Genomic DNA, 230686 nt, shown 5'->3' on the forward strand with positions numbered 1-230686 from the left:
CCTTGCGGAGGGGGTCTGGGGGACGCGCTTCGTCCCTCAGCGGGGGTTTGGGGGCTAGCCCCCAAAAGGGATTTGGATTGAGAAATATTTCCCAAAAAAACTAAAAGATAAAAACAGTCACAGACTACACAATTCCTCCCCCACCGTACTTGTTATAACGAGTTGAGACGTTCCTCATTCTCATAACATGTTGGTCATTGCGAGGCGGGCATTCAAGTAATTAGGTTCATTTAAACATGTGCCCTTTGCTGAAGCTTGTCTGCCTCGTTTTTCCATAGTTGTCCAGTGAAGATAAATTGCAGCGAAAACCAATCAGGAGGCAGCTTTGTGCGGCATTGCAGGCATCATCTACCATAATCCAGCTTCTTACCAAAATCTTGGGCGGGATTTGCTGTCCCTGATTCAACCCTTAGAGAGCCGAGGCCCAGATTCCTGTGGGGTTGCCCTATACAGTGACACGGACCCTCAGGAACCAGGAATTTACAAGGAAGTAGGTCCGGTTAATAATCTAGCGAAAAAGTATGGACTTTACAGTGTCAGGGGCAGTCATGGCATCGGACATACGCGCATGGCAACGGAATCTGTCGTAGATACCAATCATTGCCACCCCTTTACCCCTGGCTCTGGACTATCGATAGTCCATAACGGTCAGATCTCTAACTACTACAAGCTGCGGTTTAAGTTAGAGCAGGCAGGCGTAGTATTTGAAACTCACAATGACTCAGAAGCGATCGCCCACTACATTCACCACCAGCTTTCCCTGGGCGAACCGTTAGAAACAGCTTTAGAAAAGCTCCTGTGTGACATTGATGGAACCTACACTTTTTTAGTTGCAACACCCAACAAAGTTGCACTAGTGCGCGATAAGTACGCTGCCAAACCTGCCGTGGTTTACGAAACGGCTGAGATGGTGGCGATCGCCTCCGAATATCGCGCCCTGCTCACATTGCCCCACTTTGACCCAACCGTGCCCCTCCGTGAACCAGATGCAGGTGAAATTAACATCTGGTCAACTGTTGCAGTGACTCGTGAGCTTTTAGAGGCTAGGAGCTAGGAAGGGCTGGGGGATTAGGGATTAGGTTGTTTTATCTTCATTCTTTTGCTGAGATGCCTGAGACGATTCTTTCTAAGACAGTTTTGGATTGTGCAAAGTTAACCACCCGTGAAATTAACCAGCAGCTAAAAGCGCTGGCGTCTGAAGGAATTGAGCAGGTGGAAGTGGTGAATCCGGCAGGACGACATAATCTAGCGATCGCCCTGGAACATCCGATCACTATTAGTTTTCAAGGTTCAGTCGGCTACTACTGCGGCGGCTTGTGTGATAGAGCAACGATTGAAATCAACGGTTCCTGTGGCTGGTCAGTCGGTGAAAATTTGATGTCTGGGCAAATTACCGTCCAGGGAAATGCCTCCGCCAACGCTGGAGCCTCGGCGCACGGTGGCAAAATTTGCATCCTGGGAAATGCTGGACCTCGCGCCGCCATCTCACTCAAAGGAGCCACCCTGATCGTCAGCGGCAATGTCGGACATAGCAGCGCCTTCATGATGCAGCAGGGACGATTTATCATTTGCGGTGATGCAGGCGAAAATCTGGGTGACTCTATTTATGACGGTCAAATTTTTGTCGGCGGCACAATCAAATCCCTGGGTGCGGATGCTCGACTTGAACCCATGACCGCTCAGGACTGGGAAATGCTCACCCAAGAACTTCACCCTCTGGGTCTGGATGCCAAAGCTTATGAGTTCAAAAAGATAGTTTGCGCTCAGGAGCTATATCACTTCAAAGCCAAAGATTTCAGTAAGTGGAAAGACGCATATTAAAGCGATCGCATTTCGTAGGCTGGGTGGAGCGCAGCGAACCCAACAAATTTAAATCTTCGCGATGGTCAGCCCCTACCGGCTTAAGCAAATCGATGAACCTTACACTTGCCAAACATTGCTGTTGGGTTTCGCCTTGCTTCACCCAACCTACGTGACCTCTCGTTAATCCTTTTGAATTTTTAACTTAGAACTTCTAATGGAACCTGTTCTCAACACCAGCAGTACTTTTAACCCTGAAGTCATTCAAGCCATTCAGGAACGAGCAGAACTGGGACGCTACATGATTCGCGGATTTGGTGCATTCCGCAACGTGCCCCGATTGGACGATCTGGTTTTTCTCACTGCCTCTCTGACTCGCCTGCCACTAGAAGGATATCGGGAGAAGTGCAGCACTAAAACGGTGTTGGGAACTCGTCACGCCAAGCGCCCGATGGAGTTAGAAATTCCGATTACGATCGCCGGAATGAGCTTTGGAGCACTGTCCCGCAACGCCAAAGTTGCATTAGGTCGAGCTGCAACCTGGCTGGGAACTTCTACCACCACAGGTGACGGCGGCATGTTGCCCGACGAGCGAGAAGCCTCATCTAAGCTGGTCTATCAGTGTTTACCGTCGCGCTATGGCTTCAACCCTAAGGATTTGAAGAAAGCAGATGCGATCGAAATTGTGGTAGGGCAGGGCGCAAAACCAGGCGGCGGTGGCTTGCTGCTGGGGCAAAAGGTGAATCAGGTCGTAGCTGGAATGCGAACCTTGCCAGAGGGAGTGGATCAGCGATCGCCCTCTCGCCACCCCGACTGGATCGGGCCCGACGACCTGCGAATCAAAATCGAAGAACTGCGCGAAGCCACCGACTGGGAGATTCCCATTTACGTCAAAATTGGCGCAACCCGCGTCAAAGATGATGTCAAACTAGCAATCAAATCTGGCGCAGACGTAATCGTACTAGACGGCATGGAAGGCGGCACCGCAGCCACCCAAAGCATTTTTCAGGAACACTCTGGAATTCCTACGCTTCCTGCTCTGGTGCAGGCAGTCGAGGCGCTGAAGGAAAGCGGTATGTATGGAGAAGTTCAGCTTGTGATTTCGGGCGGCATTCGTTCTGGTCCCGATGTCGCCAAAGCCTTGGCTTTAGGAGCAGATGCCGTCAGCATTGGCACAGCCAGCCTGATCGCAATGGGCTGCAACAAACCTGTTTATGTGGAAAGCTATCACAAACTCGGCACAGAACCTTATCACTGTCACCACTGTCACACAGGATTGTGTCCGGTCGGCATTACTACCCAGGATGAAGACCTGATGGCGCGTCTACCCGTTGAAGAAGCCGCAACTCACGTTGCAAATTACCTTCAGGCGATGGTGATGGAGGCTCAAAGTCTGGCGCGTTCCTGCGGCAAGTCTGACGTTCACAATTTGGAGCGAGAAGATTTAGTTGCACTCACTTTAGAGGCTTCGGCAATGTCCAAATTGCCTTTAGCAGGAACGGATTTTGTTATGGGGCAATGAGGCTATTTGTATTGCAATTTATGTACGATCCGGAGCTAGCAAAATTGGCGATGTAGTCAGTTCCAGATAAGCAGGAAAGCTCAAAGAGAAGGTTCATAAATTAATTGTTCTCTTGCTTTCCAAGTTAATGCCCTAAACGGCATAACTGTCCGTCAAATTCTACGGGAATGGAAGGAGAACTGACTAATGAAATCGCAAACTTCCGCTACAGAGAATTTCACAACTGAAGTTTTTGTTGAATCTGGTTTGCCTATTTTAGGCTTTTTGCTGCTCTTGATTTTGCTGTAAGGATAGCGTTCAGCTTGAAGTTGTTTGAGTAACACGATTACGTTTAGCAAATAGGTAATTCTTTACCTCTTCAAGCTGCCGCATCTTTCCATTAGTTTCTTCAAGTTTAAGGTCAATTACTTTCAATTTTTCAGATGTCAGCATCGCAACGTTTCTCTAAGTATCAATCGGGTATTTGATCTCGTTTAGAGCAAAGCCTGAAAACTTGCTTTGAGTAATGATGACTACTCGTTCTACGTTTAAAGTTACTGATCTAACGCTTCAAGGCTTCTGGCACCATGCTGTGATTGATAGCGGTAGTGCGGACAGGACTGGAAGTTGGAGCTTGGCGCAGTTTGGCAATGTTGCTGAGTGCTTTTTGGGCATTGGCTTTGCTGCCCCGTTCGGTAAATAGCTTGGCGGCAATTTCTAGGTCAGCGATCGCCCCTCCTCGATTGCCCAATCGCTGATAGGCAATGCCCCGATAATAGTGAACAATCGCATTGTTGGGTGACAGAGCGATCGCCTCTGAATAGTCTGCAACAGCAGCTTGAGGATTGCCCAACTTCTGGCAAGCCATGCCGCGATAGAAGTAGACAATCGGGTTGGGTTGAATCTGGATCGCCAAACTATAATCAGCGATCGCTCCGTAAGGATCGCCCATTTCCACCCGAATAAAGCCACGGTTGCAGTAGGCAGCAAGGTAACGAGGATCTAGCACAATTGCTTCGCTCAGGTCAGCCAGTGCGCCCGACTTGTTGCCCTGGTCATAGCGCACCAACGCCCGACCATTGTAGGCTGCTGCATCGCGTGGGGTAAGGGCAATCAAACTGTCGAAGTCGGCGATCGCCCCAGCCTTGTCACCCAGCCTATAGCGCGTTACCGCTCGATTCCAGTGAGCTGCGACATCTTCAGGGTCAAGTGTTGGACTATCGAAACTTTCAGTCAGCTTCTGGATCACCTCAGGGTCAGTTGTTCGCAGTTTTAGCTCCAGATTTGACAACACCGTTGTCGTCGTCAGCGCCTCATCTACTCCCAACAAGGCAAACGATTGATCTGAGACCAAAAAATTCTCCCGCGCTCCCAAAACTTTAAAGCGAAAGTAATCTGGGTAGTTGCGCTTAAGCTGCAAAAGCTTGTGCAGCGTTTCCTGAACCGCCCCTCGTTGAATTGGGTCGATCGCCCACTGCTGATTAATGCTACTGAGAAACTGGACTTCGTTGCGGTCAGCCACGTGGCACCAGCCTACATCAAGCTGACACTTCTGACTGAGCAAGGTTTCTAACTTTTGCATCAGCCCGTCATCCAGGCTTGACTGCGCTGACCATTGCCAGACCAAAATCAATCGTTCTTGAGTCTGAGTCAACGCCTCTTCTAGAATGGCACGGCTCTTAGAAACACTCTTGCTATTCACGCCGGTCTGGTCAGACTTTAGATCAAAAATCAATTCATATTGAAGTCCCGTTGGCAAAGCTTGAAGGTGACGATTGACCCCTTCCAACTCTTGACGCAATGTAGCTTCCACTCGCGCCTGAAAACTTTTTGAGTTGTTTTTGAGCGCTGCCAACCCGACCGTCAAATCCTCCAAATGATGACGCATCATCTCTGCATCTTCAGCGGGAGGCAACTGGCTCACCTGTTCCTGAAGCTGTTTGTGCTGTTCTGCCAGGGTTTGCGTAAACTGTTGCAGCGAGGCAAACTGTTCTTGGATGCTGCTCAAGTAGGCAGTCATCGCGCCTTCAGCTTGCATGTAGAGTTCTGAAGAGGCTAGATCAGAATTCTGTAAGCCGTTTAGGTAGGCAGTCATCGCCACCTGAGCCTCTGAAAACAAATCAGAAAAGGTTAAAGAGGGCATCAGCCCGTTCATTGACGGTCCGAGGCGCGCCAGACTTTCCTCCAGGTCGCTCGCCGGATCTGGGGGAATGTAACCCAACTCCAGAGTTGCTGCGGGGTCATCAACCGAATTGTTGTAGACCGTTTGGTCAAATCGGGGCAAGCTGTCAAACAGGGGATTGTAGCTCAGCTCCAGGGTCGCGGCCGGATCTTCTGCCTGGGCAGGTGGGGTAAAGGGCGGCGGATATCTTAGCTCAAGCGTTGCGGTTGGGTCGGCAATCTGGATGGGTTTCTCAACTTGCCGTCTCAGGTTAAGCGCAGTGGCTTCCACCGCAGAGAGAGATTGCTTGAGCGCTTCTTGCTGCTGCTGCATCTCTTTCATTTCAGCCATGAGTACTGACCAATCCCGCTTGGGCACCAGGGTAGAAACCATTTTGATCAGTTCTGCGACTTCCTGCTTTAGAGAGGTGGAGTCAACAGGTGGCGGTAGTTTTTGAAACTGCCGATTGAGGTGAGACACCTGATCCCGCAGGGAAACAATGCTGGGTTTGGTCAAATTGGTCAGGTTTTGCAAATTCACCCGAATTTGCACCAGTTCTGTTTTAAATTGGGCGATCGCCCCTTCTACTTCCTCCATCCGATTGGCAGGAGAAGCCTTTTGCAGGTAGTTGGTGACACCCGCTAAGGTATCTGAAAGCTGAGCGTATTGCTCATGAATCTGGTAAATTTCTTGCCGCAGCGGTTGAATGCCCTGCTGCTCAATGGGGTCAAGCCGATCCTGAATCTCTTGTCGAATCTCTGCGACTTCGCTAGCCAGCTTGTCTAAAATTTCGCGGTTGTTGCGAGTAACAGTTTTCTTCAGGCTGCCGATCGCTTCTGGGGTGGGCAGCGACATCATTTGCTGGTTGAGCAACTCAATGTGCTTTGACACACGGCGATCGAGTTTGGAGAGGGCGATCGCCATATTCTGTTCGCTCTGGTCTTCAAACCGTCGGCGGTTAATCAGGTTTAGCAGCACCACCACAGACAGCGGCGTGGACGCAAACAAAACCTGCTTGGACATGAGGGAGACAACCGATCCAACCCCCAAGCCGACCAGCGATAACGACTCAACTAGTTCTAACCAGTGACGTTTTTTCAAGGATGCCCTGACCTGAAGAATAAGAGTGAATGCGACTCAACCGTCAGAATGCAGATATCCGTTCTGGTGATCGAGACAATTTACTCGAATCTTCTATCAGTTTGCGAAGCAATCAGGAAATTCTTTACGGCAAAAGATATTAAGCCGGAATTTACGTAGATATATGTAGCAGCCCCCAATCCGTTGCAAGACAAGTGAGTTATGAGAAGCATGCTCTGGCAGGCACACCTCCATAACCCATCAGAATTGATAATGTGACATCAGAATTTTGAAGCCTTATTTATCCGGGAATGCTCACGAAACAATACCAATTCTAGGAATTAGGACTGTAGAACTCAGTTCCTACTAATTTTTAGAAACTGAGGCAAAATTGAGGGAAACCGCTGGCGATCGCTGCCCATGACAAGTCTCAAAGCATCAGAACGCGGACTTGCGATAGTCAATCAAGCAAGACTGAGGAAGGGGTGGACTAAAACTCGCACCTCCCTTTGGTGGCAGTCTGCTCACACCTCCCAAGCAACACTGCGGCGATTTTGGCAAGGGGCAGCGGTGCAGAGCGAAACCTTTATCGCAATCTGTGAAGCTGTTGGAATTAGTGACTGGGGGAGCATTACTGATTCTGCTGAATCCACTGATTTTGAGCGATCGCCACAGAGTGCGCTGCAAGATTGGGGAGAAGCACCCGACATTGCTGGCTTTTATGGACGCGCTCAGGAATTGGGGGAATTAGAGCAGTGGATCGAACGCGATCGCTGCAAACTAATCGCCATTTTGGGTATGGGCGGCATTGGCAAAACGGCTCTTACCGTAACGCTAACAGATCGGATTCAACACCAATTTGAGTTTGTGATTTGGCGATCGCTGCGATCTTCACCGTCAGTTCCGTCTCTGCTGAATCAACTCACTCACTCTCTTTCCCAAGGGAAACAAACCGCTAATCCAGAGAATCTGCAACACAGCATTTCTCAATTAATGCTGCTCTTACGTCAAAACCGTTGTCTAGTGATTTTGGATGAAATGGAGGGCATCTTTCGCAGCAGTAGTGGGCAATTTCGTCCGTATGTTGGACAGTATCGAGAAGGTTATGAAGGATACGGAGAACTGCTGCGCCGAATCGAGAGCGATCGCCACCAGAGCTGTATTATCCTCACCAGTCGAGAAAAGCCAGAAGAAATCGCTGCCTTTGAAGGGAAAACTTTGCCAGTTCGATCGTTTCAACTAAAGGGCTTGCAAACTGAGGACGCTAAAGAACTATTTAAAGCCACAGGGTTTTCTGGCGCTGAAGAAGGTTTGACGGAGCTAATTTTGCTCTATGGGGGCAGTCCTCTAGCGCTAAAAGTGATTACAACTCTCATTCAAGAAGTTTTTAGAGGAAGCATCATTCAGTTTTTGAGTCAAAATACGTTAGTGGTGGGCGATCGCCTCCGCCTGTTGCTAAAACAACAGTGCGATCGCCTTTCCAATTTAGAAAAAGAGCTTGTGTACTGGCTTGCAATTGAGCGGCATCCCATTTCGTTATCGAGACTGCAAGCCAACATGGTTTCCCCACCAACCCAATCGGTGCTTTTAGAAGCATTAGCTTCACTAGAACGCAGATGCATGTTGGAACATGCAACTCAAACTGATGAGCAGGAATCCGCAACTGATGAATCCTTATTTACCTTGTCACTTTTGGTGATGAAATGTGTCACTGATGAGTTTGTTGAACAAGCAATCGATGAACTCTATACGGCGATCGAAACGCAGGACATTAAACATTTGAAACTCCTGAAACACTATTCTCTAATTCCACCCCAGTCCAGTGAAGGTGAGGATAATGCATCAACCCACATGCTTAAACGGTTCAAAAATAGTCTCCAGTCTACGTTTAAGCGTGAGGAGTTGAAACATCAGCTGCAAATGATATTTCAACTTTTGGAGGGTCAGATTCCGGCAACAGCAGGTTACACGAATGCTAATCTAGCCCAACTTTTAAGCGTTTTAGAGACTAACTTCAATACTTGGAACAAGCAAATTTCAATAAAGCAGAATTAACTTCTGCTAACTTCTACTGAGCAGATTTTGAAGTGGCGATCGCCCGCTGCTTCTCCAAAAAATCTTCGATTTCTGCCACAAGCCATACTTTTTCTGCTTCCGGTAGCAGTGAGCCAAACAGACGCTGTTGCTGATTTCGAGTGGTAATAGTGCAAGTTGTTATGGAGGTTCTTCTGACTGGCAAACCTAAGCCTTTTAACATCGCCTGCTTAACCTGAATCGGCTTTCCTTGTACATTGCGATAGCGCCACTTCCACAACCACTGCTGAAGCTTGAAATTCTGAGATGTAATCTCCAATCGTGTCCGAGAAGATGCACTAATCAGAAATAGGAATAGCAACGAGACATCCATTACTCCCCAAAGAATCAGACAAATTGTGCCAACCGGAATCTGACCTAGGAGAAAATTTAGCAGTTCTTCTAAGTAGAAAGTGTCGTAGGGATAAAGAACTAGAACGACAACTGTCCAACTGATGAGCCAGAAACCCAAATGTCCAATCAATAAAAGCAGCGCAAACAGTTGACTATGATTACTTCCTAGTCCAACAGGTGGAATCTCTGCTACTAGCCTTTCTCCACTGACTGTTAAGTTGATGGAGCTATCAGCAGGGCGAATGGGCTTTGGGCTAGCACGGGCAAAGGCTTTCCCTCCACGCAAAGTAGCCAATGCTTCTGCTGCTGAGGGAAAGCGATCTTCTGCCACAGGTTCCACCATTCGCTCTAGCCAATCTGCAAATCGTTTGGAAACTTTGACATGAGGGCGAAAGTGAATTCGCAGTTTGCGATGGGGCAAATCGGCGGGTGTTTTGCCAGTTAATAAGGCAATTAGCGTTGCTCCAAGCCCATACAGGTCAGTGCCTAAAACGGCTTGTCCACGAAATTGTTCTGGAGCCATGTAGCCGTAAGTTCCAACTACAGTACTACTGCCAAGCACGGTGTTGTGATAGGTGTCTTGCACAGCCCCGAAGTCTACTAAAAATAACCGTCCATCATTCCGCCGAATAATATTTTGAGGTTTGATATCTCGGTGTAGCACTGGAGGCGTTAACTGTTGCAGATAAACCAGAACTTTTAGAATCTGAACGGCAATATTTTGAACCTGTGTTTCATCAGGATGCCAGCCTCTTTCAAGCAATGTTTCTAAGGATTGTCCTTCTGCAAGTTGTTGAGCGATGTAGAAGAGGCGATCGCGCGGCAAATCTACCTGAAAATAATCCACATACTGAGGAATCGCAGGATGGTCAAGCTGTTTCAAAATTCGAGCTTCTCGCTCAAACAGCTCTAGCGCCTTGAAGTCATTGGTTTGACGCAGGGACATGGCTTTGAGGGCTACCTGCTTACCCGTCTTCAAATCCTTTGCGGCATAGGTGATGCCAATGCTACCTTGCCCTAATTTGCCTGAGATTTGGTAGCGTCCAGCAATGAGATTCCCTGACTGATGTAGTGTTGTCATAGGAGTTTTATAAGTGGTTGAAGTTATAAGGCAGATAAACCTTCTTTAAGGCAAGACGTAAGCCAGTAGGTTTCACTTATCGCCACTGTCTGTAGCACTGTGGCGCTTTAGCAGTTCAACTAGTTTTGCTGCTTCTGCTTGTGGAGGTAAAACAGTATCAGACTGACATGTATTTGCAAGTTCGAGCGGCGTAAAGTTTAGGTTATCTCTAATATTCGCTCTCGCTCCGTGAGTGAGCAGCAAACTAGCCAGTTCTACTTTAGAAGCCCACACTTGAACCTGACGCTCAGCTATTCTTTCTCGAAGATAAATCGTTTCTTGAACCTGAAGCTCAGCTATTCTTTCTCGAAGATAAATCGTTTCTCCTGAAATATAATGAGAACAACTATTGAACTCAATTTTTATCTCATCTTCTGCATCAATCAATTCTCCAAATCCCGGTGTTCCACTGATATTTTTCCCCGCTATTACAAAATGCAGTGGGGTTCTACCATTATTATCTTGGGCATTGACTTGAGCGCCATGTTTAATGAGTACGTTGATTACTTCACTTGTAGCGGATGGAGGAAAGTGTTCTAGAGATACATGAAGTGGTGTTCTGCCATGATGATCTTTAGCATTGACATCTGCACCATTTGCAATCAAAGCTTCTGTTGTCCATTCTGCTAGTCGACCACTTTGCCTTGCCCAAACACTCGCTGCCCAATGCAGCGACGTTCTACCGTATCGATCTTGAGCATTGATGTCTGCTCCATTAGCAACCCAGGTTTGAGCAATCATTGCTTCAAATTCATTTTCTATGTCCACTGAGCTACTGTGATACAAGCCTGACTTGATCAGAATGTGCAGAGGGGTATACCCATAGTTATCTCTGGCGTTGATATCCGCACCATTAGCAAGCAATGCTTCAACTAGCGGCTGTCTGAAATTGCCGTAAGAATACCACTCTGCTATGTGATGCAGAGGTGTTCTGCCTTTGTCGTCGGGGAGATTTACGTCTGCTCCTCGTGCTATCAGTAATTCAAATATTTCTGCGGATTCAACATACCGAAGTAAATCAGTAGCTTGCCGAACTCTAGCTTCCTTGTCTTGTAGCAGTCCATCCCAAAACAGAATGCTGCTAAGCATATCTATATCTCCACTCCGAACTACTGTACTTGGAAGGATTTGTTGCCTAGTTGTTAAGCTGAGCCAAGGAGCTTTTAAGTACCTAGGAGCATTTAGTGCGACAACGATCGCCACTCCTAACCCAACTATGATTTTCATGGGAATGGGCGATCGCGCTTTACCTCTAATTCTCTTGCCTTGCAGTGCAGCTAATGCTTCCTTCGCAGAGGAAAAGCGGTCTTCCTCATCTGGCTCTACCATTTGCTGAAGCCAGTCGGCAAACTCCTCGGAAACCTGGATGCGATCGCGAAAGTTGTACCGCAGCCTTTCCTGAGGCAATTCCGAGGGGCAACGGTGCGTTAGCAAAAATAGTAAAGTCGTGCCCAAACCATACAGATCCGTCGCAGGAACAGCCTCCCCGCGAAACTGTTCTGGAGCCATGTAACCATAGGTTCCCACTACGGTACTACCCCGTGCCACCGTAGTACGGTAAGTATCCTGAACGGCACCAAAATCTACCAGGAAAATCCTGCCATCCTCTCCCAAAACTAAATTCTGCGGCTTGATGTCGCGATGAATGACTGATGGTTTTTGAGCTTGCAGGTAGATGAGAATCTCTAGAACCTTAGTCGCAATCTGCCGAACACCACTCTCATTGGTGCGCCACCCTCCTGTTACCAGTTCTGCCAACGACTTGCCCTCTGCCAACTGCTGCACAATGTAAAAGGCTCGGTCTTCAGCCGTGTCTATGTAGAAATAATCCAGGTAGCTGGGAATCGCAGGATGATGAAGCTGCTTTAGCGTTCGGGCTTCCCGCTCAAACAGTTCCAGGACCTTAAATTCGCCCATGTGCCGCAGCGACAGCTCCTTTAGAGCTACGGGTTGATTGGTAGTCAGGTCTTTGGCAGCGTAAGTTGTGGCAATTCCACCTCTTCCTAAGGTATCTGTCACCCCATACCGATTGGCAATGATATGTCCGATTTTATGCGGGATCTCCATAGGAGGTTTGTGGGTAGGTTGGGTTTAGCAGGAGGCGATCGCAACCTGGCTAGCAGTCCTGCTGATTCTTAGATGTTTTAATTTTGCCTGCCCTGCCCCTAATTGTGCGCTCAGTTTTGATCTCACCCTTGATCTCACCGCTGCGCCCAAGTTTCCTGATTTGTTTAAGCATTAGCCACCGACATTCGCAAAATCATCAGGCATGATCAGGGTAGTTGAGACAGTGTGGCGCTCGCTTGGGTAAGCCAAAATTGAGGGAAACTCAAACAGCCACTGCTCAAACTGCACACTGAAAGAGGAGTTAATTATGGAACAAGGTGAACTGTTGACATTGATTATGCTGCTGACCCCCGGCTTACTGCTGTCGATTTTGGTGATGGCGGTGTTCTCTGTTGGTGGGTGACACACAATTTGCACACCTAGACGGACAAGTGTGCCTAACCACAAACTGTTTTTTTAGCTCACCGATTGCTTCGTTCTGATCCCTAAATGCTAATAGACCGACCAGTTTGAAAGGCTGAAGCATTCTATTCAGACTTCTGCTAAGAAAAGCTGCCTTCAAACTGGATTGGGCTAAACAATACAGTCGTGGAGTTGAAGTTGCAACTCTGAGGTAAGCATTATGGGGCAGTATGAACAGCGAGGTAAAACACCACAGGCGGTTCCTCACCTTTGGCTCTGGTGGGCGGTGGCAACTGGAATTGCCGGGGCGCTCGTTGGAGCATTGGAAGCGTCAGGATTTCAATTCCTGGCGACTGTGTTCTTTACAGGTTTGTTTATTGGCACAGCTCAATGGTTGATCTTGCGCCACTACATTCCCAAATCCTTCTGGTGGATAGCGGTTAGTACGTTAGGGTGGTTTTTCGGACTGATGCTGATGGTGAGTTTGGATGTAGTCCTTGATCTGATCATTCAATTCTTAACCAGGCTGGGCGCATGGCAAGTTTTTTGGATGAATTTAGTTGGTGAGCCTGTTGTGCTGGCAATTTTGGGAGCAGCCCAGTTACCAATTTTGTGGCGAGCTGTTCGCAAAGCGTACTGGTGGCTTCCTGTTAGCGCTTTGGGTGGTGCGTTACAAGGCGCGAGCGGTTCGGCTGTCGCATATGTCATACAGCCAGGAGTATTGTCAGGAACATTCGTAACTGCACTGTCCTATGGATCGGGTTGGTTGACCTATGGCATCGTTACTGGAATTTGCCTGCAATGGCTACTACGCCACCAGTTTCGGTAGAAGCAAGTAACACAGCACTATAAACACACAGTAGGGGCAAAACATTTGTGATGAGGATGAATGGCTATCACCACCCATCTTCGACACAAACGCTTTGCCCCTACTCCGAAATTACAGAAATTGCAGCTAGGCTGCTGAGGGTCTAACGGCGACCGCGAACTGGGACTTTGTTGAGATAGTCGATGTCAAACGCAGAGGTGCGCTGAGCGTAGTTGATTTTGGGTGCGATCGCTGCCGCCACAGCACGGAACTTGCGAGGATCGCCTTCGGGAAGACTGCGCTCCTGGAATTTGAGCGTGTAGAACTTCTCCAGGGTGATCCGCCAGTCGGTTTTAGCAGTTCCTGCAACTTCGCGATAGTCTTCACCGTAGCGAGGCACAAAGGTGAAGGGACGCTTCTCCATCCGCTTGCGCTGATAAGGAACAATCGAATCACCAAAGGCTTGGATGTACTCCTCACTATCGAGAAGCGCATCAACAAACCCATGGAAACCCAAAGTTCCAATCTTGATTGACCAGGCAATCTTTTCTTCCTGATTGTAAGGAGCACGACCCAACAACCGCTTGACGCAAATTTCCACCAAGCGGTAGTTATCATTAACACCAACTACCAGGGTGTAGAACCGCTCTGACTTCACCAACTCACGAATGAAATCACGAACGGTAATGGAGCCGTTTGCCAAGCGAGTTTCTAGCGTGATCTGGCGGTTAAATCTGAGCAAAAGCTGTTCATTAAACACTTGCCGATACGCTTCTCGAACCAGAGCCTGCAACTCTGATGGAGAATTCACGTCCTCAATTCGGTAAACGTAGGGGGTATCTTCGTTCTGATCGGATATGCCAAAGCTGCGAACCCTTTGGTTCTGACTCGATGGTTTATAGTCGAGCAACGGCAATGCCATGCTAATGTCTCCCTTCTGTATTGTGCGGTGTAAAAGTTGTCTGAAATATCAACTGCGGAGCAGCACTTACGATAGACAGTCTGGGCTAGGGATTGATTCAGACCAACACTTCTTTGGGCTTATTATCCCGTGTTTTGTTGACTGGTTATGTGATGAACTGCATTTTTTGTAAGCAAATTTCAACCCAATGGTGCAATTCTCAACATTTCGCTCAGTTTTGCTCAGCTTCAATCAGTCTCAATCCAGGAAATCCCTAACCTGCCGAACCTGAGAATGCACTCAGTGCCAGCAAGAATGCACATCCTAGCGTCAGAACGATCAACACACCAGAAACCCGACCCCAGTTGGTGGACTTGAGGAATGTCTGAAGGTTGAACGGACGGTCAAAGTCAAGACTGAATTGATTTGCAGGCGTGTAGGGTCTAGCTGGAGGTAGCTGGTCGCGATAGTCAGCGCCATAGCGCGGGGTAAAGCTAAAGGGACGCTCTCCCATCCGCTTGCGCTGATAGGGCACAATGTTGTCGCCAAAGGCTTTAGTATACTCTTCACCATCCAGCAACAGGTCTACAAATTGATTCCACCCTTGGGTAGCAATTTGAATAGACAGCGTAATTTCCTCTTCTTTGCTGTAGGGGGCACGACCCAATAGCCGCTTTAACGCCAGTTCTACCAAACGGTAATTGTTGTTTGGCTCAACCACCAGCCTGTAGAAACGCTCTGATTTTGCTAATCCGCGAATGAAGTCTCGCACCGTGATCGAACGATTTTTAAGCCGCGTTTCTAAAACAGTTTGTCGATTAAACGACAGCGTTTCCTGTTCATTAAAGACTTGGCGATAAGCAGCCCAAATCAACGCTTCAACATCAGTGGGAGATTGAGTTTCTCCAAGCTGATAAACATGGGGAGTTTCTTCGTTCCGATCGACAACACCAAAGTTAGAAACTCGTTGGTTTTGTGTCGTTGGTTTATATTCAAGTAGCGGTAAAGACATTTTCAACCTCCTGTAATAGGATTCTGATATCTGCCAAACCTAATCTAGGATGTGTTTTAAAGCGGATTGAAAGGGGTGATTTTTCGGTTTTTTGTACCCGAAAAATTCAACCATTAAAGCCTAGAGGATCTGGCTCATGCTGATACACGAAGTACTCACGGCACTCTAGCGGCAGGGGAAACCTGCGGCAGAGTTAATCGAAGCGGGCACGGGAGAAGTATCCTTGCGAGTCGTATCGGGGATGGTAATGTTGTCAGTTTTTACCTGGACAAAGTTAACGGGTTTGATTTGGAGCGATCGCGCCAAATCCAGGAAGTTCCTAACATCTCCCCACTTGTAGCGTTCCTCCTCTTGCTTATCTCGCCAGTAGTCGCTGTAGCGAGGAGTCACCAGGTTAAACGGACGATCTTTGTAGCGCCGACGCTGATAGGGAATAATGCTCTCACCGAAGGAAGTCGTATATTCTTCGCTGTCAACGAGGGCATCCACAAAACCTTCAAACCCGGTCGTCGCAATCTTGATTGACCAGGCAATTTTTTCATCGTTGTTGTAGGGTGCCCGACCCAGTAAGCGCTTCAGGGTGAGTTCTACAACGCGGTAGTTTGAGTTGGTTTCAACTACCAGGCGGCGATATACGTCAGATTTTGCCAGACCTCGAATAAAGTCTCGCACAGAGATCGAGCGATTTTTAAGCTGAGTTTCTAGCGTTTTCTGGCGGTAGCTTTGCAGCGTTTCGTGTTCGCTAAACACTTGACGATAACCTGCCCAGATTAGATCTTGAAACTCACCATCGGAGGTTGCATTGTCTAACCGGTAGATGCGTGGGGTATCTTCGTTGGGTACCTCAAAGCCAGCTACACGCTGATTTTGAGAAGAAGGTTTGTACTCAAGCAAGGGAATTGGCATGGAAAGATCCTCTAGAAAACTGTGCAGGAAACGAGTTTTAGGAGTTAATTGTTCATGGGCATGCACGAACAATTAACTCCTAACTAGACCCTTGGATTTGTGGGGATGTAGCGGTAAGGTAGAGCAACACTGGTTCGCCTCACGCTAACTTGTGAAGGAGCAGCTTCACGAGTTGAATCAGGAACCTTGACCGATGATGCTCTGGCAACGTGCCGCTGGCTGTCGAGTTGAGGTGGCAAAAGGCTTTGAGCCATGTTTAAGAAGCCAGCCGGAATAGCCTGCCGAATGATTTTCTTATCTAATGCACCAGCACCATAACTCCGCGCCTGGAAGTAAGAACGACTTGCCAGTTCCATATCCAACAGGCGACCACGCCAGTAATCCTCATAGCGAGGAGTCACCAGGTTGAAGGGACGTCCTTCCATACGACGACGCTGATAGGGAACCGTATATTCTCCAAAGTTTTGCAGGTACTCGTCGCTCTCGACCACGGCATCAATAAATCCGTGTAGCCCGCGAGTAGCAATCACAATCGACCAGGCAATTTGCTCATCTTTGCCGTAGCTTGCCCGACCTAAAAACCGCTTAAAGGTGATATCGACTAGGCGATAGTTGCTGTTGGTATCGGCAACTAATTCCCGATAGACATCGGTTTTACCCAAAGCACGAACAAACTCTCGCACTGAAATCACTCGATTTCTGAATTGCGATTCCAACGCGGGTTGACGATATTGTTCGAGGATCAAATGTTCGCTAAAAATTTGTCGATATGATGCCCAGATGATGGCATCCACGCCTGTATCCGGGGTGGTGCCCGTTAACTGATAAACAGGTGAATCATCTTCATCGGGGATGTCGTAGCCATTAACGCGCTGGTTTTGAGTTTTGGGGGTAATTTCGAGGAGGGGAAGAGGCATAAGGTTAGGTACCTTTAACTAAAATGCATACATAAAAAGCGAGACTGCCGTAGAGCAACACGGACAGCCATCAAGGTGCAGTCAGATGTTCTAACTGTTGTTGAGCCATCCAAGCTCGCGCTTGAACCGCTAAATCTGGATCGTCTGCCATTGCAGTTAATCGCTCTAGAATCCGCTCTAGAATCGCTGAACTGAGCTGAGACTGGGACGACTGAGATGGGTTGCTACTGGCGATCGCCAACGCCTGTAAACCCACAATCGCGGCATAACGAATTGCCCAGTCCGGGTCGTGAGAGATCGTCAGCAACGCCTGCAATGTTCTGTCTTGAGCGATCGCCCGATCGCCCTCTGGCAGCTTCTCCCACCGCAGGTTTCCCAGTCCCTTAGCTGCTGCCCGACGAACGCTGGGGGCAAAGTCGGTTTCCGCCGTACTGAGCAACACCTCCAGAGCGCGGGGATCAGCGATCGCCGCCAACGCCCGAAAAGAATAGGCTCGTGCCCCATAGTTGTACTCATCCAACTGCTCAATCAGCGGCAGAACCGCAACATCGCCCAGCCGAATTAGCCCCTCAACGGCAACGCTGGCGGCTTCGGGGTTGTTGTATCCCAACACGGCAATTAGGGTTGGAATGCCTGCTTCTAGACCTGAAGTTGCCAATGTGTTCACAGCCGCCACCAACCGACTGGGAGAATCGGCTTGCTCGACGGCTCGAATTAGTTCAGAAGCATCAACAGCCTTGGTCACAAACATCAGATCACCCGTAACTTCACAGAAAGAGTCAAAGCAGGAAATTAAGACAGCCAGTCAAAACGCCAGTTTACTCATCTATAGCAACGCATCCATCAGCGTCATCACCTGGGTAGCCGCAGGAGACAAGGCAACCGGGTTTGTTTGCTTAAGATTGCTCTCTAGCAGGCTTTTCAAAGCAATCATTTTGAAGCTATTCTCAACGCTGGCATGGGCGATCGCCTCAGCACCCGGCAAATAACCACTTGCACCTAAGTCGAGCAATAGCTTACGACGCAGCTTTAGATCTGCTTCGGATAGCGATCGCACCAACCTTTCTCCGTAAGCGGGGTGTTGCGTCAGCACGTACAATGACCGTGCCGCAGCATATTGCACCCGTGGAACGGGGTGTTGCAAAAACGGCTCAATCAAAGCAGTTGCCTCAGTCGCTCGTAGAGCTTCTAGAGCTTCCATGGCAGCTTCAACTGGCTTGGCTAAATGAGGTCGTCCCGGCATTAATTGAGCCGATTCTACTCCCCCAGATAGCACACTCATCATCGCCGGAATGCAGGCTGGGTCACCCAGCATTCCTAACGATTGAGCCGCTGCCGCTTGAACATAGTAATCAGAACACTCTAAAGCCTGAAGAAGTTCTGGAACTGCGCGGCGATCGCCCAACTTGCCCAAGGCACGAGCCGCATTGCGCCGCAGAGGATAGCCTCCTAGCTCAGTGCGATCGTCCTCATCCTGAAGAGCCGTGATCAGCGCCTCCACTACGCCCGGACTTCCCGACCCAAACTTACCCAACCACCAGGCAGCATAATATCGTAGGCTCACATCTTCGTGAGTCAGGTTGGCAAGTGCCGTTTCTACCGTTAATGGTTCACCGTTGGGCGGTTCTAATTCAGATTCAAAATGTGATTGAGTTAACTCTGACATTGATCTAAACGAAGGGGCAGAGACAGAGGCGGGATCACTCCCTAATCCGAGGGGGTTTAACCCTCCGATGACTTTTCGGTGTGAGCAACTTTTGCATCAGCATGGGCAGCAGTAGCTTGCTGCTTTGCTCCATTACTGGTTTCGGCACCATTCAACGGCTTAATGCTGACAATCGTGCCGCCCAACCGATTAATTCGCTGCATCTCTTCGTTCATGCGGGTGTAAGGGACTGCAACAACCGCGTTACCACTGCGACGAATCGGATAGCTCAACTTGTCAGATTGATAAGTTTGACGCAAACCCTTAACTTCAAACAAAAACATGCGGGCTGCGCTATCTGTAAAACTGTTACTTCCCTGGATTGCTTGACCAAACATAACCAGTAAAACTCCTGATGTTAAGTGTTCGAGAGACGACAAATCGGTCTCCCATCCAGAACTAGAAAGCTTTATGTAATGCCTTTCACCACACATACCAATAACACTCAGCTTCGCAGATTATTCGTTACCGTATCTCTACTAAGAACTGAGTGCTATTGGGAAGTATGCAGACGAATTGCAGCAAACTAGGCAGGCGTAACGCTGACGATCTTGCCGCCCATACGATGAATCTGCTGCATTCTCGGTAGCATTTGCTCAAAGGGCACTAAAAAAGCTGTCGTGCTATAACGCACACTGGGATATCCAGGCTGAAGAATGTTGGTTACTTCAAGCCGATAAATGCGACCACTTTCATCCCAGGAACCACCCAGACACGCGGTTGGAGTTGCGTCCTTAGAAATGGCGCTAAAACTAGCATTACTAGACATCGTGTGAAATACCTCCAAATGACTACGGAGAACACGCTGTTGAGCGAAGTCCGTCTGAATTGCTTGGGATGAGATAAGCAGAACCCACCTTCACATCACCGTTAGGATGGGTAGCACGGTTTAAGCAGGTGAAACGCTAACGATTCTGCCGCCCATGCGGTGAATTTGCTGCATTCTGGGCAGCATTTGCTCGACCGGCACCAGGTAAGCAACATTGCTGCGACGCACTCTGGGATAACCGGGTTGAACAATTCCGGCAACTTCTAGCCGATAAACTCTGCCGCTCTCTCCAAAGGAACCACCCAATGCCTTAGAAGGAGTGTCAGCCGAGCCAGCGCCATGGTACCCACCGCTGTGATCGCTGGCGGTAGGCTTGACGATGGTAGAGGCACGATTTTGAGCGAGTTCGCGGAAGACATGAGGGCTTCTGCCGCTTACTTGAGAGCGATCGCTATTTGCATATCCCCGGTAGAGGCGGAACATGCGGGTAAAACCAGTGGTTCTCACGCCTGCATCAACTGAAAAACCAGTGTAGTAGGGAACAACATTGTTACCAAAGCTGTTCTCATATTCAACACTGTCAATATAGGAATCGATTTCAGCGTCATAGCCTTTGGTGTTGTAAAGATTGAGATGGAAATTCACCTCATCTTCGGTGTAAGGCGCACGACCCAACAAATGCTTGTAATTCAGCTCAATGAAGCGAGTATTGGAATTGCGGAAAAGAAACTTGTTTTTGTATAAATCTGATTTGGCGATCGCCCGGACAAATTCCCGAACGGTGATATTGCCTTGACGAAGCTGAGACTCTGCGTTGGTCAGGCGTTCTGACGCCATAATATAGTCATTGCCGAGGACCTGACGATACGCTGCATTGATCACCGAGCGCACATCATCCTCTGTCCGATCGGGGCGCAGTTCTACCCTGGAAGCATCAAATGCAGAAAGACCAAGTCTTCCTGCGGCTGACAAATTAGACGCAACTAAACCGCTCATGCCTATTCTCCCGAAGCAACAATTTGAACAACGTGTTTGAAGATTTTTATCATCAAAATGAGAAAAACAATGCCCGGAAAAATTAACAACTGCCAGCCAACTTGCCAACACTCGCTTATTCTTCCGGGCAATAGACCTGGAGACTAGCTCAGGGCGTTAATCACGTAGTCGATATAACCATTTGCTTCGACAGCGGGCTGACCGGTAACACCGTGGTTTGCCTTGATCCACTTCAGCGCTTCAACGTACCAGCTGTTGGATAGGTCAAAGGTACGGTGCATCTCATCCAATCCAGCCAACAGGAACTCATCGATAGGTCCGGTACCACCAGCAACGAGTGCGTAGCTGATGATGCGAACGTAGTAACCGATGTCACGAGCGCACTTGGACTTACCGCGAGAGTCAGCGGCGAAGTTAGCACCTTGCTGTTGGGTGGTGTAGGGGAATTTCTGGTAAACCGCGTTAGCAGCACCATCAACTAGCTTCTGAGCATTGGTGGTCAACGCACGAGCAGCTTCCATAGAAGCAGCGGCGCGCTCATAGCGACCGTATACTTGGTTCAGCTCAGTGTTGCTCAGGAAACGTCCCTGAGTATCAGCAGCAGCGATCGCTTCGGTAATGGGGGTCTTCATAGTTGAGATATCTCCCTAAGATATGTTCCTTCAAAGTTTTCGATGAAATGGCTATTTAGATTCAGCTATAGCGTTAGCTTGTTGCCCGTTGTACCAGACTCAAGCTCAAGCCGTAGCCGTTTCCTTAAAGGAGAGCACTGGTGGAATTAACCAACAGCAGAAGCAGCGCGATCGAAGTAGCTTGCCAACTCAGATACGAGAGCGCTGCAATCACCCTTGGTGATACCGTTGGGGTCGTTCACGATAGCGATAGCAGCTTCCTTCATCTTGCTGACACCAGCAGCAACGGAACCACCGGGTACACCCAGTGCTTGATAAGTTTCACGCAAACCGTTGAGGCAGCGATCATCTAGAACACTAGCGTCTCCAGCCAGAGCAGCGTAGGTGACATAGCGCAAGATGATTTCCATGTCGCGCAAGCAAGCTGCCATGCGACGGTTGGTGTAGGCATTTCCGCCGGGCTGGATGAGCTGAGGCTGCTCCTCAAACAGAGCGCGTGCAGCATTTGCAACGATGGTGGAAGCGTTACCGGTGATGCGGTTAACGGTATCCAAACGCTTGTTGCCCTCTTTCACCATGTTTGACAGAGCGTCAAACTGAGAGCTGCTCAGGAATTCACCTTTGGCATCAGCTTGAGAAACGACCTTAGCGAATGCATCTAACATGGACTCAATCTCCTACTTTTTTGGTTGAGTTCGGTTTTGATTAAAACTGGGATTAAGTTCAGCCAGTTCAAGCTGCAAAGCGCAGCCCGTGGAAGGTAAAGCAGGTATACTGCTCAAATCACTGAATTCGCAGTGACCTCAGACTCAATTCCCCATTGATGAGAATGTTAACGTAAACGTTTTGAATCTGAGAAAATTTCACAACTTTTATGAGAAACGGAAAAACTGATGAACTAGTGATTTGATTAACTTTTTCCTGTCATTTGTACCCTTCCGGTAATCTTTATACAATGCGGTAAAGCCATTATTTGTTACAAGTTGTGAAATTGTATAACCCTGTGCAGAAGAACGGCGTGAACCCATAAAAGACAGGCATTTCACCTTCATTTAAAGGAAATTTTCGACATATTTGTTTACAGTTGATAGGGGTAATTATACTTATCAAGTGTTTTTCAAAAATTTTTATTTTTATTTAAGATTTGCAGAAAGCTTTTATTTAAGCCAGTTAAGGTCTACCCAAAGGTAGAAGCAAGATAAGGCAATTGTTAAGAAAGACAAAGCGACATTGTGACACTTTTCATTTGATGAAGTTAGATTTGTGAATCAAACCGCCGTTTTAGCACCCTCAAGAGCACGGTAAATGTTTCAGGTGGAGGGGCGATCGCCTCGATCCATTCTCCTGATACCGGATGCTGCAATCTCAGCTTCCAGGCATGAAGTGCCTGTCCCTCCAGGTTCACCCCGACCGATCGCCCAGACCCATAAACCGGGTCGCCCACAATCGGATGCCCCATTTGCGCCGTATGTACCCGGATCTGGTGTGTCCGCCCCGTTTCAAGCTGAAACTGCATCAATGTGTAATTTCCCAGCCGATCTTTAACAATCCAGTGAGTGACGGCTCGCCGTCCTCCCTTCTCTTCAGGCACGATAGCCATCTTTTTGCGGTCGACCGGATGCCGCCCAATCGGTAAGTCAACCGTGCCGCTCTCAGCCGCAGGTGCGCCAAAGACAATCGCCAGATACTCTCGTCGAGCCGTCTTCGCCTTAAATTGCGCCTGAAGATGTTGGTGTGCCTGATCGGTCTTGGCAATGGCGATCGCCCCACTTGTGTCTTTATCCAACCGATGCACAATGCCTGGTCGCTGCACGCCGCCAATTCCCGGTAGCTCCCCACAATGCGCCAGCAAAGCATTGACTAGCGTCCCCGCTTCATGACCAGGTGCAGGATGCACCACCAGTCCAGAGGGTTTATTCAAAATCAGCAAATGCTCATCTTCGTAGAGAATATCCAGTGGAATGTCCTCTGCCTGCAAGTCCGGCGGCTGAGCCTTAGGAATGGTGAGTGAGATGCGATCGCCCCTTTTCACCACTGCCTTCTTAGACGTACAAACCTGCCCATTCACCCAGACCTGTCCCTGCTCAATCAGCTTTTGCAGGCGCGATCGCGATAAATCGGGCAACTGCTCAGCCAGGTAGCGATCGAGCCGTTCTGTGGTTGCTTCAACCTCTAAGTCAAATTCGGGGAGTTTTGGGGACAAAGTTTGTGCCTATACTCAACCCTTTCATTATCGCTGGGAGTTGTAACTGAGGGATTATAGGGAGCGATCGCCCTCTATGCAATCAATTCCAATTACTCACCATAGAAGATCCTGAAGATTTACAGATCCTTTCATATGGGAGGTATCAGACCTCTCACTGTGATTTAGGTTTAATCTCAAATTCCATCTGAGAACGGTAAAAACACACGTCAAACTCCATGAAAAAGTTCACCTGCCCTAGAATCAAAGGTGCGTTCGGGATCTTAGTCCAAGCAAAAGCTAGCTGAAGCGGTGCAATATCTCCAACTTGAACCATTGCAAAGAAGGGTATCGCTGATTGACTGCCTAAATTACCTGCAAGTTGGATGATCGCTTTACTATCATTCCAAGTAGCACCTAGTCGTAACCCTAGCTCGTAGGGCATCACATTGACCGTTGCACCACTGTCAACCAAACCGAGTGCTTCAACTGTAAACCCTTCTCGACGAAGAATTATCGGCACCCGTGGCAAACTGTCAAACTCATTTTGCAAAAGGTCGGAGGTGGAGTAGCGAAAACGCATGACAGTCAAGTTTGGGGGGCTGACTCTGCCGCTTGCATCAACACTGAACCAGCACTGAAGCTGTCATAAGGTGTTGGCAAATCGTAGGTCTTAAAGGGTTCTAGAGGTGCAATGTCCTCTGCTGCTTCTAAATCTTCTGCCAAAATCCGAATTAGCTTTAGTTTCTCAAGGGTAGATAGTTGGCGGATAGACGGAAGAACCTCAGATAAAGTCATATGTGCTTCTCCAAGCAAGTTGACTATAAGCATATCTGTGAACAATTCTACCGTTACTACTGAAGCAGGCATCTTGCCCATCCAAGGGAGTAGGTGTCCCACTCCACAGGTTATTCCACTGTGATCAACTCTTTTGCTTCATCGGTAGAATTAGCGATCGCCCTCATCCATCACGCTCAGACATTTCATCAAAAGCATCAGCAATCGCCCTCCATGCCCGTTTAGGTTGAAGCCGATCATCCAGTGGTAGAGGACGCACAGCGGCACCACCAGAACGGGGCTGGAAGTGAGTAAGCCAAGTGTAGCGATCGCTCAGTCCCCAAGTGAGAACAGCAATCACAGACGGTTCTGCGAGGGCGGCAGTAAGGTAAGCTTCATACACTTCTGCGACTTGGCGATCGCGAGTATCAATGTCACGAGGTAAGCGGCGATCGGATACATCCAGTTCTGTAATTAAAACCTTTAGACCCATGCTGGCAGCATCCTGAATAAAACTCCTAAGTTTATCTGGATTAAAGTGAGTCAAGTCACCATGTAGATGTGCCTGTATGCCTAGTGCATGGATAGGAATGCCACGAGATTGTAACCTTGAAAGGAGTTCCAAAACGGCTGTACGTTTGCGTTCTTCTTCAGAGATGTCATAATCCAGCCCAAAGTCATTGTAAACCAACATTGCGTCTGGGTCAGCTTGAGCCGCAGTTTCGAAGGCAATCTCGATGTAACTTTCTCCAAGTAGGCTTAACCAGGGCGTTCCTCGTAATCCGTTTTGCCGTCCGTGAGCAGGCAAAATTGCCTCATTCACTACGTCCCAGGAGTGCATTTTGCCTGCATACTGACTCACTACGGTTTGAATGTGAGTTTGCAAAAACTGTTCTGCATTGTCGGCTGTAACGGTGCTTTCAAACCAGTCGGGTAAACCGTTGTGCCAAACTAATGTATGTCCGCGAAACTGCATATTGTGACGCTGAGTGAAGTCAAGCAGGCGATCGCTCCGACTAAAATCAAACTGGTCAGGGGCAGGGCGCAGAGCTTTCCATTTCAAATCAATTTCTGCAACCAAGATATTACATTCTCGTGCAACGCAAGCTGCAAAGCTTGCATCTGAGGATATTCTATGTGCGGTAACGGCTGCTCCGTAGAGTAACCCTTTTGAGGCAGCGCGATCGCTTAGAGAAGCTCGCCTATTGTCATCATTGGATAGGTGATTCTTGCTAGCTACCAATCCTTGATCCGAACCATACGTCTGTTGGGAAGTGGAGCTAAAGCCTTGTTGAGCAGCAAGCCAAGAGCCACCAAAGCCTAATGCTCCTGCTGCTCCATAGAGAAAAGTTCGTCGTTTTGCCATATCACCCGTAGGCAGCTTCAGAGTTTCGTAGGATAACGTGAGTTCGGGATAAGAAATCGTCAGAACCCCTGATTTTTCGTACCTCATTTCGTTGCAGTGAATCAAGCTATTGTCAGCAAGGTCCACAGATGCAATTTTTCTCAATAAACAACCTTATTGAGAAGAGCCTACAGCAATACCCTTTGCCTAAAGCCTTTTATACCAAACCTTGCAGCGTTTAGCTTAACCCGAACTCACGTTAGGATACGTTAGGCAACGCGATCCTCACCTGTATGCTACGAAATTTTTGATGATGTGGTGAGTTGAAAGATAGGTGCGTAAATTTCGCGTCACGATTCCACTGTTTGAATTTCAACTTTGGAGAGCACAGCGTGTAAATTAACGACTGAGCCGATAACGGCGATCGCCGGAGCCTCAAAGCCCGTTTCCTCAATTTGCTGCACGATAGTTTCTAGTGTGCCAATTAATTCTTCTTGCTCAGGACGGGTACCCCAGCGCACTAGAGCGATCGGCGTAGTGAGTGATAAACCCGCTGTGTGGAGTTGCTCGACAATGTAGGAAAGGTTGTGAATACCCATGTAGATCACAATCGTTTCAGAGCCGTGGGCGATCGCTCCCCAATTGACTGCCGGACGATACTTCCCGGCGGACTCATGACCTGTCACAAACGTTACTGAAGAACTGTGTAACCGATGCGTTAGGGGAATTCCAGCGTAAGCAGGAGCGGCAATTCCAGAAGTCACTCCCGGTACTACTTCGACAGACACACCTGCCTTGATCAGATCTTCCATCTCTTCGCCACCCCGCCCAAACACAAACGGATCGCCACCTTTCAGCCGCACTACAATTGCATGAGTTTGTGCCTTTTCGATTAAAAGCTGAGTAATTTCCTCTTGAATGAGCGAATGTCGCCCGCGCCTTTTGCCTGCGCTGATTTGCTCTGCTTGCGACCCGATCATCGCCAAAATTTGCGGACTCACCAGCGCATCATAAACAACGACATCGGCACACTCCAGCAAGGTTTTTCCTTTCAGGGTAAATAGTCCGGGATCGCCTGGTCCGGCTCCAACTAGGTAGACTTTGCCTGGAGTTTGATGCATGGAAGTGGGAGGGTTGGGTGAGTGAAGGTTAGAGCGTGTACACAGTAAAAAAAGGGAAAGGAGCTATAACTTTTAGGCAAGCAGCTTTAGGCAAGCAGCAGTTCTATAGCGATGTCAGCTAATTCGGCGTTGGCTCCGATCGGGTCTTCTAAATACAGGTGAATGTGAGGAAACCGCTGGGCGAGGTGGGGCAAGTGTTGAGCGATCGCATCCGTGATGCCTCCGGCAAACAAAAAGTAGGGCAAGATGGCGATCACCTGGTTGCCAGTTTCTACGAGTGCTGCGACCTGAGAATCTAGGCTGGGAGAGACTGACCAGTAAGCGGGGGCTGCTCCCATGTGTTGAGCGATCGCCTCTACAGGCTGGTTTCCTCCGGGTCGGCGACTGCCATGAGAAATTATCACTTTGGCAACTTCTGGTGGCGTGTCAGCGGAGAGGGTGAGCAAAGTTCTGAGCCGAGGATGGCTGCCCAGATGGGTACACAAGCTAAGGCGAATACTCTCCCCTAGAGCAGCCTGGGCGATCGCCAGTTCAGCCGGAACGTCTTCCATCACATGCACACCGGGCAGCAAAAACAGGGGCAGAATTTTTACCTGACCGTAACCTGCGGCCCGGGCGCGATCGCCAAACCGCTGGATTTGCTGGTGCAGCGGCAAAGGAGCTAGCTCTAGAACGGCAGTACCTACAAGCGGCGATGATTCCATGACCCGCTGCGCTGGGCGGCGGGGAGCCTGTAGTCTAGCTTTACCAAAGGGCAACCGGAGGGGAGTTGTTTGTAGCTCCTCTGGGACAGGAATTTCGGCAGCCAGACGATCGCGAATCAAGCGTGCCAATTCTTCTATAGCAACTTGAGGGCGAGGATCACGGCTTCCGTGAGAAACCAATAAGTAGGCAGTAGAGAAATTCAACCGTTTAACTGTTCCAAACTAACTGTTCAACTCGACATAGAACCGTAACAGGGCTTTGTTACGAAAAATGTCTGATTGATCATACTGTATCGCCAGCAACAGCAACTTCTGTATCAGCCGTTTCTAAACTTCTGCCAAACTGCCGCAATCCCAAAATAAACTTGAGCGCGAAGGCGACACCTTCACGCTCAAATTCTTACCAAAGATAGGGGTGTTATGACATTAACTCAACCCTAACTTCAACCCTATTTCTAGTACAGTCCGCAGTCACGTTTCTGCTTTCAGCTTCTATCACGACTCAATCGCTGCATCTAGTTGCTACCGTTAGCTAGCGCAAACGCTGGAGTGAGGCTATCGTGAGCCAGGAAATGATCGAGATGGAAAGCTCGATCTTCTGTCTCCATCAAGATTTTTTCGTAGAGGTAGCGGGTAGCGCGATCGCCCAAGCTCTCAGCTTGCCCAGCCTGACGACGAATCACCTGAATAACGGACTGCTCAGCCGCTAAATCATGCTCAACCATTTGCCGGCAAGAAAATACCCCATCCGATTCGGGAGTAAAGCAGCATAGCTCCGCCAATTTGGTGAAGCTAGCAGCCGGAACGCCACCTAGCCCATTCAGCCGCTCGCCAATTTCGTGAACGTGACCTTCTACTTCACCATAGCTATCTTGAAAGAACTCATGGAGCGAATAGAACTCAGCCCCTTCAACGACAAAATGGTGCTTTTGATATTGCAGATATAGTGCCTGAAAACTTGCCAGAACAATGTTGAGCCCTTCGCAAACAGCCGTCGTTACATGGAGCTCTAATGCGATGGGATTTCCACGCATTTGCTCAAAGGACTGTAAGACTCCTTCAACTGTAGACATACCTCTTTCCCCCTATCAGCTAGTTGATGCTGTTTTATCTCTCTACCCCTCAATGTATCGAGGTTCATTTAGGGAGTCAACATTGCCTCTTTCTGCTGTTAGAAATCATTCTCAACACATTGGGTTATTTTCTACAAACAAATGTGGCTTTGAAGTTTGGAGCCCTTGGTTCAAAAGCATTTTAGCTATTCCACAATGCAACAAATTCACAGAAAAAATTGTTTTCCCTGCACACATTTCGTAAGACTCTTAAGTGATTGTTGAAGTTTATTTTTGCAGTGGCTCCTCAGAGGGAATAGCAGAGTTTGAAAAGTAATAAACGTCCTTTGTAGGACGTAGCACTCTTAAAAATACGCAGTATGACGGAGATTGGCTCAGCAATTTGGAAATGCCGTGGGAAACATTTTGAGAGAAGATAGAAGTATGGAATTAGAAACTTCTTTTTAACCCCGGTCAGGCGATCGGGGTTATTTTTTGGATCACAAGGTTTTTCCCATCAAAAGGTTGAGCAATACCCAAGTCCGAAAATAGCCAGACTTTCTGCTGACAGGAGTTTTATGCTGTGGTCGTGCCAAAAGAGGCGATCGCCATGAAACAACCTGCTAAGACTCCTACGATGACGACCAAAGCGTGGCTTTTGCTGATTCTCTTATCTGTGCTGTGGGGAGGCTCTTTCTTTTTTATAGAACTCACGCTTCAGGATTTGCGACCTCTCACGGTGGTGTTAGGACGAGTGGTGTTGGCAGCGATCGCCCTCACCACGTTCGCCTATTTCCAGGGACATCAAATGCCTACTTCAGCCAAACTTTGGCGTGAATTTTTAGTCATGGGCGCTTTGAATAATCTGATTCCTTTTAGCTTGATTAGCTGGGGGCAACTGCATATTGATAGTAGCCTTGCCGCAATTCTCAATGCCACCACACCGGTATTTGGCGTAGTGTTAGCGCATTTTCTCACGGCTGACGAACAGCTGAGCGTCAATCGACTGTTGGGGGTCATTTGTGGTTTCTTCGGCGTAGCAGTTTTAGTGGGCACAGAAGTTCTTAGCGGATTGCAGCTCAAAGGGCTTGGGCAATTTGCCGTGTTGCTGGCTGCCTTTTCCTACGCTTGTGCGGGCATTTATGGACGACGGTTTCGGCAACTTCCGGCTACCGTCGCCGCTGCTGGAATGGTGAGTGGAACCGCAATCATGATGGCTCCACTCACACTGTTTTTGGAGCGTCCCTGGACAGCAAACCCTGATTGGGCAAGCATGAGTGCACTGTTGGCATTAGGTCTGTTCAGTACCGCGATCGCCTATCTGCTTTACTTTCACATTCTGGCGATCGCAGGTGCAACAAACCTGTTGTTAGTGACTTTTTTGATTCCCCTGAGTGCGCTATTGCTGGGTGTATTTGCGCTGGGTGAAAGTCTGGAGTGGAATGCTTTCGCAGGTATGGCGCTAATCTTTGTAGGGCTTGTAGCAATTGATGGACGGCTGTTCACCAGGTTTAAGTTTTGAATTATTCCTAGCGCCAGTCCCAGATTTTAATAGTTTTATCCTTACTGCCACTCACCAGAGTTCTTCCATCAGGGCTAAAAGTGAGTGCCAGCACCCAATCTGCGTGTGCGTTAAGCGATCGCAACAGCCTTCCAGTTTGCAAATTCCAGGTTTTGAGACTGTGGTCGGTGCTGCCTGTGGCGATCGTATTTCCGTCAGGGCTAATGGCGACTGCCAACACCCGGTCTTCGTGACCTTCCAGGACGTGAAGCACCTGTCCAGTTTGTAGATCCCAAACTCTAGCGGTCTTATCCCAACTGCCGCTCACCAGATATTCACCATCAGGGCTAATGGCGATCGCTCGGACTGCATCGCTGTGTCCAGAAAGGGTACGAAGTAATTTCCCATCCTGGAGGTTCCACAGCTTGATAGTGCCGTCATAGCTACAGCTTGCCAGAGTTTTACCATCGGGGCTAATGGCGACCGACCAGATCGAGTCATAGTGGTCAGTTAGGGTTTGCCGCAGCTCTCCCGTTTGCGGATTCCACAACTTGATGGTGCCATCGTAGCTGCCGCTGGCAAGGGTTTGTCCATCAGGGCTGATGGCGATCGACCAGATTGGGCCAGAATGTCCAGAAAGGGTACGGACTAACTTTTGAGTTTGCAGATCCCAAATCCGAATCGTTTTGTCGCCGCTGCCACTGGCAAGGGTTTTGCCATCCGGGCTGTAGGCGATCGCCCGTACCGCATCCGAGTGAGCATTCACCGTTTGCAGCAATTCTCCAGTTAACGGATTCCAAAATTTAACGGTGCGGTCAAAGCTGGCACTGGCGAGAGTTTGCCCATCGGGGCTAATGGCAACTGCCCAAACGGTATCCATGTGTCCAGACAATGATTGCGCTGCCGCAGATTGTGGCTCCTGGACGATGACACTCGCCGGAGTTAGCGACGAGTTAGAAACTTCTTCAAGCGCATCAAATTTGCTGGTGCCCAGGAACGGCGACCACCCAGCATAACTTCCTGCTGCAAGGAGCAGCACCGCTGTGATGCCCGATCCGGCTAGCAACAGGGCAAACCGAGTCATTAAACTAACTTTTGCAGCAGCATTAGGGACGGGCGTAGGTAGAGGAGGGCTAACCGCCATCGTTGGCTCTGCCTCTGCTGGCTTGCGTGGTTTGATGGGTTTTCTAGCTGCCGTGGGAATGCGATCGCCATTTTGGAAGGCCGCACGAAGCGCTTGGTTTAGCTCCATAACCGAGGCAAAGCGATCTGCCGGAGCTTTTTCCAAACATTTCATTACCACCGCTTCAACTGCGGGCGAAATGTCGTCGCAGCCAGACTGTTGTCGCAGCGGCAATGGCGATTTAGTCAAATGAGCCACTGCCCACTCTACCCCAGTTAACCGATGCTGCGTCTTACTTTCGGGGTCAAAGCTGTAGGGGTCAGAGCCAGAAAGCATTTCGTAGAGAATGATGCCCAGGCTATAAATATCTGCCCGCTCATCTAGATTTTCCTCCATGCCGTGCTGCTCTGGAGCCGCATAGCGAAACGTGCCCAAAAACATCTCTGTAACGTGAGTTTGCTCAGAGCGATCGCTGCGAATCTTGGCGATCCCAAAATCCAGGATTTTGACCCATTCTCCCAGTGTGGTAGTCACCAAAAAGATGTTGTCTGGTTTCAGGTCACGATGCACAACTTTGACCCGCTCAACCCCTACCTCCTGACGAAGCTGAACGCCTTGATGAGCCAGAAACAATCCAGAACAAACCTGATGAATGATGCTCACGGTTCTGGGAACGGACAGGCGCTTTTCTTGACGCAAAAGCTGCCCCAACGTCTGCCCGTGTAAATACTCCATCACATAAAACGGATTGCCTTCAGCCGTTACCCCATAATCCATCACCTGAACAATGTGATCGCTTTGCAACGCTGCAATCACTGCCACCTCTCGCTCAAACCGCTTTCTCAACTCTCCAACCACAAGGCGCTCATTTAAGACTTTCAGCGCAACGTGCTGACCCAACAGCGAATCGGTCGCCAAAAACACATCACCCATACCCCCATTGCTAATTAGGTCGGTAAGAAGATAACGCTGGCGATCGCCAACTGGGCGACCAAGTCGAGTGTCAAGCGGTTGAGAAGGGGGCATTCCGGGAACTCTATCTAAGCTTTAGGAATCTAAACTATTAGAAATAAATAACGAAAGCAACAGCTCAATTAAGAGGAAATGTAGGTTGAAGAAGCTTAACAGTTCAACCCATTTTGGAGAGCCGGAGTGTAGGATTTTCAGAGCCACATTCAAGAATTGAAGCTCAACACGGCTTTTAGTCTAGACACAAAAAGTTGACTCCAAAACGAGCTAGATTGGCTTTCCATTTTGTTAGCTTATTCAGACAAAAAAAGCAGAATCCGTGTCTTTTAGAGACTGATTATGATCTTCTATGCACTTCAGAAAAATCTATCAGTCTGCCTGATTGTAGCAACCTAGCAGCTTCATGCTTTCTTTATGAGCGCACCCTAATGTATCCGCAAATTTACTGAAGAACACTGAAATCCGCTGCTAGTCTGGCTCTTTTGATTCTTTCTCCAGGTAGAATAACCCAACAGTCAGTTCTATCCTTAGTTCAGCGGGATAAAAGGTATAAGACACCAGCTTTTCACCGTTTTAACCGACTTTAATCCTCCAACCCAATTATGGGTAAATTCTCAATCTTCTGGTTTAAAGCTTACGTAAAGTTACCGCATAATTTGGGATGAACCCATTAGATTAGGATACACAGGGTATTAGAAATAACAGGGATCGAAAAGCTCTACCTTACAAGACTCAATTTCTTTACATTGCCCTGCAAGATTGAATAAATCTGACTGAATACAGTTCGTTCTAAGGCTCCAACTGGAACGCAGAGTTGTTAGTGCCTTCTAAAACCCACTGGTTCTGAAGCTTTAGAGGCATCTCCAAGTAAAGCCCCAAAATACTGCCCATAAGTCTGCTATGTTTCACAACCCTTGGCAAACAATCGGTGCTATCTCTTCTACTGAGGTTGATGCCTAGTTGACTGACAAATCTCCCAGAACTGTGGGTATCTCGTAGGTTGGGTGAAGCGAATGCATAACCCAACAGAACTCAGGTGGGTGTTGAGTTTCACGTTGTTTCATCCAACCTACATCAGAAGATTTGTCAGTCAACCAGGTTTGATGCAGAAACAAAGCCGTTGTTTCTGCTGTTAGGGACATTCATGAGTCTGTAGTAGTTATCACTTTGTACCCGCTAGCAAGAGAACCTTTCTCCTAAAAATTCCTGCTGACATAACGCTTGAAGCAGAATTTTAGGATAAAAATGTTTGCTTAAACTTATCCGTTTCTATCTCCAAGTCATCTTTTCAGTTCAGTTGTGGGGCTGAATTGAAAATTGTTTTTAGAAAAATGGACTCATTCACCTTTGGAAACAAAAGATTATGCAATTAAGAGCGATCGCCACTGGAGCAATACTGCTCACCTTTCTCTCCTCCTGTTCATCTCAGGTAGCAGTACAAACCCCAAACCAAGCTTCAAATCAGAGCGCAGATGGTGTTCCAGCCGCATCACAAGGAGTCTCCATTCCTGCACCAGATGAGGAAGATGTCCAACAACTGTTGAGTACTAAGGAATGTCAAGGTTGTAACTTGAGCAGTGCAGACTTGAGCAGCGCAGATTTACAGAATGCAAATCTTCAAGGCGCAGATTTGCGAGGTGCTAACCTGAGTCAAGCGAATCTAAGTGGCGCAAACTTGGTTCAGGCAGATCTTAGGGCTGCAAACTTGGTTCAGGCAAATCTCACCCAGGCGAGACTGACAGCCGCACAAATGAGTTGGTCAGGCAACAGTGAAGAGGCTGAAGGCTACGGCAGAACCAATCTTAAGCAGGCTGACCTGAGCGGCGCTGATCTGATCACTTCTTACATTCGAGGCGCTGATCTGACTGAGGCAAACCTCACTGGTGCATTTCTCCATGCCGCAGATTTGAGTCAGGCAATTCTCACCCAAGCCAACTTTGATCGAGCCGATCTGTTTGGGGTGAAAATGCAAGAAGCCGACTTAACTGAAGCTAATCTCAGCGGGGTTGTGCTGCAAGGAGCAGATTTTAGTCGAGCTATCCTAACTGGGGCTGACTTAAGTAGCGCAAACTTATTTTGGGCAAAGCTTGGTGAAGCAAACTTGAGTAACGCCAATTTAGAAGGCACTAACTTTGCCGTAGCCATTCTAACTGGAGCTAACTTGAGTGGCGCAAATATGCAAAGCACCTATTTACACGCCGCAGAGTTAAGTGGCGCGGATTTGAGCAATGCCACGCTGATAAAGGCAGACTTGAGTGCTGCAATTCTGATCGGGGCAAACTTGAACAGTGCTTTGCTCCAGGAAGCTAATGTAAAACGAGCCACGCTGACCGGAGCTGACTTCACCAGCGCTAACCTACAAGGAGCAAACTTTCAGGGCGTTGATTTAGTTGGCGCAAACTTAAGTCAAGCGAATCTTGAACAGACCGATCTAACAGAGGCATACATCACTGAGGCTAACCTCAGCCAAGCAAAATTGCGAGAAACCGTGTTGGTTGGAGTTAGATTGAGCAATACCAATCTGGAAGGAGCCAATCTGGAAGAGGCGATCGCCGATGGACTTCCCGCTGTAGCCGAAGAGCAACCGCACCAACACTCTCAACAATAAGAGACTCTGCCTCCACTTTCTTAGCAGACTTTTTCTGACCTTTGATCTCACTTTCTCTGACCGACAGAGGGAGTGAGTTTTTTTATGCTAAGTGAATGTTGATCACGAGTTACTAGTTAATAACCATTAGTCATTAATCATTGATCAACTGGGAATTGCTGGGTTTACGAATAGCCCACCTTCAATCACTTTCGCTTGTGTAGAGCTACAGGAAATAGGTTATATCATGATTCATCACATTTCACTTGCAGTTGACAATCCGCGCCATGTTGCTCAAGTTTTAGCAGAACTATGGCAAGGGGAATTTGCTCCTTTTCCACCTTGTGACGGTGCCTATATGGTGCTCCCGTTGGACATCAACGGAACGCTAATTGAACTTTTGCCACGAGGAACTGAACTGATTCCTAGAACGGAAGAGAGGGAAGCTCAGTTTGCACAAAACTTCAATTCCTCTGCCTACACGGCAACTCACGCTGCAATTTCTGTTCCAGTGAGTGAGGAGGAGATTCGAGCGATCGCCCAACGTGAAGACTGGCACATGATTCGTTGCAATCGTGACGACTATTTTGAGGTGATTGAGTTTTGGGTCGAAAACCACTTGCTGATCGAACTGTTGCCACCTGCGATCGCCTCTCGATATCTCTCATTTATGCATCCTCAAGCATTGCGGCCATTTCTCACCAATATGGCGATCGCTTCTCCTGAGGACATTACCCAAGCGGGTTGAGCCAAAGTCAGAAACACTTCAACCCCAAGGCTGACCGGGGCGATCGCCCAACTATGTCCACAACAAAATCTCAACGTAACTTACTACACATTGCCCCACTGCAATATTAGACAAAACAAAGAGGCTTATTATGTTGACTACTGCAATCAAGACCTGCTGGATTTTCGTTAAAGACAGCCGATTCGACAGAATTCGGCAACTGTTCACTACCAAGTCACCCGGTTCAACCGACCTTAAAGTTGTCTGGAAGAATAACCGTCAGGGCGAGCGTTGCCTGCAAATTTACGATGTGACGACAGAAAAACGTCATTATTTTGATTCTGAACAAGAAGCTCGGATTTGGCTGGAAAAGCGTTACAGCAGCTAATACATCAATGTAACTCAGCGAACGAACTCTCTTTTACCACCCCCGAGAAGATACTCCAATGATGAAATACGAACAACCCTGGATACAGGGGTTGAAGATGACGCTGGCAATTGTAATAGTTTTTGGTGTTCTCTTTCGCCTAGTTAATCTAGACCAAAAGCCCTACTGGCACGATGAAACTTACACCTCTTTGCGAATTTCGGGGTTCAAAATTGAGGAGGTGATGCAGCTTTTTAACGGACAGATTATTGATGTGGAGGCATTACGCCCCTACCAGCAGGTTTCTCCTGAACATGGGGCGATCGCCACCATCCAACGTATCGCCGAAGAAGATTCACAGCATACTCCCCTGTACTTTGTCATTGTGAGAGCCTGGGCAAAACTATTCGGCAGTTCCATTGTGTCGCTGCGAAGTTTGTCTGTCCTGTTCAGCATTCTGGCATTGCCGTTCATGTATTGGCTTTGTGTGGAGTTATTTGCCCTCCCGCTAGTTGGCTGGATGGCAACCGCACTGATGGCAACCGCGCCGATTTATATTCGCTATGCACAGGAGGCAAGACCTTACAGTATGTGGATTTTGCTCATCCTGATTACTTCTACTTTCCTGTTGAAGGCAATACGGCAGAAGACAGCAGTAAGTTGGGGAATTTATGCGATCGCCATGATCGCGGCTCTTTACTGTCACGTATTTTCTGTACTGGTATTGGTGAGTCACGGAATGTATGTGTTGGTGGTACAGCGCTTTCGGCTGACTGGAGCGGCGATCGCCTACTTAATGAGTGCATCAATTGCCGTTCTCAGTTTTCTTCCCTGGCTACGAGTGATGTGGATGAGCCGAGAACGGCTGGTTCTCACCACAAATTGGGCAAAAGTGCCGCTGCCTTTTACGGAACTTGTCAAAAGCTGGAGCCTGAATCTCTGTCACGCTTTCGTGTCCATTCCATCATCTTCTCTGAATAGCGTGTTAATTGGTCTGAGTGCAGCCATTTTGCTGTTGATTGCGGGTGCAGTCTACTACCTTCAACGTCGCACCAGGCAAGTTTGGATACTGCTTTTTGCGCTAATGGGCGTTACGACTGCCGCATTTCTCTTGCCTGACTTAGTCACGGCGGGTCGGCGTTCTGCGGTCGATCGCTACTTCTTTATCTGCTACTTAGGAATTCATCTCACCGTTGCTTATCTGCTGGCATCTCAGCTTGTCCGCAACACCACAAATCTAGTTCGATTGAGACTGTGGCAAGTGATCACAGTGATATTGCTCTCCGGCAGCATTCTTTCCAATGTAGTCACGATGCAGGCGGACACCTGGTGGGGATGGTCAGAGTTTGATGTGGAAGTTGCCGAACAAATTAATCAATCTCAGCAGCCACTCGTGATCTCTGACATGCCGTTTGGAGGAATTATGCCGGTTGGACATCGGCTTCACTCCAACACAAAACTGTTGCTGTTAACTGAAGCTACAGTTGATGAGTTGCAGTGGACTGAACATGAGTTTAGCGATGTGTTTGTCTACAACCCAAGCGATCGCCTTCAGTCTACGCTCACCCGGCAGGGCAAGGCACTCACGCCAATCTACCAGTTTAGGGACAATACACTGGCGATCGCCCTTTATCACGTTCAGCCCAGCGATACAAAAATCGGCACTGCTCATCAAACAATTGCGTTCTAATTTGTATCTAGGCTTAAGCAACATTTGACAGCGTGGATTTGTTCTTGAGTTAGTAGTTTGATGCTTGAGCAAGATTTCTATCAGCCCGTTGATCGGCCTTAAGATCAACATCCTGGATAAAGATAACCTTTAGGTTACACATTCTATCCGTTAGCGGCAGCAGCAACCGCCCATTCGTCAGGCTCAAATCATACTGTTTGGTTTCACCACCGTTATTCACTTCAAGGAATGCAGATAAACCTTCATACCTGCCGTTTGCGGTGATTTGATAGGCAGATACTCGCAACTCACGAGTAAAGCGAGTGGGCAGCAAAAAAGAGGCGAAGTGAAGCAATGGAGCATCAAAAACCGTGCCAGCAGAAGTCTGTAGATGAATTGCACCCCTGGCGTAACTTAAACAAACCTGAGCAGCGAGAGGTTGACCGTTCGAGGTAAGAGAAAAAGTACTTTGTCGATCTGTTCGTGTATCTTGCCGCAATTCTAATACGGTTCTGGAAGTAAGAATGCCCTGACGAATCAGCATCAGCGGTATTGCTAACAACAATATGCTGACGAGGGCACCCACCCAGAAACTCGTAGGATACCGCCAAATTACAGCTCCATGCACAAATAAGCTGGCTAACAGAGGAATCGTTAGAACTCCTAAATAGGTATCTTCAGAGCGAACTGAGCTATTTTGAGCCGCTCTGGCGATCGCCATTACAATCAACCCATTTATCACACTTAATGACAGTACAGTTCCAACGCCTGCCCCAATACCGAGTTTGGCGATCGCCACCGGCACGGCTAACACTCCCTCTCCAACGGTTTCAAGCAAAGTAAGGGTTAGCACAATCCAGAGAAGAGGCAAAGTTTCTAACCGAGCAATTAAAGCAAACCATTGTGCGCGAAGTAAGTTGTTCATGGGTTGACACGGCTGGATAAGTGGGGCGATTTAAAGGGCGAATTTGGAGACTTGCATTCTCCAAAGAGAAAAGGGAGCCGGATTAAAGTCCTTCTCTGGTGGGAGAAGGATGTAGAGTGAGGGCCGTTCAGAAGACACACTAGATTATTGTCATTTGTGATTAATCACGAGTTATCAAACTCACAACTTATGATGGACTCATGACAATCACCTCTTAATGACAATCATCTCTAGTCAAGTTGATTTGCCATAGCTGCTCTAGAACTGCGATCTGCTTTCGCAGGGCAGAAGCTCGATGTCTTTTGCGAAAAATAACTCCGACTGCGATCAAAAGCGGCAGGACGATGATCAAGGTTCCGATTAGGCTGTCGTAAAAACTAACTTGTCCAACGTTAGGTTGAGCAGTGCTAGATACTTCTTGATAGCGTGAGGGGCGTTGCATGTACTTTGCTCCTTAATTCAGGGGAGGCTTTAAGAGCAATCGATTTTAGAGAAAATAGGGGACGTTGGGGCAAATGAGATATGTCCCCTATCTTTTAGTTCAGATCTAATACCAGTTCTTTTTAAGGCTGTATATTTTGGAGCGTGCCCCGCGTACGCGGGGCACGCTCCAAAATATACGGCTTCATGTAGAAACGGTATAACTAGGCAGTTGCAGGTTGCCAGCCAGTCTCGCCATTTCTTGTAGCACTGCGACGAGTTACACCAGGAGTATAGGAAATACCGCGATATTTCAACTCCTGTGTAATTTGTGGCATTGCTGCGTATTGACGAAGCTGATAGTCGCTGCCACGATAATGACCCGTTGTGACCTGATCAAGGTTGACCTGAGTAGCAGACGAGTCATAGCTTGAGCCACGGTAAGTGAGTAACATGGTCGTTCTCCTGAAGATACTTAGTTAGGGGGCGTTGCTAAGCAAAGGAGCTAGCGGGGGCTAAACCATTTGCTCAATAAGCGAGGCTTAGTAGGAGCGGAGTGCAACCCGGCTGTTCCTGCAACTGAATCTAGTTTGGCTTTGATGCCCCCTATCAACAATCGGGGTTTAGGCTTTTAAGCAGGAACTTAAGCGTTTTTGAGTGAAAGATAGGCGATCGCCCTATTCTCAAGAGATTGACCCATCAACACAACCACTGTCAGCAGATGAACGCGACTTAAGTCAGGAGCCGATAAGCTTATCTCAGAAAGAAATTCACTCAATTGAGTGATTTCACGTAGACTCAATTTGCACTAGCGCTGCTCCGCTTAGTTCTGCTTAATCCTAATAGAACGCGCGCAAACCCACGCCAGCCTTGGTATTCGCTTAGTTTTCACCTTCGCGTAGACAACGATAGGCGATTTTGAAGAAAAACTGTTTAGCAGCAGAGATACAAGGTATATAGTGTAAATACTGTTGCAAGTGTGTCTGACTGAATGTGTAGCTATGGTACAAACTGGGCAACCAAAACGCAGACGCAGACGCGGTGTAATCCTCACTCCAGAGGGATTAGATCGATTTCAACAGGCCAAATCGGACGCAGAATTTGAGGAAAATGCCGGACATCGCTACACATTAGAGGCGCTGAGTGAGCGTACGGGTTTGGCTGTAGATACGCTGATGAAAATGCTAGCTTGTGAGGCAGGTGTAGACAAGCAAACTTTAAAGGTCGGTTTTAGGGCGTTTAAGCTGACTCTAAAAGAGGGTGATTATTATCATCCAGATGCCCAGGAGGAGGAGCCTGAAGGCTCAGAGGCGGAGGAGATAGGACTACAGTTACCCGATTTGCCGGGAGGTCAAGTTCCTTTAGATTCTACGTTTTATGTTGAACGAGCAGCGATCGAAGCGAACTGCTATAAAACGGTTCTGCAACCAGGTGGGCTAATTCGGATCAAAGCGCCTCGCCGCATGGGTAAGACCTCACTAATGAGCAGGATTTTGCGTCAGTCCGCTCAGCGCGGCTGTCAAACGGTATCGTTGAGTTTTCAGCTGGCGGATAAGGATATTTTTCGCGATCTTGATCCGTTCCTACAATGGTTTTGTGCAAATGTGGGGTTAGGGTTACAGATTCCCAAACGCTTGGACGAGTATTGGGATGATCTGTTTGGCAGTAAGATTAGCTGCAAGATTTATTTCGAACAATATTTATTACCCCAAATCGCACAGCCGTTGGTTCTGGCATTAGATGATGTCGATCGCCTGTTTGAGTATCCTGATCTGGCAGATGAGTTTTTTGGACTATTGCGAACCTGGCACGAAGAAGCCAAAAATCGCGATATTTGGAAGCAGTTGCGACTGGTGGTTGCTCACTCGACAGAAGTCTACATTCCGCTAAATGTAAATTCATCTCCATTTAATGTAGGTTTACCCATTGAACTGAAAGCCTTCACAAGCAAGCAAGTTCAAGATTTGGCGGAGCGGCATGGGCTGAACTGGGCAGAAGAACAGACTGACCATTTGATGAGTTTGGTGGGAGGTTATCCTTACTTAATTCAGGTGGCGCTCTATCATATCTGGCATCAGGATGTCACTTTAGAGCAGGTGTTGCAGCCTTCCACGATCGCCACTGGAATTTACAGCGACCACCTGCAACGGCAGCTTTGGTATCTGCAACAGCACCCAGAGTTAGCCACTGCTTTTGCTCAAGTGGTTGCGGCGACAAAGCCCGTTGAATTGAGCTTGGTTCAAGCATTTCGGCTACAAAGTTTAGGTTTAGTGCATCTCCAGGGAAATCAGGCTGTTCCAAGCTGTGCGCTCTATGCTCAATATTTCCGCGATCGCCTCGCAGAGAGAATTCCTACATGACGAGATTACGTCCTTCATCATTGCGGGCGATTCTGATCGTTCCCTTTGTGCTACAGCTTGCCGGAGCGATTGGACTCGTTGGATATTTCTCCTTCCGCAATGGACAAGAAACCGTACAAGACCTGTCCTCTCAATTGCGCTATGAAATCACTGCCCGAATTGAACAACAGCTTCAATCTTATGTCGATATTCCTCACTCACTTAATCGGGTGAATGCCAGCGCTCTGGTAGAAGGGGATATCAACATTCTCGAAGCTGAAGGATTTAACCAACTGTGGGAACAAGCCAAAATTTATCCCAATACCAACTTAATTTATTGCGCTAGTGAACAGGATGGGTCATTACTGGGGGTCGGTCGCAACGAGAACGATCGCTCTCTGCGACTGATCACCTATAACCAGAAGACGGGTCATCTGGGACATTATTACAACTTAAATAGCGTGGGCGATCGCACTAACCTACAGGGGGTCGGAAGCAACCAATTTGATGCCCGCGTTCGTCCCTGGTATGGAGCCGCCAAAGCCCATGGGGATGCCTCCTGGAGCGAAATCTACTTAGACTTTGATACCCAACTGCCCACTATCACTGCCAGCTCTCCGGTTTACGATCGCAATAACCAACTGATTGGGGTCTGTGCGACTGACTTTATCCTACCGGCTGAAATGAGTGCTTTCCTGAAAACCTTGAAGGTGGGGCGATCGGGGGAAACTTTTATCATGGAGCGTTCAGGCACTCTCGTTGCCACCTCTACTGAAGAAAAACTGATTGAGGAACAGGGAGACGACGTAAAATATCGCCTTGCTTTAGAAAGTACCGATCCGTTGATTCGCGGCACTGCTACTTACTTACAAGAACATTTCCAAAACTTCAGCGCCATTCAGCAGGCAGAACAGCTTAACTACAAACTCGACGGACAGCAACAGTTGGTGCAGGTCTTGCCCTTTCAAGATGGGCGCGGCATCGATTGGCTAATTGTGGTAGTCGTCCCTGAAGCTGACTTCACGGGTGAAATTCGCGAAAACACTCGCGCCACGTTTATTCTCTATGTCCTTTCCCTCATCACCGCGATTGGTGTTGGCATTGTCACAGCCCGTTGGGTAGCCAAACCTATCTTGCGCCTCAACGCTGCGGCCAAAGATATTGCCAAAGGTGAGTGGAACAAACCCGTTGAAACCAATCGTACAGATGAGTTAGGGGAGTTAGCCCAATCCTTTAACCAGATGGCAAGCCAACTTCAGGACTCCTTTATTGCCCTGGAAACGCGCAACGCAGACCTACAGAAAACCAAAGATGAGTTAGCCAATGCAAACGAACAGTTAGAGGCGGTGCTGGATGCGGTTCCCGGAGCGATTTCCTGGATTGCTTCAGACGGCATTTATTTAGGCATCAATTCTTACCTGGCTCAAAGCCTCCACCTCACGCCCGAAGCAATTGTGGGCAACCCGATTGGAACCGTTGGCAATAGCCCCAAATACATTACCTTTGTCCAAAACTTCCTCAACAATTCCACCAACTCTGCCTCCGAAGAAATTCCGGTTCAGGTGAATGGTGAGGAGCGTTATTACCTGTTTGCGGCTCAAAAATACCAGCAGGGAGCGGCGATCGTTGTCGTCGGCATTGACATCACCGAGCGCCAGCGGGCCCAGGAAGAATTGCGTCAGGCGCAACTCACCAACCAGGCAATTGTTAGCGCTATTCCTGACTTACTCATGCGAATTCGCAGTGATGGCACCTACTTGGGAGCTATCCCCGGCAGAACGACCCGAATGCTGAAGGAAGACAGTTTTCACGTTGGTGTAAACATCTACGACCTGATGCCCCACCACAGTGCTCAAGAGCGAATGCACTACGTCCAACAAGCACTCAACACCAGTGAACTACAAGTTTATGAATATGACCTGGAACTGGAGGGAAACCATCACTACGAAGAGGCGCGACTGATTCCGCTCAACCCAGACGAAGTGTTAGTCATTGTCCGAGACATGACGCAGCGCAAGCAATCCGAACAGGCGCTTCAGCAAAGTGAGGCAAACAATCGAGCTTTGATTGCAGCCATGCCAGATTTGCTGATTCGAGTCAGTCGCGATGGCACCTATCGAGATATTCAAGGCAGAAATCGGCTGGCTATCCATAGCAGCGACCATTTTCAGATAGGAACCACAGTTTATGAATCCTTGCCGCCTGTAGAAGCTCAGCGACGGATGCACTACATCCAAAGAACGCTGCAAACTGGGGCAATGCAGGTCTACGAACAGCAGCTTTCGATTGACGGGCATTTGCAATATGAGGAAGTGCGAATGGTCGTCACGGGTAAGGATGAGGTGCTGATGATCATTCGCAACATTACGGAGCAAAAACGTGCAGAGGCAGCACTCCAAATTGCAGAAGAAAACTATCGAGGCATTTTTGAGAATGCCCTAGAAGGGATTTACCAATCTACGCCACACGGTATCTTTATTCGCGTGAACCCAGCAATGGCAAGGATGTATGGTTACGCTTCTCCACATGAAATGATCGCTAGCGTGACTAACATTGAACAGCAAATGTATGTCGATCCGGTGGGGCGAGAGGCGTTTCGCCAATATATGTCAGACACCGGCGAAGTAAAGAATATGGTATATCAAAGCTATCGCAAAGATGGCAGCATCATTTGGGTTGAGGAAAATGCCCGGGCAGTGCGAAATGAAGATGGTCATCTGCTCTATTACGAAGGCATTATCGAAGATATCACTGACCAAAAGCGACAAAAGGAAATTTTGGAAGAAAAGGTCGTTGAGCGCACGCAAGAGTTATCCGAAACGCTGCAAATCCTCAAGGCAACGCAGGCAGAATTGATGATCGAAAATGCGCTGCTTAGAAGTGCAGAAGACGCAGTTACCTATGATTATCAGGTAGGCGGGAGCCTGCCGTTGGATGCCCCGACTTACGTGGTTCGACAAGCCGATCGCTACCTCTATGCCGGACTCAAACGCGGTGAGTTTTGCTATGTATTCAATGCTCGCCAAATGGGTAAATCGAGCTTACGGGTACAGATTATGCGACGACTTCAAGCTGAGGGCTTTGTCTGTGCAGCGATCGACATTTCTGAAATTGGCAATCGACGGCTTTCAGATGAGCAGTGGTATGCAGGATTTATCTATTCTCTTGCCAGCAACTTTAATTTGCTGGATCGGGTTGATATTCGAACTTGGTGGCGCGATCGCAGCTTTCTATCACCCGTACAGCGTTTAGGAGACTTCCTTCACGATGTCTTACTGACTCACCTTCCCGAAAAAATTGTTATTTTCATCGATGAAATTGACAGCGTAATCAATCTCGACTTTGAGATTGACGACTTCTTTGTACTGCTTCGTGCCTGCTACAACAAACGCGCTGATCATGCTGATTATGCGCGTCTCACCTTTGCCTTATTTGGCGTTGCCACCCCTTCACAGCTGACCCACGACAAAATTCGTACTCCATTTAATATTGGGCAAGCCATTCCGCTCAAAGACTTTCAGCTTCACGAAGCACAGCCCTTACTGCAAGGTTTAGCAGAAAAAGTAAAAAACCCACAAGCCGTACTACGAGAAGTGATTGGCTGGACCAATGGACAGCCTTTCCTAACTCAAAAAATCTGTCGTCTGATTCGCAATGCTCAGTCTGAAATTCCAACGAATCAGGAAACTGCTTGGATTGAGGAATTGGTGCGAACTCACATCATTGAAAACTGGGAATTTAATGACGAACCAGAACATTTAAGGACGATTCGCGATCGCTTGCTCAAAGACCCTCTCCGCGCCATTGAACTGCTAACGCTCTATCGTAAAGTTTGGCAGCAAGAAGAAGTCACCACGGCTGACAACCCGGACCAGACAGAGCTTTTGCTATCAGGACTCGTTGTCAAACACACCAACAGGCTCGAAGTTCATAATCGCATCTACACCATCATTTTCAACTGCGACTGGATTGATCAAACACTCACTGCATTGCAAAAGTAACTCAAACTCTTAAATCTAGTGATTAAAATACTACGCCCTCAAAACTTTAGCTACTTAATACTTTTAATTCGGATCTATGCATTTAGTGTTCGCAAATTTCGTACAGGAACTATTTTATTCAAAGTTTACTGATTCCAAGAAACTATAAAGATTGGAAGAACTTAAAGTCGGAACATTGAATTATACTTCTAGCACTCATAGTATCTACGCATAGAGTAACGAGAATCTTAAAGCGTTTATAGCGTTACGTGCATACGCTAAGACGTTGGTTCTATGTAGAAATCCCGTATACTAAGGCTTCTATCCAGAAGAATCTAAATCTGGGCGCACAGCATCCTACCAACCAGTGGAATTGTATTAATTGCTACGATATTCTGTTTACCTAAAAATAAGGCAACAGAGGTTTTTGACTCAGCGAATGTAGAAGTTTCAATAACAGAGTTTTCTTACTGTTCTTTCACCCTAATGTGAAAATGTATAACGCAGCTAGTGAAATCAAGTCTCCCCCTAATTCGCTTCCTTTACTAACTTCGCTCCCACAGACTGTTTCGTCCTCAGATTCAACGCCTGATACGGTTCAGATTTCTGTAGTCGTCCCTTTGCATAATGAAGAACCCAATATCAACTATTTCTTTGAAAGACTAGAATCTGTCCTGGAGGGTCTTGGACTAGCTTATGAAATCGTGTGTGTGGATGATGGCAGCAAAGACAATACGCTCAGACAGCTCGTCGCTCATCACCACCGAAATCCGAGTATAAAAGTCGTGAGTCTCTCTCGAAATTTTGGCAAAGAAATTGCTTTGACAGCGGCGATCGACCATGCGATCGGTGCAGCAGTCATTCCCATTGATGCAGACCTTCAAGACCCGCCAGAGCTAATCGCCGATATGATTGCCCAATGGCAACAAGGATATGACGTTGTTTATGCCACACGTAAATCGCGGCAGGGAGAAAGCTGGCTCAAACGCTTTACCGCTAACGTCTTTTATCGAGTGATAGGACACATGAGTACAGTCGAAATTCCTCGGAATACAGGAGATTTTCGTTTACTCGACCGACGGGTTGTGGAAGTGCTCAAGCAAATGACAGAAAGAACCCGGTTTATGAAAGGTCTTTTTGCCTGGGTTGGATTTCGGCAAACTTTTATTCTCTACGATCGAGCCGAACGTTATAAAGGTAGAACTAAATGGAATTACTGGCGGCTTTGGAATCTTGCAGTAGATGGTATTACCTCTTTTAGTGTGCTACCTCTAAAGGTTTGGAGCTATGTGGGTTTCTCACTAGCGATCACAACATTCCTTTATGCGATGTTTCTGATTATTCGCACTTTAATATCAGGCATTGATGTTCCCGGATACGCATCACTCATGGTCGCAATTCTGTTTATCGGCGGAGTACAACTTTTAACTTTAGGCATCATTGGCGAATATCTTGGACGGGTATATGAGGAAGTAAAAGGACGACCGCTCTATTTGGTTCGCAACTCCTACGGCATTGATGTGCCTCCCACGAAGTAGTTCGATCTCCATCAAAACAGGAATCAAGCGGCAAACACCCTAGTGAAGTTAAATGTGATGTCATGTCAAACGTTAAAGGCAGTCTTGTTTTACTTACGTTAATTTGTCTGGTAGCAACCGCTTTAGCAATGCATTTGCTGGGTGGGGTTGACCCAGAACAGATTCAGACATGGCTACAGCAAGCAGGGATCTGGGCACCTGTTATTTATGTGTTGGTGTATGTCGTCGCAACTTTATTGATCTTGCCTTCAACAGCGCTCAATCTGACAGGTGGAGCTATTTTTGGGCCTTGGGTTGGGACGTTCTGGACGAGCGTTGGAGCAATCGTCGCCGCAATTGTCGCCTTTGGCTTTACCCGCACCATTGGTCGTGAGTTTATAGAGAATCGGATGTCCGGCAAATGGCAAGCCATTGACAGTGAGATTCAGCATAGCGGGTTATTTTACATGTTCTCGATCCGGCTGCTGCCTATCATTCCTTATGGTTTAGTTAACTTTGCCGCAGGGTTAACCTCTGTCAAGTTCAAGGACTACTTGTTGGGTACAACGCTAGGAACCGTTCCCGGAGTTTTGCCCTTTGTTATGTTGGGAAGTTCCGGCTTAAAGGCTTTGAGAGGGGGCGACATTCTACCCCTCGTGACTTCGTTAACTTTAATTGGGATGTTAGTGGCTGGCGCGACATGGTACCGCCGTTCTCGTCAGGATACTCGTCAATCACTACACAGAACAGAGAATTCTTCAGAACACGTAGATGTAAACGAGCCTAAATAGTCTTTTGGACTCAGTTTCAATCCATTAGATCGGACAAGTAGATAGGACAAGTCATTAAAACCTTAGAACGGATGGTGAAACTATCCCTCATAGTCATGCACACTTTTATCTTACTTCCAATCTTGAGCTTGGTTTTACTAGTTCTGCTTTTTAATAGAAAGGTGCTTGATTGGCGTAGGTCAATTCTGTTAGGAGCGATCGCATGGGGATATACTTTAACCGCAATTACTGAAAGTCTGAGTTGGTTCAGCCTTTTATCCTTCAGCGGTTTAGCATTATCTTGGAGTGCGATTAATATCGCTTTAATAGGGCTATATGTTTTAGAGTTAAAACAGCATCAGGTGAGTAGTGGCTTAGCTTCAACTTCTGATTTAATTCGGAATTTTAAGATGCCTGCAATCTGTTGGGTTTGGCTGACGGGAACTATTTTCATCATCACAACAATAGGTCTAATCGCAATAGTAGCCCCTCCAAACACCTGGGACTCTATGACTTATCACATGAGTCGTGTTGCCCACTGGGAACAAAACCACAACGTTGCTCATTACCCCACTTATAACCTGCCGCAACTCTTTCACCCACCTTTTGCTGAGTTTGCCATTCTACATCTACAAATATTGAGCAGGAGCGATCGCTTTGCCAATTTGGTGCAGTGGTTTTGCATGGTTGGTAGTGCGATCGGAGTATCGCTAATTGCCAAACAGTTGAGAGCAAATCTTCAAGGGCAGGTTATCGCCTCAGTATTTGCAGTCACGATTCCAATGGGAATTTTACAGGCTTCAAGTACCCAAAATGATTATGTCGTTTGCTTTTGGATTGTTTGTCTGGCTTACTTCGTGATTCAATCTGTCCAACAAAAACTTAATTTTTCAAATAGCATTGCGATTGGAGCAAGTCTTGGTTTGGCAATTTTGACAAAAGGCTCAGCCTATCTCTTAGCTTTTCCATTTATCGCTTTTCTTTTCTTAATCAAAGCACGACAAACAGGATGGAAAATTTGGAAACCCTTGCTAGTAATCAGCACTCTTTTTCTTACTCTAAACTTCAACCATTATCTGCGAAATCTAGATTTGTTTGGTTCTTTTTTAGGAACACCTGCTGATTTTGCTAAGGAATATAAGATTGAAGTGATCAGCTTACCTGCTTTTATTTCTAACTTAGTTAGAAATGCTTCTCTTCATGCTGATATCGTTAGATCTCTCAACCTTGAAAAGTTGATTGTCCCTCTGAATGGGTTAGTAGAAAAAGTGATTCGTATCTTGCACTCAATTCTAGGAATAGATATTAATGACCCACGTACTACCCATCCTCCTGGCTGGTATCAAGTTCCCGGAATCTCATTTGATGAAAACACGGCTAGCAACCCGCTTCATTTAGTTTTCATTCTTGTATCCATTGCCCTGTTTTTAACGTATAGCCGTTTGCGATCGCAAAAATCATTAACACTGTATTTATTAGCAACTACAGGCGGGTTCGCTTTGATTTGCTTGTTACTAAAATTGCAGCCTTATCAGAGTCGCCATCATCTTTCCATATTTGTGCTTTTTTCTGCCTTTGTAGGAGTTGTCTTATCTCAAGCACTAAATCGCTACTTGGTTTCAGTTTTAATCGTCATTATGCTAATAGCTTCTACCCCTTGGGCACTAGAGAATAAGTATCGTCCTATTGCCGCAGAACAAAACATCTTCAACATGGATAGGATTGAACAATACTTTATCAATAGAGAACAGCTACAAGTTCCCTATGAGGAAGCAGTAAATTTTGTCAAAGCTCAACAATGCCAGAACGTTGGGCTTTGGCTAGGAACCAATGATTCTGTGGGAAATCGCTACTGGGAATATCCTTTTTGGGTTCTCTTTAACAGCACAAATACTCGATCGACTCGCCTAGAGCATGTCAAGGTTCAAAATATTTCTGCTGAAAAATCTAATCTGCTTCCCTACAGTCAGTTTGTTCCTTGTGCAGTTGTTTTCGTCCAGCCGAAGGATGAAGCGGTCGAGATTAAGCAAACTGATATTCAAGGGTATACTTACACCCCTACTTGGTCAAATGACACCATGGTTGTATTAGAACAAGAAAAAAGCTAATTCAGCTTGCCCAAGAGCTTTTACTTGAACTAGCTACTCATTCTCAGTATAAAACTACTCTGCTCAATGACCGTCAGCAAAAAGTACTCGTTTACGCCAAAGCCAGAATCTTAGACTATTGGATTTTGGACGTGAATGCTCGGTAAGTGTATATCTTTCGGGAACCCACTCAAGCAGGTTATCAGCAAAAAATAACGCTCTCTGCAAACACAATGCTGGCTCCACTGGCATTTCCCGATCAAGAAGTTCTGCTCAATCAACTTTTTCTGCAGAATGCTTTTTAAGCTGACTTAGAGATTCGTCGAAGCCCAAAAATTCTCAAGCTCCTGCAAACTAGGGAGTGAAGTTTGTGCCCCAGCTTTGATGACAGAAAGGGCAGCGACTGCGGCTCCCCAAGTTACAGCCTTTTGGATGGAGAAATCTTGCGCGAGAGCGGCAGCTAAGCCACCGTTAAAGGCATCTCCGGCAGCAACTGTATCCACCACTTCTACTGGAAAAGCCGGAATTGAGAAAGTTTCCGCTGCGGTTTGGCAGAGTGCGCCCTGTTTGCCGAGTTTGATGATGGCTGTCTGCACTCCCCGCTGTCGCAAAACTGAGGCTGCTTTGGTGGCGGTTTCCGTATCCTCTACTGCAAAACCAACCAGTTGACTGGCTTCTACCTGGTTAGGCGTGATCACGTCCACCAAAGGATAAAGTTCTGTGGGCAAATTGTCCTGTGCAGGAGCCGGATCTAAAATCACCGTCACACCTGCGGCTTTCGCGGCTTTGGCAGCAGCAGTTACCGCATCTAGGGGAATTTCTAACTGAAGTAGCAAGACTTTTGCGGCTGACAAAATGGGCTGCAACCGTTCTACATCAGCTTGATCGACCCGTCCATTTGCTCCTGGAATAATGATGATGTGGTTTTCTCCTGCATCATCGACTGCAATGACCGCAACGCCAGAAGTGGTGGATTGGTCACGCAGCAGGCGATCGCACTCCACACCCGCCGTTTCCAAGCTGGCGATCAGGTCTTGCCCAAAGCGATCGCCTCCCACTCGTCCCACTATCTGGGTAGACACCCCCAGTCGGGCAACCGCAACCGCCTGATTTGCGCCTTTGCCACCGGGAATAGTATCAAACTGGTAGCCCTTTAGCGTTTCTCCTGGAACGGGTAGCCGAGGCACACGGGTCACCAGGTCCATATTGACGCTGCCAAATACAACAACTGACATGCGACCTCCTGCATGAGTTAATGCTTTATGAGTCACTGCTTCATGAGTCACTATTTAAAGCGTAAATGGCAGCGCAACAAAGCTACGCTGCCATTCACAAACCGTTGAAGTGAGTCTGGCTGTTGAAGTGAGTCTGGCTACAGCATCTTTTCTAAGAATTGACAGGCGCGATCGCTCTTAGGGTTGGTGAAAAACTCGCTCGGTGGGGAGTCTTCCACCAGTCGCCCTTCATCCAGGAATAAGATCCGGTTAGCAACTTCACGAGCAAAGCCCATTTCATGGGTGACAATCGCCATTGTAATGCCCGTGTTAGCCAGAGATTTGATAACTTCAAGCACCTCTTTTACCATCTCTGGGTCAAGCGCGGAGGTTGGTTCATCAAACAGCATCACTTCTGGCTCCATTGCCAAGGCACGGGCGATCGCTACCCGCTGCTTTTGACCGCCAGACAGCTTCGACGGATAGACGTTCGCCTTTTCCGACAGTCCTACCTTTGACAGCAGATCCATCGCAACCTTATGAGCATTTTCCTTTGACATCTTTTTCACAGTCATGGGCGCATAGGTAATATTTTGCAACACCGTCTTGTGAGGAAATAGATGAAAGTGCTGAAATACCATGCCTACGTTTTGCCGCACTCTGAGGATGTCGGTTTTTGGCAGCGTAATATCCTTGCCATCTACATAAACCCTGCCGCGAGTCGGTACCTCCAGCAAATTCATGCAGCGCAGCAGGGTTGATTTGCCTGATCCAGAAGGACCAATAATGGCAACAACCTCGCCTTTTTTAACTTCAGTTGAAATGTCTTTTAAGACATTCAATTCACCAAAAGATTTGCAAAGAAATTCAACTCTAATCACTGCGCCTCATCCTTACTTCTAGTTTCTGTGCTACCCAGGTCAAACCCATCACCATGACGTAGTAAATCAGTCCAACAAAAAGCAAAGGTTCAAAGTAAATAAATTTTTCGGCTGCCACGATCACGCCGCGTCGCATTAAGTCTAGTGCGCCAATGGTAGAAACTAGAGCAGAGTCTTTTAGCAGGGCAATGCTCTCATTGACCAGGGCAGGCAAAATGTTCTTAAAGGCCTGTGGCAAAATGATATCCCACATCATTTGACGATAGGGAACTCCCAAAGACAGAGAAGCCTCTCTCTGCCCTTTATCAACTGCCATAATGCCGCCCCTAATTGTTTCTGAACTGTAGGCAGCAGAGTTCAGCGCAAAGGTAATTACCCCTGCTTCAAGTGGTTTAATTGCGTACCCTGTGATTTGTGGGGTTGCAAAATAAATCAGCGATAGCTGCAAGATTAATGGAGTACCTCTAAAAATAGACGTGTAGGCTACTGCAAACCAATTAAGCGGTTTGATGCTTGAAATTTTGAACAGGGATAAAAGTGTGCCTAGAGTAAACCCAAACAGGGCTGACAATAGGGTAAACATAAGCGTTACCCTGATTCCTTGCAAAATGTAAGGAATAGAGGGCAAGATCTGTGTGAAATCTAAGAAATCTAAATTCATGCCCGAATGCTTGCCTTTGAAAATATTACAATGCAACTCTTTGCAAAGGAATGAAAGTATCTGTAAACAAGGGTTTATGGAGTTTAAGAAAAGAATTCAGCTATTGTTTGACCAATCTACGGGGGCGAACGATCGTTCGCCCTCTATTAAAATTTCCCAACTGAATTCTTAATCGCTACAAGCCCCTTGTTTTAAGCTAAATGGCGATCGCCATCAATACAGCAAGAGCCATTGCTTGAATAGGTCGTCTTTACCCTATTCTCTACACTGTGTCGAGATTCCTAAATTGATCTACTCAGTAGAATACAGGGCAGGAGAAGGTTGAGTTGGTATCGGAAGATTCCTTCGGATCTGTAGAGAGCCAAATTTCTGCGATAGCCCCTTCTCCTGATATAAAAAACAGTAGATCAGCTAGGAGGAGAAGCTTCTGGCTCTGCAGGAGCGGCTTCTGGGGATTCGGTTGCTTCTGGAGACTCAGTTCCCTCTGCGGGTGCCTCGGTGCCTGCTTCTGGCTGCTCTGGAATCGGTTGACCAAACCACTTCTCAACCAGCTTTTCTAGCTCTCCGTTTTCCTTCATCTCAGCAATTACTCGATCGAACTCACTGACTAACTCTGAACCTTTAGGAAACGCAATAGCTGAACCCGCTTCTTCGGCATTTGGAATAGTGTTGAATTCTAAATCAGGGTTGTTTTCGACATAGCCTTTGGCAACTGTATCTTCAACAATTGCCGCGTCAATTCGTCCCGCTTTGAGTTCTTGAATGATTTCATTAATCCGGTTCAAAGGAACTACATTTGCCCCTTCAATTTCTTTTGCAGCTTCTTCTTGAATGGTGCCAAGCTGAACGCCAACCTGTAAACCAGACAGACTTGTCGGCTCAGTTAGATTGCTGCCTTCGGGAGCCACAATCGTATTTTTAGCTTCGTAATAGATTTGAGAGAAATCGACGTTTTGCTTGCGTTCTTCAGTAGGGGTCATGCCTGCCATAACGAAGTCAGCCCGATCAGCCTGCAATGCTGGAATCAGTCCGTTGAAATCAATATTAGTGACTTCCAGTTCATAGCCCAATTCACTCGTGATGTAGTTGGCAATATCTACATCAAAGCCCTGAATATCTTGCTGTCCGCTGGACGTATCAATGAATTCGTAAGGAGGATAGTCTGCTGAGGTTGCCATAACTAGCGTTTCACCGCCGCTACCGCCTGACTCACCTGAAGCAGCGGGATCACTGGGTGCTTCACCCTGAGAGTTACAGCCCGTGACAATTGCAATTGTCAGAACTGCAGTTAGTAGAACAGTAAACAAAAACTTGAGTCTTTTCATCATGATTATTTGCTCGGTTGCTATTGCTGAATTTGGCATCGTTCGATAGAAATACTTTTAGGTGAAACATTGAATTTCATCCGAAATATTTCTAAGATCTATCAATGCTTGAATTCGAAATTTAGTGCTGAGTACTGATGTATCGTGCAGTAGCATTAACACAAATTTAGTATCTCACGATACAGAATTAAGCCGAGTAAATACTTCTAAAATCAAAAAATTTCTTTAAGTTTCAAGTTATTAAAAGTAGCTTGTGATGTTTTTAACGTGATTTTGAAAGCTATAGGGGCAAATTTACGGAGCGGTGAAAGTGGATTTATAGTTTTGCTAAACGCTCAGTTAGCAGTTGATAAAATCTTTCAGAATCGGCAGTTTGAGCGACTTTAGTGTTTGGCGATCGCCCGCTACTATTCCACAAATCTACTACCGTTCGCCCAAGCGTGAGTTCACTCGCCGTCTCAATTTCTACATAACAGTCGCGATAATTAAACAGATCAGGCTGCAACAGATACGCAATTACACAAGGATCGTGAAGTGGACCGCCCGTCATCTCAAATCGCTCAGCATCACGGCTACTGTAGTGTCCTAATAGGTTTGCAGCGGCAGTGCCAACCGGAGTAGCGATCGCTCGAATCTTTTCTAACCGTTCTGGTGTGGTGAGTACTTGGTGAGTCACATCCAGGCTAAACATGGTTAGCTTGATGCCGCTGCTAAACATTACATGCGCTGCGTGGGGATCGACATAAAGGTTAAACTCAGCCGAAGCAGTGACATTGCCCTGAGAAATTGCGCCGCCCATCAGCACGACCTCTGGAATCTTGGCAGCGATGCGGGGTTCTTTGATCAGGGCGATCGCCAAATTAGTCAACGGTCCAAGGGTAGCAACGGTAATTTCACCCGATGAACTCATTAACGTGTCAATTAAAAAGTCAACTCCATGTTGAGATTGAAGTGGCATCTGCGGTTCCGGCAGATCTACGCCTTCCAGACCTGTTTTGCCATGAACTTCTTCCGCGGTGGTGAGCGATCGCATCATCGGACGAGAGCAACCTGCATACACTGGGATCTGCGTTCGTCCAGCTAATTCACAAATTTTGCGAGCATTTTTTGCGGTCAGGGAAAGCGGCACATTTCCGGCAACCGTTGTAATTCCCAATAGGTTCAGTTCAGGAGAGGCGAAAGCAAGCAGCAGGGCGATCGCATCATCTACTCCCGGATCGCAATCAATGATGATGGGTTTTGCAGCCATAGAGATTTCTTCAAAGATTGATGGATGGGCGGCCAAACACCAGCAGAATAGCAGACGATCAATCTTTCGATCGTTCTACGCTAGCGTAGGATTACGATGTGATTCATGATGGTACGCTGCTACCTCCAAAATGTTGCCCCTAAAACGACTTCCCAAACGTTTGTTTCTTCTAGGTTTTGCGGTTGCTTTGCTGCCGCTGGCTTCCTGCGCTAACAGCCCACTGGGGGAAACGCTCCAGCGCTCCCTGGCGGCTGATCCCCAGCTAGAGGAAAATCCGGTTTTGTTTGGCGGTACGCCTACCCCAGAGGCGACTCCGGACGGAGTCGCTGAACTGCCCGCCAACTTTCCTGCCGAAATTCCGCGCTATCCGGGAGCGGAGCTAGTCGAGGTAATTCAGCCGAATGGCGACAATCCTAACGCGGAAGTGCAAACGCGCTGGCAGACTTCTGACCCGATTGAGCAAGTGCGCCGGTTTTACCAGGAAGCCTTTGCCTCAGACAATTGGAATTTGGATCAGTCAGTAGAGGAAGCGATCGCCGCAGCACGAGACGGACTACGGGTAACGGTTGCACCAGTCTCTAATGCGGCAACTTTAACCGCTGCGACCCCCACTGAATTTACGCTGCAATACGCTTTCACCAGTGATGCGGCTGTATCGTCGGAGCTAACCAACTCACCAAGGAATTCAGCTTCAGATAATTCAACTTCAGATAATTCAGCTTCAGACGATGCTGACGAAACGGCGGCTGTGCCACAACCCGGGGATCCTGACTTTATTGGACCCGTACCGCCAGCCGATTTTGGCACCGATGCAAACAGCGATGCTGCTGCCCGTCCTACTTCTCAGCGCTTTAGCGACCTTGACCAGGCTCCCGAAGAATTGCGCCAATACGTTACAGATCTAGCGGAATTAGGCGTTTTTGGCGATCAGGCAAGCAATGAATTTAAGCCCAATCAAGAAATCACTCGACGGGAATATGCGCGCTGGCTAGTAGCAGCGAATAATTTGATTTATGGCGATCGCCCTGCCAGTCGCATCCGTTTAGGCAACGGCAGTTCCCAGCCTGCCTTTCAGGACGTGCCGCGCAACGATCCCGACTTTGCCGCAATTCAAGGATTGGCAGAAGCAGGCTTGATTCCCAGCCCCCTTTCCGGCGATTCGACCACGGTCACCTTTCGCCCAGATGCACCTCTGACTCGCGAAAACTTGATTCTCTGGAAAATGCCAATCGATACTCGCCAAACTTTACCGAATGCGTCACTAGAGGCAGTGCAGCAAACCTGGGGTTTCCAGGACACCGCTCGAATTGACCCCAAGGCGCTACGGGCAGTTTTGGCAGACTTCCAAAATGGCGAACTGTCTAATATTCGTCGTGCCTTTGGCTATACCACCCTGTTTCAGCCGAAGAAAACCGTGACTCGTGCCGAAGCCACTGCCGTCCTCTGGTATTTCGGTATTCAAGGTGAAGGGCTATCCGCAAAAGATGCACTTCAAACTGAGCAGCGAACCGAGCAGCAGACCGAACGACCACCCCAGCAACAGCCCGCCAGCCAGCAGTCTAACCAGCAGCCCAACCAGCCATCTGGCTCACAGTCCAGGTAATTTACCCGCTGATTCTTATGCACAGGCTACAAAAACATTGTCTAGCAGCGGGAGTGGCGCTTCTGCCATTTCTGTTTCCGATCGCAGCAAAGGCAGCAACCTTCAGCCAGGCCTATGTGTTTGGTGATAGCCTCTCAGACACAGGCAATGTATATAGACGAACACTCCGACTCTATCCCCGTCCGCCCTACTTCAAAGGGCGATTTTCTAACGGGCTAGTTTGGAATGAGTACGTCACTCAAGGACTGAGACTCGAAGCCGATCGCGATAACAACTATGCTTACGGTGGCACCACGACCGGAGAGGATGACGCAGTCTCCCTCCCGCTACTGGAATTTCCTGGATTACAGAAGCAGGTGAGAAGTTTTGTTGAAGACAACCCTGTTGCCGATCCCAATGCGCTGTATCTCGTCTGGTCAGGCGCAAATGACTATCTTGGCGGCAACGTCACAAACCCCGCAATTCCCCCAGCTAACTTGTCCTCAGCAATCACAACTCTTGCCCAAGCAGGAGCGCGAACAATCATGGTAGGCAACCTGCCTGACTTGGGACGATTGCCTTCCACCCGCCAAACAGCGGAGTCTGGCAGGTTAAACCGCTTGAGCAGTCGGCATAATGTTAATTTGGCGAGACAGCTACGGCGGTTAGATCGCACCCTCAATCCGCAAGTGAATTTGCTGACGCTTGATGTAGATACTTTGTTTGACCAGGCACAAGCTAATCCCACCGCGTATGGGTTCAGGAATGTCACTCGCTCTTGTCTCTCAGTGCCATCTTGCCGCTCAACTCCGAGTTTGCAGAATCGCTATCTATTTTGGGATGACATCCACCCCACAACTGCTGGACATCGACAGATTGCCCAACTCGCGCTGAATCTGCTGGCTGAACCAGCCCGTGAAGTGCAGCCTCAAGTTGGGCTTGCCGTTGCAGAAGCTCGCTCTGAAGCACAAACACCTCAACTTGCTAGTCAAGCCGCGCCAGCCAGTGTTCCTGAACCGACTTCGGTTGTAGGGCTGCTCACAGTTACCATTTTGGGGATTACACTACGGCTACGACGCAAAGTAGGGCGATCGCCCCATTCCATTCCTCCTTCAAATCATGCCTCTATCTGACCCCGATCGCCTGTTTGACCTGATCGAAACGCTCGTTCTCCATCATTCTCCCAGCGGCGCAGAGGCAGAAATTGACGGTTTTTTGCTCGACCAGTTCAAAGCACTGGGAGTCGAAGCCTGGTTAGACGAGGCTGGAAATGCGATCGCCAAAATCCCTGGTCGCGATTCGACCAAAGCTCTCGCAATCACCGCCCACAAAGATGAAATCGGCGGCATCGTCAAATTCATTGGCAAACACGGTCGGGTAGAAGTGCGGAAATTGGGCGGCTCCTTTCCCTGGGTTTATGGGGAAGGCGTTGTCGATTTGTTGGGCGATCGCCAGACGCTCAGCGGCATTCTTAGCTTCGGCTCGCGTCACGTTTCCCACGAATCGCCCCAAAAAGCGCTGCAAGAAGACAAAGTGTTGCGCTGGGAAGATGCTTGGGTCGAAACCAAATGCACAGCTGCAGAACTAGAGGCAGCGGGCATTCGTCCTGGCACTCGCGTCGTCATCGGCAAACACCGCAAGCGCCCCTTCAGGCTAAAACACTACATCGCTAGCTACACGCTCGACAACAAAGCCTCGATCGCCATTCTGCTAGGGCTAGCCGAAGTTCTAAAAGAACCCGCGATCGACATCTATTTAGTTGCCTCCTCCAAAGAAGAAGTAGGAGCCGTAGGAGCGCTCTATTTTTCCCGCAATCAGCGGTTAGATGCCTTGATTGCGCTGGAAATTTGTCCGCTTTCCACTGAGTATCCGATTCAAGACGGAGACATTCCCGTTTTGCTCTCTCAAGATGCCTACGGACTTTATGATGAAACCCTGAATGCTCAGATTCGAGAGGCATCTGTACAAATTGGCGTTCCGCTTCAGTTTGCCACCATCAGCGGCTTTGGCAGCGACGGCTCGATCGCCATGAAAAATGGTCACGTTGCCCGTGCCGCCTGTCTCGGCTTTCCCACCCAAAACACCCACGGGTACGAAATTGCAGACCTGGGAGCGATCGCCAACTGCATCGACATTCTCAAAGCCTATTGCAGTGATGTAACGACCTGTGAACCATAAACGGACGATCCCCGCGATTCCCTACAATGAGAGTAAAGGTTCCGTTGAGTAGTTCCGGCGAAATATGCCCACAACTGTTGCTGATGTCATGAGCCACGACCCTATCGTGGTCAAGCCCGAAACACCACTGAAAGAAGCTATCCACCTGATTGCTGAAAAACGAGTCAGTGGACTGCCAGTCATCGATGAGCAAGGCAAGTTGGTTGGGGTAATCTCAGAAACTGACCTGATGTGGCAGGAAACAGGAGCCACCCCTCCGCCTTACATCATGGTTTTAGACAGCGTTATTTATCTAGAAAACCCGGCCCGCTACGAGCAAGAACTGCACAAAGCACTGGGGCAAACCGTTGGCGAAGTCATGACCAAGGAAGCGATCACGACCAAGCCTGACCAACCTTTGCGTGAAGCAGCCCAGTTGATGCACGACCGTGATGTGCGTCGGTTGCCCGTGGTTGACCCCACTGGTAAGGTCGTTGGAATTTTGACTCGTGGCGACATCGTGCGCTTTATGGCAGCAAATCAGGATTAGTGGAGAATTTAATGAGCATTACCCCTGAGTCGGTTAAACAACTCTTGGATTCCGAAGATTTTGGAGAGCGGTTGAGCGCAGTCAATCAGATGCGCCAGCTTGACCCGGCGATCGCCTTTGATCTCATCCAGGTCGCTGCCCAAGACAAGAGCGCGCGTGTGCGCTATGCCGCTATCAGCCAAATCTCTAGCTTGGGTAAGCAAGATTTAGAAACCGCTTTGCCCCTTTTGCGCGATCGCCTGCTCAATGACAGCGAGCCAGATGTCCAGGCGGCGGCGGCTGACTCTTTGGGAGCGCTAAAGCTCACTGATGCGTTTGAAGACTTGCAGCAGCTTTATCACAGCACTTCTGAATGGTTAGTCAAATTCAGTATCATTGCAGCTTTGGGAGAGTTAGGAGACAGCCGCTCCTTTGACCTGTTAGAATCCGCGCTAAACGCAGATAACGAACTCGTTAAGACAGCGGCGATCGGTTCCCTGGGTGAATTGGGAGATAGCCGTGCGCTGCCTCTGCTGCTTCCCTTCGTCTCTCATCCCGATTGGCAAATTCGCTACAGGCTCGTGCAAGCCCTGAGTCACTTTGATCATCCAGACGCAAAAGCAGCCTTGCAAAGTCTTTCCCAGGACGAAATGCAGCCTGTCGCTCAAGAAGCAAAAACACACCTCTAGACCTATTAGGTAAGGCAGCATAGTGCAAATCGCTTAGGTTAGGGCAAAAGAGAGAGGCGGGGCTAAAGCCCCGCCTCTCTCTTTTGCCCTAACCTTTATAACTACAGCTGTACCCCTGAAGTAACTAGCGCTTTTCACCACTCTTTTCACATCGGCCACGCTTTATTTCACCAAGGGTTTGTATTCAAAACAACAAACTTGAAGAGACGGTGAACTGTACTGCTCTGCCGATGACAAACTTTCGGTAAATGTGAGTACATGAAAACGTGGGTCGCGTAAGTTTACCTAAAAACCAGATTTAGCTTCTATAAGCTCGGTCTCCCTACTGAAATAGGTTCTGCATTTACCTCACTACATCTACCAACGGCGAAATTGTCTTTTGACTTTCAAAGCCAGTGCCGGCCCCTAAATGCAGAAACAAGACTGGAGTCTGGTTCATTCATCACTCACCACACGTGGCCTTACCAGGGAAATGTGACCTACCTGTCAGCTATTTGACGAACTATCGAATTTCTACTGAATTTACTGAATTTAAGGAAGACAGCAATGAAGCTTCGTGGATATCTTTTTGCAGCCGCTACAGCCGCTACAGCCGTAGCAGGACTAACAGTTCCCGCTCAAGCTGCCACTTTTGGCAACACCGGTATCACCTTTGACAAAGATACCACTGTAAACTTTTCATTCCAGGAATCTCACGGTAGATTTCGGTCAGACCTGGGTATCCAGCAAGTAGGCGCACCCGGCAGTTTCACCACCCTGTTTAGCGAAGCAAACCCTGGCTATGACAGCAGTGCGAATGATTGGGCTGGAAGCTGCGGTAACACTGTACAAAACTGCGACACCTCCTTCAAGTTTGAGGCAGGTAAGACTTATAGCTTCGTTTTGACCAGAAACTCCGGCACGAATGGCGTATCTGCTAACCGGGTTTTCTCCACCAACTCACTCAACAGCAACAACTCCAAGCAGGCTATTTTCACCGGTGACCTGTTCAGTGGCGGTGCCACCATCGCCTTTGAGGACATTGGTGGAACTGCCAATAGCGCAACTTGTGCAGCTCAAGGCAGCAATCCTAAGGCCGATTGCGACTTCAACGACTTCATCGTTACAGCCCAAGCTGAAAGTGAAACTAGCGAGTCTGTTCCCGAACCCGCAACTCTTGCTGGTCTAGGCGCAGTAGCGGCTGGCTTTGTTGCGTCTCGTCGTCGTCGCAAAACGGCTTAAGTTGCTGAATTCATTGCTCCTTGAATAACTCAATGAATGGTAGCGTGGCTAGCTGCGCTACCATTCATTGCCTCAAAAGAGATTCAGGTGAAGGGAGATTTAGGTGAAAGGACGGTTCAGGTAGCAGAGCGATCGCCCACCTAATCTCCCCAACCTCCCTATCCCTTTTCGTGCCGGCAGATCACTAGCAACAAAGCCAGCTCTGAACCACAGTTCATCAAGGTTTTGTATTGAAAGCAACAAACTTGAAGAATAGGTAAACAAAGGCACCACGCCGATGACAATCTCTCGGAGCGTGTGAGTAGATAAGAACATGGACCAGTACATTCACTTAGCCTCCAAAGTTTACGAGAAGTACTAAATAGCAGCCCATCTGATGACTCTGTATCTATCTCATCGCATCTACCTTAAATAATAGGGATTTAACTTCCGAGTTATAAAAGCGATTGTTGATACGATCAAAACACGGAGAAGCTTCGGTCTATTTTGAGACAGTCTGAGTAATGCCTATCCGCCCCATGAAGGATTACTCAACACTCACAAGTCAAAATCATCCAATCTCTCCCCATCAAGGAAAATAGCAATGAAGCTTCGTGGATATCTTTTTGCCGCAGCTACCGCCGTTACTGCCGCATGTTTAACCGTTCCTGCTCAAGCAGCAAGCTTATTCAACAACAGTAATCCGATCTCATTCAGCAAAGACACCAGAGTTGAATTCAAGTTTCATGCTTCTCATGGTGCTTACCAATCTACCCTTGCTGTGTATAACAGCAACAGACAACGGCTGCAAAATCTGTTCGTAGAAGATTTACCACGTGACCCAATTTCGGGCGGTAAAACTAATCAATACAACAACGTAGACTCTCGCGGAACTTGTGGAGTCACAGTTAATCCTGCGCCTTGCGTCACCACATACACTTTTCTGGCTAACACCTCTTACTATCTGGGTTTAAGTTCCTTAGGAATTAACACAACCGTTTTTTCAGATGATCCTGTCGGAGGTGCTACCCCTGGTGGCTTTAGATTCGTTGCGGATGTTGATTCTGTTCTTTATCCAACCAAGTATGCACCACCTACCGGTGCTAACTTTAAGTCTTTACCGCTCCAGAATGGCGAGACGGCAATCCTGATTAATGATTCCTCGCCTGTTGACCGAGATGCAAATGATTTTGTTGTTACGGCTAAGTCTGTACCAGAACCAGCAACTCTGGCTGGATTGGGTGTAGTCGCGGCTGGACTAGCAGCTTCCCGCCGCCGTAAGGCAGGGCAAACAGCTTAGTTCAACACTTGACCCAATAGCTTGAATTATTTGGGCTAGTTAAAAAATTGTGTGAGCTTCCTGATTGGAAATAGCAGAGTGTGACGAATCGCACTCCGGGGCTAGAGAGTCAAGAGATGGCTGGAAGTTCATAGTGTCTTTGACGGGAGTTGGAACCGTAGGGGTGTTCCAACTCCCATTTCTTGTAAGCATTTCTCAGAATATGGGCGCCAAGATAGATATGTTAGTATTTAAATATATGGGCTTAAGCTCTAGCAAATACTGCGAGAGTTAGCTTTAAAGGATAAGTCTTGCTGCTTATTCTAATTGCGATAGCTTCGGTTAGCTTGACATTCGATCGGGTTAACTTGTAGCTATTTGCAGAGTTATTTCAATAATTGTCCCTGAAAGCCTCCAGAACTGAGTATGCTGCTGCATAAGGTCAGGAAATGTTTGTTTTATACCCCTGAAACTGTGAGGTTTTTCTTGTGATTGCCATCTCACTGCGCCCGACCGGACGCAAGTGGGGCACAGTTAGCTTCGCCTCCACTCTTCATCTCTGTCCCGTTTTAGATCTGCTCATGACGGATGTTCCGGCTCGATGGCAAGCGGAAGTCAGACTTGGATTACAAGAAGCTCTGGTCAATGCTGCCAAGCACGGTAACAAGCTAGATCCAAATAAAACGGTTTTGGTTGAGTTTTACATTCTAGAAAACGAATACTGGTGGGTCATTTCTGATCAAGGCTCTGGGTTTTCTCCTACTTGTTCCCATACGCTTGACCGCCCTGAGGGCAAAGATATTCACCAGGTAGGTGAGTGTGGGAGAGGACTTTTTATCCTTCATCAAGTTTTTGATCAGGTTCACTGGAATCAGCAGGGCACGGAATTAAGGCTTTGTAAGCAGATTAAGAGCCGTTCCAAGCTCTCTTTAGGGCACTAGTTTTTGGATTGCTGCCAGGTTGTCAGAGCAAGCTGATGAACCTCACGCCAGGGAACGGTGTGCTTTTTTGCTAAAGCTGCACAGTCCTCGTACTCTGGCTGCACATTGGCGATCGCCCCTCCTTCCCCCCAAGCCACTTTCACCCTGATTTCTCCTAGAGTTGTCTGCACTGTCTGCATCTCTCGATGCAAAATGCTGCGCTGCTGAACAGCGTGACGAATTCCTAACGTTGTGGTTTCCCGAAAGATCACGGCTTCACACTGCTGCACCCGCTCCGGATGACAAATAACCGTGAGTAGAATGCCAGGACGCGACTTTTTCATTCCAATCGCTTGCGTAAATACGTCTACTGCACCTACTGCAAACAGAGCATCAAAGATGTAGCCGATCGCCTGTGGATTCAGGTCGTCGATTTGGGTTTCTAGCACTGCAATGGATTGTTGGGATGGGAGGGTGGAAGTGGGGGAGTGTGAGAGTGGAGCCTCCGGCGATGGGTTGGTATGGAAGGTCAGCTTGGTTTCTTCTGTAGTTCCTGGTCCCTCACCCAACCAGAGCCGCAAGATGTTGGGAATGGGCAAATCGCGAGAGCCTGCACCGAGTCCAACCCGTTGCAGCATCATGGTGGGAGGAGCACCAAACTGAACAGCAAGGGTAGTGGCGATCGCAGCCCCAGTTGGTGTTACCAGTTCTCGCTCAATGCCATTGCTGTAAATTGGCACCTTGCGCATTTCCCATAGCTTGAGGACGGCAGGTGCAGGTACAGGTAACCGTCCATGTGCCGCTCGAATTGTGCCACCGCCGGTTGGCAAGGGTGAACAGTAGAGTTGGTCAATTCCCAGCCAATCTAACCCGAGGCAGGTGCCTACAATATCGGCGATCGCATCCGTTGCTCCCACCTCATGAAAATGAACCTGGTCCGCCGGAATACCGTGTACTGCGCCTTCTGCCTCTGCCAACTGACGAAATACGGCTAGACTCCAGGCTTCTGCTCTTGCAGGTAACCCTGCGGCTCGGATCATCGCCTCAATTTCTGGCAAATGACGAGTGCCATGAGCAGGGTTGGTTGAGTCGTGAGGGCGATCGCCATGACCATGAGCATCATGACTGTGACTGCCTCGACTATGGGTATCGTGACTATGACTGCCTGGATCGGAACTGCGTGGCGATATCATGGGAAAGCGAGTGCGATCAAACGTAGGAACGGGATCAACCCCTACTTCCAGGTTTGATTGGGTAGGAAGATTAGCCGCCGCGACTAATTCGACATGCACTTTGGTTGCTCGCTGACCATTGCGCTGAGCCTGTTCTGTCCAGAGGCGATATTCCTCAGATATTCCCAGTAGCTTGAGTTTGTCAATTAAATAGTCTAGTGGAACGCCTGCATCCACTAGAGCACCCAAACACATATCTCCAGCCAGACCCGTTGGGCACTCCAAATACGCTAGTTTCTTCATAGTTTAATAAGTCCGATAGACACAATTAAGAACCAGGGAAGCGTCCCTTTGGGGCTCTCCCCGGTTCTTATAAAGATAATTTCCAAGCAGTGTGGCGGTTTGCAGTTAAAAGTCCTAAGAGAAAATTATGGCAACGGTTTTTACAATCCATCCGGACACGCCTCAAATGCGTTGGATAGAGAAAATTATGGACGCTTTGCGAGACGGGGCAGTGTTGCTATACCCAACGGATACAGTCTACGCGATCGGGTGTGATCTCAATGTTAAATCGGCAGTGGAGCGGGTACGGCAGATTAAGCAACTGTCCAGCGACAAACCCTTAACCTTCCTTTGTTCTTCGCTATCTGACATTGCTAGCTATGCTTATGTGACGGATTCAGCCTACCGCACTCTCAAACGGCTGATTCCTGGACCCTACACCTTCTTGTTGCCTGCGACCAAGCTGGTTCCCCGACTGGTGATGAGCCCAAAGCGTAAGACGACAGGCATTCGTGTTCCTGATAATGCTATTTGTCAGGCGTTGCTTCAGGCTTTGGGCAACCCGATTATTTCAACTTCTGCACCGACCGCCTGTCACAAGGCTGACACCCAAATTTCCAAGGCAGAGCTGTTTGACCAGCTTGATGGGTTGGTTGACGTGATGATTGAGGACGGTGAGCCGGTTGGCTATCAGGTTTCCACGATGCTGGATTTGACCGGAAAGGAACCCATCATTACCCGAAAAGGATTGGGATGGGAAGCGGCAGCGGCATGGGCTGTAGAGGCAAGTTAAGAACCAGTTAGCCGATTGTCCTATGCAGACGCAGGATTGGAAGACTTTGTTGCCGGATAAAAATTTTCGGCAGAATTTAGTATGGAGCTGATTCTCAAAGGGTTTGATAGGAGAGCTAGCCACCTAGAAGGAGCGATCGCCCCTTCTATCGACTCCGGCCTAGACAGCTACCCCGAAGGCTAATTCAAAGAGTGACACACGACTGTCACAGTAAACTGGCATAGCCGCATAAAGTCAAAGTGTAGTCGGTTGGGAGGGTGAAACCTAAACGCTCCCTTGCCCCCAATTCTCTACACTTGTTAACGTGCATCACCCAAGGTCAAGCCATGAATGTCGAACCTGTGAATTCTGCTGGCTCCTTTAGCCAGAATGAAGGCGATGCCCTGGACACAGGGCTGCAACCTGATGATCAGTCCATTGCTTCCGTTGAATCTGCAAACGACGAGTTTAACGCCTCCAATTCTCAAGTCCAACCCGGATCGCAAACCATCAGGCTTGTGCAACTCATACTTTCTGAACTTCAAGCAGAAATTCACACTTTATCGGCAAGCGCTGAGGCGGTCGCGACCCGCATTGCAACCGAAGTTGAGCGGATTTGTGCAAAAAGCGATCGCATTCAAACCTCGGGTCAAATTCAGTCCTGGCAAAACACCCTGGCCCGCCATCGGCTACAAAAGTGCATCGAATATTATCGGCTAGGCTCCCGGCGTGGCAGGGTCGATCTACACAGCCATTTGAGTGCGATTGTCTATCGTCATGTGGCAACCAGTCGAGCGCAGCTAGGGTTTCAGGGACGCTACAGCCTGATCGAAGACTTCTTGCAGGGCTTCTATATTGAGGTGCTAAAAGCCTTCCGGCGAGAGAACCAGCTCCCTGAGAACTATAGCCCCCGCACACGGCTAGAACTGGCGGAATACATGGCATTCACTGAACAGTACGCCAAACGTCGGATCACGCTACCAGGACATCGCAATCAGCAGTTGGTGGTACTGCGGGCCCAAGGCTTTTCTCGCCGCCAACCTCCAGAAACAGCCCTCGATATTGAAATGGCGGTTGAATCTGCTAAAGGCGAAGAGGCAGAAGCTTACAGCCGCGCCCCCGTAGTGCAGCAGGTGCGAGAGCAAATGGTTGCAGATGCAACTGATCCAGCAGAATCGGTGTTGCGCGATCGCGTAGTTACCGAGTTGGTGCAATATCTAGAATCTCAGGGACAGTCTGACTGCATCGACTATCTCACCCTGAAGCTGCAAGACCTGTCTGCTCCTGAAATTGACTCAATTTTGGGACTGTCTGCCCGCCAGCGCGACTACTTACAGCAGCGATTTAAGTATCATGTTGAAAAGTTTGCTCGCTCTCATCGCTGGCAGTTGGTACATCAGTGGCTCGGTGCAGACCTGGATCAAAATCTGGGAATGCCCCAAAAAGAATGGCGAGCTTTTGTTGAGCGGCTATCGCCCGAACAGCGCCAATTAATGCAGCTCAAAGGAATGCAGATTGGAGAGCAGCGTCCCGTTAATCCCAACACTTTGTCCCCTCGCTCTGACGAAGAGATCGCCAAAACGCTCAAATGCACTCCTAAGCAGGTCCACAAGCGCTGGGTACAGATCCTAGAATTAGCTTGGCAAACCCGCAACCACAGCAACGTAGATTAATCTACCAACGCTCTTAAAGTGCTCTTAAAGTGATGTTCCCATTACAGAACCGCAGTGCAACTTGTACCTGCAACTTAAACCAAAATCCATCAGGGTAAATATTTCTTGTACAGGGGCAAAGCATTGTATAGGAGAGCTTAGAAAAGTTTCAAAGTAATAAAAAAGCTTCATCTCAAGGCTTCGTTCCTAAAAAAACTTAAACCTGTGTTTACGTCTATTAATGAGTGGGTATTCTCTGCTTGAGAGGGCATAAAAGAGAAGAGTTTCTATGCTCTTGTCTCTACCTTAATCCTGAACTTCAGTCATGAAAGAAAATGTAGTGGCATCCTTTCTTATAGGAATAGGGATGGGGGAATTAAGCTATGTTAGAGCACCAACTTGCCGAACCGATGCCCTCGATACAGTCAGAACAGTTGCTTCATCTGCTGATTGTTGAAGATTCACCAGCAGACCTGAATCTGGCAATCATCACGCTTGAGGAAGCAGGTCTTCAAATTACTTACGACAATGTAGACACGATCGCTGATTGCCAACAGTGTTTAGAGCAGCACACCTATGATGCGCTGCTGTCTGACTATCGGTTACCTGGTTTTGACGCGTATGTGGTTCTGGAGCTACTTCAGCAGTCGAAACAGGACATTCCCCTGATTTTGATGACCGGGACGCTGGGCGAAGAGGCCGCAGTAGAGTGCATCAAAGCAGGAATGACAGACTATGTATTGAAAGATCGGTTGTTTCGGCTGCCGACGGTGCTGGAGCGATCGCTCCAGGAAGTTGCCCTGCGTCGTCAAAAGCAGGAGGCGATCGCCCAGATTCAACAGCAAGCTCAGCGAGAGCAGTTGCTTAACCAGATTAGCCAATCTCTTAATTCCAGCCTCGATCCAGACTATATTCTGCAGCAGATTGTAACTCGCACGGGAGAATGCTTCGGCGTTGATCGGGTGACCATTTTCTCGCTTGACTCTGAATATGTAAAGGTCTTGAATGAGTGGCGAGCTAATGACCAGGTTCCTTCTGTTAAAAACTTCAAGCTTCTTTTATCGGTGCTACCTGAGAATTTAGTGCCAAACTCGGAAACATCATGGTATCGAGTGCTGCACGCACCCAGATTTTTAGAGAGTCCTCGCGCTCCAGACTATCAAGCCCAAGTGCAGGCGACGCAAACGCTCTCTGTGCTCAGAGTGCCGATCTTTATTCGCGATCAGCTCTTTGGCGGCTTGGTTCTGCAAATGACGACCGCCTACAGAACGTTCACAGAGGCCGAAATTCATCTGCTTCAGCGAATTGCCGAGCAGACGGCGATCGCTCTTTATAATGCCCAGAGCTATGAACATCTAGAGCGACTGGTTCAAGAACGTACCCAACAGCTAGAGCAAGAAAAATTGCTCTCCGACGCTGCCAATCGCGCTAAGACTGAATTCTTGGCACACATGAGTCATGAACTACGGACACCGTTGACCGGAATACTGGGTTTCTCTAGCCTGCTCTCAAAACAAGTGTTTGGATCGCTCAATGAGAAACAATTGCAGTACGTCAACGGCATCTCTTCCTGTGGACAGCACCTACTCGAACTGATCAACGATTTGTTGGATCTGTCCAAGATTGAGGCGGGCAAAGAAGAACTAGTGTTTGAGCTGGTCGTCATTCAGGAAGTCTGTGAAGCCTGCATCAGCATGATTCGAGAACTGGCAAGCGATCGCAAACTACAGCTGAGCCTAGACATCAATCCAAACTTAACGATTTGCACCGCCGATAAGCGACGACTCAAGCAAATTCTATTTAATCTACTCTCTAACGCGGTTAAGTTTACGACTGCTGGCTCGGTTCGTCTGGAGGTTGGGCAGCGAGAAGGCTTTATCGAATTTGCTGTAATCGATACAGGCATCGGTATTTCAGTTGCCAATCAAACGAAACTATTCCAGTCTTTCCAGCAGTTAGATGGCGGGTTGGATCGCCGCTACGAAGGAACGGGTTTAGGACTAGCTTTAGCCCGCAAACTCGCTCAGCTTCACAAGGGCGACATCCTTGTTGTTTCAGAACTGGGCAAGGGAAGCTGTTTTACCCTGCGGTTGCCTCTCGATCTCGAACCACAAGAATGCTTATAAAGTCAGGATTTCTACTCCGTTGGGGATGACAGCGACCGTATGCTCAAATTGGGCGGAAAGCTTGCCGTCTTTGGTAACCACTGTCCAGCGATCGCCCAAAATTCTGAAATCATACGTCCCCTCGTTGAGCATTGGTTCCACCGTAAACACCATTCCGGGTTTGAGCCGTAACCCGCGCCCGCGTTGACCAAAATGGGGAACAGAAGGCTCTGTGTGAAACTGCCTGCCTACGCCGTGACCGACAAAATCTCGAACCACTGCAAAGCCATTTGCCTCCGCGTGTGCTTGAATAGCTGCTCCGATGTCACTGATGCGTGCTCCTGGTTTGATTTCAGCAATTCCTCGCAGCATACACTCATGAGTCACCTGAACCAGCTTTTGGGCAGAGGGGGAAGGATTTCCTACAAAAAATGTTCTGGAGGTGTCACCGTGATAGCCCTCCAGGAGAGGTGTAACGTCAATATTGACGATGTCTCCTGCTTTGAGAATTTGTTGGCGACTGGGAATACCATGACAAATCACTTCGTTGACACTGGTGCAGATTGAGCCAGGAAAGGGAGGATGCTCAGGGGGAGTGTAGCCAAGCTGAGCGCTGGTTGCTCCGTGTGCTTGAGTCCACCGTTCTGCTTCGTCATTTAAGGCTTGAGTGCTGATTCCTGGTTGCACCATCGGTTCAAGGTGATTCAGCAACTCAGCCGCGAGGCGACCTACCCGACGCATTTTGTCTAGCTCTTTGTCAGAAAGCAGGACGAGTCCTTTGGAGGGCTGCGATCGCATCAGCGGCAAACTTTTTTCGGCGGGCGATCGCTGCTTCAACTGTTTTTCCCAAACCTGAAGCCTATCTTCTTTCATCGCTTTCAACCTGACGAACTGCTGTTACAGCATAACACAGCAAGGAATAGCAAGGAGTAAGCTATGCTGTGAGAGCGTAGGCTGAGGCGTTAAGATAAGATACAGTAAGCATCCTATCTCTCAACGCAGGCAACATCAAAGTATGGGCGGCAAGACAGATCTAGATAGAGTGACGGCTTACGTTCCTCCCGAATGGAAGCAAGAATTAGAGGAATGGGCAGAGGCAGAAGAGCGTTCTATCTCATGGTTAGTTTCCAAGCTGATTGGCAGCGCCCTTCAAGAACGCCGTGAGCAATCGCAACCGGAAGCTGTCGATGCTGAAACAAAATAACCAGGCTGTAGATTCACGCCAGGTACTTTGCCCAAACTTCTAGCGCTTGAGGAGAGCCATACCAAAGTCTTCCAGGACGCGGCGAGTGAAACACGCCTTCTAACACGAGGTTTTCTGCACCTTCTAGATGGGCTGCCACGACAGGCGTGATGCCATCTCCCCAGCAGCCACCTGTGCCGCAGGTCATCTCATAACTACTGTAGGCAAACCAGTTTTGCCACTTGCGATCGCCATACAGAGCCTTTCCCGCCACGCAAACATAGCGAACAGATGGGTAGAATGCGCCCGGATAGTTGTTTTTAACAAAGTCCAGGTTTCTCAGCGTCCAACGTTCGCGGCTAACCTGGGGCGTTCCTAATGTAACTAGGGTCGCTACGGTCGGGTGGGCTTGCCATAGACAAACCCGGTTTTTATCTGCTGGATGCACGCTATACGGCTTTTCGCCCAGATAAATCCGCGAGATCCAGCCGCCTGCTGAATGTCCGACCAAATTGATGCGATCGCTGCCATACTGCTGCATTACCCGCTTTACCGTCTGGTCAAGCTGCTGCAAAATCGGAGTCACTGACCTGCCGCCCAGGGTCGGCACCCAGTCTCGCCGCTTTAAAGGAACAGTGGTAGTGGGAAAACCCAAATCTCCCAGAGCTCGCTCCATCTCCAAGTAAGCATTTGCGCCAGCTAAATATCCTGGCAAGATCACAGTCGGTAAAGACATGGAAATTAGGGGCTGTTAGGGGCTATTAGAAAGTGCAGAAACGTTTAGATTATGTCCCTGTGGGAAACTTAACGTTAAGCCAATTCAACATGAGCTGATTAACCTTGTCTGGACATTCATCGTGGGGACAGTGCCCTGCATTGGGAATTGAAGCAAATTGTACGCTACGCCCTGCATCAACTGCCTGCTTTGCTAGATCTTGATAAATTCTCGCGCCCTTAATCGGGGTCCAGGGATCTGCTTCTCCCCACAGCACTAACAGCGGAGCGTTCACTAGAGGCAACAGTTCCTCGGGTGAAGGACCAGGGGGAGCAGTCAGGATAGAGGCAAACACTTTTTGCGCGCCCGGATCACACGAAGGCTGGTAGATCAGGTCAATTAACTCGTCTGTTACAGCTTGGCGATCGCGATACACCTGAAGCAGGGTTTGCCGCAATCGGGTCTTTTGACGAATTCGGTTAAACAAAAGTGGTCCAATTGCATCCGAGCTAACCAACTTCGTGAATGTACCCATCACAACTCTGAGCGGCAGGTTTAACTCTTGAGGACGGTGATTTAGCCCTCCAGCGCAGTTCAGCAAAACGCCACCTGCTGCGATTTCGGGATGATGAGCCATCACCATCAGACACAGCAATCCGCCAATCGAATTACCTGCAAACACGGCAGGTTGCTGTACCTGCTCAGTCCAAAAATCTTTGAGCAGTTCTTTCCATAGCTCCAGGTTGTAGTCTAGAGGCGGTTTCTCAGAGCCACCAAAGCCCAGCAAATCCAGTGCAAATACACGGTAACCTGCTGCGGCCAGAACGGGAATATTTTTGCGCCAGTGTCCGATCGCCGCCCCAAACCCGTGAATTAAGATCAAAGGTCTACCACTACCTACAGCGGTATAACGAATCCGGTATTCTTTCCAGGTCCAATCCAGCAGCGGAAAGGGGCTGACAGGGCCAAGTTGCTGAGTCGTCACGGTAGTTTTTTAAAGATTCTTAAACTACCTTCATAATACTGCTTCCTGGCATTGCTGTTTTGTCAAGGGGAGACGTAACCTCAACACCTGGATTGTCTAAGCAGATTGTCTGAGCAGGCGATCGCTCTACTTAATAAATGCTCGAATCCGGGTCAGCAGTTCGTCAAAGTCGATAGGTTTGCGGATGAAGTCATCCGCTCCAATCTCTAAGCCCTCAGTGGCGTTGGCTTCATCGTGAGCAGACACCAGCATAATCGGAATAGAGAGTGCCTTGTTGTGGCGGATGTGGCGTGTCACCTCATAGCCATTCATGTCTGGCATCATGATATCCAGCAGAAGCAGGTCGGGGGGTGAAGCTTCGACCTTGGCGATCGCTGCACTGCCGTTATCAGCAGTTTCAACGCCATATCCTTCTGCCTCTAAAAACATTTGCAGTAAGAGCAAATTGTCTTCAACATCATCCACTACTAAAATTTGATAGCCTGAGGAACGCATCACATCAAACAACCTTTTTGTTGATCACACCGAAGAACAGCTTTAGCTGCGACTGCCTTAACTCATCGCTTTCAATAAATTTGACGAACAATGAATCTGGCAGTCACAGCGTCCTCCCAAATGGAGGCACACTTAGATGCACTGAAATACCCTTATTTCAGGTATAAATTTTCTGGGACCCCGCATAGTATTACTTGGGAGTGATTTCTAGTTCTTCTTTAGAAAGCCTTTAGATTTGGTCTCGTAGAAATTCCTTTTATGAAGTTACGAAGGAAACTTTTACAAAAAGACCACTGTAGTTTAGTAACTCCTATTAGGGTTTGGTTTTTCTTACAATGAGTGCGATCGCAGAACGCCTTGCTCAAATTCGGCAAACGCTTCCCCCTTCTACCCGTTTGATTGCCGTGACCAAGCAGGTTTCCGTTGAGGCAATGCGAGATGCTTATGCTGCTGGAGTGCGAGACTTTGGTGAGAGTCGTATTCAAGAAGCCACCCAGAAGCAAGACCAACTTCAAGATTTGACTGATATCAGATGGCACTTGATTGGGCACCTCCAAACCAACAAAGCGGCAAAGGCACTGGAGCTATTTCAATGGATTCATTCGCTTGATAGCCTCAAGCTTGCCCAGAGGTTAGACCAACTTGCCGCAAACTTACCCCAAAAACCGAATCTTTGCCTTCAGGTAAAAATCTTGCCAGACCCAAACAAGTATGGCTGGACTATTTCTGAATTATTGGATGATTTGCCGCAGCTGGACCAATATTCTCACTTGAATATTGTCGGATTGATGGCAATTCCCCCCTATGGGTTAGACCCCCATCAAACCCTTTCTGTGTTCACTCAAACACACGACTTAGCTGAGAAGATTCGCCAGCAAAGTTGGCACAATATCCAAATGCAAGAGCTATCGATCGGGATGTCAGGAGACTATCCCTTAGCAGTACAAGCAGGAGCGACGATGATTCGTCTGGGACGAATCTTGTTTGGGGAACGAGCATGAGGTGATCGCCCTTTCTCAACCCCTAGTATTGAACTCAGCATTGGCTGTCGAAACCAAAGGCTACTATAAACCTGAGAACGCGGTTCAATATTTTAGACTGGCTTTAGCCTGTAGGAATTGAATCGCTGAATCCAATGCTAGAAGGTTCTTAACAGGCACCATTGCTGGCTCACAGGCATTACCGAATCACCTCAATTGTGTAGTGCAATACCTAAACACGTGGTTCTATAAATCAGCACTACTTATCAGTGGTTAGGCAGCAAAACAAAATACGTTTTTGCAGCTTAATCTTTAAGCCAGGAGGTATTGTAAGATTGCAACCGTTCAGTCACCAATCAGCATTTCTAAATTTGCTCAATTTCAAATGAATTGGTTAAAATTCTCTAGCAAATGAATGAAGGGTTTGAGGCTGAATTTCGAATTTCCCGAAAGTCAATGCAATTAAGGTATTGGATTCAAGAAATTGATGTATACTGATGACTCAAATCTACAGCACTAAAACAGGGTGATTGTGATTCCATTCTAGGGGTGAAGATCGTTAATTTCTTGTTTGATCCTGCCCCAAGACCTGAGACCTGAGGCGATTCTTCAAAAATCTGGACTTTTCCTATATTTGCCACTTGGCCAAAGGCTCTTCTCTTTGAATAAACCCTAGTAGTCGTTATGGAGCGCGAACAGTGAACAATATTTTCACAAAGCTACGAGATTTTGTTGGGCTAAATGACCCAGTCGATTATGAATATGAGTATGACGAAATGGATGGTGAAGAGTACCAGAATCTCTACCAAGAAGAGAACGCTCACCCTGTTCAAGAAGAAGAACCTCGCCGCCGTCGTCTAAGAGAGCGGGCTATGCTTTCTACTGAACCCGGAGCCACACCAACCATGAGCAATGTAATCGGAATGCCTGGTGCTGTAAATGGCATGTCTGAGGTAGTTGTGATGGAGCCGCGCACCTTTGAAGAAATGCCCCAAGCGATTCGGGCACTGCGTGAGCGCAAGTCTGTTGTGCTGAACCTGACCATCATGGACCCAGATCAGGCGCAGCGTGCTGTAGATTTTGTGGCAGGCGGCACCTACGCAATTGACGGTCATCAAGAAAGAATTGGTGAAAGCATCTTTTTGTTCACACCTAACTGCGTTCAAGTCAGCACTCAACTGGGCGTTCCAAACGACATCCCAATTCACCAGCCTCAACCTAGAACTGCTCGCCCAACCACTCCTGCACCTGCATGGACTGGCAGCGATCAGGCTCGCATGGCTTAAAACGCAAGGGTTGTTGAAAGTCAGAATCCATCCGTTGGAGGCAAGCGGTGGTTGAGCTAACTGCGGGTTGGTGAACTAAAGGTGAACTGGTTTAAGGATTGTTCCTGCGATCGCACTTCAAAGGTTTCACCAGCCCGAATGTTTGGTTGTTTGAAACTGCTTTATTTTTTCTTCGGTAATTTGTTAAACATCAGGAGAATGTCGTCCAGGTGTCTGTAAAGCTTGGCATTATTGGCGGCGGCGTAATGGGAGAAGCTCTGCTCTCTCGCCTGGTTCAGCAGCAAGTTTATTCACCTGACCAAATTCTAGTCAGCGATTCTCAGCGATCGCGTCAAGATTTTTTGTCAAAAGAATATGGGGTTGGCGTTACGGCAGATAACCAGGCTGTTGTGTCAGACGCACAAACGTTGCTACTCGCAATTAAGCCTCAACTCTTCAAAACGGTTACTGCCACTCTAAAGCCTACTCTCAGGGAGCAGGTCGTAATCTCGATTCTGGCAGGTACACCACTCAGTCAATTAGAAGCGGTGTTTCCAGGTCAGCCCGTGATTCGAGCCATGCCCAACACGCCAGCACGAGTGGGAGCAGGTATGACGGCGATCGCTCCCGGACAACACACTCAACCTTCTCATCTAGAGCTAGCGCAGCAAATTTTTCGGGCGGTAGGTGAAGTCGTTGAGGTGTCAGAAGTTCAGATGGACGCAGTCACCGGATTGTCGGGGTCTGGACCAGGCTACGTGGCAGTGATGATTGAGGCATTGACCGATGGCGGCGTGGCGGCAGGGTTGCCGAGGGCGATCGCTGCTCAACTAGCACTACAAACTGTGCGCGGCACCGCCGAACTGCTGCAATCTACAGGAATGCACCCCGCCGAACTGAAAGATGGAGTTACCAGCCCTGGTGGTACAACAATTACCGGAATTGCTCACCTGGAAAAAGCAGGCTTTCGCTCAGCCCTGATCGAAGCAGTGGTTGCAGCTTATCGGCGATCGCAGGCGTTAGGAGGCTGACACTCCAATGGACATTCCCATCTGATTGTTCAGATTGTGATTGCCATTCTTTGTGCCGGAATTGCTACCATCCTGATTCCGCGCCGCATTCCGGTCAAGCTAATCGGCATGATTGTGATCAGGCTAACTGGAGTTTGGCTAGGCGAATGGGGAACTGGGCTGTTGCGACAGCGCTATGCCATCAACTACAGCTTCCTAAACTGGAGCATTGAAGGGGTTCCCATCGTTCCCGCTATCATCGGCTCAGCCGTCATTCTCTATCTGGTAACCAGCTTTCTCAAATGGGGAAGATATTACAAATGAGAATTGGGGATCAGAGAACGGACTTTTCCCCAACCCCCAAAAGTTTTCCACAGAACGATCTAGTTTTCCACAGCTTTTCGTAGGTTTTCCACAAAAAACTTTGGAAAACTGTGACGATGTACACATCCCAAGGTAGACAGCACTATTCCCACTCGATTGTGCCGGGCGGCTTGGACGTGATGTCGTACACAACACGGTTAACGCCCCTAACTTCATTCACAATCCGCGTAGAAATGGTTTCCAGCAGATCGTAAGGAACTCGTGACCAGTCAGCGGTCATGCCATCTTCGCTAGAGACAAATCGCAACACGATTGGATAAGCGTAGGTGCGCTGATCGCCCATCACACCAACACTGCGGATAGGGAGTAAAACTGCAAACGCCTGCCAATAATCGTGATATACACCCTGTCGGTTGATTTCTTGCCGCACGATATAGTCTGCGTCTCGCAAGATATCTAACTTTTCTGCTGTGACTTCACCCAAGATCCGAATTGCCAAGCCTGGACCAGGAAATGGATGTCGTCTTACGATTTCTTCGGGCAAACCAATCGATCGCCCTAGCTTGCGAACTTCGTCTTTAAACAGCTTTCGCAATGGCTCTACTAGCTTAAAGCGTAAATCCTTAGGTAACCCGCCAACGTTGTGATGACTTTTGATTTTGACCGCAACTCGCTCTCCAGTTTGGGGATCAATGTTGGTGTCGGCCGACTCGATCACATCTGGGTAAAGCGTTCCTTGAGCCAAATAGTCAAATGGTCCGAGACGCTTGGATTCTTCTTCAAATACTTGGATAAACTCATGTCCGATCCGCTTTCGTTTTTCTTCGGGATCGTCGATTCCTTCAATTTTCTGGAGGAATCGTTCACGAGCATTGACGTACTCGACCGGAATGTGAAACTGCTCCTGGAACAGCTTGACTAGCCGCTCTGGCTCATACTTTCGCATGAAGCCCTGGTCGATAAATACGCAGCTTAGCTGATCGCCAATTGCTCTGTGCAGTAAGAAAGCTAGGGTAGAAGAATCTACACCACCTGATAGGGCCAACAGCACCCTTTTGTCACCGACTCTAGCGCGAATTTCCCGAATTGACTCTTCGACAAATGCGTCAGTTGTCCAAGTTGGTTCACACTCGCAAACGTGATAGACAAAGTTGCGGATCAGCGCTAACCCACCTAACGAGTGCACAACTTCAGGATGAAACTGAACGCCATACAGCTTGTGATCGTGGTGGGCGATCGCCGCGCAGGAGGTGTTCTCGGTATGGGCCAATAGCTCGAACCCTTCAGGCAATCGAGTCACCGAGTCACCGTGACTCATCCACATTGTGGTGCCATCTTCTACATTGGTCAGCAAATCCGTTGGGTCATCAATGTGGAGCGAGGCTTTACCATATTCTCCTCTTTCAGCCCGCTCTACATCGCCGCCAAGTTGCTGCACCATCAGCTGCATTCCATAGCACACGCCCAAAATAGGAATGCCCAAACCCCAGATACCCGGGTCACAATGAGGCGCACCTGCGTCATACACCGAGTTGGGACCACCGGAGAGAATGATGCCTTTGGGGTTAAGCTGCTGAAGCTGCTCAGGCGTAGTGCGGTAGGACAGCACCTCTGAGTAGACTTGAGTCTCACGGATGCGTCGGGCAATCAGTTCAGAATACTGAGAGCCAAAATCCAGAATCACAATCATCTGGCGATCGAGCCGTTCTACGGATGGCGTATACGGCGGTTGTTCAGTTTGTAGAGTCACCGATGAGTCCTGATGAAAGTCAGTAGTGGACAAAGATAACGGAACTATAAGAAACGACTTTGTGAAACGAAGGGAACTTATAAAGCTTGTGTAGGAAATTCGATATTCTGATTAGCTTAACAAACCTGAGTGAGGAATGTGGAGCCAATTTTGCTTTGAACGATAATTTGGCGATCGCGATCAAACAAAATAGAGCCAACTTGAACCCGGCGATCGCTATGAGCATGAATGTAGGTGTGCGATCGCTGGTCAATTTGCTGGGCGATCGCCCCATAAATTTGCTCAACCCAGCAACTCCCGGTGGTTGAGTCGAGGTGGCGGAGGTGTTGAAGTGCTGCCTCTGCTGTCGGGCTTTTAAAAACAAGCTGTACGTCTGTGGTCGGCAATCCCTGATTGGCAGCATGAGCCGCAAAGATTTCCTGTCGTCCGTCGGCGACATGATGGTGGGTGTGAAAAATGCCTCCTGCAAGCTTAATCAGCTTGCCGTGATAGCCAAATAGCAGAATCTTTTGAATTCCTTGCAGTCCGGCTTCGACCAGCATCGGACCAAGCCAGTTTGCAGTTTTGAGCAGGCGATCGCCCTGCACACCCATTTGCTTTGCCAAATCCAGCCCATTCTCGCCCACACAAAACACCAGACAGTCATATTCTGCTCGTTGTCGCAACGTTTCTCGGTAAACAGCAAGCTGATCTGGCGCACTGAGTGGTTGGGAAATTCCCGAAGTTCCCAGCAAGGAAAGGCCTTCGACTACGCCAAAAGCTGCGTTAGAGGTGCGTTCAGCCAGTGCCCGACCTTCTGGCAAAATGATTGTCACTCGAATCTTTTCTCCTGGCTCCAGTTCCCGGCTCAAGTTCTCGTGCAGCAGCCGACGAGCATAGGCATAAATTGCGGGCTTGTCGTTCTGATCATGCCGTCCAATCCCCTCACCTCCTTGAAGGGTGATCGCCTCCGTCTGTTCTGGCAATCCAAACTCCACGAGTGCCCAAATGGGAGTATCGCGAGTCAAATCCAGATTGTCTCCCGGATCGCTGTAAGCAATCGCTAATGCAGCATCGGCACGAAGGCTAGCACTTTGCTCGATTGGAATCTCAACCGTTTCTGAGGGCTCCACTAGATCGACCAATACCGATGAAATGGGGGAAGTAACTTGATGAATGCGCCGCAGTGCAGCGATCGCAGCAGCACAAGCAAACACAGGCAGCGTATATCCTGGGCGTGCTTTAGAGTAAGCGAGAGGGTCACGGGTCATTATGAAAACGGTATCAGACCGCTATAGTTATACAAACATCTCAGCCTAGCCTCATATACAGCCTCGATGCTTTCTGTACGATGGAAGAAGGGCAGTTATCACAAGTGTGTCGGAGTGAGAAGTTGAACCAGGTCGATTATCTTCGCATTAGTCTGATTGACCGCTGCAACTTTCAGTGTCAGTACTGTATGCCTGAAGGCTCAGAACTGGAATATGTTCGACGACAGGACATTTTAAGTCAGGATGAGTTACTGACGCTGCTACGTGAAGTATTCATCCCCAATGGGTTTACTCGCTTTCGCTTGACCGGAGGGGAGCCGCTGCTGCGTCCGGGTGTGGTGGAATTGGTGCGGGCGATCGCTGCTCTGCCTCAAACCCAAGATCTCTCCATGACCACTAACGCATTTTTGCTGACAGACCTAGCCCAAGACCTACACGACGCTGGGCTACGCCGCATCAACATTAGCCTCGACTCGCTAGAGCCAGAAACCTTTGATCGAATTGTAGGCAATCGAGGGCGATCGCGCTGGCAGCAAGTCTGGCAGGGCATTCAGGTTGCCCATCAGGTTGGGTTTGACCCGCTGAAGCTGAATGTAGTGGTTATTCCAGGAGTGAATGACCATGAAGTGCCGAATCTTGCGGCCCTTAGCATCGAGCGAGAATGGCACGTCCGATTCATTGAATTCATGCCAATTGGCAATGCTGGCTTATTTCAGGACAAAGGCTGGGTTGCCTCAGAAACACTGCGACAGCAAATCCGCGATCGCTGGGGGTTAGTTGAAGCTACGGTTTGCGGCAATGGTCCCGCCGATGTCTTTAAAATTCCTGGCGCAAAAGGTACTTTAGGTTTCATTAGCCAGATGTCCGAGTGTTTTTGCGATCGCTGCAACCGCATGAGACTATCAGCAGACGGGTGGCTTCGTCCCTGCCTGCTCAATGAAATCGGTCAGCTTGATTTGAAAACGGCTCTGCGGTCAGGCATCCCGCTCTCTGAAATTCGGTTACAGGTGCAGCAACTGCTGTCCGCCAAACCTGAAATCAACTACAAAGAGCGAGAATCCGGCACGGGCGGAGCTTATGCTCGCACGATGTCTCAGATAGGAGGCTAAGCACACAGATAATTCAGCAGGTCGCAATATCGAATTGCACCCCCAAAAGTTGAAACTAAAAAATGGGGCATGAGATTGAAAACCATCATGCCCCATTTTTATATTCTAAGTAGCCAGCACATTCTAAAGAAGCAGCATTAAGCCTGTCTAGAATAGTACTCAACCACAAGCAGTTCATTGATTTGTAGAGCGACCCACTCCCGCTCAACCACATTGTTGACCTTGCCAACAAATTTGTTCTTGTCAAACTCTAAATGGCTGGGGAGGTGAGCCAAGCCAGGAAACTGGAGATTTTGCTCTACCAATTTACGAGAGCGATCGCGATCTCTTACCCCGACCAAGTCTCCAGGTCTGCACTGATAGCTAGCAATGTCTACAACCCGTCCATTCACTGTGACGTGCCCGTGGTTGACCAGCTGTCGCGCACCAGGAATGGTAGGAGCCATACCCATCCGAAAAACAGTATTGTCCAAACGCATTTCAAGCAGTTGCAAGAGCGTCTGCCCAGTAGAACCAGATGCTCGTCTTGCCTTACGCACATAGCGAAGAAGCTGACGCTCAGTCAAACCGTAGTTAAACCGCAGCTTTTGCTTCTCCTCCAGACGAACTGCATACTCCGAGCGCTTTTTCCGCGCCTGTCCGTGTTGCCCCGGTGGATATGCCCGTCTAGGACTTTTGCGTGACAGACCTGGTAATTCTCCCAGGCGGCGTACAACTCTGAGGCGCGGACCTCGATATCGCGACATTTAGCTCTCCCTCTGTAACCTTAAAGCTTCCCAAAACCCTTATTATAGCCTCAACAATCTCAGGTTGAAACCGCACAAGACATTATTCGCTATAAAAGCCGAGCAAATCTGCAAATCTACTTCTAGCACAGACAGCTTGCTCAAGCTTCTCCTGACTTTTATATAAGCAGGCAGGATGCCTACGTTACAGCCATTTCAACGGAGAGTCAATATCTTAAGGCTATTTCCTTAAGTTAACCTATTTGTCGGGAAGCCCATCTTAATTTTTTTGGGAAGCCCACATTATGCGGTCGCATAATGTCATAATGTACAGAGTAACAAGGCGCACAGAAAAACTGCTGAAATTTGTAACAGCAAGATTTTTCGTGATATGTTACTATATTAGAGATTAGGCCTAACAGCATTTCGTAAAGCCGCATACAGAGGTGCTGTATCTCAATTAGGCAATTTCTTTGAAGATATTTGAAAAATTCAATCATCATGCCTGAAAGTGTTATGGAGCAACAAGTTGCTCACCCAATGGTGAAGCTTCAGCGTCAAGTGCGATCGCTTGTAGACTCAAAGCTGCTAAAGCCAACAGACAGCATTTGGAAGATTGCCCTTCTGTATGGCGACAACTGGTCATACTGGAAAAAAGAACTGGAAGATTTCGAATTTTCCATGCAAGACCCGGTTATTGACCTCATAGAGGTTGAAACTTGGGAGGAAGACAACTAAAGCAATCGTGTTTAGTAGGAATAATTTTTGAGAGGAGTTAAGCAAAGCTGCATGGCCACTCAAGGATGTTCCTAACCTCAATCACATAATTTGAACCTTGGGGGTAACGAGTTTGTTTTCCCCCAAGGTTTTTATTTTGCCTAAATCTTAGGAATCTTAAGACTTCAATTGTTCAAGGTTAGGACGTACCTTAGCTCGAATTGTCACAACCGTAATATTGTCGTGCCCATTGTACTGATTTGCCAGTTCAATTAACTGTTGAACGCCCAGCTCCAGGTTGGTTTGAGTATTCAACAAGGGGTCAAGATGGGTTCGCCAATGAGTTTCGAGCAAATCGTTGTCTGTCATGCCATCAGAGCAGAGGATTAGCAACAAATCCTCGTTGAGTTCAATGAACTCTACATCTGGGCTGATAAAGTTCTCATCTCTGGGCCCTAGTGCCTGAGTAAGTTGATAGGCATCAGGGCGAGCATAGGCGATCGCAGGATCTACGCCGCGCTGGATCTCTCGCTGACCGACTTCGTGATCGACCGTGACCTGCTCTAGCCCCCGTCTACGGCTAAAGCGGTAAAGGCGGCTATCTCCTACATGGGCGATCGCTGCTTCCGTATCTTGAATTAGCACCAAGACCAGTGTTGTTCCCATGCGGCCGCTGCCAGAGCGAGCATTTTGCTGGTTCAGGTCGTAGATTGCTTTGTTTGCCTGGTGAATGCCCGCTCGGATAGCTTCCTCGTTGGGTAGCTGATTGTCGCGCCAGTTTTCAGCAAAATATTGCCTGAGCGTATCAACAGCCAGGGCGCTTGCCACCTCACCCCCTGCGTGTCCGCCCATACCATCGCAAAGAATGTACAGCCCTCTAGCGTGCAGAGTGCGTCCGGTTGGGCTTTCTAATTTCTCTGTTTCAGTCTGAACGCTGAAATAATCTTCGTTGTGGTCGCGTTGGCGACCAATATCAGTACGCCCTGCATCTTCCAGGCTCATCAGCTTCATAGGCAACACAACGGTTGGCACATCGTCACTGTCACCTGGAATCTCCTCGTCGGGCACACCCAACTCTAGCCGAGTGGGGCTATCAGAATCGCTCAGATCTGCGGCTGAAGAGGGTATGGCTGGGTTCATGCTTAAGTCCGTCACGCCAACCGCATTAGGGTTCAAGTTAGACGCAGCCGCTTGGGAGGTTTCCACCGCCGTGCTGGGTGTTGCATCAGAATTAGCTGGATCGATAGGAAGTTCGGGCATAGCCTTTGGCGTTAAGTCAGGTGTATGGTCGTCAGGCTGAAGTTCGTTGGCGATCGCTTCTAGACGCGATCGCAGTTCATTCAGAGCCGAGATGTTCCCCACCTCCAAATCCTGGCACAACTGCGCTAGAGATCCAAGCTGAGTTCGTTGAGACTGCTGAAACAACAGTAGCCACACCCGCCCTAAGTCCTTTAGCTCCAGTGGGCCTTCGGGTTTCTCTAAATACAGGCGTTGCAAACACAAAAGCTGGTCTTCATCCACCCGTAAGTTGTTCAGCTCCAAAAGACTCTGACAGCAATGTTGAATCTGTAACACGGCCCAAAGTTCCGTCATTTCATGGAGCCAATGTAAAACCTGAATGGGCAGCACATTTGGATCACTCCACAAATCCATTAGCAGCGGTAAATGTGTTCGATCCTCCAGCAGAACTACAGTTTGCCCGTCACGTTCCCAGGCATCATGAATCAGCGGCAAGGAGGGATAAAGCTGTTCCTGTAGCGTTAAATAGATTTGAGCGATCGGTGAAATAGCCGTCTTTACAGCACTTTCAGATTGTCCAATTAAGTCAATTGCTTGAATAGAATCAGACTCAGCAGCAGTGGCAGTCGAATCTTCTGCTTCGATCGATTCTTCATCTAGAGGGTAGCCTAACAACACTTCCAGGGGGGAAAGCTGAAACGGTTGGCAGTCCAGTACCCTGACCTCTACATCCGTTGCCATTGACGATGCTGGTAGAGGCGCAAGGAGTCGATAGCGCTGCTGAATGTCAAGATAAGCTCCGACTGGCAGAGACTTCAAGGAGTTAGCAACTTCTGCTTGCGTGGACTGCTGCACTGCTGCACTAGCAGAACCTTGAGCCAGTAAAGACCTAGAAACAATTGCCTGCCAGGTCGTACCAACGACTGCACCACAGTGTGAGCAATTTTCGACATTGAGCAGATTTGCAGATTCGCAAACTGGGCAGACCCGCTCGGTCAAAGAAAGCCCGCAGTTTTGGCAAAACTTCCCGCTGTCAGGGTTGTCAAACTGGCAGTTAGGACAAACAAGCATCTTGAGACTTCCTTGGGGACTCTTTACTCTAGCGATCGCACCAGAGGGGACACATACCAGCCCATTACCCTTTAATGCACGGCTCCTAAGCAAGTACACAACACCCAGTGAGTGCTGCGAAACGCCTTAAAAGCTGCCTTGTGTACAGGTTACACGATATAAGCAAAACCCGTATTCGGTAAATTTTTTTTAGGGTACCCAGGTTTAGGAAAACTGGAACAAGAAACTAACCTTATCGCCTTTACCAAACGAAATCCGGTCGCCCGGACGCAATCGATGGCGATCGCCCGGTTGCAGCGGCAGGTTGTTCACATAAGTTCCATTTGAACTGCCCAAATCTTCCAAATAGAACATATCTCCCTCAACCCGGATGTCAGCATGTACGCGCGACACAATATCGGAGTCGGTCATGCCTGACAGATCAATATCGGGTGGAATCTGACCATTGGGCTTACCGATGTGAATGACGTTGACGTGAAGTGGCAACTCAATCACGCTGTTGCCTTGAACGTGAAACAAACGAGCAGCCGTTTGCTGGAGCCGAGTGCTAGTATCTGGAACTCTACTACCCGCAGCCGCTGGAGATGGCGGTTGAGTGACATCAGGGGCGGAAGCACTGCCAGCAGCCTGACCAGAATCGGCACTGCCGGAAATAATGGGAGGCAAGTCAGAAGAATTTTGAGATACGGCAGGTTCCATCTGTGCAGCGGGTGATAGCGGATCAGGAGCCTCAGACCCCGGTGCTTCCGTCGAGGACATTGCGGACACTGAAGTCCCAGCTAACGCAGGAGGAACATCTGGTGGCAAAGAGACAGGGTCAGGTGGAACAGGATGCTGAGGCATAGAAGTTTCGTCTCCTGTATTCTCAATTTCTCCTGTATTTCCAATTATGGTAGGAGCAAGCGGTTGAGATGGCGGTGCCGGAGGCTGCACTGGAAGCTGTCCCTGAGATTCGCTCTGGTGCAAGTCGTGTCCACATTGCCCACAAAAGTGAGCCGCTGTTGACACTCTAGCGCTGCAGTTAGGGCAGGAAATCAGCGCTGGTAAAGGCGTATAGCAAGCCTCGCATTCTGTTGCCGTTTCTGGATTGGCGTGGGCGCAATTTGGACAAGTAATCATAAAAAACGTCAAGTTTCTGAGAGTTTTGCCTACGTTGACCTTAAATAAAGTTGAGAATATCCCAAACAGTGCGGTTGATCCGCTAGAACCGTGGTAGGTAGTAATGAAATGATGACAATGATAGAGGGAGATCTATCAGAGATGAAACCAGATACAAAGCAAATCAAGGTAAAGCAGGAAAACTTAGCAATTGAGGACAATGCAATTCCTGAATCTCTGAAAAAGACGCTAGATAGCATTGCAGCTAAAGCGGCTGATCGGAAGGATGAAGTTGTTAATGTGTTGAGCAATGAGCAGCCAGCTAAAAGCCGCATGGTGGACGATTCCTATATTCAGTGTACTTGGTGGGAAGGTTGCTACTATTGCCAGGATGAAGACAAGAACTGGCACCGAGTTAAGTGTTTCGCGTAGTTGCTTCTGAGGTAGCAGGAGCAGAGTGCGATCGCTGCTGTTTTAAGTGGCGATATCCCCAAACAGTGGCTCCTGCAAAGATCAAAAGATAGGGGCTATAAACCGCTAGCCAAATGCTGAGCTGAATGAAATCAACTGTCAGCTTGCCCATTGAGTGAGAGGCGCTTTCCCAGGTTTCCCGAAGCTGGATGCCGAGCGCCCGCTGAGCTGGAGCATCGGCGATCGCCCCTTCTAAGCTCAAGTTGATGGTTGAATATGCTACCCGATTTTGCAGGCTGCTAAGCTGAGCGTCGATCTGCTCAACCGAGTTGCGAATTGTGCTGAGTTCTTGAGCGACCTTCAGCACTTCACCGAGGTCGCCCGATCGCTCCATAATTTGCAGCAGCATTTCCTCTGACTTTCGCAGGTTTCTTAGCCGCGCCTGAAAATCTACAAGCTGGGTTGAGACATCTTCAGCCGTAATGGACTGCCGCTGTACAGTTCCCAATTCGCCGAGTGCCTCTAAAGTTAGCTCTAGCCGCTCTTGAGGCACTCGCATTTGAAGTGAAGCGGTGTGGCGGTAGTAGTCATTGGGCGGAGTCTGGTTTTGTAAACCTAATATATCGCCTTGCTGCTGTTGAGCGATCGCCGTTGCCCGTTGAAGGCTCTCATCCACTGCATCCACCACAACTGTAATGTCTGCCGTTTTGATCATTTGAGGAAGCAGTCGCGGCACTTCAGCAACCACAGGTGCTGCCACTACGTCGGCTGTTTCAGCAAAATTTTGCCCTGCCATTGGAGTTCCCGTTGAAGCTGGGGCACTCGCCGTTGAATCACCCGCAGGCAAGGGAGAGCTAGCACAACCAACTAGCATTGCACCTCCACACAGAGCTACACCAAGCAAACCTCGCCTGAGCAAGTATTTAGAGTCGTTCACTGTAGCTAATTTCCTTAAGCTTCAAGGTTGAATGCTGCGAGTATGACTATTTCCAATGCCAAAATTTGGATAGTTGCAATTTAAGAAACACGCCTATCCCTCCACCCCTCCAGTGCAGCTTAAAACAGGAGCAACCTTCGACCCCACAGGCACCTACCGCTATTCCCTATGGCGAGAATGGGATGCAAACGCACCAAAAGTTGGATTCATCATGCTGAACCCCAGTTCCGCAGATGCCGAAAAGAACGATCCAACGATTCGCCGCTGCATCAGTTTTGCTCAGTTCTGGGGATATGGCTGTTTGGAAGTGGTCAATCTGTTTGCCTATCGTGCAACGCACTTGAAGGATTTGCTGCAAGCAACTGACCCAATTGGGGACAAAAATGACCGTTATCTGAATGCAGCCATGCAAACTGCTGAAATGCTGGTTGTGGCATGGGGTAACTGGGGCAGGTTGAACCAACGAGATCAAGCTGTTTTGCAGTTAGTCTCTGAGCATCGCCATGTTTGCTGTCTGAGTGTCAATCGATCAGGACAGCCACGCCATCCGCTCTATGTAAGAAGTGATACTTATCCTATGCCTTTTCAATCTTGACGATTTCTTCAAGCCGCTTTAACGCAACTTTCTCTAATCTAGGCAGGAGCTTGGGCAATCTAGATGCAGACATTCAGCTTGTATCTAAGTATTTTCCCAATGAGTCAGAAAAAATTAATGCTTGCGTTTGGTTCGATTTTGGCAATGACTACAATTTTGTTGACTACGAGAGCAGCACTAGCTGACTTTCGGGTTAGCAATGGCACAGGTGGCAACTACGCCTATCAACTTTGGAGAACGGATGACGGTACTCAGTACTACCTAAAAATCTGGAGTCGGCGCAGCTATCCTAATGGCAGTCATTTTCAATCAGGCAGTTTTGAATCAAGCCGGGATGCGCTGAATTATTTTGATTGTGAGTATGGTGGGCGATCGCTTCCTAGCTGTCCCAACTAACATCGCTTCCAACTAAAAAACGGGAGAGGGCTTAAGCCCTCTCCCGTTTTTTCTAGCTTGCCGGAAAGCAAACGTTAGGGGCACAGAGTCCAGCGAAAGAGAGGGTACTCACAGTCAGAGTATCGAGCGCAACGCGGCGGATAGCGTGGTTGTTGGTGTCGGCAATGTATAAGAAGTTTCCAGCGAAGCTTAAGCCTGAGGGTTCTGAGAATTGGGTGGCGATCGCCTCTCCATCCCTCAGCCCAGCCTCGCCATTCCCCAAAACGGTTCGACAAAATCCGGCTTGTAAATCGACCTGCTTAATTTTGTGGTTGTAGGTGTCAGCGATCCAAAGCTGTCCGTTGGTTCCAGGCTCCACCCCTAAGCAGTGTTGCAGTCTGGCTTCTGTGCCCTTCCCATCGACATCACCAAAGCCAAACAGTTCTCCACTACCGCAAACAGTTCGCACTTTGGGCATTTCAGCTAAACCGATCGCCCGAATTGAACTGGATTCACTATCTGCCACATAAAGTTCCTGCCCATCAGTTGCAATGCCGCTGGGTTGTGCAAAAACGGCATCGTTGACTAGCCCATCTACGCAAGATTCGGCTCCTGTGCCTGCGTAGGTACTGACGATGCCGCTTTCCAGATTCATTTGCCAAATCTGGTGTGAACCTGCCATTGCAATAAACAAATGATTACCCAGTTTGACCAAATCCCAGGGAGAATTTAGGGCAGTTTTTAGCCCAATGCCGCTGTGAGGACGGATGTTGCGGCTTTGTTCTCCAGTTCCTGCCAGGGTACGAACGATTTGGTGCTGGAAGTCAACCTGGCGAATTGCGTGATTCTCTGTGTCTGCAACGTAGAGAAGCTGAGTTTCTGCATCCCACGCCATGCCTTGGGGTGAAGCAAACTGAGCATCGGCAAAGCTGCCGTCTTGCAGTCCCACTGTTCCAGTGCCAATGGTGTGTTTGATGGCTCCATCAAGGCTGGTGACAACAAGGCGGTGATATCCAGAATCAGCGATGAAGAGGGTATCGCTAGCTGCGTCTGCTAAAACTTTTCCGGGAAAGGCAAGGGGGGTGGTGAGGGGCGATCGCTCCTTCTCCAGCACTAAGCTCAATTTCTCAAAATTAACAGTTCCTTTTTGCCGATGCTCCTGAATCATCTGCTCAATTAGGTCGTCGAGTGCTTGCCGATGTCCCTCACCTGAAACGGAGCCAACTACATATCCGGTCGGGTCGATTACCATCAGCGTTGGCCAGGCTCGAACTGCATACTGTTGCCAAACATTAAAGTCTTGGTCTAACAGCACAGGATGCTCAATGTCATGGCGCAGAATTGCCTGACGCACGTTCTCTACTTCCTTTTCGTGGTCAAATTTGGCAGAGTGAACGCCAATGACGGTGAGGCAGTCTTTGTATGTTTGCTCCAAATATTTCAAATCTGGCAGAACGTGCAGGCAGTTGATGCAGCAGTATGTCCAGAAATCTAATAGAACAACTCTGCCCCGCAATGCTTTGAGCGAAAGGGGGCGATCGCTATTCAACCAGGGATAGTCTTGGGGTAATTCTGGCGCTCTAACGCGATCGCGCTGCATGGGAATTCCTTTGGGGTGAGAAGGATTGGCACTGGGGAAATGTAATTTATCGCGTCTCTACAGAGCGATCGCCCTAATGCTTAAAGCCAGTAGGATGGCGGCGATCGCTCCAATCAGGGTATTCAGAATGTTGACTACTTCATTCGTCAACCAGTCAAACTTAGATTGTAAGGTTGCACCGATCACGCTTTCTAAGTTGGTGGCGATGAAGGCAGCAATCACGCACAGCAGCACACCCAGCGGATTGATTAGATTGACTGCCCAACCAATTAGGGCGATCGCCACCGAAGCGACTACACCTGCCAGTGTTCCTTCCAGACTAACCGCTCCCTCAGTTCCAGGTGGCACGGGTTTGAGCGTGGTAATCAAAAAGGTGTGCTTACCGTAAGCTTTGCCAACCTCGCTGGCAGAAGTGTCCGAAAGTTTGGTACTGAGACTGGCAACATATCCCAACAGCAGCAGGGGAATGAATGTTTGTAACTCCGCCGATTCACTAAAGCCGAGCACATAGGCAGCCAGGGCACAAATCGTACCCGTCAAGGCAGATCCCCAAACGTTTTCTGGTCCGCGTGCCCCCGACCGCTTCTCGGCAATGCCCGCCGCTTCTTTTTTTGCCATGCCGATTCGTGTCACGGCAGAGCCAACCAGGAAGTAGAACATCATCACTACGTAACCTCCCCAGCCTAACGTTCCCCAGAGAATGACTCCCAAAATCCAGGCGTGAATGTATCCCGCTGGGGTCAGGAGCTTTTTGGGGGCAAAATAGGCGATCGCCAGCAAAACTGTATTTAGTCCAATTCCAATTAGCCAGGGAGTAAGGGGAGTGAGGTAGGAGGGCATGGCGTTGGGGATGATTTAGGAGCCTTCTACGGAATTTTTACAAGAAGCTACCATAAGTTGAAGTACTCAATAGCCATGTTATCGGGAGATGAGCGATCTGACTCTAAGTAATAAGGCTCTAGGTAATAAGGGTGTTATGCAGCAGACTTTATTTCATCTGGCTTTTCCAGTGAGCAATTTGGAACAGACCAGGGAGTTTTATGTTGACGGCTTAGGCTGTGAGCCAGGACGGGAAGGGGGGCGATCGCTCATCCTCAATCTCCACGGACACCAAATTGTGGCACAGGTAACGCAGGAACCGCTGATGCCGCAAAAGGGAATTTACCCCAGACATTTTGGCTTAGTGTTTACTGCTGAAGCGGACTGGGAAACGTTGTTAGAAAGAGCGCAACACAAAGGGCTGAAGTTTCATCAACAGCCCAAGCGCAGATTTATTGATTCACCCCTAGAACACTGCACTTTCTTTTTAGAAGATCCGTTCTACAACCTGCTGGAGTTTAAGTTTTACTGTCATCCCAGCGCTATTTTTGGAGAGGCAACATTTGCTCAAGTCGGAGATCCGGGCTAGGCAACACTTGCAGCGGTTCTGACAAAGCATCTGCAACAGCTTTCAGACATCTAGCATCTGTCACCATCTGAGGATGACTGGGAACAGAGAGGATCACTTCACGACCAACAGGCAGTCTGGAACTCACGGCAGGCAAGATCATTAGATCCATCGGTGTCCAGATCGAGGTGAAGTTGATTTGTGCCAGCGCTGCCACGTCTTGATTTAGGTCATACAAGAAGGCGCTATTTCGCTGCATCTGGTTGCCGCCCAGGTTGGGGCGAAAGTAAGCTGTCCAGGTGCCATTGTGAGGAGACGAAATTGTGACAAATCGCTGCACGCGGTCAATTCCACCCAAACGCTGCACGTAATAGCGGCTGACAATCCCACCCATGCTAAATCCAATCAGGTCAATTGGCTGGTCGGGCGCAAAGTTTTGCTCAATGTAATTTGCAACCTGATGAGCTAGTCTGTCTAACCCGACGCTGCCATTATTGGGGATCAAGTCCAGGCTGTGAACTGCCCAACCTCCTTGGTGAAGATAGGAGGTCATGCGGTTGAACAAGATAGCAGTGTCGTCAATGCCGTGGATTAGCAAAACCGGATTGCGAGAGGGGGAGTTGCTCATGGGAAAGTGGAGTGATGTATCTCTAGCTTAGACAGCGGTGATCGCTTCTATGTCTTTGGGAGGACACCTGCTGCAATGGCATAGGGGAAGGACGAAATAAGGCGGAGGTAATCACGTACTCCCTTGCCCTACTCTCTGTCATCTGTTGAACGGGAGGGTTGCCCAGCCATGAAAACTAGGCGATCGCCTTCCTGGTCAAGGGGATCAGGAAAGCCCAGGTAAAACAAATAGGTCAAAGAAAGAATGGGAGATTCTGGCGGCAAGGGATTAACGGTCAAGCCACCCCAAGTATTCAAAACAACGGTAGGGGCAATCCGCCATTCAAAAGAACGGTTGAAACTGAAGGCGGGTTTGCTCAACTCACTCGCAACGTTAGTCTTTTCTGTTTTGAGAGGAACAAACTGAATTTCTTTAACAGGATTAGTGGATTGATTAGTAGAAGTGCTGGAACTGGTAGTCTCCCTGACGGGACTACTTCCTTCTACTGGTTTAATTCTTTCTACTAAATCGGCTTTCTCGGTTTTCTCAATCAAATTGTTTGTCTTGATTGGCTGATCTGCCCTAGTTAGCCCTACTTTTACACCCTGAGCAGAAATGGGCGTTTCCGTTGCTGGTTGGACAGACGGACTTGGTTTTGACTTTGGCTCCAACTCATTTGCATGTTGGGCACTGTAAGCGAACTGCAACTGTGCCCGGTTAGATACTCGTAAATTAAAGCCAATGCCTGCACTGATGGCAGTTTGAGAAGTTGGACTGACGGTGGGCGATCGCCCTCTCAGTTTTTGCTTACGAATTGAGTCAGGATTATGAGATGGCTTCCAATCGAAGCGGTAGGGCTCGACGTTGAGGATGACGCGATCGTCTACTACCAAACGATATCTCGGTGCTGTTTCAGCTTCATTAGCAAAGCTTGTATCCAAATTATTATCGATACTATTGGTATTGGCACTAGCTGAAGCAGTACTAGCTGGGTTAAGTGTTTGCGGTGCATCGGACTCAGGCAAATGGGGATCAGAATCTAAGGTGACATCCCTTAGTGAATCGGGTTGTGCCGCTTCAAGTTGTGTTTGAGAAAGTTCTGTCTCCTGATTCGATTCTGGAACTGCGGGATCAGTAGATAAGTTATCTCTCCCGGTACCTTCTGTTAGGTCATCTTCAGACAACAGTAGGTCAATCCACTCGTCGGATGTCCAGTGATCAAGGTCGTCTTGAGCCAGCCGCTCAATCAGGTCTGCTTCTGCTTCAGGTGCTCCATAGAGACGAGGAGAATTCTCGGTCCATTCATTTTCAGACTGATTCAAAGATTCATTGAACAACTCACGATCTAATTCATGGTCTGACTGATTACTTGATTCACTTGGCGACTCAACAGGCGAATTCTCAGAGTGTTCATTAGGGAATTCTGCATTGGGAGCGATCGCCTCAAATGAAGGATTTTCAGTTGGCTCATCCAATTCTTCAGTTGACTCAGTTTCTTCAACTGTCTCAATTAACTCAATCAGTTCAGAGGAAGCTGCGGGGGAAATAGGACTTGCTTCAGCTACAGCAGCAACCGATTTGTCCAATTTCTCATCCAGCTCTAGTGGCTCCTCTGATGGAGAGGCAACTATTTCATCGGCTCGAGCAGCAACTGGAATAGACTCAATCTCTGTTTCTAAGGGCTCAGGGGAAGTAGGGGCGATCGCTTCCGGTGCAGGCGCAGAAAAATCTGGAGCAAATGGCTCTGGAGGGCTGACGGAAGGCACAGGAGCAACTGGGGCGATTTCCTCCACTGCCTCCACTATTTGCTCTGGCTGAGCAACCTGCACTTCCACCACAATCGATCCGGGTGTCTGTAAATCGGTTTCGATAGCAGGAGATGAATCGGGGATCGATTCGGTGGGCTGGTTGGCGATCGCTGGGGGAACTAACAGCGCGACCGAAGCTCCAGACAGCAGCAAGATATTTTTTGGATTCACAACTCTCTCCCTGAAGCACTGCAATCCTGGCTTAAGCTTCCAACCCGGTGCGGGCGATCGCAAACTGAAACAATTTCTAGCACAGGATTGACCGCGTGTTACAGCAATCGTGATTTACGTGGAGAAATATCACCGTCTGCGTATAGTCTTAAAAGGAAGGCAACCCCCCTCGTTGAAGTTGGCTATCATGCCTCTGTAGAATCAGCGCCAGGTTTTAGGAAACGCTTGCTATGGCAAATGAGGAACAACTCACTCTACTCAAACAAGATGTCGGTCGCTGGAATCAGTGGCGACAAGAAAATCCACAAGTGACTCTTGACTTTAGCAGTTGCGACCTAAGCAAAAGCAAACTTGCTGGGGCTGACCTCAGTGGAGCCAATCTGCAAAACTCAGACTTCAGCGGTGCCGACCTCAGCAAGGCCGACCTGCACAGTACTGACTTTAGCGGTGCCGACCTCAGTGGAGTTGACTTAAATCAGGCAAACTTAAGCAATGCCAACTTGAGTAGCGCCAACTTACTTGCCGCTTATTTGAGCGGTGCAATCCTCTGTTATGCCAACCTCAGCGAAGTCCGGCTCAACCGAGCAGATTTAAGCAGTGCTGATCTGAGTGAAGCAAACTTGCAAAACGCTGTTTTGCTTGGAGTTGACCTAAGCAGCGCCAACTTAAGCAGCGCTAACCTAAGCCAAGCCGAGTTAAGTCGCTCTGAGTTGAGTCGGGCTGATTTAAAACAGGCAAACCTAACCAGCGCCAACTTAAACAATGCCAGATTGCTCAACGCCAACCTCAGTGGAACCAACCTCAGTGAAGCTAACTTAACTAGCGCTCGGTTAAATCGGGCTGACTTAAGCGACGCCAACTTGTCTAGCGCTAACCTAAATCAGGCTAATCTATTGGGAGCAAAACTTCCGCGTGCCAAGCTGAGTGGAGCTAATCTTAGTAATGCCAACTTAAGCGGGGCTGACCTACAACAGGCAACTTTGGAGGGAGCTAACTTGAGTGACGCAAATTTACAGGATGCTCATTTAGAAGAAACTGTCCTGGAAGGGGCTGATTTAAGCCGAACTATTATGCCAGATGGCACTGTCAGAGACTAATTTTAGTCATGGTTTCTTGAACTTTGCCGCCTGTCGATCAGGAATCAACGGCTGTTGAAATGTAATTTTTGGATGAAGGTACTCATATTTCCACCTAAAAATTACGTTCTGCTCAATCTCACGCAGTAAGACTAAGAAGGGCGACTACAGATTTGCCTGCGATCGCCCCTCGTTCCAAATAGCAACGCACAATTTCGTCGAAAGCAGCAGAATAGCACCTTCTGAGTTTGAGAAATTTTGCAGCGGATTTGGGCACGATTATACTAGGTCATTAAGTCGCACGTTCTAGTGCAGACCCAAAGACTCATCCCCTCTTATCTCTTCTCTTCTCACATCCATTAGCTATGAATCGTAAACCTAATAGGAATCACTTCCCGTTGTGGAGCTATCTCAACCAGCCGCTGTTCAGCGCTCAGAAACCACTAATCCTCCGTCCTCGAAGATTTTGGTATTCTCACAACATTCGACACTTGGAACGCTGTTTGCAAAACGCCTACCGGCCGGAAGAGCATTTTCGTAGCTAAAGGTTACTTGAACGCCCACTCATCCATCAACATCTCTTGTTCGTATCTAGAATAGGGCGTTTTGATTTGAACCCGCTTCTACCAAAAGCATTACTTAGCTCATGAATAGAAATAATTCATGAACATAAATAAATAGGGAGGGGGCGCAATACGTCCCCTTTTTGCTTTTAAAGGGGGTGCTGCGCCAAGCCTTTCTGCAGCAACTCCGTTACCTGGGGCAAAGTTCCAGATTTCTGCTTTTGATTCCGGAATTGCTACCAATCCGTAGGAAAAGTGATACGACAACCTGGGAGTCCTGGAAATTGGCTAATTAAGAAGATTTCGCAGGATTGAGGGGGGAGTCTGGAGTTGTGCTTCCGTCTCAGCCTATGTTGCCTGACTTTACACGCTGTTTGATTGAGCAACGGAGATAAGAGAATCGTGGCACTAACACCTACCTACTGCCTTGAAGGGGCTGAAAATACAAGAATTGCACTTTCACAAGAAAAGTTAAGGACCATCTTCAACCAAGTCGAAGCCGAGCTTTATCACAGTGAAACCTACCGTCGGGCTTTGTCGAGCTTACAAAAAACTGTAGGAGAGGCGATCGAAGGTCCTCAAGCACTGATCAAATCAGCTTGCAGAGAGGCAATTCGTTTAGCTCTCCGTCAGCTTGTCAAACAATATCAGGTACCTGCAACTGCCAATCAGTCGGAGGTACAACATGCTGCTAGCCTGTTAAGCCAGCAGGAGGGCATTTCCTCTGCCCAAGAGCCTATCCAAGACAGTATTCCTCAAGCCATCTCAAACTTGCGTGAAAAGTCTGAGGTAGCTTCGTCGAGTGGTTTGGCAATTTCGCCAAAGGCAGAACTGCGTTCAAAATCAAAGCGATCGCGTGCTGGCATCTTGGCGAAGGTTGATCCCAGTAAGCCTGATGCGACCGCTCAGCCTTCTAGCCCACCGCGCGAGATTTTAGTGCGACAAATTGGTCAAGAACTGCGCCATGCCCGTCAAGCTAAATCTCTTTCTCTTAACCAACTTCATAGCCTTACCTGGATTCCAATTCATCAACTCAAGGCATTGGAAGACGGTCAGGTTGAGCAATTGCCCGAAGACGTTTATGTGCGCGGTTTTATTCGACGTGTGGGAGATGCTTTAGAGCTAGATGGGGCAACCATGGCGGAGGCTTTGCCAGCTCCTGACACCGCTAAGACGGTGCTTCCCTCCTGGCAAATTTCAGACGAAACGTCTTCCTGCTTGCGTCCTGTCCACCTATATTTTGGATATGCAGCATTGATGGCAGGAGCCGTAGGAGGACTAGCATGGATGGCTCAGCAGCCTTTCCCGGATGGGGCATTTAACCCTGAGCCGGACTCCTCACAGGAACTCGCTCAAACGACTAGTCGAAATCAGCGGCTGGACGTGATTCCAGGAATGAGAGCAAGTGGGGCAGGGGCGATCGCCGGAACAGATCTAGCTCCACCAGAAACGATGCCATTCTAGGTTCATTCTCAACACAGTAGCTATTCGCTGATGGGGGGTGAAGCCCCCTAACACCTGGCGCTTCTTCCGGTCTTAGGATGACTCTGGGTTATGATGGCTGTGAGGTTGCTGGACAACTTGTCAAGGCGACATTGGGAGATTTTGGCTTCCTACTTCGCTTACCTAGACGCTGGTATTGCTGAAGCGGTATGCTGCTAGGGCGATCGTTTTAACGCCTAAACAAGGAGCATCCTGGTAAGCACAGGTTAGGTTGTGTTCTTAGCTGAACGCTTCATTAAGTTGCTTAGCGCTGGAAGATGCTCTAAATAGGGCATTTGCTTAACCAGACAAGCTGTTGCCAGCACCCCTCGCCTCCCCAATCAAGCGTTTATTGACCTCAGAGTTTGAGTATGATGGCTTCATGGAAGACCGGTACAGCCCCCGTGAATCCCGCAACGATTCACTGATTCGATCTGCTCCTTTTTTCGACGGTTTGCCAGAAGCCCTTGTAGATAAGGCAACTGCTCACGTTGTTATTCGGAGCCACCCGCCGAATCAGGTAATTTTGCTGGAAAACGACTGGGGCAGCTCAGTCTACTTCATCCTGGAAGGGTGGGTAAAGATTCGGACTTACAACTTGGATGGAAAGGAAGTCACACTCAATATTCTGGGTAAGGGCGAAGTCTTTGGTGAAATGGCTCCTCTAGATGAGGTGCCACGCTCAACGGATGTAATTACATTAGCTCCAACGGCGATCGGCAACATGCCTGCCCAGGATTTTGTGCAGCTAATCAACTCAGAGCCCCAAGCGGGTATTCGGTTAGCTCAGCTAATGGCGCGACGACTGCGTCAGGTCAATCGACGGTTGAGACTGCGAGAGTCAGATAGCGTTTCACGGGTAGCAGACATTCTCCTATTTTTGGCGGATGGTCAGGGAAAGCGGGGAGAGCAGGGAATTGAGATTCCAAACTTGCCCCACCGCGAACTCAGCAGCCTTAGCGGACTGGCACGGGAGACGGTAACTCGCGTGCTGAGTAAGCTGGAGCGTAAAGGGCTGATCCTGCGCGAACGGGATATTCTCTGTATTCCTGATGTTTATGCTTTGGAGCGTCTGTTGGTTTAGTAGGGACTGGCAGTTGAAGGCTAAGGCAAGAAGGTACTGCCTCATCCTTCTACTTCACTTGCCGAGGTAATTCCACTCGAAAGGTTGAACCTTGCCCCGGATTGCTCTCAACACTGATGTCGCCGCCCATAATCCGAATTAGCCAATCTGCGATCGCCAGTCCCAGTCCCGCACCAGAATAGCGTCGGGATTGGCTCTGGTCTGCCTGACGAAATCTTTCAAAGATGTGGGAAAGGTCGCCTTTGCTAATGCCAATCCCGGTGTCCTGGATTGTGATCAGAGCGCGATCGCCAGAAATCGGCTCTAGCGACACTAGAATTCCACCGGACTCAGTAAATTTGATCGCATTGGAGATTAGGATGACCAAAATTTGATGGAGCCGAGTGCGGTCGTTTGAGACCATTAGCGTTTGCATGTCGGATTGCACCTGTAAGGACAACCCTTTTTGCTCGGCTTGCGATCGCATCTCTTCAACCGTAGCTCTAATTAAAAGCCCTAAATCTAGATTTTCTGGATTTAAGGCTAAATACCCTGCTTCTAAATTAGAGAGATCAAGAATGTTGTTGATCAGTGAGAGCAGGTTTCTGCCATTACTTAAAATCCGCTGCAGCATGTCTTCTTGAGAAGAATCGCTGAGATAACGACGCTGACGCAGCAACAGTTGCGAGAATCCGATAATCGCATTCATCGGAGTTCGCAGCTCGTGTGAGATAGTTGCCAAGAATTGCGACTTGAGGCGGGCACTTTGTTGAAGCTGCTGCTGCTGCTGCTGAATCTGCTGCTGTTGTTGCGCCAGTTTAGAGGTTTGCTGGAGCAGTAGCTCATTTTGAGCCGTTAAATGATTTTCTCGCTCCTTCAAAGTATTTAGAAGTTGAGCTTGTTGAGAGGCGAGCGCTCCCTGCGTCAGCAGGTTGGCAGACTGTCCAATAACGCTTGCTATTGTTGATACACCCTGCCAAGCCGCGTAGCTTGGCACTACCTCACCGCCTTCACCTTCATCTCTCAGTTGAATTCCATCTGGCTGCATTGCTAAAGGCAAGTGAGTATGAATTGCGCCCCAAGCTTCAATTTGACCTGTGCTGCTCAAAGGAACAAGCTGAACCAGAAATTTTTGACATGTACCATTCGGCTGAAATAAACGGTAAATTAGGGTGAACTGGTTTGCAGCAATCTCAGCCTGCTGCCAGAGGCTTAAAAACCGATCGCGGTCCTGTGGATGAAGAGCTTGGAGGAAATCCTGCTTCAGCGATGCTGCCATTGTCAAGCCAGTGTAGCTGCACCAGTGCTGATTCACCCAAACAACCGATTTATTCGCATCTGCTAGCCAGATGAGGTGGGGGATAGCTTGAAGCAACTGCTGCTGCCTGGTTTCATAAGCCTGCAAACGCAATCTCAGTTGCTCCACCTCAACTGAAGGCGGTTCTTCTACTGGAGAGGGGGTAGACTCAGACATCTGCTGATTGAAAGCAGGATTCATAACGTTCTTGTTTTAAAAGCAACAGGTCGCTAAACCGTACATCCAGTTCGGTAGTCGTATGTTACCTCTCGGTTTAGGTTGGACGTGGAGGCACAAATTAGTGGACTTCTAGACAAACGGCTCGATTGCTACACTTCGTATCGTTGAACCCATGAAGCTGGCTCACTTGTCGGTATAGTCGATATAGTTGGCTAGCCGTTAGCTAGTCTAGATACATTCTTCAACTGCTCCCCTTCCTTTGCCATCGTCACAAAGTTGCAGAAAGTTGCACAAATGAGATCATGAGTGAAATTTACGTTGCCCTGATTGAAGATCATGACCTGACGCGAGTTGGAATGCGAACTGCCTTACAACAGCAACAAGGTGTAAAAGTGGTTGGCGAAGCAGCCAACGCCACAGAAGGATTACAGTTACTACAGTCTTCCAAGCCCGATGTCGCGATTGTGGACATTGGCTTGCCAGATATGGATGGGGTTGAGCTGACTCGCCGCTTCCGCGATTTTCAGGCGAGCTCAGAAGAGACTAAGACAAAAGTTTTAATTCTGACTCTAAATGACAATGAAGAGACTGTTTTGGCGGCTTTTGCGGCAGGGGCAGATTCTTACTGCATGAAGGATGTCAGCCTTGACAAGCTGATGGAAGCGCTGCAAGTGACCCATGAAGGCAATAGCTGGATTGATCCGGCGATCGCCCGAATTGTGCTATCTCAAGCCCGTCAACCCCAGCCCGCTGCCGTCGAGGTAGAGCCGACCGTTGCGATCAATGCCGCTGCCCCAGAATACAACCAGATTCTAGAGACCTATCCTCTGACCGAGCGTGAGCTAGAGGTGCTAGAGCTAATTGTGGCGGGCTGTAGCAATGCGGCGATCGCTGACCGTCTTTACATCACTGTAGGCACCGTCAAAACGCACGTCCGCAACATTCTCAACAAGCTCTGCGCTGATGACCGCACTCAGGCTGCTGTTCGGGCACTTCGCTCTGGGCTAGTTGGCTAAAGCTCATCTCTTATCGTTTGAGTCGGGGCAGTTTTGGTCAAGCACACAAAAAGCGCTTGACCTATTTGTGTGGTAATCAACATATAGCAGAGGCATCTACTGTTTAATATCCGGTAGAACATTAGAAGAATTGCTGATGTCGTCTCTGAATCTACGTCTTTGCCATCCAATTCAGTCAAACTATCTACACAGCAGACTTCAATTAGAAGTGCTGCCATTTTTGGTTGAGAATTTCTTGCGATCGCGTCACACGATTGGGGGAGTGAAGTAACCGCATGACTCAAGCAGGCGAGAGCAAGCTGAGATTAATGGTTGTAGATGACGAATCTGACAACCTTGACTTGCTCTATCGAACCTTTAGGCGTGAGTTTGACGTGTTCAAGGCGGAGAGCGCACTGATCGCCCTGAGACTTCTAGACCAGGAAGGGGAGATGGCAGTGATCATCTCCGACCAGCGAATGCCAAAAATGAGCGGCACTGAGTTTCTGAGCCGCACGGTTGAGCGTTTCCCCGATACGACTCGGATTGTATTAACAGGCTACACGGATGTCGAAGACCTGGTAGGCGCAATTAATACAGGCAAGGTTTTCAAATACATCACCAAGCCCTGGAATCCGGACGAACTGAAGCGGGTGGTGCAACAGGCGGCTGATACGTACCGGGTCGTCAAGCAGCGCACAACTGAGCTACAGCGTGCCCTACGACGAGAATCCCTATTTAACGCTGTCACCACTGCGATTCGAGAGTCTTTGGACTATCGCAGTATGCTGCAAACCGTCGTCAACACGATTGGTCGAACTTTTACTGCCGATGCCTGTATTCTTCGCCCTGTTGAAAGTGTGGGTGATCCCATCCATCACCGTCTGCTAGACGAAGTTTTCTCCTACAGAACTGAAGCATCCGCCGCAGAATTAAGCCAGAACGACGCGAATCAACCAGGAGCAATTGCCCCAGTCGCATTAAAAGAAGCGATCGCCACCCGCCAGATCCAGATCATCCCAGCCGAACACCAAACAGCACCCTACAACCAACTCATTGTTCCGCTCAGCTACCAGCAAGATTTTCTAGCCATTCTTGTGCTTTATAGGGGGAGCGATCGCCTCTGGAGCGTCGAAGAAATCGAGCTGATTCAAGGCGTTTCTCAACAGGCATCTTTGGCCATCTCCCAGGCAAAGCTTTATCAGCAGATTCAGGAGCAGACCGAGCAGATGCGGACAGAGCTAGCCGTAGCCCGACAAATTCAAAGCAACCTGCTACGTCAAACTCTACCCGAAGTAGAAGGAGTTAAAGTTCAGGCGTGCTGCTATCCTGCTCGCGAAGTTGGAGGAGATTTTTTTGAAGTTTATCAGCATCCCCAGGGCGACCTCTGGCTAGCAGTCGGAGACGTTTCTGGCAAAGGTGTGCCTGCGGCTTTATTCATGGCCAGTGCGATCTCAGTGCTACGGCGTGAGCTATCTCAAGAAAACCCGCCCGCACCCAACATCGTCATGCGCCATCTCAACAGCAGCCTTTCAGAAGATTTGGTGGGAAGTAACTGTTTCATCACGATGGTCTTGGCCCGATACACACCCTCGACCCAGCAATTGGTATACGCAAACGCAGGACATATTTATCCTCTAATCTGGTCACCGCAGCAAGTCCTGGCTCTAGCAAATAAGCCAGACGTGACTGTAGAGCCAACTTATTTAGAAGTGCGTGGAGTTCCTCTGGGTATCCTGCCAGTATGGCAAGCTGCTGCTGAAGAACTTACCTTAAAATCGGGGCAAATCTTGTTACTCGCCAGTGATGGCATCACAGAAGCGACCGTTTCAGACGAAACAATTGGAACTAGCCAGCAATCAACTCGCTCAATGCTGAAACAATCAGGGCTTTGGAGACTGCTCATCCAACAACAGGGTGAGCTTAGCCTAACCCACCTACTTACCAAAATTCGCGCTCATCATAAAGTTCAGGAAGATGACCAAACCATTCTTTCTCTGGAGGTTCTGTAGTTAATGAGAACTGAACTGCATGTACCGAGCGATCTCAAGTTTTTGACAATCGTTGAAAACTGGCTTTTAGGTTCCCTGGAATCTGAGTTAGGCAATGAAGTTGATTGGCCACGTCAGTCTAATCGGCTTCGCCTGGTTTTGGTAGAAGCTTATTCCAACGTAGTACGTCATGCTCACCGCGATCAGCCCAACTTGCCTGTGCTGATTCGCCTAGAGCTTCGAAATCGGGATATCTGCCTGGAAATTTGGGATCATGGGAAGGGGTTTGACCTATCTACATATCTGCCGCCCACTCCAGAAGACCAGCAAGACGGAGGGTATGGCTGGTTAATTCTCAACCGTCTGATGGATAAAGTAGAATATCGGCTTCAAGTTAATGGGCGAAACTGTCTCAGACTAGAAGCAACCTTGTCCAATCAAGAACAACATTAAACTTGATTAAACTCGCAGAAAGATTGAGGGACGATAGCTAGACGCACTTCGTTAAGCCGCTTTGCATCTATCCACCCTATCTGTTGCCCGATGCCTACTTCTTTAACTAACCGAGCTGTGATTTGAAACTGTAAGGTTGAGGCGGAACGATACATCCCACAGCAAAAAATCCACATGGCTTCAGTCGTTCAAAAAAGCTGAGTATGAGGCTAAATATGAGGCGTTTTGGGTAGATTGGGGAGAAGGGTTAAAAAGGTAAGCCAAATCAAAAGTGCAAAGATGCCGACCATAGTTCACCTGTAGTGTGTGAAGAACTAAGCGTTGCTACATAAACTTCACTGATTTTCACTCCTGTAACACCTTTACCCCATCTATCCAATTGCTCATCTTTTGCAATGGAATAAGGTGCGTATCCTCCTCACAAAAAATCCTCACCAATAGACACCCTGCGCTACCATTCACGCTTCAAAAAATGATTCATACAGGGAGTCTAGTGCAGACAAAGGCAGGACTGTTCAGGACACCTTTTTGTAATACCGTTTCTATAAAAACGAGCTACAGATGGAAGGGCACCCCGCGAAGCGGGGTGCCCTTCCATCTGTAGCTCCAATTTTTGGAAGTGATAAGGTAGCATGAGAGATTTTTTAAGCTGTCGTTTAGGAGACATCCGTAGGGAAAACTGAACCAAGAGGTTTAGGAATGCAGCTATGAAGAAGATGTGGGTCAGACTTGAGATTTGGAGTCTATCTCATTTACCAGCTTTGCCGATCGTGAGACTACATAATCAGCTCAAGCACCTCGAACGCTGTTTTCAGGTTTCCTGTGTGCAGGAATGGGAGTAATGGGAAGGTAGCATTCACATCGGCAGTTCGATGATAAATTCTGTGCCTAGACCGGAGGCAGAAAGGCAGGTGATGGTACCGCCGTGTTTTTCAACAATAATTTGGCGACTGATAGGGAGTCCTAACCCTGTTCCCTTATCTAGGGGCTTAGTGGTAAAGAGGTAGTCAAAGATTTGCGATCGCACCTCTTCTGTCATGCCAGGGCCGTTATCTTCAATGCCAATGATCACCTTATCCTCATAGTCAGCCACTTTGGTGTAAATCGTGATTGTGGCGGGTGATGATTTAGAGAATTTCAGATTTTTTGCACTGGGTTCATCAAACGCATCGATCGCATTGGCGATGATATTCATAAACACCTGGTTGAGCTGAGTGGGGTAGCACTTGACCAAAGGCAACGAGCCATAGCGCCTGTTAACCCGAATGGCGCAACGCTGTCCATTTTCCTTGAGCCGATGTCTCAAGATCATCAGCGTACTGTCGAGTCCTTCATGAATGTTGACAGCGACTTGGATGGAATCTCCTCGTGAAAAAGTTCTCAAAGACTTGCTGATGCTGCAAATCCGGTTGGTGCCTTCGGTCATGGAACCTAGCAGTTTGGGCAAATCTTCGCTGACATAGTCCAGGTCGATCGCCCGAATTTGGGCATCGATTTCCAAGGGTGGCGTGGGGTAGTGCTTTTGGTAAAGTTGCAGCAGCTTCAGCAGTTCTTGGGTATAGCGGCGAGCATACTTGAGGTTGCCTGCAATAAAGTTGACGGGATTGTTGATTTCGTGGGCAACTCCGGAAACGAGCTGTCCTAAAGTAGACATCTTCTCACTCTGAACCAGCTGAAGCTGGACTTGTTTGAGTTGTTCAACCCGCACTTCCAGTTCAGAGTTTGTCCCCTCTAGCGCTACAAATGAAGCTTGCAGTTGACGAGATAGCTGGTTAAAGGATTTTGCCAGGATTCTAATTTCGTCGGCTCCGTTGATTTCTACTTCTGCATCTAGCGGTTGATTGACAAAATCGGGTTGGGCAACGTGTTTAGTTAATCCTTTGGAGGCTTCACTGAGTTGCAGGATGGGCTGAGCGATCCACTGAGCGGTGAGAGTGCCAAGGGCGATCGCCACTAGCAGCGCCACAAAACACAGCATGACTGTGGTGCGAGTGTTGGCATGAATTTGGGACATGAATTCAGACTCAGGCACCACCACAAAAATTAGCCAGTCCAGTCCTTTGCCATCCTGAAAGGCAGTCACTCGTAAAAAGTGACGGTTTCCTGTTGAGCCTTGACCGGAGGTATCCTCCAGGACAAAATTCATCTGGGTTTGAGACTGAATTTGCTCCACTGAGCCAAAGGATTCATTCACATGCTCAGCGGTTGCTCGAATAAACTCGTTCTGGCTTTCCGTTGCCTGGATGCGCTCTGACTGCCCCTCAGCATTTTCTGCAAGAGGTTCAGCGGTGGAACTGGCAACCAGCAGCCCTGAGCGTTCCATGATGAAGGTTTGCCCTGCTTTATCAGCATGTAAGCTGTGGAGGAATTGGTTGATGTCGTTGAGAAACAGGTCTACACCCACAACTCCGGCGATCGCTCCAGCATCGTCGTAGACCGGCAAACTTGCTGTAATCACCAACTGGGACGTATCAAAGTCGGGGTAGATTTCGCTCCAGCTTGCTTCGTTGGAGTTTGCTGCTACAGGGTACCAAGGACGACTTTGGGGCTGATAGGGATCTGGGTCAGTCTCTAGAAACTCGACTCTGTTGGTTTCAAGATCGAGCGTGTAATAGAAAGTTTGATAGTCATTTTGCTTTTGGTTTAAAGCCAATCGCAGTTCCCGATTGTGACCCTGACGAGTCACACCAATGAATTCTCCATCTTGCTGAGTGGCGTAGTAAATCCAGCTGATGGTTTCAAAATGCTGAATTTGCTGCCAGAGATATCGCTTGCTCTGCTCAGATTGAATCTTTAGCTCGCCTCGCTGCACTGCATCTACATTGATCTGGTTAATCAGTTGAGGCGTTGCTAGATAGGTGGTGAGATGTTGCTCGATGCGGGCCGCCGTTTCTTCTTGCAGTTCCGTGGCGAGTTCGCTGACAGCTTTTTGCCCATTTCGCAAGGACAGCCAGCCAACTAACCCCACGACTGCAAACATCTGCAAGACGAAGGGCACAACCAGAATCAAGTGTAGCGGTAGCTTTTGCGGAACTCTGGAAAGCTGACGAGCCAGAAATTTTTGTGGCATCGGTCGTGATCAAGCGATCGGGTTGGAGAGACTAAAACGCTAGATGCCCCAGTGACAAAATCTTTGAAGTTTTGCAGAAGTTTAGCAGTCTTTCCCTATACGTTTCTACTTCCGATCGGGATGCAAATCCGCTTAAAGTGACTCAAGTCATAAGATTTGTCGTCCATTCAGCAAATTAATTACTAGACTTCCTGTAGGAATCATTTCTTACAGCCATTCTCGGATGGGTAAGCCACAGCGTAGGGGCGGTTCGCGAACCGCCCCTACGCTGTGGCTTATAAGCTGTCTCTACAGGAAGGTGTTGCGACGAGGGTATTTGCTTAAACCTTACTAAGGTACTGGTGGATGAATTGGACAGCGATCGCCCCTTCTCCCACCCCCGAAGCAACCCGTTTAATGGAACCGTAACGCACATCTCCGGCAACAAAGATGCCGGGGACGCTGGCTTCTAGCAAGAATGGGTTGCGGTCTAGTGTCCAACCGCGGGGTCGCTGGCGCTCGCGCAGCAGGTCTGGTCCGGTTAGAACAAAGCCTTTTTCGTCCCGTTCGACGACACCGCTGAGCCAATCGGTTTGAGGACTGGCGCCAATGAAAATAAACAGCGATTTGGCAGGAACGTGCTGCGTTTCGCCCGTCTGGGAATTGGCGATCGCAATTTTCTCTAAATGCCCATCGCCCTGCACCTCGACCACACTGCAATAGGGACAGACTTTGATGTTGGGCGTTGATTCAATCTGGTGAATGAGATATTGAGACATGCTGTTCACGAGAGATTCACCCCGCACCAGCATCGTCACCTGACTGGCATAGCGAGAGAAATACATCGCTGCTTGACCGGCCGAGTTTGCGCCACCGACGATGTAGACGTGCTCACCCTGACAGGCGATCGCCTCCGTCATTGCTGCGCCGTAATACACTCCTGCCCCAGTCAACGGTTCGCTGCCTGGCACATCGAGCTTGCGATAGGATACGCCTGTCGCAATCATCAGTGCGTGGCAGCTAATCTCCGTACCATCTACTAGTTTGAGGATGCGGTAGGGGTCTTCCACCCGAACTCCAACGGCTTCTTGGGGAGACAAGATTTCTACGCCGAAGCGTTTGGCTTGCGTCACGGCCCGACGAGCCAGATCGTTACCCGAAAGCCCCACTGGAAAGCCAAGGTAGTTTTCGATGCGAGAGCTTGAACCCGCTTGCCCACCGGGAGCTTGACGCTCGATCATGAGCGTGCTTAATCCTTCGGAGGCTCCATAAACTGCGGCTGCCAGTCCAGCCGGGCCACCACCCACAATTACTAGATCGTAAAAGGGGCGATCGGCTTGAGTTTTCAGCCCGATCTTAGTGGCAATTTCAGCATTAGAGGGCTGGCTGAGGTGTGAACCATCCGGGAACACAATGGTAGGTAGCCGTATGGCATCTTCTCGTCCTGCGTTGGCGTAGGACAATAGCTGGGTTGCCTCTTCCGATTGCTCAAAATCGAGCCACTGGTAGGGCACCTGGTTGCGGGCTAAGAAATCCTTCACCTGGTGAGATTGGGGCGACCAACGGTTGCCAACGACGCGAATCCCCTCAAAGGGTGGGCGGAAGGATGCTTGCCAGTCATCCAGTAAGTCATCCAACACTGGATAAAGCCGCTCCTCTGGAGGATCCCAGGGTTTGAGCAAATAGTAGTCGAGCTTAGCTGCATTGATTGCCTGAATCGCTGCATCCGTGTCTGCATAGGCAGTTAGCAAAACCCGCTTAGCATCCGGGAAAATTTCCATTCCCTGTTCTAAAAATTCAACGCCCGTCATTTGAGGCATTCGTTGGTCTGCCAAAAACAAAGCGACGGATTCATTTCGCAGGCTAAGCTGCTGAGCAGCTTCTAGAGCTGCTGCCCCGGAGTCTGCCCGCACAACTCGAAAGCGATCGCCATATTGATGTCGCAGGTCACGGGCGATCGCCTGCAACACTTCAGGATCATCATCAACGGTCAAGATTGCAGGTTTAGCCATGAGTAATCTGGAGTCTGGATATCTAGTTCAGCAAGCCGCAACACATTCACTATAGGATGCAGCGCCGCGTACTGTTGAGTCTGGTGTCGATACAAATGAATGCAGTGTGCAGCATTGAACTTGACGCAATGCCAAAAGTACTCCGGCTCTCCACTTTCTAGAGGAATTTATTACACTTTGTAAAGGTAGACCAATGGAGTTAATCTATGGCGGTTGGAAGCGACACTTTATTTGAACGGTTTCTGGCTCCTATTTTTAAGAACTTCCTGATTGACCGAGAAGCCCTCACGCAGTTTTACAAGAGCATTGATTGGGAGGCAGAGAGCGATCACCTGCGTCAACCAGACCTGCAATATCCCGACTATTACCGCAGTCAAAATTTTCACAGCATCCAGAATGGCTATTTAAATGTGGATGCAGCCGTTTCCTATGATCCCATTACTCAATACGTTCTACCGCCTAACGAAACGATCGTGCGTCAGGGGTTGATTCAACGCATCCAAAGCAAGCCTCGGCGCATTCTCGATTTAGGTTGCGGTACAGGTTCCACCACGCTGTTACTCAAGCAAGCCTTTCCTCAGGCAGAGGTGATTGGTCTAGACCTGTCGCCCTACATGCTGGTTGTGGCTGACCACAAAGCCCGCAATGCCAAACTCGATATTCAATTTCAGCACGGCAAAGCTGAGCAAACGGGATTTCCCGATGCAAGTTTCGACCTGGTGACGGCTTCTTTGCTGTTTCACGAAACGCCGCCTGCTATTTCCCGTGAAATTTTGCGGGAATGTTTCCGATTGCTCAAGGTGGGCGGTGAGGTTGCCATTCTCGATGGCAATCAGGCTACTATACGGCAAACGGCTTGGCTCACTGAAGTCTTTGAAGAACCCTATATCAAAGACTATGCCGCAGGCAGCGTGGATGCCTGGATGGGTGCCGCTGGGTTTGGTTCAGTGCAAACGGAAGATATTTGGTGGGTGCAACAGGTGACACACGGAGTTAAACCAATTCCTGGTAGTGCGGAGCCGATGCGGTATTCTGAATGGGAAGAAGGCGATCGCCAGTGGGCAATGGGCTAGAGGAAGTATGACCCTCAAGGCAGTTTTGTTTGATTTCAATGGTGTGATCATCAATGATGAACCGCTCCACCAAAAGCTGATTGACGAACTTTTGATTCAGGAAAACTTGCGCCCCAAGCCAGGAGAGTTTTGGGAAGTTTGCCTGGGGAAAAGCGATCGCGTCTGTCTCACAGACCTATTGCAGCGTCGGGGGCGCATCGTCACAGAAGAATACCTGGATCAACTGATTACCCGAAAATCAAAGCTCTATCAACAGCAGTTAGAGGCGATCGACAAGCTGCCGATCTATCCAGGGCTACCCGATCTAATCTTTCAGTTGCGATCGGCTCAGATCAAGATGGCGGTCGTCAGTGGTGCCTTGCGATCAGAAGTGGAACTCGTGTTAAGCCGAGCCGACCTGACCCAAGCCTTTTCATTAATTGTGGCAGGAGACGATATCAAAACCAGCAAACCAGACCCCACTGGGTACCTGCTGGCAGTGGAACAGCTAAATCAGCAATATCCGACGCTCAAGCTAGAGCCGATAGAGTGTCTGGCGATCGAAGACACCCCAGCGGGAATTGAGGCAGCCAAACGGGCTGGAATGCAGGTTGTCGGAGTTGCCAACACTTACCCGTTTCACATGATGCAGCGTCAGTCAAACTGGGCAGTGGACTATCTTTCAGAATTGGAGCTAGATCGAGTGCGGCAGGTATTTGAACGGGCAAAACCTCGCCAAGCAGTCGGCTAACTTGAGCAACAGTGCTATAAAATGCAAAAGCAACTTGGGGAATTAGCTCAGCTGGTAGAGTGCTGCGATCGCACCGCAGAGGTCAGGGGTTCGAATCCCCTATTCTCCATCAAATTTTCTATGTAAAGAGATTCTGGTAACAGTTTCGCCCGTTTTGTCCGTTAAGGAGCTATTTGTCAGTTTTAAGGAACTCTTGTCAAAGAATTTAGTCGAGCAACGTATTTTCAAGGGTTTCAAGCGGCACCTCCTGATTTACTGCTTTTTTTGCTTTGAAATTTCAGTTTTAAGGAGATATTGTCACAAATCACTCATGCCCTTGCTGCCCTGTAGAGGGATGTAGGCAGAGTGATTGGCAAACGATCGTCTGTAGCGCGATCGCAGCACTCCTTTCTATCCATATTTATTCTTTTCAATACCTACCACTAACCAACTGTTGGATAGGCAATCAAAACTTGGCATTAAGTCTGGCTGTAAACTCAAACAAGCCAGAACTCTATACGCCAACTGCTGAAATTTTGGTCGAAGATTCACTCTAGTCTCAGAATCAACAGCAAGTTCTGAACTTTCTATCCATGAACCGCTCAAACGGCGATCTCAACCCCGATCGTAATAGATCCCGTTGCTGAACATCGCATCTTTCTATCCATGAACCGCTCAAACGGCAATCTCAACATTCCTTCTCGTCAGGATTCCTTGAATCAGTTGCTAGCTTTCTATCCATGAACCGCTCAAACGGCGATCTCAACTAGATTCTGAGGGTGTCACATCGTATTCACCCATCTTCTTTCTATCCATGAACCGCTCAAACGGCGATCTCAACCATACCCCCTCAAAACAGTTCTTAGTTTCCCGTTCGCTTTCTATCCATGAACCGCTCAAACGGCGATCTCAACTCTAGCTAATTCAGATCCTTATCCAGACCGGCTGCTTGCAGGGGATTGGCAAAGTTCTTCGGATTGCTCGGCAAGCGCCTTAATTTTTCAAAATTCAGACCCTCAAAAGAGAGAATCAAAATCTTTGTAGTCCAGACTAGAAAAGAATTTGTAGCCTTTTGGCAAACTGACCGGGAAAAATGCTCCCGCTTCGGTTTGCCAAAATAGTGAAGGATTTGTGGATACCCACCTATCACCTGGCAAGCCAAGCTCTAGTGGGCGGTTCGGTAGCTGCGTGGTAGCACACTCACCACTAAGGTGAGCCTGATACCGAAGTAACCTTCGCTCTCACCGCCAAAGCGACTTTGACGACGAGAGTTTTACCCTTTTGCGTGGGAGCGACCTATGCCATACTTGCTAGAGGGCAAACTCTAATACGCATGGCTTCCCGGCTTGTTAATAAGGCGAGCCTACTAACAAACACAACTTGCTGACAGGAAGACCTGTCCACAAGGGCAGCTTCAGGGCGTGCAGGACTCCAAGTAGGAGCCATCTACCAGGGTCGGAAAGAACCCACCTGACGGTGGTAAAACTCACCCCTTTCCTCCACTCAGAGGTTCCTTCAAACCTGAGTGTAGGCGCGATTGCCACTTATTCTACTTTCAAGGTTCAATTTTTGGCTAGGCCGTGTGCGGCTTTCTGCGCTCTAAGGCTGAGCGTGCAACTGCTTCGGCTTGGGCAGTCAACATCCCGTCTATCGGCTGAAAACCACGCTCGATCTTAATTTCCGATTGTTCAGCCTTGTCTGTAATAAATTGAGCTAGCCTGCTGTAGCTCCAGTTATGATGATTGATTTTGTATTGCTTACTGAAGGCATCCTGTTTCTCAACATCGCCTGGAAAACGTTCTTCTGCTCTTGCTTCGATCGCACTGACTAAGCGTTCTCTGATTCCTTTCACATTGGGCATGGCAATACTGCCTGCTAGATGTTTGCGAGCAAGTTCAACAATTGCTTTCGCAATCAGGCGATCGAGATACTTTCCCTGCTCTGATTCAGTAATTTGTCGAGTTCGACCTTGGACTTGGTTCTTATGACGCTGATGGGCATTATGCTTTTGCTTAAGCCGATACTCAGCAAGTAGTGAGTAATTCTTGCCTAGCAGTTGACGAACATTTCGGTAGGTGATTAACTTGCCTGTTGCCCCATCAACGACTGCCACCGTCACCACTTCTTTTCGACTAAAAGCAAGCCCAACTACAATATCGGAATTACCTTTATAGAGCGGCTTTTTGGAGCGAGGATAGGGATTCTCAAGCTTCTTAAGCTGACTCTGAAGTTTGTTTAGATGCTCCTGTTGTTTTTCGGTTAACTCTTCAGTTTCTTGTTTAGTTTCATAGCTCTTAATGAGCCGGTTGACTGCTGCACTTTTTTGGGCAATTAATAGCTCTGTTCCTGCCTCTGTCAGTGCATGATGCTCGATCGCACAGTGCAGGTAGAGGTCGTAGCGATCGCATGGATGGCTGTTTTCTTGTCCTGGCGCTTTAGAGCCGCTGTCCTGTCGTTCTTCCCAAATCAGAGCGGCTGAACAAAGCAAAAATGGGCTTGTCGAATATTGATCTCGATTAGAGGAAAATGTCTCCCAATCTTTCAGAAATTGCTGAAAAAGTGGTAGTTGACGGCGACCGCAGCAGATTTCAAATACTTGCTCACTCTCCATACCCTTGAAGTGGACATAAATTCGATCTTTTACTTCTATAGCAGTGATTGAATCTTTCCGTTTCAGCAAACACCATTGGAGATCATCGCTGCTGTGGAAGAGGATAGGATAGGGGACATTTTTCGGTCTCCTTAGAAGACTTGCTTGCCAAGCCCGTAGTTCATCGTTATCCTTTGGAACCTGTTGAGTTGCTGTTTCCAAAGCTTCTACAAATTTTGCGCCAGTTAAGTCTCTACCCTTTGGTAGGCTGCCTGCTAACTGCACTTCTAGTCGCTCAATCCGCTTTTTCTTGGTGTTGACTTTTTTCAAGAACTGCTTGATATTTTCCCGTCGCTTCGCGACCTTACCTTCGTTTTTAATTAGGTGTGCGATTGCACACTGACTTAAAGGATCGCTGCTTTTAAGCTCAGTGTACTTTTCTATCAAGGCATCAATCAGGGAGCTTGCAGTCTTGCTGCTTCGCGTAGCTGCAGTAGTTGATTGTTTCTTCTGCGTTGTTTTTGTTTGAGCTTGAGGTTGATTTTGTCCAGTTGTCTTAGCAGGTGGTTCAGATTTTTTAGCCTCTAACTGGGCTTTGACTGCTGTAAGGATTTCATGTGCCCTAGTTTTAATTTGTTCTAGTTCACAGCCACAGGCTTCAACTAATTCAACATCGGCTTTTGCCACGCGCAGCCAAGAAGTCAGTTTGTCAATCTGAAGCTGCAAATCCTGTCGTAAGGCGAACCAGCTATCGTAAATAGTTCCGGTAACGAACCAGGCTGATCGCGCTAATCGCTCCGGTAGCTCTTGATAGGGTGAGCTTCTCCGGTGAGTATTCCAGAGCTTTTTGAGTTCTTCGTCAGAAATTTTTCCTTCTTGCCTCCAGCTTTCAAAATCCTTATGTTCAGCAACGGCAACTCGTAGATCTTCAATTAAATTCGAGACTATTACTGATTCTTTCCAGGTTTCTCGCTTCACCTTCCCGCTGGGATAGGCAAAAACCACATTTTTCTTTGTTTTTCGACTTGCTGTTCGCTCGCTTGGAACGACTCGCGCTCGAATTGTAAGTAAACTCATTGCCCTCAACCCAGCAGTAAGCGATCGAGCATCTGAATAAGTCGAAACTACCAAAGTTGCTGCAATATTGCAATTACAAAGCTGTAAAAAAGCAGCAAACGAGTGTAACAGCAGAAGCAGCCGTATGATTTGGGGAAGAAAATATACATAGTCCGAAATGCCAAAGCGGATCTCAATATCCATTCCTGACCCCTACTACAAGAAGCTTGAGCAGTGGGCTGAGTCTGATGACCGCACAGTTGCTGGACTAGCAGGCTACATCTTGCAACGCGCGATCGATGAAGCGGAGCGGGAAGGAAAAATCCAAATTAGAAAAGAGCCACCGCCTACTAAGCCTAAGCACCCATAGTCTTGCTGATCGGGACGACCGGCTACTAATCGAGCAAGGTTTTCGATCGCCTTCCGTTTTCACTTCGGCTTGCTGCCGGTTGCACCGCACCTTCGTGTGCGGCTCCGTTAAAGCATAAAAAAGGACGTGGTCAGCTGACGGAGCAAGGTTGTTGCACCGCACCTTAAACGTGCGGCTCCCTTGAAGCTACTCGCAGAAGAGCGAGACAGGTCTTGCAACAGCCCAATGAAATTTTGCGGCAACGGAGCAGACGCTGGCATTGACGGCAGAACAAGTGTGGCAAAGTGTGGCAGCGGACGGAGGGGACGGTGCGATTGGTGATTAGCTATTTCAACTGAATCTGGCAGCTATTAAGAGGATCATCCGTCTAAATTCTGGCGGATTGTCCAAGGTTTGTAGCCGTTGAGCCATAAACGTAAACTTTACCTTGTGAGTCCATGAAAACGTCAGCAGGCACCGCAGCGGCGGCAGGTAGGGCTGGAATAATTGCAGACAGCGCAAAACCAAAGACCGCAACAGCACGAGCAAGTTTCTTATTGAACATAAAGTCCTTTTTGTGATTGGGAAAAATGACATCAGGCGGACTGTAATCGCCAAAACACTCAGAACACATCACAAAATCTACGGAATGAGAACTATCAAATGGGCTTTGGTGCTGTTATCGATCAGTGCGATCGCGGCTCTACTAGGGGTAGGGTGGCAGCTCTGGAAGCAATCACAGGGAATTGATACCCAGTACTGGCAAGCAGGGGAGGTAATCGATGGTGACACGTTCACAGTTCAGCATGGTCAGGCAACTGAAAAAATCCGACTTTGTGGAATTGATGCGCCGGAGGCAGAGCAGCCACTTGGGGCTGAAGCTGAAGCCTTAGTGAGAAGCTTGGTTGAGGGTGAAGAGGTTGGCATTGTCCCCGTGGAACGCGATCGCTATGGTCGCCAAATCGCTGAGGTGTTCATTGCTGGGAGCGGGGAAGAGGAAACGTTCATTCAGCAAGAGTTGCTGACGGCAGGGCTGGCTTATGTTTACCCTGAGTACGTTGATGGGTGCCCTAACAGTGAATCGATGCGAATGGCTGAGGCAATGGCCCAGGAGAATAAGGTTGGGGTGTGGAATGGTGAGCATCAGCGCCCTTGGGAGTATCGTCGGGCACAGCGGGAATAATGACAGAGTAAACAAAGCGTTTACGTTTTCATAGACACCTTGGGCGATCGCTCCTCATACTGGCGATCGCTTTTTTGCGTTCTCCCACAGTTCCAACTTTCAACTCTAACTGGGGAACTCTAAAAGTTAAAGTCGCCATACCAAATCCACTTTATTCCTATGACAACCGCACAACCTAATCTTTTTGAACTTGCAAAGCAGGGGGATACAAAAGCGATCGCTACTTTGATAAATTTTCGGCTCCAACCAGACAATATAACTGCCAAAATTTCACTTAAAGATAGTTGCTTACATGTGGTGCTAGAGTCAACCGAGGTGCCAAAGCAGCAGGTTGTCCTATTGATTCAGGAAGAGGCAAGAAACCTAAAGTTGAATCTATCGGGAAAGATTAAGAAAATAAAGGTTTATGGACGGCGGAAGGATACTTTTGACTCTGCTTGGAATCAGGAGTTTGAAGTAGAAAAGCAGACGAATTTATCTTGGTTAGCGCCGAAAAAACTGGAGAAAGCTACTACCCGACTAACATACAAAACCCTCTTAAGCAGAAGGGGAAGCCTTCAGATGGGTGGACTTGCGATTGTTTTAGCTATTTTTCTTATAGGCAATGGCTTGTCAGTGGTTTCACACCAAAAGCTTCAAGTTCAATTCGATAGCGTTAAAAGAGAAATTGATGCAAGTCTTCCTAATATTGAAGCAATGGAGTCTCATCTTAGTAAAATGGATTCCCACTTGAACGGACTAGACCAAAAAATTAAATTTTCAGAAACATATATTAGATCAATGGAGCAAAGATATCCAAATGGTATTCCTTCATCCCTATACCAAAGTTATTCTGAATTAATAGATGAACATAATACAACTATCACTTCTTATAACAGTGCCTTAAGTGAGTACGAAGCTTTTTACTCAAACTACAGTTTTGCAATTGATCAATATAACATCCGTGTTAAGCAAGCTAATTCTATTTCACAGAGAATAGGAAACATCACGTATGCTGTACCCATTCCTGGAGTAAGAATTAGAGGCAATTAAGCAGATTGAGTAGTCTTTAAGTAGTCTTTAAGTAGAACACCTTTGGCGATCACTACTCATACTGGCGATCGCTTTTCTAGTGAAGTAACTTGTCAATTTAACTAATTAATTAACGCGCTCAATTTGAGGCTTTTTTGGAAAACTGTATGGCAGATGCAAAAAGCAGTTGGGTAGATTCTTTAGCTATTCCTCAAGAAGGAAAGCAACTTTTTGAGGACAAAAACCTTAAAAGTAAACTAATAAATGCAAAAAACCGAGAAGAGTTCATTGGAGAATTATCTAATAAATATTCTCTGTCAAGTTTTGATTATCAAAACATTGTAGGTACTCTTTACCAAGAGTTTTTTAGACGGATGCAAGAGTCTAACGATTCAGGTGAAAAATTTACAGCCAAAGAAATTGAAACGGCAAAAGTATTGCTTGAATGGGCAAAACTTCAAACAGCGATATTACCATCTATGGTTAAAACCCCATTTCTCAATGTTTACCACGCTGGAAAAAGGGTAGTCACTTTTTCGCCATTTATTCATAAAAGAGAGGATATAGAAATTCCATTTAGAGATCGAAGATCTAAGAAGGAGCCGATCTACTTATTAGAAGAGGAAGAAGATCGAAATGAGGGAATCGTTAAGTTAAGCAGGATAGGTATCCAAAGGGGGTTAAACCCAAATAGGAGGAAAAACTTGAAATACAGTGACATACCAAACCCTGAATCTTTTTGCAAAGTTTTGGATTGGATAGTTGATAAGATTGACAGTGAAACTCAGGAAATCCAGCAATTCAAAGACAAAATTAATTTAATTAACGAAAATATCCTTATTGATGAAAAATCTTTTGAATACAAAAGCTTTAAGGACGCAAGAAAATATATTGAGACATCTATAGTTCTGCGCCAAGGACAACCGCAGTTTAGACAGAAGTTGATCGAAGTTTATAAGAGATGCATTGTAACAGGCTGTGGTGTAGAAGACGTACTAGAAGCTGCCCATATCCATCCCTATCAAGGGAAAGCAACAAATATTGTTCAGAATGGATTGCTTTTGAGAGCTGATATCCATACCCTTTTTGATCGCTATTTGCTTACTATCAACCCAAAAAACAATACTATTAAAATAGCCCTCCAATTATTAAACACAGAATATAAAATATTAGAAAATCAACTATTAGATCCTTCGCTCAAGCTTCTAGCTAATAAAAGCCTGTTAAAATGTCACTACCTTATAGCTTTAAGTAAATGGAAATTTGAGTAGAGGAATGCAGGTCTACAATGTTATCCTTCTACTGCGTAAAACCACAGAGGACTCTGCTAGCAGTTGGCGAGTAAGTGAGGACTACACTTCACTCCTCACTCTCATGAAACAACAGTTAATCGCAGAATTCTTTACAGGAACGACTATCGCCCTCTCTGCTGGCATCGTCCAAGCCCAGGCAATCCCACTCCTAGCGATAGCAGACACCTACTTACCAAAATCCATCTAGCGAAAGCCTTCATAGCTATATCTACCCTGCTCATGTTTTTTTTACATCAGGCTATGGGCCACGCTGGGGCAAGATGCACCGGGGATTGATATCGCAGCAGCAGGAACTCCAACGTTGCGGCGGCGGGAACCGTTGATGCTACCTGAAACCAATGCTTCCAGACCCAGAAGCGGCGGCTATCCTGCAAGTGTTGGAGGATGCTGAGATTGAGCGCACGGCAAGGGCATTGCGGGAGCGGTATGTGATTTCGGAGCCGTCGCCAGGGTGGGGAGGCGATCAGCCAGGATGAAAAGCCAGACAATTTTTAATCCTTTCCCTTCTCCCTATTCCGATATGACCACAACTGCCGAAGAAACAGTTCGCTTCACCGTAGATTTGCCGCTCTCCCAGCATCAGCAGTTTTCAGCCCTAGCCGAGCGACAAGGCATCAGTAAGGCAGAACTCTTTCGGCTGATGATTGAGAACCCACAGCTAGGGTCGATCGCTCAACCTGCACCTTTGAGAAGACCGACTAAGCGCTTCACAGTTGACCTACCGCTATCACTACATGAAGAATTCTCGATTCAGATGATCCGGCAGCACCAGAAAAAAGCAGTGTGGGTGAGAGGGGCGATCGCTCAATTGCTAAAGGACATGAAGGATGATGCAGTAATGCCGTAGAATGCTAGGTCAATTGCTGCAAAAGGTCGAAACTATGTCAGAGCCAGTTTCCAAATCTGTTAACCAGACCGTTACCAACCTGCTTACCGTGTTGGCGCAGCAGGGCGATCCGGATGCGATCGCTGCTTTGGAGAGAGCGAACGAGTTGGTTGAGGAAGATGGCGCTGGGTCAGTCAAGGTTGTGCTTGACACGGCAGAAGGAAACCATCTGATTACTCAACATGGGGCAAGTTTTCTGTCCAAGATTGACCAAGAAGGAGCAGATGATCTTTGAGCCGATCGCTACAGATGTTCAAGGGCATCTGCCTAAAGCAGATAACAGAGAATTTTCAATAGTAGAAACTATTAGTCTTAGCATTTGGAAGGGCAAAACTAATAGTTGAGTAGTGTAGGTGGCAATTGCTCGATTATTAAAGGATTTTGAAGATGATGCAGTAGTGCAGTAACCGAGGCTAGATTCTGGGAAAACTGAATCGGGTTACGCAAAATGCTTCCGAAGTGAAGAGAGTACTTTTTGCACTGCAAAGCTTCAACCGGTTCGGTATATCGGATGGCGCAATATTCTAGGGTAGTTCGACAGGTCAAAACGGTGCATCGTTTTGACTTAAGTGACCAACACAGTGAGGTTGATGACACTTGTGGTGAAAAACCGCTGGTTGTAAAAAACTTGATTGTGCGTCAGCCAATTCATTTACTCATATAGGTCTTTATTGTATGGACGAGTTTGTTAGAAAAGCTGCCGGAATCGGACTGCCCGTGGTTGTGCTACTGATCACAATGGCTACAACAGGGCTAGTGGGGGCAGCTGCAATCACCGCAGCTTTGGCAATGCTGGGCCCAGGTGGAATGATTGGTGGCATTGTATTGCTTGGAATCGTTGGGTTAGCCGCCGATATGCTCACGAAGTATGGTCTTGAAGCCCTACTGATTGCTATTTATCAAGAGCGTGTACGCAAGGGGGAAGTTAGGTCCAGATTATGTGGTGAGATTGGTGGATTGCCCATTTCTGGGGATTTAAGGCGTACTTTACGGGACAAGATTAACTGTTGATTTAGTCATCTATTGCCACAGAACGCTATAAATTGGAATCCCTACCAGCTTTTTTAGGAGGGTGAATTTGCTATTGAATATGCCTCTATAGTTCGTGAAATAGGCTCTTCTTAAGTAAGAGATTAGAGGTGTTTGTATACTTACGAGCTTGTCGTGAAGTCTTACACTCATCTCGGCTCAATGCTGTGTAGAGTAATCAGAGGTATCCTAACTCTGCTCCTAGAGCAGCCCCATTGAAGCTAACTCGCGATGCGCTACTGGATAAAGAGCAGTTTACCGCGCTATAGTGCGCGGCCCCATTTGAACTAAGCAATCTCAACCAGGAGAGTCCGCTTCCCGGAGTTGTGCATCTACTACGAGTCAAGGTTAACAGCCTAGCTAGTCATGCAGATTTATGGTCTAACTAGCGATAACCTACTGGATACATGGACAATTAACTCAGAAGCAATTAAGATCAAAATCAAAGTCCAAAACCTTTTTTCATGAAAAATCAGGAGCACCACCTTTGGACTAGACCTCCACAAGATGGTGCTCCTGAAACAGACTAATCACGGCGGGAATGCCTAGTTCAACGCCATGCAAACCTTCGATGGAGAAGATTTATGCCTGCAAATGATGATAGCGCACGCTTTGCTCAGATGCTTCTTGGGTTATCGGAAGTCATTACCAAGCGAAATTGCAAGACGAAATATCTTTACGACGAACTGAAACCTAAGCTCAATAAATGCCACGACCGAGCGCAAATTATTCGGAAGCTAGATAGATTTGCGCGGGAACATAAGGTCTTTGAGATTGGGACTGACGAAGGGCTATGGATTGCTTATCCCATAGGTAAACAAGGAACGCGGTACTATCACTGGAACTTGATTTTTCGCCCTTTAGTTCACGCTACCTAATAAAGTTGGGATAGCTGGAGAGGAGAGATATCTCTCCAGCTATAGGCTTGTCCAATATGAAGCGAACTGAATGTTCTACAGAAATTTATTTGCCGTTCAAATTTCGACGGGCTACGTTGGGAAGAACAATTTTACTACTCCCATAGATAGCCGAAGAGGTTAATAGTCCTCGACTCGTCAAGCATTAACACAACTCGAGCGATCCAAAACTGCTTCATTGCGGACACTTTGTTATGCAGAATTATGTTGGATGGTTTGCTGAGATTACTCAAAAACCTCCCTTCCCATATCAAGAACGACTAGCAACAGCACCAGAACTCCCTATTCTACTGAATGTGCCAACTGGGGCAGGAAAAACAGTAGCAGTGGTGTTGAGCTGGCTTTGGCGCAGGCTATATGCCGACGAAGAAACACGCCAGCAAACCCCCCGCCGCTTAGTCTATTGTTTGCCAATGCGAACATTGGTTGAGCAAACCTATACGGAAGTAAAAAGTTGGCTGAGACAAGCAGGGTTGAGCAACGAGATCGGGCTACACCTGCTGATGGGTGGAGCTGTGAGCAACCGATGGGAGGCTAATCCAGAGAAGAATTGCATTCTCATCGGCACCCAAGACCAGCTCCTCAGTCGAGCGCTCAATCGAGGATACGGTATGAGTCGCTATAAGTGGCCAATCCACTTTGCCCTACTTAACAGCGATTGCCTATGGGTGATGGATGAAATCCAGTTGATGGGAGCCGGACTGAGGACGACAGCCCAACTGCAAGGATTTCGAGAAATGTTTAGAACTTACGGAACCACTCGATCCCTGTGGATGAGCGCAACCCTTGAACCGGGACTGCTGTTGACAGTCAATTACAAGCCTGATTTGAGTCAAGCCCACCAGCTCACAGAGGCAGATTTTCTAAACGAAACGCTGAAGTTGCGGATGCAGGCTCAGAAACGGCTGGTCAAAGCAGAAACAGAGTGTACAGGGAAAGAAGGTGATTACGCAAAAGAACTGGCAAAGGAGGTGATTGCTGCTCACCAACTCGGTTCGCTAACGTTAGTAATTTGCAACCGAGTCAGCCGTGCCCAAGAACTTCTCAAGGCTCTGGGAAAGCAAACCAGCGAAGAATTAACACTGATTCACTCACGCTTTCGAGCAGCAGAACGGCAGGCTCTCAACCGAAAACTGCGAGAGGGCAATCTTTCAGGAATTCTGGTGGCAACGCAGGCGATCGAAGCAGGGGTTGATATTTCTGCTCAAACTCTGTTTACCGAATTGGCTCCCTGGTCATCACTAGTACAACGATTTGGGCGATGTAACCGTTACGGTGAATGCCCTGAGAAGGCAACTGTTTATTGGATCGATATCCCTGACTTGAAGAAGAATGCTAGTCCCTATGAGGCTGAACAGTTAGATACTGCACGATCGCTGCTGAAAGACCTGATTAATGTAGGTCCAGAGGCATTGAAACAGGTTCTAGCTCCTAAGGAGGAAGTTGAAGGGTTAATTCCACGTCAGCACGATCTACTACAACTATTTGACACCTCAACCGACTTGGCGGGGCATGACATCGATATCTCGTCGTTTATTCGAGAATCGGATGAAACTGATGTTGCGATCGCATGGCGGGATTGGTCAGATACCAAACCTCCACAGGATATGAATGCCATCCAGCAGCAGGAACTTTGCCGAGTCAGTATTGGGAGAGCCAGGGAGTTCTTTAGCAAACTCAAGAATCAGAAGGTTTGGGTACGGGACGGCTTAAGGGGTTGGCAGGAAGCAACAACCTTCTATCCCGGAATGACTTTACTGCTGCATTGTTCGGCAGGCGGCTATGACCCCGTTTTAGGTTTTACTGGCAACGCACCACAAACTCCAGCCGTTGAGTTGGATCAATGGATAGCTCCCGACCAGGATGAGCGGGACTACTTGAGCCAGGGAGCAACCGAGTTTGTCAAATTGGCTGTCCATTCTCAAGATGTCGCTGAGGAGGTTGAAACTCTATGTCAGCAGTTTCCAGCACTTGATCTGCCTGTTGATTTACTAGTACGGGCTGGACGCTGGCATGATGCGGGCAAGGCTCATCCAGTCTTTCAAACTGTCCTAACCCATAATCGACCAGAACAAATCGGTGAGACGCTGTGGGCAAAATCAAACCATGACTTCAAAAACCCGAACGATCGCTACCAATTGCCTGCTGATCGGCGTGGATTTCGGCATGAGTTAGTTAGTGCGCTGCTAGCTCTACAAGAACAGGAGGACTTTTTGCTGTGTTACTTAGCAGCCTGTCATCATGGCAAAGTTCGCATGACCATTCAACCCCGCCCTACAGAAAAGCCGAATGGTGTGGAACGGTTCGCGCTTGGAGTACATCATGGCGATCGCGTTCATGACCAGATCCCAGAAATTGACTTGGGTGCAGATCCAAAAATCAAGAGCCAGGAGCTTTCCCTAAACTGTATGGGACTAGGGGACAGTGAATATGGAGAATCGTGGGCAACCCAAGCAGTTGCCCTGTTGGAGGAGTATGGCCCCTTCAGACTGGCATTCCTGGAAACTCTGATCCGGATCGCAGACTGGCGCGGCTCTGCTAGACATGCTCCTAACATTCTGGAGGTGACTGAATAATGCCTGAATCCATTATCCTGGACGGCTGTACCCCAGAACCACTATCCAATTACCTTAAGGCGCTAGGCGTTCTACGGCTGATTGTTGAGCAAAAGCAAGATCCACAGGCAAAGGGCTACTGGCACAACGATGCTTTTGTTCTAGTTACACATTTGACACAGGATGAACTAGCAACGTTCTTTCTTACTCGCTACAAACCAACGCCGCTGGTAGCTCCTTGGAATGGTAGTACTGGGTTTTATGAGAAGGATGTTGCTCAGAAACGGTTGTTACAGTCAATTCAGCAGGCAAAATCAGAGCGGTTGCAAATCTATGGTGAGACGATCGCCACAGCACAAGAAGAAGTTAGAAAGCTAAAATTGACTGTTCAACCTAAGGAAAAGGAGGAGAAGCGGCGGCTGTTGGAGCGACTGCGGAACACCCTCCCTGATGAAGCTGTGAAATGGCTGGATACCTGTGCCCTCGTCACATCGGACGATCTCAAGTTTCCCCCGTTAACAGGAACAGGCGGTAACGATGGGAATTTTGAGTTCAGCCGAACTTTCATGCAGCAGTTGCAGGAGCTGATCGACTTTGCAACGGGTGAACCGACAATAAATGCTCTTTCTTTGCTGAAAGCTGCCCTCTTTGGTGCAACGCTGCCATCTCTCCCTTTCAGCGGCAAGATTGGACAATTCAACCCGATCGCAGCCGGGGGAGCCAACGCAGCACCCGGTTACGATGCTAATTCCAGGGTTAATCCTTGGGATTTTGTGCTGATGCTGGAAGGACTCATGCTATTTAGGGCTGGGGCAAGCCGGCGCTATGAGCAATCAGATCAGGGCAGTTTCGCTTACCCATTCACAGTACGTCCTTCTAATGTGGGGTATGGCAGTGCTTCTGACGGGGATGAGGCAAGAGCAGAACTGTGGACACCGCTTTGGTCTGCCCCAACAGGACTGAAAGAGCTACAGATTTTGTTCAGTGAAGGACGCGCCAAGGTGGGCAATCGTACTGCCCGCTACGGGGTGGACTTTTACAGAGCTGTTTCCAATCTAGGTAGAGATCGGGGCATTGATGAGTTTGTCCGCTATAGCTTTCAGGTTCGTAATGGCCTGTCATACTTTGCTATTCCCCTCGACCGCTTTCGCCCTAAACCCAACCCTCAAGTTGATTGGTTAACAGAAATCGATCCCTGGCTTGAAAGCTTCAGGCGGGCAGCTCAAGATACTAACGCTCCCGCATCTATAAGACGGGCACAACGTCGCTTGGAGACAGTGATTATTCAACTGAGCCGGGAAAAAGCAGCCTTGCTAGATGTGCTAGTGGCCCTGGGTGAATCTGAGGCAGCGTTGGATCATTCTTTGAAATTCGCGCAGGAAAAGTTTCTACGTCCTCTACCTCTACTTAAACCCAGTTGGGTCAATGCGTGTGCAGATCAGAATAGTTCAAGCGAGTTTCGTTTGGGATTAGCCCTAGCAAGTAACAACTTGCGACAGCGATTGGTGCGGGCACGACCAACAGCAAACCGCCGTTTCTGGGAATGGGCTGACAACGAGGATGGCACCACCACGTGGGAAACCGGGGATTTGAAGAGTAACTTGGTCAAGTTGCTGAAACGAGAGGAGATTGAAGTACAGCGGCGGGAAAGGGAAGATGGATCACTCTCCAAACAGCCAAATCTCTATAAACCGTTTACAGCTCTAGATGATGTGGTGCGCTGGATTAACACCAGCGTTGATGATCAACTTGTGGAAGCGATCGCTCGTGGTCTAAGTCTGGTCGATCTGTCTCAATTCTTCAAGTTGCCGGAACAGCCCAAATTACCTGTTCCCGTTGCTTACTCGCTGACAGTAATTGCCCATCGTCGTCAACTCAAGCGAGAAGCCTGTCAAAAGGTCTTTGGACGCTACATTCTGTCCCAAGACCTAACTTTACCTAGAGTTCCAGCACTGATAGCGAAGCTGTCGGCTGGTGATTGCTACACCGCAACGCAACTGGCAATTCGACGGTTGTATGCCAGTGGACTCAGCCCTGCCCTTACTGAAGGGGTATACGAACCGCAGGATCGCACCCTTCGCATTGCATCTGCTTTGGCATTTCCAATTTCAGACCTGGATCTGGCGCAATTACTAAAGCAGATCCGCAAAGATGACCCCAAGGAGTAATTATGGACTTTACTGCTCTAAAAGACCACCCCAGACTACTGATTGAAGCAAACCTGGAGCCACTGCAAGGCACACGTTTTCAGCCCACAGGCTTTCCAGATTTGGGAGCTGCAACCTATGTGCTACCTGATAAGGGTAAAACCCAGATGCTGCTGCTGGAGTCAGCTCAAAGCGTAGCCAATCGGTTAGAGACCAGCATTTGGGATGAAGCAAATCAGGATATCGTTGCGCCACTTCAAGGTATTCCCTACGTGGTGGTGAAACAGAATGATAAAGTGCTTACGAATTCCCTCTTAGAGGCGCATCGACTTAATTCCTTCTACATTTTGGAAGGCAAAGACCGAAGCTTCTTTGACCAGTTACGAGTAGAGCTGGACGCTCCTGCTGAGGGAGCAGTAGACTTTCACAAGTTGGCTCAAGTACTTACCCGGTATGACCTCAACTCCCTTTTGCACGGTATCTTTTTAGCAAAAAAGGAAATTGCCGGAGGGCGGTTCAAACTGGCGCGGGCGCTGTCAGGTTTCATCGAGGCATACAATGTTGCGGTGGTCAGTTCAGGCGGAGTCAAGAATGACCGGGTGAATCCCCAAGCTGACGCGAAGAAGGGCGGTGGCAACATTCCTTATCATCGAGAGGAATACACCGCTGAGAAAATTACGGCTTACTTTAGCCTAGACTTGGCGCAAATTCGTGGTTATCGTTTGGGGCTTGATCTGGAAAATCTGCTGATTGCAATCGCTCTCTATAAGATCCAACGGTTCCTCGATCGAGGTTTGCGTCTACGAACCGCTTGCGATTTAGAAGCAACTACGATCACTGTCGAGCGTCCGAAAGATTTTGAACTGCCTAGCAGCTCAGAACTAGCTAAAGCTCTCCCTAGTATGGTGTCAGCAGCCTCTTCAGCCTTTGCAGATCCGCCTGTCACCGTTGTTCAGTACAAAGCTGAGGAAAGCGGGAAGAAAAAATGAGCGTAGGACTTTCTATTCAATTTCTTACAGGACGCTATCATGCAACGCCTTGGGATCATCAGGTGAATGAGGGGGTAGTCGAGTGGCCTCCCTCCCCTTGGCGAATTTTGCGGGCATTGGTATCTGCTTACTACCGCTTGCCAGAGCAACCCAATCGCGCCCTGATGCTCCAGTTGCTCAGTAACCTCGCCAACCAACCGCCGAGCTATGCGCTGCCAGAGCATACTGCTGCTCACACTCGGCACTATATGCCGATTTGGAAGGAAGGTAAAGCGACTACAACGAAGGTGTTTGATACCTTCTACGCCCTACCTGGTGGAGCACTATCTTCTGAGGCAGAAATTCAGGTGGTATGGGCTGATGTGGATTTAAGCTCATCAGAGCAGCAGTTGCTTCAGCAGCTTTGTCAGCAGGTCAGTTACCTGGGACGGGCAGAGTCATGGGTCGAGATGCAGGTTGTTGCAACGAAAAAACACTGTAACGCCAAGCCGATTACAGGCGAAGGAGCAAATTCTAGGGCGGAACGGGTGAATGTGCTATCACCCTTAACTGTTGAGGGTTTACAGGGGTTTCAGGCAGCATTAGCTGTTTTACCCAAACCGAAGAAAGGGAGAGCGAAATGGAAAGCCCCGGCTGACATTTTGGAAGCGCTGGAGTTGGACATTGCCAATTTGCATGGACAGAACTGGAACGGCATTCCAGGAACACGGTGGATAACGTATGAACTGGAGCCACCAGAGCAGCAGCTACAGCGATCGCAGCCTCCCCTGTTGCATACACCAACATTTGCCCGATTCGCACTTTCTTCCAATGTGTTACCCAAGCTGACAGAAGCGGTTTCTTTGGGGGAACGATTTCGGCAAGGGTTGATGGCATGGAGCAAGGATGAAAGTGGGCAGGCAGATTCAATTTTTGTTGGTCGTAACTCAAATGAATTAGACGAGGAAGGCAAGGCAAAACCTGCGGAGGGACAAAAGCACGCTTGGTACTTGCCAGAGGTGAACCGCAAAGGGGAGATTGATCACATATTGGTTTATGCGGCTGGGGGCTTTGAGGAGCAGGCTATCAAAGCGCTTTGTCAACTTCCAAAAGTTTGGGGGACAGAAGGGTTTAACATTCAAACCGTCTTAGTCTCTTTGGGACGAACAGAGGACTACAGCAGTGAGAGACAACAGCCAGGAGTTTCCCCTCTGTTAGGTAGAAGTTGTAGATGGCAAAGCTTAACGCCACTGGTACTACCGCGTCATCCAAAGCGCGATCGTCGAGGCAATCCTAAATATATTTCTGGAACATCCTTTCAGGTTGATGGAGCTGAGCATCAAACTCTGCGCCTGCTAAAACAGTTGCTTAACCATTTGAACCGGGAGCTATCTTTGGACGAGTGCGTTGAGGTTCAATGCCCAGATGAAGGGGGGGATTGGCTGGGCTACCAGCAGGGAGATGGCAAACTGCTAGTGAGGGTTAGGTGCTTAAGTGAGGAAGCAGGGAAGCAGTTTAGTGGCTACCGATGGCAAGCTTTTCAGCGTCGGCGCTATCACGGCAATGGCAAAAAGGAATCTGATCGGGGATATTGGTTAGAGATTGAGTTTGCTGAATCTCAAGTAGGCCCGATCGCTTTAGGTTATGCGGCTCACTTCGGTTTAGGGATATTTTTACCTGCTTGATATATGCGCGGGTGGGTAGGTGTAGGAATGCGAGTAGCTCTGTTTGGACTGTAAATCCTTGCAGAGTAGGCAATATAAGAGAATGCTGCAGAAATCGATTCGCGCAAATACTGGATTACATGGTTTGAGTCGCTTTCAAGGATTTTTCTGGAAGCAGATTTGCCGTAATTCTGGTGTTTGGGCACCCCATAGTATCGATTCGCGCATTAGAACCTTGAAAACCGCATATAGTAAGTTCTTCAGATGCCCGCAGTTGCACCGCACCTTCAGCGTGCGGCTCCGTTGAAGCCAACTCCCAATCGTGAAGGAGTACATTGGATTGCTTGTTGCACCGCACCTTCAGCGTGCGGCTCCGTTGAAGCCCGGTTGTTGGGGTTTGGCGATCGCTTCTCCGACGTTGCACCGCACCTTCAGCGTGCGGCTCCGTTGAAGCATTGATGGATCTGCGTCAAGTTGGCGACTGCCCAGTTGCACCGCACCTTCAGCGTGCGGCTCCGTTGAAGCACCAGTTGCCTGCCCGTACTGGCGGCACATATGCAGGTTGCACCGCACCTTCAGCGTGCGGCTCCGTTGAAGCTAAGCCTTCGGGGTCAAATGAATAATTGATTTTACGGTTGCACCGCACCTTCAGCGTGCGGCTCCGTTGAAGCGTTTTTGTTGAGGCGATCGCGGACTTGGAATCACGCTGGTTGCACCGCACCTTCAGCGTGCGGCTCCGTTGAAGCCAGCCGGTGGCGCAGCTGAACCGCCAGCTGCGACCGGTTGCACCGCACCTTCAGCGTGCGGCTCCGTTGAAGCTGACTGAAGCTTTAGACGGGCTGCTTCTGAATCTGGTTGCACCGCACCTTCAGCGTGCGGCTCCGTTGAAGCCAACGCAGGGGGGGTGGAACGATGACACCTAGCGGTTGCACCGCACCTTCAGCGTGCGGCTCCGTTGAAGCAGTTAGAAGGGGCAGCGCCCTGCGGGCCGCCAAGGTTGCACCGCACCTTCAGCGTGCGGCTCCGTTGAAGCAGCTAATTCCTGTTGCCGCTTAATTTCATCTAGTGTTGCACCGCACCTTCAGCGTGCGGCTCCGTTGAAGCTGGATTCACGGCAATCTCTAGCCCACTACGCTCTAAGGTTGCACCGCACCTTCAGCGTGCGGCTCCGTTGAAGCATCGCTGATGAGTTTGCCTTTCACCCTGACCCGGATGGTTGCACCGCACCTTCAGCGTGCGGCTCCGTTGAAGCTCCCCAGCCAAACAAGTAGGACAACGTGAGGCACATCGTTGCACCGCACCTTCAGCGTGCGGCTCCGTTGAAGCTTCCATCAGGATGCGCTGAATCGATTCGACGCCGTGGTTGCACCGCACCTTCAGCGTGCGGCTCCGTTGAAGCCAGAAAGCCGTGACGATTCGCTTGAAAATGGCGCTGGTTGCACCGCACCTTCAGCGTGCGGCTCCGTTGAAGCATCGAACTGGAATCGGCTAGAAGTGTCGATCGGGCGGTTGCACCGCACCTTCAGCGTGCGGCTCCGTTGAAGCACTTAGATCAAGCGCGTGAGTCCATATCTTGCCTGGTTGCACCGCACCTTCAGCGTGCGGCTCCGTTGAAGCAAGAGTTTCGTGACTCTCTTGAGATGAACATGAGAGGTTGCACCGCACCTTCAGCGTGCGGCTCCGTTGAAGCGTAGAGAAGCTTCATCTGAACCGCCAAGATTCTGGTTGCACCGCACCTTCAGCGTGCGGCTCCGTTGAAGCTGGCGGGAGTTGAGCCAAGCAGCAAATCCCCCGGCAGTTGCACCGCACCTTCAGCGTGCGGCTCCGTTGAAGCCCTAAATTCTTCCCTCACAATCCGGTTGTAGGATTGGTTGCACCGCACCTTCAGCGTGCGGCTCCGTTGAAGCGCAACTGCATTAAACGCCTCATACTCTCTTTCTGTAGCAGGTTGCACCGCACCTTCAGCGTGCGGCTCCGTTGAAGCTCGTCTGGATGCCTCGCCTCCGGAGCTGGAACAGGTTGCACCGCACCTTCAGCGTGCGGCTCCGTTGAAGCGAGACAATCTATGAGCCAGTTCGCAATGCTCTAAGTTGCACCGCACCTTCAGCGTGCGGCTCCGTTGAAGCGAGAAGCGTTACGCCGCTGAGAGGGCTTTTGCTCATGTTGCCCCGCACCCCTGATGTGCGGCTCCCTTAAAGCAGGCTAAGCGGGGATAGGTTGCCCGCAACTGTGCTGTGTTGCCCCGCACCTTTAGAGTGCGGCTCTGTTGAAGGCTCCCATCAGTGCCTTAAGGGAAATCAAAATATCGTTGCACCGTACCTTTAGCGTGCGGCTCTGTTGAAGCGTGATGAACCCTAATAACGATCTCAGGTTGGCACCAAAGTTGCCCCGTACCTTTAGCGTGCGGCTCTGTTGAAGCGTGCCTACTGGTTTACTTGGCTCAGGGTCTAACGCACGTTGCCCCGTACCTTTAGCGTGCGGCTCTGTTGAAGCTCAACCGCTTCCCCCGTTTTGTAGGGGTTGGCTAGGTTGCCCCGTACCTTTAGCGTGCGGCTCTGTTGAAGCGCAAATATGTTGTTGAAAATAGTGCCAGTGCTATCGTTGCCCCGTACCTTTAGCGTGCGGCTCTGTTGAAGCGGCTCACCGTTAGATAGGGCAACAATCCTGTAAGGTTACCCCGCACCTTTAGCGTGCGGCTCTGTTGAAGCCTGTAGTAGGAAATCTCCTACGCCGTGCAGCAAAAGGTTGCCCCGCACCTTTAGCGTGTGGCTCTGTTGAAGCTGATAATCGTAGGGAATGAAGCCAACGCCACGCCGGTTGCCCTGCACCTTGAGCGTGCGGCTCTGTTGAAGCCCCAAAGTTTTGCTGCGCTTGTTTGGTGTTTAGGAGGTTGCCCCGCACCTTGAACGTGCGGCTCTGTTGAAGCATGACTTTAGGCATTACAGATCCAAGAGATCTGAGGTTGCCCCGCACCTTTAGCGTGCGGCTCTGTTGAAGGTTGGTTCCGGCATCGAACATTTGTACCCAAGCCGCGTTGCCCCGCACCTTCAGCGTGCGGCTCCGTTGAAGCATGGCCCCACAGATCATTGACCACGACTTGCCAAGTTGTACCGCACCTTCAGCGTGCAGCTCCGTTGAAGCCAGTCAGCCCAGATCTGAAACATCTGCTCTACTGACGTTGCCCCGCACCTTCAGCGTGCGGCTCCCTTGAAGCTCCTTGCACTCGACCAATGGCGATCGCGGCTACGAGTTGCACCGCACATCATAGATGCGGCTCCGTTGAAGCTGCCCAATGATTTCACCGACGGGTGAGTTGCCCAGGTTGCACCGCACATCATAGATGCGGCTCCGTTGAAGCGATGCTTGGTCAGGTGTACTCTTCCAAACAGGAGGTTGCCCCGCACCTTCAGCGTGCGGCTCCGTTGAAGCAGCCTGCTGCTATCAGCAGGCTTGCCAGGTCGAGGCTGGTTGCACCGTACCTTCAGCGTGCGGCTCCATTGAAGCTCATGCATTTCTTGAGGCAGCGGGCGATCGCGGTCATCAGGTCTCATCAGTTTTGTCATCAGCCTGTCATCAAGGAAGCGATCGCTCATCATCAGCACACTATTAGTTGTCATCAGCCTGTCACCATGCCAAACCCGCTTTTGTCAGTCAGAATTCCACCTGAAATAGATGAGCTTCTGCCAACCGATCGGGGAGAGCGCTCGAGGATGGCGATCGAGGCGTTAAAAGCATATTTACAGCCTCTAGATCCGCAAGATGAGCTGGAGAATTTAAAGCGACGAGTGGAAGCTTTGGAGAGACGACTAAGTTAACGTGCAGTGACGTTTTACTTGTTGTAGTGCTGAATTGAAGTCCCTAAGGATGTGAAGCTTGTATTCGCTGATTACTTAGCCGCAAGTATGGGTGCATAGTGACAAATTTGACAGCAGCTTCAAGTCCTGGAAATGTGTAGAAATCAGCCTAGTCCAATAGCATCAATCTGCCTCGATGCCGTTTAATTTGGCACTATACAGAAATTTACGTAGAAGATTAGTATATTTAGATTTATATCAATTTAGGAAAGATACTCAATGATAAGAGAAAACAGATAGGTGATGTCATAAATTAGGCTACCCTCCTAAAGTTATTGATCCCTATGCAAGAAAAACTAGATGCTCTCAGTAGTCCTCATTCAGCCCTAAATGGGAAAATTCAACAGGAGAATAGCGTTGAATTAGAGTCTACATTTAAGATTTCAACCTCAACTAAAACAGATGTGGATGAGCCTAGAAACCTAATTGATCTAATTTCTGAAAATAGGACAGATGTTACTAATCTTTCTTTCGTAAACCTATTAAGAAGTATTTTGATTAAGCTTAGACCTGCAGAGGAAGCTTTAATTTATCTTACTCAACTTTGTGAATATTCAGTGCTCCGCAAACGGCATAGTCACGAGTTTAAGGGTTTAGTTTCAATGCAGCCGTTTAAAAACTTCTCCAGTCGCTTCCCTTCAAACCTCTCTAATAAAAAACGTCTATCTTATTTGGAGGACGAACCGAAAATTTCTAGGTATAAGTCTTTGATTTCAAAATACAAAGAAGAAGACAGTGACAAACTTTTAACTCCAACAAGTTCTTACGAGTATAGTTTGCTTAGTGATTGTGAACTGTCCTCCCTAGATAAGCGCTGCTTAAATGAATTAACAACCATCTCTAATGATATCTCTAACAACCACGCTCCACAAAACTCGCTAAACTTACAGGAACGTATAAATTCTATTGCAGATGATGTTAGCCTCAGATTAGAAAATCTCAATTACCTCTATAACAGTGCAGTACGACCCGCCATATCCAAAAAAGCTTTAATTCAAAATATGGTAGTTCACATTGGACATAAAGAGCTGAATGCAGAAGCAAAATGTCATCTAAGTAATATTAATCATCTCGCAAACGACCTAAGTGCAAGTTGGTTGAAATCTTTAGCCTTAGATGTTTTGTGCCATGAGGCACAGGCTGCAATAGGCACTATGATTGAGATTGAAAGACATCGAATTTATATTGAGAAGCTATTGCTGTTAGATAGAAAGCGGCACCATCAAACATTGTTATATGTTAGCTTTTATCTATTACTTACTATTAGCCTGTGCATTGCTACGCCCATAATTTTAAAGGTTAACAATGTATGGGCACCTCAAGTTCCGACAGAATTGAATGAAACTTTATTGCCGATTATAGGCATCCCTTGGCCTGTTATAGTTTGGAGCTTCATAGGAAGTTTTGCAGCGACAATACACCGTTTTAATAGCAAACCAGTTTATGAGTTTAAAGATGCTGTTAAGTGGATGTTTACACGGCATATTCAAGGAGTCGTTCTTAGTTCTGCATTCTATCTAGTACTAATTTCTGGGTTATTCCTACTGACAGAGGGACAACAATCTGGAAGCAATTTAGAGAATGAAGTCATACTAGTTTTATGTTTCCTTATTGGCTTCAGTGATCGTTTTGTTAATAGTGTCTTTGATGCACTTGTTAATAAATATTCAATGTCAACAGGAAACGAGAAAAGCAGCGAGGAATCAATGTCAGTAAATGATAAAAGCAGGGAAGAAGCTATGCACTAAGATAAGGAAAATTAAGTACTTTTGTTTAAAATTCGTTTTATCTGTTGATGCTGCCCTATCGATTACACCATTGTATGACAACCGTGGGGACAGGAATTGCAAGCCAGTTAAGACGAAGATATTCAGATTTATCATACCCATTCCAGTTGAAGCAAAAGAGTTCAACAAGCGATTGCAGAACTCTAGGAAATTCTCAAGCTCCCTTTATTAGAAGACGAGCCAGGGCAGCTCAAGTCATAAGTTAAAATTTTGGAGAAAGTTCAGAAACTTCCTCATCAACAAGCTCAATAGATGGCTTGAGATTAAGTTAAGGGAAAAATTACCTCCTACGGAAACATTCTATGTTTCTTGTTAAAGACACTAGTTCGACACGGGAAGAGAGAATAAAACAGTTCTTGGCTGATGAGCCTGCTTTGGCGGCTCTCCTAGCTGTAATTCATTTTGAATGGACTATTAGACGAGCAATTATTGCTTTAGGTACGTCACCTAATGTCGTGGTGCGGCAGAAACTTGAAAGATGTCACGGTCATCAGGCATACAAAGATCTGTGGAAGGAAGAAGTAGCGCTGATACATCAAGCCTACCTTCCTACTGTCGTTAAGAATTGGCAGGGGCTACACAGAGCATTCAAGTTACGGCACACCATTGTTCACGGTGCTAATTCTTGCTCCAGTGAACACGCAGCAAAGCGGGTTGAATGGGCGATGGCAGCGGCACAAGATGTCCGAGAATTCTGTACTGCAAGAGGTATTAACCTTGATACACGGCTACCAATTCGTCAACGGAAGAAATCTGTCAGGTAGCCTGTGGAAGCTTGCATACTGACCAAGCAGATTGATTACCATTACGACCGACCCTAGTAAAACCGAAGCCATAGTCCGTCAAAACGTTTGAACTGTTCCGATTCCTGCTTGGCAAACACTAAGAGTTAAGCCTTGGTGCCACATGCCCGAATGTGAATTGATCTGGAAACTTTATTAGTTTGTTGCAATACTATGTGTATCTGTTCGGAGCTTTCCACATGAAAGCAACAAGGTCGAATGGAAAATTAATTGCTCAAATTAGTTTCGCTGCATAGCTACACGCTACGAGAAACGAACCAATAATTACTTCACCTGAGTAGAGCACATATAAAAGTCGAAGGTGTGAGTAGGAAATTATTTATAATATCTGCCCATATGAGCGAAATTCTTGGACAAGTAGTTAGCCAACTCATTGCCTTAATAACTTTTTTTGCTTTTCCAGCAATTCAATATATTTTATTGAAACGTTTATCGCAACGAGAAGGGTATCCTAAACTTGGCTATATTCCAGGATATGGGTTTCGATTAGTCATCAAAAATATAGAGAGAAAAAGACGTTTTCGAGACATTAAGTACAAAATCTTTATCCGCAAGTTGATTCCACCATCTGATGGTTCAACAGTTTATACATTTTCTGACCAAGAGATTCTTTCTGGAGAAGAACTGTTCTTATTTCCAAATTCTGATCAGACAATGCTATGTTTTCAGTTAAAAGGACGATCAGAGGATAATGTAACTCTTGTTCTCACTGACAAAATTGGCAAACCAATTCAGGATGCAATTTCTATAGAGAGCTTTGACAAAATAATCTGTGATTACTCCGCAGCAATTCAAAATTTCTTAAACTTTGATATTCAAATAGAAAAAAGAGTTGTAATTGAGTCGAAGTCCTTAATGAAGTTTTGGAAGGAGACGAACCTACCTTCTGACAAATTCAAATCATTTGATCTAGATTACGTCTTGGACGCAAGCTGAACTGCCGCTTAACCATAAGCAAATGCAGCAAACGGTTAAGAACTACTAAGGTTGAGTTTGGGTTGCCTACCGTCGCTAAATTGAACTGTTAGACAGCTGAGATTTACAATCAAAAATCTAGAATCTCTCAGCTTGAATTGAGCAATCATCCTATAAAAATAGGGATTTTTATGACTCCCCTTTCCAACCTGCATGGTCGAGTTTTGGAATATCTAATAGTTGAGGAAATAATTAAAATTCAGCCTGGAATTACACTGACTCAAAGAGCTAAAAGCGCGCAAGATCGTGACGTTGATAAGTTGAGGGAAATAAATCCTACTTTATTACAACAGTTGAATTGGGCAACTTATGCCCTGCTAAGTAAATGGCTTGAACCTCAATTTCACGTTTCTAAACAAGCTCCGATCACAATAGATAGATTACCGGATCAGAATCAAACTGATGTTACAGATATCCGCATAACCTTACCCGGAGACACAGTCAATCTATCTATAAAACATAACCATGCAGCATTAAGGCACCAACGCCCAAGCACAACCCCGATACATTGTGGATATCCTCGTAATAGCTTAGAGATGCAGCAATTTAAACAGCAATATCAAGAAATTACGCGAAGTTTCATGCTTCAAACTGGACAAGCTGAATTTTTTGCAGATCTACCTTATCCACTGATAGAACAATCATTATACACACCAGTTTGCGATCTGGTAGCTCAGTTCATTAATGCCCATTCTCATGTTTGCACTTCAAATTTATTTGAATATCTTGTTGGCAGCAAAGATTACTACAAAATTATTGTTGATACTCATACTCAGAAATTAAAAATTCATCATTTTGCTTCCATTCAGGCACCCACTTCTTTAACTGCAATTGTTAACAGACAGTATGTAGAACTAACACTTAACAATGGCTGGCAAATTGCAATGCGTTTACACACTGCATCCAGTCGATTGAAAAAATCGCCAAGTTTAAAGTTTGATACAAAGGCACTAACAAGTCTCCTTCCTGGTACTATTGTTTCATATCCGTAATTTAGGCACAGCATGTTCTGGGTACGCTATGTGTAGAGATCCGAAATAAGTTCCCGCTTTCATCTGCTTATACTTTATTGCTTAATTAACATAACTTTCCATGTTTAAAAGCCCCCTACGCTATCCTGGCGGGAAGCAAAAGGCGATCCCTCAAATTACTAAGTATGTGCCTGGAAAATTTAAAGAATTTCGAGAACCCTTTGTTGGGGGCGGCTCCGTTTCATTGCACATTCTACAAAAATATCCGAAGTTGCCTTGTTGGATTAATGATCTGAATCAAGAACTGTACTACTTTTGGTTGCAAGTTAAGAACAACTTACCAGAATTAGTTGAGCAAGTATGGCAAGTAAAGCGAGAAGCACGAGATGGACGTACTTTGTTCGATAGTCTTGCTTCAGCAGATGCTAGCACGATGACTCCGACAGAGCGGGCGATCAGATTCTTTGTGCTAAATCGGATTACTTTTTCGGGAACGATTGAGAGCGGTGGGTATTCTAATGCTTCTTTTGAAGGCAGATTTACCGAGTCTTCTATTCGCCGACTGTCAGACTTGAGTGGATGCCTCGACAATACTCGTATCACTAACTCTGATTACAGTGTTCTATTGCAAGAACCTGGAGAAGATGTCTTCATCTTTCTAGATCCTCCTTACCTTAGTAAAACTCGTTCTAAGCTTTATGGTAAGAAAGGTGATCTGCATACCTGTTTTGATCATCAACGTTTTGCCCAATTGATGTCAGAATGCCCTCACAAGTGGCTGATCACTTACGACGACTGTGAAGAGGTACGTCAAAACTTTGCCTTTGCCCATATTTATGAGTGGGAATTGCAATATGGTATGAACAACTATATGCAGGGAAAGGCAGAAAAGGGAAATGAATTGTTTATTAGTAACTATCCTATAGAGGTGTACGAGATGCCAACTCTCGTAGGAGTAATTTGAATTTGATTGCAGTATTCTGATTGTTGCAACTATCGTTCTCTAACATTTCATTGCGCCGGAACGTGGGGGATAGCTTTCTGACTTCGTTCTTCACAATCTATGTGTTTCTCTATGACCGGTAACCTTCCCTGTTAGCAGTTAGCATCATTGCCGAAAATGCCCCTAACTCGGCAAAGTTTGAGGTGATCCATAACGAGGGAGTGCGTGTTTAGGCGTACTAGGAAGAATTTGCCCAACATCATTCTTGGCAAAGTTTCAATTTGAAACCCTCCCCACCCCGCAAACCTAAAAATTAATATGTGCGATCGCGCAAACCCTCAACACCCAAAAAGTTAAGATCGCTGCTGTAAGCGCTAATGTGACTTCGTAATCGCCTAAGCTGACTCAGCCCCGTTGCGACCCGTTCTAGTAACGGTGAAGCCGTAGCGCTGAATTGTCTCACCTGACAGAGTTTTCAGCCTCAGCAGTTGTGCTAACTGAGAGGTGCTGAGCTGCCACCGGTGACGGCAGGCTTTCTTCTAGCGCTTCCAGGTTAGCTAGCGGGTCTGAGTTTGCATGAGGACGGGAAGCGATCGCCTCCATCAAAACAGCCAGCATCGCTGATTGCTCGACAGTAGCTAACTGCCCGTCAGATTGTCCGTCAGACTGTCTGGACTGTCCTAATTCCTGTCTGTCAGACAGTCCGGCAGACACCAGAAACTCAACCGTAGTGCCGCCTGCTTGAATATGGGTGTGCAACCGATCTAACTAACAGTTCAATTTGCTCAGCATTGACATAAGCCTTGTTTCCTCGCTTCTCAGTTTCAATCTTCAACTCTAGGAGCCGATTGTAGAGAACTGACCGAGCAATGCTGTAGCGATCGGGAAGCTGGGCTACTGGGAGGCTGTCTACTGTGATTTCGGTCATTGTCCTAGCTTTCTGTCAGACTGTCCGTGAGATACGGGAAGGATAACAAAAGTACTTTGGTTTGGAAAAGCTTTGGGCAATTGTAAAATCGACAATGCTTCTACGGAAACTGGCAGTAGGACTTTGAAGAACCCAATGGATATCAGAACCAAATAGCAGAAATTTTACTGTTGACCAGTACCTGCATCACTTCACCTACGGAATTCCTCAAAATCAGCCATGCTAAACCCTAAACGCCTTCTCGCCTGGGGAACAACAGCACTATTATTGGCACTTACCGCTGGATGCACGGTGGCTCCGGATGAGACGCTGCCTGACTCTATGCCGGATGGCAGTACCGCTGATAGCGTCCATCTCAGTTTTGGCAATCCTAGCAATGCTGGGGAGGATGACCCCGAAAATTACTTGATGGTTAAACCACAGTACGCATTGTCCTACAACGACAGCAAACGGATTGCAAATTGGGTAAGCTGGCAACTGGGTCCAGACTGGATTGGGGAGGCTGAAAGGCAAGACGACTTTCGCCCAGATGAAACCCTGCCTGAAGGCTTTTACCAGGTGACTCCACGGGACTATCGGCAGAGCGGTTACGATCGCGGGCATCTAGCGCCTTCTGCGGATCGAACTGCAACAGAAGGCGACAATTCTTCTACCTTCGTTATGACCAATATGATTCCTCAAGCCCCAGACAATAATCAGCAGACCTGGCGGGGATTAGAGGATTATTCTAGGGATTTGGTGGAGGAAGGCAACGAGCTGTATATCGTTGCTGGTAGCTATGGCGAGCAAAAGCGGATAGGCAACGGACAGGTTGTTGTCCCCACTAATACCTGGAAAGTGGTTGTGGTGCTAGAACCAGGCTCAGGCATTGAGGACATCACCGAAGAGACACGGGTGATTGCTGTTGATGTGCCTAACCAAGATGGGATCGATCCCGATTGGGAAACTTACAGTGTCTCAGTAGACGAGATTGAAGCGGCTACGGGCTATGACTTCCTATCGGCAGTTCCAACAGAGACTCAAGAAGCGATTGAAAGTCGGGTTAGCCGTTAAGTCTCAACTACTTGGGTGGAAAGTCCTACTAGGTTACCAGCAGGCGAGCGCCCGACGACATAAACATCTATTTTGACTTCCCCTATCCGGTAAACCTGGATGTCGCTGAAATACTGCTTCAGCATCTCCAACAATTCTCGGTAGCGTCTGACATCTTCCCGCTCCTCATCACTGTGCCACTTTTCTTCCTGTGTGGCGCGATGGAAAAATTTGTCGAGGTCAACGACGGTAACTGGGGTATCGGCTGAGTGTCCTGTCCTCCGCAAGACTGCCTCTGTGTCCAAATCAGCTTGAGCTTTGTCCTCCCAGCGAAACACTTTAAATGGGTAGTCAGACTCGCTCATCCAGTAGAGTCCATCGGTCAGTTGCTTGAGCTGCTCCAAAAGCGTTGGCTCATCTATAGAGTCTGTCATGCTGACAAAATCGGTGGAGGTATTGACCAAAGTATGTCATGCTACTGAGCGATCGCGCCCGTCAGGTCTCGATACTGTCAGCACTTCCCTAAAGTAATCCCCAGCCACCTTGCGATAGCTGGGGACTTGTAATCCATCAGGTGCGTCTACTTGTTTGTAAGATGCCCAAGTAGGAGTGTGCGCTCTCATTCAAGCTATTTAGTAGCATTAGTAGCACTGTCTTAGCCACTGCCCTGCTCCTCTATCGGACTGTCCGTAGAATGAGTATTGCTTAGCTGGTGAAGCTCAATTCCGCTTACCTCGACCACAGACTGGGAACTGCGATCGCTCTAATCTGAAGGCTCTGTGTGCTCCCTGTCATTGTCGCTATGACCTAAAGGCGATGAGTACTAAACGACAACTGAAGCTGGAGCGTAGAGGGCAGTTACGCATTGAGGGCTTATGAATCCAACAGAAGGCAACGTGAAAGGTATCCTCTGGGCTGTACCACTTCAGCCGATCGCAGTTGAATCGCGCTACCCGAATCGCCCTGACATCCCCCATATCACCCTGCAATACGGCGTAGAGCGAAAGGACTGGGAGCAGTGAGAAGGCAAAGAATTTCAAGCAGTTTTGTGGGAACTCGCGTGGAACGCTCGCGTAGAAGCCCTCAGAATAAAACTTCCTGACGAAATTCCCTGCTGTAATCTCTTTCCTCACCTCACCCTCTCTTGGATTGAAGGGGCAGAACCCAAAGAAAGCAACGAGATGTTCCTAAATCCGCACGAGTGGGAATTTGTCCTTGTGAAAGCCTCCTTCAAAATTGACTTTTACGAGCAGCAGGAGGTGAACACTGAAAACAATTGACCACGCAACCTGTTGATGAGCTGTTGAGTAGGAGGCGATCGCCCAAATGAAAGTTGAAATTGGTGCAGACTTGTTTGATCGGATTGAACGCTACCTGGAATCAAAGCTTCCAGACCCAGAAGTGGCTGCTATCCTGCAAGCGCTGGAGGATGCCGAGATTGAGCGCACAGCGAGGGCATTACGGGAGCGGTATGTGATTTCGGAGCCGTCGCCGGAATGGGGAGGCGCTCAACCAGGCTGAAAAGCCGGACAATTTCTAATCCTATTTCTTCTATCCATTCCGACATGACCACAACTGCCGAAGAAACAGTTCGCTTCACCGTAGATTTGCCGCTCTCCCTACATCAGCAGTTTTCAGCCCTAGCTGAGCGACAAGGCATCAGTAAGGCAGAATTCTTTCGGCTGATGATTGAGAAACCACAGCTAGGGGCGATCGCTCAACCTGCACCCTTGAGAAGACCGACTAAACGCTTCACGGTGGACTTGCCGCTGGCGCTGCATGAAGCGTTCTCCATTCAGATGATCCGGCAGCACCAGAAAAAGGCAGTGTGGGTGAGAGGGGCGATCGCTCAGTTGCTCAAGGATATGAAAGATGATGCAGTAATGCCGTAGGATTCTGGGTCAATTGCTACAAAAGACCGAAGCTATGGGCAAGACCGGTATTTGAGTGGTGTATAGGGCGATTGACCGATTATTAAAGGATATTAAAGATGATGCAGTAATGCAGTAACCGAGGCTAGATTCTGGGGAAAACTAGGCTGGGTCATGCAAAACGCACCTGACGTGAAGCGATGCAAATTGCGTCGCTAAAAATTCACAAGGTATCATGGTCGATCAATTTTTCGAGAAACCGATTCTAAACTCCCCCTACGATTGCCCCGCTCAACACTAAGAACTGGATGATGATGGTCAACCAAAACGAGGTGGAAGACGGAAAGATCCAGGTAGAAAATCCACGGGGTTGATATCCTCCATCCTCAGTCAGGGGAAGTCCACTCCAGCAGTGCCGATGAGATTGCCTGTTGGTTTATCGACACTGACTACAACGAGGAAAGTTTCTTTGTGCGCCATGCCTATTTCTTAGGGGCGAGTGACCCCTATAAATCGCTGAAAACGACGCTCAAAGCTGAGATTGATGAGGAAGCTTGGAATTCGTTCTACATCAACACCTCACGCCCCTTTGATAAACCCAAATCAGGTCGTATCGTCGTCAAACTCATTAACCACCTTGGCGATGAAGTCATGAAAGTCTTCAGCGCCCAGTAAGTTACACCTGTATCTACCCTCTAGAACGTTGATTCGTTTTTTCCATACGATGCTTTTTCCTCGCTATAGGAGTCAAAAATCATGGGTTACAGAGACAATATCAGCCAATCCAAACAGAAAGTATATGAAAAAGCAGTTGCCACCAAAATTCTTGACTTAATGGATAAGCTAAGACTTAGCAATAACGAAAACAATAGAAGGCGGTGGATTTGGGAACTTCTACAAAATGCTAAAGATGTTAAAAGCCGAAAGCGAGACGGTGTAGATATAGTTGTTGACTTGAAAGATAGGAACAGTACTTTAGCCTTCAAACATAATGGCAGATGTTTTTCAAGTGACAACATCACCTTTCTAATTGAGCAGGTATCAACCAAAGAAAGATCCGATGAGAGTGCAGAGGAAACTACAGGTAAATTTGGAACAGGCTTTTTGACGACTCATTTACTTTCTGAAGTTGTCGAAATCAGAGGAATTGTTAAAGATGAGGGCTTACCTCATCGTAAATTCTGCATCTCTCTAGATAGAAGTGGCACAGACTTAGAAAAAATAATAGCCAGTGTCAATAATTCTCTTGAGCAACTCGACCAATTAGAGAATGCTGAAGATTTTGAGGATTATGACGAAAGAGAATTTAATACAGCCTTCACTTATCATCTCGATCAAAATGGTTTATCCACAGCTACTATAGGAATTAAAGATTTAGAAAATAGTTTACCCTTAACACTCGTATTCTTGCCTTCGATTTTGAGCGTAAGAGTTGACAACAGAGGTGCCACATATCACGTCTCCAAAACCAAAGATATCGGGAGTATAAGGGATTTATCTATTCAGCAGTGGAGGGTTGAAGTACAAACAAAAGAGGGGGAAAGCTTGTATGATTTTATGTCTATAAAAGATTCTCTCTGTCAAATTGCTGTACCAGTCTGCTCAAAAGACTCTTCAATTGTCATAGTTGATACAAGAAAGGGAATAGTTCCTCGTCTGTTCTGCGATTTCCCTTTGGTTGGATCTGAGGGATTTGGAATTCCTTTTGTGGTCAATAGTTCACACTTCCATCCAACAGAACCAAGGGATGGTATCTTTCTAACAGATATTGGCAATGAAAAGATTGAATCCAATAAACAAATTTTGAAAGTAGCAGTCTCGCGTTACTTAGACTTCATCGAGTATGCTGCATCTCATCAATGGGGAAATCTATATCAGCTAGCAAATATTACAGTGCCCGCTGAGACAGAATGGCTCTCAAAGAAATGGCATAAAGAAAATATTTTGTTACCTATTCAGAAGAAAGTTTATGAAATTCCTTTGGTGAGAACAGAAAACGGTTCTTACCTTGCCTTGAAAGAAGGCGACTCTTTAGTTAATATCCCATTTGGTGATCGAGAAGAAATTCGAGAAGGAATTTGGGATTTAGTATATAGAGTAGCTTGTTTCAGGCTACCTGCGAAGGAAGATATTCACTGCTGGTATAGAATATTCAACAACACGATTTGGGATAAAGTGCATCGTCTAGATATATCCACCTTAACTAAACACATTACTCAAGATAGGAATAATTTAAAAGAATTGGGTCGAGAATTCGATATTAGCGACCCAATTACATGGCTCAATCAATTCTTTAATGTTCTCCAAATGGCAGAGGAAGATCCTCTTGATTTCTTGGAGAATAGCGAGCATAAAATATTTCCTAATCAACGTGGCGAATTTTGTTTACCTAGCAACTTGCGGAATGATGGTGGGATTGAAGTTGCTCTCAAAGATGTAGGTGATTGCCTGTTAAAGAACTATTACGGAAGGTTAGCTCATAGGTCAATTGAAATTAGCCAACTTCTGCCCACAAAAAATCAAGAGAGTGTCATTAGTGAAATTAACCAAGCTCTCCAGTCGGAGAAGGTTGATCTGAAACATAGAAAATCAGCCTGTTATGCATTAACTCGCTTGTTCCCTAAAGAGGAATTTGAAAGCACTGAAAGCAGAAAAGTTATTTACGACATTTCAGTTAAGCTTTTTAACGCAGAAATTCCATCAAAGCTATTTATCGATTCTTGGAGTTCTGAGATATGGTCAGTCTCTGATCGAATGCAGGCAGAGTTCATCGTCGAAGAGATTTCTGCTTTCCAGAACCTACACAAACTCAGTACTCATCTCAAGGAGGAGAACAGTGAAACGCTTGAATGGTTGTCTGTTTTAGCACTTCTCTTTCTTGAAATGGAATGGAATGAGCTATTAGGAAATGCTTCGCCGATTTTACCTAATCAAAATGGTACATTCTGTGAATTGAGTGAGCTTTTTGTTGAAGGTGAGCTTATTGACGAATCACTCAAAGATATTGCAGCATCTCTAAGAAAAGATTTTAGAGATGACTTGATAGATAATGCTTTTAACGTGCCAATACCTAAAACTCGAAAGGTATTTCAGAAAGATATCGGTAGCAAAATTCGGGACTTAGTTTCTCCACGGCTCTCAGAGTTGTCACGGACTGATGAGACTCAGAAAATCTTTAATCAGCTAATTTTGTGGATGGACGACAACCCGGATATTGCAGAGGAAATCTTTGGGGATCTTTACGAAAATCGCCATAAACTTTATGACGACGTTGAAGTTGCTAGGAACCTCAGAAAGGTTCGTGAGTTAGAAGATGAGAATCAGTCTTTAAAGTTGCATAATGAACAACTTCAGACAGAGCTTGAAGAATTAAAAGCTCAACTTTCAGTAGGTATGTCTGGAGATGAGGCTGCCAAAGAACTCTTATCAGAGAAAAAACAAGAGATTGATGATGCTTTTCTAATCATTCACGGGGTGACTTCACGGGAGAAGCTAGAAACAATTCTCGCTGATCCTGAAACTGCTCTTAGATATTCTTATTCAGATCCTAGTGACTACTTTTCGCGATTAGAATACGTTCTTGAAATTATCGACCGAGCGAAAAGAAATGTTAGAGCTTTCTTGGAATCTTTAGATGACTATGATTGCAGTGAATGGCGTGAATGTAGTGAAACTTACATTGTAGGTGTTAAGAAATGGGGAAATCCAATCAAAATCATTGTTCGTCCTTCCGATAATCGAAAAATCATCTTCTACTATCCTGAAGAAAAACAGGTTCTCTCTGGAAGAAACTCAGAGCTTTGGGTTGAAGATGATATTGCTAAACCTCATCAGTTCACCCTAGGCGATGTCTTAAGAATCGCAGCCATTGATTATATTGATTTGCCTATTGATTTTTAAGCATTCAAAAATAGCTTTGACAGCTTATGGAATTCCGCATTGCCAATGCCTTTACCGACAGCCTCAGTCGGCTGACTAGCTAGAAGCAGAAGGACACTAAAACCACTGCATTCGATCTCCAGCTAAACCCGGCTAGTTCTGGACTGCGGTTCCATAAGCTAGACCGTTCCAAAGACCCCAACTGCTAGTCTGTCAGCGTCAACATGAAAATCTGCACATTGTCCGTAGAACCGACACTAGCCCTCTGCTCTGCTATGTGGAGCACCACAACAATGCTTATGCCTAGGTCAGCCGCCGCAAGATTGAGCGACACCCCAGAACCGGAGCCGCCCAACTGGTCGAGGTGCGAAAACGGTTGAAGAAGTCATCATCCAACAACCCGTCACTCTCCCAGCCGTTATACGTCAGAAGCCCTCATTGTTTACTGGCATCCTGGAGGATGATCTGCTGAGCTATGGGTGTCTCTCCAGAGTTGGCTAGAGGATGTTCAGAAAGCCACTGAGGATACCCTACCCTGCCGGTCTTCATCCCGGACAAGCATCAGCGGTCACTAGCCAGGGGCACAGTCTGCAACGCAACCTCAACCCGTTTCACAAACTCTGATTCCCGATCGCACGTCAGCACCAACTGATCGATCGCCCGTGTCATCGCCACATACAGCAGCCGCGCCTCTTCTTCTGGAGTACTGTACTGGCTAGGTAGATAGCCAACACCGGGGATGAAGACAACCGGAAACTCTAGCCCCTTGCTGGAATGCATAGTGATGAGCTTAATGCTCTGTTCAGTCGGCTTGAAGTCTCGACTATTGCCATTTTCATTCACCCATTCCACCGGAATCTGAGCCTGCTTCAATCGGCTACAGATGCGATCGCCCATAAACTTAGAGCGGTATACGATTGCCATCTCGTTCCAAAGGGTTCCCCGCTCGTGGAACTGCTGCGATCGCTCAGCCAGGTAGTCTATTTCCTGCTTGAAATTGGGTAGCCGGATTAGTATAGGATTGGCACCATGACGCATTGAGCTTTCAGGTTTGACCAGCATGGGGGTATCTTCTTCCTGTCCATCGGTTGGCAGCATCGCTTCTCTGGCAAACTGGTAGGCAACGGTCAGCACCTCAGCCGTATTGCGATAGTTAATCTTGAAGACGGTTGTTCGCCCCTGAGCCTGGATGCCACAGCTTTTGAAGCTGAATTTTTTAGCTCGTTTTTCCCCGTAGAGATTTTGAGCGTCGTCGTAGAGCAGGAGGAAGGAACTCGTTTTGGGATCTACCATCTGGGCTGTGAGCTTCAACCATTCCGGTCTGAAGTCGTGCCCTTCGTCAATCAGGACTGCCCCGTATTGACCTGCTGGAATTTTCCCGCTATCCACTGCCTTGATCACACGCTCGACCAGCTCTCTAACGTATTCATCCCCCTGAAACTGGTTGTAGCTAGGTTTTGCAATCCCATGTTGCTGAAGTAGATCACTACACCAGCCGTGAAAGTGGCGCACCGTGACGCGATCGCCTACTCCTTTCTCGTGGAGCATTGACCTGAGTTTGGCTGCCAGCGTTACGTTAAAGCACAGTACCAAAATCGGCTTACCGCTTTGTTTGGCAAGATGAAGGCAGCGGTAGACCAGAATCAGAGTCTTGCCTGAACCCGCTACCCCATGCACCACACGATGACCATCTCCCAAGCTTCGAGCAAGTTGCTCCTGATAGAGATCCATCACTCGAAGAACGTCAGGCACAGCCAGTGCTTCGGGTTGGGATGTCTCCCTTTCAAGTGGGCGATCGCTAATTCGCACTTCTGGGAAGAGATGCCAGCGAACGCGATCGATCTGGGTCGGGGTCAATGGTTCACCGAATTTGTAGGCACAGAAATTCCAGAGCCGTTGCTGAAATTCCCCTGCATCAACGCTTTCATACATCTCATTCTGGCAAATAACCAGATTTGGCTTTAGGACTTCGTGTAAGCCTTCAGTTGACTCAAACTGCTTGCGGGTGATGTCAGCTAAAACCACTCCATGAGAAACGGGGAAGGCAAGTTTACCTTTGTAGCGCCCCGCTGACTCCACCAGCAGATGATCTCGCTCTAGTTTCTGCTTCACGGCTAGGGCATACCCTCTTGCTTGAGCTACGGGGTTCTTAACCCTCTCCTCTCCGTTGGCAGTCAGTAGCGTGACGAAAACTGGATCGATTTGCTGAATAGTGTCAAGTTTCCAGTCCTTAACCTCCAGAACAATCAATCCTCGTAACGGATGCAGAAGAATGAAGTCTGGGTGGAGTTGCTTTTCACCGACCGGGACATCGTACCAGAGCAGATAATCTTCCTCTAGCTTCTGTTCAAGTCTCTGAGCAACGCGCCGCTCTCCGGGTGTCATGTATTGGGAACGAGAGCTGAAGGCTGGAATTAAGGTAGCCATAGGAGGTCTGAGATGTCACCTAAACTTTACTCAGAATGCCCCACGATGCTTGAGCTAGCGCAGTAATGCAGTAATCAATTTATAGTCGATTGTGTCGATTGTTTTGAGGGGGCAATCGCTCCAAGTCCTTATTCCATAGGCTTTCTATCTGCGTTCCTGAGCAGCACCTCATGGAGCAGTGTAAAAGTTATTGAACCTTGACAGATTTATGCAGTAATGCAGTAGTTCGGTAGAGATGTTGGGAACTCTGGGTAAGACGCTAAGGCGATTCAAAAATTACCCAGAACTTTAGGAGATCTATGAGAAGCTCGCAACCACCAAGTTCCAGTACGTTAGTTCAAGAAATTACGGGAAAACCCGGCAACTTAATTGGCAAGATGATTGTTCCAGCTTCCGGCAGCATCACAGTCAGAATTGTTGGCGATATGCTTCAGGCGACGACTAAAGGCAGCTTGGAGAAACGAGAGTCCTGGACACGAATTCAAAACATCGACTGTGCAGAGATTGTAGAGTCTCCAATTTGGCAACTTCTAGCCATAGGTATTCCTCTACTTTTAGCAGGCTTACCGTCTGTTCAATACAGCAGTTTTGGTGGGCTTCTTCTCCTAGCAGGAATTGGTTGTATTGCTGCCTTCTTCTTGGTTAAGCGGCGTTACCTTGCTATCTATAGCTCTCGCAACACAATTCCGGTGTTCATCCAGAAGCCATCGAAAGCCTATCATCAGTTTGCTATGACGGTCATGGCAATTGCTCGTCAATTAAATGCTCAACCTGCACCCATGATGCCAAATGAACAGGTTAGTGGACGGACTGCAACAGCTTTTGTTAAGTAAGCGTTAATCGCTGCGATCGCTCACCAGCAATCATCTAAAGAAATAGAAATGGCTAACCCAGAAGATGTTTTTAAGGTTCTAATTCTCCAGGAATTCCTATCAGAGCCAAATTTGCAGAATGAATGGAATCTTGCTGAGATTGCTACTAGGTGAGGTGAAATTTTAGCTGTACCTGTGGCTCGTGCCATAAAAACATTTCTGAATCTAAAAGTTGGGAGCAGCTTATCATCAGACGCTACAACTAATCTGCTCATCAACCTGGTTCAAGTTAAGCATACGGCTCTAGTAGTTCGAGCAGCAGCAGACGTTTTGGCATTAGCTAGATCCTCTGAGGATAATTACGATTCTTGCTGTCGTAGTGCTTTGAGCCATGCTGTACAAAGCTCTTATCAATGGGCTTTTGGTGCTTTACAGGCTGCTGCATCTAAAAGTGATGCTTGGAGCAAGCATCACTATATTTACGGTTTGATTCATGGAGCCACAGGCAATTTTGAGAGGGCAGTTTTTGAGTTCAACAAAGCACTTCAGACCGAAGGTTGTAAAGAGAAACATAGGCGAATTTTAGAAGCTCTCACAATCGCTCAACAGCAGCTTTTAGCAGCATCGAAGCAAGAACGGAGACAGTAATTTTGGTGATTATTTTGTCTAAGTCGTGCTGATTCACACAAGGTTGTCTGCTGTGAAAGCGATCGCCTCAATTGGATGTCTCGATTTACTATCCCTATTCATTTCAATTCAAACGCTATGGCAGTATTTCAGGTTCTAGAGAATGGTAAGGAGATCTCTCGATTTCAGATTGACGGCAATCAAGTCACGGGTACTGTGCCTGAGTATTTGCAGGAGTTAGTTAACGCGACATGGCATGATTCAACGACTGAGGAATACATGCTTTACACCTGCAATGGGATGGGAAACAAACTTTCTCTTGCAGAGGATGGTTCAGGTTTCATTTGTATCGAAAGGTGATGGAGCCGAAATCTACTTCTTTTGAGCATCCAGCTACCTATGGTGGAGAATCAATTTCTCAACCTCTTCAACACTGGACTCTTGCTCAGCGACTAGAACTGCTCATGTGGCATCCCCTATTTACGGGCAAATGTCCTCAGTGTAGGCAGGCAATGCTTCCAGATAATCAACTCCCTGCTCAATGGCAGTGCGTATGTGGTTGGAAGGATCAGAGCGGGGCGAACCTTGAGAATGGCAATCTGTAACTGAGGGAGAGGGACTGCTCAGGTAAAGGTAGACTGAGGAGCGATCGCGCAAGACCAGGACGACAAACACGATCCCAGTCAGAGCCACAGAGATAGTCAGAGTACCTAATAGAGAAAGCGAAGGTAAGGTATCCATGAGGCAGTGATCCTTCTGGGTGCAGCACTTGCATTCTAAGGCTCACGCCTTATCCACTTGTTTTACCTGTCCTTTAAGCTCGTAGCATCTGCGCTTCAACCGCTTCCCATACTGCTGTAGATACGCGCACAGCAGCCTGTTTGCATTGCACTAGGAAAAGATTGGCATTCAGGTAAGTAATTAATGACTCTACCTCAGCTTTAGATAGATTGACTAGCTTGGGATCGAGATGCAAAACATCGAGCCAAGTCCTTTGAATGTTTCTAGTCACGGTAAAGTTCTCTTCGTCAGATAGCCTTCGGTTCAAGATTTGAGTTCTCAGAACCTCTAATTTTGCGATTAACCTTTTTAAGTTCACATCTTTAAAGATTTTGACACGATCAAGGGCACGATCGAGAGCGCGGGCGCGGTCAAGAGTAAGGGCGAGAGCACGGACGCGATCGAGAGCAAGAGCAAGGTCAAGGTCAAGGTCGAGAGCTAAGTCGAATTCGAGGTCGCTATCAAGGGCAAGGGTGAGGGTACGGGCAAGGGCACGACCAATAGCACGGTCGCGATCTCGATCAAGGTCAAGGGCAAGGGCGAGATAGACTGCAACAGCACGTTTAGTAACAGGTTTATAGGTTCCTTGTGAACCTGTTGTTACCCAGTCAGCCCAGTAAAGTAAATCCTTCAGTTCTGGGCTGAGGCAGGCTTGAGCCTGTTCCTGCATTTGCAGAAGTAAATCATCGGCTGTTCTTAATCCGGCTAGCAGCAGAAATACTTCTCGCCAGCGCTCATCACTTAAGTGACGAGTGACCAATTGCTCAACTTGACGATAGTTCTCCCCAATATGTTGAGCTGTTAAAAACTCTTGGAACGTCAGGTGGGAGAACGAGTAAATTCCCTCTGCCCGTTCTACCAGCACCCCATGCTGGATTTCAATTGACTTGAGTACTGCTGCCCCGTCGATAAACTTTTCATCTGGCAACATTTCTTTGAGCGATTGCTCAATCCACTGCACAATTTCTCGTTTAGATAGAAATAGATGATCTTCCTGAAAAGCATCATGGGCAATCTTTGCCAACATTAACTCCTTGCGTTTGGTGTCTAGCCCTTTATAAAGATTGTCTCGTGGCAGTTCCTTCTCAGAGGCCCATTCTTCTAGTAAAACTCGCAGCGCTCGTTCATAGAGGGTGGCGCGGTTTGTCGGGAATTGACCTGCACGTTGATATAGTAAACACGCTAAGGTCAGCAGTAGAGGCGTGTGAGTAAGTTCTTTTGCAGCTGCATACTCAGTGCTGGTCAACTTTTCCCAGCATTCCTTGCCCCGCTCTGGCTGGTTACGGAACCAGTTGGTAATGAAGGCTTGAATCTGATCATCGTCAAAGTCCGCGATCGCCACATCCGTAAACCGCCGAAAGTTGTGACGATAAGCCGCAACCCGACACGACGCAATAAAACGGTTCTTGTCATAGCTGTCTACAAAGTCCTGAATCTTGGCAATCGCATCACTCATGCGATCGGTAGGTACTTCATCTAACCCATCCAGCAGAATCAGCAGCCTACCCTGCTCCAGCATGGTGTTGGTAAACCGTTCGTGATCGGGGAAGCCGCAGGTCTTGAACTCTTGGGCGATCGCACTCTGAATATTGATCTCACTGTCCCGAAACAGCTTCAGTTCAACAAAGACAGGCAAACAAGCATGATGAAATCCTTCTTTCCGCCTTCCCTTCAAAGCTTCCAGTCCCATCTTCCTTAGAAAAGTCGATTTCCCCATCCCTGGACCACCCAACACCATCAGATATTGCTTCTGATTTGCAATGGTTGACCCTGGTTGCTTCGACGGTTCTCGAAACCCAAACTGTCGCCGCTTACTTTCTCGATACGCCTGCTCTAGTCCTTCAATCGATTCATATCCCCGTAGCGTCGCATTATCCAAACACTGCACCGCCACATAAACTGCCTCCAGTGGAATTGGCTCCCGCATTCCCAGCACCTTCAAGATGCCGTGACGCTTGGTGTAGCTGTGGACATATTGTTGCGAGGCTCTAAAAATTAACTGCTTGACAGGTTTATCGATTGGGATGTTCGCCATTTCCCAACCTGCTTTAATCACCAGCCCTGTCAGACCTTTGACGACTTCGGGCATGACGAATTCAAGTCCTGTCATGAAGACACCTTTGGGGTAAGTAAGCAGTCATTTTCAGCCACAGCTTAGCAAATGGATATGGAGGAAGCGATCGCCCCTTCTCTTGGCAGTTGCTCAGCAAGATTCATAGACTTGATTCAATGAGTGAGACGAAACATGCTGATACTACTTGCTGCTAAAGTTTGTACGAGCCGATGGGGATGTACTTGGTGGGAAATGCTAGCCAATCTGCTCATTTTTTCGAGCATTGGGCTATTCTCAAGGCGCAAAAAGTAGAAGCGATCGGTTTTACCTGAATTTCGTCGAGTGATAATGAGGCGATCGCATTACTTAAGAGTTTCAGGCTCTGTACCCAATTCTTTGCAGTCTCGGTTAGGGTCCAAGTTCGTTCCTGCTGGAAGCAGAGTTTGACAGAGCTTCGCGGCTCTCAGTTGTTCTTCTGTCCAACTTATAGTGTCGCTGAGGTCGGATTCGCTGAGGTTAGCACCGTTGAGGTCGGCACCGCTGAGGTTGGCGTTGCGGAGGTCAGCCTCGCTGAGGTCGGCACCACTGAGGTCGGACTCAGCGAGGTTGGCACCGCTAGGGTCATCGTCGCGGAAGTCGTCAAAGAGGTTGGCATCGCTGAGGTTGGCATCGCTGAGGTCAGCCTCGAAGAGGTTGGCGGAGCGGAGGTTAGCGTTGCGGAGATCAGCGTCGAAGAGGTCAGACTCGCTGAGGTCAGCACTGCTGAAGTCGGACTCAGCGAGGTCAGCACCGCCGAGGTTGGCACCGCTGAGGTTGGCGGTGCTGAGGTAAATTCCTTCTAGTGATTGTCTAGATTGGTTCAGCGCTTCTAACGCTCTGACCAGAGCAGGTCCTGATGCTGGGTTGTCTTCAGTGTGGGAGTTGACTGTTTCCCAGTGGGGGCGCAGCCTAAAGTATTCTGCAAGTCGAAAGCCAACGTAGATTGTTAGACTCAAAGGAGCAATTAAGCCCAGAACGACTAACTTTAAGCGATTGTTACGCCGTTGGTGCAGACTCTGCTGAATAAATCGTTCCGCTGTTGTAGATAGTGAAAAAGTTGCAGCTTGTTTCTGCTGAAATGCTTCGGCTTTTGAAAGCAGTTTGCCCTGCCATAGGTAGTCATTAGGGTTGTCTCTAAGCTGCCATTCTTCTGCCGCCGTTTCAATTCGCTGTTTTTGTCTCAGATAGTCGCGATCGACCTCTAACCACTGACGTAATAGCGGCCAGTGTCGAATTAAGGCTTCATGGGCAACATCCACTACTGCTAAACGTGCCTGATCTGTACTCTTACCGACCAGTTCGCTGGTCACAATTAAATTTTCATCTGCCAGTCGTTTGACCACCGCATCAATTTGCTCAGTGGGGTGCTGAGCAGTGACCAGATTCTGCTTCAGCACCCGTCTGCGCGTATCGGCAGTTTCATCACCGAGTTGAGTCAGTGCTAGAAAGATGTGCTTAGCAGTCTGTTGTTGATCTGGGGATAGCTGCTCATAGACTGCTGTTGCCCGCTTTTGCAGCGTTCCACTCACACCTCCCAGTTGGATATAGGGGCTGAGCTTAAGTTGGTTGTCTAACCGCTGCTTCCACAGTTCCGTTAGCGCATACTGCATTAGCGGTAGACTAGCGGGTTCGTTCGCTACATCTTGAATGATTTGGCTAACCAGTTCTGGTTCTACGGTCAGATCCACGAGACGAGCAGGCTCTAAAATGGCGGTTTCTAGTTCTGCCGCGCTCATGGGCGTGACCGATACCAGGTTCTGCTGAATCCGTTGAGCCAACCCACTGTACTCCTGCTCTAGACACTTACCAAAGAAGTCAGCCCGCATTGCCACAATTAGACAGAGCTGTGGGGTAATTTCCAAAGCCCTCAGCAGACATTGAAAAAATTGCTGACGTTCTGCTGAATCGTGACAGAGGGTGAACACTTCCTCAAACTGATCTACTACCAGCACCACTCGACTTGCCCCTGACACCTGTATGAGCCGCCGCAGTCCGTCTGCACCTGCTTTCAGCAAACCCTCAGCTTTGCCAAGTTGCTCAGCCCGATCCAGCGTTGACGCTTCTGGATCGACAAAGGCTTGAGCCAGAGCTTGAAGTGGGTGTTCTCCCGGCAAGATAATGCAAATTTTCCACTGGTCGCTGCTCGAAAGCCGTCGCCCCTGTTTCAGTTGATGGAGCAGTCCTGCCCGTAATACTGAAGACTTACCGCTACCAGAGGCACCGACGATCGCCACAAAATTGCTTTGCCTGACGTGATCGAGGAGCTGGTCAGTCAGTGCCCTTCGTCCATGAAAGTACTTAGGGTCCTCTTCGTTGCAGTCGAAATACCGCAGTCCTTTATAGGGACAGATATCTGATTCAGAGGGTGCTGTTGCGATCGCTTCTGTCTCTCGCCAGGAGCGAGTCAGGTTGATTGGTTCTCCAAAGTTGGTGAAGACAGGGCGTTGGGTTGCCCCTTGCAGCCCTTGGTTGAGAAAATCTACCAGACTGTAATTTGTTACCCAGCGGTTGGGGTGGCGAGTCGGATCAAGTCCTGCTAGTAGCTCCTTGGTCAGAACGCTGTAGGTACTGTTGATATCCTGCCAAGCGGTTTCAAAGTCACGGGAGGCAGCAATAAAGCAGCGATCGCGCGCTTGCCCCCGTTCTCCTGGGTCAGCTTCCGCAACGTTGACTAAGCTTCCGCTGTGACAGCAGTCCAGCCAGACAATCTGTTGCCGAATGGGGCTTTCATCTAGAATTTGCCGCAACCATCGCAAGGGCAACCCGAAGAAGTTGAATTCAGGATTAATGTCACTGGTTGCTAGAAAACCTTCCTGGACTCCTAAATCCACCCGTAAGCCATGACCTGAGAAGTAAAACAAGGCACTGTCAGGAATCTGCTTGCTGTCGGGTTTGAAAAGCTGCTTCAGTGCTTCCTGCAATTCCCGTAGGGTGACTTGAGTTTGTTTGCCGACTTGCAGCTTGCCATCTTTGACCGTTTCAGGCAGTCGCTTCACCTGAAAGTCACCGTCTTGCTCTAGGCGTTGGGCGATCGCCTCAGCATCCTCCGAGGGAGCAGAGAGGTTGGACAGATTAGCGTAACTATTGATTCCAACAACCAGAGCATCCCGACTCATAGTATTCTCAGAAGCTAAATGCTTTGATATGAGTCTAACTGTTGGTTCTTAATAGAAGAACAAGCACTTTGAAGAACCGTTGAGCGGTTGGATGGTGTAGATGTTATAGTCCTGCCCCTCAATCAAAGCCTTGTTCTGCAAAGTATCTCAGCAATTTGCTCTTTAGTCAGCATCTAATGTCCTTATAAATTTATGGAAGCATCCTCCGACTCTAGCTTCCCAGTTTCGCTAGTAGTGCAACGATCGCCACTGAGATCAGTACTCGATTTCAGTGGTCAGATAGACATGGCAAAGACACCAAATGACCACCTTTAGGAGTGCCCACTCAACAAGCTACACTCAATTTCTCAAACCTTTCGAGTGCCACAGAAGATTTGGCTAGGCAACTACGACTCGCAGCCAATTCCGTCCCCTTCTCTATCAAAACCGTGTGGGTCAGGAGGTAACACCTGGAACCGTCGATAAGGGATATCTCCACAATTCAAATCACCTTCATTAGGCGAGATGCAGATTCCAGGATATGAAGGGTCGCAGCTTTGTTCGGCGGAACTAACTGCTTCTGATGAAGTTTGACTAACGGCTGGTGCTTCTGACTCTTCGGGCAGTGACGGCTGTCCAACTTCTCCTTTGACTGCTGAAGCAAATTCTTCGGCTCTACTGCGATCGGTGAAGCTTGCTAGTTGAACAGTTTCAACACCTGTATCTTCGCGCTTTGTAGCGACTGCATCAGCACAGTAGTGGCTGCGAATAGACTCTAAGCTGCCGCCGTCAACAAAGACCGGATACCAAGTGTCATCTGAACCAGATGAACTATCACCGCAAGTTGAACGGGGAAAATTGAAGGGATTGGGTGCTGTCTCCGTTTCTACGGTTTCTTGAGGATCAGGCACAGACTCAGCTTGCGCTACTTCAGATGGACTTTGAACAGCTTCAGGGATGGTGGTAGCTTCTGACACTGGTGTTTCTGCCACTGTTGTAGCTGATGGTTCAGTTTGCGACCCAACGATTGAAGCTAGCAAAGTAGTAGGAGTCCACACGCATACCGCTATAGTGATCAGAATCTTGGCTAAAAGCTTGGTGGAGGTCTTTCGATCGCCCAGCAGTCGGTCAAGACTATTCCAGTAGAAATTGCATAGGGCATAGAAAAATTTCATGCTGATTAAAATTCCTGGACATTTTCAACCTGCCCAAAATAACCAGCACATTCACGAGCATCAGAACTAAAAACGATGAAGAGTACGTGAAGCTTCAGTACTTCTTGACACTTGGCTCAGCAAGGTAGTTGCCTGTTACTTCTTCCCCTACCGAGGGAACTCTGAATTACATGAAAACATCCGACCCAGCAGAAATGCTGGGTCTTTTATTTTGCCTCTACTTTAGTTGCGCTGCTTCTACTGGAAAGTTGCAAGCTCTAGCTCCGTACAGCACAGCTAGGCTGCCTTCTGGGTTAGACTGCACACACCTGTTCAGACTCTTGCCCCCACGTCTTGAACGCACCCCAAAATCGTCGCAACCGCTGACAATAATTCTCGCAACGCTAAGCTAATTCCCTACGTACACTTGGCTTGCCAATGCTATCAGTACTTCTTTCGCTTCTTTAACTGCTGTTTCTGAAGAATTTTTCAGTGAAATAGAAATCGTTCCATCGTCATCCACAACAAATTTCAAATTGTCAGTGCTGACTCCAAATGGACACCATTCGCCCTCCACACGGTAATCCTGCTTGATTCTCCCCAGATCAAGTACACACTCCTTGGCAAGCGGAGAAGCGATCAAGCCTTCAATAGCATCGCGTAGCCCTAGCTCAATCACCTCAAAGGGAATCTGTGCTTCGCTTAAAAATTTCTGTCGATCACCAATACGGTTTAATCTCCTAGATTTCCCTAACTCTACCCCTAGCTTGCTCATCTCCTTAGCAGGGAGTTCTAATGTTCTTTGGACAATATCAAAATAGTCGGCAAAGTCAAATTCAATTCTATGCTTGCTCAAACGTTCCTGTATTTCTGTATTAGTTGCCTTGATTGCAGCTTTTGAAAGCATACTGTGTTCTTGGAACTTGCCGCTCTGAGCAAGCTGTCGCATTGAACTTCGTACCAACTCAGCTAGGCTCCACTCCAAGCTACTGCTGTAGTCCTCCAATCGCTGCTTTTTGAGGTAACAAACCAGTTTCACGATCTCACGTAGGACAAACTCTTCCTGAGATAGAACTGTGAACCTCATACTCTAACCTCTGTAATACAGCAGTGGTAGTGCGATTCATCGACTAAGGCAGTACCCATTAGCACACCTATGACGGGTCTAGTGTCTAGTCCAGCGCAGGTAGCAGTGTGAATAGCCATGTCAACTAGCTCCTTCTTAAGCACCTTTTGGATTTCCCTTGGAGAACTAGCAGTTGCTTTCGACTCCACGAGATAGGTGTTGCCGTTGCCCTCCATCACAATGTCAGGGTAATCGTGGTTAGGTCGGGCGAGCTTATGAGCGCGATAGCACTGCTGCATCAAATAACCAGCAATTCCCTCACCTACCCCTGCAACTGCACTTTTGTTAGCTGATACTGATTGCTTTGCTGTTCGGCTATAGAACAAAGGAGGGTAGCCAGGTTCTAGGAATACACCGCTGGAATAGGTGAACCAGTACTGCATCTCCTCCAAAGGTTGGTAAATTAGCTGCTCGGAATATTTACGAACCATCCATTCCAAGGAATATTCTTCAATTGAGACAGAATCAGCAGGGTTATAGGGGATCTGTCTACTGTAGAGCTGCGATTGCAATCGGTGGCGTACAGCATCTCTACTCCCAGAGGCTTTAGCAAGAGAGCGCTCCGTAGGAGATAGCCGGAACTGTCGCTGTTCCAGCGTAATTTGAATCGTCATTTGGTTGTGTAAAAGCGATTGGCTAAATTGTAGCCTAAAGACTACAAAACTTAGTCTGTTGCCTGTAGACCTGTCATCCGCACTCTATGAGTATTGTGCGGTGACGGAAAATAGTGAACAACCCATCAGGCAGCGATTTGGCAAAGCGATTCGGCGGCGACGGCGGGAGTTGGATATTTCCCAAGAAGAGCTGGCAGAATTGGCTGAGCTACATCGGACTTATATTTCGGATGTTGAACGAGGGGAGGTCAACCCGTCCCTTGACAATATTGAAAAGCTGGCAGCAGCATTAAATATCACAATCTCCGATCTTTTCATTCAGTACGGAATTGAGGTAGAAGATGTTATTTAAGCTGTTTTTTCATCAAATGCTAGAAAGGTAAAGTTTTTTTTTGCTAGCTTTATCTTTTCTTGGATAGGTTGTGCTATAGCAAAGGAAGCTTTTTGTTCCACTCGTAATTTTTAACCCTTATCTAAAATTGCTGCTATGGATCCTGCCACTGCATTAGCTGCAAGTGCCATTGCAAAACTCGCCTTCGATGAATTCGTTAAATCTGGGGCAGGGGAATTGGCAAAGAAATCCCTGGAAGCCACCGGAAGTCTCGTCAAGAGTTTACGGGACAAAATCCAGGCTAAGTTTAAGGGCAATTCGCGAGCCGAAGCCGCTCTTGTAGAGGTAGAAACTCAAGGGACTCCAGCCACCCTTGATAAAGTCAGCAAGTACCTAGATCTGGAAATGATGGAGGATGAAGCATTTGCGGCTGATATTCGGCAAGTGGCTCAGCAGATAATCAATATTCAGAACCAGTCAGTTTCCAATCGAGCTTATAGCAATTACGGTCGTGATCAGATCAACATAGAAACTATTCAGGGTAACCCTACAATCGGCGGTTCCTAACAATGAGCCGACAGTACGACAATCGGGGACGGGATCAGATCAACATTGAGCAAGTTCAAGGAAATGTCCTGCTTCAGGGGCGAGAAGCTCCCACCCGTCCCCGTGAGGAACTGCTGCTGCTACGAGCTGTAGAAGATGAGGTTGTTTCTCGCTTAGAGCAATCCCTTCATTATGCTGTCCTAATCAACTTGGAGAAGGAAACGCAGCCAGAGCAGGTCAACCGCCCTTGGGAGCGAGAACTCCGCATTGGCTTAAAACCTCCGACTCCTCTCCCGACCGATCAAACGATCGCCCAAGTCTTCGATGCCCCTGCTATCACGGGAAAGCTGCTGATTCTAGGGCAACCGGGAGCTGGGAAGACCACAACCCTACTAGATCTGGCAAAGGTTCTGCTGGAGCGATCGCAGGCAGACGTTCATCAGCCAATTCCTATCATCCTGAACTTATCCACTTGGAAAGATGAAAAGCAACCAATTCGAGAGTGGATAGTTGCAGAACTGAAATTAAAGTATGGAGTAAGCCTGAAACTGGCTTGCCAGTGGGTCAGCGATCGCAAATTGCTGCCCTTGCTAGATGGGTTAGACGAGGTTGCATCTGAACGGCAGGAGAGTTGTATTATTCGCATCAATGAGTTCTTGAGTTCAGAAGCTTCGCCTCTCTATGTCACAGTTTGTAGTCGATTAGCAGAATACAGGAACTTAACTAATCGGCTGAAATTGAATGGAGCGATTTGTCTAAAGGAGCTAAGGGATGAACAAATCCAAGCCTACTTGACCCAGCTCGATCGCTCTCTCTTAGGGCAGATACTTTCTCAGCATCCAGATCTATTAAACCTAGTGCGATCGCCCCTCCTGCTGAGTATTAGCCTACTGGCTTACCCTCAAAATTCAGATGAGCAGTGGCAGCAACTCCAGAGCGCTAGTGACCCGCTTCAATTTCTTTTAGATGCCTATGTAAAGCGGATGCTGCACCGTCAGTTTGAGAGTCGAGCTTATGGTAAACGTAAGTCTCCTACCGCTAGGGAAACTACAGGATGGTTGACCTGGATGGCTCGCCAGATGGAAGTGCGATGCCAGACTGAGTTCCTCATTGAAGAGTTGCAGCCTTCAATGTTGCCAAAGAAGCAAAGACGGCTATATCAATTGATTATCGGGCTGATTGTTGGGCTGATTGTTGGGCTGATTTTTGGGCTGAGTAGTGGGCTGATTGTTGGGCTGATTTTTGGGCTGATTTTTGGGCTGAGTAGTGGGCTGAGTGATGATATTGAGCCTAGGGAAAGTCTAAAGTGGTCTTGGCAAAATTTTTTACGCGGTGGGTCGATTGTTGCACTGATTGTTGGGCTGATTGTTGGGCTGATTGTTGGGCTGAGTAGTGGGCTGAGTAGTGGGCTGATTGTTGGGCTGATTAGTGGGCTGATTATTGGGCTGGTTATTGGGCTGAATGCAGAGGCAGTAGAGTTAAAAACCAGTCCAAATCAGGGAATCAAACGCTCAGCCAGAAATTTTCTGATTGTTGCGCTGATTATTGGGCTGAGTAGTGGGCTGATTGTTGGGCTGAGTGGGCTGGTTGGGCTGAGTGCTGGGCTGAGTGCTGGGCTGAGCGTTGGGCTATCTTTTTTTGGAGAGGTCTGCATCCAACACTTTATTCTTCGCCTACTGCTACATCACAATAGGCAAATCCCTTGGAACTATGCCTGTTTTCTCGACTACAGTGCCGAACACCTCCTCCTTCAATGTATTGGAGGACGTTATCGCTTTATCCACAAATACTTGCAAGACCACTTTGCCGCCATGCCCCTAGACCCAGTTGCTCACAAAAGGTAGCACGGCTACTTTCTCCCTTTTAACCTCTAAAAGTCACTGTACAAATCTAGATTTGACATAAAACTTAGTAAGACTTTTGATGTTTCGCCATCTTTCGATAGGACATTCCACATTGCTGACATTTTCCGCTTCTCCACTTTGAAGGAATGAGAAAATGAGCACCGCACTTGTGTCCTGAACATTTGGTAAGCAAAATCAGGTGATGGCGATCGCATCTATCAACCGACTGCCATTGCCACTGCGTTCGATGGTACGGAGCCTCACCATAGCAAGCAGCACAAAGTCGAATTGGTCGCGGATCGATCATCTCATCCTCTGGTGGAAACATTTGCATCAGACGCTCAATTTCTAGATCAATCAGCTTGCCTAGTTTTGTCATGTCTGTCGAGGTTGGACGCGGATTAAGGTAGAAATTTTCGCACCTATGCAAGATTTTGCCTAGCCTCAACTTTCCACCCACGCTGAAAGCATCCGCTTGAACTACTTCTTGCCGAAACCAGCGGCCGAGGTAGTGACTGATGCTTTCGCCTTCGTATGGCGGAAGGTACAGCAGCGATCGCTGCACTTCACCGTCTTCCATTTGCTCAACCATTCTCGTTACTTAATGCAATAAAACCGGCGCGATCGCCTCTACAGCTTCGCGATCGGTTGATGACATATACCCAAAGCATTAGAAACATTGAGATGATTAATTTGAGCTTTTGGATGATCGACTCTCCATGTAGCAACATCACGCAAATTCTCGTAAAGCGGTCCTAGCTGCCCCAGACAAGCACCATATAGAACGTTGACGATTTCCTGATCTTGATGCAGGTTCAAGGGGTTGTTCCACCCTAAGCTTTTCTCCCACACCTCAATTGCAGTTTTCAAATCATCTTTACTGAACAAGGTGTAGGGATGATATTTGAGAAAAGTATTGTGAATCGGAATATACTTCTGCTTCTCATGCGCCTTTGGTTCAAGCAGATCATCAAGATAAGGAGAGCCTGCTAGAACAACTGAAATTTTAAGCTTCTCACGAATTCGCATCAGTTCAGTCAACGCAGCGAATGAGAGTAAGTCAGCATTGTTAACAATTAGCTGTTTGACTTTCCGATCTCTGAGGGTTCCCCAAGTGCGCGATCGCAACTGCCGCAACGACCCGCAGTCAAGTGGATTGACTAGAAACGCCAAAATCAACCGAAACAAATCAGTTGGACTGCCGTGTTGTTCGATTTCAACGTAAGCAACTGGAGCAGGAGTGAGCAACAAACCGCCTTTCCGCCGAATGTTGTTTCCCGTGTAAAACATTAGAGATTTCATGATCCCCAGTCGATCGGTTGTCATGACACGAGCACAACTGCCAACATCGCGCCAGTGATTCAATTGAGTAAACAACTCTTCGTCTCGCGCCAACCCAACATAAGGATCAACCTCGCAAATCCGCTGAATTTCTGCTTGCTGCTGAGGCGATCGCTCCTTCTGCTTGCCCAGCTTTGGTACAGCGGCAGTCACAGCAACTTGAGCCGACTGCGCCGTCTGTGGCGCTGGCTGCTGGGAAGGGTGGGCTTCATCAGGCGGTTGAACCGCGAGGTTGGATTGACTCATAATGGCTTACCAACTGTCTTCGACAAACTCATTCCAGTTAGAAACAACATACAGTGCAGGTCTCGCTTGAACCTCAACCTGTTCCTGTGCCGATTCTAAAGGCTCTGGCGCAGCAGTTTCGACTTGAGATTCAACTTCTTTGGACTTAGACAGTGGAGGCTTCGCTTGAACCTCAACCTGTTCCTGTGCCGATTCTAAAGGCTCTGGCGCGGCAGTTTCGACTTGAGATTCAACTTCTTTAGACTTGGTTGGATTCGCTGAAGCAGCTTGTGGAGGATGAAGTTCCACGACTTTGTCAGAATGTGGAGAAGCTTTGGTAAGTCGCGTGCTTTCCTTTCTGCGACGTCCCCGCATCGTCTTGACTTGCTTAATCGAGTCGTTATACAAATCGCGCTGCTCGGCTAGGATTGAGGATTCGTCGATTGCGTTACCCTCATCTCGTATCTTTTTCTTGATTGCCTCCCATTCTCTCCAAGACAATCGTTCCGATAGCCAATCCCTAGCACGAATCGTACCTAAATACTCAGCAGGTTGACCATTCTTCTCTAAAGAATAGACAAGAATATAAACAATGTTGGTCGGGTTGTACAGGAGCATCACCTCACGCCCCTCATACGCTTTCAAGAAGTTGGCAGTTTTGTCGTACTGCCAGTTGCCTTCTTCGTCTCTACTCACGCTTGCAGTATGGATAAGCTTTCTAAACTCTACGCACCCTCGCTCTTGCACCCTTCGCTTAGTGCTTTTCATCAGGCAGATGTCGAGCGATCGCTCACTTTCGGGCATTCGCGGCTTGAAGCCCGGTAAGCCTGCCTGCCATCGCATTGAAAGCGTCTGATTGGCAACTCTGGGATACAGATGTTGGTTGTGATGGTCTACTAAATGTCGCACTAGCTTGCGATCATAGTCCTCAAAGACCACGCAAGCATACTTCTCCGGCTGGTCTGGACGCTCTTGCAGACTGCCACCCTTGAAACCAAGGATGAGGGCAGCAAACTCTGTTTTTAACGCTAGAAATAGTCGCTCTATAGTGCCACCTTGTTCTTTGTACAAACGTCGTCGCAGCTTAATTCCTAGGGCTGAGGCAACATGTTTGAGGTGAGCAGATTTGAACTCTTTAGCGCGATCGGTGACGATGTACTCAGGTAATCCGCCCGCTTCCCATTCTTTTTGCAGTTGATATTCAGGACCATACTGCTTGGGCAAAATTGCATGACGCAGTGCCAAAGCAACCTCGTGCGAACCCGCCGAGTCAAAGCTGAGGTAGTAGCCCATAACGCAGCTTGACCAGGTATCAATCACCGCTGTAATCCAGACTGAGCCAGTTAAACCTCCGCCTTCATCTGCTAATAGATTGTCTAATCGAGTATGGTCAATTTGCCACACTTGGTTACTGCGTTCAACAACAATATCTTCTTCCTCGCCTTCGTCATTAATAACTTTGATGATGATGCCAGGCCCCTGTCCAGGATTACGCACCTTGCGATTTTCCGCTTCGATGATGGGTTTCAGAACCCTATAGACAAAATCGTGGGAGGGATACTCATCCCATTTAAGTCCTAGTTCAAGCTCAGCATGGGCTTTCGCTTGCTTGAACGTCATGTTGCGAGTCATGCCCAGCTTTGCCTTGACACCGTCGTTATAAGTATTGAGGATGAACTCGGTCCAATACTGGAGTGAGTGTTTCCAGCGCTTATTGCCCTTCAACCGCCCAGCATCCGATCGCACTTCTCTAGCAATCGCAGTGAGTCCGTCTTGTCGTGCTTTTGCTAGCCAGTCTTTGACGGTGCTCGGGTGCCTCTCTAGTCGGTCAGCCCATAACCGGATTTTGTTTTCCTTGAGGTCATCCGAGGTTTGAATAATATCTTCGATCGCATCAAGCTTTCGCATCACGAATCTTCTTTTATCCAAATCCTCAATCTCTTCAGCTAGCAGCCTATGGACTGGCTGCCCATCTTGTGCAGCTAGAGTATTGACCTGGGCTAGAGGCAGGGTAGGGGACACAGGTTCTACTTCTTTCATAAGCTAGACTTATGTACTTTGGAGTGTAAAGAGCAAAAGGCAATTAACAGCTTAAACCGTTTTTGCCCGCAGGGAGCCAAAAGGCAATTAACGACTTAATCTTGACGAGAGAATAAAAAACCAAAGAAAAAGCCTAGAACTCTTGTAGGAAAAGAGTTCTAGGCTCTAAGATTAGGCTGAAGCGATTGCCTTAAACTGAACAAATAGCTCCTTAACGGACACGTTTTAAGGTGCGACCCAGGGAAGAGTAGGGGCGCACCGCAGTGCGCCCCTACAGAAATTGATATGTCGCGAAATCTGTCTAAAGGGATTTCGGTAAGGATGGGCGATCGGAAATTAGAACTGCGGCTAATCGGGTAAAATACCCCGCTGGTTCAGTCCTAAACAGTGCTATGGCGGTTTTTAACCGTATAAAAAACATATCGTTTCTGTAGGTGCGAACAACCGTTTGCGTCTACCTGTGGTTTGTTGATCTGAAAGCCGTTATCAATCAGTGGGTTCTACAAGACTTCCATTCATCCGGCTTCAATATGGGAGAAATCAAACAGAATTTGGTGAGTTTAAAAAGGTTCACCAATAAACAAATCTAGCGAGGGATGAGAACACTGGGATTTTCAGTAATCTGAAAGGTAATTTGAAAAGCAACTTTAAAGCCGTATTTTAGAAAAGTGAACGTAAGCAGTGAGTGGCTGAGCCAACAAACGAGGGCCCTAGGTGAGCGAGTAAGTACCCTATTACAACACGCTCACTCCAATTCATTACAACATCCAGAACTGTTGTCCGAAGCATTGGAAGAACTGGGTACTTCCCTGGAAGAACTCCGAATGTCTCAGGAGGTACTGAACCAGCAGAATCAGGAATTGTTAGAAGCTCATGCAGCATTAGAAGTAGAACGACAGCGCTACCAGGAGCTATTCGAATGTGCTCCTGATGGTTATTTAATCACTGACCCCGAAGGCAATATCCAGCAAGCTAATCATGCTGCTAGTTTGTTGCTCAAGGTGCCGCAGAAGTATTTGCTCGGGAAACCTCTAACCGTGTTTATGCCTCAGCCTGAGCATCAAGCTTTTTGGAACGAACTGAACCGATTGCAGCAGGTTGAACGACTTCCAGAGTGGCTCACTCGATTGCAGCCTCGCGGTGCCCCTTCTTTTGATGCAGCGCTAACGGTTACTACAGTGTTTGACTCCAAAGGTAATTCTGTGGGGTTGCGCTGGCTACTGCGAGACATCAGCGAACGCAAGCAACTCGAAGCAGCGCGGTTGCAGAATGCACTGGCTGAAATGACCAATCAGGCACTAGAAGCAGAAATTGCTCGGCGGAGACAGCTAGAGCAGGAACTGCGACAACAAGCAGAATCTCTGAATCAGGCAAGTACTCTCAAGGATGAATTTTTGGCGATCGTCTCCCACGAACTGCGATCGCCCCTCAACGCTATGTTGGGCTGGACGCAGATGCTTCGCAACAAGCAGTTAAATGAGTCAATGGTTGCTCGCGGATTGGAGACAATTGAGCGAAATGCTAGAGCGCAAGTAAAACTAGTCGAAGACTTGCTGGACATCTCTCGGATCATTCGGGGCAAGCTTTTCCTTAATATTCGGCCTATCAATCTGGTGTCAGTGATTCAAGCAGCGATTAAGTCTGCACAGCCTGCTTTCACGGCTAAAAATATTCAAATTCGGACGGTATTAGATGAATCAGCCACTTTCGTATTGGGAGATGGCGATCGCCTCCAGCAGATCGTTTGGAATTTGCTTGCTAACAGCACCAAGTTCACACCTCAACACGGACTAATTGAAGTTCGACTAGAGCGCATTGCCACTAACGCTGTGATTACCGTAAGAGACACCGGGGAAGGCATTCGTTCAAATTTTCTGCCTTACGTTTTTGATCGCTTTCGTCAGGCAGAACAGGCAACCACTCGGTGTCACGGCGGATTAGGTTTAGGACTGGCGATCGTGCGTCAATTGGTAGAAATACACGGAGGAACGGTTGAAGCAGACAGCCCAGGCGAAGGGCAAGGAGCCACTTTCACAGTCACTTTGCCTTTGCTGGTAAACAAAGAGGAAGTCAGAGGATGGGAAGAGATTTACCCTTCCAACCTCTCACCCTTTCATCCCCTCCTGGGTTTGCAAGTTTTAGTAGTTGATGATGAAGCAGACAACCGTGAATGGATAGCTGTTGTGCTGAAGGATGCTGGCGCAAACGTCAAGACAGTCACCTCAGCCAGTGAAGCTTTGCAAGTGATTCAACAGTCGCAGCCCGATATTTTAATCAGCGACGTGAGAATGCCAGAACAGGATGGCTATGCGCTAATTCGTCAGGTACGGGAAATCGAATCAGAGCGCCCAAATTTGATCCCAACTACTGCAAAGCACGCTCACCTTCCGGCGATCGCCCTAACTGCCTATGACCGAGAAGATGATGATCGCAAGCAATTGCTAGATGCAGGCTTCCAGCTTCAGCTACCTAAGCCAGTTGAGCCCACTGCACTGGTGGCAGCAGTAGTCAGTCAGATTAAGTGCGTTTGAGCCCGGGATGCTTTGCGTTACTGAACCACCACGTCTTCTGACTCTTGCAGCTTCTTCCCGATGCGAGGTTCTGTGCCTGCCATCAATCGCTGAATGTTGCTGCGGTGCCGCCAAATGACGTAAAGCCCACCTGCGATCGCCAACAGCTGATAGGGCAAAGGCTGATTCAGTGTCACGATGAGAACACAGCCTGCGATCGCCGCCACAATCGATCCCAAGGACACAATTCTAAACAGCGCCAACACGATCCCAAAGGCTGCCAGGGCACCCAACCCGACCATCCACGACATTGCCAGCAAAACACCTAGCCCTGCTGCAACTGATTTGCCGCCGCTAAAACCAATCCAGATTGATTTGCTGTGTCCAAAGATGGCAAGCAGCCCAGCGATTGTCACCGCCCAAGGCACCCAGATTTCCAGGTCAATCGATGCAGGAGTCGTAGCAACCACCGCTGGCAATGTATAGAGCCAACGCGTGAAGGCGATCGCCCCCACTCCCTTCAACACATCAATCAACAGCACTGCCAGTGCCGGCAGTTTGCCTAGCGTTCGCAAAACGTTTGTCGCGCCCGTCGAGCCAGAGCCATGCTGCCGAATGTCAATTCCTTTCAATCGCCCAATCCAGTAGCCCGTGGGAATAGCGCCCAGCAAGTAAGCCACGACCACTACGATACCGCCCCACATTGCCCACGTCGCCATTAGGACAAGCCTCACTCAAAGCAAAATCAAAAAGTATTGCACCATCAGTTTACCGTGATGCCACAGGCTTTTGTTTCGGTCTGTCAAAAGATACATTGACGCACCTAAAGAGCAGTGCTAACTTATTTGGAAATCGAATAAGTAAGTCAGCCTAATCTGGACTGGCGTTTGTCTGCGATTCAGCCTCAAACGCAAATTCAGAGCGGAGGAACCAAATTTTGGGGCTTATCGTTAGCACGGTTATGAGGCTTGTTGGTTAGGGAGATTGCTCGTTCATCCCTCATCCTTCATTCTTCATCCCTAACGAGGGACACCTCTCAGTCCTAGCCCGTCAGCTAACTCCGTCGGCATTGAGAGGAGACTGAAGAATCAGCATTTTACTACTGCTCGATACTTCAGTGTCCTCGTATACACGCAAGGACGCTTTTTTTGTGCTCTCTACCGAGCGGCACAGCGTTCCTTGGTCTGCGATCGCCTCGCACTCTCAGGAGAGTTCAATGCTGCTGCAATTCAACGTTCAGATTATTCTTGTCGCTGCTCAGGCAACATGGCGGCGATCGCTGCGTCCAGCCCTGGTTCGAGACTCGGTATTGCTCCCGCTGCTAGGGTTTGCAGGATTGATTCTACTGTGGTGGATCGTTGCTACCTTGAGAAGTGAAATGATGCCGACTCCCTGGCAGGCTCTAGTCGCAAACCTCGACTACATTCTGCATCCGTTCTACAGACGCGGTCCAGGGAATTTAGGAATTGGCTGGTTGTTAGCGGCAAGTTTGCGTCGAGTCTTGATTGGGTTTGTGTTGGGTGCTCTGGTTGCCATTCCCGTCGGCTTCTTAATTGGAATGTCAAAGCAGGCCATGCTAGCGCTGAATCCCGTTATTCAAATTCTCAAGCCCGTTTCTCCTCTGGCATGGCTACCGATCGCCCTTGCTATCTTTAACCTGGCAAACCCTTCTGCCATCTTCGTAATCTTTATTACCTCCCTTTGGCCAACCATCATCAACACAGCCTTAGGGGTATCAAGCGTTTCTAAAGACTATATTGACGTAGCGCGAGTACTAGAAATGCCCCGCTGGAGACAGGTACTCAAAATCATTCTGCCTGCAAGCTTGCCCTACATTTTCACAGGACTGCGGATCAGTTTAGGAATCGCTTGGCTGGTCATCGTTGCAGTTGAGATGCTAACAGGCGGTGTCGGAATTGGCTTCTTTGTATGGGACTCCTGGAATCGACTCAACTTGAGCTCTGTCTTCCTGGCAGTGATTGTAATCGGAGTCACAGGGCTGGTCTTGGACTACATCGTTGGCAAAATTCAGGAGTGGGTGACACACCGCCCTGCATCCCAGACCTGATCTCACTTCATTAATCGCTACACCTTGCATCACCTCATTCCCAGCAAGAGGGCTAAGCATGACTGACATTTTTGACACTCCCTGGAGTCGGAGAAGATTCATTAAACGATTTGGCGCAACCGCAAGTGGATTGGCGCTAGCTTCTTGCGTCAAAGGGAGCACGGGTTCAAATATCCTCACCCCTACTGCTCAGGCAGTTGACCAGGTTGTCGATCCCGGCACACTAGAAAAGCCAAATTTGACTGTTGGTTACGTTCCCGTGAACGATTGTGCACCGTTTGCGATCGCCCACGAAAAAGGCTTCTTTCACAAATACGGTCTAAACGTCAAGATCAACCGAGAAGCAAGCTGGGGCACCTCTCGCGACGGTGTCATCTTTGGTCGTTTGGATGCTGCACCCGTGGTTTCTGGTGCAGTAACCAATGCTCGCAGCGGAGCCGAAGGCGCACGTCACGCACCCTTATGTGCGGCGATGACGATTCACCGTCACGGCAACTCCATGACCATGAACAAAGCCATGTGGGAAAGCGGTGTGCGCCCCTGGCAGGAATACAACGGTGACTTGGAAGCCTTTGGTCAAGACTTTCGCCGTCACTTTAGCGGTCTGCCTCCAGAACGACGAGTCTGGGCAGTCGTGCTCAGTTCTTCCATTTATGAATACTTCATCCGCTATCTGTCAGCAGCGGCAGGAGTCAATCCATTAGATGAATTTCGGATCATCATCACGCCACCACCCCAAATGGTTTCTAACATTCGCATTGGCGCAATGGAAGGCTACATGGTGGCAGAACCCTGGAATACCCGCGCCATTAGTGGAAATGAAGGCGTTGGTTTTACCTTTGCTCAAGGTCGAGAGATTTGGCGGGGACACCCAGACCGCGTATTAGGTGTAATGGAACCTTTCATTGAGGAAAATCCTAAAACCTATCGATCGCTGGTCAAGGCAATGATCGAAGCCTGTCAGTATTGCAGCAATCCCAACAACCGCCAAGAGGTTGCTCAAATCATCACGGGTGTATCTTACACTGCTGCAAAACCCAAAACTTGCCAGGCACCCACCGCCATTACCGAGGAGAACATCGGCTCCCTGCCTGATTGCACCACAAAATTCACTGGACCTGCCATCTTGGGTAACTACAACTACGGTGGGTTTGACGAAAAAGAGCGGATAGTCAACGATCCTGACGAGACAACTATTTTCTTCGATATGCCTTCGACCGTTTCTACGGTACCCAATGATCACTCTACGTTTCTCTGGCAGTCGCAAAGCATTTGGCTCATGACCCAAGCCGCCCGGTGGGGGCAACTTCCAGAATTTCCTAGAAATGGGGAAGAACTGGCTAGACAAGCCTGGAGAACTGACTTGTATCGTGAGATTGCCGCAGAAATGGGCATTGAGTGTCCGGCTGATGATTACAAAGTTGAACCGCCAGAGGCATTCATTGACAACGTCGGGTTTGACCCCAGTGATCCGGTTGGCTATCTGAATAGCTTTGACATTCGAGCCGATCGCCCCACTCGTATTTTCATGTCTTGAGAATTGCGGCTCTAAACCATTCCTGATCTAGATTTCTCGCTCTACTGCAACTAGGAGTCCCACATGATTAAACCCACTGCGAACTTTGCCAACACATCTCAAACTGCAAACTCACCCAAAGAGTTTTTGGTAATTGAAAATGTGACAAAGGCTTATCCAACGCCGAATGGTGGCGAAACGGTGGTTCTCGACGACATCAACCTGAATATTGGGGAGAACGAATACATCTCCATCATCGGTCACTCCGGCTGCGGCAAATCGACTCTGCTCAAGATTGTTGGTGGACTAGAGAAGGCGACATCAGGCTCCATTTGGCTAGGCGGACGCGAAGTTCGTAAGCCCGGTGCGGAACGGATGATGGTGTTTCAGCACTATTCCCTACTGCCCTGGTTAACGGTGCGTGAAAATATCCGATTAGCTGTTGATGAAGTGCTAGACCACTTGTCTCCCGCAGACAAAAAGCAAGTGGTAAATGAACACATCGCCATGGTGAACCTGAATGCAGCGGCTGAGAAGTACCCTGATGAGCTATCCGGCGGGATGAAACAGCGGGTGGGTATTGCTAGAGCGTTGGCCATCCGCCCCAAAATGCTGCTTATGGATGAACCTTTTGGAGCGCTAGATGCCTTAACGCGCGGCAGGTTGCAGCGGCAAGTATTAGACATTTGGGAGAATCAGCGACAGGCAGTCATGATGGTGACTCACGATGTGGATGAGGCGTTGTATATGAGCGATCGCATCATCATGATGACCAACGGCCCGCACGCCAAGATAGGTGAAATCCTAGACGTCCCCTTTGAGCATCCCCGCGTTCTGAAAGAACTGCGATCGCAGTCCACCTACTACGACTTGCGAAACCATGCGCTGAATTTCCTCGATCAGCACTTCAGCCAAGATGACTAACCTGTTGGGGTTGGCGATCGATTATTAACTACTTCCTTCTCAGTTAAAGATTAGGTACCAAAAGATTCAGGGATGCAGCCCCACTTAGCAGGGCTGCATCCCTGAATCTTTTAGTGGAAGAGTAACTATATAGTTACGGTTAGTGATTATTGCACCCTAGCCACAATCTCTTTACTGAATGTGATGTAGGTTGGGTGAAACAACGTGTAAGCTAACACTCACCTAGATTCTGTTGGGTTACGCATTCGCTTCACCCAACCTACGATACATACATAGTTTTAGAAGTTTTGTCAGTCAACCAGGAGTGAGACACCACAGCGGTTTTCGTTCGCAGTTGGCTGGAACTCTTAACCGTTTGTAGGATAACCCGCAAAGTTATCTGCATCACACTCCTCTTGGTAACAAAAGTAGCCTAATGGTGGAGGACTAAACTAATTGCGATCAGGCATCCTAGTAGACAGGATCGAAAGAATAATGGCTGGGGATCATGACGAACTGTGTAGAAAACCATTTAGCTCGACTTAAATGCAGTACCAAAGCAGAATGGAATTCTCAATATAAATAGAGCCAAGATTCTCCAAATTCTCTAAACCGTCCTTCCGATTAAAACAAATCATTTCTTAACCTTTTTAGTCCAACTACTATGAAAAAAACAGAAGGCGTAAAGCTTGAAACTGTACTGACACACCTGCAGAATACTCTGGGGCAAGAAGACTGGGTCAAACAAATCTTGTTGCTGCGAGGAGCAAAGTCAAATATTGCATCTCGCAAAACAATCAACTTGATTGTTGGCTACAACGGCTCTTTCAGTAGTCAAGCAGCCTTAGACCTAACGCTATGGATTGCCCACCAAATTCGCCTAGCCACGAAAAAGCAAGTCACTGTCCATGTGGTTTATGTAGTAGAAGACCTTCAGAGCCTTCAGCAGTCTAGCGATTTTGGCACTTTGAATAGCGGGCAGCATTCTGAGTTGAGCCAGTCTGTATCTCAGTTACCTCAGTTCACCTCTAATGTCGCGACTTTAATGCGATCGCCCCTAGAACTCAGCCCTTCACGCACCACCGTTTGCAGTACCTCCTGTCACCCTAGCCCCGACGCATCACTGAGTGCACTAGAAAAAGCCGACTGTATCCTCTGGCAAGCTCGATGCATGGCAGAAGAGTGGCGTGGCTCTCTTGATGCCCATCTGCGCTTTGGCACAGTAGCAGGTGAACTACGTGAGGTTGTGGAGTCTCTACACGCCGATTTGCTGGTTTTGGGCTGCACTTCTGCTAATCATCGGCTGATTCGTCAACTCACTCGTCGCTTTCCTTGCTCGGTGGTAGGTATACCCACTCAGGCAGCAGTTGCTTAACAGGTAAGTTTACAACGATGCAATGGGCAGCTTTTTGTCTGCCCATTGCGTCAACCAGGTGAGCTTTTTCTGTTTAGCTCCTGGGAGCGTACATCATGATTAAAACGCCGATCAATACAACCCAGCCGCCCAAAAGGTCAAACTTGTCCGGTCTGATCTGATCCACTAGCCAGCCCCACAAAATAGACATCGCAATAAACACACCCCCATAAGCAGCATAAGCACGTCCAAAATGAGTCGGTTGCAGCGTCGGAACGGCACCGTACAGTCCGAGTATCACCACTCCAATTAGCGCTAACCAATAACTCTTTCCCTCCCGCAACGCCAACCAAACCAGATAGCCACCGCCAATTTCACAGACTCCAGCCAGGACAAAAAACAACATTGACTGAATCACGGGCACATCCTCTTCGACCTTTCCCCGACAAATCTTCCTATGTAGGTTGGGTTCCGCTCTGCTTCACCCAACCTACGATATACCCATAGTTTTGGGAGTTTCGCTATGCGGTATTATCGGAAGGAGTTGCTTAACAGAGAGTTGAGAGCAAAATGTCTCTACAAAACACTTTTTACTGCATTTCTCCCCCATCTGCCCGCATCCACTAGGGCAGGACAAGCAAAGATTTTTTCAGGTTGATTGCTTGAATCTCTTTTGAGCATTGCTGAAGCCAGATACAAGTTCGCAACTTATCCAGTTGCGCGAACTTGCATTTCTGACTAGCGATCGCCCCTATTAATCCTGCCCTCGCTTCTAAACGGTTCATTGACCTTTGCGGGAATAAGGATTTTTTCCATGAAAACTCAAGTCAACGCTCAAGCGATCGCTCGCCTTGGGCTAGTTTCGATTTTGCTCGCAGCAACGCTGTGGGGCACGGTTGGGGTGGTGATTCAAGCGCTGTATCGGTTGAGCGACACCAATCCCCTTTCGGTTGGCTTTTTGCGGCTAGCGCTCTCGCTGCCGCTGCTGTTTGTAGTTTGCGGGTTTACTTTGGGACGCAAAACGTTTCGGGTAGCGCGGCGCGATTTGGGGCTGATGCTGCTGATTGGTGCAATGACTGCGCTGTATCAGGTTTGCTATTTCTCAGCGATTACCCATATTGGTGTAGCAGCAGCGACGCTGATTGCACTTTGCGTTGCGCCGGTCTGGGTGGCACTGCTGGCAACCGTTCTATTGCGCGAACGGATGACTCGCGGCGTTTTCTTAGCAGGAAGCTGTGCGATCGCCGGAACAATTCTATTAGTCGGCATACAGCCCGATTCTGAAATGCAGTCAATGGGGTTGGGTGTGTTGCTAGCGCTGGGTTCAGCCTTGGGCTACGCAGTGGTTGCGCTGTGTGGGCGATCGCTAGCCGAGCGCTATCATCCGCTGCAAACGCTGACCATTGGGTTTGGCTCTGGAGCAGTCATTCTCCTACCGTTTGCCCTGGGAACTGGATTGGCAGTCAACTACTCCGGTCTGGGCTGGTTAGCGCTGCTGTATCTGGGCATCATCCCGACAGCCCTCGCCTATCTGCTCTACTTTGGTGGAATTCGCCATACCACCGCGACCGTTGCCAGTATTGCAACCCTGCTGGAGCCGCTTGTCTCGACTGTATTAGCCTGGTGGCTGCTGAATGAGCAACTGGGTTCGCTGGGAATAGTTGGGGCAGTGTTGCTATTGGGGGCGATCGGATTGCTGTACTTGGAAGATGGAAGGAGGAAGGATTAACTAGTTATCAGCAGGAGCTTGATATACAACCCGGTAGGATGTGTTAGTGCAGCGTAACGTATCGTTCTCTAAGAATTAATGCGTTTGCTCGTTCCCAAGCTCCGGCTTGGGAACACGTTTTGGAAGCTCCCGCTTCCAGTGCCACCATAGAGGAAGCGGGAATTTCCTTGATTACACTGCCAAACTGGAGCTTGAGCTGGTTAACTGACAAAACCTTTAAAGCCATTGATATGCCGTAGGTTGGGTGAAGCATCGCGGAACCCAACCGAATTGAGGCAGGAGTTGAGTTCCGCTTTGCTCCACCCAACCTACATCAGGAGATTTGTCAGTCAATCAGAGAGCTTGAGAACTAGTCCAGCTTGAGAAGTAGATAATGCTGGAGATTAGCAACTAGGCAAAGCCGCAACGCCACTATAACCTCGTCTTCAGGTAAGAACTTATGGCTCTTTTTATTAATCATTGGATAAAGTGTCCCTTAGAACAAGCTAGAGGACTTGGTAGTTGTCGTACCGGAGTCTACATACTCGTTTTAGTTAAAGCGCCTGTAGAAGAAACCGCTCAAGCGTTAAGCACTACAAGAGGAATGAATGTTTGGGAGAAAAATGTATATGGGCAGGAAATTAAAATCCTTTATGAAAGCACTTTTGTACTTCGTTTTTGGAGGCATTCCTGGAGCATGATTTATATGCCTTCTGTCATAGCTTCTCGAATTGACGAAAATCGGCGGGTTGGGGATTTGAGTAAATATAGATCTCTCGTGCGTCCGCCGTATGTTACGGAGCCACAACAGCTTGAAGAAATCCCAGAGTTAGCCAAACCAAAACGAAAGTTCAATGTGTTGCAAGACCAGGACACTTTAGAGTTATCTAAATTGCTCAATACTCACGCTATTTATTACTGGGATAGTGATGGAGAGTTTATTGAATATCAGCTGTACAGCAATGGTGCGTTACAAGAAAAATTCTTCTATGAGGTAGGTTTTCCTATCCAGTTTCAGTCCGAGCTGAGGCGTTCTAATTTTCATAGAATCAGAGATATTCGTAAAATCAGAGATAGAGAAATTAGGGATAGAACCGCTTTTTCCTTCATGGACGAGTTCCTTAAACAGCAGGATGCTTATATTCCTGACTTGGCTGTGGTAGAACACGTGGTGAATGAAGATCTGGTTGTTGAAGTTAAAGATCTTGCACCTGATGGTATTGAACGAGTGGATTATTTAGCCTTCCAGTAGAGAACTAGCTAGTTCCTAAGCTGAAGCGTAGGAGCCAGTTATGGTGCGATTCTGATTAGTCGTGCGGAATTTAGAGGTTCTACTTCTAACGTTAGGCAATCGGAGGCAGAGCCTTTATTTGGGATCACCAATCAGAGGCTAAGAACTGGGGAAGCCAAAGGTTAGGGATCAGAGACTTCAGATTTTAATCCCGGAACTGTACTTTGAAGGGAGAGGCTTCTGGTTCTAAACCAGAAAGTTCCGGTTCTGAACTGGAACTTTTCGGCTTTGACCTCGGAACTTCTGATTTGAAATTGAAAACTTCCTGTTTGAAATTAGAACGTTCCAGTTTAAACCTGAAAACTTTCGGTTTAGAATCGAAAATTTCTTATTTGAGATTAGAACGTTGCGGTTTAACCCTGAAAGCTTTCGGTTTGAAATTAGAACGTTGCGGTTTCAAACTGAAAATTTCCTGTCTCAAACTAGAAGCTTCAAACTGAGAACTCGAAATTGCCAGTTTTGAGGGCGATCGCCTCCTCCCAACTCCCAATCGCCTCACCCTCACTTCCCCGACCCGCCGCTTACTTTTGCCTTATAACCAAGCTGGATCAGAAATTGGGCAATCTTCTGAGCATGATCGCCCTGAATTTCAATTTCATTGTCCTTGATCGTTCCACCTGCCCCACACTGGGCTTTAAGCTGCTTCAGCAAAGCCGCCAGCGTTTCAGAATTGGATTGGAAACCACTGATTACTGTGACCGTTTTGCCCTTTCGTCCCTTGCGGGAAGCCTGCACCTTCAGGTTTTGCTGATTGGGCGGCAGGTCAGGTGTGCCCCGTTGCATCGCAGCCGAGTTATCGGGCGTACCGAACTCGGAGTAGACGACGCGATCTTTACCTGACTTTTGTGAATCAGATGATTTACCTTTAGAAGCCGCCATATCCCAAAACCTCCTATCGGAAAGCAATTCACCGCGTCTTTGCAGAATAGCAATTGTTCTATTTTCTGGAATGTTTCTATCTTCCAGGATTTCTCTATAATGGGGGCTAATCCATTATCTTAAATTGGGTCTGTGACACGTACTCCCCTTTCCCCCAGCCAAAATACCACCGATGCTCCTAGCATTTCAGAATCGACTCAGCGACCAGATAACCTAGGACGGTTCGGACGATTTGGCGGCAAGTACGTGCCTGAAACCTTGATGCCTGCTTTGACAGAGCTAGAGACTGCATTCTACGAATATCGTGATCAGCCAGAGTTTCAGCAAGAGCTGCAAGGGCTGATGCGCGATTATGTAGGACGACCCAGTCCGCTCTACTTTGCTGAACGGCTAACGCAGCATTACGCTCGACCCGATGGTACAGGCGCACAGATTTACTTAAAGCGAGAAGACCTAAACCACACCGGTGCACACAAGATTAACAATGCGCTAGGGCAGGTGTTGCTGGCAAAGCGAATGGGCAAACAGCGGATTATTGCCGAAACGGGGGCAGGACAGCACGGCGTAGCGACTGCAACGGTTTGCGCTCGATTTGGTTTGACCTGCATCATCTACATGGGCGTCCACGATATGGAGCGGCAGTCGCTCAACGTGTTTCGGATGCGCCTGATGGGGGCAGAGGTGCGCCCGGTCGCAGCTGGAACCGGAACGTTGAAAGATGCCACGTCTGAAGCAATTCGCGATTGGGTAACGAATGTGGAAACGACCCATTACATTCTTGGCTCCGTGGCTGGGCCACATCCTTACCCCATGATCGTGAGAGACTTTCAAGCCATTATTGGACAGGAAACCAGAGTCCAGTGTCAGGAGAAATGGGGTGGATTGCCAGACATTCTCCTCGCGTGTATTGGCGGCGGCTCGAACGCAATGGGTCTGTTTAACGAATTCGTGAATGAACCCAGCGTCAGAATGATTGGCGTAGAGGCGGCCGGTGAAGGCGTTGATACAGGCAAACATGCCGCAACTTTGACCCAAGGACGAGTTGGTGTGCTGCACGGAGCAATGAGCTATCTGCTGCAAGACCAGGATGGTCAGGTGATTGAGCCTCATTCGATTAGTGCGGGATTGGACTATCCCGGTGTTGGGCCAGAACACAGCTTCCTTAAAGACGAAGGACGGGCAGAGTATTACAGCGTGACGGACCAGGAAGCGATAGACGGATTCCAGCAGCTTTCTCGGTTGGAAGGGATTATTCCAGCGCTGGAGACGGCTCATGCGATCGCCTTCCTCAACACGCTCTGCCCTCAACTTACAGGCAACCCTCGCATCGTGATCAACTGCTCAGGACGAGGCGACAAAGATGTGCAAACGGCTGCCAAGCTTTTAGACATGACCAGCTAGCTATTGCAGATCGCTATCGTGGAGTAGATAGGCTTACTCCACGATGGTTCACATGGTTCGTTTTATTTCGTTTGCAAGATTTGCTGCATTTTGGGTTGGTGGCGCAGGTTTGTTGGCGATCGCTTCCTGCCAAGAAGTTACTTCTGAAGTGCTGCCACAGCTACGTCCGGCTGAGCAACCTGAGCAGTCCGCTTCCCCTTCAGAAAGCCAGCCTCCCAGCCCTTACGCTGAGCTAGAACAGGCAGTTCACACTCAGATTAATCAATATCGCGCAGAACAAGGGCTACCACCGCTAGAGCTAAACGCTGAGATGAGTGAAATTGCCCGTCAACACAGTCAGGCAATGGCAGACGGGCAAGCTTCCTTTAGTCATGATGGGTTTGAGCAGCGGGGGCAGGCGATCGCCCGCAAAATTCCATTCCGAACGGTTGCTGAAAATCTCGCCTTTAATCAGGGTTTTGCTGACCCTGTAACGCAAGCCGTAGAAGGCTGGATCGACAGTCCCGGACATCACGCTAACATTAAAGGCAACTTTGACCTGACGGGCATTGGTGTGGTCAAAAATGAGCAAGGGGAATACTACCTGACGCAGCTTTTTGTGAAGCGGCTGTTGCCGTTTTAGGGGTATTGGTCACTGGTCGCTGGGTCAGTGACTAAACTCAGACTTTTGAATACTAGAATTGGTCTAGTTTCTCCAGTGTGGCTTGATGGAATTTGAATTTCAGGTGTGCGATCGCGATCTCTCCGATGAGATTCTTTCTGAGTATTTGCAGGCGGAGGCGATCGCTGTTGATACCGAAACGATGGGATTGTTGCCACAGCGCGATCGCCTTTGTTTGGTGCAGCTTTGTGACCCCAAAGGAAACGTAGCGGTCGTTCGCATCGCACTGGGGCAAACCGAGGCACCCAAACTTAAACAGGTTCTAGAGTCCTACAGCACCGTTAAGGTGTTTCACTTTGCCCGCTTTGACCTGGCGACGTTGCAGCATCACTTAAACATTCAAGTTCAACCGACCTTCTGCACTAAAATTGCCAGCAAGCTAGCCCGCACCTACACGCCCCGTCATGGATTGAAGGATCTGGTGCAGGAGCTAGAGAGAGTTGAGCTGGACAAAAGCGCCCAAAGCTCTGATTGGGGAAATGCTGCCAACCTATCTGAGGAACAGCTTCGCTACGCGGCAAATGATGTACGCTATTTGCTCAGCGTCAGGATCAGACTGACCGAAATGCTGAAGCGAGAGGGACGCTGGGAGCTAGCTCAGGAGTGCTTTGCCTGTCTACCTACCATCGTCAAGCTAGACCTGATGCAGTATTCCAGCATCTTTGAGCATTAATTCAACATGAAAATTGCAACCTGGAACGTTAACTCAATTCGCACTCGAATGGAACATGTGACCAACTGGTTGCAGGAGAATCCTGTAGATGTGCTTTGTGTGCAGGAAACGAAGGTTGTGGATGAGGACTTTCCGCGATCGCCCTTAGAAGCTTTGGGCTATCACCTCTACATCTACGGGCAAAAGTCCTACAACGGTGTAGCACTGATTAGCCGCGCTCCGCTCACCGATGTGAAAATGGGCTTCTCAGCCGTTCTTCCCGAAACCCTGGTGGATGACCTTGATGACCAAAAGCGTGTGATCAGCGGCATCGTCAACGATCAGGTGCGACTAATTAACCTTTACGTACCCAACGGCTCTTCAGTCGGCAGCGATAAATATGAGTACAAACTGCGCTGGCTAAAAACCTTGCGGGAGTATGTACAAGCTTTGATGCTTCAGTTACCCAACAACCTATTGATCTGCGGCGACTTCAACATTGCCCTTGAAGACCTGGATATTCATAATCCTCAAGGGCGCGAAAAAATGGTGATGGCAACCGACCTGGAGCGGGAAAGCCTGAAAGCCGTCCTGGATTTGGGACTTCAGGACGTGTTTCGCAAATTTAACCAGGAAGGGGGACAGTACAGTTGGTGGGACTATCGCACCGCCGCTTTTCGTCGCAACCTTGGCTGGCGGATTGACCACCACTACGCCACTCAACCCCTTTATGACTCCGCAAAAAGCTGCACCATCGACATAGCTCCCCGCAAACTCGAAAAGCCCAGCGATCACGCCCCCGTTATTGTGGAACTTTAATCAGAACTAAGAATTACGTTGGAGGACAGCATTTACCGAAGAAACTTTTGGCTGAACCTGTAAATTTCACACCTTGACCTAACCTAATCCACAGATGAACGAGCAAGCTTGGCAAGTCGATCCGCAATCCAGATCTTGATAATCGATTGGCGGGTTACTCCGAGCCGCTTAGCTTCCTGGTCCAATGCAGCAACCATCCATGTTGGAAAATCAACATCAATCTGTTGCTGTTCGTATCCAGGACGTTTTGCTTGAGGGAGGTCTAGAGAAGCGGTGATATCCTCTCCGTTGTCAAATTTGCTATCAAATTCGGTTGCTTTCATAAACTTTCACCTCTTCTACACGAGAGCAACGAACAGAAATAATGCGAATCTTGCCCTTTCGATAGGTAATTACCGCTGACCAATGCTTCTGAAGAATTTTGCCAATCACTAAGTATCTTGGCTCATCTTCAGTCTTTGCTGGAATCTCAATTCTGGCAGGATCAGCCCACAGTCTCTGTGCTTCTACAAAGTCAATCTTGTGCTTCTCCTGATTAGATTCGCTCTTAGATGAATCATACTCAAACTCCATAGGCTGTATGAGTCATACGCTCCTTTCCTCAGCGTTCTCTCACTCATCTTAATTTCTGCCTTGAGTGGAGCGATCGCACACCTCACATAAATCTTGAGCTACCCTACGGGAAGAAGCATATACAATCTGCCTCTAGCCCCCAGTCCCTAATCCTCACCCCCCAATCCCCATGTTTCTAGTTACTGGAGCCACCGGAGATCTCGGCACCCGCGTCGTTAAGCGGTTGCGAGAAGAAGAAAAACCCGTCAGAGCCTTCGCGCGTCTGACCTCGCGCTATGCAGAACTTGAAAGTCGTGGCGCAGAAATTTTTGTTGGCGATCTGTTGAAAGAGCGAGATATTCAAAAAGCCTGCCAGGGCATTCGCTATGTGATTAGCACTCACGGTGCAAGCGAAGCCGGTGGTGGCACTGCTGAAACGCTGGACTATCGCGCCAATATTGACTTAATTGATGCAGCAAAAGCTGCCGGAGTTGAGCATTTTGTCTTCATTTCCGTGCTGGGAGCCGATCGCGGCTATGAAGACGCACCGACATTTAAAGCAAAGCGGGCAGTTGAAAACTACTTGCAAGCTAGCGGACTCAACTACACAATCCTGCGTCCATCCGGCTTTGCTTCTAACATTGTGCCCTTGGCAGAGCGGTTTAAACAATCCGGCATTTATTTCACCATTGGTGACCTGAGAATTCGCTCGTCGATCGTCAGCACCGATGATTTAGCCCGAATTGCAGTAGATTCCGTAGCCATTGACGCCGCCCGCAATCAAATCTTTGCGGTTGGTGGGCCAGAGATTATTGAGCGAGGCAACATTCCAAAAATCTTTGAACAGATTTTTAATCAGGAACCCGTTGTAATTAATCCGCCCATTGGCGCTGTGGATGGGATTCGCACCGTCGTAGGATTCTTTAATCCTGAAGCAAAGCAAGCGCTGGGAACTTTTCGGACATTGCTCTCGAATGAGTTTTACTGCACTGCTACCGAAATCGAGCGATTAGAATCGGTCTTCAACATGAGAATGGAAACCCTGGATAGTTACATCAGACGGTATGTGCCAGCTCAGGCTTAGGCACCAAAGCCACCACCACCGGGAGTTTCAATTACAAACAGATCACCTGAATGTACCTGTACTTCTGCCTTACCGGGTAGAGAGGCGATCGCCCCATCCTTTCGTTCTACAAAGTTACGACCGATCGCCCCAGGTTCACCTCCCTGCAACCCAAAGGGGGGAATGATCCGATGCCCTGAGAGAATTGCGGCAGTCATCGTTTCGCGAAAACGGATACGGCGAATCACGCCATTACCTCCCGAATGGTGTCCTTTGCCGCCACTGTTGTGCCGAATTGCAAACTCTTCTAGCAACACGGGAAACCGCCATTCCAATACCTCTGGATCGGTGAGTCGTGAGTTAGTCATGTGAGTTTGCACGGCATCGGTTCCGTCAAACGTTGCTCCAGCGCCAGAGCCACCACAAATAGTTTCGTAGTATTGGTGCTGCTCATTGCCAAAGGTGAAATTGTTCATCGTGCCTTGGGCTGCCGCCATAACACCGAGAGCACCGTAGAGTGAGTTGGCGATCGCCTGTGAAGTCTCCACATTTCCCGCAACTACAGCAGCAGGATAATGTGGATTTAACATGCAGCCATCGGGAATGGTAATTTCCAAAGGTTTCAAGCATCCCGCATTGAGCGGAATATCATCTTCCACAAGGGTGCGAAACACATACAAGACAACCGCTTTGCAGATCGCCAGAGGTGCATTTAGATTGCTCTGCTGTTGGGGTGAAGTGCCTGTGAAATCAACGTGGGCAGAGCGATCGCCCCGATTAATCGTAATCTTCACGCAAATCTCGCAGTCGTCATCCATTGGATAAACAAACTGTCCATCCTGCAATACATCAATCACTCGTCGCACGGACTCTTCTGCATTGTTTTGCACATGCTGCATGTAAGCCCGCACTGTTTCTAAACCATAGTGTTCGACCATTCGCAGCAATTCCTGTGACCCTCGCTCATTCGCAGCAACCTGAGCCTGTAAGTCAGCAATATTTTGTGAAACATTCCGAACCGGATACTCCCCAGAAGTGAGTAGATCAACTAATTTAGATTCACAAAACTCTCCTTGATTCACAAGCTGAAAGTTATCAATTAACACTCCTTCTTGCTCCATTGAGGTGCTGTGAGGCGGCATAGAGCCAGGAGTAATCCCACCAATATCAGCGTGGTGTCCGCGAGATGCAACGTAGAAGAGAGGAGTAGAGGGATGGGAAGTTGCTATAGTGGCAAAAACGGGAGTGATAACGGTGATATCAGGAAGGTGAGTGCCACCGTTGTAGGGGTTGTTGGAGACGTAAACATCACCGGATTTGAGAACATCACTTTTTGCTTGAATCAAACTGCTGACGCTCTCGCTCATAGAGCCGAGATGCACTGGAATATGAGGCGCGTTGGCAACCAGTTGACCGTGCTGGTCAAAGATGGCACAGGAGAAATCTAGCCGCTCTTTGATATTGACGGAATAACTGGTGTTTTGTAATGTGATGCCCATTTCTTCAGCGATCGCCCGAAATAGGTTGTTGAAAATTTCCAGAAGAACAGGGTCGGGTTTGCTGGAGGTTGAGGGTTGGGAAATGAGAAGGGGTTCGTCTTTTGTTCGTTGTTCTTTGCTCTTTGTTTGGGTTAACACCAAATGGTTTCGCTGGGTCAGTTCTGCGCTCCAACCAGGTTCGATGACGTTAGTGCCAGTGGGTTCAATAATTAGGGATGGACCGGGGAGGCGATCGCCTGGTTTCAGGTCTTCTCGCTGGTAAACCGGGGTGTCGTGCCAGGTGTCGTGAGTGTACATCTGGACAGTGGCGATCGGGTTAAGCGGAGTAGTTCTGCCCGTAGGGAGCAGAGGTTCGGTGAGTGGCGTGGTTCGTCCAATTGCTTCCACTGAGACAGCTTCCACAATCAGGGCTTTGTGAGGCATGGTGAAGCCATAGCGCTGATGATAGGACTGCTCAAAGTGAGTTCGTGTCGTGTCTGCATCACCAAAGTCTATGATCAGGGCAGAATCCGTTCCTTCGTAGCGAAGGTGAGTTTTGAGCAAGGTTTGGATGCGATCGCCACTCACTCCCTGTGCCAGGATTTCCTGCTGAGCTTCTGCACTCAACTCCTCCAACATCTGCTTTAGCGTAGGAATTGTATCTGGAGTTAAGCGAACCTCTGCTGCTTTTTCTTTGAGGGTACGAAGGTCAGCTAAACCAATACCATAAGCTGACAGTACGCCTGCATAGGGATGAATAAAGATTTGCGTCATGCCTAGCGCTTCAGCAATCAGGCAGGCATGTTGTCCACCTGCGCCACCAAAGCAGCAGAGAGTGTACTCAGTTACGTCATAACCCCGCTGAACCGATATCTTTTTGATTGCGTTAGCCATTTTGTCGATGGCGATCGCCAAAAACCCTGCCGCCACTTGTTCTGAAGTGCGGGAATCACCTGTTTTGGAGTGAATTTCTGCACTCAACTCAGCAAACTTTTGCTGCACAATGGCATTATCCAAAGGCAAATTCCCTGTTTCACCAAACACATGGGGGAAAAACTCTAGCTGAATTTTGCCTAACATCACATTACAGTCGGTCACTGCAAGTGGTCCACCCTTGCGGTAGCAGGCTGGGCCAGGGTTTGCCCCTGCGGATTCTGGTCCAACTCGATAGCGAGAACCATCAAAAAACAGAATTGAGCCTCCCCCTGCCGCAACCGTGTGAATCGACATCATCGGGGCACGTAGTCGCACACCGGCTACTTCTGTTTCAAAAGTGCGTTCATACTCCCCGTTAAAGTGAGAGACATCGGTGGAGGTGCCTCCCATATCAAAGCCAATAATTTGATTGAATCCTGCGGCAGTGCTGGTTTTGACCGCTCCTACAATTCCTCCAGCGGGGCCAGAAAGGATACTGTCTTTGCCTTGAAACAGTCGGGCATCAGTGAGTCCTCCATCCGACTTCATGAACTCCAGTTTGGTAGAGTGAGTTTCTGTTTTGGTGAGGTTGGCTGCGACCTGCTCTACATATCGCCGCAAAATTGGAGACAAATAGGCATCAACAACGGTAGTATCTCCTCGACTCACCAGTTTCATTAACGGACTCACTTCATGGGAAACAGAGATCTGAGTGAAGCCGATTTGTTGGGCGATCGCCATCACCTGTTGCTCATGTTTGGGATAGCGGTAGCCATGCAAAAACACAATCGCACAGGCACGAATGCCATTTTCAAAAGCAACTTGCAATGCTTGAGTTAAGCGGGCTATTTCTTCAGGGCTGATGGCAATGAGTTCTTCACCTTGTGCCGTGTAGCGCTCCTCGGCTTCAATCACCTGTTCGTACACCATTTCGGGTAAAACAATATGACGCGCAAAGATATTTGGACGATTTTGATAACCAATTTTCAGGGCATCTCGAAAGCCTTTTGTGATTAACAGAAGAGTGCGATCGCCTTTTCGCTCTAACAGGGCATTGGTCGCTACCGTTGTTCCCATCTTCACCACCTCAACCGCTCCTGATGGAATGGGTTCATCAGAGGCAATTCCTAAAATGTCTCGAATGCCTTGGATCACTGCATCCTGATATCGTTCTGGATTCTCTGACAACAGTTTGTAGACAATCACCCACTGATGATCAGGCAGCGAGACAACCTGAAACCGTTCAGGAGAATGAGAGAGGTGACGGGCGATCGCCTCATCATCCGTCACGGCAACCAAGTCAGTAAACGTACCCCCGCGATCGGCAAAAACTTTCAGCATAGAGCAGTGCTCACTGGGCTAATGCCATGACAATTTCACTTGATTGTATGACACCTGTTGAAAATCACCGCAACATGCTGAACGACCAGTAATTCGAGGGTTGTCAGCGCTGCAAAATTAAAAATGTTGAAATCCTTGATTGAGGTTAAGGGCAACATCAGGCTGTCCATTGCTCTGGCTTAACCAAACTTCGCTGCCTGCAACAATACTGCCAACAATCGCCGCTCCATTACCCAAACGCTGCCCTATCACCTCAGCCAGATCAGGAGGCAAACACAGCACCAGTTCAAAATCTTCCCCCCCGTACAAAGCCCAATCCAGCGCTTGCTCTGGAGAAAGCCATTGCTTAAAAGCAGACGGCATAGGAATTTTTGCCCTTTCCAACTTGGCTCCTACACTGCTAGCTCGACAAATTTGTAGGACGGCATCTGCTAGCCCATCACTGCTATCCATCCCAGCCAGCCTAAAGGGAATTTGGACGGGAGATTGGAGGGAATAAACCTCTTGCAAGATTGGCAGAATGTCTAAACGTGCAGCAGGACGTTGGTGCGCTTTGATGAGCTGATCGCGATCGCCCCCACTCAGCCCCACCCCCGCATCGGGATTCAGTAACAGTTCCAACCCAGCCCGCGAGGCTCCATGAACGCCCGTCACCAGAATTGCATCTCCCGGTTGCGCCTGAGAACGAAGGATTGCTTGATCCGGAAAGACCTGACCAAAGGCAGCAATTGCCACCGTTAACACCGTCGAGCGGCACACATCCCCACCCACAATCGGCGTATTGTATTGCGCCAAACAATCAGCTAGGCCCTGGTAAAGCTGTTCTACCCAGCTCACGGGCAAGTCTCCTGGCAAACCCAGCCCAACCGTAATTCCCAAGGGAGAAGCACCCATTGCGGCTAGGTCGGAGAGGTTGGCGATCGCCGCCCGCCATCCCACATCTGCCGGAGAAGTCGTATGCACACCCGGAGATGCCAGTCCCACACTGAAATGCACTCCGTCAACCAGGATATCGGTCGTGACCACAACCGACTGGCCCATCGCCACAGCCATCAGTGCTGCATCATCACCAACTACAGCAGGGGGGCAAAAACGCTGCAACTTTTGCAAAAGCGCCTGCTCCCCCAAATCACGAATCAACATGAGACAACTTTAAGCAGCTTGCGGCTCTACCAGATTTTCAGCGCCTTTGACGACTTTGGCAGAGATAATCTTGTCGCCTTGCTTGAGTTGTTCTAGAACTTCCTTATTCTCGATGACGTAGCCAAAGACCGCATAACGTCCATCCAGCAAATTCAGCCCAGCAGGAGTCAATTCTGGCTCAAACAGGAAGAAAAAGAATTGCGACGAACCTCCATTGGCATCCTCACCGGGACGAGCCATTCCCAACGTGCCGTAGGCAGAGAAAGGTAGTACGGGCTTATCCAGATAGCGTCCTGCATCCTCTAGCGTGATTCCATAAGTCGGCTCAGTGTCACCTTCTACCAAAACTTCCAAAGGAATTGCCCGATATTCACCCGTGTTCGGATCAATAAAGCCTTCTTCTTCTCCGGGTGGATCGCCGATTTGCACGACATAAAAGTCTTCTGCACGGGTAAACTCTAGCCCGTCATAGAAGCCACGCTGCACCAAATCGACAAAATTTCCAGCGGTGACAGGAGCACTATAGCCATCCACAACCAGCGTCATCGTGCCTTTACTGGTTTCAACCTCAACCGTGGCACGACCCTTAAGTTGGGGCAAATTGCTGTATTCAGCAGGCACCTCAAAGGGAAAATCTTGCACCATCAACTCTTCGAGCTGACCGACCATGTCCAACATTTTGCCCCGTCGAATCCAGATCGCTTCTTTGTCTTTGCTTTCGACGTCTTGCCGCATAGCGTTGATCTCATTCTGCAATTGCAGGACAAGATATTCTGCTTGAGGCTTGTTCTCATCGGGAACGGTAGTCAGCAATTCTGAACGACGCGAATTGAGAATTCGTTCGGCTTGAGCCAAATTGCCGTTGATTGCACCAAATCGTCTGCGCGCCCGCAGCACTTCCGAAATTTCTTCAATGCTGGTTTGAATTCGTCGCACGGCAGTGTTGTCAATCGGCAATGCATATCTAAGCAACGCTTTGCCATCAGTAATGGCATTACCAGGCGGCAAAGCGCTAATCAACACATCCGCTGAGGCTGGGCTAACGCACCAAGTTGTACTGAGTCCCAGAAACAGAGTAGCCTGCACTGCGATCAAGACTCCGGCTTTGAGGTAGGGGCTAAGGAAGCTGGCAAACCTCTTGCAAAGTTCAGTTGAACTCGTCTTGGGGGATTCACTAGCCGTTTTTGCAAGAGCGATAGTCATCAGAATTGCTTAAAGAACTCGGCATGAGAGCGGGGATTTTTTGGAACAACCCCATGTTTAATCTTGCCACAGTGCGGGAATGGGGAGAGGGAATGGCGATCGCCATTCCCTCTCCCCTAATCTCCAATCCCCAAAATGCTTCTCAGGAAAGTGAAGACGCACCCACTTGAGCGGTACAATAAGTTGCCAATTGTTCTCCTTCAAAAGATTCATGATTTCCAGCAATGACTTTCGCCCAGGTGTCAGCATTGAGCTAGATGGCTCCGTGTGGAAGGTGGTTGAATTCCTCCACGTCAAGCCAGGGAAAGGGTCTGCATTCGTCCGCACTAAGCTAAAAAATGCTCAGACTGGCAGCGTGATCGAGCGGACGTTTCGGGCCGGTGAGACGGTTCCTCAGGCAACGCTTGAAAAAAGCACAATGCAGCACACCTACAAAGAAGCTGACGATTACGTCTTCATGGATATGGAGACTTACGAGGAAGGACGCCTCAACGCCCAGCAGATTGGCGATCGCGTCAAATACCTGAAAGAAGGTATGGAAGTAAACGTTGTGCGCTGGGGAGAGCAGGTCATCGAAGTTGAACTGCCCAACTCTGTTGTGCTGGAGGTGACGGAAACTGACCCAGGAGTTAAGGGTGATACGGCAACCGGAGGCACCAAGCCCGCGATCGTTGAAACGGGTGCTCAGGTGATGGTGCCGCTGTTTATTTCAATTGGCGAACGGATCAAGATTGACACCCGCAATGATACATACTTAGGACGAGAGAATTAGTGGTTTAGCTGGGTGATGGCGACAGGCGATAGGCTAAAAGCGCCATAGCCCGAGCCTGTTGCCTGTTGCCTATTTTGAGGGGTCACATAAGTGGAATTTGATTTTAACGAACTCCGTCAACTGCTGGCGGTGCTAAATCAAACGGATATAGCAGAACTGACTTTAAAGAGCGATGACTTTGAGCTGGTCGTGCGGAAGGGCTCTCAAATTGGCGATCGCCCTCCAACCAGCGGTGTTGTTGGGGCAGAAGGCTTTGCGCCACCCGTAGCGATTTTGCATTCCCCAACTCCTGGGGCAGCTACGACGACAGCCGATGTTAGCGTCACCGCTTCAGTGCCGACCCCTGCCCCTCCTGCAAGCGATCGCCTGGTCGACGTGATGTCGCCTATGGTCGGCACCTTCTACCGTGCGCCCGGTCCAGACGAGTCACCTTTTGTAGAAGTGGGCGATCGCATTCGCCCAGGGCAAACTGTCTGCATCATCGAAGCGATGAAGCTGATGAACGAGCTAGAAGCCGAAGTATCCGGCGAAATTGTAGAAATTTTGGTGCAAAACGGAGAGCCCGTAGAATACGGGCAAGCTCTGATGCGAGTCAACCCTGGCTAGATTAAACATCAGCGGGTTCTAGCCGCAAGAATACTTCCTCAAATCGCCACAGCAAGTGACTACTCAAGTTTTGGGAATAGCTCCACCAGCCGTTCAGGGCAAAAATGTACTCCCTTGGTAGGCTACCTGCAGGGGCACGAAAGCCATATTTGAACGTATCCCACTGGAGCAGCCAAATATTATTTACATACCAGCCAATTTGCGCTCCAAATTTGCATTCACTCTTGCTTTGGGCAAACAGCCAGGAGTCTGTTTTGCAGTTTAGCTCACGCCAAATTTTGCTTTGAGTGCTAAACCCAAAGCGGCCATTGCTATATTTGACCCAAAGGCGATCGATCGCAGCAAGTGTTGCAACAGGCAAATTTCTCACATCTTCTTCACTGAGCCAACCCGCTTCTTCGCGATTCATAATCTTCAGCAAGATTGCTTTAGTCTCAAGGTCTGCATCTTTCCAACGACCCGATGCCATGAGTAGCTGCAAGTAACTTAAATCGGTTGATTGAGGTTGTGCTTGATAAGTTGTGTTTTCTTGATAAGCCGTGTTTTCTTGGTAAGTTGTGTTTTCTTGGTAAGTTGTGTTCTGGTGAGCCCAATCTGAATAAGTTGCGTTTTGGTAAGACGTATTTTGATAGTTCGGACTTTGGTAAGACGTACTTTGAGGATTTTGATAAGTAAAGTTGTCAGCAGAATTTTGAGGAGGCTCGTTGTAGCGGGGCTCATTATAGGGTGTTGAAAAGCCCATTTCAGGAGCGAAGTCATAGGACTTTAGAAAAGCATAAGCTGCATTAATTTCCTTCACCTTTTCCTGGGCTTTCTGCTGGAGCCTGGGATTGTGCGTGAAGCGGTCAGGATGCCAAACAACAATCAAATCCTTGTATGCCTGTTTCACTTCATGCTTTGATGCACCGGGCTTAAGGTCAAGAATCTGGTAGTAGTAGGCACAATCCATAAGAAATCAACTGAGATAGGGTAAATTGCTTGAAACTCAAACAGATTAGCTTTTGTAGTTTACAGACCAGGTTTATTTCAGTCCGGATATCCTCAAAAACTCAACTAGAATCTTCAAAGCTAGCAACTGCATCATGACAAAACTTAGGGCGATCGCTTCTAATTTCGTTGGCTACTTAACTCGGTTTAAGCCATTGAATACATGACTAATTCATATCAATTCCCTAAAGATTTGCTGTTAGAGAGTATGGTTTATGAATTTAATCGATCGCATCAGTTGGGCTGCCCTTGAGCGCATGATTCACACTCAGTTTCCAGCAGTTCGGCAAATTGAATCTGAAGAACTGGCAGCGAGACTAGAGCAGACAGATTTGCCCCAGCTAATTTTGCTGGATACGCGCAACCCGGCAGAATTTGCGGTTAGTCATTTAGCTAACGCCCGGCAAGTTGATCCTAAGCTGGAAATATTCGAGAGCCTAAGACTCCCTTTGAACACGCCAATTGTGACGTACTGCTCAGTCGGATATCGGTCGTCAGCGATCGCCTCTCGCTTACAAGCGGCGGGCTACTCCAACGTGGTCAACTTGAAGGGATCAATCTTTCAATGGGCAAATCAAGGCAGACCCGTTTACCGAAACGGACAGATTGTTCAACAGGTCCATCCTTACAATTCGCTCTGGGGAAGACTTTTAGATGCTAAATTTCATGCTTACGAACCGTAGTCAAACAATAAAAACTGCTATCGAATTTGCTCAAAAGCGTTTGCTCAAAATCAACAATTTATTCTGAGAAGATCAAGTGCATTTATGCAGATTTATCAGAAGCACATGGAGGAAATTTAGCTTTCGAACTTTTGTCGGTGGGATTCTCCAGACCAAAACAGACGGATATCTGTACCGGACCTCTTGGGACAAATTCGCCAAAATTAAGAAGTAACCGGAGGAACTTCCTATGACAAGCAACCAACCAGGCAATCAAAAATCTTTTGTTCAATCGATTTATCAGTGGTACCGCAGCACCATTCGCAATCCTAAATATCGCTGGTGGATCATCTTAGGAACTCTGGCTTACTTTTTCAGCCCCATTGACATTGCTCCAGATTTCATCCCGGTGATTGGGCAGATCGATGATGTAATGCTAATGACTCTACTGGTGTCAGAGCTATCTCAATTGATGATCGAGCGGGTTAGAAATCGCAAAGATGAAGATGCAGTTGCAGCAGGTAGCGATCGGGTCGCCTCAAGCGTAGATCAGGAACCTGTTACCGTTGATGCCATCCCCGTTGAGTAGCCGAACCTCCTAAAAATTTGAGATTTAACCTTCTGTAGAGACACGATTCAACGTTTTCCTTAATGAAGGGGACAGGGCAAAGCTCTGTCCTTTTTTTTGCCCAAATTTGTCCTAAAAGGATTGGCTAACCTGACGTTCTAGATGAGCCGCAATGCTCGCCTGTTTCTCTAAATCATCCGTCTCCAAATAAACTCGCATTAAAGGTTCTGTACCAGACGGACGCAGTAATACCCAACTGCCATCTTCCAGGTAGAGTTTAATTCCATCCTTGCGACCGATCTGCTTAACCCTGATTCCGGCGATGTCGGCTGGCGGATTTTGGCTGAAGGTATCCATCAGAGCTGCTTTGTGAGAATTACTCAGACGAAAGTCGAGCCGGTGTTCATAACGAGGGCCTCCTGCATCCGCGATCGCCTCTTCTACCAGTTGGCTCAGCGGTTTGCCTGCGTAGGCGATCGCCTCCACCACGAGCAGGGCTGCTAGTACCCCATCCTTTTCAGGAATGTGTCCTGCAATGCTCAGCCCGCCTGACTCCTCACCGCCAATTAGCACGTTGGCAGTTCGCATTTTTTCGCCGATGTGCTTGAATCCGACTGGCGTTTCATAAAGCTCCAGCCCATATTTCAGCGCTAAATTATCAAGCAGATGGGTTGTGGCAACCGTCCGAGCGATCGCCCCCGTCTTGCCCCTCTGCTCAACCAAATGGCGCGTCAGCAGCAGCAAAATTGCGTTGGGCGTGAGAATATTTCCCTGATCATCCACAATGCCAAAGCGATCGCTATCTCCATCGGTAGCGACTCCTAGAGCCGCCTTATCCTGCTGCACTGCTTTCACCAAGCCCCTCAATTGCTTGCCTTTGGGTTCAGGAATGCCGCCACCAAACAGCACATCTCGCTGCATATGGAAGGTTTCGGTCTGACAACCGCAGTGGCTTAACGCGACATCCAAATAGCCACGCGAAGTCGAGAACAGTGCATCATATTTGACCTGTAGATTAGCTTTGCAAATCCGCTCGACATCCAGCAGCGTGTATAAGAACCGGAGGTAGTTAGGTTTAGGGTCAAAGGTAGAAATCTGATCAGTCCGCTCGCCGCTGGGAGGTCCAGTCGATGCCCGATCAAGCTGAGCTACGATCGCGTCGGTAATTTTTGACGTAGCCGGGCCAGCATAGTCAGGGATATATTTGATGCCGCAATACACGGCTGGATTATGGCTGGCTGTGAACATGAGCGCGCCTGCCGAGTTGAGCAATTTGGCGCTGTAGGCGATCGCTGGAGTTGGGCAATCTCGCTCTACCAGTTTGACTGTCCAGCCTGCATCTGCCAGCACTGCTGCTGCTGTTTTGGCAAATTGATCGGCAAGGAAGCGAGTGTCATAGGCAATCAAAACAGGACGCGATTTGGAATAGGCAGTTTCTAGATAATGGGCGATCGCCCGTGTGACTCTACACACATTGGCAAAGGTAAAATCATCCGCAATGATTCCACGCCAGCCGTCCGTGCCAAACCAAATTTGGCTTGTATCGTTGGCTGCCTTCATTCTGCCTTTCCTCCCTCACCTGAGTCGAATATAGCGCTTTACGCTCGACTCTCCACTCGCCATCTCTGATGACTATTGCTGCGTCTACTAATTTCCTGAACCTACACAGCTCTCAGCTAGACAAACCACCAACACTGAGGTAATCGTAGCGGTTGGTTGAAAATCTTGAGTTTCGTTAAAGTCAGCGGTTGTCGAAGGATAAATGCCAGCAGTTTGCTGATTGAAATTGCCCGTTCCAAAAGAAAGGTTAGAGGCAGGATGATTCTCAAAACGGACGTATTCCCGCCCTTCATTTTGCGTGTTATAGGAAAGCGTTGCTTTACCGTAGGATGATTCTGCTTGGGCGATCGCCACTCCCGGACCCACTGATTCACCAGTGAGAAACTTAGGATTATCAGTCATTAATCCTTGAATCACATCTTCATCTGTAAAGGTTCCACCTGGCAGATAGAGAATGTAAAACTGAACTTCGCCAGCTTGACGAACGGCGATCGCATCAAAGTCTGCAATAAAAGGAGACTCAACCACAAACTCGGTTTCTGCTCCCAACGCCTGCTTTAACTCGCCCAGGGTCATTCCTAATTTGGCTAGCCCAATTCCCTCGGCTGAGATGCGTCGCTCATCGGAAACAGCTGTCTCTGATACTGAAGGAGTAGAACTGGGAGACGGAGCAACTTCTTCAGCAGCAGGCGTGCTATCTGGCACAGAAGCTTCTGGACTGACGGGAGGAACAGTACCGCAACCCGCCAACCCCAGCAAAATACCAGAGAAAATTAAGTACTTTTTCACAAACGTCTAACTGAAATTTCAATGGAATCGTAACAAGTAACCTTAGATCAACGGAAGCAATTTGAGCAACTTAGTTCCCCCTTCTCGCTCTGGTTGAAAATACGAAATAAATGGAGCGATCGCCTAGTAGAAATCTATCGAGGTTAGTCCGGCATCCGTTAAATCAGAGGTTTCACCATCCATACAGATTGGGAAGTATAACCTAGTTTCTGGTAAAGGCTAATCGCAGGTTGATTTGCAACAAAAACCTGTAGACCCATTTGACGATCGCCCCTCTCCCTTGCCCACTCCTCCGCATGGTGCATCAATGCTGACCCAATTCCTTTACGACGATGAGCAGGCAGCACATAAAGCAAGAAAATATGAGAGTGGCGATCGCCTTTTACCTGATCAATAGCGTTTCCTAACCACAAGCAAGCAATTGGCGATCGCGCATAAGTTCCCGTACCAAATTCAGGCTTATGAGCATCGGAGTGCCCAATCCACCAGAGCGGCGTTTCCTTAGAAAAATACTGCTCAACAGTTCGCGCAAGATGAGCAAAGGACTGATCAGGATATAGCTCCTGATACGTGCGCTGCATAAACTTCACCAACAGCGCCCGATCCAGCCCCGAACCTGACCAAAGCACATAATCGGCGGGAATTGCCACAGCTAAAACCCAGCGACGCTAAAAGGAAGCCGCTTCGGGCAAGCCATGCACCAAAATTTCTAATGTGGGAGGCAAATCTGCAACGGCTTCGGTGTCTGCGGCTTGTGCTTGCTCCTCTGGCTGCTCAATAGGAGCGGGAGCCATCATGTCAGAAGGCAGGAAAATTCGCGCACTGACGGCAACGAGGGCAACCACAAAAACCAGGACAACTAAAAGCGGCGCAATATATTGACGAAAAATAGCCATGATGGGTGAAGGGATTTTAAGAAAAAATCTCAAGTTTTATAAAGCTCTTTCATCCATCCTACTACCATTCATTCTGAGTGATCGCTATCCTCGACATCTCCTAAGCCCGGTCTAGGAACTGCTAACGGACGCGGATGCCAGGGAGCAAACAGCGGCAACAGCAACAGCCCCGGCAAAGCCACAATCAGAGTCAATAGGAAAAAAGTTGTCCACCCTGTAAGTTCTACAATCCTTCCGGCTGGAGCCACCAAAATATCGCGGCTGACTGCCATTAAGCTAGACAGCAAGGCAAACTGCGTCGCCGAAAATCGCTGATTACAAAGGCTCATCAGAAATGCCACAAAGGCAGCGGTTCCCAAGCCAGCACAGAAGTTTTCGATATTGATCGCTACAACCATGAAGGGATAGTTTCGTCCGATTTGCGCCAGGATGAGGTAAGTCAGGTTGCTAACTGCCTGAAGTCCACCAAAAATCCAGAGGGAACGGTTAATTCCCAATTGGCTTAAAACTGCACCACCCGCCAACACACCTACGATTGTTGCCAGCAGACCCATTCCACCCTGGATGGCACCAATATCAGTTTGACTAAAGCCCGCCTGCAGCAGAAATGGCAGGGACATATTGTTGACTAGCGCATCGCCCAGTTTATAGAGAACGATGAAAACTAGAATAGCGATACCCTGGAACAACCCCGATCGCTGAAAAAATTCCAGGAAGGGCATTTTGATCGCTTCTGCCAAAGAGGATGGCGGGCGATCGCGCAAAATCGGTTCCGGTGCCCAAATGGAGAAAACAATACTAATTGCCATCAGCCCTGCCAGACACAGATAAACTGCCGTCCAGGGAATTCGGTCTGCCAGGATAAGCGCCAGGGAACCTGTCAACAGCAGCGCAACCCGATACCCCAAAACGGCAACGGCTGCTCCGGCTCCCATTTCTCGCTCTTCCAGCACATCGGTGCGGTAAGCATCAAACGCAATATCTTGACTGGCGCTAAGAAACGCGATCAGCAATGCATTCACGGCAAGAAGCTGGAGCGCTTGAGCTGGGTTTTGCAGAGCCATAGCGGCGATCGCTAGTGTTAAACCCACTTGCGTAATCACCAGCCAACCCCGACGACGACCCAAGAATGGTGGCATGTAGCGATCGATCAACGGCGACCAGAGAAACTTCAGCGAATAGGGCACCCCCACCAAACTAAAGGCTCCAATCGAGGCTAGATCAACTCCCTCAACTGTCATCCAGGACTGTAGCGTCCTACTCGTCAAAAACAGCGGCAGTCCTGACGCAAATCCCAGAAACAGCAGTGCTGCCATTCGCTGGCTCTGAAAAACCTTAAAGAAAGAATCAACTGACTTCACGATCGCCCTCCGGCTCCTGACAGGAGAAATGCCTCCTTTCTGATTCAGTCATCTTGCCACAGAGCGATTATCAAAAAGTCTTTGTTTCCCGCTAATGCACCAACCCCTGCAGGAAGAGTCACCCTTACAATCATTCACCAGTCATTCTTCCTATCTGCTTCATCACCTGTAGCACCTTAAAAAGCACATTACGTCCCGGCAATAGCAGCATCACATCCGAGACATCATAACGAGGCTGTGGTTCTTGAATGAGTTTAATGAAAGCAAAACTGCTGCCGTTGGTTACCAATCCATAGGTCAATCGCGCAGGGTGAGGAGTTGCCAGCATATATCCCAACGCCTGAGGGATTGCGCGATCAATGCCAAAGACCGAATTTTTTGCCTCCACTACCAAAACCCAGAAAAAGTCTTTGATCACCAGCGCATCAATTCGACCTCTCCAAAGTTCATTTGCTTCTGTAACTTCAATCTGTACTGGCTCCTCCAGCCTGACCTCAAACGGATATCGATAGAACCCAGCTAGATGCAACAAAGGAGAAACCACTATTAGCTTGATCAAACCTTCAGAAATTTGCCCCATTCGAGTTTGATCAAAATACTCTTGCTGTACCTGCTCCAGATAGCGTTTTTCCTCATCACTCAACTCGGGAAGAGCTTCATGCCACTCCGCAAAAAACTCAGGATCATCTGTTAGCTTGAGATTCTGCTTTTCCTCTAGCTCCGGCAACGTGAGGTTACTGATTGCAAGGCTCTGTACCATTTGTATCTCAGCTGCGGATCTGGACCGGCATGACCAGGTAAGTCATTTTCGTGCCGCCTAAAGGAGTGAGAATTGACGGGCTGGTTGCCGTATTGAACTGCATCTGAATTTCGGTAGTGTTGAGAGCCTTCAGGCCTTCCACCAGATATTTCACGTTGAAGGCGATTTCTAAGTCTTCACCAGAAATTTGCGCCGCGACGGATTCGCGTCCACTGCCCACGTCAGCCGCGTCTACCGACAAAACTAACTCTTGCTCAGCGTTGTTCATTTCCAGCTTCACAATGCTGTTTTTTTGGTCTGCGAGGACTGCAATTCGCTCTAACGCACCAACAAATAGGCGACGCTCAACCGTCAGTTGGCGGGAAAACTGACGCGGAATCAGTTGCCGATAGTTGGGATATTGTCCTTCGAGTAAGCGGCTGGTGAGGCGCTGATTTGCCCACTCGAAGGTTAACTGCCCCTGGTCAAAGTGAACGGCGATCGCCCCCGTATCCTGATGCACTTGCAGCATTCGTTCCAGTTCTCGGAGAGCTTTACTTGGAACCGTCACATCAAATTCGGCTTTTGCCTCTGCATCAGTCGCTCCTTTGCCATTTGCCTTGGCTGCACTGGACGGCTCCTCATCCGGTTCCACATTCACAGTTTGGACTACCGCTAGACGATGTCCATCCGTTGCGGCAAATTCCAGGCTATCCGGCTCCACCGTCAAATGCACCCCAGTTAAAACCTGCTTAGTTTCATCAGCACTCGTTGAGAACAGCGACCCGCGCAGCCCTTCGATCAAAGATTCAACGGGCAAATAGGTTACATCCCCATCTTCAATCGTTGGCAATTCGGGATACTCTTCTGCACCCATGCCGCGAACCTGATACCGCCCAAAGGCACAGGTCAACGTTGCGGTCATATCACCCGATTCAGTTGCCAAAGTAATTTCGCCATCGGGCAAACGCGAAACGATATCGCTCAGCAGCTTGGCAGGTAGGGTCAGCGTCCCCCCTTCCTCAACCTGTGCCGCAAAGCTAGTTTGCACTCCCAAACTCAAGTCAAATCCAGTGAGACTGACGCGCTGAGTTTCCTCATCCGCCTTCAACAGCACATTTGCCAAAACGGGATGGCTGGGACGCGAAGGAACAGCGCGGCTAACCAGGGAAAGGTGAGAACTAAGTTCGTTTTGGGCACAAATGAGTTTCATGGGTGAAAAATTGATGCTTGCGGCTGTCGGATTGAGGGCTGCTGGGGCAAAGACGGATTGAAGGAACTTGGGTATGCTCTGCGAGATTTCAACTTTTGGACGCTTTAACTTGAGTTAGCTGGCTTGGCTAGTAAACGGTTCGGGACTGTTTTGTAACGGTTCAGTATTTAGAGATCAGATCCTTTGTACTATTTAGTTGTACAAAAGCTAGTACTTCAACTAGTACACTGAAAAGCCAAGGACAAGTTCTGCTTGGAACGAGATCCTAACACCCTTACTGCCTTTAATTGAACCTTTCAATTTGTCGAATCTGAAGCATTCATCCGTGACTTTAAAGGATTCCGGATCGGATCTTTAAAAAGAGATCGGTAGTAGTAGGGCCTGTGGAAAATGTGGAAAAAGTCAGGGGATCACGCCAGCATAGGGATCTTGAAAGTTTCTAACTTGTGGAGAACTTGTGGAAAAAGAGAAGAGGGTTTTACACAGTATTTATACTCATCTAGCATTTCCACCTAAACCCTGGCTTTTCCACGTTGGTTTCCCCAAAGTTTTCCACAGAAAAATGGTGCTTTTCCACAGGATTTTTCCTCTTAATATTCCTTAATCTAAGAACGCTACAAAAGTTTACTTTAGGGAGCGTAGGAAAAACCTCTATATGAATTTCGTCAGGTTGGCTGGAAAATATCTCTGCTCTGTACAGAAAGATCTCTGAAGAATAGCAACTTTTCGGCGAAAGTTTGTTGTTTAGCCTGTAAATGAAGCGATTTTTGGCAGGAGTAATGAGGTCGCTCCAGAAACTGCACCAATAAAAATGTCAAGAATTGGGCTTGTGCTGTTTAGAGCTTGATTAAACAGCCTGGTTTTAGTACATTCGTACTATATTCATGCGTTGTTGGTTCTGCGATGCAGATGCCAGGGTTGAACGGGAGAGGGCAGGATGAGTCTTGAGCAAACGAATCAGTTGATTCAGTTAGTCCTAAATTCGGCGCTGATGGTGTCGGCGTGCGTAGTGATTTTGGGTGGACTGCTGGTGCGCCACACTGCAACTCATAGGCAACTGCGATCGCTCACTCAGGAATATGCTGAGCTGATGGGCGGCTCGGTTTTGCTCAGGGGCGATCGCTTGCTCCAGGTCAAGCACCAACTGCGGCAGTTGCGACAGCAATATCAGGATGCCTATCGCAGCATTTTGGTGATTCACTATGCGCTGTTCATGTTTGTGTTGAGCGGGCTGACCGTTGCCCTGAGAACGATCGCGAATGCGGATTGGCTGATTACAGCAGCATTAGTGCTATTTATCGTTGGGTTGGTCATGCTGCTGCTGGGATTAGCGCTGGCGTTGGCAGACCTTCATGCAGCCAAGCGATCGCTCTGGAATGAGATCCAGTGGGCGCTCAGCTTAGGCAATGCAGGGGAAACACCTTTACTGGAAGGCAAACCTGAAATGTTGGAGAAGCGATCGCCCCTCCCCAAAAAAACAACTCGCAAACTTCCTAAACTGACCAAATCCTCTAGGCAACAAAAACCTAAAACCGGAGTGATTTAATACCGCTACTGCTGTACACCTCGCTGGCGGCTCGATGCAGCAGCGAGTGACGATAGACCAGTGCTTCAAAATCATCGCCATAGCCGCCGCCAATGACACAAGCGACCGGATAGCCTTGGGCAGCACAGGTACTCAAAACCTGCATTTCCCGGCAAAAAAGGCCGCGGTCGCTGAGAGCCAGTTTGCCCAGGCGATCGCCCGAATGTGGATCAACTCCCGCGTCGTATAGCACCAGGTCGGGCTGAAACCCAGACAGCAAATCGGGTAAATATTTCGCCAAGGTTTGCAGATATTCCTCATCTTCCATGCCGACGGGTAAAGGCACATCCAGGTCGCTGGTTTGCTTGGTGCCGGGAAAATTCACCTCGCAATGCATAGAGAAGGTAAAAACAGTCGGGTCGTCCTGAAAAATGAATGCAGTGCCGTCTCCCTGATGCACGTCCAGGTCTACAATCAGGACTTTTTGGACTAACCCTTGCTGCTGAAGAACTCGGGCGGCGATCGCCAAATCATTAAAAATGCAGAACCCTGACCCGTAGCTAGGAAAAGCGTGATGGGTGCCGCCTGCCGTATTGCAAGCCAGCCCATGCTCTAGCGCCAGTCGTGCCGTTAAAATTGTGCCACCCACTGCAATGCAGGTACGCTGAACCAGCGCCGGACTCCAGGGTAAGCCAATTCGCCGCTGAGCCTTGGCATCCAGCGTTCCCTCGCAGTAATCTCGAATGTATTCCGGTGTATGCACCAGTTCGATCCACTCCTGGGGCGGGGCTTCAGGCTGATGAAATTGGGATGCAGAAGCGACTCCATCCGCCAGCAGGGTTTGGTACAGCCGCCTAAACTTCTCCATTGGGAACCGATGTCCAGGTGGCAGAGGTACAACGTAATCAGGGTGATAAACGAACGGCAGATCCATCTAACGTAAAATCAATCCTTGTACTTAAACCCGTCATGCAAACCGAAACGTTTTGGCAATTAGGCAGCAACAGCCCCGACAATGCCAGCCATTTTGCCACGATCAGCCGATGGTGGGCTGAGTTGAGTGGCAAGGAAGTTACCTGGCGACAACGCCTGATTCCTCCCAATGGAGATTTGAGCGTACTGAACTGGGAAACCCAGCGGTTCGACGAGACGATTCTCTTTGATGCGGCTGAAACGCGCGGTATCACGCTCTACTGGCGCAAATCTGGCTCTACGGATGAACGCAATACCACCCCTCACAAACTGGCACTCGATCATTTGCATCAGCGCCTTTATGTTTTTCCGCGATCGCAGCAAGAAGTCGTGATTCAAATTGGAGTCCCTGAAGAGGTTTACCGAGCGCTCGTCGTTACAAACCCCCAAATCGAACGTAGCACAAGCGGCAAAGACCAAATTCTCACCCTCAAAGACGACCTCCAGCAGCTAGAGATCAAAATTTCTTTGGGCGCTGAAAATTTCGAGCAACTCAAGCGACTGCTCAGAGTTGAAGACTAATCCCAACAGAATCTTAGCGAGAAGCGACAGCCTGAGCCATTTTTCCCTACAGTTAAAACAGTAGACACTTTTTGGCACGCCAATGATGGTGCGGCAAGGCTGCGCTACCATTCACGCAGGAGTCCTAGTGGGTACGGTGTTCAGGTTTCTTGAGGTGTTATGTCGTCTTTCAATTGGTTTAATCGGCAGTACAACGATCGTGTCGATGCTCAGACCGAGCCAGCAGAAACTCCTTCAACTGAGCCAGAGACCGAATCAGCAGAACCCGCGGCGGCGGACTCAACCCCAGATGTGTCAGCAGACTACCTCAACTGGGCAAAAGCAGCTTACCAAAACATTCAAAAGCGCCAGCAGACCAGTACAACCGCTTCACCGCCAACCGTTACCGAAACGGCTCAGGCTAACTCTGCAGAAACTCCCCAAGCCGCTGAATCATCTGACTCTGTGTCTGAACCAGCAGAGCCAGTTTCTCCTATAGCTGAGTCAGAAACGGAATCAGCGCCAACGGCTGAACCTGCTTCTGAAGACGAGGCTGAACCGGCTTCTGAAGCTTCTCTAGAAACCTTTCCTGAACCTACTGCTGAACCTGCCTCAGAACTTGTTGCAGAAACTGCTGCTGAACCTGATGCGGAAGTTTCCTCCACAGAGAGCATTCCTGAAAGTTCCACAGAAACACCTGCAAGTGATGAAGTTGCTGTCACTGCTCCTTTGCCTTTTTGGGCGCAAGCAGAAGCAGAGCGGCAAGAACGCTTGGAGCGACTTAAAGCAACAGCAATCGAAGAACCTGAACCTGTTCCTGTCGCGGCAACAACAGCAACTCCAGAAGAAACTGCTGATTCCGGTTTTCCTGGAATCGAATTTGACGAAAATTTCCTCTGGTCAGCCGAGGTGTTAGCGTCCCAGGGTCGCCGTCCCGAGCAAATTTCAGTTGAAGAAATTACCTGGCTAAAGCGGCTGCGGCAGGGACTAGATAAAACCCGTCGCAACCTGGTGAATCAACTGCGGTCAATCGTTGGGCAAGGACCGCTCAACCAGGATGCGGTCATGGAGATCGAGTCCCTGCTGCTTCAAGCAGATGTGGGAATTGTGGCGACCGACTACATCATCGAGTCGCTGCAAAACAAGCTGCGCCAGGAAGCACTGCCCCCAGCAGAGGCAATCGCCTACCTCAAGCAAATCCTGCGCGACATGCTGGACAACCCTCTGGGCAAATCCTATTCCCCCACCTTCGCACCCGAAAAAGAGACACTCAACATCTGGTTAATAACCGGGGTAAATGGTGCCGGGAAAACGACAACAATTGGCAAAATCGCCCATATTGCCAAAAAATCGGGCTACAACTGTCTGATCGCTGCGGCTGATACTTTCCGGGCTGCGGCAGTGCAGCAGGTTAAAGTATGGGGCGATCGCAGCAACGTAGAGGTGATCGCTAACCCTGGCAAAAACACTGACCCGGCTGCCGTTGTATTTGATGCGATCGCTGCTGCCCAATCTCGCAACACCGAACTGCTGCTCATCGACACCGCAGGTCGCTTGCAAAACAAGAAAAACCTGATGGACGAGCTGAGCAAAGTTCGCCGCATCATCGACAAAAAAGCGCCGAATGCCAAAATTGAGTCGCTGCTCGTGCTGGATGCCACGCTGGGGCAAAATGGACTGCGTCAGGCGGAAGTCTTCTCCGAGGCAGCTCAGCTTAGCGGTGTCGTCCTCACCAAGCTAGATGGCACTGCCAAAGGCGGAATCGCTTTAGCAGTCGTACAGCAGCTTGGACTACCCATTCGCTTTATTGGAGCAGGCGAAGGCATCGAAGACTTACGCCCCTTTTCTAGCTACGAGTTCGTCGAAGCGCTTCTTAGCGGCTGAGTCAAGACTATTTCAAAGCAATTTGAATAGACATGCAATAGATTCCTGTACGGGCTTGGCAACGCTAAGCCCCTGCTTAAACTTGGCTATCACAAGCTCTGTTTAGACTGAAATGTTTTAGCATTTAGCAAACATATGTCATCAGTTCGACACAATCTTGTCAGACTGTGAGTATATCTAAAGAGCTTGAGAATGCACCTGCAACCTGTGGCAAGTAGCTGAGAAGATTTCAGACTAATTCTCTGAATCTTTCCCCTACTCAATACTTCACAGTCTTGTTGTGTTCTGTCGTGTCTCAACTTGGATGAGTAATGACTTTTGCAACCTACCAATCTAAGAAAATCGGGTATCGAGTAGGACGGTGGATTCGCGCTACAGTCTGGTTTGGGCTAAGTGTAGCTGTGAGTCTCTTGATCTGGGCGATCGCTCCAGCCACACACGCTCAAACACCTGAGACACCGTCAGCCGAGACATCGCCAGCGGAGACACCAGCAGAAGATCCATCATTGGCTGCTCCTAGTCTCAGCTTGGAGCTTCCAGACTTTAGCGATTTACTTCCCTCTGATACATCAGAAATTGATACCCAATCTGTCTACCTGGATGGAAATCAACTGTTTATAGTTGCTGCTCCAGATATAACCGTAGATGACCCTAACGATTTAGAAAATGGGTCCAGCGCTCTTAACGCACGGGTCAACAGCATTGAAACTCAACTCAAACAAATCGTTAATGCCGACTTTAATCCCGCTACACTGCAACTCACTTCAGAATATGTAGAAGCTGAGGAAGTATTTGTAATTAATGCCAGCTACGGCACGGGTGAAAATGAGACAAACGAAGATTACTTGCTGACTGTTAATGCATTAGACGCTCAGGCAAACGGGGTTGACGACTTAGAAACCTGGACAAACGAGCTAACCGAAAGAATTGAAGGAGCACTGCTTAGAGCTGAGCAAGAACGTCGTCCAGACTCTTTAAGACAGCAGATCTCGATCGCTAGTGGCATTTTACTCGTGATGATTGTTGCAAGCTTTTTGCTTACTGTGTTTCAGCAGCAAGCCAAGCAAAAACATCGCTTTATTACGGCACGGCGAGAAGCAGATGCTCAAGAAATGTCAGCGGCAGCAGATACCGGCAACCCAACCGAGATGACGACTGCCCTGTTACAGCGGCAAATGCACAACCGCCAACAGCACAACCTCAACGAAATTCAACGGCGACTGTTTCAACTCGGTCAAGTTTTCATCTGGGGAGGTGGCACACTAATAATCCTGGGGCTATTCCCTTACACTCGCTGGGTGCAGCCCCTAATCCTCAACTGGAATTGGATACAATTTCCGCTCTACATCACACTGATCCTGTTTAGTACCTACGTTGCCATTCGTATCAGTGATGTTTTAATCGATCGCTTTTTCTTAGTTCTGCAAAGCGGCACCAGCTTTAGGGCAGAAACTTCTCAGCGACTAGCGCTCCGATTTTCAACTTTTTCCCGTGTTGCCAAAAGCATCATTGCAGTACTTCTAGTCAGTTCTGGGATTGTTACCTCTCTTGCTGTCGTAGGAATTGAAATTGCTCCTCTCTTGGCTGGAGCGGGGATTATTGGTTTAGGAATTTCTTTTGCGTCACAAAGTTTGATCAAAGACATCATCAATGGCTTTCTCATCCTATTTGAAGACCAGTATGGAGTCGGAGACGTAATCATCGTTGGAGACGTCGCTGGATTAGTGGAAAACATGAACCTTCGCATTACTCAACTGCGAAATGAAGAAGGACGTTTGATCACAGTTCCCAATAGCGAAATCAGAATTGTGCAAAACCTCTCCAAAGAGTGGTCTCGCGTTGACTTAACGATCACGATCGCCAACAATGCCAACCTGGACGAAGCGCTCAAAGTAGTTAATGACGTAGCTCAAGAAATGAGTCACGATCGCCACTGGCGTTCTCTAATTTTGGAGTCTCCTTTGTTGTTGGGAGTAGATAAGCTTGATCATATCGGCTCAATGATACGACTTTGGATAAAAACCCAACCGCTCAAACAGTGGGATGTTGCACGAGAATATCGCCGTCGTCTAAAGCTAGCCCTTGATGAAGCCGGAATTGCCATTGGCGTGCCTCAACAGTCGCTCGTATTTAAGAGCGATTTGCGCCTTGCAGGTGAATTAGCTGAGGAGCAGAATGGTGATGAAGATGGACAAAAGGCAGACGGAGGATTTACTCATACCGAATCGCGTTCTTCCGGTCCAACCAATCCATTTCACTTAGGCAACTAAAATAAAGTGGAAAAGTTGAACCTATTGCATATGCCGTTGAAATCAATATCGCAATCCTAAATTTGCTTTTGAAAAAGCAATTTCAACGTGGGTTACATTAGCTTAGAGTTCAGCTTTAGAAGCCATGCAAAGCAACATCCGTCATACTCTCAAGACTGTTGCTCTACTAATGTTTGGGGCTGCGATCGCCCAATTCCTCACAAATTGCAGAGCAGTTTCCAACCAGAGTTCAGATCAAGCTAGCTCAACTACAGTCGAAAATTCAACGGACGAAGTTCAACCTACGGGATGTGTCACGTCAATCAACGACCCTGCCGCTCCAGTCACCAACATCTACTCCAATCCTGAAGAACAGTCCAGTGAGGTGTTGGATGAATTGCCCAACAATACAGAGATAACAGTAGTAGGCTCTCAAAATGGTTGGCTGCAAATCAATTTACCTGTAGCAGGCTGGGTCTTTTTAGGATCAACAACGGTTTCCTGTGGTGACACCGCCGCAATTCAAACTGTCGTCAGTAATGTTGATCTGCTGAAGGAGAAAGCGATTGGGGGCGATCGCCTCGCTGCCGATATGCTGATTCGCTATGCATTTCAAGCAGACAGCGCAGGTGCCGAAGTCGCGCTCGGTGCAATTATGGAATGGGCACAAACGAATCCAGAATTACTCATCTCCGTTCTGGATGAACAGCCTCAATCTGTCCGAAATGGCGTGCTGTCTTTGCTCAAATTTTCTTTATCATCAGAGGCTCAATCTACCTTTGAAGCGGCGCTAACGAAACAAAGTTCAGATTCGCCAACGGCTCAAACTTGGCAGCAAGACGATCGCCCCTCCCCTTAGAAAAAGTTCAGCCAAAACTTCAAAACTTACTCCTCGACCAGGTTGCTAAATTTCAATTCCCTGCATATCTAAACTGCGCCATAAATACCAGGAGGCGATCGCTCCATAGGGTTTCCACTTTTGCCCCATCAACTCCACCATCTTTTTGTTGGGTAAGCTATCTAGCTGATAGAGCTTTCGAATTCCAGCCCTCACCCCTAGATCATCTACGGGTAAAACATCAAGTCTTCCTAGCCGAAAGATCAATAGCATTTGAGCACTCCAACGCCCAATCCCCTTAACTTGAGTGAGTGTTTGAATGATGGCTTCATCTTCCATCTCTGCCAACTCTGCCATAGTAGGCAAACCGTCTAATATCTTCTGCGCTAAGTCTTTGAGGTAAATAATTTTAGAGCGTGAAATGCCAACTCCACGTAGCGTTTCATCAGGTGTGTTGAGAATATCCATTGCTGTCGGCAATCTTTCAGCGTAAAGCTGAAGAAACCTGCCGTGAATTACATTCGCAACTTTGGTAGAAAGCTGCTGATGCAGAATTGTTTTAGAGAGAGAAAATAGCAAATCTGCTTCAGGCTGGGGTTCCCCCAATTGACAGGGGCCAACCTGCTGAATCAGCTTTCCTAGAACGGGGTCAGACTTAGTGAGAAAGGCGATCGCTGTTGAGTAATCCATTGCTGAAAAACTATATCTAAGGCTCTCGTCGTAACAAAGCAGAACTGGTAAAACTTGACTTCTAGATACCTAAACTTACCTAATTCTGTAGAAAATTGGTCAAGTTTATCGTATGAATAACAAGTCAATTTTTCCTTTAAGAATTAGTTGGGTTGGCGGACATCACTAGATTAATCAAAGTAATAGAAGAGCAGTAAAGAGCTGCCTTCATCATGCTAGTTACAACACAGATTCGACCATATTTAGCTGAAACGCTTTATCAAAAGTGGGCCGAGAAGAATTTAGCAATTGATATAAATTAATATAACTAGATCAACTTCAATCTATTGACACTATCCATTTCGTATAAATACGGTAGTCACAGCAATTCGTGAAGCCTGAATGAATTTAAAGAATTGGTGACTGTTTTTGATCTGCACTGGGGAAACCTATTGCCAAGTAAATTCGTGTGAGAATAAAGCTATGGCAGACGCAGGGAATACCTTACAGGAAGCAAAGCGAGTTGCCTTTAGTAGAGGCTTCGCTAGATATGCAGACTCCCTTATTTCCACAGACCGCAACGACTATTACCGAATCGATCTTACAACCCGCAAAAGCTTTAGCGCTAAAGTTTCTGGTTTAACGGGCAATGCCGACCTTGCGCTTTACGGTAGCAGAGGTGGGATAATTCGTCCCACTTCTAGACAACCTCTCACACGAGAAGAGAACATCAATCGTACCCTTGACCCAGGTACCTACTACCTTCGAGTTTTTACTCCTGAAGCAACAACCACAACTCGATATGCCTTAACCCTATCTGCTTTTGACGACAATGCCGGAAATACCCAGACTAGGGCACGTGCTTTAGGAGACATCACTGGAGTCGTTAACCGTGTTGATTATACAGATTTTGTCGGAGTCTCAGACTTAAATGACTTCTACAGTTTTACAGTGAGCGATCGTAGAACTGTTAATGCCTCCATCCGAGGTCTACGGGGCGATGCCGACCTGTACCTAAGAGACACTGCAGGCAACATACTCCAGCAGTCTGTTACAGCAGGTACTGCTAGCGAAGTCATAACTCGTGCTTTAAATGGTCCGCTCACCAATGGTAACCCTGTCAACGACCCTACTAGACCTGTTACTTATTTCCTGCAAGTTGTTCCCAAGGCAGGTGTACGTACTGGATACACACTGGGAATCTTTACGGGTCCAGAAGCTGGGGCAACCGTCGCAAAAGCGCGTAGTATCGACCTTACTTTTGATAGTCAAACTTATAGTGATGGACTCGGTGATGGGGACAATATAGACCTTTACAGCTTCAGGGTAGACACCCCTAGCGACTTTAATCTGCGGTTAGATGGCTTCAATCCAACTCTAAACGCGGATGTGCAGCTTTATCGAAATGACGGCTCAATTGCTCCCTTTACACCTCAAAACCTTGTTGCTTCATCGGTTCAAGGTGGACTAGGGATTGCAGAAAGCCTCACCAACCAGCGGTTGACTGTGGGCGATTACCTGATTCGAGTTAGCCGATTTGGCAACACGGGCAACTCCTCCTATAACCTGACATTATCGGGACTGCCAGGAGACAGAGCGCCAAACACAATTCAAACTGCCCGCCCCCTTGACTTAAGCGGTACAAGTATCCGTGCCCCATTCACACTAACGACCCGTGATGGTGCGCCTGAATTTATTAACCCTGCTGACCGGCTCGACTTTTACAAAGTGGACCTAAACTCAGGCGGTCGCACTTTCCTTAGCATCAGGCTCACTAACCTGCCAAACGGCAACTTGCCAAGCAGCACTGCTGATCTATTGCTGCTGCAAGATAGCAACAATGATGGAGTCATTAGTGACTCAAACGGCAGTGGCACCATCGATCTAGGCGACGAGGAAGTTATCTCCGTTTCTACCAGAACAGGTTCTTCTCCCGAAACGATTGGAGGCACTTTCCAGGATGGCACTTACTACCTCGCTGTTAGACCTGGTGTAGAAGGTCAAGCCAGCTTCTACGATCTCAGTGCTTACACTGCTCCAGGTGGCACAGTTCCTAGTATCACCAGAGATATTCTGTTTGGGGTAGGCAGTTCTGACCCTCGTGAATTCACTGACGTGAGTGGCTCCCTCTACTTCACTGCAAATGATGGAGAAGGATATGCTCTGTGGAAGAGTGAAGGAGCTATTTTGACCGCACTTGGCACTGTGCAAACTACGGCAAAAGTGAAAGCCATCAAGCCGGGGGCAACGTCAACCGACATTTCTGGACTTACCAATATCAACGGTGTGCTTTATTTTGCGGCTGACGACGGAGTGAATGGCACCGAGCTATGGAAGAGTGATGGTACTGCAGCTGGAACCGTGTTAGTTAAAGACATTAATACTACAGTGGGAGGTTCTTCTCTGCCGCGATCGCTAACAGCGGTTGGCGATACGCTGTACTTTGTAGCTTCTAACCAGGGTGGCAATTTCGAGCTATGGAAGAGCGATGGCACTGCAGCCGGAACCGTTCAAGTTGCAGATTTAGCAGCGGGATTAGTTAGCTCTTCTCCAAACAGCTTGACTAATGTCAATGGCACCCTCTTCTTCACAGCTAATGCTGGTGCGACAGGAACGGAACTGTACCGTCTTGACCCTGGCAGCACAACCCCTCAACTTCTAGACATTGCAACAACGGGTAATCCCAACTCCTTCCCTGAGAATTTAACCGTTGTGAACAACGGGCTGTACTTTACAGCGATCACCGATGCAAACGGAATAGAAATCTGGAAGATTGGTGCTAACGGTAGCCCAATCAGAGTGACAGATATTGGACCAAGTTCGTCTGATTCGGATGCTGCAAATCTCACTGTAGTTGGCAGTAAGCTCTATTTCACAGCAGTTGATAGTAACTTTAGAAATCAGCTTTGGAGCATTGATACAGCCAGCGCTGACACACTCACTCAGTTGACTAGCGTTGATAACGGTTCAAGTCCTGCCAGCCTAGTTAACGTCAATGGCACTCTCTATTTCTCTGCCAGAGACGGAGGACTCGGTCGCGAAATTTGGAGTACCGATGGCACAGCTGTCGGAACTACAGCAAAGACCAATGTTGACTTCAACCCAGATAACCTGGTTGATGTGAACGGAGTTCTTTATTTCACAGCAAATGACGGCGAGAGCGGCAACGAATTGTGGAGATATAACCCCGCCGACTCTAATCCAGAGGCAGAACTTGTCTCCGACATTATCCCAGGTGATATCGGCTCAGACCCACAAGACTTGACCAACATTAGCGGCAGGTTATTCTTCCGGGCTGATAATAGCTTCGATCAAAATGGTGACGGTGTAATCAACGAGCAAGAAGGAAACGGCATTGAGCTTTGGGGACTGTAACGACTGTAGTTTAGTCACTTGAATTGATTTGAGGGGTAGGGTTAGAGGTAAAGTTTCTAACCCTACTCCTTTCTTTTGAAGGTCTGCGCGTCGTGCTATGGACCTGGATAGAACGCATCTATTACAAGCAATCCTGTCACGAATCAATAGAATTGCTATATAGAATGGAGACATGGCAGTTGTTAAGACTGTTGGCAGGAGCCATTTAGCCCTGCTTGACTAGGCTAGATTAGTCATACCAGCATTAATTAGCCTGTTTCTACTTACTTTGTACATTCCAAAAGGAAAGATAGAGTCATGGGGTTATTTGACCGTGTTAGTCGGGTTGTCCGGTCTAATCTCAACGCCGCCGTCAGTTCTGCTGAAGATCCAGAAAAAATCCTGGAGCAAGCGATTATTGACATGCAGGAGGACCTGGTACAGTTGCGTCAGGCTGTTGCAAGTGCGATCGCCAGCCAAAAACGAATGCAGCAGCAACATAACCAGGCTCAGTCAGAAGCAAACAACTGGCAACAGCGGGCTCAGCTGGCGCTGCAAAAAGGCGATGAAAACTTAGCGCGTGAAGCCCTCAACCGCAGAAAGGTGCAAGCTGAAACGGCTACAGCGCTGAAGACACAGTTAGATCAGCAATCCTCAACGGTAGATACCTTAAAGCGCAATCTGATTGCGTTGGAAGGCAAGATTTCTGAAGCAAAAACTAAGAAAGATATGCTCAAGGCTAGAGCTAGTGCCGCCAAAGCCAATGAGCAGCTTCAAGGAACAATGAGTTCGCTCAACACCAGCAGCGCAATGGGTGCGTTCGAGCGAATGGAAGAAAAAGTGCTGCAAATGGAAGCTCGCTCACAAGCCGCGGCAGAGTTGGCAGGGGCTGACTTAGAGAGTCAGTTTGCTGCACTGGAGTCAGGTAGCGATGTGGATGATGAGTTAGCCGCGATGAAGGCGCAACTATTGGGTTCTGCAGCCCCGGCAAATCAAGCGCAGCTTCCCTCCTCCGAGCCTACGACTCAAGCCCCTCAAGATAAAGCAGTAGATGATGAGCTAGAAGCTTTAAAGAATCAGCTAGATCAGCTATAGAATCTAATTAATTTCGCCTGTTAAGGTTTGCTAGGAGGTTACGTTCCAGTGACGTAGCCTCTTTAGCGATCTAAGCTTCTAGGAAATGCTTTTGTCTACTATGTCTGACCTGCCACCCCTCAGCATTGATACTATTTGGGCAATTCTAAACGACACGCTAGATGATGCGACGGTTAATCAACTCGTGTGGCACTATCTGGGCTATCGGTACGATGCAACGGCAGAGCGGTGGAATACTGCAGAAGTTTCTTCTGAATGGTTGGAGAACTATCCAGAGCCACCAAATTTTATTGAAGACCGTCCTGCTACGGTTAAGTTGACGCGCTCTATTCCTAAACCCAACAAGCAGCTTTTGAAGGAGCAACTTGGGTTTGAAGGCTACAAGGTAGGAGAGCTAGTTCCTCGTCTGACGAGACGCGCAACAATGGCAAACTGGTTGCTCAGCTATATGCGCGATCGAGAAATTGTAGGTTGAATAAGGGGCGATCGCTATTTAAAGCCGCTCTTTTAATGAGGGTTAGTTATCAAACTCTCTGATGGTTTTTATCAGCCTAAGAGTAGAGATAAAGCTTTAGACATAAAAGTTTATTTCCTCAGAAAGATGTCTGAATGAATCTGAACCTCAGAGAATAAGTTCAGACTTCTTCCTAAAGGAATTTTATGGCTAACCAGATTGAATTTAGTTTATTTGCACCTTATAACAATGCAGCAACATTAATTGGGTCTTTTTCCGACTGGAAAGAAATACCCATGCAAAAAGATAAAGAAGGCTTTTTTCGCACTAAAGTTGAGCTAGAAGATGGCGCTTATCAGTACAAGTTTCGTGTACAGTCTAAAAGCTGGTTCTTTGAACCTGATCAATGGGTAGATGTAAACGATCCTTATGCAACAGATATTGATAACCCTACTCAAAATTGTGTTTTAACTATTAAAGACGGCGAAAGAATTGTTGATACTTATGTTTGGCAACATGATGATAAACCCTTACCTGCAGATCATGAATTAGTAATTTATGAAATGCACGTAGGTGACTTTTCAGGGGGAGAGGATGACCCTTATGCTCGTGGAAAGTATAAGCACGTCATCGAAAAGCTGGATTACCTATGCGAATTAGGTGTCAACGCTATTGAACTGATGCCTGTTAAAGAATATCCAGGTGACTATAGCTGGGGTTACAACCCCCGTTATTTTTTTGCAACAGAATCTAGCTATGGTTCTACGGCCGAGCTAAAGAATCTAATTGATGAATGCCATGCTCACGGTATTCGTGTTCTCATGGACGGCATTTTTAATCACTCTGAAGCAGAGAGTCCACTCACTCAAATTGACCATGATTATTGGTATCACCATGAGCCACGTGACCCAGATAATAACTGGGGACCAGAATTTAACTACGAGCATTATGACGAAAATCTAGAAACCCATCCTGCTCGTCGTTTTGTCGGTGATGCGGTTCGTTTTTGGATTGAGGAATATCACATTGATGGCATTCGTTATGATGCGGCTCGGCAGATTGCAAACTACGACTTCATGCATTGGATTGTGCAGGAAACTAAGCAAGCTGCGGGAGCAAAACCGTTCTATAACATTGCTGAACATATTCCTGAAACGACAGATATTACAGGTGTTGATGGCCCAATGGATGGCTGTTGGCATGAAAGCTTCTATCACTGCATTCTGGAACATATCAGTGGAGAAACTTTCGATTTAGAGCGTCTCAAAGATGCATTAGATGCTAAGCGTCAAGGCTTCTTGGGGGCTACTAATGTAGTTAACTATTTAACCAATCATGACCACAATCACCTGATGGTGGAATTGGCAGACCGCGATATTTTTGATGAAGCCGCTTTTAAGCGACTGAAGCTGGGTGCGGTGATGCTCATGACGGCAATGGGTGTGCCGATGATTTGGATGGGTGAAGAATTTGGGGAGTATAAGCCTAAAACAATTGAGCAGAATAAAATCGAATGGTCTTTGTTAGAGAATGACTTGAATCGAGGATTATTCGAGTACTACAAGGGCTTGATTTCCCTGCGTAAAGAGAGTCATGCACTTTATACCGAGAACATTAACTTCTTTCATGAAGATCCAGAGGGTAAAGTTCTAGCTTACGTTCGTTGGAACGATGAGGGGTCAAGAGTCGTTGTCGTAGCAAACTTCTCAGACCAATACTTGGCAGGCTATCGAATTGAAAATTTCCCAGAAAATGGTACTTGGCATGAATGGACGGGAGATTATGATATTGAGGCGGGCGATAACAACATCATGATTGACTTGCCAGAATATGAGGCGAAGGTATTTGTCTGGCAACAGTAGTAATTTACTCCTTTTCCACTAAAAGATTCAGGGATGCATCCCTGAATCTTTTAGTACCTAATCTTTAGCTGGGAAGGGATTAATGGAAACGCAACGGAGTTAATGGAGACGTGGTTGATTGCATCTCTACTGCATCCGATCTATGGTGCGGTATTGAACTGCTTCGGCTACATGATGAGTCTGCAAATTTTCGTCGCCTGCCAAATCTGCAATAGTTCGAGCAACTTTAAGGATGCGATCGGTAGCTCTGGCAGATAGCCCGAGTTTTCGGATCGCTCCTTCTAACAAGGTGCGAGTTGCATTATCTAACAGACACCATTGTCTCAAGTGGCTGCTCTGCATATCTGAGTTGCAGCGCGGGGTATCGTTCTGAAATCGGGTGCGGGCGCGATCGCGTGCTACCTGCACCCTTTTTCTCACTGAAACAGAGTCTTCGCCAATTGGCTGTTGGGTAATTTCTTCTGGCTTCAAACGGTTGACGGCTACCTGCAGGTCAATCCTGTCCATTAGTGGTCCTGAAAGCCTTGCCCAATATTGCTCTCTTGCTTTCGGCTTGCAGGTGCAGGGTTGAATTGTGTCACCAAAATAACCACAAGGGCAGGGATTAGTACTGGCAACCAGGGTAAACTGAGCCGGAAAAGACACCGATTGACGAGTCCGTGATATTGTAACGTGACCATCTTCAAGCGGTTGACGCAGAAATTCTAAAACATCTCTTTTAAATTCTGTTAATTCATCTAGGAAAAGCACTCCCCTATGTGCTAAGGAGATTTCACCAGGACGAGGAAAGCTACCACCGCCAACGAGTGAAGGTCCAGAGGCGGAGTGGTGGGGACTGCGAAAGGGGCGATCGCTGACCAAAGATCCCCTATCTTTCAATAATCCTGCAACCGAGTGAATTTGAGTAACTTCTAGTGCCTCGCTAAATGAGAGAGGTGGCAAGATACCGGGTAGCCGTCTAGCGAGCATAGTTTTGCCGCTGCCAGGAGGACCAACAAATATCAAGTTGTGCCCGCCAGCAGCGGCAATCTCCAAGGCGCGACGGGCATGAGCCTGTCCTTTTACGTCTTTTAAATCTAGACCGCAGAAGTGCGATCGCGTCAATTCTGCTAGCCCATCTACTTGTAGCGGTTCGTAACGTTCTGGCTCATTCAAAAAATCGGCTACTTCTGAAACGTGCTTGAATCCGTAAACTGCCAACCCTTTGACAACAGCCGCTTCGCGGGCGTTGTCGGCTGGTACGACTAGTCCTTTGATGCCTAAACGTTGAGCGGCGGCAGCGATCGCCAGCACCCCTGCAACAGAACGAAGCCCTCCATCTAATGATGAGTGAACATTACTGGAAAAATAAAATATTCTATTTGCTATATAAGTACTTAATAGCAGATAGAATATTTTGCCATTTGGTATTTCTGTACTATTTCTGTTTGAAAACCTTTGAAGATTTTTGATTTTAGAAACAATCACCAACTTGATAGGGGTGTAGATTTTGATATGAATGGCTCATTAGCTGGTCTTCAGTTGCCAAGAAGGATTGCAAGCAACTGCTAGCACAACTGTCCTAGAGCCATTGCGTGGCAAGGCACAAACTGTCTAGCTCTGCCCTAAATAGTTCTCAGACCCACGAGTATCGAACCAGCGACCAGTAATAAATCTATTACTTCTACAGAAGTACCAAATGATGAAACAACTAATTGGCAGTCTACCTAAAAGGCAACTGATGAGATTGCAGCAGGTAGGAATGGCTTCACCAATTTCAAAGCTAACGCTTATGGTCTTACCACAAGCGGCTGTGTTGCCAAAATCGTCTTTTAGCGATGGCAAGAGCCGAGATGCGATGAACAAACGAACCATACCGCTCGACAGTACGCCCAAATCTCGGTGGATTTTGCGGCAGCTTTGCCAGATGCCTGTGCAACCGTTGCAGATCCACCCCGACAACTTGCCCGACATCAGATAGCCCTTTAGCTACTTCTACAGAAGTGTCAACCATGAAACTACTCGTGACCAGTCTCAGCAAGCGATCAACAAAAACAGTTCACGCTGCACCGGCTGCACCTCCAGCTGCGACCAGGCGCAAGCTACCAGCGACGGCGACGGCAGCAGCGCCTAAGCCAGCAACCAAACCAAAGCAGAACGCTTCTGGTGAAGCAACTTCAAAGGTTTTGATTGAAGTTCTATGCTTGCTGCTGAAGCCTTTGCACAAACCCGAACTGCTGCAAAATATTTCACCAGAATTGCTAAAGCAGTCTAAAAAAGCTTTGAACGTTCGCATCTATGCGATCGACAAAACCCCCGTTGGTGCTGTAGAACTGCTCAGGCTATTTCCTGGCAGCAGCGCCCAAACTAGTGCAGGAAGCCGCGCTATCGTGGGCCGCAGTGTAAAACAGCCCATTATCTTGATTGATTGGGACGAGATTCAGCAGATTGCCACTGTTACTGGGGTGTCTGTTGAATCAAGCGCTGAAAGTCTGCTGTTGCACGAATTGGGGCACGCCGCAGGCGCAAATATCTATCTGAACACATCTAAACCTGATGCCGCGTTCCTGAGTGAAGAGTTTGGGTGGCAGTACGGACAAGATTTGCATCAAAAGTTTGGGCGATCGAGCCGTTCAGAATTTCAAAAAGTCGCCGCTCACTGCCTGCAAACCCACCAGAAATAGAACGCGATCGCACGAAAACACCATTTATTGAGGAAAAACTGAGAATGCTTGCAGTATTTAACCCAGGCAACAAGAAGCAACCATCGATTGCTGAAAAACTCGAAGCTCAGCAGTTGGAGCTACAGCGAGTTTCAGCTCAGTTGCAGGCGCAGAGAGAGAGAGCGGAAGAGGAAGCAAAGTTGTTGCAAATCTACGAGCAATCGCTGGAAAACTGCCAAGCCGAGATGCAGAAACTACGCAAGGAGCAGGCATTACAGGAGGCTGAGGCTCAGCTTGAGAGCGATACTCAGGAGTTGAGAGCAGCCGCACAGAAGATCAATAACCTGAGTGAGCAGCTTGACAATGCTCTGCAAGAATTTGACGAGCTGCTGCATTCCCGCACTTCGCTCATGCGCCTGCAAGCTGAGCAAAAAATTGTGTTTGCAAATCTGAGAGAAGTTGAACGACCAAATTCCCTGAAGGACTGGTGGGTGGTCTTGCCAGTGGTCATTCATCAAAAAGGGGAAGCTCGATTCACGATCAGGTATCGCTTCCGCAAGCCAAATGAATCTGGCGATCATACCGATGTATTAAAACAGCAGCGATCGAAAGAAAAACTGTAGCTTTGTTTTGTGCTTCCGACGCTACATTGAACCCAATTGTCTGTAGCGTATAAAAATCCACGATCGCGCCCTTCAGTCCCAAAACCCGCATTTCCTGCTCTAAATCAACGGCAGAATGCGGTTTTTGGCTATTGTGACAGTTAGCGGCTCCGTTTTTATAAGCAACAATAAAGCTACAACAACCGCTACAGCCGTGTGTTGCTACTTAACTCTCACAGTTCAGACAGAACAAGAGAAAAGCTTTACTTTCAACCAGCAGCTTCAATCCTGATTTTCGTTTGCTCTACAACGTAGCTGCCCTCGTGGTAAACCTGTTCCATCATTGCTTCTGTGACACCAGGAGCAATTTCCATTGCAGCGGAAAGAGCCGAAATATTAAGCTCAACATTGGCCTTAGCATCTTTCCAGGAATACCCAATCTCACGCCAGTCGGCTGCTTTCATGTCAAGCTGAGTTCTCAATAGGCACTGTGATGTAAACTTGACTGCCAGATCTTCTCCATAAAGATGTTTTGCGTGTTTTCGCAGTTTTTGGTTTGCTTGCCTGATCACTCGTGCTTGCTCCAAAGATACCGGAAACTCGTTTCTAGGCTTTAGCCCATAGTCAATAGTGCCGTTGCTGCGGATGTACTTGGAAACGGTGCAGCAGAGCCAGACCTTATCGTTGAGCAGCATTTGTGCGTTGGTAGCAATCGCCGTATTGTAGCGAGTCTTCCAGCAGTTTTCGGGTATCCATAGCCAGCAGTGATCTAAGGTTTTTGCTAGAGATGTTTTCCCAGTTTCATAGTCGGTGAGCTTTACGTACTTGAGTACTAGGGCAACATCTTTCCAATCTGGATCGGGCCGCCAGGTGTCCAAATACGCTTCAACTAGAACTGGTTGCCCTAATAAATGATCGATTGCTCTTTGCTCAGTTTGTACAGGACTGTTCATGGAACCTCAGATAACTAATTTTCAAAAATCTGAAAAATTTTTTAGAGCGGTCGATGGTTTGACTGGAGCCGATCTAAAAACATTGGGAAAAGGGGGCTGTCAGGCGCAGACATTGCGTGGGCGAACCCGTCATATCAGACCGACATTAGGCTAGGAAGCCAGTCTGAGACGTTGTTCTTTGATCGTGCAACAAAACACTTCTGAAAACGATACCTTCATCAGGACAACGCTTATAACGTTTGGAGTGACTGCATCCTGGCTGTTGCATCCTCAGAATTGTTGCGCTCAATGCGTAGAAAAGTCCTAAAACTTGAGTGCTGCGATCGCAACCCTACAGCAGCCCTTCCCGCTGTGCTGCCTCAGTAATGACTCTCCTGAGCCAAGCTGTCTTCTGCTTTCCAAGCTCCTCAACAGCTTTGCTAACAGAAACAGGTAGTCGTACCTGAGTAGCCTTGCCAGCTAGTGGCTCAACTGTTTCATCAGCGCGAGCAAAGTGCTTCAGATTTTCCTCGTTAGCCATCGTTTCCAACCTCCATCTCTATAAGGTAGCAACCTTTAGCCTCACTGTATACAGTGACAGTTTTTCATTTCTATTGTGACACTTTTAGCTGAAAATCCTTGTCACCTCACTGTATACAGTGAGATAATGGTGATATCAGGGTTCAAAAAAAAAAGGGCAGCGCTAACTGCCCTCAACCGATTAAACAATCACAAGGATTCTAACCGAGATGACCTTCAACGCAACGCTGATCAACATCCACGACCGCCAAGAGAAGCTAATTCAAGTTCAGTCACCTACTGACCGCTTCTGTGATGTTTGGGCGGCAATTCGCCGAGAGCATTCTTCTTTTGACTGGGCAGTTTTCGAGACGTGGTCCGCACCTCGACCCTTGCCAGTTGCGATCGCAGCCTAACGAGCCATAAAAAGAGGGTCACTTGCTGACCCTCCTGCAATTCGATTTTTCTTCTCTGCAACAAACCAAGGATATAACCTCATGCCTGCAAAGAAAACACCAATCGTCCACGTTCCGCTTCGGAAGCCTCTAAACTGGCAACCAGGGAATTTAGATCTCAGTCGAGTTTTTGTGGAAGACGAAAAAGATAAGAAGCTGGCTCAGTACAGAGGGCAGCTTAAAGCGATCGAGTCTGCACAGTTCCGTTTGGTGCGGGCCATAGAAGCTGCTCCAAAAACCGAGCGTAGTGAGACTGCAAGGGAACTGCTCGAAGCGCTGATTGAGATTGAATCTGATTCAACCAAGCTCGATCGCTTCCTTGATGGTTTGATGCAACTCAACTAACCTGACTCAGCCACTTCTACAGAAGTAAGCCCTAGCATTGCTGCTAGGGCTTACTTCTTGACTTAGTAGAAGGTTGCAGGCGAACTACAAGTAGAATTTTTGCGCGAAACCGAGTAATCCCTGATTTTTCGCCTAGAATCCCCAAAACAACTGCTAAAAGTTTCGTAGAAACACCGAGGGCACCACTTTCTTCTCTCGTAATAATGCGGAGATAGTACGTTTGCTCTACCCGGAGGTTTTATGCCAGATAATTTGAGACGACGTGGACCTGAAGATCCCAACAAAATTAATGTCAATCAGGCATACGAGATAGCGTACTGGACTCAGACTTTGGGTGTTTCCGAAACAGTTTTGCGAAGTGCTGTTCGCAACGTTGGTCCGATGGTAGTTGATGTTCGCCAGTGGCTTCGTGCAAACAAGCATGTGTAAGTTCTGAATCTTAATGACTAATAAGCCCCGGCAGCAATGCTGGGGCTTGTTTTGTTTGTGCTTCTAGACTGCCGATAGCTTTAATCGTCCACCTCGACTGGAAGGGCAGACAGAATGGTAGTCAGTCGAAAGCGTCCGTCTAACACCAACTCAAACCGGGAAATAAAATCGTAGACATGACCAGGTTTTAGCTGAGTTCTGTAGGCAAGCTGCACGATTCCTTTCTGTTTAAGTAGTTGTTTCATTTCTGCCAGTCCATCGTCTACGCCATCATGCACCCAATTAGGTCGCACGTTGAGATGGCTTGCTTCTTCAATAGACATACCAAGGAGATCCGCCAAAGGTTGTGTGACGAATAGTTGCCAATCTGTTTCGTGATGCACTAATGCTTGACAGATGCCTTGTTGCCCTGCTTCGCACATCCTATGAGCTAGCTGAATCGATGCGATCGCAGGCACGCTTGACAGCGGTGGAATAACAGTTAAGTCATCCCCTTCTCTAGCTGCTGAGAACGTCCTGGCTGTTCTAGCTCCTGGAAACTTAACCAGGATAGCTGTAAGACCTCGTAGCTTGGCAAACAATTTCACTATGTTAGCCTGTTGCTTAATCAATTCAGCGTCATATCTTGACTCACAATGAAACACGATTTTTCTATAGGTTTCATCAGCCCATTCAGCAATGCTACGCCTTATGGCAGCAGCACATTCAATAAAGCCTTTTGTGTGGGTATATAAGTAGAGTTGATCTGCTATGAGATCTACGTCATTGCTGGTCTGAAGAGGGATCTGAATCATGCTAAAGGCACCCTTCCAGTCGGTTAATTAATCTGATTAAAACTAACTTGCTCAACTTTTGCAAGTGCTAATTCTTTACAAGAAGCTGCCTTGTAAATAAGTCATAAAATATTTTTGTTCTGCATTATTTTTAAGTCAAACATCCTTACTTTGGCTCAATGCTTGGCTTTCAAACTACTCCGATTTGTTTTGACATATCAACACAAATACTTCTAATACATCAATACGAATAGTACTTACTTCTACAGAAGTAGCTAAGCCTTCAGTTCTTCAGCAGAGGACTAGCCGTATTTGCTCAAATGCTGAGTCCTTTGGTCTTAAGCTTGAACTTCTCAAGGCGAGTCTTATGTATCTCAAAGCGCAACAATAGATAGCTCTACATTCTCAATAAGAGTGCTTTTTGAGCAACAAGCACTCTAAAGCAGTCGTAACTATCACAGAACAGCATCAAACTTAGTAGAGTCGTTCGTAATCCGTGTGGAATACGAATAAAATAGAGAAGAAACTTTTCTGAGGTGAGTCAATGCCTCGTGACGGCAAGACAAATCGATCTGGCAGCGCTGCAATTTTAGAACTGGATGAACTACAAAATTTGTTTGCTGAATTGGATGACCCCTATCGCGCGATCGTCCAAATCTGCTATTTGACCGCTGGCAGGATTGGCGAGGTGGTGAACCTGCGGGTTGAGCATCTAAGAAATGGCTATGTTGTTTTTCCGGTGCCCAACACCAAGACTAATGAGACGCGCAAGGTGGTCATGTCGGAGCCACTGCAAAAGGTGCTGAAGCGAATCAAGCCAGCAGCAGGGTATCTCTTCCCGTCTGGTTCTAAGACTGGGCACATCACAGCTAGGGCAGTAGAGAAGCACGTCAAGCTAGCGGCTGAACTGCTGGGCTTTGAAGGGGTAAGCTTGCACAGCTTCAGGCGATCGAGATTAACCCACCTGCACGAGCAGGGTTGGGGACTGCATGAACTGAAGCGGGTGAGCGGTCACAAGTCTTTGTCTCAGCTTCAGGCTTATCTGGGAGTAGACCAGGCAGTGGTGGATGAGAAGTTGAAGCAGGCTGATGCAGGGTTTGAAGTGGCTTGAAGGGGAGCTTCAAAAGTCTTTGAGGTGCATCTGAGCAGCAGATAGAAGAAGCATCAAAACAATATAAAGACTACCTAGTTTGTTTGGAGGAATCTCGTACTCGTGTTAATACATGAGTACTAAACTTTTTGTTTAGTGCATAATGTCCAAAATCAAAGGCTTCCAACGCCATCGCTGGTAGACTAGCGTTCCCTCACACACATTTTTCAAAAAAGAATAGTACAAACGAACTAAAAAAAACAAAATTTTGTTTTGGTCTTGATCTTCTTGATTTGATCACTTACTCTTTAAACGCATACCCATGTAGAGATCAATTGCATGTCGCAGATCAATCTACAGCAAGCAGTAGAGTTGCTTCAGACAGCAATATCCGAAGAACTTGTTAATCTTGAGCGGGAGGAAGCTCAATTAGCTAAGCTTCAAGCGAGAATTGCTAGAAAGCAAGCTAATGTTAAGCATCTCCAAGGTACTTTAGACTTTTTGCTTTCCAAGGATGGGGAACAACTAGTACAAATCAATAGCTCTGTTTCCTCTGAATTTGATACGGACAAGTCTGAAGAAGTCGCACTGAGGAGAGAATCTACTTCTAGTGAAGACGGAGAGACTCCAGAACATACTAGTCAAAACCTCGATAAGCAGAATTTCAAGCTTGAAATTCAGAAGAAGCGAATGCCGATGGATATGCTGCGACCACAATATAAGCAGCCCAACTTAAGGTTGGGGGACATTGTGGAGCGAGTACTATCGCAAAGCGCAAAATCAATGACAACAGAGGAATTAACTAGAGCAATATACGACACTCGTTCAGTTGAAGAATTCTCTCGTGCAAGAAATTCACTTTCTGTTGAACTTCGCTCCGGAGCAGTAGGAGAAACCCCTCGTTGGATAAAACTTGATAGGAGAACTTACGCCTCTAGAAGTTTGCACAGAAGTAAGCAATTATTTGAGGCATCAGCCGTGCCTGTATCACTGTGTCTAGAACCGAAAAATCGTTCTAGCGTAATTCATCCTATCGATTGGGCTTTAAGATGATGTTTCTGGTTGTGGAAAAAGATTTGGTATTCTTTGACTCTTCCTAAAGAAATGGTGAGCATCGTTTCCTAATTCGATACTCACCATCTCAGATTTACGGGGGGGTGTGGCGAAATTGGCAACCGCAGTGGACTCCTAATCCACCAACCTGACCGGGTTTTGTGGGTTCAAATCCCACCACCCCCACCACGGTAACTCTCACTTTCAGTAGGGCTAAAAGCCTGGTACTTAGAGTGTTAATCGGAAGCTTTCCTAGGGCTTCTCGATTTGTTGTATCTCTAAGATATCATGCTTGTCAAGGAATTAGCCCTATCATGAAAAGCTTTTCATGTCAATCAGAAAGGACTAATTACAATGTCAACACAGACAGGCGAAAAATTTACTCAGCTCGAATTAACCCTTCATGTTGTCAAGTCCACAGAAGTGGACGGGCTTGAAATGGGAGTCTTAAATGATGGGACACCGTTCTTAACTGGAAGGGGACTTGCTAAAGTCTGCGGCGTTTCGCATGTTGCTATCATTCAGTGGGCAAATGACTACTCCGAGAACGGTGGTAAGCTGAGAAGTCAAAAAATCACTGAATTGCTTGCTGCTCAAGGTTTTGAGGGTGGTAAGCTGTTTGTGAAAACCATCTATAAGGATCGAACTGTAAATGCTTACCCAGATACGGTTTGCATGGCATTTCTAGAGTACTACGCTTTTGAAGCTGAACGTTACTGTACAGAGCAAGCGAAGAACAACTATCGGATCTTAGCTCGTAAATCTTTACGAGACTTTATATATAAAATGACTGGTTATGACCCGATGAGCGAGATGCTCAATTCGTGGCGACACTTCCATGATCGATTACTGCTCAATCCGGTCCCAGTTGGGTACTTTAGCATTTTTAGGGAGACAGCAGATATCGTAATAGCTTCTATCCGAAAAGGCTTGATTGTCGATGACCATACTGTTCCAGATATTAGTGTTGGGCAAGTTTGGAGTAAGTATTGGAGTAAGTGTGCATTAAGTCAGAAATACGGAAACCGTGCAAAATATCCTCATGCTTATCCTGACTACTTTCCTCAAGCGAAAGCAAATGATGTTATTGAGGCTTTCATCTATCCCTTGCAGTCCTTGGGGGAATTTAGACAGTGGCTTCAGACAGAATACTTGCCTGGCAAATTTCCCTCCTATCTGAAGAAGAAAGTTCAACAGGGGGTTATTCCAGCCAATCGGTTAGAACCTTTATTAGCCTCTTTAGAGCCAGTACGAGCAGACTTAATTAAGCCTAGTCAAATGTGAAGTTGTTTGAAGTATTTGCAGAACTGAAAGTTACCCTGCTTAAGGGGTCTGGTTCTGGTTGCCTAAGGTAATCTGAACGTAATGTACGGCTCTCAAGAGCAACACTTCAGAAGCAGCGCAACCGAAGTAGGAGCAAAATAAAAGACCTAGCAGAAATGCTGGGTCGGATGTTTTCATGTAATTCAGAGTTCCCTTGCTAGAGGAAGAAGTAACAGGCAATTGCTCTCCTGCGTCTGAGTACAATCTCTACCCCAACGTTTTGCGATATCTGCCGTATGGGAGAAACAAAAAACTGCTTGATTAGCCTTTATAAAGCAGTTGTGTTTTCTGCTACAACCATGCGAAATGCAAAGAATGAGCATCATTCTCAGAGTTCTCTGTTGGCAGGGCTGACAGTGCTTCTCGTTGAGGATGAGCCTGATATTGCTGAGCTTTTTACGTTCATTCTCCAAGAGTACGGAGCCGAGGTTATCCTTGCCAGGTCGGCTGTTGAAGCGCTGGGCGAATTAGGACAACGGAAACCAGACATCTTGGTCAGTAACGTTAGGCTCCCTGAGGAGGATGGACGTTGGTTGATAGAACAGATTAGACATCTGGAAGGAGTGTGGAACGAACTACCAGCCATCGCCGTAACGTCCTACACGAGGGAGGTTGATGCTGAAGGAGCAATGCAATCAGGTTTTCAGCATTTTATGTCCAAGCCATTAGACCCAGATGAGTTAGTCCAAGAAATTCTCAAGCTTGTTAAGCGGGATTAACAAAGGGCAAATCTTTTGTGGGAATATCAAATCTATCCTGCAAATTCGTCAAGGTTCCCGAGCCATGTCCCTCGATGCTGATTTCAGGCTAGATGGTCTAAAGGTGCTGCTCGTAGATGATGATGTTGACAATCTCCAATTCCTCGCTTTTCTATTCGAGGTTTACGGTGCAGAGGTAGCAGCAGTTAGCTCAGCGAGTGACGCATTCCAAGCGGTTCTGGAGTGGCGACCAGACATTTTAGTCAGTGATGTGAGTATGCCTGTCGTAGATGGTTACATGCTAATTCGCCAAATTAGAGCTTTGACGGTTGAGCAAGGAGGGCAGGTGCCTGCGATCGCACTAACAGCTAACGCCAAAGAATCAGATCGGCTACAAGCGCTTGCAGCAGGTTACCAGCAGCATTTGGCTAAGCCTGTTGAGCAAGATGAATTATTGCAAGCTGTGTTGGAGTTGACTTCTAGTAAGGTTTGATAGCAATACCAACAGAAAGACCCAGCAGCAGTGCTGGATCAGCAGCATCGGTGTAGGCTTAGCGTCCTTTGACTTGTACTCTTTGAATCAATTCTCTGAGGCAGGGAGTGTGCTCGCGGTAAGCATCTGTTTTTGAATACCGCTCTAGCTGCTCTAAGCTAATCATTCCTCGTTCTGCTAATGCAGTTACTTCCCAAGGCAGTAGAGCGTCTAGTTTTACGCTCTCAACAAAATATTCATGAGTCTGCCCCCGTTCTGCATTAAGCGCTATAACCTGCTGTTCAACGGTTGCTAGATCATGAAAATCAGCGCTTTTGGCTACGATATCCGTAGACTTGATTCGGCAAGCTAATTTGAAGAAGGTATCTTTCATGTTTATAGAGGTGCAAAGACTCAAATCCCACGGGTCGTAAGTAGAGCACTATAAATAGGTAAAAATACCTTGCACCCAAGATAACACGATGCAACACAAGGACAAAACATGTTCCTGATGAACAAAAACTGATGGCTTCTAGTTGAATGCAACAATCTGCTCAGCACTGCACCAGTCTTCCTCAGCGAAGCAGTCCTTCTCGTCTGCAAAATAAATTCCGTATGCCCAAGTTTTAGACTCTGGGTAGAAATCAAGACCTACAACATAACCAGTTGAACCTTTAGATGTTTTGACCTTCTGCCCGATGTTAAATATAGGTTTTGAGAACTTAAACAGTTCTGTATCAACAATTTCAACAGATATCCTGTTCACTACAGTTACCCTAAATAGTTCAATTTCAATTCAACTCTAGAGAGTGGTCTATATAGTGTCTTCCTTTGAACAGAATCAATGAAGTTTGTATAAAGCTTCATTGATTCTGTGAAAAATTGTGATTGCACTAAAGCCGCTCTATTTAATAGAAACTCCCTACTTTTGTAGCAAGGGGTTTGTTTCTTAAGGGTGTAGAAAAGGTGTAGAAGTGGGCTGTCTACATCTTCTACAGCGTAGACGGGCGTAGAAAAAGGTGTAGACAGGTGTAGAAACCTTGCTGCATAAGGACTTAAGGCAAGGTGTAGAAGGTGTAGACGAAAAAGGTGTAGACGTAGAAAAGGGGCTGTCTACACCCCTTTTTGGCACTTATCAGGATGTCGTCTACACCTTCTACACCTGTCTACACCCCTTCAGTTTCTACTAGTTGAATCAGTCGGGAAGCCACTTGAATTTTGTTGTCTGTGCTGTTTCCTCGACCTCTAGCCAGCCATCTTTTACAAGCTTGGTTAGCTGTTCCTCTAATCGTTCGGGTTGCGAGACTTTGACTTTCATCTGAACAATTTGCCGCTTCGTGTAGAACTGGTCAGGATGTTTCTCAAACCATGCAATGAGGATTTGTTCATCGGTTTGAGATGCGGGTTGAGCATTTGACTCAGGCTCATCGATCACATCATCAAATGCACTCAGCAGTGCTTCTAAATCGATTGCTTCAGCATTGAAATCAAACTGATCCTTTTGATATTCATCGCTCTGCTGATAGCTGAAAGGATGGCTCAATCTTGACGTTTCACCCCCTGGAAATTCGGTTTCATACTTTGGCAGTGCAGCCCATCTATCACCCCTGCTGTAATAGAATCCTCGACCTGTAGGAGCAAGTAGCTTGTGTCGTGCTGCTGTCTCCAGTTTGGGGCAGAAGCCAGTACCAACAGCGCTATCAATGATTGATGCGGTCTGAGTGCTGAATAGCAGCACACTGCTGAAGCTGGAGCGTAGAGACTTGGTTCCAAAGCCAATGTCGGTTGCATTGGGTGATTGCGTCACAATCCAGGTAAAACGCCCCTTTCCATCGCTACCAGTTTCACCGCTGCTGCTGATAGCGACCAAGCGCGACTTCAGCAGCCCCATGATCTTGCTATCTAGCATTTTGTTGAGAGACACAAACTCATCCACGATCAGCAGCTTGGTTGCAGCGCTGGAAGCGTTGAACCGCTGCTGAAATTCCTCAAGCAATCCTTCGACGCGGGACACATCTATGCTGAAGTCTCTTAGGTCGAAGTGCAGCCGCTTATCTAAATCGACAAATGACCAGTAGTGAGCTTCGGAGGGTTCATCTTTTGGATCAACCAACCAGACCTCTACATCAGGGCGATACTTCAGCAGCCGTCTACCTGCATTGGCTACCAAAATGCCCTTACCTGTGCGGGGTGGAGCCGCAACGATGGTCGATTTCAGTTGACGGCACATCATCTCTACCAGGTCAGCAGTGACGACGGCAGCAGGGCGAACTGTTGCGGGCGGCTCTGCCGTTACCGTAAGGGTCGCACTGGTCTGTGGCTGCTGCTCCACCGATTCATCTGGTAGGTCAAAAATCTTTTCTACTGCCTGCATTGTTTCGTCCACAGGCGTTGCAGTTGTTTCGACGGCATTCAATCGAGTGTTAGCACCTACAGCAGCGGGTAACTCTCCGGCAGTCTCAGCAGCAGGTAGCTGTGGCTGCTGTTTGAACTGTCGATACCAGTTGAGGAAGTCTTGAGCATCGCGGCTAAGGGGTAAGCCCTCGTCTTCTGCCCAGCTCACCTGGTCATAGACCGCTTCATCCCCTGCCTGCTGTCTGAACTGGTGAAATGCTTCGTTGCTCAGGATGCTAGCGATACAGCCAGCAGCAATTGCTTCATCGTTCTTAGCCTTACGTCCATTGATTTTCCATGCCTCCCACACACCCCAGCAAATCGGGACAGCAGCGACCAAGGGCGAAGCAGTAAGTGAGGCAAAAGCTAGACCACCAATCACACCAGCAGATGCAACCAGGGTAGGACTGCCTGATTTGTCGTTTGCCTCATCTGCGATCGCAAGCCAATCGTGAGCAGTTCGTTGAATTTTGGAGCGGTTAAAGTTTGTCATTGGAGAACACCTTAAAGCTATATGTAAGGGGCGTTACAGGAATTTCCATAACGCCCAAAATCGATTACTGAAGCTTTACGCCAACTTTCACGAAGCGAATGATGTCGCTAACCCAAAACAGGAAGTTCACGATCCACTCGACTACAAACAAGGTTGCAACCAGTGCGGCGACATTAGCCCAGTCGATCAGGCTCCATTGCCCAGTTAGCAGCACGATCATCAACCTGCCAAAGCCCCCGTCAACAGGAGGGTAGATGGTGAGACAAACGCACAAATCAATGGTGTAAGCTACCAGTTTCGTCTGCCGAGCATTGTGCATCGTGAGCAGCGGCATCCGGTTGTAAAGCCGCTTCAGACCTGCCAGCAGCGGATCATCCTGCTCAGAAATGGCATATTTTTGATGATGAACTGCATCATCAATGGTGTGTCCGACAAAGGCGCGATTACGCTTCAGAAATGTCTCGAACAGTTCCGCAGCCTGAAGGAATGCCCAGAAAATGATGCCAATGACCCAGAGGGCAGTCATGATGCTCACCCCTGCTACCGCATTGATCAGAGGCAACTGGCTGATAAGTTCGAGAATGCCTGACCCATCTATCGCAGTTCCAAACAGGAACTTAACTGACTTCACATAGGGAATGATATTGAACAGCGCAATTACAACCCCGACAGAGAAGGCTAGCCAGTAGATCAAACGAAGAAACCAAAGGTTCTCAGAGTTAGAGCCGAAGGAGTTAGATTTGTTGCGGTTGAAAGGGGTCTGATGAGTTCCAGCAGCGCTGGTGGTATTGCCGCTAGTAGTCTTTGCCTTGCGATTGAAAGCCATAGCTTTTGATTCCTATTCAATGTTGGGCTGATTGATTTCTGCATCTGCGTTGGAAGCTGCGATCGCATCCTCTACAACCTGTTTGTTGCCTGTGAATGCAAACTCACCTGCTACGGGTTCACCGTTCTGAGCAATGATTCGAGCCGTGTTCCCAAAGGCATCACAAACGACAGTGCCAGCAGGTAGCGGGACACCTCGAACTGCATCCAGAACTGGTTGACCTTCAGTGAGAGAAGTAAATTTGCCAGGGTCGTTAGATGCCACGACCAAGACACAACCTTCGCTGTAGCGCTTTTCTGCGATCTCTGCCTGCTGCTCAGTAAAAAGTGAGGTTGCCTGAAGCTGCTGGTTTACTTCGCTGTTCTCCATCGCCTTTTCCCTCACCCGTCCTGTTGCCTGCATATTTTGGGCAATGGTGGGGAAGTTGACGGCAGCGGCTAGAGTCATGAGAGCAATCGCCCCTGCTGCAACGGGATTGCGCTTTATCCAGTTCGGTTTGGTTTGGGCTTGATAGTCTTTGAAGTCCATCTTTTGACATCTCCAGATAGGTGAAAGCAGCCCCCAACAATGGTTAGGGGCTTTGATGCGAGTGCTATTCAGCCGTCATGAGTAATTCAATTCGTTCGGCAAGCATGGGATCTGCCCCAACAATTTGACCCCATGCTTGGCTGACAACCGCGATTTGCTCATCAGTGCGTTCGCCACCAGCCGCAATAATGCAGGACACCTCTTCAGCCAAGTCAGCACTGACACCTGCATTGGAAATCTGACGGAGGAATTCAACTTGCAACCGATACTGCTCTTTCGACTGAGCTAACAGCGCTTCCATAAAGCCAAACTGAGCGCTGTAGTCCATCTGCTCAAGCGAGTACAGGATGTCTCTAATCTCCTGCGGTGCATCTTCGCCATCGTCCAGGATGCTTAATGCATCGCCCATGCAGCCATCCATGAAGTGCATTGCTGCGATCGCGCTAATCATGAACAGCTTTTCATTGATGTCAATCTTCTGAAGTTGGTTGCCATACTGCTCTACCAATCCATCAAAGAAACCGTCGCGGTCTGAAGCGTAATAAGTCGTGGGTTTTGTCATGATGAGAATTAGCTCCTTGTTACTTCTGTAGAAGTGAATGTGAGTGATGCCAGCCCGGATCTTTGGTCGGAGAGGGGCTGGCTAATTGTTTTGGGAATGCTGGCTAATCTGCTCTAACCTTTCCAGGCAAACAGTTGCAGCTTCCAGCGCAAGTTGAAGTGTATGCAGTCGTTCCCTCATCTGAGTGATGAGTTGGTGCTGTGCTTCAAACTGTTCAGGGGTCATAGCTCGATCGGCTCCGTGAACTTGAAATCAGTAGATGCAGGCTCAGACTTTGCAGCAGTGGCGATCGAACCAACTGGCTGCGTGTAATACTTTGCAGGGCTTGGATCTGGGTATCGGTTTGGGTCAAGTTCCCAGGTTTCAATCAGGTGTTTGCCGTATCGGGAAACGATGAGGGCAATTGCCTGAGAGGGGCTTGTAGTCTTAGTTGTGGATTGAATCTGATCAACGACTGCTCTGATGTCTGGGTCGAGAACGATGCGTGAATTTGCCATTGTTTTCCCCTCACAGTCTCGCCATGCCCGAAATGCTTATGAACTGCGGATCAGGAGCAATTCTGAAGCGTCCTTTAGTAGCCGCCTGCAATGGTTCTGCAAGTGGAGCAGAGCCACCGACAACGATCACTTCGCCTAACTCACCAGAACTCAGCCAGCGTCCCCAGCGAGTCTTTACCTCGCCTCGAATCTCATCAAGCCACTCAGCACGAGCATTCTCAAAAGCACCTCGGAAGTTAACACCAGAGGTGCCCAGTTCATAATCCCCGCGCTCAACGCCGTCCATGATTGCGGCAAGTGGGGCTGATGCACCAATTTGAGCATTGAGGCGAACGCTGATTTTGATTGCTAGTTCCTTAGTCCCTGGCAGAATCAAGTCTGCATCCCGCATCAATGAACCGGAGACACTGTACAGCCGACCGATGCCTGTTCCACCGCCTAAATCCAGAACACCATTGATGTTCTGTTTGCTGCTGTAGAGACGATGGAGTGATGCCCATCTATAAGCAGCAAGGGTTTCATCAATCGGCTCAACCTTGCGAACTGTGGCAATGATGGATTCACCATTGCGGGTAAATTCGTGGGTGCCTTCGATCGCTCTAACCTGCTTAACGGCTAGCTCTGAACGGCTGGTAGGAAGGGCGATTGCTAGCCGCTCTACTCTTACTGCGTTCTGCCCTGGATTTGGCTCCAATGCAGCCAAGACAAGCTTTCTCGCCAGTTCGCACTTGTCATCCTGAACGACTGGTGTGCCCTGATTGTCACGGGCTACAGCACCCAAAACGAAATGCTCACTCTCAAACTCAATCACGACGCTCTGATCGTCCGGCTGCATATCCTGCCAGCTTGGGTCAAAGTGCTTGATGAATGCCGGGATGCTGCGAACTCGACCGCAAGGATCAAGCCATTGCAACGTTCTATTGCCGCCGTCGAAGCAAACTAAAGAGCGAATTAGCCCTGTGTTCCCTAGGTGTTCGCTAGATGTCCCCTTAGTGGTCTTGGACAAAACTGAAGCCATTCTGATTATTCTCCTGTCTAAATTTGGTAGAAGCCTTGCAATTACTGGGGTTAAGACCCCTCGGAAGCGACAGATAAGAGACAATCGCTTGGTTTTCCCTGTTCGCAGCGTGTTCTCTTGCTGTCCGTTGCTTGAACAGATGCTAACATAATATTACTCAAATTCGAGTCATATTTGACTCAAATACGAGTACTATTCTTAAATAAGTGAGCTAAAACCAAATCTGCAATGCTTAAGCGTTATTCTGTGAGTGAAATATGAGTCAAACTTTGATCCGGCAAGAGATGCCCAAAAAGACTGATCGGCTTCAAATTCCTGGCATTGGAGAGTGGTATGCAGATTTGCTGCGTATCGATGCGACGATTAACGAGCGCAGCGAACCGCAGCAAGCTAGTAGCTTGTTATGCTCCAAGCTTCAGGAGAGAGAGCCACGCATTAGAGAGCGGGTCAAATACCTGGCAGACAAGAGGGGCATTACCTTCGAGGAAATGTGGAACGATATCCTCACCGGGAAGTTTGAGAAGCTGACTCCTGAAGAATTTGCAGAGCTAAAGCAGCTTGAACAAGCTGATTCCTGAAGCAATTGAAATGCAGCTCTGAGTTACTGAAGCTAAAGGAAGATTTACACAAAAGTGTCAGCAAATTAGTAAAAATCATCAGTTTACTAATAGCAAAGCTGGCATCTTAGTTACTTCTACAGAAGTAAAAGCGGTAAAAAGTCAAAATCTTCTAGCTACTTCTACAGAAGTGGCAAACCATCAATTCTCTAGCAGGGATGCCGCTATCTGTAAGAGTTGCAAGCGAGAGAAGCAGCACGTAAAATGAATGTGTCACGGAGGCGAATCATGAATATTTCGACCGAACGAAACACTCAGAAAAACAGTAAAAGTCAAGTCCTTGATCGTGTCGTCCATGTTCGATTTACGGAACAAGATTTTCAACACTCTGGACTATTAGCTGAAGAGTCAAATACAACTCGCTCCGAGTTGATCCGTGAGATTTTCAGAAGGTTTTCAGAGGAGAGTTTGGGTTCAAAAGTCGTTTAATTTAAACGCAAAAAACGGTTGCCACGCCCTGAGAAAGCTTGCAACCGTTTTTCACTCTCTTTACTAGTACAACCAAACCCTAGCTTTGAAATCGACTGCTATCGATTTCAAGCATCACGGGGTGTTGGATTCGCAAAACAAATCTGTTCTGCCGATGGAACTTCCCTATTTTAATGACTTCGGCTCTGAAAAGGCAACACCTGGTTCAGTTTCTTCAGGCTGTAGCGCGTACCCCAATTCTACTATAACGATAATCGTTCTCAGCTTTGAATTAGAGGCTGAGCTAGATAAGGAATGGTCGCCAGAAGCCAGTTTAGCTCTCGATCGCAGGCTGTGGCATCACGAAGTTGAGTTTGGAATTAGGGAGGCACAGAAATGATTTTTGTGCCTACTAAACAACAGAATCCCTGTCGAATTTGCAGCGAT

Annotated in this window: 215 protein-coding genes, 2 tRNA genes, 4 pseudogenes, 2 CRISPR repeat arrays and 1 riboswitch (1 of these 224 running past the window's edge); of the genes and pseudogenes, 124 read left to right on the plus strand and 97 right to left on the minus strand. The window is 48.0% G+C overall.

Going from position 1 to position 230686, the window contains the following annotated elements; all coding sequences use genetic code 11:
* The first annotated feature begins 325 nt into the window (after window positions 1-325).
* The 3 genes from H6F88_RS16945 to H6F88_RS16955 all read left to right on the plus strand — a co-directional run bounded on the left by H6F88_RS16945 (window position 326) and on the right by H6F88_RS16955 (window position 3322).
* Window positions 326-1054 (plus strand): glutamine amidotransferase, encoded by a 729-nt coding sequence (locus tag H6F88_RS16945; protein WP_190643923.1) that lies wholly within the window; start codon window positions 326-328, stop codon window positions 1052-1054.
* Between the two features lie 53 nt (window positions 1055-1107).
* Window positions 1108-1821, plus strand: a complete 714-nt coding sequence (locus tag H6F88_RS16950; RefSeq protein WP_190643924.1) for a protein glxC — start codon at window positions 1108-1110, stop codon at window positions 1819-1821.
* Between the two features lie 196 nt (window positions 1822-2017).
* The gene (locus H6F88_RS16955; protein WP_190643925.1) at window positions 2018-3322 is read left to right on the plus strand and encodes an FMN-binding glutamate synthase family protein; all 1305 of its coding nucleotides are present in this window, start codon (window positions 2018-2020) and stop codon (window positions 3320-3322) included.
* A gap of 541 nt (window positions 3323-3863) precedes the next feature.
* Here the strand turns inward: H6F88_RS16955 and H6F88_RS16960 are convergent.
* Complete coding sequence (locus tag H6F88_RS16960) at window positions 3864-6563, minus strand: tetratricopeptide repeat protein (protein WP_190643926.1); 2700 nt, start codon at window positions 6561-6563, stop codon at window positions 3864-3866.
* A 399-nt stretch (window positions 6564-6962) separates the two neighbouring features.
* Here H6F88_RS16960 and H6F88_RS16965 point away from each other — a divergent pair, with 399 nt between their 5' ends.
* The gene (locus H6F88_RS16965; RefSeq protein WP_190643927.1) at window positions 6963-8597 is read left to right on the plus strand and encodes an NB-ARC domain-containing protein; all 1635 of its coding nucleotides are present in this window, start codon (window positions 6963-6965) and stop codon (window positions 8595-8597) included.
* Between the two features lie 13 nt (window positions 8598-8610).
* Here the strand turns inward: H6F88_RS16965 and H6F88_RS16970 are convergent, their stop codons facing one another.
* Both H6F88_RS16970 and H6F88_RS16975 read right to left on the minus strand, forming a co-directional pair.
* Window positions 8611-10050: a serine/threonine-protein kinase gene (locus H6F88_RS16970; RefSeq protein WP_190643928.1), complete on the minus strand. Its 1440-nt coding sequence runs from the start codon at window positions 10048-10050 to the stop codon at window positions 8611-8613.
* Window positions 10051-10122: 72 nt separating this feature from the next.
* Window positions 10123-12156, minus strand: coding sequence for an ankyrin repeat domain-containing protein (locus H6F88_RS16975; RefSeq protein ID WP_190643929.1), 2034 nt, complete (start codon window positions 12154-12156; stop codon window positions 10123-10125).
* Window positions 12157-12778: 622 nt separating this feature from the next.
* Here H6F88_RS16975 and H6F88_RS16980 point away from each other — a divergent pair.
* Window positions 12779-13387, plus strand: coding sequence for a hypothetical protein (locus H6F88_RS16980; RefSeq protein ID WP_190643930.1), 609 nt, complete (start codon window positions 12779-12781; stop codon window positions 13385-13387).
* Between the two features lie 142 nt (window positions 13388-13529).
* Here H6F88_RS16980 and H6F88_RS16985 read toward each other — a convergent pair whose 3' ends face one another.
* From H6F88_RS16985 to H6F88_RS17070, 18 genes are all read right to left on the minus strand, one after another.
* Complete coding sequence (locus H6F88_RS16985) at window positions 13530-14288, minus strand: phycobilisome rod-core linker polypeptide (protein ID WP_190643931.1); 759 nt, start codon at window positions 14286-14288, stop codon at window positions 13530-13532.
* Between the two features lie 253 nt (window positions 14289-14541).
* Window positions 14542-15279, minus strand: a complete 738-nt coding sequence (locus tag H6F88_RS16990; RefSeq protein WP_190643932.1) for a phycobilisome rod-core linker polypeptide — start codon at window positions 15277-15279, stop codon at window positions 14542-14544.
* Window positions 15280-15444: 165 nt separating this feature from the next.
* Window positions 15445-16185 (minus strand): phycobilisome rod-core linker polypeptide, encoded by a 741-nt coding sequence (locus H6F88_RS16995; RefSeq protein WP_190643933.1) that lies wholly within the window; start codon window positions 16183-16185, stop codon window positions 15445-15447.
* An 83-nt stretch (window positions 16186-16268) separates the two neighbouring features.
* Entirely contained in the window at window positions 16269-17102 is an 834-nt protein-coding gene (locus H6F88_RS17000; RefSeq protein WP_190643934.1) for a phycobilisome rod-core linker polypeptide, read from the minus strand.
* 70 nt (window positions 17103-17172) lie between these two features.
* Entirely contained in the window at window positions 17173-17853 is a 681-nt protein-coding gene (locus H6F88_RS17005; protein ID WP_190643935.1) for a HEAT repeat domain-containing protein, read from the minus strand.
* A gap of 75 nt (window positions 17854-17928) precedes the next feature.
* Window positions 17929-18768, minus strand: coding sequence for a HEAT repeat domain-containing protein (locus H6F88_RS17010; protein WP_190643936.1), 840 nt, complete (start codon window positions 18766-18768; stop codon window positions 17929-17931).
* Window positions 18769-18824: 56 nt separating this feature from the next.
* The gene (locus H6F88_RS17015; RefSeq protein WP_190643937.1) at window positions 18825-19145 is read right to left on the minus strand and encodes a phycobilisome linker polypeptide; all 321 of its coding nucleotides are present in this window, start codon (window positions 19143-19145) and stop codon (window positions 18825-18827) included.
* Window positions 19146-19333: 188 nt separating this feature from the next.
* On the minus strand, window positions 19334-19576 hold the full coding sequence (locus H6F88_RS17020) for a phycobilisome linker polypeptide (protein ID WP_190643938.1): 243 nt from the start codon (window positions 19574-19576) through the stop codon (window positions 19334-19336).
* A 120-nt stretch (window positions 19577-19696) separates the two neighbouring features.
* Window positions 19697-20572 (minus strand): phycobilisome linker polypeptide, encoded by an 876-nt coding sequence (locus H6F88_RS17025; RefSeq protein ID WP_190643939.1) that lies wholly within the window; start codon window positions 20570-20572, stop codon window positions 19697-19699.
* Window positions 20573-20715: 143 nt separating this feature from the next.
* Window positions 20716-21204 (minus strand): phycocyanin subunit alpha, encoded by a 489-nt coding sequence (cpcA, locus tag H6F88_RS17030; protein ID WP_190643940.1) that lies wholly within the window; start codon window positions 21202-21204, stop codon window positions 20716-20718.
* A gap of 146 nt (window positions 21205-21350) precedes the next feature.
* A complete protein-coding gene (locus H6F88_RS17035) occupies window positions 21351-21869 on the minus strand; it encodes a phycocyanin subunit beta (protein ID WP_190643941.1) in 519 nt (172 codons plus the stop codon).
* 590 nt (window positions 21870-22459) lie between these two features.
* Complete coding sequence (locus H6F88_RS17040) at window positions 22460-23407, minus strand: RluA family pseudouridine synthase (protein WP_190643942.1); 948 nt, start codon at window positions 23405-23407, stop codon at window positions 22460-22462.
* 154 nt (window positions 23408-23561) lie between these two features.
* The gene (locus H6F88_RS17045) at window positions 23562-23969 is read right to left on the minus strand and encodes a hypothetical protein (protein ID WP_190643943.1); all 408 of its coding nucleotides are present in this window, start codon (window positions 23967-23969) and stop codon (window positions 23562-23564) included.
* 5 nt (window positions 23970-23974) lie between these two features.
* Window positions 23975-24184: a hypothetical protein gene (locus tag H6F88_RS17050; RefSeq protein WP_190643944.1), complete on the minus strand. Its 210-nt coding sequence runs from the start codon at window positions 24182-24184 to the stop codon at window positions 23975-23977.
* Window positions 24185-24347: 163 nt separating this feature from the next.
* Complete coding sequence (locus H6F88_RS17055; protein ID WP_242050587.1) at window positions 24348-25616, minus strand: endo-1,4-beta-xylanase; 1269 nt, start codon at window positions 25614-25616, stop codon at window positions 24348-24350.
* A 242-nt stretch (window positions 25617-25858) separates the two neighbouring features.
* Complete coding sequence (cobA, locus tag H6F88_RS17060; RefSeq protein ID WP_190643945.1) at window positions 25859-26629, minus strand: uroporphyrinogen-III C-methyltransferase; 771 nt, start codon at window positions 26627-26629, stop codon at window positions 25859-25861.
* Window positions 26630-26715: 86 nt separating this feature from the next.
* The gene (locus tag H6F88_RS17065; protein ID WP_190643946.1) at window positions 26716-27537 is read right to left on the minus strand and encodes a sirohydrochlorin chelatase; all 822 of its coding nucleotides are present in this window, start codon (window positions 27535-27537) and stop codon (window positions 26716-26718) included.
* Between the two features lie 311 nt (window positions 27538-27848).
* Window positions 27849-28406 carry a Dps family protein gene (locus H6F88_RS17070; protein ID WP_190643947.1) on the minus strand — a complete coding sequence of 186 codons (558 nt, stop codon included), beginning with the start codon at window positions 28404-28406 and terminating at the stop codon, window positions 27849-27851.
* A gap of 616 nt (window positions 28407-29022) precedes the next feature.
* On the opposite strand from H6F88_RS17070, the gene H6F88_RS17075 reads away from it, so the two are divergent.
* Entirely contained in the window at window positions 29023-29907 is an 885-nt protein-coding gene (locus H6F88_RS17075) for a DMT family transporter (RefSeq protein WP_190644122.1), read from the plus strand.
* Between the two features lie 7 nt (window positions 29908-29914).
* Here H6F88_RS17075 and H6F88_RS17080 read toward each other — a convergent pair whose 3' ends face one another.
* Window positions 29915-32035, minus strand: coding sequence for a serine/threonine-protein kinase (locus H6F88_RS17080; protein ID WP_190643948.1), 2121 nt, complete (start codon window positions 32033-32035; stop codon window positions 29915-29917).
* A gap of 1306 nt (window positions 32036-33341) precedes the next feature.
* On the opposite strand from H6F88_RS17080, the gene H6F88_RS17085 reads away from it, so the two are divergent.
* From H6F88_RS17085 to H6F88_RS17100, 4 genes are all read left to right on the plus strand, one after another.
* On the plus strand, window positions 33342-34586 hold the full coding sequence (locus H6F88_RS17085) for a pentapeptide repeat-containing protein (protein ID WP_190643949.1): 1245 nt from the start codon (window positions 33342-33344) through the stop codon (window positions 34584-34586).
* Between the two features lie 226 nt (window positions 34587-34812).
* On the plus strand, window positions 34813-35313 hold the full coding sequence (locus H6F88_RS17090; protein ID WP_190643950.1) for a hypothetical protein: 501 nt from the start codon (window positions 34813-34815) through the stop codon (window positions 35311-35313).
* Between the two features lie 130 nt (window positions 35314-35443).
* Window positions 35444-35680: a hypothetical protein gene (locus tag H6F88_RS17095; protein WP_190643951.1), complete on the plus strand. Its 237-nt coding sequence runs from the start codon at window positions 35444-35446 to the stop codon at window positions 35678-35680.
* Window positions 35681-35738: 58 nt separating this feature from the next.
* Window positions 35739-37349 (plus strand): glycosyltransferase family 39 protein, encoded by a 1611-nt coding sequence (locus tag H6F88_RS17100; protein ID WP_190643952.1) that lies wholly within the window; start codon window positions 35739-35741, stop codon window positions 37347-37349.
* A 49-nt stretch (window positions 37350-37398) separates the two neighbouring features.
* On the opposite strand, the gene H6F88_RS17105 is transcribed toward H6F88_RS17100, so the two are convergent.
* From H6F88_RS17105 to H6F88_RS34040, 4 genes are all read right to left on the minus strand, one after another.
* A complete protein-coding gene (locus H6F88_RS17105; RefSeq protein ID WP_190643953.1) occupies window positions 37399-38253 on the minus strand; it encodes a hypothetical protein in 855 nt (284 codons plus the stop codon).
* 214 nt (window positions 38254-38467) lie between these two features.
* Window positions 38468-38695, minus strand: coding sequence for a hypothetical protein (locus H6F88_RS17110; RefSeq protein WP_190643954.1), 228 nt, complete (start codon window positions 38693-38695; stop codon window positions 38468-38470).
* Between the two features lie 202 nt (window positions 38696-38897).
* Window positions 38898-39128, minus strand: coding sequence for a DUF4278 domain-containing protein (locus H6F88_RS17115; RefSeq protein ID WP_190643955.1), 231 nt, complete (start codon window positions 39126-39128; stop codon window positions 38898-38900).
* A gap of 188 nt (window positions 39129-39316) precedes the next feature.
* Window positions 39317-39451 (minus strand): hypothetical protein, encoded by a 135-nt coding sequence (locus H6F88_RS34040; protein WP_277882189.1) that lies wholly within the window; start codon window positions 39449-39451, stop codon window positions 39317-39319.
* 223 nt (window positions 39452-39674) lie between these two features.
* Here H6F88_RS34040 and H6F88_RS17120 point away from each other — a divergent pair, with 223 nt between their 5' ends.
* The 5 genes from H6F88_RS17120 (at window position 39675) to H6F88_RS17140 (ending at window position 49387) form a co-directional block, all read left to right on the plus strand.
* The gene (locus H6F88_RS17120) at window positions 39675-41033 is read left to right on the plus strand and encodes an AAA-like domain-containing protein (RefSeq protein WP_190643956.1); all 1359 of its coding nucleotides are present in this window, start codon (window positions 39675-39677) and stop codon (window positions 41031-41033) included.
* Window positions 41030-45013 (plus strand): AAA-like domain-containing protein, encoded by a 3984-nt coding sequence (locus tag H6F88_RS17125; protein ID WP_190643957.1) that lies wholly within the window; start codon window positions 41030-41032, stop codon window positions 45011-45013. The genes H6F88_RS17120 and H6F88_RS17125 overlap by 4 nt, the downstream gene beginning before the upstream one ends.
* A gap of 473 nt (window positions 45014-45486) precedes the next feature.
* Window positions 45487-46530: a glycosyltransferase family 2 protein gene (locus H6F88_RS17130; RefSeq protein WP_190644123.1), complete on the plus strand. Its 1044-nt coding sequence runs from the start codon at window positions 45487-45489 to the stop codon at window positions 46528-46530.
* A gap of 62 nt (window positions 46531-46592) precedes the next feature.
* Window positions 46593-47300 carry a TVP38/TMEM64 family protein gene (locus H6F88_RS17135; protein ID WP_190643958.1) on the plus strand — a complete coding sequence of 236 codons (708 nt, stop codon included), beginning with the start codon at window positions 46593-46595 and terminating at the stop codon, window positions 47298-47300.
* Between the two features lie 71 nt (window positions 47301-47371).
* Window positions 47372-49387, plus strand: a complete 2016-nt coding sequence (locus H6F88_RS17140; protein WP_190643959.1) for a glycosyltransferase family 39 protein — start codon at window positions 47372-47374, stop codon at window positions 49385-49387.
* Window positions 49388-49677: 290 nt separating this feature from the next.
* On the opposite strand, the gene rbsK is transcribed toward H6F88_RS17140, so the two are convergent.
* From rbsK to H6F88_RS17165, 5 genes and pseudogenes are all read right to left on the minus strand, one after another.
* Window positions 49678-50601 (minus strand): ribokinase, encoded by a 924-nt coding sequence (gene rbsK, locus H6F88_RS17145; protein ID WP_190644124.1) that lies wholly within the window; start codon window positions 50599-50601, stop codon window positions 49678-49680.
* Window positions 50602-50738: 137 nt separating this feature from the next.
* On the minus strand, window positions 50739-51461 hold the full coding sequence (locus H6F88_RS17150; protein WP_190643960.1) for an ATP-binding cassette domain-containing protein: 723 nt from the start codon (window positions 51459-51461) through the stop codon (window positions 50739-50741).
* Window positions 51454-52107, minus strand: a pseudogene (locus H6F88_RS17155) (amino acid ABC transporter permease); the annotation flags it as partial. The gene H6F88_RS17150 and the pseudogene H6F88_RS17155, both read right to left, overlap by 8 nt.
* Before the next feature lie 422 nt (window positions 52108-52529).
* A complete protein-coding gene (locus tag H6F88_RS17160) occupies window positions 52530-53450 on the minus strand; it encodes a transporter substrate-binding domain-containing protein (protein ID WP_242050589.1) in 921 nt (306 codons plus the stop codon).
* Window positions 53451-53763: 313 nt separating this feature from the next.
* Window positions 53764-54696, minus strand: coding sequence for a nucleoside hydrolase (locus H6F88_RS17165; RefSeq protein ID WP_190643962.1), 933 nt, complete (start codon window positions 54694-54696; stop codon window positions 53764-53766).
* Between the two features lie 130 nt (window positions 54697-54826).
* Here H6F88_RS17165 and H6F88_RS17170 point away from each other — a divergent pair, with 130 nt between their 5' ends.
* The 8 genes and pseudogenes from H6F88_RS17170 to H6F88_RS17205 all read left to right on the plus strand — a co-directional run bounded on the left by H6F88_RS17170 (window position 54827) and on the right by H6F88_RS17205 (window position 63073).
* Window positions 54827-56299: an S-layer homology domain-containing protein gene (locus tag H6F88_RS17170; protein ID WP_190643963.1), complete on the plus strand. Its 1473-nt coding sequence runs from the start codon at window positions 54827-54829 to the stop codon at window positions 56297-56299.
* A 17-nt stretch (window positions 56300-56316) separates the two neighbouring features.
* Window positions 56317-57411, plus strand: coding sequence for an SGNH/GDSL hydrolase family protein (locus tag H6F88_RS17175; protein WP_190643964.1), 1095 nt, complete (start codon window positions 56317-56319; stop codon window positions 57409-57411).
* Complete coding sequence (locus tag H6F88_RS17180; protein ID WP_190643965.1) at window positions 57398-58456, plus strand: M42 family peptidase; 1059 nt, start codon at window positions 57398-57400, stop codon at window positions 58454-58456. The genes H6F88_RS17175 and H6F88_RS17180 overlap by 14 nt, the downstream gene beginning before the upstream one ends.
* Before the next feature lie 64 nt (window positions 58457-58520).
* Window positions 58521-58985: a CBS domain-containing protein gene (locus H6F88_RS17185; protein ID WP_190643966.1), complete on the plus strand. Its 465-nt coding sequence runs from the start codon at window positions 58521-58523 to the stop codon at window positions 58983-58985.
* Window positions 58986-58996: 11 nt separating this feature from the next.
* The gene (gene nblB, locus H6F88_RS17190) at window positions 58997-59653 is read left to right on the plus strand and encodes a phycobilisome degradation protein NblB (protein WP_190643967.1); all 657 of its coding nucleotides are present in this window, start codon (window positions 58997-58999) and stop codon (window positions 59651-59653) included.
* Between the two features lie 546 nt (window positions 59654-60199).
* Window positions 60200-60874: a PEP-CTERM sorting domain-containing protein gene (locus H6F88_RS17195; RefSeq protein ID WP_190643968.1), complete on the plus strand. Its 675-nt coding sequence runs from the start codon at window positions 60200-60202 to the stop codon at window positions 60872-60874.
* A gap of 1183 nt (window positions 60875-62057) precedes the next feature.
* Window positions 62058-62153 (plus strand): annotated as a pseudogene (locus H6F88_RS34535) (PEP-CTERM sorting domain-containing protein); the annotation flags it as partial.
* Between the two features lie 467 nt (window positions 62154-62620).
* Entirely contained in the window at window positions 62621-63073 is a 453-nt protein-coding gene (locus H6F88_RS17205; protein WP_190643970.1) for an ATP-binding protein, read from the plus strand.
* On the opposite strand, the gene larC is transcribed toward H6F88_RS17205, so the two are convergent.
* Window positions 63070-64527 carry a nickel pincer cofactor biosynthesis protein LarC gene (larC, locus tag H6F88_RS17210; protein ID WP_190643971.1) on the minus strand — a complete coding sequence of 486 codons (1458 nt, stop codon included), beginning with the start codon at window positions 64525-64527 and terminating at the stop codon, window positions 63070-63072. The two genes, H6F88_RS17205 and larC, sit on opposite strands and share 4 nt — an antisense overlap.
* A gap of 127 nt (window positions 64528-64654) precedes the next feature.
* Here larC and H6F88_RS17215 point away from each other — a divergent pair, with 127 nt between their 5' ends.
* The 3 genes from H6F88_RS17215 to H6F88_RS17225 all read left to right on the plus strand — a co-directional run bounded on the left by H6F88_RS17215 (window position 64655) and on the right by H6F88_RS17225 (window position 69056).
* Complete coding sequence (locus H6F88_RS17215) at window positions 64655-65299, plus strand: L-threonylcarbamoyladenylate synthase (RefSeq protein ID WP_190643972.1); 645 nt, start codon at window positions 64655-64657, stop codon at window positions 65297-65299.
* 326 nt (window positions 65300-65625) lie between these two features.
* Window positions 65626-66951, plus strand: a complete 1326-nt coding sequence (locus tag H6F88_RS17220) for a HetZ-related protein (RefSeq protein WP_190643973.1) — start codon at window positions 65626-65628, stop codon at window positions 66949-66951.
* 362 nt (window positions 66952-67313) lie between these two features.
* Window positions 67314-69056 carry an ATP-binding protein gene (locus tag H6F88_RS17225; protein WP_190643974.1) on the plus strand — a complete coding sequence of 581 codons (1743 nt, stop codon included), beginning with the start codon at window positions 67314-67316 and terminating at the stop codon, window positions 69054-69056.
* Here H6F88_RS17225 and map read toward each other — a convergent pair.
* Window positions 69051-69833: a type I methionyl aminopeptidase gene (gene map, locus H6F88_RS17230; RefSeq protein ID WP_190644126.1), complete on the minus strand. Its 783-nt coding sequence runs from the start codon at window positions 69831-69833 to the stop codon at window positions 69051-69053. The genes H6F88_RS17225 and map overlap by 6 nt on opposite strands.
* 217 nt (window positions 69834-70050) lie before the next feature.
* Here map and H6F88_RS17235 point away from each other — a divergent pair, with 217 nt between their 5' ends.
* Entirely contained in the window at window positions 70051-70239 is a 189-nt protein-coding gene (locus tag H6F88_RS17235; protein WP_190643975.1) for a CopG family transcriptional regulator, read from the plus strand.
* Between the two features lie 13 nt (window positions 70240-70252).
* Here the strand turns inward: H6F88_RS17235 and H6F88_RS17240 are convergent, their stop codons facing one another.
* The 3 genes from H6F88_RS17240 to H6F88_RS17250 form a co-directional block, all read right to left on the minus strand.
* Window positions 70253-70954, minus strand: coding sequence for a lipase (locus tag H6F88_RS17240; protein ID WP_190643976.1), 702 nt, complete (start codon window positions 70952-70954; stop codon window positions 70253-70255).
* Between the two features lie 49 nt (window positions 70955-71003).
* Complete coding sequence (locus tag H6F88_RS17245) at window positions 71004-71918, minus strand: alpha/beta fold hydrolase (RefSeq protein WP_190643977.1); 915 nt, start codon at window positions 71916-71918, stop codon at window positions 71004-71006.
* A gap of 126 nt (window positions 71919-72044) precedes the next feature.
* Window positions 72045-72413: a response regulator gene (locus tag H6F88_RS17250; RefSeq protein ID WP_190644127.1), complete on the minus strand. Its 369-nt coding sequence runs from the start codon at window positions 72411-72413 to the stop codon at window positions 72045-72047.
* Window positions 72414-72748: 335 nt separating this feature from the next.
* Between H6F88_RS17250 and H6F88_RS17255 the strand changes: the two genes are divergently transcribed.
* The 4 genes from H6F88_RS17255 to H6F88_RS17270 all read left to right on the plus strand — a co-directional run bounded on the left by H6F88_RS17255 (window position 72749) and on the right by H6F88_RS17270 (window position 75992).
* On the plus strand, window positions 72749-73414 hold the full coding sequence (locus H6F88_RS17255) for a YggS family pyridoxal phosphate-dependent enzyme (protein WP_190644128.1): 666 nt from the start codon (window positions 72749-72751) through the stop codon (window positions 73412-73414).
* A 677-nt stretch (window positions 73415-74091) separates the two neighbouring features.
* Window positions 74092-74679, plus strand: a complete 588-nt coding sequence (locus tag H6F88_RS17260; protein WP_190643978.1) for a cell division protein SepF — start codon at window positions 74092-74094, stop codon at window positions 74677-74679.
* A 209-nt stretch (window positions 74680-74888) separates the two neighbouring features.
* Window positions 74889-75689, plus strand: coding sequence for a pyrroline-5-carboxylate reductase (gene proC / locus H6F88_RS17265; protein WP_190643979.1), 801 nt, complete (start codon window positions 74889-74891; stop codon window positions 75687-75689).
* A gap of 36 nt (window positions 75690-75725) precedes the next feature.
* Window positions 75726-75992, plus strand: a complete 267-nt coding sequence (locus H6F88_RS17270; protein ID WP_347277709.1) for a hypothetical protein — start codon at window positions 75726-75728, stop codon at window positions 75990-75992.
* Between the two features lie 142 nt (window positions 75993-76134).
* Here the strand turns inward: H6F88_RS17270 and guaA are convergent, their stop codons facing one another.
* The gene (guaA, locus tag H6F88_RS17275; RefSeq protein ID WP_190643980.1) at window positions 76135-77742 is read right to left on the minus strand and encodes a glutamine-hydrolyzing GMP synthase; all 1608 of its coding nucleotides are present in this window, start codon (window positions 77740-77742) and stop codon (window positions 76135-76137) included.
* Window positions 77743-77858: 116 nt separating this feature from the next.
* A complete protein-coding gene (cbiD, locus tag H6F88_RS17280) occupies window positions 77859-78992 on the minus strand; it encodes a cobalt-precorrin-5B (C(1))-methyltransferase CbiD (RefSeq protein ID WP_190643981.1) in 1134 nt (377 codons plus the stop codon).
* 122 nt (window positions 78993-79114) lie between these two features.
* Here cbiD and moaA point away from each other — a divergent pair, with 122 nt between their 5' ends.
* The gene (gene moaA, locus H6F88_RS17285) at window positions 79115-80101 is read left to right on the plus strand and encodes a GTP 3',8-cyclase MoaA (protein ID WP_190643982.1); all 987 of its coding nucleotides are present in this window, start codon (window positions 79115-79117) and stop codon (window positions 80099-80101) included.
* Between the two features lie 137 nt (window positions 80102-80238).
* On the opposite strand, the gene rpsD is transcribed toward moaA, so the two are convergent.
* On the minus strand, window positions 80239-80847 hold the full coding sequence (rpsD, locus tag H6F88_RS17290) for a 30S ribosomal protein S4 (protein WP_190643983.1): 609 nt from the start codon (window positions 80845-80847) through the stop codon (window positions 80239-80241).
* 495 nt (window positions 80848-81342) lie between these two features.
* Between rpsD and H6F88_RS17295 the strand changes: the two genes are divergently transcribed.
* Window positions 81343-81564 carry a DUF4327 family protein gene (locus H6F88_RS17295; protein ID WP_190644130.1) on the plus strand — a complete coding sequence of 74 codons (222 nt, stop codon included), beginning with the start codon at window positions 81343-81345 and terminating at the stop codon, window positions 81562-81564.
* A 156-nt stretch (window positions 81565-81720) separates the two neighbouring features.
* Here H6F88_RS17295 and H6F88_RS17300 read toward each other — a convergent pair whose 3' ends face one another.
* Both H6F88_RS17300 and H6F88_RS17305 read right to left on the minus strand, forming a co-directional pair.
* Window positions 81721-83853, minus strand: coding sequence for a serine/threonine phosphatase (locus tag H6F88_RS17300; protein ID WP_190643984.1), 2133 nt, complete (start codon window positions 83851-83853; stop codon window positions 81721-81723).
* Between the two features lie 204 nt (window positions 83854-84057).
* Entirely contained in the window at window positions 84058-84972 is a 915-nt protein-coding gene (locus H6F88_RS17305; RefSeq protein WP_190643985.1) for an FHA domain-containing protein, read from the minus strand.
* A gap of 141 nt (window positions 84973-85113) precedes the next feature.
* On the opposite strand from H6F88_RS17305, the gene H6F88_RS17310 reads away from it, so the two are divergent.
* The gene (locus H6F88_RS17310) at window positions 85114-85383 is read left to right on the plus strand and encodes a hypothetical protein (RefSeq protein WP_190643986.1); all 270 of its coding nucleotides are present in this window, start codon (window positions 85114-85116) and stop codon (window positions 85381-85383) included.
* Here the strand turns inward: H6F88_RS17310 and H6F88_RS17315 are convergent.
* Window positions 85367-86299: a DUF4349 domain-containing protein gene (locus tag H6F88_RS17315; protein ID WP_199333656.1), complete on the minus strand. Its 933-nt coding sequence runs from the start codon at window positions 86297-86299 to the stop codon at window positions 85367-85369. The genes H6F88_RS17310 and H6F88_RS17315 overlap by 17 nt on opposite strands.
* A 73-nt stretch (window positions 86300-86372) precedes the next feature.
* Between H6F88_RS17315 and H6F88_RS17320 the strand changes: the two genes are divergently transcribed.
* Window positions 86373-86894 (plus strand): DUF1643 domain-containing protein, encoded by a 522-nt coding sequence (locus H6F88_RS17320; RefSeq protein ID WP_199333657.1) that lies wholly within the window; start codon window positions 86373-86375, stop codon window positions 86892-86894.
* A gap of 99 nt (window positions 86895-86993) precedes the next feature.
* The gene (locus tag H6F88_RS17325) at window positions 86994-87290 is read left to right on the plus strand and encodes a hypothetical protein (protein ID WP_199313847.1); all 297 of its coding nucleotides are present in this window, start codon (window positions 86994-86996) and stop codon (window positions 87288-87290) included.
* A 52-nt stretch (window positions 87291-87342) separates the two neighbouring features.
* On the opposite strand, the gene H6F88_RS17330 is transcribed toward H6F88_RS17325, so the two are convergent.
* On the minus strand, window positions 87343-88869 hold the full coding sequence (locus H6F88_RS17330) for a thioredoxin-like domain-containing protein (RefSeq protein WP_190643987.1): 1527 nt from the start codon (window positions 88867-88869) through the stop codon (window positions 87343-87345).
* Window positions 88870-88926: 57 nt separating this feature from the next.
* Window positions 88927-89709 (minus strand): TIGR00297 family protein, encoded by a 783-nt coding sequence (locus tag H6F88_RS17335; protein ID WP_190643988.1) that lies wholly within the window; start codon window positions 89707-89709, stop codon window positions 88927-88929.
* A 136-nt stretch (window positions 89710-89845) separates the two neighbouring features.
* On the opposite strand from H6F88_RS17335, the gene H6F88_RS17340 reads away from it, so the two are divergent.
* Window positions 89846-90277 carry a VOC family protein gene (locus H6F88_RS17340; RefSeq protein WP_190643989.1) on the plus strand — a complete coding sequence of 144 codons (432 nt, stop codon included), beginning with the start codon at window positions 89846-89848 and terminating at the stop codon, window positions 90275-90277.
* On the opposite strand, the gene H6F88_RS17345 is transcribed toward H6F88_RS17340, so the two are convergent.
* Window positions 90231-90884: a triacylglycerol lipase gene (locus tag H6F88_RS17345; RefSeq protein ID WP_190643990.1), complete on the minus strand. Its 654-nt coding sequence runs from the start codon at window positions 90882-90884 to the stop codon at window positions 90231-90233. The two genes, H6F88_RS17340 and H6F88_RS17345, sit on opposite strands and share 47 nt — an antisense overlap.
* Window positions 90885-91012: 128 nt before the next feature.
* Window positions 91013-92842 carry a hypothetical protein gene (locus H6F88_RS17350; RefSeq protein ID WP_190643991.1) on the minus strand — a complete coding sequence of 610 codons (1830 nt, stop codon included), beginning with the start codon at window positions 92840-92842 and terminating at the stop codon, window positions 91013-91015.
* A gap of 230 nt (window positions 92843-93072) precedes the next feature.
* Here H6F88_RS17350 and H6F88_RS17355 point away from each other — a divergent pair, with 230 nt between their 5' ends.
* From H6F88_RS17355 to H6F88_RS17365, 3 genes are all read left to right on the plus strand, one after another.
* A complete protein-coding gene (locus tag H6F88_RS17355; protein ID WP_190643992.1) occupies window positions 93073-93939 on the plus strand; it encodes a pentapeptide repeat-containing protein in 867 nt (288 codons plus the stop codon).
* A 944-nt stretch (window positions 93940-94883) separates the two neighbouring features.
* On the plus strand, window positions 94884-95945 hold the full coding sequence (locus H6F88_RS34540) for a helix-turn-helix domain-containing protein (RefSeq protein WP_190643993.1): 1062 nt from the start codon (window positions 94884-94886) through the stop codon (window positions 95943-95945).
* Between the two features lie 400 nt (window positions 95946-96345).
* On the plus strand, window positions 96346-97047 hold the full coding sequence (locus tag H6F88_RS17365) for a Crp/Fnr family transcriptional regulator (RefSeq protein WP_190643994.1): 702 nt from the start codon (window positions 96346-96348) through the stop codon (window positions 97045-97047).
* Window positions 97048-97096: 49 nt separating this feature from the next.
* Here H6F88_RS17365 and H6F88_RS17370 read toward each other — a convergent pair whose 3' ends face one another.
* A complete protein-coding gene (locus H6F88_RS17370; protein WP_190643995.1) occupies window positions 97097-98524 on the minus strand; it encodes a PAS domain-containing protein in 1428 nt (475 codons plus the stop codon).
* A gap of 281 nt (window positions 98525-98805) precedes the next feature.
* Between H6F88_RS17370 and H6F88_RS17375 the strand changes: the two genes are divergently transcribed.
* From H6F88_RS17375 to H6F88_RS34050, 5 genes are all read left to right on the plus strand, one after another.
* Window positions 98806-99519 (plus strand): response regulator transcription factor, encoded by a 714-nt coding sequence (locus H6F88_RS17375; protein WP_190643996.1) that lies wholly within the window; start codon window positions 98806-98808, stop codon window positions 99517-99519.
* A 136-nt stretch (window positions 99520-99655) separates the two neighbouring features.
* Entirely contained in the window at window positions 99656-99790 is a 135-nt protein-coding gene (locus H6F88_RS34045) for a hypothetical protein (RefSeq protein ID WP_277882191.1), read from the plus strand.
* Between the two features lie 4 nt (window positions 99791-99794).
* The gene (locus H6F88_RS17380; RefSeq protein ID WP_190643997.1) at window positions 99795-101510 is read left to right on the plus strand and encodes a SpoIIE family protein phosphatase; all 1716 of its coding nucleotides are present in this window, start codon (window positions 99795-99797) and stop codon (window positions 101508-101510) included.
* A 3-nt stretch (window positions 101511-101513) separates the two neighbouring features.
* A complete protein-coding gene (locus H6F88_RS17385; protein WP_190643998.1) occupies window positions 101514-101942 on the plus strand; it encodes an anti-sigma regulatory factor in 429 nt (142 codons plus the stop codon).
* Between the two features lie 707 nt (window positions 101943-102649).
* Window positions 102650-102784: a hypothetical protein gene (locus H6F88_RS34050; RefSeq protein ID WP_277882192.1), complete on the plus strand. Its 135-nt coding sequence runs from the start codon at window positions 102650-102652 to the stop codon at window positions 102782-102784.
* Between the two features lie 14 nt (window positions 102785-102798).
* On the opposite strand, the gene H6F88_RS17390 is transcribed toward H6F88_RS34050, so the two are convergent.
* Both H6F88_RS17390 and H6F88_RS17395 read right to left on the minus strand, forming a co-directional pair.
* Window positions 102799-105012, minus strand: a complete 2214-nt coding sequence (locus H6F88_RS17390) for an ATP-binding protein (RefSeq protein ID WP_190643999.1) — start codon at window positions 105010-105012, stop codon at window positions 102799-102801.
* A gap of 320 nt (window positions 105013-105332) precedes the next feature.
* Window positions 105333-107003, minus strand: coding sequence for an FAD-dependent oxidoreductase (locus H6F88_RS17395; RefSeq protein WP_190644000.1), 1671 nt, complete (start codon window positions 107001-107003; stop codon window positions 105333-105335).
* A 206-nt stretch (window positions 107004-107209) separates the two neighbouring features.
* On the opposite strand from H6F88_RS17395, the gene H6F88_RS17400 reads away from it, so the two are divergent.
* From H6F88_RS17400 to H6F88_RS17410, 3 genes are all read left to right on the plus strand, one after another.
* A complete protein-coding gene (locus tag H6F88_RS17400; protein ID WP_190644001.1) occupies window positions 107210-108076 on the plus strand; it encodes a class I SAM-dependent methyltransferase in 867 nt (288 codons plus the stop codon).
* 7 nt (window positions 108077-108083) lie between these two features.
* A complete protein-coding gene (locus H6F88_RS17405; RefSeq protein WP_190644002.1) occupies window positions 108084-108806 on the plus strand; it encodes an HAD family phosphatase in 723 nt (240 codons plus the stop codon).
* Window positions 108807-108842: 36 nt separating this feature from the next.
* Window positions 108843-108915, plus strand: a tRNA-Ala gene (locus H6F88_RS17410).
* Between the two features lie 453 nt (window positions 108916-109368).
* Window positions 109369-109699: a CRISPR direct-repeat array (repeat unit 37 nt; unit sequence CTTTCTATCCATGAACCGCTCAAACGGCGATCTCAAC).
* 659 nt (window positions 109700-110358) lie between these two features.
* Here the strand turns inward: H6F88_RS17410 and cas12k are convergent.
* Window positions 110359-112452: a type V CRISPR-associated protein Cas12k gene (gene cas12k / locus H6F88_RS17415; RefSeq protein ID WP_190644003.1), complete on the minus strand. Its 2094-nt coding sequence runs from the start codon at window positions 112450-112452 to the stop codon at window positions 110359-110361.
* A gap of 157 nt (window positions 112453-112609) precedes the next feature.
* On the opposite strand from cas12k, the gene H6F88_RS17420 reads away from it, so the two are divergent.
* Window positions 112610-112801, plus strand: a complete 192-nt coding sequence (locus H6F88_RS17420; RefSeq protein WP_190644004.1) for a hypothetical protein — start codon at window positions 112610-112612, stop codon at window positions 112799-112801.
* A 206-nt stretch (window positions 112802-113007) separates the two neighbouring features.
* A pseudogene (locus tag H6F88_RS33430) lies at window positions 113008-113136 on the plus strand (IS1 family transposase); the annotation flags it as partial.
* 32 nt (window positions 113137-113168) lie between these two features.
* Here H6F88_RS33430 and H6F88_RS17425 read toward each other — a convergent pair.
* On the minus strand, window positions 113169-113414 hold the full coding sequence (locus H6F88_RS17425; protein WP_190644005.1) for a hypothetical protein: 246 nt from the start codon (window positions 113412-113414) through the stop codon (window positions 113169-113171).
* A 15-nt stretch (window positions 113415-113429) separates the two neighbouring features.
* On the opposite strand from H6F88_RS17425, the gene H6F88_RS17430 reads away from it, so the two are divergent.
* The 20 genes from H6F88_RS17430 (at window position 113430) to H6F88_RS17520 (ending at window position 135807) form a co-directional block, all read left to right on the plus strand.
* The gene (locus H6F88_RS17430; RefSeq protein WP_190644006.1) at window positions 113430-113963 is read left to right on the plus strand and encodes a thermonuclease family protein; all 534 of its coding nucleotides are present in this window, start codon (window positions 113430-113432) and stop codon (window positions 113961-113963) included.
* A 159-nt stretch (window positions 113964-114122) separates the two neighbouring features.
* Window positions 114123-114995 (plus strand): hypothetical protein, encoded by an 873-nt coding sequence (locus tag H6F88_RS17435; protein ID WP_190644007.1) that lies wholly within the window; start codon window positions 114123-114125, stop codon window positions 114993-114995.
* Between the two features lie 146 nt (window positions 114996-115141).
* Complete coding sequence (locus H6F88_RS17440) at window positions 115142-116245, plus strand: HNH endonuclease (RefSeq protein ID WP_199333658.1); 1104 nt, start codon at window positions 115142-115144, stop codon at window positions 116243-116245.
* Between the two features lie 103 nt (window positions 116246-116348).
* Window positions 116349-116474: a hypothetical protein gene (locus H6F88_RS34055; protein WP_277882193.1), complete on the plus strand. Its 126-nt coding sequence runs from the start codon at window positions 116349-116351 to the stop codon at window positions 116472-116474.
* Window positions 116475-116625: 151 nt separating this feature from the next.
* Complete coding sequence (locus H6F88_RS17445; protein WP_190644008.1) at window positions 116626-116763, plus strand: hypothetical protein; 138 nt, start codon at window positions 116626-116628, stop codon at window positions 116761-116763.
* Window positions 116760-117134, plus strand: a complete 375-nt coding sequence (locus H6F88_RS17450; RefSeq protein ID WP_190644009.1) for a hypothetical protein — start codon at window positions 116760-116762, stop codon at window positions 117132-117134. Before H6F88_RS17445 ends, H6F88_RS17450 begins: the two co-directional genes overlap by 4 nt.
* Window positions 117135-117168: 34 nt before the next feature.
* Window positions 117169-117408, plus strand: coding sequence for a hypothetical protein (locus tag H6F88_RS17455; RefSeq protein WP_190644010.1), 240 nt, complete (start codon window positions 117169-117171; stop codon window positions 117406-117408).
* A gap of 276 nt (window positions 117409-117684) precedes the next feature.
* Window positions 117685-117837 carry a hypothetical protein gene (locus tag H6F88_RS17460; RefSeq protein WP_190644011.1) on the plus strand — a complete coding sequence of 51 codons (153 nt, stop codon included), beginning with the start codon at window positions 117685-117687 and terminating at the stop codon, window positions 117835-117837.
* Between the two features lie 11 nt (window positions 117838-117848).
* A complete protein-coding gene (locus H6F88_RS17465; protein WP_190644012.1) occupies window positions 117849-118184 on the plus strand; it encodes a hypothetical protein in 336 nt (111 codons plus the stop codon).
* 602 nt (window positions 118185-118786) lie between these two features.
* Window positions 118787-119080, plus strand: coding sequence for a hypothetical protein (locus H6F88_RS17470; RefSeq protein ID WP_190644013.1), 294 nt, complete (start codon window positions 118787-118789; stop codon window positions 119078-119080).
* A 233-nt stretch (window positions 119081-119313) separates the two neighbouring features.
* On the plus strand, window positions 119314-121695 hold the full coding sequence (cas3, locus tag H6F88_RS17475) for a CRISPR-associated helicase Cas3' (RefSeq protein WP_190644014.1): 2382 nt from the start codon (window positions 119314-119316) through the stop codon (window positions 121693-121695).
* Window positions 121695-123842, plus strand: coding sequence for a type I-U CRISPR-associated protein Csx17 (csx17, locus tag H6F88_RS17480; protein ID WP_190644015.1), 2148 nt, complete (start codon window positions 121695-121697; stop codon window positions 123840-123842). Before cas3 ends, csx17 begins: the two co-directional genes overlap by 1 nt.
* 2 nt (window positions 123843-123844) lie before the next feature.
* The gene (gene cas7u / locus H6F88_RS17485; protein WP_190644016.1) at window positions 123845-124810 is read left to right on the plus strand and encodes a type I-U CRISPR-associated RAMP protein Csb1/Cas7u; all 966 of its coding nucleotides are present in this window, start codon (window positions 123845-123847) and stop codon (window positions 124808-124810) included.
* Window positions 124807-126474, plus strand: coding sequence for a type I-U CRISPR-associated protein Csb2 (gene csb2 / locus H6F88_RS17490; RefSeq protein ID WP_190644017.1), 1668 nt, complete (start codon window positions 124807-124809; stop codon window positions 126472-126474). The genes cas7u and csb2 overlap by 4 nt, the downstream gene beginning before the upstream one ends.
* 252 nt (window positions 126475-126726) lie before the next feature.
* A CRISPR array of direct repeats spans window positions 126727-129957; the repeat unit is 37 nt; unit sequence GTTGCACCGCACCTTCAGCGTGCGGCTCCGTTGAAGC.
* Window positions 129958-129959: 2 nt separating this feature from the next.
* Complete coding sequence (locus tag H6F88_RS17495) at window positions 129960-130268, plus strand: hypothetical protein (protein ID WP_190644018.1); 309 nt, start codon at window positions 129960-129962, stop codon at window positions 130266-130268.
* 323 nt (window positions 130269-130591) lie between these two features.
* On the plus strand, window positions 130592-132055 hold the full coding sequence (locus tag H6F88_RS17500; protein ID WP_190644019.1) for a hypothetical protein: 1464 nt from the start codon (window positions 130592-130594) through the stop codon (window positions 132053-132055).
* A 341-nt stretch (window positions 132056-132396) separates the two neighbouring features.
* Window positions 132397-132858, plus strand: coding sequence for a hypothetical protein (locus tag H6F88_RS17505; RefSeq protein WP_190644020.1), 462 nt, complete (start codon window positions 132397-132399; stop codon window positions 132856-132858).
* A 375-nt stretch (window positions 132859-133233) separates the two neighbouring features.
* Entirely contained in the window at window positions 133234-133833 is a 600-nt protein-coding gene (locus H6F88_RS17510) for a hypothetical protein (protein WP_190644021.1), read from the plus strand.
* A 170-nt stretch (window positions 133834-134003) separates the two neighbouring features.
* On the plus strand, window positions 134004-134864 hold the full coding sequence (locus H6F88_RS17515) for a HaeIII family restriction endonuclease (RefSeq protein WP_190644022.1): 861 nt from the start codon (window positions 134004-134006) through the stop codon (window positions 134862-134864).
* 100 nt (window positions 134865-134964) lie between these two features.
* Window positions 134965-135807 carry a DNA adenine methylase gene (locus tag H6F88_RS17520; RefSeq protein WP_190644023.1) on the plus strand — a complete coding sequence of 281 codons (843 nt, stop codon included), beginning with the start codon at window positions 134965-134967 and terminating at the stop codon, window positions 135805-135807.
* A gap of 292 nt (window positions 135808-136099) precedes the next feature.
* On the opposite strand, the gene H6F88_RS17525 is transcribed toward H6F88_RS17520, so the two are convergent.
* The 3 genes from H6F88_RS17525 to H6F88_RS17535 are packed head-to-tail and all read right to left on the minus strand — an operon-like array spanning window position 136100 to window position 136714.
* The gene (locus H6F88_RS17525; RefSeq protein WP_190644024.1) at window positions 136100-136249 is read right to left on the minus strand and encodes a hypothetical protein; all 150 of its coding nucleotides are present in this window, start codon (window positions 136247-136249) and stop codon (window positions 136100-136102) included.
* The gene (locus H6F88_RS17530; RefSeq protein WP_190644025.1) at window positions 136246-136545 is read right to left on the minus strand and encodes a hypothetical protein; all 300 of its coding nucleotides are present in this window, start codon (window positions 136543-136545) and stop codon (window positions 136246-136248) included. The genes H6F88_RS17525 and H6F88_RS17530 overlap by 4 nt, the downstream gene beginning before the upstream one ends.
* Entirely contained in the window at window positions 136508-136714 is a 207-nt protein-coding gene (locus tag H6F88_RS17535; RefSeq protein WP_190644026.1) for a hypothetical protein, read from the minus strand. The genes H6F88_RS17530 and H6F88_RS17535 overlap by 38 nt, the downstream gene beginning before the upstream one ends.
* Window positions 136715-136933: 219 nt before the next feature.
* Between H6F88_RS17535 and H6F88_RS17540 the strand changes: the two genes are divergently transcribed.
* Window positions 136934-137767, plus strand: a complete 834-nt coding sequence (locus H6F88_RS17540; protein ID WP_190644027.1) for a DNA/RNA non-specific endonuclease — start codon at window positions 136934-136936, stop codon at window positions 137765-137767.
* Here H6F88_RS17540 and H6F88_RS17545 read toward each other — a convergent pair.
* Window positions 137764-138180: a nuclease A inhibitor family protein gene (locus tag H6F88_RS17545; RefSeq protein WP_190644028.1), complete on the minus strand. Its 417-nt coding sequence runs from the start codon at window positions 138178-138180 to the stop codon at window positions 137764-137766. The two genes, H6F88_RS17540 and H6F88_RS17545, sit on opposite strands and share 4 nt — an antisense overlap.
* 441 nt (window positions 138181-138621) lie before the next feature.
* On the opposite strand from H6F88_RS17545, the gene H6F88_RS17550 reads away from it, so the two are divergent.
* The 5 genes from H6F88_RS17550 to H6F88_RS17570 all read left to right on the plus strand — a co-directional run bounded on the left by H6F88_RS17550 (window position 138622) and on the right by H6F88_RS17570 (window position 143517).
* The gene (locus H6F88_RS17550) at window positions 138622-138768 is read left to right on the plus strand and encodes a hypothetical protein (protein ID WP_190644029.1); all 147 of its coding nucleotides are present in this window, start codon (window positions 138622-138624) and stop codon (window positions 138766-138768) included.
* Between the two features lie 304 nt (window positions 138769-139072).
* Window positions 139073-139267: a hypothetical protein gene (locus tag H6F88_RS17555; RefSeq protein WP_190644030.1), complete on the plus strand. Its 195-nt coding sequence runs from the start codon at window positions 139073-139075 to the stop codon at window positions 139265-139267.
* A 44-nt stretch (window positions 139268-139311) separates the two neighbouring features.
* On the plus strand, window positions 139312-139638 hold the full coding sequence (locus tag H6F88_RS17560) for a hypothetical protein (protein WP_190644031.1): 327 nt from the start codon (window positions 139312-139314) through the stop codon (window positions 139636-139638).
* 450 nt (window positions 139639-140088) lie between these two features.
* Window positions 140089-140292, plus strand: a complete 204-nt coding sequence (locus H6F88_RS33435; RefSeq protein WP_242050590.1) for a hypothetical protein — start codon at window positions 140089-140091, stop codon at window positions 140290-140292.
* 81 nt (window positions 140293-140373) lie between these two features.
* The gene (locus H6F88_RS17570; protein WP_190644032.1) at window positions 140374-143517 is read left to right on the plus strand and encodes a hypothetical protein; all 3144 of its coding nucleotides are present in this window, start codon (window positions 140374-140376) and stop codon (window positions 143515-143517) included.
* A gap of 540 nt (window positions 143518-144057) precedes the next feature.
* Here the strand turns inward: H6F88_RS17570 and H6F88_RS17575 are convergent.
* Window positions 144058-145923 (minus strand): 3'-5' exonuclease, encoded by a 1866-nt coding sequence (locus H6F88_RS17575; RefSeq protein WP_190644033.1) that lies wholly within the window; start codon window positions 145921-145923, stop codon window positions 144058-144060.
* A 299-nt stretch (window positions 145924-146222) separates the two neighbouring features.
* On the opposite strand from H6F88_RS17575, the gene H6F88_RS17580 reads away from it, so the two are divergent.
* The 3 genes from H6F88_RS17580 (at window position 146223) to H6F88_RS17590 (ending at window position 147722) form a co-directional block, all read left to right on the plus strand.
* Window positions 146223-146756 (plus strand): hypothetical protein, encoded by a 534-nt coding sequence (locus H6F88_RS17580; RefSeq protein ID WP_190644034.1) that lies wholly within the window; start codon window positions 146223-146225, stop codon window positions 146754-146756.
* A 174-nt stretch (window positions 146757-146930) separates the two neighbouring features.
* The gene (locus H6F88_RS17585) at window positions 146931-147383 is read left to right on the plus strand and encodes a hypothetical protein (protein WP_190644035.1); all 453 of its coding nucleotides are present in this window, start codon (window positions 146931-146933) and stop codon (window positions 147381-147383) included.
* Window positions 147384-147500: 117 nt separating this feature from the next.
* On the plus strand, window positions 147501-147722 hold the full coding sequence (locus H6F88_RS17590) for a hypothetical protein (RefSeq protein ID WP_190644036.1): 222 nt from the start codon (window positions 147501-147503) through the stop codon (window positions 147720-147722).
* Window positions 147723-147842: 120 nt separating this feature from the next.
* Here H6F88_RS17590 and H6F88_RS17595 read toward each other — a convergent pair whose 3' ends face one another.
* From H6F88_RS17595 to H6F88_RS17620, 6 genes are all read right to left on the minus strand, one after another.
* On the minus strand, window positions 147843-148103 hold the full coding sequence (locus H6F88_RS17595; RefSeq protein ID WP_190644037.1) for a hypothetical protein: 261 nt from the start codon (window positions 148101-148103) through the stop codon (window positions 147843-147845).
* Between the two features lie 73 nt (window positions 148104-148176).
* A complete protein-coding gene (locus H6F88_RS17600) occupies window positions 148177-150252 on the minus strand; it encodes an NACHT domain-containing protein (protein WP_190644038.1) in 2076 nt (691 codons plus the stop codon).
* 305 nt (window positions 150253-150557) lie between these two features.
* On the minus strand, window positions 150558-153350 hold the full coding sequence (locus H6F88_RS17605) for a pentapeptide repeat-containing protein (protein ID WP_190644039.1): 2793 nt from the start codon (window positions 153348-153350) through the stop codon (window positions 150558-150560).
* 386 nt (window positions 153351-153736) lie between these two features.
* The gene (locus H6F88_RS32690; protein ID WP_199333659.1) at window positions 153737-154504 is read right to left on the minus strand and encodes a hypothetical protein; all 768 of its coding nucleotides are present in this window, start codon (window positions 154502-154504) and stop codon (window positions 153737-153739) included.
* Between the two features lie 388 nt (window positions 154505-154892).
* A complete protein-coding gene (locus H6F88_RS17615; protein ID WP_190644040.1) occupies window positions 154893-155432 on the minus strand; it encodes a hypothetical protein in 540 nt (179 codons plus the stop codon).
* 134 nt (window positions 155433-155566) lie between these two features.
* Window positions 155567-156223, minus strand: a complete 657-nt coding sequence (locus tag H6F88_RS17620; RefSeq protein ID WP_190644041.1) for a hypothetical protein — start codon at window positions 156221-156223, stop codon at window positions 155567-155569.
* Between the two features lie 100 nt (window positions 156224-156323).
* On the opposite strand from H6F88_RS17620, the gene H6F88_RS34060 reads away from it, so the two are divergent.
* The 3 genes from H6F88_RS34060 to H6F88_RS34065 all read left to right on the plus strand — a co-directional run bounded on the left by H6F88_RS34060 (window position 156324) and on the right by H6F88_RS34065 (window position 158944).
* The gene (locus H6F88_RS34060) at window positions 156324-156575 is read left to right on the plus strand and encodes a helix-turn-helix domain-containing protein (RefSeq protein ID WP_190644042.1); all 252 of its coding nucleotides are present in this window, start codon (window positions 156324-156326) and stop codon (window positions 156573-156575) included.
* 135 nt (window positions 156576-156710) lie between these two features.
* The gene (locus tag H6F88_RS17630) at window positions 156711-157121 is read left to right on the plus strand and encodes a hypothetical protein (protein ID WP_190644043.1); all 411 of its coding nucleotides are present in this window, start codon (window positions 156711-156713) and stop codon (window positions 157119-157121) included.
* Between the two features lie 2 nt (window positions 157122-157123).
* Window positions 157124-158944, plus strand: coding sequence for an NACHT domain-containing protein (locus H6F88_RS34065; RefSeq protein ID WP_190644044.1), 1821 nt, complete (start codon window positions 157124-157126; stop codon window positions 158942-158944).
* Between the two features lie 64 nt (window positions 158945-159008).
* On the opposite strand, the gene H6F88_RS17640 is transcribed toward H6F88_RS34065, so the two are convergent.
* The 3 genes from H6F88_RS17640 to H6F88_RS17650 are packed head-to-tail and all read right to left on the minus strand — an operon-like array spanning window position 159009 to window position 162550.
* Window positions 159009-159536 carry a TniQ family protein gene (locus tag H6F88_RS17640; protein ID WP_199333660.1) on the minus strand — a complete coding sequence of 176 codons (528 nt, stop codon included), beginning with the start codon at window positions 159534-159536 and terminating at the stop codon, window positions 159009-159011.
* A gap of 38 nt (window positions 159537-159574) precedes the next feature.
* Window positions 159575-160531: an AAA family ATPase gene (locus H6F88_RS17645; RefSeq protein WP_190644045.1), complete on the minus strand. Its 957-nt coding sequence runs from the start codon at window positions 160529-160531 to the stop codon at window positions 159575-159577.
* Between the two features lie 6 nt (window positions 160532-160537).
* Window positions 160538-162550, minus strand: a complete 2013-nt coding sequence (locus tag H6F88_RS17650) for a Mu transposase C-terminal domain-containing protein (protein ID WP_190644046.1) — start codon at window positions 162548-162550, stop codon at window positions 160538-160540.
* Window positions 162551-163326: 776 nt separating this feature from the next.
* On the opposite strand from H6F88_RS17650, the gene H6F88_RS17655 reads away from it, so the two are divergent.
* Window positions 163327-165081 (plus strand): ATP-binding protein, encoded by a 1755-nt coding sequence (locus H6F88_RS17655; RefSeq protein WP_190644047.1) that lies wholly within the window; start codon window positions 163327-163329, stop codon window positions 165079-165081.
* A 17-nt stretch (window positions 165082-165098) separates the two neighbouring features.
* Here the strand turns inward: H6F88_RS17655 and plsY are convergent, their stop codons facing one another.
* Window positions 165099-165779, minus strand: a complete 681-nt coding sequence (plsY, locus tag H6F88_RS17660) for a glycerol-3-phosphate 1-O-acyltransferase PlsY (RefSeq protein ID WP_190644048.1) — start codon at window positions 165777-165779, stop codon at window positions 165099-165101.
* 171 nt (window positions 165780-165950) lie between these two features.
* Window positions 165951-166144: riboswitch (cyclic di-AMP (ydaO/yuaA leader) on the plus strand.
* Window positions 166145-166276: 132 nt separating this feature from the next.
* On the opposite strand from plsY, the gene ntrB reads away from it, so the two are divergent.
* From ntrB to H6F88_RS17680, 4 genes are all read left to right on the plus strand, one after another.
* The gene (ntrB, locus tag H6F88_RS17665) at window positions 166277-167128 is read left to right on the plus strand and encodes a nitrate ABC transporter permease (protein ID WP_190644136.1); all 852 of its coding nucleotides are present in this window, start codon (window positions 166277-166279) and stop codon (window positions 167126-167128) included.
* A 58-nt stretch (window positions 167129-167186) separates the two neighbouring features.
* The gene (locus tag H6F88_RS17670; RefSeq protein ID WP_190644049.1) at window positions 167187-168665 is read left to right on the plus strand and encodes an ABC transporter substrate-binding protein; all 1479 of its coding nucleotides are present in this window, start codon (window positions 167187-167189) and stop codon (window positions 168663-168665) included.
* Window positions 168666-168728: 63 nt separating this feature from the next.
* Window positions 168729-169568, plus strand: a complete 840-nt coding sequence (locus H6F88_RS17675; RefSeq protein ID WP_190644050.1) for an ABC transporter ATP-binding protein — start codon at window positions 168729-168731, stop codon at window positions 169566-169568.
* 643 nt (window positions 169569-170211) lie between these two features.
* Complete coding sequence (locus tag H6F88_RS17680) at window positions 170212-170922, plus strand: universal stress protein (protein WP_190644051.1); 711 nt, start codon at window positions 170212-170214, stop codon at window positions 170920-170922.
* A 73-nt stretch (window positions 170923-170995) separates the two neighbouring features.
* Here the strand turns inward: H6F88_RS17680 and H6F88_RS17685 are convergent, their stop codons facing one another.
* Entirely contained in the window at window positions 170996-171307 is a 312-nt protein-coding gene (locus tag H6F88_RS17685) for a YnfA family protein (RefSeq protein ID WP_190644137.1), read from the minus strand.
* A 408-nt stretch (window positions 171308-171715) separates the two neighbouring features.
* On the opposite strand from H6F88_RS17685, the gene H6F88_RS17690 reads away from it, so the two are divergent.
* Window positions 171716-172630 (plus strand): DMT family transporter, encoded by a 915-nt coding sequence (locus H6F88_RS17690; RefSeq protein ID WP_190644052.1) that lies wholly within the window; start codon window positions 171716-171718, stop codon window positions 172628-172630.
* A 43-nt stretch (window positions 172631-172673) separates the two neighbouring features.
* On the opposite strand, the gene H6F88_RS17695 is transcribed toward H6F88_RS17690, so the two are convergent.
* Window positions 172674-172883 carry a hypothetical protein gene (locus H6F88_RS17695; RefSeq protein ID WP_190644053.1) on the minus strand — a complete coding sequence of 70 codons (210 nt, stop codon included), beginning with the start codon at window positions 172881-172883 and terminating at the stop codon, window positions 172674-172676.
* 186 nt (window positions 172884-173069) lie between these two features.
* Between H6F88_RS17695 and H6F88_RS17700 the strand changes: the two genes are divergently transcribed.
* Entirely contained in the window at window positions 173070-173861 is a 792-nt protein-coding gene (locus tag H6F88_RS17700) for a hypothetical protein (protein ID WP_190644054.1), read from the plus strand.
* A gap of 203 nt (window positions 173862-174064) precedes the next feature.
* Window positions 174065-174340, plus strand: a complete 276-nt coding sequence (locus H6F88_RS17705; protein WP_190644055.1) for a hypothetical protein — start codon at window positions 174065-174067, stop codon at window positions 174338-174340.
* A 61-nt stretch (window positions 174341-174401) separates the two neighbouring features.
* On the opposite strand, the gene H6F88_RS17710 is transcribed toward H6F88_RS17705, so the two are convergent.
* Entirely contained in the window at window positions 174402-174779 is a 378-nt protein-coding gene (locus H6F88_RS17710) for a translation initiation factor (protein WP_190644056.1), read from the minus strand.
* 183 nt (window positions 174780-174962) lie between these two features.
* Here H6F88_RS17710 and trpB point away from each other — a divergent pair, with 183 nt between their 5' ends.
* The 4 genes from trpB to xth all read left to right on the plus strand — a co-directional run bounded on the left by trpB (window position 174963) and on the right by xth (window position 178312).
* A complete protein-coding gene (trpB, locus tag H6F88_RS17715) occupies window positions 174963-176180 on the plus strand; it encodes a tryptophan synthase subunit beta (protein WP_347277711.1) in 1218 nt (405 codons plus the stop codon).
* Between the two features lie 52 nt (window positions 176181-176232).
* Window positions 176233-176802 (plus strand): CAP domain-containing protein, encoded by a 570-nt coding sequence (locus H6F88_RS17720; RefSeq protein ID WP_190644058.1) that lies wholly within the window; start codon window positions 176233-176235, stop codon window positions 176800-176802.
* Between the two features lie 82 nt (window positions 176803-176884).
* Window positions 176885-177514, plus strand: coding sequence for a ribonuclease H-like domain-containing protein (locus H6F88_RS17725; protein WP_347277334.1), 630 nt, complete (start codon window positions 176885-176887; stop codon window positions 177512-177514).
* A gap of 6 nt (window positions 177515-177520) precedes the next feature.
* Entirely contained in the window at window positions 177521-178312 is a 792-nt protein-coding gene (gene xth / locus H6F88_RS17730) for an exodeoxyribonuclease III (protein WP_190644060.1), read from the plus strand.
* Between the two features lie 83 nt (window positions 178313-178395).
* Here xth and H6F88_RS17735 read toward each other — a convergent pair whose 3' ends face one another.
* Both H6F88_RS17735 and H6F88_RS17740 read right to left on the minus strand, forming a co-directional pair.
* Window positions 178396-178635: a CopG family transcriptional regulator gene (locus tag H6F88_RS17735; RefSeq protein ID WP_190644061.1), complete on the minus strand. Its 240-nt coding sequence runs from the start codon at window positions 178633-178635 to the stop codon at window positions 178396-178398.
* Window positions 178616-178885: a BrnT family toxin gene (locus H6F88_RS17740; RefSeq protein ID WP_190644062.1), complete on the minus strand. Its 270-nt coding sequence runs from the start codon at window positions 178883-178885 to the stop codon at window positions 178616-178618. Before H6F88_RS17740 ends, H6F88_RS17735 begins: the two co-directional genes overlap by 20 nt.
* A gap of 169 nt (window positions 178886-179054) precedes the next feature.
* On the opposite strand from H6F88_RS17740, the gene H6F88_RS17745 reads away from it, so the two are divergent.
* Window positions 179055-179948 carry an SDR family oxidoreductase gene (locus tag H6F88_RS17745; RefSeq protein WP_190644063.1) on the plus strand — a complete coding sequence of 298 codons (894 nt, stop codon included), beginning with the start codon at window positions 179055-179057 and terminating at the stop codon, window positions 179946-179948.
* Here H6F88_RS17745 and H6F88_RS17750 read toward each other — a convergent pair.
* From H6F88_RS17750 to H6F88_RS17760, 3 genes are all read right to left on the minus strand, one after another.
* Window positions 179945-183661: a hydantoinase B/oxoprolinase family protein gene (locus H6F88_RS17750; RefSeq protein WP_190644064.1), complete on the minus strand. Its 3717-nt coding sequence runs from the start codon at window positions 183659-183661 to the stop codon at window positions 179945-179947. The genes H6F88_RS17745 and H6F88_RS17750 overlap by 4 nt on opposite strands.
* 117 nt (window positions 183662-183778) lie before the next feature.
* Entirely contained in the window at window positions 183779-184804 is a 1026-nt protein-coding gene (gene thiL / locus H6F88_RS17755) for a thiamine-phosphate kinase (protein WP_190644065.1), read from the minus strand.
* A gap of 9 nt (window positions 184805-184813) precedes the next feature.
* Window positions 184814-186007, minus strand: coding sequence for a peptidylprolyl isomerase (locus H6F88_RS17760; RefSeq protein WP_190644066.1), 1194 nt, complete (start codon window positions 186005-186007; stop codon window positions 184814-184816).
* A 211-nt stretch (window positions 186008-186218) separates the two neighbouring features.
* Here H6F88_RS17760 and efp point away from each other — a divergent pair, with 211 nt between their 5' ends.
* Together efp and accB are read left to right on the plus strand one after the other, a co-directional pair.
* Window positions 186219-186779 carry an elongation factor P gene (efp, locus tag H6F88_RS17765; protein ID WP_190644067.1) on the plus strand — a complete coding sequence of 187 codons (561 nt, stop codon included), beginning with the start codon at window positions 186219-186221 and terminating at the stop codon, window positions 186777-186779.
* Between the two features lie 90 nt (window positions 186780-186869).
* The gene (gene accB, locus H6F88_RS17770) at window positions 186870-187385 is read left to right on the plus strand and encodes an acetyl-CoA carboxylase biotin carboxyl carrier protein (RefSeq protein ID WP_190644068.1); all 516 of its coding nucleotides are present in this window, start codon (window positions 186870-186872) and stop codon (window positions 187383-187385) included.
* A gap of 1 nt (window position 187386) precedes the next feature.
* Here the strand turns inward: accB and H6F88_RS17775 are convergent, their stop codons facing one another.
* Window positions 187387-188334, minus strand: coding sequence for a GUN4 domain-containing protein (locus tag H6F88_RS17775; protein ID WP_190644069.1), 948 nt, complete (start codon window positions 188332-188334; stop codon window positions 187387-187389).
* A gap of 253 nt (window positions 188335-188587) precedes the next feature.
* Between H6F88_RS17775 and H6F88_RS17780 the strand changes: the two genes are divergently transcribed.
* Window positions 188588-189055 carry a rhodanese-like domain-containing protein gene (locus H6F88_RS17780; protein WP_190644070.1) on the plus strand — a complete coding sequence of 156 codons (468 nt, stop codon included), beginning with the start codon at window positions 188588-188590 and terminating at the stop codon, window positions 189053-189055.
* Between the two features lie 229 nt (window positions 189056-189284).
* A complete protein-coding gene (locus H6F88_RS17785; protein WP_190644071.1) occupies window positions 189285-189623 on the plus strand; it encodes a YkvA family protein in 339 nt (112 codons plus the stop codon).
* A 111-nt stretch (window positions 189624-189734) separates the two neighbouring features.
* Here H6F88_RS17785 and H6F88_RS17790 read toward each other — a convergent pair whose 3' ends face one another.
* The 7 genes from H6F88_RS17790 to dnaN form a co-directional block, all read right to left on the minus strand.
* Window positions 189735-191162 (minus strand): phosphoglucomutase/phosphomannomutase family protein, encoded by a 1428-nt coding sequence (locus H6F88_RS17790; RefSeq protein WP_190644072.1) that lies wholly within the window; start codon window positions 191160-191162, stop codon window positions 189735-189737.
* An 87-nt stretch (window positions 191163-191249) separates the two neighbouring features.
* Complete coding sequence (locus tag H6F88_RS17795; RefSeq protein WP_199333661.1) at window positions 191250-191951, minus strand: hypothetical protein; 702 nt, start codon at window positions 191949-191951, stop codon at window positions 191250-191252.
* 158 nt (window positions 191952-192109) lie between these two features.
* A complete protein-coding gene (locus H6F88_RS17800) occupies window positions 192110-192601 on the minus strand; it encodes a GNAT family N-acetyltransferase (protein ID WP_347277710.1) in 492 nt (163 codons plus the stop codon).
* A gap of 18 nt (window positions 192602-192619) precedes the next feature.
* Window positions 192620-192847 (minus strand): hypothetical protein, encoded by a 228-nt coding sequence (locus H6F88_RS17805; RefSeq protein WP_190644073.1) that lies wholly within the window; start codon window positions 192845-192847, stop codon window positions 192620-192622.
* A gap of 68 nt (window positions 192848-192915) precedes the next feature.
* Window positions 192916-194163, minus strand: a complete 1248-nt coding sequence (locus H6F88_RS17810) for an AmpG family muropeptide MFS transporter (RefSeq protein ID WP_190644140.1) — start codon at window positions 194161-194163, stop codon at window positions 192916-192918.
* 175 nt (window positions 194164-194338) lie between these two features.
* Window positions 194339-194968 (minus strand): type I restriction endonuclease subunit R, encoded by a 630-nt coding sequence (locus H6F88_RS17815; protein WP_190644074.1) that lies wholly within the window; start codon window positions 194966-194968, stop codon window positions 194339-194341.
* A gap of 7 nt (window positions 194969-194975) precedes the next feature.
* A complete protein-coding gene (dnaN, locus tag H6F88_RS17820) occupies window positions 194976-196160 on the minus strand; it encodes a DNA polymerase III subunit beta (RefSeq protein WP_190644075.1) in 1185 nt (394 codons plus the stop codon).
* Between the two features lie 937 nt (window positions 196161-197097).
* Between dnaN and H6F88_RS17825 the strand changes: the two genes are divergently transcribed.
* A complete protein-coding gene (locus H6F88_RS17825; RefSeq protein WP_190644076.1) occupies window positions 197098-197706 on the plus strand; it encodes a DUF2721 domain-containing protein in 609 nt (202 codons plus the stop codon).
* Here the strand turns inward: H6F88_RS17825 and H6F88_RS17830 are convergent.
* Window positions 197687-198619: a histone deacetylase gene (locus tag H6F88_RS17830; RefSeq protein ID WP_190644077.1), complete on the minus strand. Its 933-nt coding sequence runs from the start codon at window positions 198617-198619 to the stop codon at window positions 197687-197689. The two genes, H6F88_RS17825 and H6F88_RS17830, sit on opposite strands and share 20 nt — an antisense overlap.
* 35 nt (window positions 198620-198654) lie before the next feature.
* On the opposite strand from H6F88_RS17830, the gene H6F88_RS17835 reads away from it, so the two are divergent.
* The 4 genes from H6F88_RS17835 to H6F88_RS17850 all read left to right on the plus strand — a co-directional run bounded on the left by H6F88_RS17835 (window position 198655) and on the right by H6F88_RS17850 (window position 204150).
* A complete protein-coding gene (locus H6F88_RS17835; RefSeq protein WP_190644078.1) occupies window positions 198655-199179 on the plus strand; it encodes a hypothetical protein in 525 nt (174 codons plus the stop codon).
* Window positions 199180-199338: 159 nt separating this feature from the next.
* Entirely contained in the window at window positions 199339-201042 is a 1704-nt protein-coding gene (ftsY, locus tag H6F88_RS17840; RefSeq protein ID WP_190644079.1) for a signal recognition particle-docking protein FtsY, read from the plus strand.
* 311 nt (window positions 201043-201353) lie between these two features.
* Window positions 201354-203312, plus strand: a complete 1959-nt coding sequence (locus tag H6F88_RS17845) for a mechanosensitive ion channel family protein (protein ID WP_190644080.1) — start codon at window positions 201354-201356, stop codon at window positions 203310-203312.
* Window positions 203313-203436: 124 nt separating this feature from the next.
* On the plus strand, window positions 203437-204150 hold the full coding sequence (locus tag H6F88_RS17850; protein ID WP_190644081.1) for an SH3 domain-containing protein: 714 nt from the start codon (window positions 203437-203439) through the stop codon (window positions 204148-204150).
* Between the two features lie 45 nt (window positions 204151-204195).
* Here H6F88_RS17850 and H6F88_RS17855 read toward each other — a convergent pair whose 3' ends face one another.
* Window positions 204196-204819, minus strand: coding sequence for a DNA-3-methyladenine glycosylase (locus H6F88_RS17855; RefSeq protein WP_190644082.1), 624 nt, complete (start codon window positions 204817-204819; stop codon window positions 204196-204198).
* A 462-nt stretch (window positions 204820-205281) separates the two neighbouring features.
* Here H6F88_RS17855 and H6F88_RS17860 point away from each other — a divergent pair, with 462 nt between their 5' ends.
* The 4 genes from H6F88_RS17860 to H6F88_RS17875 all read left to right on the plus strand — a co-directional run bounded on the left by H6F88_RS17860 (window position 205282) and on the right by H6F88_RS17875 (window position 211563).
* The gene (locus tag H6F88_RS17860) at window positions 205282-208173 is read left to right on the plus strand and encodes an ELWxxDGT repeat protein (protein WP_190644083.1); all 2892 of its coding nucleotides are present in this window, start codon (window positions 205282-205284) and stop codon (window positions 208171-208173) included.
* A 297-nt stretch (window positions 208174-208470) separates the two neighbouring features.
* Entirely contained in the window at window positions 208471-209247 is a 777-nt protein-coding gene (locus tag H6F88_RS17865) for a PspA/IM30 family protein (protein WP_190644084.1), read from the plus strand.
* A 100-nt stretch (window positions 209248-209347) separates the two neighbouring features.
* Window positions 209348-209722 carry a DUF1823 family protein gene (locus H6F88_RS17870; RefSeq protein ID WP_190644085.1) on the plus strand — a complete coding sequence of 125 codons (375 nt, stop codon included), beginning with the start codon at window positions 209348-209350 and terminating at the stop codon, window positions 209720-209722.
* A 185-nt stretch (window positions 209723-209907) separates the two neighbouring features.
* Entirely contained in the window at window positions 209908-211563 is a 1656-nt protein-coding gene (locus H6F88_RS17875; protein WP_190644086.1) for an alpha-amylase family glycosyl hydrolase, read from the plus strand.
* Window positions 211564-211689: 126 nt separating this feature from the next.
* Here H6F88_RS17875 and H6F88_RS17880 read toward each other — a convergent pair.
* Window positions 211690-212889 (minus strand): annotated as a pseudogene (locus tag H6F88_RS17880) (YifB family Mg chelatase-like AAA ATPase); the annotation flags it as partial.
* 352 nt (window positions 212890-213241) lie between these two features.
* Between H6F88_RS17880 and H6F88_RS17885 the strand changes: the two are divergent.
* Genes H6F88_RS17885 through H6F88_RS17895 form a run of 3 tightly spaced genes read left to right on the plus strand, consistent with a single transcriptional unit; the run spans window position 213242 to window position 214828 of the window.
* On the plus strand, window positions 213242-213523 hold the full coding sequence (locus H6F88_RS17885; RefSeq protein WP_190644087.1) for a hypothetical protein: 282 nt from the start codon (window positions 213242-213244) through the stop codon (window positions 213521-213523).
* Between the two features lie 31 nt (window positions 213524-213554).
* Window positions 213555-214226, plus strand: coding sequence for a hypothetical protein (locus H6F88_RS17890; protein ID WP_190644088.1), 672 nt, complete (start codon window positions 213555-213557; stop codon window positions 214224-214226).
* Between the two features lie 44 nt (window positions 214227-214270).
* Window positions 214271-214828 (plus strand): hypothetical protein, encoded by a 558-nt coding sequence (locus H6F88_RS17895; RefSeq protein WP_190644089.1) that lies wholly within the window; start codon window positions 214271-214273, stop codon window positions 214826-214828.
* A 248-nt stretch (window positions 214829-215076) separates the two neighbouring features.
* Here the strand turns inward: H6F88_RS17895 and H6F88_RS17900 are convergent, their stop codons facing one another.
* The gene (locus H6F88_RS17900) at window positions 215077-215760 is read right to left on the minus strand and encodes a hypothetical protein (RefSeq protein WP_190644090.1); all 684 of its coding nucleotides are present in this window, start codon (window positions 215758-215760) and stop codon (window positions 215077-215079) included.
* 331 nt (window positions 215761-216091) lie between these two features.
* A complete protein-coding gene (locus H6F88_RS17905; RefSeq protein WP_190644091.1) occupies window positions 216092-216280 on the minus strand; it encodes a hypothetical protein in 189 nt (62 codons plus the stop codon).
* A gap of 208 nt (window positions 216281-216488) precedes the next feature.
* Here H6F88_RS17905 and H6F88_RS17910 point away from each other — a divergent pair, with 208 nt between their 5' ends.
* From H6F88_RS17910 to H6F88_RS17920, 3 genes are all read left to right on the plus strand, one after another.
* Entirely contained in the window at window positions 216489-216674 is a 186-nt protein-coding gene (locus H6F88_RS17910; RefSeq protein WP_190644092.1) for a hypothetical protein, read from the plus strand.
* Window positions 216675-216755: 81 nt separating this feature from the next.
* Window positions 216756-217058, plus strand: coding sequence for a hypothetical protein (locus H6F88_RS17915; protein ID WP_190644093.1), 303 nt, complete (start codon window positions 216756-216758; stop codon window positions 217056-217058).
* A 240-nt stretch (window positions 217059-217298) separates the two neighbouring features.
* Window positions 217299-217487: a DUF3606 domain-containing protein gene (locus H6F88_RS17920; protein WP_190644094.1), complete on the plus strand. Its 189-nt coding sequence runs from the start codon at window positions 217299-217301 to the stop codon at window positions 217485-217487.
* Window positions 217488-217567: 80 nt separating this feature from the next.
* Here H6F88_RS17920 and H6F88_RS17925 read toward each other — a convergent pair whose 3' ends face one another.
* Complete coding sequence (locus tag H6F88_RS17925; RefSeq protein ID WP_190644095.1) at window positions 217568-218281, minus strand: hypothetical protein; 714 nt, start codon at window positions 218279-218281, stop codon at window positions 217568-217570.
* A gap of 523 nt (window positions 218282-218804) precedes the next feature.
* Between H6F88_RS17925 and H6F88_RS17930 the strand changes: the two genes are divergently transcribed.
* From H6F88_RS17930 to H6F88_RS17955, 6 genes are all read left to right on the plus strand, one after another.
* Complete coding sequence (locus H6F88_RS17930) at window positions 218805-219371, plus strand: site-specific integrase (protein WP_190644096.1); 567 nt, start codon at window positions 218805-218807, stop codon at window positions 219369-219371.
* Window positions 219372-219689: 318 nt separating this feature from the next.
* The gene (locus tag H6F88_RS17935) at window positions 219690-220403 is read left to right on the plus strand and encodes a hypothetical protein (protein WP_190644097.1); all 714 of its coding nucleotides are present in this window, start codon (window positions 219690-219692) and stop codon (window positions 220401-220403) included.
* 100 nt (window positions 220404-220503) lie between these two features.
* Window positions 220504-220592, plus strand: a tRNA-Arg gene (locus H6F88_RS17940).
* 165 nt (window positions 220593-220757) lie between these two features.
* Entirely contained in the window at window positions 220758-221687 is a 930-nt protein-coding gene (locus H6F88_RS17945) for a hypothetical protein (protein WP_190644098.1), read from the plus strand.
* A 338-nt stretch (window positions 221688-222025) separates the two neighbouring features.
* Window positions 222026-222445: a response regulator gene (locus tag H6F88_RS17950; RefSeq protein WP_206756452.1), complete on the plus strand. Its 420-nt coding sequence runs from the start codon at window positions 222026-222028 to the stop codon at window positions 222443-222445.
* Window positions 222446-222509: 64 nt separating this feature from the next.
* On the plus strand, window positions 222510-222917 hold the full coding sequence (locus H6F88_RS17955) for a response regulator (protein WP_190644100.1): 408 nt from the start codon (window positions 222510-222512) through the stop codon (window positions 222915-222917).
* 58 nt (window positions 222918-222975) lie between these two features.
* On the opposite strand, the gene H6F88_RS17960 is transcribed toward H6F88_RS17955, so the two are convergent.
* Together H6F88_RS17960 and H6F88_RS17965 are read right to left on the minus strand one after the other, a co-directional pair.
* Window positions 222976-223290: a hypothetical protein gene (locus tag H6F88_RS17960; protein ID WP_190644101.1), complete on the minus strand. Its 315-nt coding sequence runs from the start codon at window positions 223288-223290 to the stop codon at window positions 222976-222978.
* 138 nt (window positions 223291-223428) lie between these two features.
* Window positions 223429-223662 (minus strand): hypothetical protein, encoded by a 234-nt coding sequence (locus H6F88_RS17965; RefSeq protein ID WP_190644102.1) that lies wholly within the window; start codon window positions 223660-223662, stop codon window positions 223429-223431.
* 274 nt (window positions 223663-223936) lie between these two features.
* On the opposite strand from H6F88_RS17965, the gene H6F88_RS17970 reads away from it, so the two are divergent.
* Window positions 223937-224086: a hypothetical protein gene (locus H6F88_RS17970; RefSeq protein ID WP_190644103.1), complete on the plus strand. Its 150-nt coding sequence runs from the start codon at window positions 223937-223939 to the stop codon at window positions 224084-224086.
* A 5-nt stretch (window positions 224087-224091) separates the two neighbouring features.
* On the opposite strand, the gene H6F88_RS17975 is transcribed toward H6F88_RS17970, so the two are convergent.
* From H6F88_RS17975 to H6F88_RS18005, 7 genes are all read right to left on the minus strand, one after another.
* Window positions 224092-225783, minus strand: coding sequence for a hypothetical protein (locus tag H6F88_RS17975; protein WP_190644104.1), 1692 nt, complete (start codon window positions 225781-225783; stop codon window positions 224092-224094).
* A 64-nt stretch (window positions 225784-225847) separates the two neighbouring features.
* Complete coding sequence (locus tag H6F88_RS17980) at window positions 225848-226609, minus strand: hypothetical protein (RefSeq protein WP_190644105.1); 762 nt, start codon at window positions 226607-226609, stop codon at window positions 225848-225850.
* A 12-nt stretch (window positions 226610-226621) separates the two neighbouring features.
* Window positions 226622-227137 carry a hypothetical protein gene (locus H6F88_RS17985; RefSeq protein ID WP_199333662.1) on the minus strand — a complete coding sequence of 172 codons (516 nt, stop codon included), beginning with the start codon at window positions 227135-227137 and terminating at the stop codon, window positions 226622-226624.
* 64 nt (window positions 227138-227201) lie between these two features.
* A complete protein-coding gene (locus tag H6F88_RS17990; RefSeq protein ID WP_190644106.1) occupies window positions 227202-227699 on the minus strand; it encodes a hypothetical protein in 498 nt (165 codons plus the stop codon).
* An 81-nt stretch (window positions 227700-227780) separates the two neighbouring features.
* Complete coding sequence (locus H6F88_RS17995; RefSeq protein ID WP_190644107.1) at window positions 227781-227924, minus strand: hypothetical protein; 144 nt, start codon at window positions 227922-227924, stop codon at window positions 227781-227783.
* A complete protein-coding gene (locus tag H6F88_RS18000) occupies window positions 227921-228196 on the minus strand; it encodes a hypothetical protein (protein ID WP_190644108.1) in 276 nt (91 codons plus the stop codon). The genes H6F88_RS17995 and H6F88_RS18000 overlap by 4 nt, the downstream gene beginning before the upstream one ends.
* Before the next feature lie 10 nt (window positions 228197-228206).
* Window positions 228207-229214 carry a ParM/StbA family protein gene (locus H6F88_RS18005; protein ID WP_190644109.1) on the minus strand — a complete coding sequence of 336 codons (1008 nt, stop codon included), beginning with the start codon at window positions 229212-229214 and terminating at the stop codon, window positions 228207-228209.
* 257 nt (window positions 229215-229471) lie between these two features.
* Here H6F88_RS18005 and H6F88_RS18010 point away from each other — a divergent pair, with 257 nt between their 5' ends.
* The 3 genes from H6F88_RS18010 to H6F88_RS18020 all read left to right on the plus strand — a co-directional run.
* Entirely contained in the window at window positions 229472-229792 is a 321-nt protein-coding gene (locus tag H6F88_RS18010) for a hypothetical protein (protein ID WP_190644110.1), read from the plus strand.
* Window positions 229793-230414: 622 nt separating this feature from the next.
* Window positions 230415-230639 carry a hypothetical protein gene (locus H6F88_RS18015; RefSeq protein WP_206756453.1) on the plus strand — a complete coding sequence of 75 codons (225 nt, stop codon included), beginning with the start codon at window positions 230415-230417 and terminating at the stop codon, window positions 230637-230639.
* Window positions 230636-230686: the start of a hypothetical protein gene (locus tag H6F88_RS18020; protein ID WP_190644112.1), read on the plus strand. 3249 nt of this gene lie beyond the right edge of the window; the window shows 51 of its 3300 coding nt (coding positions 1-51); its start codon is at window positions 230636-230638; its stop codon lies beyond the right edge, outside the window. The genes H6F88_RS18015 and H6F88_RS18020 overlap by 4 nt, the downstream gene beginning before the upstream one ends.

It is taken from the genome of Oculatella sp. FACHB-28 (assembly GCF_014696015.1).
Taxonomy (GTDB): Bacteria; Cyanobacteriota; Cyanobacteriia; order Elainellales; family Elainellaceae; genus JAAUTN01.

Excerpts from the sequence above, each read along its gene's own strand:
- H6F88_RS16950 (WP_190643924.1), top strand. The coding sequence starts at position 1,108 with ATGCCTGAGACGATTCTTTCTAAGACAGTTTTGGATTGTGCAAAGTTA.
- H6F88_RS16955 (WP_190643925.1), top strand. The coding sequence starts at position 2,018 with ATGGAACCTGTTCTCAACACCAGCAGTACTTTTAACCCTGAAGTCATT.
- H6F88_RS16965 (WP_190643927.1), top strand. The coding sequence starts at position 6,963 with ATGACAAGTCTCAAAGCATCAGAACGCGGACTTGCGATAGTCAATCAA.
- H6F88_RS16970 (WP_190643928.1), bottom strand. The coding sequence starts at position 10,050 with ATGACAACACTACATCAGTCAGGGAATCTCATTGCTGGACGCTACCAA.
- H6F88_RS16975 (WP_190643929.1), bottom strand. The coding sequence starts at position 12,156 with ATGGAGATCCCGCATAAAATCGGACATATCATTGCCAATCGGTATGGG.
- H6F88_RS16980 (WP_190643930.1), top strand. The coding sequence starts at position 12,779 with ATGGGGCAGTATGAACAGCGAGGTAAAACACCACAGGCGGTTCCTCAC.
- H6F88_RS16985 (WP_190643931.1), bottom strand. The coding sequence starts at position 14,288 with ATGGCATTGCCGTTGCTCGACTATAAACCATCGAGTCAGAACCAAAGG.
- H6F88_RS16990 (WP_190643932.1), bottom strand. The coding sequence starts at position 15,279 with ATGTCTTTACCGCTACTTGAATATAAACCAACGACACAAAACCAACGA.
- H6F88_RS16995 (WP_190643933.1), bottom strand. The coding sequence starts at position 16,185 with ATGCCAATTCCCTTGCTTGAGTACAAACCTTCTTCTCAAAATCAGCGT.
- H6F88_RS17000 (WP_190643934.1), bottom strand. The coding sequence starts at position 17,102 with ATGCCTCTTCCCCTCCTCGAAATTACCCCCAAAACTCAAAACCAGCGC.
- H6F88_RS17005 (WP_190643935.1), bottom strand. The coding sequence starts at position 17,853 with ATGTTTGTGACCAAGGCTGTTGATGCTTCTGAACTAATTCGAGCCGTC.
- H6F88_RS17010 (WP_190643936.1), bottom strand. The coding sequence starts at position 18,768 with ATGTCAGAGTTAACTCAATCACATTTTGAATCTGAATTAGAACCGCCC.
- H6F88_RS17015 (WP_190643937.1), bottom strand. The coding sequence starts at position 19,145 with ATGTTTGGTCAAGCAATCCAGGGAAGTAACAGTTTTACAGATAGCGCA.
- H6F88_RS17020 (WP_190643938.1), bottom strand. The coding sequence starts at position 19,576 with ATGTCTAGTAATGCTAGTTTTAGCGCCATTTCTAAGGACGCAACTCCA.
- H6F88_RS17025 (WP_190643939.1), bottom strand. The coding sequence starts at position 20,572 with ATGAGCGGTTTAGTTGCGTCTAATTTGTCAGCCGCAGGAAGACTTGGT.
- cpcA (WP_190643940.1), bottom strand. The coding sequence starts at position 21,204 with ATGAAGACCCCCATTACCGAAGCGATCGCTGCTGCTGATACTCAGGGA.
- H6F88_RS17035 (WP_190643941.1), bottom strand. The coding sequence starts at position 21,869 with ATGTTAGATGCATTCGCTAAGGTCGTTTCTCAAGCTGATGCCAAAGGT.
- H6F88_RS17045 (WP_190643943.1), bottom strand. The coding sequence starts at position 23,969 with ATGCGTTTTCGCTACTCCACCTCCGACCTTTTGCAAAATGAGTTTGAC.
- H6F88_RS17050 (WP_190643944.1), bottom strand. The coding sequence starts at position 24,184 with ATGACTTTATCTGAGGTTCTTCCGTCTATCCGCCAACTATCTACCCTT.
- H6F88_RS17055 (WP_242050587.1), bottom strand. The coding sequence starts at position 25,616 with ATGAGGTACGAAAAATCAGGGGTTCTGACGATTTCTTATCCCGAACTC.
- cobA (WP_190643945.1), bottom strand. The coding sequence starts at position 26,629 with ATGCATCAAACTCCAGGCAAAGTCTACCTAGTTGGAGCCGGACCAGGC.
- H6F88_RS17070 (WP_190643947.1), bottom strand. The coding sequence starts at position 28,406 with ATGTCTACAGTTGAAGGAGTCTTACAGTCCTTTGAGCAAATGCGTGGA.
- H6F88_RS17075 (WP_190644122.1), top strand. The coding sequence starts at position 29,023 with ATGACGACCAAAGCGTGGCTTTTGCTGATTCTCTTATCTGTGCTGTGG.
- H6F88_RS17080 (WP_190643948.1), bottom strand. The coding sequence starts at position 32,035 with ATGCCCCCTTCTCAACCGCTTGACACTCGACTTGGTCGCCCAGTTGGC.
- H6F88_RS17085 (WP_190643949.1), top strand. The coding sequence starts at position 33,342 with ATGCAATTAAGAGCGATCGCCACTGGAGCAATACTGCTCACCTTTCTC.
- H6F88_RS17090 (WP_190643950.1), top strand. The coding sequence starts at position 34,813 with ATGATTCATCACATTTCACTTGCAGTTGACAATCCGCGCCATGTTGCT.
- H6F88_RS17095 (WP_190643951.1), top strand. The coding sequence starts at position 35,444 with ATGTTGACTACTGCAATCAAGACCTGCTGGATTTTCGTTAAAGACAGC.
- H6F88_RS17100 (WP_190643952.1), top strand. The coding sequence starts at position 35,739 with ATGATGAAATACGAACAACCCTGGATACAGGGGTTGAAGATGACGCTG.
- H6F88_RS17105 (WP_190643953.1), bottom strand. The coding sequence starts at position 38,253 with ATGAACAACTTACTTCGCGCACAATGGTTTGCTTTAATTGCTCGGTTA.
- H6F88_RS17110 (WP_190643954.1), bottom strand. The coding sequence starts at position 38,695 with ATGCAACGCCCCTCACGCTATCAAGAAGTATCTAGCACTGCTCAACCT.
- H6F88_RS17115 (WP_190643955.1), bottom strand. The coding sequence starts at position 39,128 with ATGTTACTCACTTACCGTGGCTCAAGCTATGACTCGTCTGCTACTCAG.
- H6F88_RS17120 (WP_190643956.1), top strand. The coding sequence starts at position 39,675 with ATGGTACAAACTGGGCAACCAAAACGCAGACGCAGACGCGGTGTAATC.
- H6F88_RS17125 (WP_190643957.1), top strand. The coding sequence starts at position 41,030 with ATGACGAGATTACGTCCTTCATCATTGCGGGCGATTCTGATCGTTCCC.
- H6F88_RS17130 (WP_190644123.1), top strand. The coding sequence starts at position 45,487 with ATGTATAACGCAGCTAGTGAAATCAAGTCTCCCCCTAATTCGCTTCCT.
- H6F88_RS17135 (WP_190643958.1), top strand. The coding sequence starts at position 46,593 with ATGTCAAACGTTAAAGGCAGTCTTGTTTTACTTACGTTAATTTGTCTG.
- H6F88_RS17140 (WP_190643959.1), top strand. The coding sequence starts at position 47,372 with ATGGTGAAACTATCCCTCATAGTCATGCACACTTTTATCTTACTTCCA.
- rbsK (WP_190644124.1), bottom strand. The coding sequence starts at position 50,601 with ATGTCAGTTGTTGTATTTGGCAGCGTCAATATGGACCTGGTGACCCGT.
- H6F88_RS17160 (WP_242050589.1), bottom strand. The coding sequence starts at position 53,450 with ATGATGAAAAGACTCAAGTTTTTGTTTACTGTTCTACTAACTGCAGTT.
- H6F88_RS17165 (WP_190643962.1), bottom strand. The coding sequence starts at position 54,696 with ATGGCTGCAAAACCCATCATCATTGATTGCGATCCGGGAGTAGATGAT.
- H6F88_RS17170 (WP_190643963.1), top strand. The coding sequence starts at position 54,827 with ATGTTGCCCCTAAAACGACTTCCCAAACGTTTGTTTCTTCTAGGTTTT.
- H6F88_RS17175 (WP_190643964.1), top strand. The coding sequence starts at position 56,317 with ATGCACAGGCTACAAAAACATTGTCTAGCAGCGGGAGTGGCGCTTCTG.
- H6F88_RS17180 (WP_190643965.1), top strand. The coding sequence starts at position 57,398 with ATGCCTCTATCTGACCCCGATCGCCTGTTTGACCTGATCGAAACGCTC.
- H6F88_RS17185 (WP_190643966.1), top strand. The coding sequence starts at position 58,521 with ATGCCCACAACTGTTGCTGATGTCATGAGCCACGACCCTATCGTGGTC.
- nblB (WP_190643967.1), top strand. The coding sequence starts at position 58,997 with ATGAGCATTACCCCTGAGTCGGTTAAACAACTCTTGGATTCCGAAGAT.
- H6F88_RS17195 (WP_190643968.1), top strand. The coding sequence starts at position 60,200 with ATGAAGCTTCGTGGATATCTTTTTGCAGCCGCTACAGCCGCTACAGCC.
- larC (WP_190643971.1), bottom strand. The coding sequence starts at position 64,527 with ATGAAGAAACTAGCGTATTTGGAGTGCCCAACGGGTCTGGCTGGAGAT.
- H6F88_RS17215 (WP_190643972.1), top strand. The coding sequence starts at position 64,655 with ATGGCAACGGTTTTTACAATCCATCCGGACACGCCTCAAATGCGTTGG.
- H6F88_RS17220 (WP_190643973.1), top strand. The coding sequence starts at position 65,626 with ATGAATGTCGAACCTGTGAATTCTGCTGGCTCCTTTAGCCAGAATGAA.
- H6F88_RS17225 (WP_190643974.1), top strand. The coding sequence starts at position 67,314 with ATGTTAGAGCACCAACTTGCCGAACCGATGCCCTCGATACAGTCAGAA.
- map (WP_190644126.1), bottom strand. The coding sequence starts at position 69,833 with ATGCGATCGCAGCCCTCCAAAGGACTCGTCCTGCTTTCTGACAAAGAG.
- H6F88_RS17235 (WP_190643975.1), top strand. The coding sequence starts at position 70,051 with ATGGGCGGCAAGACAGATCTAGATAGAGTGACGGCTTACGTTCCTCCC.
- H6F88_RS17240 (WP_190643976.1), bottom strand. The coding sequence starts at position 70,954 with ATGTCTTTACCGACTGTGATCTTGCCAGGATATTTAGCTGGCGCAAAT.
- H6F88_RS17250 (WP_190644127.1), bottom strand. The coding sequence starts at position 72,413 with ATGCGTTCCTCAGGCTATCAAATTTTAGTAGTGGATGATGTTGAAGAC.
- H6F88_RS17255 (WP_190644128.1), top strand. The coding sequence starts at position 72,749 with ATGAGTGCGATCGCAGAACGCCTTGCTCAAATTCGGCAAACGCTTCCC.
- cbiD (WP_190643981.1), bottom strand. The coding sequence starts at position 78,992 with ATGACCCGTGACCCTCTCGCTTACTCTAAAGCACGCCCAGGATATACG.
- rpsD (WP_190643983.1), bottom strand. The coding sequence starts at position 80,847 with ATGTCGCGATATCGAGGTCCGCGCCTCAGAGTTGTACGCCGCCTGGGA.
- H6F88_RS17295 (WP_190644130.1), top strand. The coding sequence starts at position 81,343 with ATGGAGCAACAAGTTGCTCACCCAATGGTGAAGCTTCAGCGTCAAGTG.
- H6F88_RS17300 (WP_190643984.1), bottom strand. The coding sequence starts at position 83,853 with ATGCTTGTTTGTCCTAACTGCCAGTTTGACAACCCTGACAGCGGGAAG.
- H6F88_RS17305 (WP_190643985.1), bottom strand. The coding sequence starts at position 84,972 with ATGATTACTTGTCCAAATTGCGCCCACGCCAATCCAGAAACGGCAACA.
- H6F88_RS17310 (WP_190643986.1), top strand. The coding sequence starts at position 85,114 with ATGAAACCAGATACAAAGCAAATCAAGGTAAAGCAGGAAAACTTAGCA.
- H6F88_RS17325 (WP_199313847.1), top strand. The coding sequence starts at position 86,994 with ATGAGTCAGAAAAAATTAATGCTTGCGTTTGGTTCGATTTTGGCAATG.
- H6F88_RS17330 (WP_190643987.1), bottom strand. The coding sequence starts at position 88,869 with ATGCAGCGCGATCGCGTTAGAGCGCCAGAATTACCCCAAGACTATCCC.
- H6F88_RS17335 (WP_190643988.1), bottom strand. The coding sequence starts at position 89,709 with ATGCCCTCCTACCTCACTCCCCTTACTCCCTGGCTAATTGGAATTGGA.
- H6F88_RS17340 (WP_190643989.1), top strand. The coding sequence starts at position 89,846 with ATGCAGCAGACTTTATTTCATCTGGCTTTTCCAGTGAGCAATTTGGAA.
- H6F88_RS17345 (WP_190643990.1), bottom strand. The coding sequence starts at position 90,884 with ATGAGCAACTCCCCCTCTCGCAATCCGGTTTTGCTAATCCACGGCATT.
- H6F88_RS17355 (WP_190643992.1), top strand. The coding sequence starts at position 93,073 with ATGGCAAATGAGGAACAACTCACTCTACTCAAACAAGATGTCGGTCGC.
- H6F88_RS17365 (WP_190643994.1), top strand. The coding sequence starts at position 96,346 with ATGGAAGACCGGTACAGCCCCCGTGAATCCCGCAACGATTCACTGATT.
- H6F88_RS17370 (WP_190643995.1), bottom strand. The coding sequence starts at position 98,524 with ATGAATCCTGCTTTCAATCAGCAGATGTCTGAGTCTACCCCCTCTCCA.
- H6F88_RS17375 (WP_190643996.1), top strand. The coding sequence starts at position 98,806 with ATGAGTGAAATTTACGTTGCCCTGATTGAAGATCATGACCTGACGCGA.
- H6F88_RS34045 (WP_277882191.1), top strand. The coding sequence starts at position 99,656 with ATGTCGTCTCTGAATCTACGTCTTTGCCATCCAATTCAGTCAAACTAT.
- H6F88_RS17380 (WP_190643997.1), top strand. The coding sequence starts at position 99,795 with ATGACTCAAGCAGGCGAGAGCAAGCTGAGATTAATGGTTGTAGATGAC.
- H6F88_RS17385 (WP_190643998.1), top strand. The coding sequence starts at position 101,514 with ATGAGAACTGAACTGCATGTACCGAGCGATCTCAAGTTTTTGACAATC.
- H6F88_RS34050 (WP_277882192.1), top strand. The coding sequence starts at position 102,650 with ATGAAGAAGATGTGGGTCAGACTTGAGATTTGGAGTCTATCTCATTTA.
- H6F88_RS17390 (WP_190643999.1), bottom strand. The coding sequence starts at position 105,012 with ATGCCACAAAAATTTCTGGCTCGTCAGCTTTCCAGAGTTCCGCAAAAG.
- H6F88_RS17395 (WP_190644000.1), bottom strand. The coding sequence starts at position 107,003 with ATGGCTAAACCTGCAATCTTGACCGTTGATGATGATCCTGAAGTGTTG.
- H6F88_RS17400 (WP_190644001.1), top strand. The coding sequence starts at position 107,210 with ATGGCGGTTGGAAGCGACACTTTATTTGAACGGTTTCTGGCTCCTATT.
- H6F88_RS17405 (WP_190644002.1), top strand. The coding sequence starts at position 108,084 with ATGACCCTCAAGGCAGTTTTGTTTGATTTCAATGGTGTGATCATCAAT.
- cas12k (WP_190644003.1), bottom strand. The coding sequence starts at position 112,452 with ATGAGTTTACTTACAATTCGAGCGCGAGTCGTTCCAAGCGAGCGAACA.
- H6F88_RS17420 (WP_190644004.1), top strand. The coding sequence starts at position 112,610 with ATGCCAAAGCGGATCTCAATATCCATTCCTGACCCCTACTACAAGAAG.
- H6F88_RS17425 (WP_190644005.1), bottom strand. The coding sequence starts at position 113,414 with ATGTGTTCTGAGTGTTTTGGCGATTACAGTCCGCCTGATGTCATTTTT.
- H6F88_RS17430 (WP_190644006.1), top strand. The coding sequence starts at position 113,430 with ATGAGAACTATCAAATGGGCTTTGGTGCTGTTATCGATCAGTGCGATC.
- H6F88_RS17435 (WP_190644007.1), top strand. The coding sequence starts at position 114,123 with ATGACAACCGCACAACCTAATCTTTTTGAACTTGCAAAGCAGGGGGAT.
- H6F88_RS17440 (WP_199333658.1), top strand. The coding sequence starts at position 115,142 with ATGGCAGATGCAAAAAGCAGTTGGGTAGATTCTTTAGCTATTCCTCAA.
- H6F88_RS34055 (WP_277882193.1), top strand. The coding sequence starts at position 116,349 with ATGAAACAACAGTTAATCGCAGAATTCTTTACAGGAACGACTATCGCC.
- H6F88_RS17445 (WP_190644008.1), top strand. The coding sequence starts at position 116,626 with ATGCTTCCAGACCCAGAAGCGGCGGCTATCCTGCAAGTGTTGGAGGAT.
- H6F88_RS17450 (WP_190644009.1), top strand. The coding sequence starts at position 116,760 with ATGAAAAGCCAGACAATTTTTAATCCTTTCCCTTCTCCCTATTCCGAT.
- H6F88_RS17455 (WP_190644010.1), top strand. The coding sequence starts at position 117,169 with ATGTCAGAGCCAGTTTCCAAATCTGTTAACCAGACCGTTACCAACCTG.
- H6F88_RS17460 (WP_190644011.1), top strand. The coding sequence starts at position 117,685 with ATGGCGCAATATTCTAGGGTAGTTCGACAGGTCAAAACGGTGCATCGT.
- H6F88_RS17465 (WP_190644012.1), top strand. The coding sequence starts at position 117,849 with ATGGACGAGTTTGTTAGAAAAGCTGCCGGAATCGGACTGCCCGTGGTT.
- H6F88_RS17470 (WP_190644013.1), top strand. The coding sequence starts at position 118,787 with ATGCCTGCAAATGATGATAGCGCACGCTTTGCTCAGATGCTTCTTGGG.
- cas3 (WP_190644014.1), top strand. The coding sequence starts at position 119,314 with ATGCAGAATTATGTTGGATGGTTTGCTGAGATTACTCAAAAACCTCCC.
- csx17 (WP_190644015.1), top strand. The coding sequence starts at position 121,695 with ATGCCTGAATCCATTATCCTGGACGGCTGTACCCCAGAACCACTATCC.
- cas7u (WP_190644016.1), top strand. The coding sequence starts at position 123,845 with ATGGACTTTACTGCTCTAAAAGACCACCCCAGACTACTGATTGAAGCA.
- csb2 (WP_190644017.1), top strand. The coding sequence starts at position 124,807 with ATGAGCGTAGGACTTTCTATTCAATTTCTTACAGGACGCTATCATGCA.
- H6F88_RS17495 (WP_190644018.1), top strand. The coding sequence starts at position 129,960 with ATGCATTTCTTGAGGCAGCGGGCGATCGCGGTCATCAGGTCTCATCAG.
- H6F88_RS17500 (WP_190644019.1), top strand. The coding sequence starts at position 130,592 with ATGCAAGAAAAACTAGATGCTCTCAGTAGTCCTCATTCAGCCCTAAAT.
- H6F88_RS17505 (WP_190644020.1), top strand. The coding sequence starts at position 132,397 with ATGTTTCTTGTTAAAGACACTAGTTCGACACGGGAAGAGAGAATAAAA.
- H6F88_RS17510 (WP_190644021.1), top strand. The coding sequence starts at position 133,234 with ATGAGCGAAATTCTTGGACAAGTAGTTAGCCAACTCATTGCCTTAATA.
- H6F88_RS17515 (WP_190644022.1), top strand. The coding sequence starts at position 134,004 with ATGACTCCCCTTTCCAACCTGCATGGTCGAGTTTTGGAATATCTAATA.
- H6F88_RS17520 (WP_190644023.1), top strand. The coding sequence starts at position 134,965 with ATGTTTAAAAGCCCCCTACGCTATCCTGGCGGGAAGCAAAAGGCGATC.
- H6F88_RS17535 (WP_190644026.1), bottom strand. The coding sequence starts at position 136,714 with ATGACCGAAATCACAGTAGACAGCCTCCCAGTAGCCCAGCTTCCCGAT.
- H6F88_RS17540 (WP_190644027.1), top strand. The coding sequence starts at position 136,934 with ATGCTAAACCCTAAACGCCTTCTCGCCTGGGGAACAACAGCACTATTA.
- H6F88_RS17545 (WP_190644028.1), bottom strand. The coding sequence starts at position 138,180 with ATGACAGACTCTATAGATGAGCCAACGCTTTTGGAGCAGCTCAAGCAA.
- H6F88_RS17550 (WP_190644029.1), top strand. The coding sequence starts at position 138,622 with ATGAATCCAACAGAAGGCAACGTGAAAGGTATCCTCTGGGCTGTACCA.
- H6F88_RS17555 (WP_190644030.1), top strand. The coding sequence starts at position 139,073 with ATGAAAGTTGAAATTGGTGCAGACTTGTTTGATCGGATTGAACGCTAC.
- H6F88_RS17560 (WP_190644031.1), top strand. The coding sequence starts at position 139,312 with ATGACCACAACTGCCGAAGAAACAGTTCGCTTCACCGTAGATTTGCCG.
- H6F88_RS17570 (WP_190644032.1), top strand. The coding sequence starts at position 140,374 with ATGGGTTACAGAGACAATATCAGCCAATCCAAACAGAAAGTATATGAA.
- H6F88_RS17575 (WP_190644033.1), bottom strand. The coding sequence starts at position 145,923 with ATGGCTACCTTAATTCCAGCCTTCAGCTCTCGTTCCCAATACATGACA.
- H6F88_RS17580 (WP_190644034.1), top strand. The coding sequence starts at position 146,223 with ATGAGAAGCTCGCAACCACCAAGTTCCAGTACGTTAGTTCAAGAAATT.
- H6F88_RS17590 (WP_190644036.1), top strand. The coding sequence starts at position 147,501 with ATGGCAGTATTTCAGGTTCTAGAGAATGGTAAGGAGATCTCTCGATTT.
- H6F88_RS17595 (WP_190644037.1), bottom strand. The coding sequence starts at position 148,103 with ATGGATACCTTACCTTCGCTTTCTCTATTAGGTACTCTGACTATCTCT.
- H6F88_RS17600 (WP_190644038.1), bottom strand. The coding sequence starts at position 150,252 with ATGACAGGACTTGAATTCGTCATGCCCGAAGTCGTCAAAGGTCTGACA.
- H6F88_RS17605 (WP_190644039.1), bottom strand. The coding sequence starts at position 153,350 with ATGAGTCGGGATGCTCTGGTTGTTGGAATCAATAGTTACGCTAATCTG.
- H6F88_RS32690 (WP_199333659.1), bottom strand. The coding sequence starts at position 154,504 with ATGAAATTTTTCTATGCCCTATGCAATTTCTACTGGAATAGTCTTGAC.
- H6F88_RS17615 (WP_190644040.1), bottom strand. The coding sequence starts at position 155,432 with ATGCGACAGCTTGCTCAGAGCGGCAAGTTCCAAGAACACAGTATGCTT.
- H6F88_RS17620 (WP_190644041.1), bottom strand. The coding sequence starts at position 156,223 with ATGACGATTCAAATTACGCTGGAACAGCGACAGTTCCGGCTATCTCCT.
- H6F88_RS17630 (WP_190644043.1), top strand. The coding sequence starts at position 156,711 with ATGGATCCTGCCACTGCATTAGCTGCAAGTGCCATTGCAAAACTCGCC.
- H6F88_RS34065 (WP_190644044.1), top strand. The coding sequence starts at position 157,124 with ATGAGCCGACAGTACGACAATCGGGGACGGGATCAGATCAACATTGAG.
- H6F88_RS17640 (WP_199333660.1), bottom strand. The coding sequence starts at position 159,536 with ATGGTTGAGCAAATGGAAGACGGTGAAGTGCAGCGATCGCTGCTGTAC.
- H6F88_RS17645 (WP_190644045.1), bottom strand. The coding sequence starts at position 160,531 with ATGAGTCAATCCAACCTCGCGGTTCAACCGCCTGATGAAGCCCACCCT.
- H6F88_RS17650 (WP_190644046.1), bottom strand. The coding sequence starts at position 162,550 with ATGAAAGAAGTAGAACCTGTGTCCCCTACCCTGCCTCTAGCCCAGGTC.
- plsY (WP_190644048.1), bottom strand. The coding sequence starts at position 165,779 with ATGGCGACGTGGGCAATGTGGGGCGGTATCGTAGTGGTCGTGGCTTAC.
- ntrB (WP_190644136.1), top strand. The coding sequence starts at position 166,277 with ATGCTGCTGCAATTCAACGTTCAGATTATTCTTGTCGCTGCTCAGGCA.
- H6F88_RS17670 (WP_190644049.1), top strand. The coding sequence starts at position 167,187 with ATGACTGACATTTTTGACACTCCCTGGAGTCGGAGAAGATTCATTAAA.
- H6F88_RS17675 (WP_190644050.1), top strand. The coding sequence starts at position 168,729 with ATGATTAAACCCACTGCGAACTTTGCCAACACATCTCAAACTGCAAAC.
- H6F88_RS17680 (WP_190644051.1), top strand. The coding sequence starts at position 170,212 with ATGAAAAAAACAGAAGGCGTAAAGCTTGAAACTGTACTGACACACCTG.
- H6F88_RS17685 (WP_190644137.1), bottom strand. The coding sequence starts at position 171,307 with ATGTTGTTTTTTGTCCTGGCTGGAGTCTGTGAAATTGGCGGTGGCTAT.
- H6F88_RS17690 (WP_190644052.1), top strand. The coding sequence starts at position 171,716 with ATGAAAACTCAAGTCAACGCTCAAGCGATCGCTCGCCTTGGGCTAGTT.
- H6F88_RS17695 (WP_190644053.1), bottom strand. The coding sequence starts at position 172,883 with ATGCTTCACCCAACCTACGGCATATCAATGGCTTTAAAGGTTTTGTCA.
- H6F88_RS17700 (WP_190644054.1), top strand. The coding sequence starts at position 173,070 with ATGGCTCTTTTTATTAATCATTGGATAAAGTGTCCCTTAGAACAAGCT.
- H6F88_RS17710 (WP_190644056.1), bottom strand. The coding sequence starts at position 174,779 with ATGGCGGCTTCTAAAGGTAAATCATCTGATTCACAAAAGTCAGGTAAA.
- H6F88_RS17720 (WP_190644058.1), top strand. The coding sequence starts at position 176,233 with ATGGTTCGTTTTATTTCGTTTGCAAGATTTGCTGCATTTTGGGTTGGT.
- xth (WP_190644060.1), top strand. The coding sequence starts at position 177,521 with ATGAAAATTGCAACCTGGAACGTTAACTCAATTCGCACTCGAATGGAA.
- H6F88_RS17735 (WP_190644061.1), bottom strand. The coding sequence starts at position 178,635 with ATGAAAGCAACCGAATTTGATAGCAAATTTGACAACGGAGAGGATATC.
- H6F88_RS17740 (WP_190644062.1), bottom strand. The coding sequence starts at position 178,885 with ATGGAGTTTGAGTATGATTCATCTAAGAGCGAATCTAATCAGGAGAAG.
- H6F88_RS17745 (WP_190644063.1), top strand. The coding sequence starts at position 179,055 with ATGTTTCTAGTTACTGGAGCCACCGGAGATCTCGGCACCCGCGTCGTT.
- H6F88_RS17750 (WP_190644064.1), bottom strand. The coding sequence starts at position 183,661 with ATGCTGAAAGTTTTTGCCGATCGCGGGGGTACGTTTACTGACTTGGTT.
- thiL (WP_190644065.1), bottom strand. The coding sequence starts at position 184,804 with ATGTTGATTCGTGATTTGGGGGAGCAGGCGCTTTTGCAAAAGTTGCAG.
- H6F88_RS17760 (WP_190644066.1), bottom strand. The coding sequence starts at position 186,007 with ATGACTATCGCTCTTGCAAAAACGGCTAGTGAATCCCCCAAGACGAGT.
- efp (WP_190644067.1), top strand. The coding sequence starts at position 186,219 with ATGATTTCCAGCAATGACTTTCGCCCAGGTGTCAGCATTGAGCTAGAT.
- H6F88_RS17775 (WP_190644069.1), bottom strand. The coding sequence starts at position 188,334 with ATGGATTGTGCCTACTACTACCAGATTCTTGACCTTAAGCCCGGTGCA.
- H6F88_RS17780 (WP_190644070.1), top strand. The coding sequence starts at position 188,588 with ATGAATTTAATCGATCGCATCAGTTGGGCTGCCCTTGAGCGCATGATT.
- H6F88_RS17785 (WP_190644071.1), top strand. The coding sequence starts at position 189,285 with ATGACAAGCAACCAACCAGGCAATCAAAAATCTTTTGTTCAATCGATT.
- H6F88_RS17790 (WP_190644072.1), bottom strand. The coding sequence starts at position 191,162 with ATGAAGGCAGCCAACGATACAAGCCAAATTTGGTTTGGCACGGACGGC.
- H6F88_RS17805 (WP_190644073.1), bottom strand. The coding sequence starts at position 192,847 with ATGGCTATTTTTCGTCAATATATTGCGCCGCTTTTAGTTGTCCTGGTT.
- H6F88_RS17810 (WP_190644140.1), bottom strand. The coding sequence starts at position 194,163 with ATGGCAGCACTGCTGTTTCTGGGATTTGCGTCAGGACTGCCGCTGTTT.
- H6F88_RS17815 (WP_190644074.1), bottom strand. The coding sequence starts at position 194,968 with ATGGTACAGAGCCTTGCAATCAGTAACCTCACGTTGCCGGAGCTAGAG.
- dnaN (WP_190644075.1), bottom strand. The coding sequence starts at position 196,160 with ATGAAACTCATTTGTGCCCAAAACGAACTTAGTTCTCACCTTTCCCTG.
- H6F88_RS17825 (WP_190644076.1), top strand. The coding sequence starts at position 197,098 with ATGAGTCTTGAGCAAACGAATCAGTTGATTCAGTTAGTCCTAAATTCG.
- H6F88_RS17830 (WP_190644077.1), bottom strand. The coding sequence starts at position 198,619 with ATGGATCTGCCGTTCGTTTATCACCCTGATTACGTTGTACCTCTGCCA.
- H6F88_RS17835 (WP_190644078.1), top strand. The coding sequence starts at position 198,655 with ATGCAAACCGAAACGTTTTGGCAATTAGGCAGCAACAGCCCCGACAAT.
- ftsY (WP_190644079.1), top strand. The coding sequence starts at position 199,339 with ATGTCGTCTTTCAATTGGTTTAATCGGCAGTACAACGATCGTGTCGAT.
- H6F88_RS17845 (WP_190644080.1), top strand. The coding sequence starts at position 201,354 with ATGACTTTTGCAACCTACCAATCTAAGAAAATCGGGTATCGAGTAGGA.
- H6F88_RS17850 (WP_190644081.1), top strand. The coding sequence starts at position 203,437 with ATGCAAAGCAACATCCGTCATACTCTCAAGACTGTTGCTCTACTAATG.
- H6F88_RS17855 (WP_190644082.1), bottom strand. The coding sequence starts at position 204,819 with ATGGATTACTCAACAGCGATCGCCTTTCTCACTAAGTCTGACCCCGTT.
- H6F88_RS17860 (WP_190644083.1), top strand. The coding sequence starts at position 205,282 with ATGGCAGACGCAGGGAATACCTTACAGGAAGCAAAGCGAGTTGCCTTT.
- H6F88_RS17865 (WP_190644084.1), top strand. The coding sequence starts at position 208,471 with ATGGGGTTATTTGACCGTGTTAGTCGGGTTGTCCGGTCTAATCTCAAC.
- H6F88_RS17870 (WP_190644085.1), top strand. The coding sequence starts at position 209,348 with ATGTCTGACCTGCCACCCCTCAGCATTGATACTATTTGGGCAATTCTA.
- H6F88_RS17875 (WP_190644086.1), top strand. The coding sequence starts at position 209,908 with ATGGCTAACCAGATTGAATTTAGTTTATTTGCACCTTATAACAATGCA.
- H6F88_RS17885 (WP_190644087.1), top strand. The coding sequence starts at position 213,242 with ATGATGAAACAACTAATTGGCAGTCTACCTAAAAGGCAACTGATGAGA.
- H6F88_RS17890 (WP_190644088.1), top strand. The coding sequence starts at position 213,555 with ATGAAACTACTCGTGACCAGTCTCAGCAAGCGATCAACAAAAACAGTT.
- H6F88_RS17895 (WP_190644089.1), top strand. The coding sequence starts at position 214,271 with ATGCTTGCAGTATTTAACCCAGGCAACAAGAAGCAACCATCGATTGCT.
- H6F88_RS17900 (WP_190644090.1), bottom strand. The coding sequence starts at position 215,760 with ATGAACAGTCCTGTACAAACTGAGCAAAGAGCAATCGATCATTTATTA.
- H6F88_RS17905 (WP_190644091.1), bottom strand. The coding sequence starts at position 216,280 with ATGGCTAACGAGGAAAATCTGAAGCACTTTGCTCGCGCTGATGAAACA.
- H6F88_RS17910 (WP_190644092.1), top strand. The coding sequence starts at position 216,489 with ATGACCTTCAACGCAACGCTGATCAACATCCACGACCGCCAAGAGAAG.
- H6F88_RS17915 (WP_190644093.1), top strand. The coding sequence starts at position 216,756 with ATGCCTGCAAAGAAAACACCAATCGTCCACGTTCCGCTTCGGAAGCCT.
- H6F88_RS17920 (WP_190644094.1), top strand. The coding sequence starts at position 217,299 with ATGCCAGATAATTTGAGACGACGTGGACCTGAAGATCCCAACAAAATT.
- H6F88_RS17925 (WP_190644095.1), bottom strand. The coding sequence starts at position 218,281 with ATGATTCAGATCCCTCTTCAGACCAGCAATGACGTAGATCTCATAGCA.
- H6F88_RS17930 (WP_190644096.1), top strand. The coding sequence starts at position 218,805 with ATGCCTCGTGACGGCAAGACAAATCGATCTGGCAGCGCTGCAATTTTA.
- H6F88_RS17935 (WP_190644097.1), top strand. The coding sequence starts at position 219,690 with ATGTCGCAGATCAATCTACAGCAAGCAGTAGAGTTGCTTCAGACAGCA.
- H6F88_RS17945 (WP_190644098.1), top strand. The coding sequence starts at position 220,758 with ATGTCAACACAGACAGGCGAAAAATTTACTCAGCTCGAATTAACCCTT.
- H6F88_RS17950 (WP_206756452.1), top strand. The coding sequence starts at position 222,026 with ATGCGAAATGCAAAGAATGAGCATCATTCTCAGAGTTCTCTGTTGGCA.
- H6F88_RS17955 (WP_190644100.1), top strand. The coding sequence starts at position 222,510 with ATGTCCCTCGATGCTGATTTCAGGCTAGATGGTCTAAAGGTGCTGCTC.
- H6F88_RS17960 (WP_190644101.1), bottom strand. The coding sequence starts at position 223,290 with ATGAAAGATACCTTCTTCAAATTAGCTTGCCGAATCAAGTCTACGGAT.
- H6F88_RS17975 (WP_190644104.1), bottom strand. The coding sequence starts at position 225,783 with ATGACAAACTTTAACCGCTCCAAAATTCAACGAACTGCTCACGATTGG.
- H6F88_RS17980 (WP_190644105.1), bottom strand. The coding sequence starts at position 226,609 with ATGGCTTTCAATCGCAAGGCAAAGACTACTAGCGGCAATACCACCAGC.
- H6F88_RS17985 (WP_199333662.1), bottom strand. The coding sequence starts at position 227,137 with ATGGACTTCAAAGACTATCAAGCCCAAACCAAACCGAACTGGATAAAG.
- H6F88_RS17990 (WP_190644106.1), bottom strand. The coding sequence starts at position 227,699 with ATGACAAAACCCACGACTTATTACGCTTCAGACCGCGACGGTTTCTTT.
- H6F88_RS17995 (WP_190644107.1), bottom strand. The coding sequence starts at position 227,924 with ATGACCCCTGAACAGTTTGAAGCACAGCACCAACTCATCACTCAGATG.
- H6F88_RS18000 (WP_190644108.1), bottom strand. The coding sequence starts at position 228,196 with ATGGCAAATTCACGCATCGTTCTCGACCCAGACATCAGAGCAGTCGTT.
- H6F88_RS18005 (WP_190644109.1), bottom strand. The coding sequence starts at position 229,214 with ATGGCTTCAGTTTTGTCCAAGACCACTAAGGGGACATCTAGCGAACAC.
- H6F88_RS18010 (WP_190644110.1), top strand. The coding sequence starts at position 229,472 with ATGAGTCAAACTTTGATCCGGCAAGAGATGCCCAAAAAGACTGATCGG.
- H6F88_RS18015 (WP_206756453.1), top strand. The coding sequence starts at position 230,415 with ATGGAACTTCCCTATTTTAATGACTTCGGCTCTGAAAAGGCAACACCT.